The 224,043-nt window shown below is 70.7% G+C and carries 222 protein-coding genes and 1 pseudogene (1 of these 223 only partly in view); 86 read left to right on the top strand and 137 right to left on the bottom strand.

The window, feature by feature from the left end; translation table 11 throughout:
- Nucleotides 1–1,324 carry the 3' portion of a hypothetical protein gene (locus tag ABZV93_RS07570; protein WP_354932016.1) on the top strand. The gene continues 2 nt to the left of window position 1, outside the view, so the window shows 1,324 of its 1,326 coding nt (coding positions 3–1,326); only part of the start codon is in view: it crosses the left edge, with 1 base visible at nucleotide 1; its stop codon occupies nucleotides 1,322–1,324.
- Nucleotides 1,325–1,393: 69 nt separating this feature from the next.
- Here ABZV93_RS07570 and ABZV93_RS07565 read toward each other — a convergent pair whose 3' ends face one another.
- The 14 genes from ABZV93_RS07565 to ABZV93_RS07500 all read right to left on the bottom strand — a co-directional run bounded on the left by ABZV93_RS07565 (nucleotide 1,394) and on the right by ABZV93_RS07500 (nucleotide 17,457).
- Nucleotides 1,394–2,347, bottom strand: coding sequence for a hypothetical protein (locus ABZV93_RS07565; protein ID WP_354932013.1), 954 nt, complete (start codon nucleotides 2,345–2,347; stop codon nucleotides 1,394–1,396).
- A 102-nt stretch (nucleotides 2,348–2,449) separates the two neighbouring features.
- Nucleotides 2,450–3,493 (bottom strand): c-type cytochrome biogenesis protein CcsB, encoded by a 1,044-nt coding sequence (gene ccsB / locus ABZV93_RS07560; RefSeq protein ID WP_354932010.1) that lies wholly within the window; start codon nucleotides 3,491–3,493, stop codon nucleotides 2,450–2,452.
- Nucleotides 3,490–5,208, bottom strand: coding sequence for a cytochrome c biogenesis protein ResB (locus tag ABZV93_RS07555; RefSeq protein ID WP_354932007.1), 1,719 nt, complete (start codon nucleotides 5,206–5,208; stop codon nucleotides 3,490–3,492). Before ABZV93_RS07555 ends, ccsB begins: the two co-directional genes overlap by 4 nt.
- A 3-nt stretch (nucleotides 5,209–5,211) precedes the next feature.
- Nucleotides 5,212–5,958, bottom strand: a complete 747-nt coding sequence (locus ABZV93_RS07550; RefSeq protein WP_354932569.1) for a cytochrome c biogenesis protein CcdA — start codon at nucleotides 5,956–5,958, stop codon at nucleotides 5,212–5,214.
- 38 nt (nucleotides 5,959–5,996) lie between these two features.
- A complete protein-coding gene (locus tag ABZV93_RS07545; protein WP_354932004.1) occupies nucleotides 5,997–6,644 on the bottom strand; it encodes a TlpA disulfide reductase family protein in 648 nt (215 codons plus the stop codon).
- 25 nt (nucleotides 6,645–6,669) lie between these two features.
- Nucleotides 6,670–7,326 carry a histidine phosphatase family protein gene (locus tag ABZV93_RS07540; protein WP_354932001.1) on the bottom strand — a complete coding sequence of 219 codons (657 nt, stop codon included), beginning with the start codon at nucleotides 7,324–7,326 and terminating at the stop codon, nucleotides 6,670–6,672.
- Nucleotides 7,323–8,732, bottom strand: a complete 1,410-nt coding sequence (gene hemL, locus ABZV93_RS07535) for a glutamate-1-semialdehyde 2,1-aminomutase (RefSeq protein WP_354931998.1) — start codon at nucleotides 8,730–8,732, stop codon at nucleotides 7,323–7,325. Before hemL ends, ABZV93_RS07540 begins: the two co-directional genes overlap by 4 nt.
- Before the next feature lie 754 nt (nucleotides 8,733–9,486).
- Nucleotides 9,487–10,461 carry a porphobilinogen synthase gene (hemB, locus tag ABZV93_RS07530; protein WP_354931995.1) on the bottom strand — a complete coding sequence of 325 codons (975 nt, stop codon included), beginning with the start codon at nucleotides 10,459–10,461 and terminating at the stop codon, nucleotides 9,487–9,489.
- Nucleotides 10,462–10,581: 120 nt separating this feature from the next.
- The gene (locus ABZV93_RS07525) at nucleotides 10,582–12,189 is read right to left on the bottom strand and encodes a uroporphyrinogen-III synthase (protein ID WP_354931992.1); all 1,608 of its coding nucleotides are present in this window, start codon (nucleotides 12,187–12,189) and stop codon (nucleotides 10,582–10,584) included.
- A complete protein-coding gene (hemC, locus tag ABZV93_RS07520) occupies nucleotides 12,186–13,112 on the bottom strand; it encodes a hydroxymethylbilane synthase (protein ID WP_354931989.1) in 927 nt (308 codons plus the stop codon). Before hemC ends, ABZV93_RS07525 begins: the two co-directional genes overlap by 4 nt.
- Nucleotides 13,109–14,455, bottom strand: a complete 1,347-nt coding sequence (locus tag ABZV93_RS07515) for a glutamyl-tRNA reductase (protein WP_354931986.1) — start codon at nucleotides 14,453–14,455, stop codon at nucleotides 13,109–13,111. The genes hemC and ABZV93_RS07515 overlap by 4 nt, the downstream gene beginning before the upstream one ends.
- Nucleotides 14,452–15,189 carry a redox-sensing transcriptional repressor Rex gene (locus ABZV93_RS07510; RefSeq protein WP_354931983.1) on the bottom strand — a complete coding sequence of 246 codons (738 nt, stop codon included), beginning with the start codon at nucleotides 15,187–15,189 and terminating at the stop codon, nucleotides 14,452–14,454. Before ABZV93_RS07510 ends, ABZV93_RS07515 begins: the two co-directional genes overlap by 4 nt.
- 283 nt (nucleotides 15,190–15,472) lie before the next feature.
- Complete coding sequence (locus tag ABZV93_RS07505; protein ID WP_354931980.1) at nucleotides 15,473–15,754, bottom strand: glutaredoxin family protein; 282 nt, start codon at nucleotides 15,752–15,754, stop codon at nucleotides 15,473–15,475.
- A gap of 2 nt (nucleotides 15,755–15,756) precedes the next feature.
- Nucleotides 15,757–17,457 carry an AMP-binding protein gene (locus ABZV93_RS07500; RefSeq protein ID WP_354932567.1) on the bottom strand — a complete coding sequence of 567 codons (1,701 nt, stop codon included), beginning with the start codon at nucleotides 17,455–17,457 and terminating at the stop codon, nucleotides 15,757–15,759.
- A gap of 135 nt (nucleotides 17,458–17,592) precedes the next feature.
- Between ABZV93_RS07500 and ABZV93_RS07495 the strand changes: the two genes are divergently transcribed.
- From ABZV93_RS07495 to ABZV93_RS07485, 3 genes are all read left to right on the top strand, one after another.
- Complete coding sequence (locus ABZV93_RS07495) at nucleotides 17,593–18,507, top strand: HAD-IB family hydrolase (RefSeq protein WP_354931977.1); 915 nt, start codon at nucleotides 17,593–17,595, stop codon at nucleotides 18,505–18,507.
- A gap of 84 nt (nucleotides 18,508–18,591) precedes the next feature.
- Nucleotides 18,592–19,446 carry a sigma-70 family RNA polymerase sigma factor gene (locus ABZV93_RS07490; protein ID WP_354931974.1) on the top strand — a complete coding sequence of 285 codons (855 nt, stop codon included), beginning with the start codon at nucleotides 18,592–18,594 and terminating at the stop codon, nucleotides 19,444–19,446.
- Between the two features lie 202 nt (nucleotides 19,447–19,648).
- Nucleotides 19,649–20,842 carry a DUF5667 domain-containing protein gene (locus ABZV93_RS07485; RefSeq protein ID WP_354931972.1) on the top strand — a complete coding sequence of 398 codons (1,194 nt, stop codon included), beginning with the start codon at nucleotides 19,649–19,651 and terminating at the stop codon, nucleotides 20,840–20,842.
- 119 nt (nucleotides 20,843–20,961) lie between these two features.
- Here ABZV93_RS07485 and ABZV93_RS07480 read toward each other — a convergent pair whose 3' ends face one another.
- The 5 genes from ABZV93_RS07480 to ABZV93_RS07460 all read right to left on the bottom strand — a co-directional run bounded on the left by ABZV93_RS07480 (nucleotide 20,962) and on the right by ABZV93_RS07460 (nucleotide 25,715).
- A complete protein-coding gene (locus tag ABZV93_RS07480; RefSeq protein ID WP_354931969.1) occupies nucleotides 20,962–21,987 on the bottom strand; it encodes a lysophospholipid acyltransferase family protein in 1,026 nt (341 codons plus the stop codon).
- On the bottom strand, nucleotides 21,980–23,038 hold the full coding sequence (locus ABZV93_RS07475; protein ID WP_354931966.1) for an NAD-dependent epimerase/dehydratase family protein: 1,059 nt from the start codon (nucleotides 23,036–23,038) through the stop codon (nucleotides 21,980–21,982). Before ABZV93_RS07475 ends, ABZV93_RS07480 begins: the two co-directional genes overlap by 8 nt.
- Nucleotides 23,039–23,068: 30 nt before the next feature.
- A complete protein-coding gene (locus ABZV93_RS07470) occupies nucleotides 23,069–23,170 on the bottom strand; it encodes an AURKAIP1/COX24 domain-containing protein (protein WP_092652736.1) in 102 nt (33 codons plus the stop codon).
- Nucleotides 23,171–23,344: 174 nt separating this feature from the next.
- Complete coding sequence (locus tag ABZV93_RS07465) at nucleotides 23,345–24,589, bottom strand: acetoin utilization protein AcuC (RefSeq protein ID WP_354931963.1); 1,245 nt, start codon at nucleotides 24,587–24,589, stop codon at nucleotides 23,345–23,347.
- Nucleotides 24,590–24,593: 4 nt separating this feature from the next.
- Nucleotides 24,594–25,715 carry an ROK family protein gene (locus ABZV93_RS07460; RefSeq protein ID WP_354931960.1) on the bottom strand — a complete coding sequence of 374 codons (1,122 nt, stop codon included), beginning with the start codon at nucleotides 25,713–25,715 and terminating at the stop codon, nucleotides 24,594–24,596.
- A 122-nt stretch (nucleotides 25,716–25,837) separates the two neighbouring features.
- On the opposite strand from ABZV93_RS07460, the gene ABZV93_RS07455 reads away from it, so the two are divergent.
- Nucleotides 25,838–26,383 carry an NUDIX domain-containing protein gene (locus ABZV93_RS07455; RefSeq protein WP_354931957.1) on the top strand — a complete coding sequence of 182 codons (546 nt, stop codon included), beginning with the start codon at nucleotides 25,838–25,840 and terminating at the stop codon, nucleotides 26,381–26,383.
- A gap of 23 nt (nucleotides 26,384–26,406) precedes the next feature.
- On the opposite strand, the gene ABZV93_RS07450 is transcribed toward ABZV93_RS07455, so the two are convergent.
- Nucleotides 26,407–27,015, bottom strand: a complete 609-nt coding sequence (locus ABZV93_RS07450; protein WP_354931954.1) for a GNAT family N-acetyltransferase — start codon at nucleotides 27,013–27,015, stop codon at nucleotides 26,407–26,409.
- A gap of 217 nt (nucleotides 27,016–27,232) precedes the next feature.
- Here ABZV93_RS07450 and trpS point away from each other — a divergent pair, with 217 nt between their 5' ends.
- Both trpS and ABZV93_RS07440 read left to right on the top strand, forming a co-directional pair.
- On the top strand, nucleotides 27,233–28,258 hold the full coding sequence (gene trpS / locus ABZV93_RS07445; RefSeq protein ID WP_354931951.1) for a tryptophan--tRNA ligase: 1,026 nt from the start codon (nucleotides 27,233–27,235) through the stop codon (nucleotides 28,256–28,258).
- A 66-nt stretch (nucleotides 28,259–28,324) separates the two neighbouring features.
- A complete protein-coding gene (locus ABZV93_RS07440) occupies nucleotides 28,325–28,705 on the top strand; it encodes a nitroreductase family deazaflavin-dependent oxidoreductase (protein WP_354931948.1) in 381 nt (126 codons plus the stop codon).
- A gap of 15 nt (nucleotides 28,706–28,720) precedes the next feature.
- Here ABZV93_RS07440 and proC read toward each other — a convergent pair whose 3' ends face one another.
- The 5 genes from proC to ABZV93_RS07415 all read right to left on the bottom strand — a co-directional run bounded on the left by proC (nucleotide 28,721) and on the right by ABZV93_RS07415 (nucleotide 34,970).
- Entirely contained in the window at nucleotides 28,721–29,539 is an 819-nt protein-coding gene (gene proC, locus ABZV93_RS07435; RefSeq protein WP_354931945.1) for a pyrroline-5-carboxylate reductase, read from the bottom strand.
- A gap of 115 nt (nucleotides 29,540–29,654) precedes the next feature.
- Nucleotides 29,655–30,587, bottom strand: coding sequence for a proline dehydrogenase family protein (locus ABZV93_RS07430; RefSeq protein WP_354931942.1), 933 nt, complete (start codon nucleotides 30,585–30,587; stop codon nucleotides 29,655–29,657).
- Nucleotides 30,588–30,691: 104 nt separating this feature from the next.
- Nucleotides 30,692–31,744: a hemolysin family protein gene (locus ABZV93_RS07425; protein WP_354931939.1), complete on the bottom strand. Its 1,053-nt coding sequence runs from the start codon at nucleotides 31,742–31,744 to the stop codon at nucleotides 30,692–30,694.
- Nucleotides 31,741–33,210 (bottom strand): hemolysin family protein, encoded by a 1,470-nt coding sequence (locus ABZV93_RS07420; RefSeq protein WP_354931936.1) that lies wholly within the window; start codon nucleotides 33,208–33,210, stop codon nucleotides 31,741–31,743. The genes ABZV93_RS07425 and ABZV93_RS07420 overlap by 4 nt, the downstream gene beginning before the upstream one ends.
- A 323-nt stretch (nucleotides 33,211–33,533) precedes the next feature.
- Entirely contained in the window at nucleotides 33,534–34,970 is a 1,437-nt protein-coding gene (locus tag ABZV93_RS07415; RefSeq protein WP_354931932.1) for a helix-turn-helix domain-containing protein, read from the bottom strand.
- A 168-nt stretch (nucleotides 34,971–35,138) separates the two neighbouring features.
- On the opposite strand from ABZV93_RS07415, the gene aceA reads away from it, so the two are divergent.
- The gene (gene aceA / locus ABZV93_RS07410; RefSeq protein ID WP_354931929.1) at nucleotides 35,139–36,686 is read left to right on the top strand and encodes an isocitrate lyase; all 1,548 of its coding nucleotides are present in this window, start codon (nucleotides 35,139–35,141) and stop codon (nucleotides 36,684–36,686) included.
- A 110-nt stretch (nucleotides 36,687–36,796) separates the two neighbouring features.
- Here aceA and ABZV93_RS07405 read toward each other — a convergent pair whose 3' ends face one another.
- The 4 genes from ABZV93_RS07405 to ABZV93_RS07390 form a co-directional block, all read right to left on the bottom strand.
- On the bottom strand, nucleotides 36,797–37,621 hold the full coding sequence (locus ABZV93_RS07405; protein WP_354931926.1) for an SGNH/GDSL hydrolase family protein: 825 nt from the start codon (nucleotides 37,619–37,621) through the stop codon (nucleotides 36,797–36,799).
- 281 nt (nucleotides 37,622–37,902) lie between these two features.
- Nucleotides 37,903–38,790: a sugar phosphate isomerase/epimerase gene (locus tag ABZV93_RS07400; protein ID WP_354932565.1), complete on the bottom strand. Its 888-nt coding sequence runs from the start codon at nucleotides 38,788–38,790 to the stop codon at nucleotides 37,903–37,905.
- A gap of 164 nt (nucleotides 38,791–38,954) precedes the next feature.
- Nucleotides 38,955–39,992, bottom strand: a complete 1,038-nt coding sequence (locus ABZV93_RS07395) for a BadF/BadG/BcrA/BcrD ATPase family protein (protein WP_354931923.1) — start codon at nucleotides 39,990–39,992, stop codon at nucleotides 38,955–38,957.
- A gap of 30 nt (nucleotides 39,993–40,022) precedes the next feature.
- Nucleotides 40,023–40,964 (bottom strand): Ppx/GppA phosphatase family protein, encoded by a 942-nt coding sequence (locus ABZV93_RS07390; RefSeq protein WP_354931920.1) that lies wholly within the window; start codon nucleotides 40,962–40,964, stop codon nucleotides 40,023–40,025.
- 184 nt (nucleotides 40,965–41,148) lie between these two features.
- On the opposite strand from ABZV93_RS07390, the gene ABZV93_RS07385 reads away from it, so the two are divergent.
- Nucleotides 41,149–41,979, top strand: coding sequence for a hypothetical protein (locus ABZV93_RS07385; protein ID WP_354931917.1), 831 nt, complete (start codon nucleotides 41,149–41,151; stop codon nucleotides 41,977–41,979).
- A 36-nt stretch (nucleotides 41,980–42,015) separates the two neighbouring features.
- The gene (locus ABZV93_RS07380) at nucleotides 42,016–42,714 is read left to right on the top strand and encodes a class I SAM-dependent methyltransferase (protein WP_354931914.1); all 699 of its coding nucleotides are present in this window, start codon (nucleotides 42,016–42,018) and stop codon (nucleotides 42,712–42,714) included.
- Between the two features lie 71 nt (nucleotides 42,715–42,785).
- On the opposite strand, the gene ABZV93_RS07375 is transcribed toward ABZV93_RS07380, so the two are convergent.
- A complete protein-coding gene (locus tag ABZV93_RS07375; RefSeq protein ID WP_354931911.1) occupies nucleotides 42,786–43,316 on the bottom strand; it encodes an SAM-dependent methyltransferase in 531 nt (176 codons plus the stop codon).
- Between the two features lie 242 nt (nucleotides 43,317–43,558).
- On the opposite strand from ABZV93_RS07375, the gene radA reads away from it, so the two are divergent.
- On the top strand, nucleotides 43,559–45,007 hold the full coding sequence (gene radA, locus ABZV93_RS07370; protein WP_354931908.1) for a DNA repair protein RadA: 1,449 nt from the start codon (nucleotides 43,559–43,561) through the stop codon (nucleotides 45,005–45,007).
- Nucleotides 45,008–45,113: 106 nt separating this feature from the next.
- On the opposite strand, the gene ABZV93_RS07365 is transcribed toward radA, so the two are convergent.
- Nucleotides 45,114–47,840 (bottom strand): family 78 glycoside hydrolase catalytic domain, encoded by a 2,727-nt coding sequence (locus ABZV93_RS07365; RefSeq protein WP_354931905.1) that lies wholly within the window; start codon nucleotides 47,838–47,840, stop codon nucleotides 45,114–45,116.
- Between the two features lie 299 nt (nucleotides 47,841–48,139).
- On the opposite strand from ABZV93_RS07365, the gene disA reads away from it, so the two are divergent.
- Nucleotides 48,140–49,225, top strand: coding sequence for a DNA integrity scanning diadenylate cyclase DisA (gene disA, locus ABZV93_RS07360; protein ID WP_354931902.1), 1,086 nt, complete (start codon nucleotides 48,140–48,142; stop codon nucleotides 49,223–49,225).
- 102 nt (nucleotides 49,226–49,327) lie between these two features.
- On the opposite strand, the gene ABZV93_RS07355 is transcribed toward disA, so the two are convergent.
- Together ABZV93_RS07355 and ABZV93_RS07350 are read right to left on the bottom strand one after the other, a co-directional pair.
- Nucleotides 49,328–50,488: a Gfo/Idh/MocA family oxidoreductase gene (locus ABZV93_RS07355; protein WP_354931899.1), complete on the bottom strand. Its 1,161-nt coding sequence runs from the start codon at nucleotides 50,486–50,488 to the stop codon at nucleotides 49,328–49,330.
- Between the two features lie 355 nt (nucleotides 50,489–50,843).
- Complete coding sequence (locus ABZV93_RS07350; RefSeq protein WP_354931896.1) at nucleotides 50,844–51,596, bottom strand: hypothetical protein; 753 nt, start codon at nucleotides 51,594–51,596, stop codon at nucleotides 50,844–50,846.
- 184 nt (nucleotides 51,597–51,780) lie between these two features.
- Here ABZV93_RS07350 and ABZV93_RS07345 point away from each other — a divergent pair, with 184 nt between their 5' ends.
- Both ABZV93_RS07345 and ABZV93_RS07340 read left to right on the top strand, forming a co-directional pair.
- On the top strand, nucleotides 51,781–52,683 hold the full coding sequence (locus tag ABZV93_RS07345; protein ID WP_354931893.1) for an A/G-specific adenine glycosylase: 903 nt from the start codon (nucleotides 51,781–51,783) through the stop codon (nucleotides 52,681–52,683).
- A gap of 170 nt (nucleotides 52,684–52,853) precedes the next feature.
- The gene (locus ABZV93_RS07340; protein WP_354931890.1) at nucleotides 52,854–55,529 is read left to right on the top strand and encodes a polysaccharide lyase 8 family protein; all 2,676 of its coding nucleotides are present in this window, start codon (nucleotides 52,854–52,856) and stop codon (nucleotides 55,527–55,529) included.
- A gap of 158 nt (nucleotides 55,530–55,687) precedes the next feature.
- Here ABZV93_RS07340 and ABZV93_RS07335 read toward each other — a convergent pair whose 3' ends face one another.
- From ABZV93_RS07335 to lysS, 3 genes are all read right to left on the bottom strand, one after another.
- Entirely contained in the window at nucleotides 55,688–58,189 is a 2,502-nt protein-coding gene (locus tag ABZV93_RS07335; protein WP_354931887.1) for an ATP-dependent Clp protease ATP-binding subunit, read from the bottom strand.
- A gap of 803 nt (nucleotides 58,190–58,992) precedes the next feature.
- The gene (locus ABZV93_RS07330) at nucleotides 58,993–59,331 is read right to left on the bottom strand and encodes an Lsr2 family protein (RefSeq protein ID WP_092652698.1); all 339 of its coding nucleotides are present in this window, start codon (nucleotides 59,329–59,331) and stop codon (nucleotides 58,993–58,995) included.
- A gap of 255 nt (nucleotides 59,332–59,586) precedes the next feature.
- The gene (gene lysS, locus ABZV93_RS07325; RefSeq protein WP_354931884.1) at nucleotides 59,587–61,101 is read right to left on the bottom strand and encodes a lysine--tRNA ligase; all 1,515 of its coding nucleotides are present in this window, start codon (nucleotides 61,099–61,101) and stop codon (nucleotides 59,587–59,589) included.
- A gap of 231 nt (nucleotides 61,102–61,332) precedes the next feature.
- Between lysS and ABZV93_RS07320 the strand changes: the two genes are divergently transcribed.
- Both ABZV93_RS07320 and ABZV93_RS07315 read left to right on the top strand, forming a co-directional pair.
- The gene (locus ABZV93_RS07320) at nucleotides 61,333–62,103 is read left to right on the top strand and encodes a glycerophosphodiester phosphodiesterase family protein (protein ID WP_354931881.1); all 771 of its coding nucleotides are present in this window, start codon (nucleotides 61,333–61,335) and stop codon (nucleotides 62,101–62,103) included.
- 44 nt (nucleotides 62,104–62,147) lie between these two features.
- A complete protein-coding gene (locus ABZV93_RS07315; RefSeq protein WP_354931878.1) occupies nucleotides 62,148–62,555 on the top strand; it encodes an STAS domain-containing protein in 408 nt (135 codons plus the stop codon).
- Nucleotides 62,556–62,599: 44 nt separating this feature from the next.
- Here the strand turns inward: ABZV93_RS07315 and ABZV93_RS07310 are convergent, their stop codons facing one another.
- A complete protein-coding gene (locus ABZV93_RS07310; RefSeq protein ID WP_354931875.1) occupies nucleotides 62,600–63,382 on the bottom strand; it encodes a type III pantothenate kinase in 783 nt (260 codons plus the stop codon).
- A gap of 280 nt (nucleotides 63,383–63,662) precedes the next feature.
- Here ABZV93_RS07310 and ABZV93_RS07305 point away from each other — a divergent pair, with 280 nt between their 5' ends.
- Nucleotides 63,663–64,166, top strand: a complete 504-nt coding sequence (locus ABZV93_RS07305; protein ID WP_354931872.1) for a DUF1707 and DUF4190 domain-containing protein — start codon at nucleotides 63,663–63,665, stop codon at nucleotides 64,164–64,166.
- Between the two features lie 248 nt (nucleotides 64,167–64,414).
- Complete coding sequence (locus tag ABZV93_RS07300) at nucleotides 64,415–65,125, top strand: DUF1707 and DUF4190 domain-containing protein (RefSeq protein ID WP_354931869.1); 711 nt, start codon at nucleotides 64,415–64,417, stop codon at nucleotides 65,123–65,125.
- Between the two features lie 40 nt (nucleotides 65,126–65,165).
- Here ABZV93_RS07300 and ABZV93_RS07295 read toward each other — a convergent pair whose 3' ends face one another.
- From ABZV93_RS07295 to ABZV93_RS07280, 4 genes are all read right to left on the bottom strand, one after another.
- On the bottom strand, nucleotides 65,166–67,682 hold the full coding sequence (locus ABZV93_RS07295) for an ABC transporter permease (protein ID WP_354931866.1): 2,517 nt from the start codon (nucleotides 67,680–67,682) through the stop codon (nucleotides 65,166–65,168).
- A gap of 3 nt (nucleotides 67,683–67,685) precedes the next feature.
- Nucleotides 67,686–68,438 (bottom strand): ABC transporter ATP-binding protein, encoded by a 753-nt coding sequence (locus ABZV93_RS07290; protein ID WP_354931863.1) that lies wholly within the window; start codon nucleotides 68,436–68,438, stop codon nucleotides 67,686–67,688.
- A gap of 242 nt (nucleotides 68,439–68,680) precedes the next feature.
- Nucleotides 68,681–69,346 carry a response regulator transcription factor gene (locus ABZV93_RS07285; RefSeq protein WP_354931860.1) on the bottom strand — a complete coding sequence of 222 codons (666 nt, stop codon included), beginning with the start codon at nucleotides 69,344–69,346 and terminating at the stop codon, nucleotides 68,681–68,683.
- Complete coding sequence (locus ABZV93_RS07280; RefSeq protein WP_354931857.1) at nucleotides 69,343–70,713, bottom strand: sensor histidine kinase; 1,371 nt, start codon at nucleotides 70,711–70,713, stop codon at nucleotides 69,343–69,345. The genes ABZV93_RS07285 and ABZV93_RS07280 overlap by 4 nt, the downstream gene beginning before the upstream one ends.
- Nucleotides 70,714–70,825: 112 nt before the next feature.
- Here ABZV93_RS07280 and ABZV93_RS07275 point away from each other — a divergent pair, with 112 nt between their 5' ends.
- On the top strand, nucleotides 70,826–71,929 hold the full coding sequence (locus tag ABZV93_RS07275; protein WP_354931854.1) for an SAM-dependent methyltransferase: 1,104 nt from the start codon (nucleotides 70,826–70,828) through the stop codon (nucleotides 71,927–71,929).
- On the opposite strand, the gene ABZV93_RS07270 is transcribed toward ABZV93_RS07275, so the two are convergent.
- Nucleotides 71,827–73,329 carry a PH domain-containing protein gene (locus tag ABZV93_RS07270; RefSeq protein ID WP_354931851.1) on the bottom strand — a complete coding sequence of 501 codons (1,503 nt, stop codon included), beginning with the start codon at nucleotides 73,327–73,329 and terminating at the stop codon, nucleotides 71,827–71,829. The two genes, ABZV93_RS07275 and ABZV93_RS07270, sit on opposite strands and share 103 nt — an antisense overlap.
- Nucleotides 73,326–73,820 carry a PH domain-containing protein gene (locus ABZV93_RS07265; RefSeq protein WP_354931848.1) on the bottom strand — a complete coding sequence of 165 codons (495 nt, stop codon included), beginning with the start codon at nucleotides 73,818–73,820 and terminating at the stop codon, nucleotides 73,326–73,328. Before ABZV93_RS07265 ends, ABZV93_RS07270 begins: the two co-directional genes overlap by 4 nt.
- Nucleotides 73,821–73,932: 112 nt before the next feature.
- Between ABZV93_RS07265 and ABZV93_RS07260 the strand changes: the two genes are divergently transcribed.
- Nucleotides 73,933–75,141: an NADH-quinone oxidoreductase subunit D gene (locus tag ABZV93_RS07260; protein ID WP_354931845.1), complete on the top strand. Its 1,209-nt coding sequence runs from the start codon at nucleotides 73,933–73,935 to the stop codon at nucleotides 75,139–75,141.
- 94 nt (nucleotides 75,142–75,235) lie between these two features.
- Here the strand turns inward: ABZV93_RS07260 and ABZV93_RS07255 are convergent, their stop codons facing one another.
- The 5 genes from ABZV93_RS07255 to folP form a co-directional block, all read right to left on the bottom strand.
- Complete coding sequence (locus tag ABZV93_RS07255; protein ID WP_354931843.1) at nucleotides 75,236–76,270, bottom strand: hypothetical protein; 1,035 nt, start codon at nucleotides 76,268–76,270, stop codon at nucleotides 75,236–75,238.
- A gap of 140 nt (nucleotides 76,271–76,410) precedes the next feature.
- Nucleotides 76,411–76,899 (bottom strand): DUF3180 domain-containing protein, encoded by a 489-nt coding sequence (locus ABZV93_RS07250; protein WP_354931840.1) that lies wholly within the window; start codon nucleotides 76,897–76,899, stop codon nucleotides 76,411–76,413.
- Between the two features lie 5 nt (nucleotides 76,900–76,904).
- Nucleotides 76,905–77,471 (bottom strand): 2-amino-4-hydroxy-6-hydroxymethyldihydropteridine diphosphokinase, encoded by a 567-nt coding sequence (gene folK, locus ABZV93_RS07245; protein ID WP_354931837.1) that lies wholly within the window; start codon nucleotides 77,469–77,471, stop codon nucleotides 76,905–76,907.
- Nucleotides 77,468–77,830, bottom strand: a complete 363-nt coding sequence (folB, locus tag ABZV93_RS07240) for a dihydroneopterin aldolase (RefSeq protein WP_179790056.1) — start codon at nucleotides 77,828–77,830, stop codon at nucleotides 77,468–77,470. The genes folK and folB overlap by 4 nt, the downstream gene beginning before the upstream one ends.
- 191 nt (nucleotides 77,831–78,021) lie before the next feature.
- A complete protein-coding gene (gene folP, locus ABZV93_RS07235; protein ID WP_354932563.1) occupies nucleotides 78,022–78,864 on the bottom strand; it encodes a dihydropteroate synthase in 843 nt (280 codons plus the stop codon).
- 242 nt (nucleotides 78,865–79,106) lie between these two features.
- Here folP and ABZV93_RS07230 point away from each other — a divergent pair, with 242 nt between their 5' ends.
- Together ABZV93_RS07230 and ABZV93_RS07225 are read left to right on the top strand one after the other, a co-directional pair.
- Nucleotides 79,107–80,198: an alpha/beta hydrolase family protein gene (locus tag ABZV93_RS07230; protein WP_354931834.1), complete on the top strand. Its 1,092-nt coding sequence runs from the start codon at nucleotides 79,107–79,109 to the stop codon at nucleotides 80,196–80,198.
- 137 nt (nucleotides 80,199–80,335) lie between these two features.
- Complete coding sequence (locus tag ABZV93_RS07225; protein ID WP_354931831.1) at nucleotides 80,336–80,599, top strand: DUF2795 domain-containing protein; 264 nt, start codon at nucleotides 80,336–80,338, stop codon at nucleotides 80,597–80,599.
- A 215-nt stretch (nucleotides 80,600–80,814) separates the two neighbouring features.
- Here ABZV93_RS07225 and folE read toward each other — a convergent pair whose 3' ends face one another.
- From folE to dacB, 6 genes are all read right to left on the bottom strand, one after another.
- Nucleotides 80,815–81,420 carry a GTP cyclohydrolase I FolE gene (gene folE / locus ABZV93_RS07220; protein ID WP_354931828.1) on the bottom strand — a complete coding sequence of 202 codons (606 nt, stop codon included), beginning with the start codon at nucleotides 81,418–81,420 and terminating at the stop codon, nucleotides 80,815–80,817.
- Nucleotides 81,421–81,529: 109 nt separating this feature from the next.
- Nucleotides 81,530–83,554: an ATP-dependent zinc metalloprotease FtsH gene (gene ftsH / locus ABZV93_RS07215; RefSeq protein ID WP_354931825.1), complete on the bottom strand. Its 2,025-nt coding sequence runs from the start codon at nucleotides 83,552–83,554 to the stop codon at nucleotides 81,530–81,532.
- A 371-nt stretch (nucleotides 83,555–83,925) separates the two neighbouring features.
- Complete coding sequence (hpt, locus tag ABZV93_RS07210) at nucleotides 83,926–84,480, bottom strand: hypoxanthine phosphoribosyltransferase (protein WP_354931822.1); 555 nt, start codon at nucleotides 84,478–84,480, stop codon at nucleotides 83,926–83,928.
- An 85-nt stretch (nucleotides 84,481–84,565) separates the two neighbouring features.
- Complete coding sequence (gene tilS / locus ABZV93_RS07205; protein WP_354931820.1) at nucleotides 84,566–85,582, bottom strand: tRNA lysidine(34) synthetase TilS; 1,017 nt, start codon at nucleotides 85,580–85,582, stop codon at nucleotides 84,566–84,568.
- Between the two features lie 31 nt (nucleotides 85,583–85,613).
- Nucleotides 85,614–86,828, bottom strand: coding sequence for a zinc-dependent metalloprotease (locus ABZV93_RS07200; protein WP_354931818.1), 1,215 nt, complete (start codon nucleotides 86,826–86,828; stop codon nucleotides 85,614–85,616).
- Nucleotides 86,829–86,982: 154 nt separating this feature from the next.
- Entirely contained in the window at nucleotides 86,983–88,785 is a 1,803-nt protein-coding gene (dacB, locus tag ABZV93_RS07195) for a D-alanyl-D-alanine carboxypeptidase/D-alanyl-D-alanine-endopeptidase (protein WP_354931815.1), read from the bottom strand.
- 335 nt (nucleotides 88,786–89,120) lie between these two features.
- Here dacB and ABZV93_RS07190 point away from each other — a divergent pair, with 335 nt between their 5' ends.
- Nucleotides 89,121–89,612: an inorganic diphosphatase gene (locus tag ABZV93_RS07190; RefSeq protein ID WP_354931812.1), complete on the top strand. Its 492-nt coding sequence runs from the start codon at nucleotides 89,121–89,123 to the stop codon at nucleotides 89,610–89,612.
- Between the two features lie 111 nt (nucleotides 89,613–89,723).
- Here ABZV93_RS07190 and ABZV93_RS07185 read toward each other — a convergent pair whose 3' ends face one another.
- The 3 genes from ABZV93_RS07185 to ABZV93_RS07175 form a co-directional block, all read right to left on the bottom strand.
- Nucleotides 89,724–90,602 carry an SAM-dependent chlorinase/fluorinase gene (locus ABZV93_RS07185; protein WP_354931809.1) on the bottom strand — a complete coding sequence of 293 codons (879 nt, stop codon included), beginning with the start codon at nucleotides 90,600–90,602 and terminating at the stop codon, nucleotides 89,724–89,726.
- Nucleotides 90,603–90,623: 21 nt separating this feature from the next.
- Nucleotides 90,624–91,925: a C40 family peptidase gene (locus ABZV93_RS07180; protein WP_354931806.1), complete on the bottom strand. Its 1,302-nt coding sequence runs from the start codon at nucleotides 91,923–91,925 to the stop codon at nucleotides 90,624–90,626.
- A gap of 354 nt (nucleotides 91,926–92,279) precedes the next feature.
- Nucleotides 92,280–93,071, bottom strand: a complete 792-nt coding sequence (locus ABZV93_RS07175; RefSeq protein ID WP_354931803.1) for a phytanoyl-CoA dioxygenase family protein — start codon at nucleotides 93,069–93,071, stop codon at nucleotides 92,280–92,282.
- A 354-nt stretch (nucleotides 93,072–93,425) separates the two neighbouring features.
- On the opposite strand from ABZV93_RS07175, the gene ABZV93_RS07170 reads away from it, so the two are divergent.
- Nucleotides 93,426–94,673, top strand: coding sequence for a GNAT family N-acetyltransferase (locus tag ABZV93_RS07170; RefSeq protein WP_354931800.1), 1,248 nt, complete (start codon nucleotides 93,426–93,428; stop codon nucleotides 94,671–94,673).
- Nucleotides 94,674–94,773: 100 nt separating this feature from the next.
- Here the strand turns inward: ABZV93_RS07170 and ABZV93_RS07165 are convergent, their stop codons facing one another.
- From ABZV93_RS07165 to ABZV93_RS07145, 5 genes are all read right to left on the bottom strand, one after another.
- The gene (locus tag ABZV93_RS07165) at nucleotides 94,774–94,911 is read right to left on the bottom strand and encodes a hypothetical protein (RefSeq protein WP_354931797.1); all 138 of its coding nucleotides are present in this window, start codon (nucleotides 94,909–94,911) and stop codon (nucleotides 94,774–94,776) included.
- Nucleotides 94,912–95,217: 306 nt separating this feature from the next.
- On the bottom strand, nucleotides 95,218–96,906 hold the full coding sequence (ctaD, locus tag ABZV93_RS07160) for a cytochrome c oxidase subunit I (RefSeq protein WP_354931794.1): 1,689 nt from the start codon (nucleotides 96,904–96,906) through the stop codon (nucleotides 95,218–95,220).
- A gap of 157 nt (nucleotides 96,907–97,063) precedes the next feature.
- Complete coding sequence (locus ABZV93_RS07155) at nucleotides 97,064–97,510, bottom strand: DUF1707 domain-containing protein (protein ID WP_354931791.1); 447 nt, start codon at nucleotides 97,508–97,510, stop codon at nucleotides 97,064–97,066.
- A gap of 98 nt (nucleotides 97,511–97,608) precedes the next feature.
- A complete protein-coding gene (locus tag ABZV93_RS07150) occupies nucleotides 97,609–98,391 on the bottom strand; it encodes a vitamin K epoxide reductase family protein (protein ID WP_354931788.1) in 783 nt (260 codons plus the stop codon).
- Between the two features lie 124 nt (nucleotides 98,392–98,515).
- A complete protein-coding gene (locus tag ABZV93_RS07145) occupies nucleotides 98,516–98,950 on the bottom strand; it encodes an SRPBCC family protein (RefSeq protein ID WP_354931785.1) in 435 nt (144 codons plus the stop codon).
- A gap of 141 nt (nucleotides 98,951–99,091) precedes the next feature.
- Between ABZV93_RS07145 and ABZV93_RS07140 the strand changes: the two genes are divergently transcribed.
- Entirely contained in the window at nucleotides 99,092–99,367 is a 276-nt protein-coding gene (locus tag ABZV93_RS07140) for a DUF5302 domain-containing protein (RefSeq protein WP_354931782.1), read from the top strand.
- 55 nt (nucleotides 99,368–99,422) lie between these two features.
- On the opposite strand, the gene ABZV93_RS07135 is transcribed toward ABZV93_RS07140, so the two are convergent.
- From ABZV93_RS07135 to ABZV93_RS07125, 3 genes are all read right to left on the bottom strand, one after another.
- Nucleotides 99,423–99,833: a RidA family protein gene (locus ABZV93_RS07135; protein WP_354931779.1), complete on the bottom strand. Its 411-nt coding sequence runs from the start codon at nucleotides 99,831–99,833 to the stop codon at nucleotides 99,423–99,425.
- Between the two features lie 11 nt (nucleotides 99,834–99,844).
- Nucleotides 99,845–100,567, bottom strand: a complete 723-nt coding sequence (locus ABZV93_RS07130; protein ID WP_354931776.1) for a class I SAM-dependent methyltransferase — start codon at nucleotides 100,565–100,567, stop codon at nucleotides 99,845–99,847.
- A 61-nt stretch (nucleotides 100,568–100,628) separates the two neighbouring features.
- The gene (locus ABZV93_RS07125; RefSeq protein WP_354931773.1) at nucleotides 100,629–102,143 is read right to left on the bottom strand and encodes a hypothetical protein; all 1,515 of its coding nucleotides are present in this window, start codon (nucleotides 102,141–102,143) and stop codon (nucleotides 100,629–100,631) included.
- Between the two features lie 347 nt (nucleotides 102,144–102,490).
- On the opposite strand from ABZV93_RS07125, the gene ABZV93_RS07120 reads away from it, so the two are divergent.
- The gene (locus tag ABZV93_RS07120) at nucleotides 102,491–103,330 is read left to right on the top strand and encodes a glycosyltransferase (RefSeq protein WP_354932561.1); all 840 of its coding nucleotides are present in this window, start codon (nucleotides 102,491–102,493) and stop codon (nucleotides 103,328–103,330) included.
- Between the two features lie 24 nt (nucleotides 103,331–103,354).
- Here the strand turns inward: ABZV93_RS07120 and ABZV93_RS07115 are convergent, their stop codons facing one another.
- The 3 genes from ABZV93_RS07115 to ABZV93_RS07105 form a co-directional block, all read right to left on the bottom strand.
- Nucleotides 103,355–104,179, bottom strand: coding sequence for a hypothetical protein (locus tag ABZV93_RS07115; protein ID WP_354931770.1), 825 nt, complete (start codon nucleotides 104,177–104,179; stop codon nucleotides 103,355–103,357).
- Between the two features lie 154 nt (nucleotides 104,180–104,333).
- On the bottom strand, nucleotides 104,334–105,083 hold the full coding sequence (locus ABZV93_RS07110) for a dienelactone hydrolase family protein (RefSeq protein ID WP_354931767.1): 750 nt from the start codon (nucleotides 105,081–105,083) through the stop codon (nucleotides 104,334–104,336).
- Between the two features lie 36 nt (nucleotides 105,084–105,119).
- The gene (locus tag ABZV93_RS07105) at nucleotides 105,120–106,379 is read right to left on the bottom strand and encodes an MFS transporter (RefSeq protein WP_354931764.1); all 1,260 of its coding nucleotides are present in this window, start codon (nucleotides 106,377–106,379) and stop codon (nucleotides 105,120–105,122) included.
- Nucleotides 106,380–106,547: 168 nt separating this feature from the next.
- Between ABZV93_RS07105 and ABZV93_RS07100 the strand changes: the two genes are divergently transcribed.
- Entirely contained in the window at nucleotides 106,548–107,156 is a 609-nt protein-coding gene (locus tag ABZV93_RS07100) for a helix-turn-helix domain-containing protein (RefSeq protein ID WP_354931761.1), read from the top strand.
- Nucleotides 107,157–107,206: 50 nt separating this feature from the next.
- On the opposite strand, the gene ABZV93_RS07095 is transcribed toward ABZV93_RS07100, so the two are convergent.
- Nucleotides 107,207–108,019 (bottom strand): AraC family transcriptional regulator, encoded by an 813-nt coding sequence (locus ABZV93_RS07095; RefSeq protein ID WP_354931758.1) that lies wholly within the window; start codon nucleotides 108,017–108,019, stop codon nucleotides 107,207–107,209.
- Nucleotides 108,020–108,170: 151 nt separating this feature from the next.
- Here ABZV93_RS07095 and ABZV93_RS07090 point away from each other — a divergent pair, with 151 nt between their 5' ends.
- Nucleotides 108,171–108,953, top strand: coding sequence for a phytanoyl-CoA dioxygenase family protein (locus tag ABZV93_RS07090; RefSeq protein ID WP_354931755.1), 783 nt, complete (start codon nucleotides 108,171–108,173; stop codon nucleotides 108,951–108,953).
- 41 nt (nucleotides 108,954–108,994) lie between these two features.
- Here the strand turns inward: ABZV93_RS07090 and ABZV93_RS07085 are convergent, their stop codons facing one another.
- The gene (locus ABZV93_RS07085; RefSeq protein ID WP_354931752.1) at nucleotides 108,995–109,945 is read right to left on the bottom strand and encodes a GNAT family N-acetyltransferase; all 951 of its coding nucleotides are present in this window, start codon (nucleotides 109,943–109,945) and stop codon (nucleotides 108,995–108,997) included.
- A 212-nt stretch (nucleotides 109,946–110,157) separates the two neighbouring features.
- Here ABZV93_RS07085 and ABZV93_RS07080 point away from each other — a divergent pair, with 212 nt between their 5' ends.
- Nucleotides 110,158–112,353, top strand: coding sequence for a GMC family oxidoreductase (locus ABZV93_RS07080; RefSeq protein WP_354931749.1), 2,196 nt, complete (start codon nucleotides 110,158–110,160; stop codon nucleotides 112,351–112,353).
- 43 nt (nucleotides 112,354–112,396) lie between these two features.
- On the opposite strand, the gene ABZV93_RS07075 is transcribed toward ABZV93_RS07080, so the two are convergent.
- The 3 genes from ABZV93_RS07075 to ABZV93_RS07065 form a co-directional block, all read right to left on the bottom strand.
- On the bottom strand, nucleotides 112,397–113,314 hold the full coding sequence (locus ABZV93_RS07075) for a sensor histidine kinase (protein ID WP_354931746.1): 918 nt from the start codon (nucleotides 113,312–113,314) through the stop codon (nucleotides 112,397–112,399).
- A gap of 172 nt (nucleotides 113,315–113,486) precedes the next feature.
- Nucleotides 113,487–113,723, bottom strand: a complete 237-nt coding sequence (locus ABZV93_RS07070) for a hypothetical protein (RefSeq protein ID WP_354931743.1) — start codon at nucleotides 113,721–113,723, stop codon at nucleotides 113,487–113,489.
- Nucleotides 113,724–113,875: 152 nt separating this feature from the next.
- Nucleotides 113,876–115,657, bottom strand: a complete 1,782-nt coding sequence (locus ABZV93_RS07065) for a protein kinase (protein ID WP_354931740.1) — start codon at nucleotides 115,655–115,657, stop codon at nucleotides 113,876–113,878.
- A 225-nt stretch (nucleotides 115,658–115,882) separates the two neighbouring features.
- Between ABZV93_RS07065 and ABZV93_RS07060 the strand changes: the two genes are divergently transcribed.
- Entirely contained in the window at nucleotides 115,883–116,344 is a 462-nt protein-coding gene (locus tag ABZV93_RS07060) for an SRPBCC family protein (protein WP_354931737.1), read from the top strand.
- Nucleotides 116,345–116,418: 74 nt separating this feature from the next.
- A complete protein-coding gene (locus ABZV93_RS07055) occupies nucleotides 116,419–117,258 on the top strand; it encodes a putative RNA methyltransferase (RefSeq protein ID WP_354931734.1) in 840 nt (279 codons plus the stop codon).
- 29 nt (nucleotides 117,259–117,287) lie between these two features.
- On the opposite strand, the gene ABZV93_RS07050 is transcribed toward ABZV93_RS07055, so the two are convergent.
- The 3 genes from ABZV93_RS07050 to ABZV93_RS07040 form a co-directional block, all read right to left on the bottom strand.
- Nucleotides 117,288–117,734 (bottom strand): nitroreductase family deazaflavin-dependent oxidoreductase, encoded by a 447-nt coding sequence (locus ABZV93_RS07050; protein WP_354931731.1) that lies wholly within the window; start codon nucleotides 117,732–117,734, stop codon nucleotides 117,288–117,290.
- 81 nt (nucleotides 117,735–117,815) lie between these two features.
- Nucleotides 117,816–120,122, bottom strand: coding sequence for an aminoglycoside phosphotransferase family protein (locus tag ABZV93_RS07045; protein ID WP_354931728.1), 2,307 nt, complete (start codon nucleotides 120,120–120,122; stop codon nucleotides 117,816–117,818).
- On the bottom strand, nucleotides 120,119–121,612 hold the full coding sequence (locus ABZV93_RS07040) for an aminoglycoside phosphotransferase family protein (protein ID WP_354931725.1): 1,494 nt from the start codon (nucleotides 121,610–121,612) through the stop codon (nucleotides 120,119–120,121). The genes ABZV93_RS07045 and ABZV93_RS07040 overlap by 4 nt, the downstream gene beginning before the upstream one ends.
- Nucleotides 121,613–122,127: 515 nt before the next feature.
- Here ABZV93_RS07040 and ABZV93_RS07035 point away from each other — a divergent pair.
- The gene (locus ABZV93_RS07035; RefSeq protein WP_354931722.1) at nucleotides 122,128–123,126 is read left to right on the top strand and encodes an MASE1 domain-containing protein; all 999 of its coding nucleotides are present in this window, start codon (nucleotides 122,128–122,130) and stop codon (nucleotides 123,124–123,126) included.
- A 52-nt stretch (nucleotides 123,127–123,178) separates the two neighbouring features.
- On the opposite strand, the gene ABZV93_RS07030 is transcribed toward ABZV93_RS07035, so the two are convergent.
- From ABZV93_RS07030 to ABZV93_RS07010, 5 genes are all read right to left on the bottom strand, one after another.
- Nucleotides 123,179–124,138: an NAD-dependent epimerase/dehydratase family protein gene (locus ABZV93_RS07030; protein ID WP_354931719.1), complete on the bottom strand. Its 960-nt coding sequence runs from the start codon at nucleotides 124,136–124,138 to the stop codon at nucleotides 123,179–123,181.
- Between the two features lie 31 nt (nucleotides 124,139–124,169).
- A complete protein-coding gene (aceB, locus tag ABZV93_RS07025) occupies nucleotides 124,170–125,807 on the bottom strand; it encodes a malate synthase A (protein WP_354931716.1) in 1,638 nt (545 codons plus the stop codon).
- Nucleotides 125,808–125,883: 76 nt separating this feature from the next.
- Nucleotides 125,884–127,311, bottom strand: coding sequence for an MFS transporter (locus tag ABZV93_RS07020; RefSeq protein ID WP_354931713.1), 1,428 nt, complete (start codon nucleotides 127,309–127,311; stop codon nucleotides 125,884–125,886).
- A 188-nt stretch (nucleotides 127,312–127,499) separates the two neighbouring features.
- Complete coding sequence (locus ABZV93_RS07015) at nucleotides 127,500–128,030, bottom strand: SRPBCC domain-containing protein (protein ID WP_354931710.1); 531 nt, start codon at nucleotides 128,028–128,030, stop codon at nucleotides 127,500–127,502.
- Entirely contained in the window at nucleotides 128,027–128,392 is a 366-nt protein-coding gene (locus ABZV93_RS07010; protein ID WP_354931707.1) for a metalloregulator ArsR/SmtB family transcription factor, read from the bottom strand. The genes ABZV93_RS07015 and ABZV93_RS07010 overlap by 4 nt, the downstream gene beginning before the upstream one ends.
- Before the next feature lie 160 nt (nucleotides 128,393–128,552).
- Here ABZV93_RS07010 and ABZV93_RS07005 point away from each other — a divergent pair, with 160 nt between their 5' ends.
- The 3 genes from ABZV93_RS07005 to ABZV93_RS06995 all read left to right on the top strand — a co-directional run bounded on the left by ABZV93_RS07005 (nucleotide 128,553) and on the right by ABZV93_RS06995 (nucleotide 132,195).
- Nucleotides 128,553–128,963, top strand: a complete 411-nt coding sequence (locus ABZV93_RS07005) for a (deoxy)nucleoside triphosphate pyrophosphohydrolase (protein ID WP_354931704.1) — start codon at nucleotides 128,553–128,555, stop codon at nucleotides 128,961–128,963.
- A 136-nt stretch (nucleotides 128,964–129,099) separates the two neighbouring features.
- On the top strand, nucleotides 129,100–130,761 hold the full coding sequence (locus tag ABZV93_RS07000; protein ID WP_354931701.1) for a DUF222 domain-containing protein: 1,662 nt from the start codon (nucleotides 129,100–129,102) through the stop codon (nucleotides 130,759–130,761).
- A gap of 63 nt (nucleotides 130,762–130,824) precedes the next feature.
- The gene (locus ABZV93_RS06995; protein WP_354931698.1) at nucleotides 130,825–132,195 is read left to right on the top strand and encodes an FAD-dependent monooxygenase; all 1,371 of its coding nucleotides are present in this window, start codon (nucleotides 130,825–130,827) and stop codon (nucleotides 132,193–132,195) included.
- Here ABZV93_RS06995 and ABZV93_RS06990 read toward each other — a convergent pair.
- Complete coding sequence (locus tag ABZV93_RS06990) at nucleotides 132,176–133,201, bottom strand: hypothetical protein (protein ID WP_354931695.1); 1,026 nt, start codon at nucleotides 133,199–133,201, stop codon at nucleotides 132,176–132,178. The two genes, ABZV93_RS06995 and ABZV93_RS06990, sit on opposite strands and share 20 nt — an antisense overlap.
- Nucleotides 133,202–133,335: 134 nt before the next feature.
- Between ABZV93_RS06990 and ABZV93_RS06985 the strand changes: the two genes are divergently transcribed.
- The gene (locus ABZV93_RS06985) at nucleotides 133,336–134,040 is read left to right on the top strand and encodes a methyltransferase domain-containing protein (protein WP_354931692.1); all 705 of its coding nucleotides are present in this window, start codon (nucleotides 133,336–133,338) and stop codon (nucleotides 134,038–134,040) included.
- Here the strand turns inward: ABZV93_RS06985 and ABZV93_RS06980 are convergent.
- Both ABZV93_RS06980 and ABZV93_RS06975 read right to left on the bottom strand, forming a co-directional pair.
- Complete coding sequence (locus ABZV93_RS06980) at nucleotides 134,037–134,408, bottom strand: glyoxalase superfamily protein (RefSeq protein ID WP_354931689.1); 372 nt, start codon at nucleotides 134,406–134,408, stop codon at nucleotides 134,037–134,039. The genes ABZV93_RS06985 and ABZV93_RS06980 overlap by 4 nt on opposite strands.
- 148 nt (nucleotides 134,409–134,556) lie before the next feature.
- Nucleotides 134,557–135,312 (bottom strand): phytanoyl-CoA dioxygenase family protein, encoded by a 756-nt coding sequence (locus ABZV93_RS06975; protein WP_354931686.1) that lies wholly within the window; start codon nucleotides 135,310–135,312, stop codon nucleotides 134,557–134,559.
- A 254-nt stretch (nucleotides 135,313–135,566) separates the two neighbouring features.
- Between ABZV93_RS06975 and ABZV93_RS06970 the strand changes: the two genes are divergently transcribed.
- Complete coding sequence (locus ABZV93_RS06970) at nucleotides 135,567–136,079, top strand: DinB family protein (protein WP_354931683.1); 513 nt, start codon at nucleotides 135,567–135,569, stop codon at nucleotides 136,077–136,079.
- Here the strand turns inward: ABZV93_RS06970 and ABZV93_RS06965 are convergent.
- Entirely contained in the window at nucleotides 136,012–136,377 is a 366-nt protein-coding gene (locus ABZV93_RS06965; protein WP_354931680.1) for a hypothetical protein, read from the bottom strand. The genes ABZV93_RS06970 and ABZV93_RS06965 overlap by 68 nt on opposite strands.
- A gap of 80 nt (nucleotides 136,378–136,457) precedes the next feature.
- Here ABZV93_RS06965 and ABZV93_RS06960 point away from each other — a divergent pair, with 80 nt between their 5' ends.
- Nucleotides 136,458–137,336 carry an AAC(3) family N-acetyltransferase gene (locus ABZV93_RS06960; RefSeq protein WP_354931677.1) on the top strand — a complete coding sequence of 293 codons (879 nt, stop codon included), beginning with the start codon at nucleotides 136,458–136,460 and terminating at the stop codon, nucleotides 137,334–137,336.
- A 13-nt stretch (nucleotides 137,337–137,349) separates the two neighbouring features.
- On the opposite strand, the gene ABZV93_RS06955 is transcribed toward ABZV93_RS06960, so the two are convergent.
- The 4 genes from ABZV93_RS06955 to ABZV93_RS06940 all read right to left on the bottom strand — a co-directional run bounded on the left by ABZV93_RS06955 (nucleotide 137,350) and on the right by ABZV93_RS06940 (nucleotide 141,400).
- Nucleotides 137,350–137,622 (bottom strand): hypothetical protein, encoded by a 273-nt coding sequence (locus ABZV93_RS06955; RefSeq protein ID WP_354931674.1) that lies wholly within the window; start codon nucleotides 137,620–137,622, stop codon nucleotides 137,350–137,352.
- Nucleotides 137,619–138,212, bottom strand: a complete 594-nt coding sequence (locus ABZV93_RS06950) for a TIGR03086 family metal-binding protein (RefSeq protein WP_354931671.1) — start codon at nucleotides 138,210–138,212, stop codon at nucleotides 137,619–137,621. The genes ABZV93_RS06955 and ABZV93_RS06950 overlap by 4 nt, the downstream gene beginning before the upstream one ends.
- Before the next feature lie 121 nt (nucleotides 138,213–138,333).
- Nucleotides 138,334–139,257 (bottom strand): phytanoyl-CoA dioxygenase family protein, encoded by a 924-nt coding sequence (locus tag ABZV93_RS06945; RefSeq protein WP_354931668.1) that lies wholly within the window; start codon nucleotides 139,255–139,257, stop codon nucleotides 138,334–138,336.
- 31 nt (nucleotides 139,258–139,288) lie between these two features.
- Nucleotides 139,289–141,400, bottom strand: a complete 2,112-nt coding sequence (locus ABZV93_RS06940) for an ABC transporter substrate-binding protein (protein WP_354931665.1) — start codon at nucleotides 141,398–141,400, stop codon at nucleotides 139,289–139,291.
- Nucleotides 141,401–141,604: 204 nt separating this feature from the next.
- Here ABZV93_RS06940 and ABZV93_RS06935 point away from each other — a divergent pair, with 204 nt between their 5' ends.
- Entirely contained in the window at nucleotides 141,605–142,420 is an 816-nt protein-coding gene (locus ABZV93_RS06935) for an AraC family transcriptional regulator (RefSeq protein ID WP_354931662.1), read from the top strand.
- Between the two features lie 96 nt (nucleotides 142,421–142,516).
- On the opposite strand, the gene ABZV93_RS06930 is transcribed toward ABZV93_RS06935, so the two are convergent.
- From ABZV93_RS06930 to ABZV93_RS06920, 3 genes are read right to left on the bottom strand one after another with little or no spacing between them, the layout of a single operon-like run.
- Nucleotides 142,517–142,708, bottom strand: a complete 192-nt coding sequence (locus ABZV93_RS06930; RefSeq protein WP_354931659.1) for a hypothetical protein — start codon at nucleotides 142,706–142,708, stop codon at nucleotides 142,517–142,519.
- Complete coding sequence (locus ABZV93_RS06925; protein ID WP_354931656.1) at nucleotides 142,705–142,875, bottom strand: hypothetical protein; 171 nt, start codon at nucleotides 142,873–142,875, stop codon at nucleotides 142,705–142,707. The genes ABZV93_RS06930 and ABZV93_RS06925 overlap by 4 nt, the downstream gene beginning before the upstream one ends.
- Before the next feature lie 30 nt (nucleotides 142,876–142,905).
- Nucleotides 142,906–143,778 carry a Rho termination factor N-terminal domain-containing protein gene (locus ABZV93_RS06920; RefSeq protein ID WP_354931653.1) on the bottom strand — a complete coding sequence of 291 codons (873 nt, stop codon included), beginning with the start codon at nucleotides 143,776–143,778 and terminating at the stop codon, nucleotides 142,906–142,908.
- Nucleotides 143,779–144,124: 346 nt separating this feature from the next.
- Here ABZV93_RS06920 and ABZV93_RS06915 point away from each other — a divergent pair, with 346 nt between their 5' ends.
- Nucleotides 144,125–144,919 carry an SDR family oxidoreductase gene (locus ABZV93_RS06915; protein WP_354931650.1) on the top strand — a complete coding sequence of 265 codons (795 nt, stop codon included), beginning with the start codon at nucleotides 144,125–144,127 and terminating at the stop codon, nucleotides 144,917–144,919.
- Here the strand turns inward: ABZV93_RS06915 and ABZV93_RS06910 are convergent.
- Both ABZV93_RS06910 and ABZV93_RS06905 read right to left on the bottom strand, forming a co-directional pair.
- Entirely contained in the window at nucleotides 144,895–145,728 is an 834-nt protein-coding gene (locus ABZV93_RS06910) for an N-acetyltransferase (RefSeq protein WP_354931647.1), read from the bottom strand. The genes ABZV93_RS06915 and ABZV93_RS06910 overlap by 25 nt on opposite strands.
- Nucleotides 145,728–146,348 carry an N-acetyltransferase gene (locus ABZV93_RS06905; RefSeq protein WP_354931644.1) on the bottom strand — a complete coding sequence of 207 codons (621 nt, stop codon included), beginning with the start codon at nucleotides 146,346–146,348 and terminating at the stop codon, nucleotides 145,728–145,730. Before ABZV93_RS06905 ends, ABZV93_RS06910 begins: the two co-directional genes overlap by 1 nt.
- A gap of 263 nt (nucleotides 146,349–146,611) precedes the next feature.
- Between ABZV93_RS06905 and ABZV93_RS06900 the strand changes: the two genes are divergently transcribed.
- On the top strand, nucleotides 146,612–146,983 hold the full coding sequence (locus ABZV93_RS06900; RefSeq protein WP_354931641.1) for a VOC family protein: 372 nt from the start codon (nucleotides 146,612–146,614) through the stop codon (nucleotides 146,981–146,983).
- Nucleotides 146,984–147,242: 259 nt separating this feature from the next.
- On the top strand, nucleotides 147,243–148,538 hold the full coding sequence (locus tag ABZV93_RS06895; RefSeq protein ID WP_354931638.1) for an NAD(P)/FAD-dependent oxidoreductase: 1,296 nt from the start codon (nucleotides 147,243–147,245) through the stop codon (nucleotides 148,536–148,538).
- A gap of 276 nt (nucleotides 148,539–148,814) precedes the next feature.
- On the opposite strand, the gene ABZV93_RS06890 is transcribed toward ABZV93_RS06895, so the two are convergent.
- From ABZV93_RS06890 to ABZV93_RS06875, 4 genes are all read right to left on the bottom strand, one after another.
- Entirely contained in the window at nucleotides 148,815–149,120 is a 306-nt protein-coding gene (locus ABZV93_RS06890; RefSeq protein ID WP_354931635.1) for a hypothetical protein, read from the bottom strand.
- A 75-nt stretch (nucleotides 149,121–149,195) separates the two neighbouring features.
- Nucleotides 149,196–150,074, bottom strand: coding sequence for a hypothetical protein (locus tag ABZV93_RS06885; protein WP_354931632.1), 879 nt, complete (start codon nucleotides 150,072–150,074; stop codon nucleotides 149,196–149,198).
- A gap of 20 nt (nucleotides 150,075–150,094) precedes the next feature.
- Nucleotides 150,095–150,640, bottom strand: a complete 546-nt coding sequence (locus tag ABZV93_RS06880; protein ID WP_354931629.1) for a DUF1990 domain-containing protein — start codon at nucleotides 150,638–150,640, stop codon at nucleotides 150,095–150,097.
- Nucleotides 150,637–151,854 (bottom strand): hypothetical protein, encoded by a 1,218-nt coding sequence (locus ABZV93_RS06875; RefSeq protein WP_354931626.1) that lies wholly within the window; start codon nucleotides 151,852–151,854, stop codon nucleotides 150,637–150,639. The genes ABZV93_RS06880 and ABZV93_RS06875 overlap by 4 nt, the downstream gene beginning before the upstream one ends.
- Nucleotides 151,855–151,906: 52 nt before the next feature.
- Here ABZV93_RS06875 and ABZV93_RS06870 point away from each other — a divergent pair, with 52 nt between their 5' ends.
- Complete coding sequence (locus ABZV93_RS06870) at nucleotides 151,907–152,797, top strand: HNH endonuclease family protein (RefSeq protein ID WP_354931624.1); 891 nt, start codon at nucleotides 151,907–151,909, stop codon at nucleotides 152,795–152,797.
- Between the two features lie 30 nt (nucleotides 152,798–152,827).
- Here ABZV93_RS06870 and ABZV93_RS06865 read toward each other — a convergent pair whose 3' ends face one another.
- Nucleotides 152,828–153,217 carry a hypothetical protein gene (locus tag ABZV93_RS06865; RefSeq protein ID WP_354931622.1) on the bottom strand — a complete coding sequence of 130 codons (390 nt, stop codon included), beginning with the start codon at nucleotides 153,215–153,217 and terminating at the stop codon, nucleotides 152,828–152,830.
- Between the two features lie 374 nt (nucleotides 153,218–153,591).
- On the opposite strand from ABZV93_RS06865, the gene ABZV93_RS06860 reads away from it, so the two are divergent.
- A complete protein-coding gene (locus ABZV93_RS06860; protein WP_354931619.1) occupies nucleotides 153,592–154,143 on the top strand; it encodes a hypothetical protein in 552 nt (183 codons plus the stop codon).
- Nucleotides 154,144–154,313: 170 nt separating this feature from the next.
- On the opposite strand, the gene ABZV93_RS06855 is transcribed toward ABZV93_RS06860, so the two are convergent.
- Nucleotides 154,314–154,733 carry a WhiB family transcriptional regulator gene (locus ABZV93_RS06855; protein ID WP_354931616.1) on the bottom strand — a complete coding sequence of 140 codons (420 nt, stop codon included), beginning with the start codon at nucleotides 154,731–154,733 and terminating at the stop codon, nucleotides 154,314–154,316.
- A gap of 733 nt (nucleotides 154,734–155,466) precedes the next feature.
- Between ABZV93_RS06855 and ABZV93_RS06850 the strand changes: the two genes are divergently transcribed.
- Nucleotides 155,467–155,718: a hypothetical protein gene (locus tag ABZV93_RS06850; protein ID WP_354931613.1), complete on the top strand. Its 252-nt coding sequence runs from the start codon at nucleotides 155,467–155,469 to the stop codon at nucleotides 155,716–155,718.
- Between the two features lie 35 nt (nucleotides 155,719–155,753).
- On the opposite strand, the gene ABZV93_RS06845 is transcribed toward ABZV93_RS06850, so the two are convergent.
- A complete protein-coding gene (locus tag ABZV93_RS06845; RefSeq protein WP_354931610.1) occupies nucleotides 155,754–156,788 on the bottom strand; it encodes a phosphatase PAP2 family protein in 1,035 nt (344 codons plus the stop codon).
- Nucleotides 156,789–156,911: 123 nt separating this feature from the next.
- On the opposite strand from ABZV93_RS06845, the gene ABZV93_RS06840 reads away from it, so the two are divergent.
- Entirely contained in the window at nucleotides 156,912–158,108 is a 1,197-nt protein-coding gene (locus ABZV93_RS06840) for an FAD-binding oxidoreductase (RefSeq protein WP_354931607.1), read from the top strand.
- A 734-nt stretch (nucleotides 158,109–158,842) separates the two neighbouring features.
- Nucleotides 158,843–159,163: a rhodanese-like domain-containing protein gene (locus ABZV93_RS06835; RefSeq protein ID WP_354931604.1), complete on the top strand. Its 321-nt coding sequence runs from the start codon at nucleotides 158,843–158,845 to the stop codon at nucleotides 159,161–159,163.
- Here the strand turns inward: ABZV93_RS06835 and ABZV93_RS06830 are convergent.
- The gene (locus ABZV93_RS06830; RefSeq protein ID WP_354931601.1) at nucleotides 159,152–159,436 is read right to left on the bottom strand and encodes a hypothetical protein; all 285 of its coding nucleotides are present in this window, start codon (nucleotides 159,434–159,436) and stop codon (nucleotides 159,152–159,154) included. The genes ABZV93_RS06835 and ABZV93_RS06830 overlap by 12 nt on opposite strands.
- Nucleotides 159,429–159,854, bottom strand: a complete 426-nt coding sequence (locus ABZV93_RS06825) for a DUF1622 domain-containing protein (protein ID WP_354931598.1) — start codon at nucleotides 159,852–159,854, stop codon at nucleotides 159,429–159,431. Before ABZV93_RS06825 ends, ABZV93_RS06830 begins: the two co-directional genes overlap by 8 nt.
- 166 nt (nucleotides 159,855–160,020) lie before the next feature.
- Here ABZV93_RS06825 and ABZV93_RS06820 point away from each other — a divergent pair, with 166 nt between their 5' ends.
- Nucleotides 160,021–161,124: a serine hydrolase domain-containing protein gene (locus ABZV93_RS06820; RefSeq protein WP_354931595.1), complete on the top strand. Its 1,104-nt coding sequence runs from the start codon at nucleotides 160,021–160,023 to the stop codon at nucleotides 161,122–161,124.
- Nucleotides 161,125–161,145: 21 nt separating this feature from the next.
- Here ABZV93_RS06820 and ABZV93_RS06815 read toward each other — a convergent pair whose 3' ends face one another.
- The 3 genes from ABZV93_RS06815 to ABZV93_RS06805 all read right to left on the bottom strand — a co-directional run bounded on the left by ABZV93_RS06815 (nucleotide 161,146) and on the right by ABZV93_RS06805 (nucleotide 162,515).
- Complete coding sequence (locus ABZV93_RS06815; RefSeq protein ID WP_354931592.1) at nucleotides 161,146–161,355, bottom strand: hypothetical protein; 210 nt, start codon at nucleotides 161,353–161,355, stop codon at nucleotides 161,146–161,148.
- A 240-nt stretch (nucleotides 161,356–161,595) separates the two neighbouring features.
- Nucleotides 161,596–162,327 carry an aspartate/glutamate racemase family protein gene (locus ABZV93_RS06810; protein WP_354931589.1) on the bottom strand — a complete coding sequence of 244 codons (732 nt, stop codon included), beginning with the start codon at nucleotides 162,325–162,327 and terminating at the stop codon, nucleotides 161,596–161,598.
- Complete coding sequence (locus ABZV93_RS06805; protein WP_354931586.1) at nucleotides 162,327–162,515, bottom strand: TetR family transcriptional regulator C-terminal domain-containing protein; 189 nt, start codon at nucleotides 162,513–162,515, stop codon at nucleotides 162,327–162,329. The genes ABZV93_RS06810 and ABZV93_RS06805 overlap by 1 nt, the downstream gene beginning before the upstream one ends.
- Here ABZV93_RS06805 and ABZV93_RS06800 point away from each other — a divergent pair.
- From ABZV93_RS06800 to ABZV93_RS06790, 3 genes are all read left to right on the top strand, one after another.
- The gene (locus ABZV93_RS06800) at nucleotides 162,501–162,722 is read left to right on the top strand and encodes a hypothetical protein (protein WP_354931583.1); all 222 of its coding nucleotides are present in this window, start codon (nucleotides 162,501–162,503) and stop codon (nucleotides 162,720–162,722) included. The two genes, ABZV93_RS06805 and ABZV93_RS06800, sit on opposite strands and share 15 nt — an antisense overlap.
- 81 nt (nucleotides 162,723–162,803) lie before the next feature.
- On the top strand, nucleotides 162,804–163,250 hold the full coding sequence (locus ABZV93_RS06795) for a hypothetical protein (protein ID WP_354931580.1): 447 nt from the start codon (nucleotides 162,804–162,806) through the stop codon (nucleotides 163,248–163,250).
- On the top strand, nucleotides 163,247–163,555 hold the full coding sequence (locus tag ABZV93_RS06790; RefSeq protein WP_354931577.1) for a transcriptional regulator: 309 nt from the start codon (nucleotides 163,247–163,249) through the stop codon (nucleotides 163,553–163,555). Before ABZV93_RS06795 ends, ABZV93_RS06790 begins: the two co-directional genes overlap by 4 nt.
- Nucleotides 163,556–163,610: 55 nt before the next feature.
- Here the strand turns inward: ABZV93_RS06790 and ABZV93_RS06785 are convergent, their stop codons facing one another.
- The 4 genes from ABZV93_RS06785 to ABZV93_RS06770 all read right to left on the bottom strand — a co-directional run bounded on the left by ABZV93_RS06785 (nucleotide 163,611) and on the right by ABZV93_RS06770 (nucleotide 168,415).
- Nucleotides 163,611–164,366, bottom strand: a complete 756-nt coding sequence (locus ABZV93_RS06785) for an NAD(P)-dependent oxidoreductase (RefSeq protein ID WP_354931574.1) — start codon at nucleotides 164,364–164,366, stop codon at nucleotides 163,611–163,613.
- Nucleotides 164,367–164,518: 152 nt separating this feature from the next.
- The gene (locus ABZV93_RS06780) at nucleotides 164,519–165,925 is read right to left on the bottom strand and encodes an alkaline phosphatase PhoX (RefSeq protein ID WP_354931571.1); all 1,407 of its coding nucleotides are present in this window, start codon (nucleotides 165,923–165,925) and stop codon (nucleotides 164,519–164,521) included.
- 225 nt (nucleotides 165,926–166,150) lie between these two features.
- Nucleotides 166,151–167,350: a phosphatidylinositol-specific phospholipase C1-like protein gene (locus ABZV93_RS06775; protein ID WP_354931568.1), complete on the bottom strand. Its 1,200-nt coding sequence runs from the start codon at nucleotides 167,348–167,350 to the stop codon at nucleotides 166,151–166,153.
- Between the two features lie 198 nt (nucleotides 167,351–167,548).
- Nucleotides 167,549–168,415: a hypothetical protein gene (locus ABZV93_RS06770; RefSeq protein WP_354931565.1), complete on the bottom strand. Its 867-nt coding sequence runs from the start codon at nucleotides 168,413–168,415 to the stop codon at nucleotides 167,549–167,551.
- Between the two features lie 139 nt (nucleotides 168,416–168,554).
- Between ABZV93_RS06770 and ABZV93_RS06765 the strand changes: the two genes are divergently transcribed.
- The 3 genes from ABZV93_RS06765 (at nucleotide 168,555) to ABZV93_RS06755 (ending at nucleotide 171,222) form a co-directional block, all read left to right on the top strand.
- Nucleotides 168,555–169,097: a 2'-5' RNA ligase family protein gene (locus ABZV93_RS06765; RefSeq protein WP_354931562.1), complete on the top strand. Its 543-nt coding sequence runs from the start codon at nucleotides 168,555–168,557 to the stop codon at nucleotides 169,095–169,097.
- 10 nt (nucleotides 169,098–169,107) lie between these two features.
- Nucleotides 169,108–169,881: an AAC(3) family N-acetyltransferase gene (locus tag ABZV93_RS06760; protein ID WP_354931559.1), complete on the top strand. Its 774-nt coding sequence runs from the start codon at nucleotides 169,108–169,110 to the stop codon at nucleotides 169,879–169,881.
- A gap of 270 nt (nucleotides 169,882–170,151) precedes the next feature.
- On the top strand, nucleotides 170,152–171,222 hold the full coding sequence (locus tag ABZV93_RS06755) for an acyl-CoA desaturase (protein WP_354931556.1): 1,071 nt from the start codon (nucleotides 170,152–170,154) through the stop codon (nucleotides 171,220–171,222).
- A gap of 68 nt (nucleotides 171,223–171,290) precedes the next feature.
- Here the strand turns inward: ABZV93_RS06755 and ABZV93_RS06750 are convergent, their stop codons facing one another.
- Nucleotides 171,291–173,261 carry a translation factor GTPase family protein gene (locus ABZV93_RS06750; RefSeq protein WP_354931553.1) on the bottom strand — a complete coding sequence of 657 codons (1,971 nt, stop codon included), beginning with the start codon at nucleotides 173,259–173,261 and terminating at the stop codon, nucleotides 171,291–171,293.
- A 470-nt stretch (nucleotides 173,262–173,731) separates the two neighbouring features.
- On the opposite strand from ABZV93_RS06750, the gene ABZV93_RS06745 reads away from it, so the two are divergent.
- The gene (locus ABZV93_RS06745) at nucleotides 173,732–173,956 is read left to right on the top strand and encodes a DUF2087 domain-containing protein (RefSeq protein WP_354931550.1); all 225 of its coding nucleotides are present in this window, start codon (nucleotides 173,732–173,734) and stop codon (nucleotides 173,954–173,956) included.
- Here ABZV93_RS06745 and dinB read toward each other — a convergent pair.
- Nucleotides 173,953–175,560: a DNA polymerase IV gene (gene dinB / locus ABZV93_RS06740; RefSeq protein WP_354931547.1), complete on the bottom strand. Its 1,608-nt coding sequence runs from the start codon at nucleotides 175,558–175,560 to the stop codon at nucleotides 173,953–173,955. The genes ABZV93_RS06745 and dinB overlap by 4 nt on opposite strands.
- Between dinB and ABZV93_RS06735 the strand changes: the two genes are divergently transcribed.
- The 3 genes from ABZV93_RS06735 to ABZV93_RS06725 all read left to right on the top strand — a co-directional run bounded on the left by ABZV93_RS06735 (nucleotide 175,538) and on the right by ABZV93_RS06725 (nucleotide 177,912).
- A complete protein-coding gene (locus tag ABZV93_RS06735) occupies nucleotides 175,538–175,918 on the top strand; it encodes a phosphatase PAP2 family protein (RefSeq protein WP_354931544.1) in 381 nt (126 codons plus the stop codon). The genes dinB and ABZV93_RS06735 overlap by 23 nt on opposite strands.
- Before the next feature lie 176 nt (nucleotides 175,919–176,094).
- Nucleotides 176,095–176,805 (top strand): DUF305 domain-containing protein, encoded by a 711-nt coding sequence (locus ABZV93_RS06730; protein ID WP_354931541.1) that lies wholly within the window; start codon nucleotides 176,095–176,097, stop codon nucleotides 176,803–176,805.
- A gap of 9 nt (nucleotides 176,806–176,814) precedes the next feature.
- Nucleotides 176,815–177,912 (top strand): acyltransferase, encoded by a 1,098-nt coding sequence (locus ABZV93_RS06725; RefSeq protein WP_354931538.1) that lies wholly within the window; start codon nucleotides 176,815–176,817, stop codon nucleotides 177,910–177,912.
- Between the two features lie 24 nt (nucleotides 177,913–177,936).
- Here ABZV93_RS06725 and ABZV93_RS06720 read toward each other — a convergent pair whose 3' ends face one another.
- Nucleotides 177,937–178,602, bottom strand: coding sequence for a hypothetical protein (locus ABZV93_RS06720; protein WP_354931535.1), 666 nt, complete (start codon nucleotides 178,600–178,602; stop codon nucleotides 177,937–177,939).
- A gap of 261 nt (nucleotides 178,603–178,863) precedes the next feature.
- Between ABZV93_RS06720 and ABZV93_RS06715 the strand changes: the two genes are divergently transcribed.
- Entirely contained in the window at nucleotides 178,864–179,526 is a 663-nt protein-coding gene (locus ABZV93_RS06715) for a class I SAM-dependent methyltransferase (RefSeq protein WP_354931532.1), read from the top strand.
- 150 nt (nucleotides 179,527–179,676) lie between these two features.
- Nucleotides 179,677–180,477, top strand: coding sequence for a methyltransferase domain-containing protein (locus tag ABZV93_RS06710; protein WP_354931529.1), 801 nt, complete (start codon nucleotides 179,677–179,679; stop codon nucleotides 180,475–180,477).
- A gap of 19 nt (nucleotides 180,478–180,496) precedes the next feature.
- On the opposite strand, the gene ABZV93_RS06705 is transcribed toward ABZV93_RS06710, so the two are convergent.
- Nucleotides 180,497–181,396 carry an aminoglycoside phosphotransferase family protein gene (locus ABZV93_RS06705; RefSeq protein WP_354931526.1) on the bottom strand — a complete coding sequence of 300 codons (900 nt, stop codon included), beginning with the start codon at nucleotides 181,394–181,396 and terminating at the stop codon, nucleotides 180,497–180,499.
- A 65-nt stretch (nucleotides 181,397–181,461) separates the two neighbouring features.
- On the bottom strand, nucleotides 181,462–182,754 hold the full coding sequence (locus ABZV93_RS06700; RefSeq protein WP_354931523.1) for an MFS transporter: 1,293 nt from the start codon (nucleotides 182,752–182,754) through the stop codon (nucleotides 181,462–181,464).
- A 158-nt stretch (nucleotides 182,755–182,912) separates the two neighbouring features.
- On the opposite strand from ABZV93_RS06700, the gene ABZV93_RS06695 reads away from it, so the two are divergent.
- Entirely contained in the window at nucleotides 182,913–183,893 is a 981-nt protein-coding gene (locus tag ABZV93_RS06695; protein ID WP_354931520.1) for a LysR family transcriptional regulator, read from the top strand.
- Here the strand turns inward: ABZV93_RS06695 and ABZV93_RS06690 are convergent.
- Complete coding sequence (locus tag ABZV93_RS06690) at nucleotides 183,861–184,832, bottom strand: WYL domain-containing protein (RefSeq protein WP_354931517.1); 972 nt, start codon at nucleotides 184,830–184,832, stop codon at nucleotides 183,861–183,863. The two genes, ABZV93_RS06695 and ABZV93_RS06690, sit on opposite strands and share 33 nt — an antisense overlap.
- Nucleotides 184,833–184,893: 61 nt before the next feature.
- Between ABZV93_RS06690 and ABZV93_RS06685 the strand changes: the two genes are divergently transcribed.
- The 6 genes from ABZV93_RS06685 to ABZV93_RS06660 all read left to right on the top strand — a co-directional run bounded on the left by ABZV93_RS06685 (nucleotide 184,894) and on the right by ABZV93_RS06660 (nucleotide 189,005).
- Nucleotides 184,894–185,280, top strand: a complete 387-nt coding sequence (locus ABZV93_RS06685; protein ID WP_354931514.1) for a VOC family protein — start codon at nucleotides 184,894–184,896, stop codon at nucleotides 185,278–185,280.
- Complete coding sequence (locus tag ABZV93_RS06680) at nucleotides 185,277–186,155, top strand: GIY-YIG nuclease family protein (RefSeq protein WP_354931511.1); 879 nt, start codon at nucleotides 185,277–185,279, stop codon at nucleotides 186,153–186,155. The genes ABZV93_RS06685 and ABZV93_RS06680 overlap by 4 nt, the downstream gene beginning before the upstream one ends.
- A 10-nt stretch (nucleotides 186,156–186,165) precedes the next feature.
- Entirely contained in the window at nucleotides 186,166–186,720 is a 555-nt protein-coding gene (locus tag ABZV93_RS06675; protein WP_354931508.1) for a HEAT repeat domain-containing protein, read from the top strand.
- Between the two features lies 1 nt (nucleotide 186,721).
- Complete coding sequence (locus ABZV93_RS06670) at nucleotides 186,722–187,228, top strand: NUDIX domain-containing protein (protein ID WP_354931505.1); 507 nt, start codon at nucleotides 186,722–186,724, stop codon at nucleotides 187,226–187,228.
- A gap of 87 nt (nucleotides 187,229–187,315) precedes the next feature.
- Nucleotides 187,316–187,867: an AAA family ATPase gene (locus ABZV93_RS06665; RefSeq protein WP_354931502.1), complete on the top strand. Its 552-nt coding sequence runs from the start codon at nucleotides 187,316–187,318 to the stop codon at nucleotides 187,865–187,867.
- 100 nt (nucleotides 187,868–187,967) lie between these two features.
- Entirely contained in the window at nucleotides 187,968–189,005 is a 1,038-nt protein-coding gene (locus ABZV93_RS06660) for an alpha/beta fold hydrolase (protein WP_354931499.1), read from the top strand.
- Here the strand turns inward: ABZV93_RS06660 and ABZV93_RS06655 are convergent.
- Nucleotides 188,994–189,746 carry a VOC family protein gene (locus ABZV93_RS06655; protein WP_354931496.1) on the bottom strand — a complete coding sequence of 251 codons (753 nt, stop codon included), beginning with the start codon at nucleotides 189,744–189,746 and terminating at the stop codon, nucleotides 188,994–188,996. The two genes, ABZV93_RS06660 and ABZV93_RS06655, sit on opposite strands and share 12 nt — an antisense overlap.
- A gap of 251 nt (nucleotides 189,747–189,997) precedes the next feature.
- Here ABZV93_RS06655 and ABZV93_RS06650 point away from each other — a divergent pair, with 251 nt between their 5' ends.
- Complete coding sequence (locus ABZV93_RS06650; RefSeq protein ID WP_354931493.1) at nucleotides 189,998–190,408, top strand: hypothetical protein; 411 nt, start codon at nucleotides 189,998–190,000, stop codon at nucleotides 190,406–190,408.
- Between the two features lie 24 nt (nucleotides 190,409–190,432).
- Here the strand turns inward: ABZV93_RS06650 and ABZV93_RS06645 are convergent, their stop codons facing one another.
- From ABZV93_RS06645 to ABZV93_RS06635, 3 genes are all read right to left on the bottom strand, one after another.
- Nucleotides 190,433–190,840, bottom strand: a complete 408-nt coding sequence (locus ABZV93_RS06645) for a VOC family protein (protein WP_354931490.1) — start codon at nucleotides 190,838–190,840, stop codon at nucleotides 190,433–190,435.
- 290 nt (nucleotides 190,841–191,130) lie between these two features.
- Complete coding sequence (locus tag ABZV93_RS06640) at nucleotides 191,131–191,826, bottom strand: DNA alkylation repair protein (RefSeq protein WP_354931487.1); 696 nt, start codon at nucleotides 191,824–191,826, stop codon at nucleotides 191,131–191,133.
- Between the two features lie 34 nt (nucleotides 191,827–191,860).
- Nucleotides 191,861–192,166: an NUDIX hydrolase gene (locus ABZV93_RS06635; protein ID WP_354931484.1), complete on the bottom strand. Its 306-nt coding sequence runs from the start codon at nucleotides 192,164–192,166 to the stop codon at nucleotides 191,861–191,863.
- A gap of 97 nt (nucleotides 192,167–192,263) precedes the next feature.
- Here ABZV93_RS06635 and ABZV93_RS06630 point away from each other — a divergent pair, with 97 nt between their 5' ends.
- Complete coding sequence (locus ABZV93_RS06630) at nucleotides 192,264–192,986, top strand: GNAT family N-acetyltransferase (RefSeq protein ID WP_354931481.1); 723 nt, start codon at nucleotides 192,264–192,266, stop codon at nucleotides 192,984–192,986.
- On the opposite strand, the gene ABZV93_RS06625 is transcribed toward ABZV93_RS06630, so the two are convergent.
- Nucleotides 192,893–193,729 (bottom strand): alpha/beta hydrolase-fold protein, encoded by an 837-nt coding sequence (locus ABZV93_RS06625; protein ID WP_354931478.1) that lies wholly within the window; start codon nucleotides 193,727–193,729, stop codon nucleotides 192,893–192,895. The genes ABZV93_RS06630 and ABZV93_RS06625 overlap by 94 nt on opposite strands.
- Before the next feature lie 60 nt (nucleotides 193,730–193,789).
- A complete protein-coding gene (locus tag ABZV93_RS06620) occupies nucleotides 193,790–194,635 on the bottom strand; it encodes an AAC(3) family N-acetyltransferase (RefSeq protein WP_354931475.1) in 846 nt (281 codons plus the stop codon).
- Between the two features lie 123 nt (nucleotides 194,636–194,758).
- Here ABZV93_RS06620 and ABZV93_RS06615 point away from each other — a divergent pair, with 123 nt between their 5' ends.
- The 3 genes from ABZV93_RS06615 to ABZV93_RS06605 all read left to right on the top strand — a co-directional run bounded on the left by ABZV93_RS06615 (nucleotide 194,759) and on the right by ABZV93_RS06605 (nucleotide 197,871).
- Complete coding sequence (locus ABZV93_RS06615; RefSeq protein ID WP_354931472.1) at nucleotides 194,759–195,565, top strand: MFS transporter; 807 nt, start codon at nucleotides 194,759–194,761, stop codon at nucleotides 195,563–195,565.
- A gap of 289 nt (nucleotides 195,566–195,854) precedes the next feature.
- Complete coding sequence (locus ABZV93_RS06610) at nucleotides 195,855–196,634, top strand: hypothetical protein (RefSeq protein WP_354931469.1); 780 nt, start codon at nucleotides 195,855–195,857, stop codon at nucleotides 196,632–196,634.
- A 268-nt stretch (nucleotides 196,635–196,902) separates the two neighbouring features.
- Entirely contained in the window at nucleotides 196,903–197,871 is a 969-nt protein-coding gene (locus tag ABZV93_RS06605) for an aminoglycoside phosphotransferase family protein (protein ID WP_354931466.1), read from the top strand.
- Here the strand turns inward: ABZV93_RS06605 and ABZV93_RS06600 are convergent, their stop codons facing one another.
- Nucleotides 197,872–198,423 carry an AAA family ATPase gene (locus ABZV93_RS06600; protein ID WP_354931463.1) on the bottom strand — a complete coding sequence of 184 codons (552 nt, stop codon included), beginning with the start codon at nucleotides 198,421–198,423 and terminating at the stop codon, nucleotides 197,872–197,874.
- A gap of 176 nt (nucleotides 198,424–198,599) precedes the next feature.
- On the opposite strand from ABZV93_RS06600, the gene ABZV93_RS06595 reads away from it, so the two are divergent.
- Nucleotides 198,600–199,604 carry an alpha/beta hydrolase gene (locus ABZV93_RS06595; RefSeq protein ID WP_354931460.1) on the top strand — a complete coding sequence of 335 codons (1,005 nt, stop codon included), beginning with the start codon at nucleotides 198,600–198,602 and terminating at the stop codon, nucleotides 199,602–199,604.
- Here ABZV93_RS06595 and ABZV93_RS06590 read toward each other — a convergent pair.
- Entirely contained in the window at nucleotides 199,514–200,053 is a 540-nt protein-coding gene (locus ABZV93_RS06590; protein ID WP_354931457.1) for a hypothetical protein, read from the bottom strand. The genes ABZV93_RS06595 and ABZV93_RS06590 overlap by 91 nt on opposite strands.
- 49 nt (nucleotides 200,054–200,102) lie before the next feature.
- On the opposite strand from ABZV93_RS06590, the gene ABZV93_RS06585 reads away from it, so the two are divergent.
- From ABZV93_RS06585 to ABZV93_RS06575, 3 genes are all read left to right on the top strand, one after another.
- The gene (locus ABZV93_RS06585) at nucleotides 200,103–200,648 is read left to right on the top strand and encodes a GNAT family N-acetyltransferase (protein ID WP_354931454.1); all 546 of its coding nucleotides are present in this window, start codon (nucleotides 200,103–200,105) and stop codon (nucleotides 200,646–200,648) included.
- Entirely contained in the window at nucleotides 200,632–201,378 is a 747-nt protein-coding gene (locus ABZV93_RS06580; RefSeq protein ID WP_354931451.1) for a nucleotidyltransferase domain-containing protein, read from the top strand. The genes ABZV93_RS06585 and ABZV93_RS06580 overlap by 17 nt, the downstream gene beginning before the upstream one ends.
- A 621-nt stretch (nucleotides 201,379–201,999) precedes the next feature.
- A complete protein-coding gene (locus ABZV93_RS06575) occupies nucleotides 202,000–202,518 on the top strand; it encodes a hypothetical protein (protein ID WP_354931448.1) in 519 nt (172 codons plus the stop codon).
- A 45-nt stretch (nucleotides 202,519–202,563) separates the two neighbouring features.
- Here the strand turns inward: ABZV93_RS06575 and ABZV93_RS06570 are convergent, their stop codons facing one another.
- The gene (locus ABZV93_RS06570; RefSeq protein ID WP_354931445.1) at nucleotides 202,564–203,172 is read right to left on the bottom strand and encodes a hypothetical protein; all 609 of its coding nucleotides are present in this window, start codon (nucleotides 203,170–203,172) and stop codon (nucleotides 202,564–202,566) included.
- A gap of 146 nt (nucleotides 203,173–203,318) precedes the next feature.
- On the opposite strand from ABZV93_RS06570, the gene ABZV93_RS06565 reads away from it, so the two are divergent.
- The 3 genes from ABZV93_RS06565 (at nucleotide 203,319) to ABZV93_RS06555 (ending at nucleotide 206,811) form a co-directional block, all read left to right on the top strand.
- Nucleotides 203,319–205,127 (top strand): MFS transporter, encoded by a 1,809-nt coding sequence (locus ABZV93_RS06565; protein WP_354931442.1) that lies wholly within the window; start codon nucleotides 203,319–203,321, stop codon nucleotides 205,125–205,127.
- Between the two features lie 151 nt (nucleotides 205,128–205,278).
- The gene (locus ABZV93_RS06560; protein ID WP_354931439.1) at nucleotides 205,279–206,184 is read left to right on the top strand and encodes an aminoglycoside phosphotransferase family protein; all 906 of its coding nucleotides are present in this window, start codon (nucleotides 205,279–205,281) and stop codon (nucleotides 206,182–206,184) included.
- 96 nt (nucleotides 206,185–206,280) lie between these two features.
- On the top strand, nucleotides 206,281–206,811 hold the full coding sequence (locus ABZV93_RS06555) for an AAA family ATPase (protein WP_354931436.1): 531 nt from the start codon (nucleotides 206,281–206,283) through the stop codon (nucleotides 206,809–206,811).
- Between the two features lie 208 nt (nucleotides 206,812–207,019).
- On the opposite strand, the gene ABZV93_RS06550 is transcribed toward ABZV93_RS06555, so the two are convergent.
- The gene (locus ABZV93_RS06550; protein ID WP_354931433.1) at nucleotides 207,020–207,688 is read right to left on the bottom strand and encodes a hypothetical protein; all 669 of its coding nucleotides are present in this window, start codon (nucleotides 207,686–207,688) and stop codon (nucleotides 207,020–207,022) included.
- Nucleotides 207,689–207,748: 60 nt separating this feature from the next.
- Here ABZV93_RS06550 and ABZV93_RS06545 point away from each other — a divergent pair, with 60 nt between their 5' ends.
- On the top strand, nucleotides 207,749–207,973 hold the full coding sequence (locus ABZV93_RS06545) for a hypothetical protein (protein WP_354931430.1): 225 nt from the start codon (nucleotides 207,749–207,751) through the stop codon (nucleotides 207,971–207,973).
- Here the strand turns inward: ABZV93_RS06545 and ABZV93_RS06540 are convergent.
- Together ABZV93_RS06540 and ABZV93_RS06535 are read right to left on the bottom strand one after the other, a co-directional pair.
- Nucleotides 207,960–208,700, bottom strand: coding sequence for a hypothetical protein (locus tag ABZV93_RS06540; RefSeq protein WP_354931427.1), 741 nt, complete (start codon nucleotides 208,698–208,700; stop codon nucleotides 207,960–207,962). The genes ABZV93_RS06545 and ABZV93_RS06540 overlap by 14 nt on opposite strands.
- Before the next feature lie 649 nt (nucleotides 208,701–209,349).
- On the bottom strand, nucleotides 209,350–210,078 hold the full coding sequence (locus ABZV93_RS06535) for a helix-turn-helix domain-containing protein (protein WP_354931424.1): 729 nt from the start codon (nucleotides 210,076–210,078) through the stop codon (nucleotides 209,350–209,352).
- A gap of 75 nt (nucleotides 210,079–210,153) precedes the next feature.
- Between ABZV93_RS06535 and ABZV93_RS06530 the strand changes: the two genes are divergently transcribed.
- Nucleotides 210,154–210,909, top strand: coding sequence for a DUF899 family protein (locus ABZV93_RS06530; protein ID WP_354931422.1), 756 nt, complete (start codon nucleotides 210,154–210,156; stop codon nucleotides 210,907–210,909).
- 279 nt (nucleotides 210,910–211,188) lie between these two features.
- On the opposite strand, the gene ABZV93_RS06525 is transcribed toward ABZV93_RS06530, so the two are convergent.
- A complete protein-coding gene (locus tag ABZV93_RS06525) occupies nucleotides 211,189–212,157 on the bottom strand; it encodes a hypothetical protein (RefSeq protein WP_354931419.1) in 969 nt (322 codons plus the stop codon).
- Between the two features lie 217 nt (nucleotides 212,158–212,374).
- On the bottom strand, nucleotides 212,375–214,498 hold the full coding sequence (locus ABZV93_RS06520) for an ABC transporter substrate-binding protein (protein WP_354931417.1): 2,124 nt from the start codon (nucleotides 214,496–214,498) through the stop codon (nucleotides 212,375–212,377).
- Between the two features lie 503 nt (nucleotides 214,499–215,001).
- Here ABZV93_RS06520 and ABZV93_RS06515 point away from each other — a divergent pair.
- A pseudogene (locus ABZV93_RS06515) lies at nucleotides 215,002–215,103 on the top strand (IS3 family transposase); the annotation flags it as partial.
- A 93-nt stretch (nucleotides 215,104–215,196) separates the two neighbouring features.
- Here the strand turns inward: ABZV93_RS06515 and ABZV93_RS06510 are convergent.
- From ABZV93_RS06510 to ABZV93_RS06495, 4 genes are all read right to left on the bottom strand, one after another.
- Nucleotides 215,197–216,012 carry a family 1 encapsulin nanocompartment shell protein gene (locus tag ABZV93_RS06510; RefSeq protein ID WP_354931414.1) on the bottom strand — a complete coding sequence of 272 codons (816 nt, stop codon included), beginning with the start codon at nucleotides 216,010–216,012 and terminating at the stop codon, nucleotides 215,197–215,199.
- Nucleotides 216,009–217,046: a Dyp-type peroxidase gene (locus ABZV93_RS06505; protein ID WP_354931412.1), complete on the bottom strand. Its 1,038-nt coding sequence runs from the start codon at nucleotides 217,044–217,046 to the stop codon at nucleotides 216,009–216,011. The genes ABZV93_RS06510 and ABZV93_RS06505 overlap by 4 nt, the downstream gene beginning before the upstream one ends.
- 15 nt (nucleotides 217,047–217,061) lie before the next feature.
- The gene (locus tag ABZV93_RS06500) at nucleotides 217,062–217,310 is read right to left on the bottom strand and encodes a hypothetical protein (protein WP_354931409.1); all 249 of its coding nucleotides are present in this window, start codon (nucleotides 217,308–217,310) and stop codon (nucleotides 217,062–217,064) included.
- Nucleotides 217,311–217,743: 433 nt separating this feature from the next.
- Nucleotides 217,744–218,061 carry a hypothetical protein gene (locus ABZV93_RS06495; RefSeq protein ID WP_354932591.1) on the bottom strand — a complete coding sequence of 106 codons (318 nt, stop codon included), beginning with the start codon at nucleotides 218,059–218,061 and terminating at the stop codon, nucleotides 217,744–217,746.
- A 264-nt stretch (nucleotides 218,062–218,325) separates the two neighbouring features.
- On the opposite strand from ABZV93_RS06495, the gene ABZV93_RS06490 reads away from it, so the two are divergent.
- The 3 genes from ABZV93_RS06490 to ABZV93_RS06480 all read left to right on the top strand — a co-directional run bounded on the left by ABZV93_RS06490 (nucleotide 218,326) and on the right by ABZV93_RS06480 (nucleotide 222,126).
- Nucleotides 218,326–219,135 carry a helix-turn-helix domain-containing protein gene (locus ABZV93_RS06490; RefSeq protein WP_354931406.1) on the top strand — a complete coding sequence of 270 codons (810 nt, stop codon included), beginning with the start codon at nucleotides 218,326–218,328 and terminating at the stop codon, nucleotides 219,133–219,135.
- A gap of 806 nt (nucleotides 219,136–219,941) precedes the next feature.
- Nucleotides 219,942–220,211, top strand: coding sequence for a hypothetical protein (locus ABZV93_RS06485; protein WP_354931403.1), 270 nt, complete (start codon nucleotides 219,942–219,944; stop codon nucleotides 220,209–220,211).
- A gap of 85 nt (nucleotides 220,212–220,296) precedes the next feature.
- Nucleotides 220,297–222,126: a glycoside hydrolase family 15 protein gene (locus ABZV93_RS06480; protein WP_354931400.1), complete on the top strand. Its 1,830-nt coding sequence runs from the start codon at nucleotides 220,297–220,299 to the stop codon at nucleotides 222,124–222,126.
- Between the two features lie 112 nt (nucleotides 222,127–222,238).
- Here ABZV93_RS06480 and ABZV93_RS06475 read toward each other — a convergent pair whose 3' ends face one another.
- The 3 genes from ABZV93_RS06475 to ABZV93_RS06465 are packed head-to-tail and all read right to left on the bottom strand — an operon-like array spanning nucleotide 222,239 to nucleotide 223,152.
- The gene (locus ABZV93_RS06475; RefSeq protein WP_354931397.1) at nucleotides 222,239–222,472 is read right to left on the bottom strand and encodes an MBL fold metallo-hydrolase; all 234 of its coding nucleotides are present in this window, start codon (nucleotides 222,470–222,472) and stop codon (nucleotides 222,239–222,241) included.
- Nucleotides 222,473–222,485: 13 nt separating this feature from the next.
- On the bottom strand, nucleotides 222,486–222,968 hold the full coding sequence (locus tag ABZV93_RS06470; protein ID WP_354931394.1) for an NADPH-dependent FMN reductase: 483 nt from the start codon (nucleotides 222,966–222,968) through the stop codon (nucleotides 222,486–222,488).
- A 7-nt stretch (nucleotides 222,969–222,975) separates the two neighbouring features.
- Nucleotides 222,976–223,152: a hypothetical protein gene (locus tag ABZV93_RS06465; RefSeq protein ID WP_354931391.1), complete on the bottom strand. Its 177-nt coding sequence runs from the start codon at nucleotides 223,150–223,152 to the stop codon at nucleotides 222,976–222,978.
- Between the two features lie 273 nt (nucleotides 223,153–223,425).
- On the opposite strand from ABZV93_RS06465, the gene ABZV93_RS06460 reads away from it, so the two are divergent.
- Complete coding sequence (locus ABZV93_RS06460) at nucleotides 223,426–223,971, top strand: SDR family NAD(P)-dependent oxidoreductase (protein WP_354931388.1); 546 nt, start codon at nucleotides 223,426–223,428, stop codon at nucleotides 223,969–223,971.
- Nucleotides 223,972–224,043: the final 72 nt, after the last annotated feature.

Here is a 224,043-nt window from a genome sequence, read left to right as displayed (position 1 = left end):
GATCCCGCCGTCGCCCAAGGCCGCGTCCGACGAGGCCGAGCAGCCTGAGCAGCCCGTGTCCGAGCAGCCTGTCTCCGAGCAACCCGTGACCGGCCGATCCGTGTCCGGAGAGGAGTCCTTCGACGGGCACCTGCCGGCCGGTGTCGCGGCTCGCGCGGGCGCCCTCCTGAGCGACCATCTCGGCACACCTGTCCGCGTGGCGGGCTACGAGCCGCTTCGGGTGGACGGCCACGCGCACGTCGCCCGGTTGGTCCTCGCCGGAGCGCCGTTTCCGTCGGCGGTGGTGAAGGTCGCGCATCGCGGCGACGACGGCGAGTTCGACCGGGCCGGCACCGACTTCTGGAGCCCGGCCAACCGGCTGTGGAACGAGTGGTGCGGCCTGGAGTTCCTGTCCTGCGTCCCCGGCGGGGCCGGGACACCTGCCTTCTACGGCGGCGACGCCGAACTCGGCTTCATCCTGATCGAGGACCTCGGCGCCGACCACAGCCTCGCCCACGTTCTGCTGCGCGAGAGCGCCGAGCAGGCCCGGGCCGGACTGGCCGGCTACGTGGACGCCCTGGCCCGAGTCCATGTGGCCACCTTCGAGCGGGCGGAGCAGTACACCCGGCTGCGCGCGCGGTTCGGGACCTCCGCCAAGGGCGAGGGCATCGGGCACGACGTCCGCACCAGGCTCGCCCCCGTGCTGGCCGACCTCGATCCCGGCCTCGCGACCGCCGTCGACGAGGCCGCTCTGACCGCGGTCGACTGGATCGAGGAGGTGCTGGCCGACCCGACCTGGCAGGCGTACAGCCCGAACGACTGCTGCCCGGACAACAACCACGTCGGCGCCGACGGCACGGTGCGGCTGTTCGACCTGGAGTTCGGTGGGTTCAGGCACGCGCTGCTCGACCTCGCCTACGTGCGCACGGTCATGCCCACCTGCTGGTGCGTACGCCGGCTGCCGGACGGGATGCCGGAGGTGCTGGTCGCCCGCTACCGCCGACGGCTCGCCGAGGCCGGCCGCGAGGTGGACGGCACCCGTGGCACCGACTTCGACGCGGCGCTGGACGCAAGCTCGGCGTACTGGGCGCTGTGGTCACTGACCTGGATGACGCCCCGGGCCATCGCGGCGGAAGGGGCCGAGCGAGGACGTTTCGACGAGTGGGATTTCGACCTGCCCTCGCACCGTGAGTTGTTCGTACTCCGGCTGGACAACCTCGCCGACGCCGGCCGCCGTCAACCCCGCCTTGCGCCGCTGGCCGACCTCGCCGGCAGGATCCAGGCGGTCGCCCGGCGGGCCTGGCCGGGTGTCGCGCTGCTGCCGATCTACCCCGCGTTCGGCTGAGCGTTCGGCTGGGCATTCGGCTGGGCATTCGGCTGAGCATCGTTCGGCTGCACGTCGTTCCCCGGCGCGTCACCTCGAGGCAGCCCCCGGCAGGTCGACCCGGCCGTTCGCGGCCAGTACCCGCACCGCGCGCACGGTGACGATTCCCCGCCACTCCAGGTCGGAGAGCTCCGAGAACGGCGCCCAGTCGACCGCCAAGCCACCGTCGGCACGCTGGCCCTCCGCCAGCCGGGTGAGGTCGCGGTCGACCACGTCGGGATCGAACAGCGCGCGGGACCGGGCGTCCGGCAGCGGGCTGAGACCGGTGGCGGTCTGACGCTCGCCCTCGGCACCTCCGGCCACGGCGAGCTCGCCGGCCGCGGGCACGTGCGGGCGGATCGACGACTCCAGCACCGCGCGGGCCCGCTCGGGGTCGGGCACCGCGTCGAGGAACTCCACGACGTAACGGAGTTCGATGGCGTGCGCCGGGCGGTAGTCGCCGGTGAGCTGGTTCCAGCAGTAGTCGGTCGCGCGGCGCAGCCACGGGTGGCCGGCCGGGGCGGACCCATCGTCGGAGTTGGCGTCGGAGTTGGCGTCGACTCCCACGATCCGGTGCGCGGCGGCGGCGACCGCGGCGGTCAGATGCAGCGAGGAGGCCGGATCGGGTTCGGGCGCCCACTGCGGCGCGTGTGGCGCGTCGGCCGCGGTGGGCAGGACGAACGGCACCCCGCCGTCGGGCCGGGTCACCGAGTCCAGCCAGTCCATCGTCCGCGCCACCAGGCCGGGCTCCACGACCGCACCGGCCGTGGCCGCGAGCTCGTCCAGCACCTCGAAGGCGCCCAGTGCGCCCACAGGCTGGCTGCTCACCGAGCGCAGATCGGGTTCGAGTCCCGAGCCGAACCCACCGTCCGGGTTGCGGTAGGCCTCGAGGGCGGCGACCACCTGCGCGGGCGTGGCGCGCCCGGTCAGGTGGGCGAACCGGCGGCGTTCGAGCAGCCGGGCGCGGGTGGCGACGAAATCGTCAGCGGCAGACAGATCGACCATGGGGACCAGCCTGCCCGCGTCCCACGCGGAACCGCTTGTACGGAACGGACGTGCCGCCGCACAAGTCCGCGTGTAGCAGTCGGTGCGGGTGTGCCCGGCGTCCTACATCGCGTAGGAGTGCAGGCCGGCGATGAAGAAGTTGACGCCGACCAGGTTGAACACCAGCGCGGCGTACGACACCAGTGCGATCCCCGACACCTTGGTCCGCCACCCGGCCGTCGACCGGGCGTGCAGGTAGGCGGCGTAGCAGACCCAGGTGATGAACATCCAGGTCTCCTTGGGGTCCCAGCCCCAGTAGCGGCCCCAGGCCGCCGCCGCCCACACCGCGCCCGCGATCAGCGCGAACGTCCAGATCGGGAACGCGAACGCGTTCAGCCGGTACGCCACCCGGTCGATGGCCTGCGCGGACGGAAGCTGGGCGAGGTAGCCGCCGGGAGTGCGGGCGCCGGACGCCACCCGGCGCTCGTAGCGGGCCTTGAAGATCTGCAGCGCGCTGGCCACCGCGCCCAGGGTGAAGATGCCGGTGGCCAGGCAGGCGGCGGAGACGTGGATGGCCAGCCAGTACGACTGCAGCGCGGGGATCAGCCCGGTCACCGGAACGTAGAGCACCGAGATGGCGATCGTGAGCAGGACCAGGACGAACCCGGTCAGCGGCAGTCCGAGGAAGTTGCTGCGTAGCTTCCGCAGGGACACGAGGTAGACGACCATGATCACGAAGCTGCCGGTGATGGAGAACTCGTACAGGTTGCTCCACGGCACCCGGCCGGCCGCGAACCCGCGGCACAGCACGCCCAGGCCGAGCAGACCGGTGGACAGGATCGTCAGCGCGACGCCGATCCGGGCGAACAGGTCGGCGCGGTCCACGCCGCCCCCGCCGCCGGTCTCCTGCTCGCGTTCGAGTACGGCGACACCGCCGCCGGACTCACCGTCACCGGTGGCACTCTCGGCGGAGGCCGACTCCCCCGCTGTGGCCGCCGTACCGCCGCTCGCCTCGCCGCTCACCGCCGCGGCGTGCTCCGCCTGACCGGAGGTGCGGCGTTCGCGCCGGAACGCCCACTCCGCCGCGTGCGCCAGCATCGCCAGCGCGATGACCGCCGTCGAGGCGTAGACGAAGTTGTCCGACAAGCTCGCGAGCAACGAACTCACGTCTCCTCCCCGGCCGGGGCCGCGCGGCCGGGAAGGCCCGCGGCAATTCTGTCGATCTCGACGGCGAGGTCGCGCGTCTCGTCGTCAGCGGCGCCGGCCGAGCCGGGCCGCCCCTCCCGCTCCGCGCGGTCTCCCTCGTCGGGAGCCACCCGGGCCACGCCCGGTGCGCGGGAGCTGAGCCGTTCGCCCTTGTCCATGCCGGCGATCGCGACCACGGTACGCCCGTTGTCCGAGGCGACCCGCACCCACACCCGGCGGCGACGTACTACAAGGGATAGTAGCAACCCGGCCAGGGCGAGCACCGCGCCCACCAGCGCCACCGGCGCGCCGGGGTTGCTGCTGATCTGGAGGTTGACCCAGCGGGTGTAGCCGTCGAAACGGATGCTGCCGCCGCCGGGTAGCGAGGCGGTCTGCCCCGGCTCCAGCGACTTGCGCCACGGGCCGTCCCCGCCCTTGAGCTGGGTCAGCCGGGTCTTGTCCAGGCTGTACACCGACTGCGGCACACCCTCGTCGAGGCCGAGGTTGCCGGAGTAGCCGGTGAGGAACACCATCGGCCGCAACGCGTCCGGGAACGCCGAGATCGGCCCGCGCTGCTGGTCGACCATCCCCGTCGGCAGGAAGAACCCCTCGAAGCCGAACTGCCTCGGCCGGGCGTCGGGCACCTTCACCACGCCGGTGGAGGAGAAGTTCGAGTCCTGCGGCAGGAACGGCACCGGGCCGGAGAACGCCACCTTGCCGGTGCCGTCCCGGACGGTGAAGCGGGGGGCGTACCCGTGCCCGCTCAGGTGGATGTCCGTACCGTCCACGTGCAGGGGGTGGTTGATCCGCAGGTGGTAGTCGCGGGTGGAGGCGCCCGGTCGCGGGGTGTACGCCAGCGCCGCGTCGAACGACCGCGGCGACCCGCTCTCCTCGCCGTTGGTGGCGAACTTCACCTTGAAGCTCTTCACGGTGAACGAGAACGGCGCCAGCTGGCTCTCCTTGAACAGCCCGCCGCTCTGGTAGCCGTCGTACTGCGTCACGGTGTTGGCGAAGCCGTTGCCGACGACGACCAGCACGGTGCCGCGGAAGCCGAACAAGCTGCCGATGGCCACGCCGACCAGCACCACCACGATCGCCATGTGGAAGAGCAGGTTGCCGACCTCGCGCAGGTAGCCGCGTTCGGCGGACAACGATGACCCAGCCGGTCCTGCCGGACCGGCGGACCCAGACCCCTCGTCGGCCACCACGCGGTACCGCGCCGCGCGCAGGCGTTCCCGGGCCGCCGCGAGGACCTGCTCCGGCGGGGTGTCGGTGGTCCAGGACCGATGCACCGACAGGCGTTCCAGCCGGCGCGGCGCGACCGGCGGCCGGGACCGGATCAGCCGCCAGTGGGCCAGCGTGCGCGGCAGGATGCAGCCGAGCAGGGACACCAGCAACAGCAGGTAGATCGCGCCGAACCACGGCGAGCCGAACACGTCGAACAGCCCGAAGCGTTCGTACCACCGGGACAGTCCGGGGTTGTTGCGGATGAACTCCGCCACCGTCACCGGGTTGATCCGGCGCTGCGGGATGAGCGTGCCGGGGATGGACGCCACCGCCAGCAGGAACAACAGGATGAGGGCGGTACGCATGGACGTCAGCTGCCGCCACACCCAGCGGGCGAGCTCCCACGGGCCCAGCGGCGGGGCGTCCTTGGGCGCCGACGTCTCGCGTTCGCGTTGCTGTGTCGAGGCCATCCGCTACACCACCGTCAAGAAATTCCCGGCCCACTGCCGCAGCGGGCCGATCACGGCGTCCCAGACCCCGGTGACCATGGCCAGGCCGACCAGGATCAGCAGCGCGCCACCGGCGCGGGTCACCCACACGTGGTGGCGGCGCACCCAGGACAGTCCGCCCAGCACCCGGCGGAAACCGAGCGCCACCAGGACGAACGGCACGCCCAGGCCGAGCGCGTACGCGAGCATCAGCAGCGAGCCGCGCCCGGCGGTCCCCTCGTTCATCGCGAGCGTCGCCGCCACCCCGAGCGTGGGGCCGACGCACGGCGTCCAGCCCAGACCGAACAGCACGCCGAGCAGCGGCGCCGCGGCCAGCCCGACCGCCGGCACCTTGTGCACCCGCACGTCGCGCTGCAGCCAGGGCACGAGACCGACGAACGCCAGCCCGAGCAGGATCGCCACCACGCCGAGGATCCGAGTGAGCAAGCCGGCGTTGACAGCGAGGAAGTTGCCCACCACGCCGAAGACCGCGCCGATGGAGACGAACACCGCCGCGAAGCCGAGGACGAACAACAACGCACCGGCCAGCATCCGCCCCCGCCGCGCCGAAGCCAGGTCGGCGCCGGTGAGCCCGGTGACGTAGGACAGGTAGCCGGGCACCAGCGGCAGCACGCACGGGGACAGGAACGACACCAGACCGGCCAGCGCCGCGATCGGGATCGCCAGCATCAGCGAGCCGTGCAGCGCCGTCCGCGCGAAGCCGTCACCCACCGAGGTCGCCGCGGTGGCCGCGGTCAGAGCGAGCGGGCTCACCGCAGCCCCGTCACGTCGGAGGTGATCTGCTCGAGGGTGCGGCGGCTGACGTTGCCCAGCACCCGGGCGGCGACCCGGCCCTGCTTGTCGATCACCAGCGTCGAGGGGATCGCGCTCGGCGGCAGCGTCGCCCGGAATCCCAGCAGCTGGTCGCCGTTCGGGTCGTAGATGCTCGGGTACGGCACGTCGAAGGTACGCACGAACGCCTGTGCCGGTTGGCGGGAGACGTCGCGGGTGTTGATGCCGAGGAACTCCACGCCCTTGGCCTGCAGGGCGCGGGCGGCGGCGGCGAGGTCGGGCGCCTCCTTGCGGCAGGGCGCGCACCAGGAGCCCCAGACGTTCAGCACGACGACCTTGCCGCGGTAGTCGGCCAGCGCCACCCGCTTGCCGTCCAGCGTGGTGCCGGACACCACGGGTGCTCGCCGGCGTTCGCCCGGCGGCATGGTGGTGACAGTGCCGCTGCCGGAGACGAACCTCGTGGTGGCGTTGGTCGAACGCGAACCGTCGCCGCCCTCACCGCCGCCGTCGGAACCGTCACCGGAACACCCGGCGAGCCCGACCACGCCCAGAAGGGCGAGCGCCGTCGCCGCGGCGAGCGCACGCGACCGTACGCCCCGCGAATGCTTCGGTGACCTCGAACCCATACCGCCGTTCATCCCTAGCTGAAGCTCACGCCCCGGCGACGAACTTCTTGCCCGCCAGGCCGCCCGGCAACAGGTCGGCCGCCGGCTCGGAGTAGTCGACGGACACGATCCGGCCGTCCTCGTACGTGAACGTCGTCAGGCTGGCAAGCGTGCATTGACGCTTGCGTGGGTCGTGCCACAGGCGGCGGCCCTCGACGTAGGAACGCGCCGTCCAGATCGGCAGCTGGTGGGAGACGAGCAGCGCCTCCTCGCCCTCCGCGGCGGTCCGCGCGTCAGCCATCGCCGCCAGCATCCGCACCACGATCGCGCGGTAGGGCTCGCCCCACGAGGGCCGCATCGGGTTGCGCAGGTGCTTCCACGAACTCGGGCGGCGCAGCGAACCGTCGCCCACCCCGAACGTCAGCCCCTCGAAGAGGTTGCCCGCCTCGATCAGGCGTTCGTCGGTGTTGATCGGCAGCCCCAGCTTGTCCGCCGCCGGCTGCGCGGTCTCCTGCGCGCGTTCCAGCGGGGACGCCACCAGGTGGGTGATCTGCCGGGACGCGACCGTCTCGGCGACGCGTTCGGCCATGTCCCGGCCGAGCTGGGACAGGTGGTAGCCGGGAAGCCGGCCGTAGAGGATCTTCTCCGGGTTGTCGACCTCGCCGTGGCGCAGCAGATGGACGAGGGTGCGGCTTCGGCTCACGAACGCTCCTGCTGAGTCGGGTCGGCTGTCGGATCGGCTGTCGGGGCAGGGTCGGCTGTGCGGGGTGGGACCGGGTCGGGTTCGGCGGCAGCGGCGGCTCGGGCCGCGGCCGGCAGGGCGGAGGCGATGCGTTCCAGCGCCTCCTCGTCGTGCGCGGCGCTGACGAACCACACCTCGAACGCGCTCGGCGGCAGGTGCACCCCGCCGTCGAGCATCGCGTGGAAGAACGCGCGGTGCCGGTGCTGCGCCTGCGAGCGGGCGTCGGCGAAGTTGCGGACCCGCGGCACCTCGGTGGGGTCGACGAAGAAGATGCTGAAGAGGTTCCCGGCGAACTGCGGCAGGTGGGGTACGCCCTCCTTGGTGAGCGCCTCGCCGACCAGCCCGGCGACGGTGGCCGCGGTCTTGTCCAGGTGTGCGTAGACCTGCGCGTCGGCCAGGCGCAGCGTGGTGAGGCCGGCCGTGGTGGCGACGGGGTTACCCGCCAGCGTGCCCGCCTGGTAGACCGGCCCGGCCGGGGACAGCCGCTCCATGTGGGCGGCCTTACCGCCGAACGCCGCGGCCGGGAAGCCGCCGCCCATCACCTTGCCGAACGTCACCAGGTCGGCGGCCACACCGTCGATGCCGTACCAGCCGGAACGGCTGACCCGAAAGCCCGTCATCACCTCGTCGGAGATGAACAGCGCACCGTGCTCGTGTGCGGTCGCGGCCAGGAACTCGTTGAAGCCGTCCTCGGGTGGGACCGCTCCCATGTTGCCCGGCGCGGCCTCGGTGATGATCGCCGCGATCTCCTCGCCGTACCTCGCGAAGACCTCGCTCACCGCCGCGCGGTCGTTGTACGGGACGACCAGGGTGTCGCCCGCCTGCGCACCGGTCACGCCCGGGGAGTCCGGGTGCCCGAAGGTCGCCACCCCCGAGCCCGCGGACGCCAGCAGGGCGTCGACGTGACCGTGGTAACACCCGGCGAACTTCACCAGCTTGGCCCGGCCGGTGACGCCGCGGGCGAGCCGGATCGCCGACATGGTGGCCTCGGTGCCGGACGAGACGAATCTCACCTGCTCGATCGGCGTACGGGCGACGATCTCCTCGGCCAGCTCCACCTCCGGGCGGGTGGGCGTGCCGTAGGACGTGCCCGCCGACACGGCACGGGTGACCGCGGCCACCACCTCCGGGTGGGCGTGGCCGAGAATCATCGGCCCCCACGAGCCGATCAGGTCGACGTACTCGTTGCCGTCGGCGTCCAGGAGGTAGGGGCCACGCGCGGAGGTGACGAACCTCGGCGTACCGCCCACGGCGTGGAACGCCCGGACCGGTGAGTTGACGCCACCGGGAGTGACGGCGCGGGCACGGTCGAACAACGCCTGGGAGGCGGCACTTCCGTGCCTGGCGGGGTTTCTCGGCTCGGTCACCGCGTCATTGTCCCTCGCCGGGCTGGACCGCCCGCAGGGGCCGGGGGTCGGCCGGCCGGCGGAGGTTGGTGGGTTTGTGAGGAAGTCCATCGCGTTCGGCGACCAACGGAATCCCACCGGTCGAAAAGTCGGCAGAAGTCGGGCGTAACCTCCGGCCCGCAGCATCGTTGACAGAGACGGCACCGTGCCAACACTTCAAAGACTCGGGGTGGGGACGTAAGGTGAGGCGGTGAGCCGGGGAGGTCGGGAAAGCGCGGAGGCTCGTTGACGGGCCACGTTCACCCGCGCGGACGATCGCCGGAGTCGGGCCCATCGGGGCGGGATCGCGGGCAACCGACACGGCGGACCGGTCGACCAGTCCCCACAGCGCTCAGCACCCACGACGGCCTCGCACACTGACCCTCCCGAGCCAGCGAACGAGCAGCGGACAGGACAGCACCCAAGCACAGACCACCTTCTCCGAGCCCACAGCCGCGACGTGCGCGACCCGCGCACCCCGGGCTCCCCAAGCGGGCTCGGCGCCCTCACCCCCCCGGGCGCGCCGAGCCTCCTCGGCCGCCGCGGCGCCTGGTTACCTCCCCCCCGACCGGGCGCCGTGGCGGCCCCTCCTTTCTCAGGGTGGTCCGCAGGGGCTGCGCCAAACGTGGGCTCGGTACATAACGAGGCCCGCCGTCCGGAAACGGACAGCGGGCCACGCAGAGGTCTTCGCGGGTTCTCGCGGGTCTTCGCTCGCGGCGGAGGGCCGTGGGGGCGGTCAGCGCAGCCGGCGGGCCGCTTCCACCGCCCAGTACGTCAGCACGATGTCGGCGCCGGCTCTGCGGATCGAGGTGAGGACCTCGAGGATCGCGCGGTCGCGGTCGATCCATCCCTGGGCGGCGGCCGCCTCCACCATGGAGTACTCACCGGACACGTTGTACGCGGCGACGGGAACGTCCACCGCGTCCCGTACCCGGCGGAGCACGTCGAGGTAGCCCAGTGCCGGTTTGACGAGCACCATGTCCGCACCCTCGGCGAGGTCGAGCGCGACCTCCCGCATCGACTCGGTGGCGTTGGCGGGGTCTTGCTGGTAGGTGTTCCGGTCGCCTTCCAGGCTGGACTGCACCGCCTCGCGGAACGGGCCGAAGAACGCCGAGGCGTACTTCGCGGAGTAGGCCATCGCGCTCACGTCGGTGTGACCCGCCTGGTCCAGGGCGGCGCGGATCGCCCCGATCTGGCCGTCCATCATGCCGCTCGGCCCGACCACCCGGACCCCGGCCTCGGCCTGGGCGACGGCCATGTCGCCGTACCTCACCAGCGTGGCGTCGTTGTCCACCCGGCCGTCGGGGGTGAGGACGCCGCAGTGCCCGTGGTCGGTGAACTCGTCCAGGCACAGGTCGGCCATCACCACGGTCGCGTCACCGACCTCCGCGGCGACCTCGCGGATCGCGACGTTGAGGATCCCGTCGGGGTCGGTCGCCCCCGAGCCCACGGCGTCCTTGTCCCGCGGCACCGCGAACAACATCAGCCCGCCGACCCCCGCCTCGGCGGCCTCGACCGCCGCCTTGCGCAGAGAGTCCAGGGTGTGTTGCACCACACCGGGCATGGACGGGATCGGGACCGGCTCGGCCGCACCCTCCAGCACGAAGATCGGCAGCACCAGCGAGCGTGGCGGCACCTCGGTCTCGGCGACCAGCCGGCGCATCGCGGGCGTCGTACGAAGGCGCCTGGGGCGCATCTCCGGATAACCCATGGCGTCCAGCGTAGCCAGTGCGCGTGAGGGGCCCGCCGGGCGTACGAAGGGGCCCGCCTGGTCAGGCGGGCCCCTTCGGGGCACTCTTCGGGACGTACGCCGTTCGGCGCGTTCGTCCCGTTACTTGGTGGTGGCCCGGCGCCGGGCACCGGCCTTGCGTTCGGACGGCTTGGTCACCGGGTCGCCGGCCTCGATCTGGGCCGCCCGGCGGGCCTCGCCGAAGTCGGCGAGCGCCTCTGCCAGCGCCTCGATCGACGTCTCCGCCGGCTGAACGTCGACCCGCAGGCCGTGCTCCTCCGCCGTCGTCGCCGTCTGCGCGCCGATCGTGGCGATCACGGTGGTCGCGTGCGGCTTGCCGGCGATGCCGACGAGGTTGCGCACCGTCGAGCTGGAGGTGAACGCGACCGCGTCGAACTTGCCGGTCTTGATCGCCTCCCGGATCGGGGCGGGCGGCGGCGCGGCGCGCACCGTGCGGTACGCCGTCACGTCGTCGACCTCCCAGCCGAGCTCGACCAGTCCGGCCACCAGCGTCTCGGTGGCGATGTCGGCGCGGGGCAGGAACACCCGGTTGATCGGGTCCAGCACCCGGTCGTAGGGCGGCCAGTCCTCGACCAGGCCGCGCGCGGAGTGCTCACCGGAGGGCACGAGGTCGGGCTTGATGCCCCAGGACTGGATCGCTTCGGCGGTCTTCTCCCCCACCGCGGCGATCTTCAGGCCGGCGAACGCCCGCGCGTCCAGGCCGTACTCCTCGAACTTCTCCCGCACCGCGCGCACCGCGTTGACCGAGGTGAACGCGACCCACTGGTAGCGGCCGGTGACGAGCCCGGTGATGGCCCGGTCCAGCTGCTGAGGGTTGCGCGGCGGCTCGACCGAGATGGTCGGCACCTCCTCGGGCACCGCGCCGTACTGCCGGAGCAGCTTGGACAGCACGCCCGCCTGCTCCTTGGTGCGCGGCACCAGGATCCGCCAGCCGAACAGCGGCTTGGTCTCGAACCACGACAGCTTGTCGCGGTGCGCGACCGCCGAGCCGACGACGAGGACGAACGGGCCGGTGAGCCGGGACGACTTCACCTCGGCCGCGATCGTCTCCAACGTCCCGGCGACCGTGCGCTGGTCGGTGGTGGTGCCCTCGGTGGTCACCGCCACCGGCGTGGACGGCTCCCGGCCGGCCTTGACCAGGAAGGCGGCGATGTCCTTCAGGCCCTCGGTGACGTTGGTGAGCACCAGGGTGGCCGAGCCCTCGGCGAACGTCTCCCAGGCCGGCTCGCCACCGCGGAGGTCGACGAACCGGGTCTCACGCACCCTCGTACTGGTCAGCGGGATCCCGGCGTAGGCGGGCACGGCGGTCGCCACCGGCAGACCCGGCGTCACCTCGAACGGCACGTGGTGCCGGACGAACGCGGCGACGTGCTCGGCGGCGTTGCCGTCGAGGAACGGGTCGCCGTGGTACAGGCGTACGACGTGCTTGCCGTCCTTCCCGTGCTTGGCGAGTACTCGGCCGGCCTCGGCCGCGGTCACGGCGTCCTCGGTCAGCTCCAGCCGCTCGGCGTCCTCGCGGACGTGAGTGCTGAGCACGGCCTCGAAGGCCGCAAGCTCACCGGCGATGACGTCGGCACGGCCCAGGAGCTCCTTCGCCCTGGCCGTGACGAGCGCGGGGTCGCCGGGGCCGACCCCGACGAAGGAGACCGAGCCCTGGAGGTTATTGGTGGTCTTTGTCTTGGCGGTCACGTGACGCGTTCCTCGATCAAACGGCTGGCGCCCTCGGCGAGCAGGGCGGCCGCCAGCTGACGGCCGAGCTCCTCCGCATCGCCTAGAGGCCCCGAGGTGGACAGACGGACGCTTGCGGAGCCGTCGACGGCGGCCACGACGGCATGGAGGGAAAGGTCGTCTCCCTCCACTCCGCCGGTGGTCTCGGCGAAAGCTCCCATGGGTGCGCTGCAGCCGGCCCCGATTCCGGCAAGCACGGCGCGTTCGGCGGTAACCGCCGCCCTGGTGCGGGATTCGTCAAGCCCGGCGAGAGCGCGCACCACGTCCTCGTCGGAGTTCCGGCACTCGATCCCCAGTGCGCCCTGGCCGGGGGCCGGGACGAACGCGGTGGGATCGAAGGTGTCGGTGATTTCCCCGGCCCGCCCCAGTCGGGTGAGACCGGCGCGGGCGAGTACGACGGCGTCGAGCTCACCGTCGCGTACCTTCCTGATCCGGGTGTCGACGTTCCCCCGGATCTCGACCAGCTCGAGGTCGTACTCCCTCAGCAGCCGCAGCAGCGCCAGCCGCCGTGGTGAACCGGTGCCCACCCGCGCACCCGCGGGCAGGTCCGCCAGGCGCAACCCGTCGCGGGCGACGAGGCCGTCGCGGGGATCCTCACGCGCGGGTACGGCGGCGAGGACGATGCCGTCGACGTCCTGGGTCGGCAGGTCCTTCAGCGAGTGCACCGCGACGTCGATCTCCTTGCGGAGAAGGGCTTCGCGCAGTGCGCCGGTGAAGACGCCCTGGCCACCGATCGTGGCCAGCGGCGCGCGGTTGCGGTCACCTTCGGTGGTCACCTCGACCAGCTCGCACCGGTGGCCGGCTCGCTCGAGCGCGGCGGCGACGCGGCCGGCCTGGGCCAGCGCGAGAGCGCTGCGCCGGGTGCCGACGCGGAGTGCTGTCATGGCGCACCTCCCGGCTCTCCGGGCTGCACCGAACGATCTGGCTGGGCCGGCTCGACGGGCTCGACGCTGGTGAACGCCTCCAGTGCGCTGAGGTCGAGAGCGAACAGCTCCCGCAGCGCGTCGGTGTAGGAGGTCTCGACCGTCTGCTCGGCGAGCTCCTTCACCCGGATCGTCGGCGCGTGCAGGAGCTTGTCGACCACCCGGCGTACGGTCCTCGCCACTTCGGCGTGGGAGTGGTCGTCCAGGTGCGGCACCCGTGCGGTCAACCGGCGCAACTCGGCGTCGACGACCTCGGCGGCCATGCTGCGCAATGCCACCACGGTGGGCGCCACGGTCGCGGCCCGGCGGGTGGCCACGAAGTCGGCGACCTCCTCGGCCACGATGACCCGCACCGCCTCCACGTCGGCGGCCACACCGTCGTCCACCGTCTCGGCCAGCCGGCCCAGGTCGATCAGGGTGACACCGGCGACGTGCCCGCCCTCGATCTCGACGTCCCGCGGCATCGCGAGGTCGCAGACCACCAGCGGCCGGTCCGGGCGCCGGCGCATCGCCGCGGCGAGGTCGACGGCGGAGATCACGGTGCCGACGGCGCCCGTGCACGAGACCACCACGTCGGCGTCGGCCAGCGCGGTCCGCAGGTCCGCCAGTGGGACCGCGGTGCCCTCGACCTGCTCGGCGATCCGGCGGGCGCGCGAGGGCGTGCGGTTGGTGACCACCACGGTGGCGTCGTGGTCGCGGCGAAGAGTGGTGGCGGCGAGTGCTGCCATCGAACCCGCGCCGACCACCAGTGCCGTACGTCCGGCCAGGTCGCCGTGCACGCCGACGGCCTGGGCCAGTGCCGCGCTGACCACCGAGCGGCCGGCCCGGCCGAGCTCGGTCTCGGTGTGCGCCCGCTTGCCGACCCGCAGCGCGCGCTGGAAGACGCCGTTCAGCACCGAGCCGATCGTCTCCGCGTCCTGGGCGTTGCGCAGCGCCGCCTTGGCCTGGCCGAGGATCTGGGTCTCGCCGACGACCATCGAGTCCAGGCCGCACACCACGGAGAAGAGGTGGCTCACCGCGCCGTCCTCGTACCGCACGTAGAGGTGCGGGGTGAGCTCGGCGGCGGAGACGCCGGCGTGGCGGGCCAGCAGTTCGGCGAGCTCCTCGACACCGCCGTGGAAGCGCTCCACCTCGGCGTAGATCTCCACCCGGTTGCAGGTGGACAGCACCACCGCCGCGGCGACGTGCGGGCACGCCACCGCGTCGAGGAGGACCTTGTCCAGCGTCTCCGGCGCCGGCACCACGCGCTCCAGCAGGTGGACGGGGGTACCGCGGTGGGACAGGCCGACGACCAGAATGCTCATGGGACGAGGGGACTCCTCTCGACTGGGATGCCGTCAACCTGGCTCAGCGGGCCGGGGCCCGCGAGCGACTTGCGTTGTTCGTGGTAGGCGAGGATCTGCAGCTCGGTGGACAGGTCGACCTTGCGGACGTCCACACCGGCCGGAACGCTCAGCACCACGGGAGCGAAGTTGAGCACGCTGGTGATGCCCGCCGCAACCATGCGGTCGCAGACCTCCTGTGCGGCGGTCGCCGGCGTCGAGATGACACCGATGGCCACGCCGTACTCTGACACGACGCGTTCGAGTTCGCTGTACGCCTGGATCACGTGGTCGCCGACCTGCTCACCGACCCGCGCCGGGTCGGCGTCGAGCAGCCCGACGATGCCGAACCCGCGGGAGACGAACCCGGAGTAGTTGGCGAGGGCGTGGCCGAGGTTTCCGATGCCGACGATCACCACGGGCCAGTCCTGGGTGAGCCCGATCTCCCGCGCGATCTGGTAGCGGAGGTACTCCACGTCGTATCCCACCCCGCGGGTGCCGTAGGACCCGAGGTAGGACAGGTCCTTGCGCAGCTTCGCGGAGTTGACGCCGGCCGCCCGGGCGAGCTCCTCGCTGGAGGCGGTCGCGATCCCCCGGTCCGCGAGCGCGGTCAGCGCCCGGAGGTAGACCGGCAGTCGCGCCACGGTCGCCTCGGGGATGCCGCGGCTCGGGCGCGCTTCCTGCTCGTTGGTGCGGCGGGGGTTCGGCGGACTCACTTCTCTCCCGTAATGACACGAGACGTCGTCGACAGGGCTGGTGACGCCTCTGCTCGATCGGAGCCGTTCCCGACCGGCGATCTCCAAGCCTAGGACTTTGTGAACGTGCGAACAAAATCGAGCGTAGCGCCGGCCGGACGTGCCGGTCGTCACATCCGGCTCGCTCGGAGCGGATCTGAGCCGGAATCGACCCGTATGTGGACCTTCGGCATGATCGCCGGAAGGCCGAAATCCGGACCATGAAAGGCGATCTCGTGGACCCTGTGATCGGGTCCTCGGCCGGTCAGCCGGCGGTGAGCGCCGTGCGCAGCCGGTCCGCGTCCACCCGCCAGAAGTCGTGCTGGCGGCCGTCGACGAACGTGACCGGGATCTGCTCCCAGAACCTGCGGTACAGCGACTCGTCGCCCTGGATGTCGATCTCGGTCCAGCCGACGTCCAGGTCGGCGCACACGGCGGCGACCACCGCGCGGGCGTCGTCGCACAGGTGGCAGCCGGGCTTGCTGTAGAGGGTCACGCGCTCCGGCGACGGTTGGGTCGGCCGGGTCGGCCGGGTCGGTTCGGCCACGGTCAGAAGCCGATCGCCGACTCGCGGGCGGCGCGCCGCAGACGGGACTTGGCGACCTTGCCGGTCACCGAACGCGGCAGCTCGGGGACGATCTCCACCACGCTGGGCCGCTTGAACCTCGCCAGCCGGACCTCGCAGTGGCGGCGTACCTCCTCGGCGCTCACCTGCGCACCCGCGGCGGGAACGACGTACGCGCGGACGGCCTCGCCGGTCTGCGGGTCCGGCATCGCCACCACAGCGACCTCGGCCACGCCGTCGAGCTCGCCGATCGCCTCCTCCACCTCACGCGGGTAGACGTTGAAGCCGGAGACGATCACGAGTTCCTTGATCCGGTCGACCAGGACCAGGTCGCCGTCCTCGTCGAGGTAGCCGATGTCGCCGGTGGCCAGCCAGCCCTTCTCCTCCGGCGCGTCGGCGCCGTCCGGCCAGTAGCCGGAGAAGAGGTTCGGCCCGCGGACGAGCACCTGGCCGGTCTCGCCCACCTCGACCTCGGCGCCGGTCTCGTCGACGATCCGCAGCTCCACCCCGGGAAGGGGCGCACCCACCGTGTGCTTCGCCCGCCCGGTCGGCACGGCCCGGGACGTCGCCTCACCCGCCGGCTCCGCGGACTCTCCGGATTCCGCCGTCTCGGCGGACTCCGCCGTCTCGGACACCGCAGGCGCCGAGCACAGGGTGCTGGTGACCACCGGGCCGGCCTCGGTCAGGCCGTATCCCTCCTGGACGACCAGGCCGGTGGCCGCGAGCAGTGCGCCCTGCAGCGACGGCGGCAGCGGCGCCGCACCGGACACCAGCAGCCGGACGCTCGCCAGCCGGCGCGCGAGCTCGGCGTCGTCGGCGGTGGACCGGAGCCAGCTCGCGAACACCGTGGGGACGGCCGGGACGTTCGTCACCTGCTCGGCCGCCACCAGGTCGAGGCTGCCCTCGGGGGTGAAGCGGCGGACCAGCACCAGCGTGCCGGCCACCCGGGCGACCATGCCGAGCACGGCGTTCAGGCCGTACACGTGACACATCGGGAGTACGCCGAGCACCACGTCGGTGGACGTCATCACCGGGGGGTCGATCGAGGCCAGCTGGTCGAGGTTGGCCAGCAGCGCACGGTGCGTGAGCATCACCGGAGGGCCGGCCGCGCCGGAGGTGAACAGCAGAACCGCGAGCGCCTCGGGGTCGGCAGGCGGGACGGCGGGTGCGCTGGAGGCGGCGGCCAGCAGCTCGTCGTAGCTGCGTTCGCCGGGCCGGGAGGCGACCCCGACCGGGACCACCACCGGAACGTCCGCGTCGAAGGCGAGGCCGCGGGCACCGGCGGCCTCGTCCACCGCGGCGCGGACGGCGGCCACGCTGGTGTCGTCGGCGAGGACCACCCGCGCGTTGACCGCGCCCAGCATCGCCCCTATCTCCTGGGCCGTGCCGGCGGGATTGAGGGGTACGGCGATCACGCCCGCGCGAAGCGCACCGAAGTAGGCGGTGACGAACTCCAGGGAGTTGGACATGGCCAGCGCCACGCGGAACCCGGCCACCAGCCCGGCACCGGACCAGGCGGCCGCCACGGCGTCGACCGCGCGGTCGAGCTCGGCCCAGGTCAGCCGGTCGTCACCGGCCACCAGCGCGAGGTGGTCGGGGGCATCCTGGGCCGCCCGTCGCACCAGGTCGGCGACATTGACCGCCGTGACCACCCGGTCCGGCTGCAGCTGCGTACGAGGCGCCATCACCACGTCGGCGAGTCTGGCACACATCGGACCGGCACGACTCCGGGTGTCCACCCCCGGGACCACTCCGGGAGCCGGAGGATTCCCACATCCTGATCGGCGTGATGTCGGTCCGACGCCCTAAGCTCGGTGGGCATGACGCCCGCGGAGGAAGACAAGCCGGCTCTGTCCCCGATCCACGCCCCCGACCGACCACCTGCCGACCTGGCCGCAGCGGCGTTCTTCGACGTGGACAACACGCTGATGCGCGGCGCCTCGCTCTTCTACCTCGCCCGTGGCCTGCACTCTCGCGACTACTACCCGACCCGGGAGTTCCTCAGCGCGGGCTGGCAGCAGCTGAAGTTCCGGATCGGCGGCGCGGAGGACGCCGACGGCATCAGCCAGATCCGCGAGCTCGGGCTGGCGTTCATCGCCGGCTGGGAGGTCGAGGACCTGGCCGAGCTCGCCTCGGAGATCTTCGACGAGGCGCTGGCCACCAAGATCTGGCCCGGCACGGCCGCACTCGCCCAGCGGCACCTCGACCAGGGCCAGCGGGTGTGGCTGGTCACCGCCGCCCCGGTGGAGATCGCCCAGCTGATCGCCGACCGGCTCAACCTCACCGGCGCGCTCGGCACCATCGCGGAGACCCAGGACGGCAAATACACCGGCCGGCTGGTGGGCGACCTCATGCACGGCCAGGCCAAGGCCGAGGCGGTCCGGATTCTGGCTGCGCGGGAAAACCTCGACCTGTCCCGTTGTGCGGCGTACTCCGACTCCGCCAACGACGTCCCGATGCTGTCGCTGGTCGGTCTGCCGTACGCCATCAACCCCGACCGCAAGCTGCGCAGGTACGCCCGCAAGAACGGGTGGCGCATCCGCGACTTCCGCCGGGCCCGGAGGGCGGCCCGGGCCGGGCTCGCGGCGGCGGCGATGGCCGGCGCGGTCGGTGGTGCGGCGGCAGCCGCGGCGGCCCTGCGCCGCACGGCGCTCGGCCGGCACCACTCCGCGCTCGGCCTACCTCTCCGGCCTCCGCTCGGGCGGCGACGCTCTCCGTGGTGGAAGCTCCGCTGAACACGCCGGGTTTCCCGTTTGCCGGGAATTCCCTACGATGCCGCGAACGGGGACGTACCCGATCCTGCTGGGGGGCAGGTAGCGATGTTGGATGACCGCCGGACCACGCTCGCCGACAGCGCGGGCGTGCGGGAGCTTCTCGAGCTGCTGCGCGCCGCGCTGCGTACGACCGACTCCTGGGAACCGTCCGGCAGGCACGTCCTCGTTCGGGTCCCAGCGGTCCCGGCCCCCGCCTCCGCCCCTTCCGCCGGCCGGTTCACCGGGGGGCACTCCCCCGCGCCCGACGACGGCCGGCTGTGCCAGGCATCGCACCAGGAGACCGCCTCGTCCCGGGCCCGCGCGGGCACCCGGGCCGTCGACGGCGCCGGTGAGCACGCGCCCGCCGACGCCGCCAGGGCGCGGATCGTCGCGCTGGTCGAGCTCGCCCAGCGGGGTGACGCCGAGGCGTTCGGGCAGCTGTACGACCACTACGTCCCGAGCGTCTACCGGTACGTCTACTACCGGGTCGGCACGCACGCCCTGGCCGAGGACATCACCAGCGAGACGTTCCTGCGCGCCCTTCGGTCGCTGGGGTCGTTCCGCTGGCAGGGCCGCGACTTCGGAGCCTGGCTGGTGACGATCGCCCGCAACCTCGTCACCGACCACTTCAAGTCGGGCCGGTTCCGGCTGGAGGTCGTGACCGGGGAGATCCTCGACTCCGACTCGGTCACGGCGGGTCCCGAGGACGACGTCCTCACCCGGTTGACCAACGAGGCGCTGGTGGAGGCTCTCCGGCAGCTCGGCCCGGACCAGCAGGAGTGCCTGGTGATGCGCTTCCTCAACGGCATGTCCGTGGCCGAGACCGCCCAGTCGTTGGGCAAGAGCGAGGGCGCGGTCAAGCAACTCCAGTTGCGAGCGGTGCGCAACCTCGCCAAGCTGCTCCCCGACGGGCTCCGGTGACCCCGCCGAGCAGGCCACCGGAGACCGCCCGCTCCGGCCCACGCGACCGCGCCGGCGCCGGACCGTAACCCCTGGGGCTACTGCTCGTTTTCGCAGGTATCACCCCACGATTCGGGACACCGCCCGTCCCACCGCACACACCACCGGATGAGCTCGGAGGATCCCGGCCACACCGGTTGACTGGTCGAAGGAGCACGCGTCGATGACCTCCCTCCTGGCGTCGCGCCGGCGGGCCGAGGAATTCGCCCGGCTGGTGGATGGCACCGGCCGCTCCACCGACCCCACGCTCCGCGACCTGCACTCCGTCGCCGTGCGGCTGAGACCCTCCGCGATCGAGCCGTCGGAGGAGTTCCGTACGACCCTTCGCGAGCGCCTGGTGACGGCCGCCGCGCGGCTGCCCGCCGGAGGGGGTCACAGTGCCCTCGACAGCCGTTCGGGTGGTGCCGGGTCACGCGCGGACCGCTCGGCACGGCCAGTGTCCGCGGCTCCGAGGCGTTCGCGGATCGTCGCCGTCGCCGCCGCGGTGGTGCTGGCCGGCGGGGTGGCCGGAACAGCCGCGGCCGCCCGGGACGCCCAGCCGGGCGGGTTGTTCTACCCCATCAAGATCGGCCTGGAGCGTACCCAGGTGGCGGTCGCATCCGGTCAGGAGTCGCAGGGCCGGGAGTACCTCACCCACGCCTCGACCCGGCTGACCGAGGTGGGCAGGATGGCCGGCGGCGCGCCCCTGCGCGACACCGACACCGAGCGCGTCCACCTGGCGCGGGCCACGCTGTACGAAGTGAGCGCCGACACCCGCCGGGGCGCCGACCTGCTCCTGCAGGCGCACCAGACCAACGGAAGCCCCGCACCGGTGGTCGCGATCCGGGATTTCGTCGCCGGCGCCCAGCCGCGACTGCGGGAGTTGCGTCCGCTGCTGCCGCAGGGACTTTCCGGGTCGTACGCCCGCGCTGCCGCCGCGGTGGCCGACGCCGACCGCCGGGCCCGCGCCGCGTGCCCGACCTGCGAGGTCACGCCCACCGCCCCTGGTCGGACCACGTCGCCGCGCCCCTCCCCTACTTCCGGCCCCACGTCCGGGCCCACGGCCGGGCCCACGTCCGGGCAGCTTCCGGCCACGCCCGGGCCGACGGCTGCGCCCAGGGGCCCGGGTCCGGCGCCGACCAATCCCGGCCCGGGTGGTCCACAGCCGACCCGTAGCGCCGACCCGCTGCCCCTACCCCTGCCGACGCTCACCCTGCCGCGGCCCCGGCCGAGCGGACCGGGGACGCCCAACCCGAAGCCGACCACGCCGGCCCCCACGGGAACACCGACGACCCCGCCACCGCCCGGGTCGCCGCTGCCGCTGCCCCTGCCTCTCCCGACCCTGCCGCTGCCGCTGCCCCTCCCTCTGCCGAACTGAGCGCAGGTCTCGAGGGGTCTCGGTGTGGTGCGGCCGCCGGGCGCTCGCGGATTCTTCCGCGGAGGAATCCGGCGCGACGACGACAACGCAGCCAGGCAGGATGCAGGGGCCCGCGGCGGTCAGAAGGCGTCGGGGCGGTCGAGGAGTAGTGCGTACAGGGTGTGCTGGATCGTCTCGCGCACCTGGTCGGTGAGGTCGAAGACCAGCATGGGATCCTCGGCCGCCTCCGCGTCGTAGCTGTCGGTGGAGATCGGCTCGCCGAAGGAGATGATCCACTTCGACGGCAGCGGCACCAGCCCGAGCGGGCCGAGCCAGGGGAACGTCGGCGTGATCGGGAGGTACGGCACTCCGAGCAGGCGGGCGAGCGGCTCGACGTTGCCGAGCAGCGGGTAGGTCTCCTCGGCGCCGACGATCGAGCACGGCACGATGGGTACGCCGGTGCGCAGTGCGGCCGCGACGAAGCCGCCCCGCCCGAACCGCTGCAGTTTGTAGCGTTCGGAGAACGGCTTGCCCAGCCCCTTGTAGCCCTCGGGGAACACCGCGACCAGCTCACCCGTCCTGAGCAGCCGCTCGGCATCCTCGTTGCAGGCGAGTGTGGTGCCGCCCTTGCGGGCGAGTTCGGAGATCACCGGCGTACGGAAGACGAGGTCGGCGCCGAGCATCCGGATGTGGCGGTGCGCCGGGTGGTGGTCGTGCACCGCGACGTGGGTCATCAGGCCGTCGACGGGCAGGGTGCCCGAGTGGTTGGCCACCAGGAGGGCGCCACCGACGGAGGGGATGTTCTCCAGGCCGCGCACCTCGACACGGAACCAGCTTTGGTACAACGGCCGCAGAATCGCGAGCAGGACGTTCTCGGTGAGGTCGGGGTCGAAGCCGAGGTCGTCGACCTCGTACTCCCCCGTCAGCCGCCGCCGGGCGAACTCCAGCCCGCCGGCCACCTTGGACCGCCAGTCGTCGCCGAGGGTGCGCTCGGCCAGTCCCTGCGCGAGCGCGCCGGCCACCTCGCGCAGGCCGTCACCGAGGCTCGCCGGCTGCTCGCCCCCACCGCGCGAGCCGGGGCGGGACGAGCCCGCGGGCGTGCCCGCGTCGTCGGCCGATGGCGAGCCGTGGAGGGGAATCACCTTCGCCCGGGAGGAGTCAGCCATGGCCCTGTCGTACCCCTTCGGCCTCGTCTCGCACATCGCGTACGCCGAGGAACGCCGCGGCCTCCTCCTCGGCGGCCGCGATGCGCTCGGAACTCAGCAGACCCTGTTCGTGCACCGAGGCGAAGGTCTGGAACGCCTCCGCGGTGGTGTGGGCCGGCTTGAAGCCCAGGTCGTCGCGCATCCGGCTGGTGTCGACGCCCCTGCCGTAGGTGAGGTAGGAGAGCTGTTCGGGAGTGAAGTCGGCCAGCCGGGCGGCCCGGAACATCTGCCCGAACGTCGCCACCGCGAACGCCGGGACAGGCGCGGTCGGCCGTCCCATCCGGCGGATGGCCTGGGACAGCATCATCACGCCGTCACCGGCGACGTTGAACGTGCCGGGCGACTGGCCCACGGTGACGAGCCGCAGCGCCTCGAGCAGGTCGTCCTCGTGGACGAACTGAAGTCGCGCGTCGAAGCCGAGCACGGTCGGCACCACGGGCAGAGTGAAGTACCGCGTCATCGGCGTGCGTACCCGCGGACCGATGACGCTGGCGAAACGGAGCGTCGTCACGGCGACGTCCGGGCGGCGCCGGGCGAAGCCGCGGACGTAGCTCTCCACCTCCACCGCGTCCTTGGCGAACCCGGACTGCGGCAGCGCACGCGGCTCCATGTCCTCGGTGAACATCGCCGGGTCAGCCGGCGACGCGCCGTAGACCGCCGTCGAGGACTTGACCACGACCTTGCTCACCGACGGCAGCCGCTGGCAGGCGGCCAGCAGCTGCATCGTGCCGATGACGTTGATCTCCTTCATCGTGGCCCGCCCGCCCGCGTGTTGGGGGGTGGCGATCACGTTCAGGTGGACAACGGTGTCGATGCTCTCCCGGGCGAGGACGCGGGAGACGACCGGGCTGCGCAGGTCGACACGTACGAACTCCGCGTCACCGAGATCGTGACGCGGAGGTACGACATCGACGGCAAGCACCCGGTCGACGCCGGGGTCGGCGGCCAACCGGCGCGCGAACCTGCTACCGAGATCACGGGAAACTCCTGTGACCAGTACTACACGCGCCATATCGGCCTCACCCCGTGGGCACGAAGGTCGCTACTTCCCCTGACGCCTGCGCTGGACGCGCGTCCTCTTGAGGAGCTTGCGATGCTTCTTCTTCGACATTCGCTTGCGACGCTTCTTGATGACGGAACCCACGCGGAACCCTTTCGGCCTGTTCGTACCCCAACGAATACGCACCTGAACGTCGGAAATCGCGACGCCTGCGGGCATGCGGTGACCATGGCGGACCGATGCGTCCTCACAGGGTACAGGCCGCGAGCCCACCCGCTTCCGCCCGGACCGTCCCGACCCTCCGGCCCGGATGGCGGGTCAGAGGTGGGGGTCCAGGCCGTGGCAGGGGAAGACCGCCTGCCGGGTCGCGCGGACCGCCCGGTCCAGTTCGTCGGCGGGGTCGTACCCGGTGTCCCAGTCGGCGTACGTCGGTTCCTCCCCGTCGGTCATCGACGTCGGCGCCGGCCGGCGGCACTCCGTGGCGACCAGCTCACGCCAGCCGGGCGGGGTGGGTGTGCTCGGTGAGAGCGGCCGGCCGCCGGCGATCGCCAGCAGGTGACTCCAGGTGCGCGGCACCACCTCCACCAGGGCGTAGCCGCCCCCACCGGTGGCCACCCAGCGGCCATCGCACATCTGGTGGGCCAGGTCGTGCACGGCCAGGGCAGCCGCGCGCTGCCCGTCGACGGACAGCGCGAGGTGGGCCAGCGGGTCGGCCCGGTGACTGTCGCAACCGTGCTGGCTGACCAGGACGGTGGGCTGGAACGCCTCCAGCAGGTGGGGTACGACGGCGTGGAACGCGCGCAGCCAGCCGGCGTCGCCCGTACCCGCCGGCAAGGCGAGGTTGACAGCGAAGCCCTCGGCGTCCGGGCCGCCGATCTCGGTGGGATAGCCGCTGACGTACGGGAACAACGACCGCGGCGACTCGTGCACGCTGATCGTGAGCACCCGCGGGTCGTTCCAGAAGATCTCCTGCACGCCGTCGCCGTGGTGGACGTCGAGGTCGAGATAGGCGACCCGGGGGCACCCGGCGTCCAGCAGCCAGCGGATCGCCAGCGCGGGGTCGTTGTAGACACAGAAGCCACTGGCGGAGGCCGGCATCGCGTGGTGGAGCCCGCCGGCGACATTGACCGCATGCAGCGCCTCTCCCGACCAGACGATGCGCGCCGCCTCGATACTGGCGCCGACGACGTGGGCGGCCGCCTCGTGCATGCCGGCGAACGTCGGGTTGTCCGAGCTCCCCAGGCCGTAGTTCGCGTCGGCCCACTCCGGGTGCTCGCTGGCCCGCTTGACCGCCTCGAGGTAGGCCGGGTCGTGCACGAGGGCGAGCACCTCGTCGGTGGCCGAGGGGGCGGGCACCTGGAGCACCCGGCCGCTCGCCTCCGCGCCCGGCGGGTCGGACGTGTGGGCCGCGTCAGGCGTGGCGGGAGAGGTGGTGCCGACCAGGCCGAGCTCGGTGGCCAGGGCGACGGTCAGCCGCACCCTGATGGGGGCCAGCGGGTGATGCGGGCCGAAGTTGTACGCCGTGAGCGCCGGGTCGTACACCAGCCGTGCGGGTCCGGTCACGTTCCTACCTTCCCGTTCCGTCGGGCACCGCGTCGAGCGGAGCTGTCGCGTCGACCAGGGCGGCCCGGCCAAGCAGGGCGGCGCCGAGGACGCCGGACTCCGCACCCATCGCGGCCCGCACCACCCGCGGCTGCCGCTGGAACGTCAGCCGCGCCCGCAGCCGATCGCGTACGGGGTCGACGAGCTGGTCGCCGGCCAGGGCGAGTCCGCCGCCGAGCACCACCAGCTCCGACCCGAACACCGTCACCGCCGTGGCCAGTGCGTCGGCGAGCGCGGCGACGGCGTCCTCCCAGACGGCGGCCGCGGCCGGGTCGCCGGTACGGGCCAGCCGGGCCACGTCCCGGGCAGTGAACTCCGCGGTGGTCCCGTTGGCGGTGGTCCCGTTGGCGGTGGTCCCGTTGGCGGTGGTCCCGTTGGCGGTGTTCCCCGCGACCTCCGCGCTCCCCGCGGTGCGTTCGGCGTAGCGGCGGACGACGGCGGTGGCCGAGGCCAGCGTCGCCAGGCAGCCGTGCTGGCCGCAGGTGCACCGCGCCCCGCCGGGGTCGACCACGACGTGCCCGAGCTGACCGGCGTACCCACCGCCGACGAGCAACCGGCCGTCGCTGACCACGCCCGCCCCGATGCCGGTGCCGAGTGTCACCAGGAGCGCGTCGTCGGACTCGCGGGCGGCGCCCAGCCGCCACTCCGCGACGCAGGCCGAACGGACGTCGTGCCCGAGCGCCACCGGCAGGCCGGTCGCCTCGGACAGGAGCGCACGCACCGGGGTGTCGCGCCAGCCGAGGTTGGCCGCCATCACGGCGACGCCGCGCTGTTCGTCGATGATGCCGGGTACGGCGACGCCGATCGCCGCCACCTCACCGGCCGTTGCCTCGCTCCGCGCACGGTCCCGCAACCCGGCCACGACCGAGACGACCGCCGACAGGACGGTGTCGGCGTCGCGGGCAGGTGGGGTAGGTTTCTCCGCCCGGGCGCCGACCTGCCCGTCGGCGTACACCACAGCGGCCTTGATCAACGTCCCGCCGACGTCCACCCCGATCACGGGAGCGGCGGCCGGCGCCGGCGGTGATGTCGGGTCCGGCCGCGTGGACTCGGCAGGCACGGTGGGCTCGGGCGGGGAGTTCGTCACGCCTGCCATCCTGCCCCAGAACGGATCTCGAGTACGGACGTGATCCCGGCCCGGCCGCACCGGATGCCGTCCGGTGATCGCGCGGCAGGCACCGCCCAGGACGGTCCCCTAAGGTCTCGGGCATGGACGTGATCCCCGCCGGGCCGGCCGACCGTTTCCCGCTGCTCTACGCGCCGCAGCGGTGGGAGTGGGCGGGCATGGATGCGCAGTTCTCCACCACGCTCCCGCCCGAGCCCCTGGTGCAGAGCATCCACGTGGTCGGTTTCGTGGGCGAGGAGGTGACGGTGTGCCGGGACCACCGCGACGTGTGGTTCCTGCCCGGCGGCACCCGCGAGCCCGGCGAGTCCGTACTCGCAGCCGTCGATCGGGAGATCGCCGAGGAGGCCGGTGCCCGGCGGGTGGGCCCGCTGCGGTGGTTCGGCGCGCACCACTGCGTGTCCGACCGAGCCGAGCCGTACCGCCCACACCTGCCGCATCCGGAGAAGGCCTGGCTGTGGTGTCTCACCGACTTCGTGGTCGACGGGGTGCCGAGCAACCCGCCGGACGGTGAGCAGGTGGAGGAGGTACGGGTGGTGCCGGTCGCGCGGGCCCGGGAACTACTGCGGACCGACGGCGACTGGTATCCCGAGCTGCTCGACCTGGCCTGGGAAATCCGCCGGGCCGCCTGACCTCGCCTCGACGCCGGCCCGGCTCACGCGGAGAGTTCGCGCACCATGCCGACCTCGCTCAGGCTCGGGTCGGACGGCAGCGGCGCGCGTTCGCCCGTGGGCACGAAGCCGCAGCGTTCGTACAACCGGCGGGCCGGGTCGTTCCCGTCCGTCACCCACAGGTGCACCCGAGCGGCGCCTGTCCGGGCCGCCCACTCGACCACGGCTGCGACCAGGTGGGCGCCGACCCCGCGTCCCCGAGCCGCCGGGCTGACCCACATCGACACCAACTCGACGGTGACGCCCTGCCCGTCGGCGCCGGGCGCGGGATGCTCGACGAAGGCTCCGCTCATCCCGACCGGGCCGCCCGCCAGGTCCGGCGGATCGGCGAGGTAGCAGGGGAACCCGGCCAGCCGGCGCCGCCACTCCTCCTCCCCGAACGTCCGCGCCTGCGCGAGCGTCGACCCGAACGCCCACGGCGTGTCCTCCAGTGCCGCCAGCCGGATCGCCCGCCACTCCCGCCAGTCGTCCGGACCGACCTGCCGGACCACCACGCCGGGCTCCCCCACAACCACCTCCACGGCTTCGGCACCTGTCAAGGCAGGCTTGACGGCGCCGTCACTCCCGGCCGCCGGATTCTCCACATTCGCCACGGGGATCATCCTCTCCTGCTGACACGGCATCGGCCGAGCGGATATTGTGGCCGGGTGCGTACGCAGATCGTTATCCGACCACTCGGTTGGTGGGCCGCCTAGGGCGGCCCCCGATCGCGCGTACGACGCACCCAGCATCCGGCCGCCCCTGCGAGGGCGGCCGACGCATGTGTGGACCCGTCCCTCGCGGCGGCGGCTCCGACCAAGGAGCCCTCACATGAACCACACGGCCACCGACCACGCAGCCGTGGACGCCACGCCCACCACCCGCACGATCTTCTCCGGCATCCAGCCCACCGGCCGGCTCACCCTCGGCAACTATCTCGGCGCGCTCGGCCGGTTCGTCGACCTGCAGCACACCGCCCGGTGTGTCTTCTGCGTCGTGGACCTGCACGCGCTCACCGTCGAGCATGACCCGAGACGGCTGCGCCAGTTGACCCGCGAGACAGCGACGATCTATCTCGCGGCCGGGCTGGACCCGGCGGTGTGCGTACTCACCCGGCAGAGCGACCTGCCGGCGCACACCGAACTCATGTACCTGCTGGAGTCGACGGCCTACGTCGGCGAGCTGAACCGGATGATCCAGTTCAAGGAGAAGGGACGCGGCCGGCCGCGCACCCGGGTGTCGCTGTACACCTATCCGGTACTTATGGCCGCGGACATCCTGCTGTACGGGAGTACGGAGGTGCCGGTCGGCGAGGACCAGCGCCAGCACGTGGAGCTCGCCCGGGACCTCGCGATCCGGTTCAACCGCGAGTACGGGCGCACCTTCGTCGTGCCGGAGATGAGCCCGGCCACCGTGGGGGCGCGGGTGATGGACCTGCAGAACCCGACCTCGAAAATGAGCAAGGACGCACCGGCCGACTCGCTCGGATCCATCCGGCTGCTCGACCCACCCGAGGTGATCGTTCGCAAGGTGTCCCGCGCGGTCACCGACGCCTCGCCGGACGTCGGCTACGACCCCGAGAACCGGCCCGGCGTGTCCAACCTGCTGGAGATCCTGGCGGGCTGCACCGGCGAGGCGGACCCGGCGGCCCTCGCCGGGAAGTACGACGGTTACGCCGCACTCAAACGCGACACCGCCGACGCGGTGGTGGGCGTACTGGAGCCGCTGCAGAACAGGTACGCCGAACTCGCCGCGGACCCGGCGTACGTCGACGCGACCCTGCGCCTGGGCGCCGAACGCGCCCGGGAACTCGCCGCGCCGACACTCGCCGCCGCCCGGAGGGCGATCGGGTTGTGAAGGACCGGACGTTTCCGGACGCCTGCGCGTGTTGATCCATCCGCAGGGACGAGGAACCATCGGGCCATGGTGCTGAGCAAGCGGGTCGCGAGATTCAACAAGGTCGCCACCAACCGGGTCCTCGGGAAGGCGGCACCCCGGCTGCCGGGGCTGGCGATGGTCGTCCACCAGGGCCGGACGTCGGGACGGCGGTACGAGACGCCGGTGAACGTCTTCGGCGGGCCGGACAACTACGTCATCGCCCTGACCTACGGACCGGACGCGGACTGGGTGCGCAACGTCCTCGCCGCGGGCGGCTGCGAGATCGTCAGCAAGGGCGAGACGATCCGGCTGACCGACCCCCGGGTGGTGCACGACGAGGCCCGTACGGACATGCCGAAGCGGGCCAGGTTCCTCCTGGCCCGCTTCGGCGTGAGCGACTTCCTGCACCTGCGCCGCGCCGACTGACCACGCAGCCGTCGCCTACTCCGCGGCGGCGGCGATCTCGCGGGCGCGGTCGCGGGCAGCCTCGATCGCGTCCAGCACCGCGGCCCGCACCCGGTGGCTCTCCAGCTCGCGGATGGCGCTGATCGTGGTGCCGCCCGGAGACGTCACCGCCTCCCGCAACGCCACCGGGTGCTCACCGGTGTCGCGCAACATCACCGCGGCGCCCAGCGCGGCCTGCACGATCAGGTCGTGCGCCACCTGCCGCGGCAGCCCGAGCAGGATGCCGGCGTCGGTCATCGCCTCGACGAGGTAGTAGAAGTACGCCGGGCCCGAACCCGACAGCGCCGTCACCGCGTCCTGCTGAGACTCCGGCAACCGCAGCGTCTCCCCCAGCGGGCGCAGCATCTCCTCGGTCAGCGCGAGGTGCTCGGCGCTGGCGTGCGAACCGGCCGAGATCGCGCTCATCGCCTGGTCGACCAGAGCCGGGGTGTTGGACATCACCCGTACGACCGGAGTGGCGTCCGGCAGCCGCTTCTCGAAGAACGCGGTCGGCAGGCCCGCGCACAGGGTCACCACCAGCCTCCCGGCCGGCACGGCCGGGGCGAGCTCCACCATCAACGTGCCGGCGTCCTGCGGCTTGACCGCGACCACCAGCACGTCCGCCTCCGCGGCCGCCTCGGTGTTGGGCAGGACGCGGACGCCGTAGCGCTCGGCGAGCTGTTCGCCGCGCTCGGCCCGCCGGGCCGTCGCGATCAGCCGGTTGGCCGGCCAGCCGGCGCGGAGCAGGCCGGACAGGATTGCCTCGCCCATCTTGCCGGCGCCGATCACGGCGATCGTGTGCTGGACGGCGTTCATCGCGGCATCATCCTTCGGCGGGGGTGGGGTTTCCTACACGCGCGGACCCCCTACACCTACACCCAACCGGCCCGGCGCCGGCGAGCCGGTCGGGGCACAGGGGCCTGGTCGGCCCTCAGGTCCGGGTGAGCAGCGAGCGCACGAAGAACGCGGCGTTGGCCGGTCGCTCCGCCATCCGGCGCATGAGGTAGGCGTACCACTCGTCGCCGTAGGGCACGTAGACCCGGACGGTGTCGCCCAGGTCGGCCAGCCGCCGCTGCTCCTGCGGCCGGATGCCGTACAGCATCTGGTACTCGTAGCTGCCCCGCGACCGGTCGTGGCGCATCGCGAGGGCGCCGGCGATCTCGATCAGCCGCGGGTCGTGGGTGGCGATCATCGGATAGCCCTGGCCGGCCATCAGGATCTTCAGGCAGCGGACGTAGGACCGGTCGACGTCGCCGGTCTTCTGGTACGCCACCGACGCGGACTCGTTGTAGGCGCCCTTGCACAGCCGCACCCGGGAACCCTCGTGGGCGAGGTCGCGGCAGTCGGCCTCGGTGCGGTGGAGGTATGCCTGCAGGACGGCACCGGTCTCGGGGAAGTCCCGGCGCAGCTCGTGCAGGATCGAGAGGGTGGTCTCGACCGAGGCGTGGTCCTCCATGTCGAGGGTCACCGTGGTGCCGGCGTCCTTGGCGGCGTCGGCGATCGACCGGGCGTTGTCGAGGGCGATCTTCTCGCCGTCGGAGCCCAGCGCCCGGCCCACGGCGGACAGCTTGACCGAGATCTCCGCACCCCGGGTGAGGCCGGCGCGGTGCAGCCGGTCGAGCAGGATGAGGTACGCCTGGGTGGCCCGGGTGGCCTGGTCGCGGTCGCGGGTGTCCTCGCCGAGGTAGTCGATCGAGGACTGCAGCCCGTCGGTGAGCAACCGGCGCGCGGCCTCCACCGCCTCGTCGGCGGTCTCCCCGGCGACGTACCGCGCCACGATCGCGGACGAGACCGGCATCGTGGAGACCAGCTTCCGCAGCCGCCGGCTGCGGGCACCGGTCAGCAGCGCCTGGCGTAGCACCACCGTGACCCTCCCAAGGTCGAGCCCGCGATCAGTGATCGGTCCGTCGGTCGGCATCCGGCCCTGTCAGGCTACGCCCGGCACCGTCCGAACGGAGGCCGATCATGTCAGCGGGCCTCCTGGGGCTGGCGAGGGGGTACCAGCCGGAGGAGTACGTCGTCCAGGGTGAGCACCCCGGTGGTCGTACCCGACTCGTCGTCGACCCGGGCCAGGTGGCTCGCACCGACCCGCAGGGCCGACAGCACCTCCACCAGCGGCGTCCCGGTGGTGATCGCCGGCAGCCGGCGGATCTGGTCCGGCGCCAGCGGCTGCGGGCGCTCGTCGATGGTGCCGGCCTGGACTTCCTCGATGAGGACGTCCTTGAGGTGGACGTACCCGGACAGAACCCCCTCCGCGTCCCGGCAGGGGAAGCGGGAGTGGCCGGTGCGGGCGGACAGCTCCTCCACGTCGGCGGCGGTGGCGTGCGCGTCGATCAGTACCACCGAGTCCAGCGGGATGGCGACCTCGCCGGCGGTGCCCTCGGCGAACGCCAGCGCCTCGGCGGTCAGCCGGTGCTCGTCCTCGTCGACCAGTCCCTCGTTCCGGGACTCGGCGAGCAGGTGGCCCACCTCCTCGTGGGTCACCGCGTCGTTCACCTCGTCCTGCGGGGTGACCCGCAGCAGCCACAGCACGCCGTTGGCGACGCCGTTCAGCCCGGTGATCACCGGGCGGATGGCTCGCACCATCGCCCGCAGCGGCGGCCCGAGGGCGAGTGCCGCCCGGTCGGGTGCGGCCAGCGCGATGTTCTTCGGGACCATCTCTCCGAGGATCACGTGCAGCGCGACCACCACCAGCAGGGCGATCACGATGGCGACCGGGTGGAGCAGAGCATGGGGTACGCCGACCGCCTCGAAGGCCGGCTGGAGCAGATGGGCCAGGGCGGGTTCGGCGATCGCACCGAGCCCGACTGTGGACAACGTGATGCCGAGCTGCGCGCCGGCCATCATCAGCGTCACCCGGCGGATGGCCCACATGGTCGACCGCGCCCGGCGCGACCCGGCCTCCACCAGCGGCTCGATCTGACTGCGACGGACCGAGACCAGGGCAAACTCCGCCCCGACGAAGAACGCGTTCGCCGCCAGCAGGACGACCGACAGGATCAGTGCAGCGCCGTCACTCATGAGCCGGCACCTCCGTGTCCGGTGCGAGCGGCGTGACCGTTGCGTTCTGCGTGACCGTCGCAGGTGGCGTGTCCGTCGGCCGCGCTCACCCCGGCCTCCTGACCGGCACCCTGCTCGGTGGCCTGCCCTTTGCTGTGCCCGTTGCCGTGCCCGCCGGGCTGCTCGCCGTCTGGTGTGCGTTCGACGTACACCTGGTCGATGCGGTGGTTGTCCATCCGGGCCACCGTGATCCGTACGCCGTCCACGACCGCTGCGTCACCGGCGTCGGGTACCCGGCCGAGGCGGTGCAGCACCAGCCCGGCGACCGTCTCGTATCGGTGGTCGTCGGCCGGCAGCCGGATGCCGGTCAGCTCGCGGACCTCGTCCGGGCGCAGCAGCCCGGAGATCACCCAGCCGTCGTCGGTGCGCTCGTGGGTCGGGGCCGGCTCGTCGTGCTCGTCCGACACCTCGCCGACGATCTCCTCCACCACGTCCTCGAACGTCGTGATGCCGGCGGTCCCGCCGTACTCGTCGAGCACGACGCACAGCTCGGTCCGGTAGTCGCGCAGCGCCCACAGCACCTCGTCGAGGGGTGCGGTGTCGGGCACGACCAGAGGTTCGGCGGCGAACGTGCCGACGGTGGTGGTCGCGCGCTCCGCGGCCGGCACGGCCACCGCCTGGCTCAGCTCGACCACGCCCACGATGTCGTCCAGGTCGTCAGCGCGCGCCACCGGGAACCGGGAAAGGCCGTGCTCGCGGGCCAGGTCGATCACCCGTTGGGCCGGGTCGTGGTCGGCCAGCCAGACCAGCCGGGTGCGCGGGGTGATGACGTCGCGGGCCCGCTTGTCGTCGAAGCGGAGCATGCGTTCGACCAGGGCGGCGGTGGACTGCGCCAGCGAGCCCGACTCGGCCGAACTCCGTACGACCGACACCAGCTCCTCGGGGGTGCGGGCCGAGGCCAGCTCCTCCTGCGGCTCGATGCCGAGCGCCCGGACGACGTGGTTGGCGGAACTGTTCAGCGCGACGGTGAGCGGCTTGGTGGCGGTGGTGAACGCCCGCAGCGGCAGCTGCACCGTCCGCGCCACCCCCATCGGGTGGGCGATGGCGAGGTTCTTCGGCACGAGTTCGCCGAACACCATGGTGGCCAGCGTCACGAGCACCAGCGCGAGGGTCAGGGAGATCCCGCGGACCCCGCCTTCGCCGACGCCGACCGCGGACAGCGGGGCGTGCAGCAGCCCGGCCACTGCCGGCTCGGCCAGCCAGCCGACGGCAAGGTTGGTGACGGTGATGCCGATCTGGGCGCTGGACAGGTGGGTCGAAAGGTTCGGGAGGGCGGCCTCGAGGCTGCGGGCGCCCTTCATCCCGGCCTCGGCGGCCCGCTCGACCGCGGGCCGGCTCACCGTCACCAGCGAGAACTCCGCGGCGACGAATACGCCACAAACCAGGATGAGAACGACGGAGGCCGCCACCAGCAGGGCGGTCAGCATGTGGACGTCACCAGCGCCTCGCTGCCGGTCCGGCGGTCGAACGGATGTCGGTACGCCGCTCCGGCGGAGCGTTGTGAACCTGCCATGTCTCCTGTCCAGGTGGACGGTGGTCGTCGGTGCGGCCCCGGCGACGGCCGGGCCCTGGCCGGGCTATGCCGGGCCCTGGTCGGGCTCAGCCGGGCTCCGAGCATCGTCTGGCGTCAGCGGTCTGCCGCAGCCGCCGAGCCTACCCGCGACGGGACCCGTTCGCTTCCAGGAGGGACGGGAGGCTTCGCGACGGGCCGCGCGACGGGCGTGTCGCGAGCCGGATCCCGGCGCCGGGATCAGGACGGGGCGTGGCGGTCGAGAAAGGTGTAGACGTCGGTCTCGTCCACGCCCGGGAAGTTTCCGGTCGGCAGCGCGGCGAGCACGTGAGAGTGCGCTCGCGCCGACGGCCACGCCGAGCCCTCCCAGCGGGCGCTGAGTTCGGGTGGCGGCAGGGAGCAGCAGGGGCCGGTCGGGCAGCGCGACGTCGCGCGGTTGGCGGTCTCCCGGCCGCGGAACCACCGCGACTGTTCGTACGCCACCCCCAGAGTGACGGCGAAGTGGCGTTCTCGGGCCGGGTCGACGTGGGAGACGCACCAGTGCGTGCCGTCCGGGGTGTCGGTGTACTGGTAGAACGGCGAGTAGCGGTCCGCGGCGGCGAAGACCCGCCGGCCGCCCCAGCGACGGCACATCCGCTGGCCCTCGATCGCACCTGTCGGGTCGGCCGGAAACAGCAGCCCGTCGTTCTCGTACGCCTTGTAGATCGTGCCGGCCTCGTCGTTGCGGACGAAATGGCATCGTAGGTCGAGGTGGCGGGTGGCGAGGTTGGTGAACCGGTGCGCGGCCATCTCGTACGACACCGAGAACACGTCCCGCAGATCCTCCACCGCGAGGTCGCGATCCGCCTTCGCCCGTTGGAGAAACGGCACCGCCTGCTGTTCGGGCACGAGGACGGCGGCGGCGAAGTAGTTGGCCTCCACCCGCTGTCGCAGGAAGTCGGCGAAGTCGCGCGGCTGCTCGTGCCCGAGGACGAAGTGGCCGACGGTCTGCAACAGGATGCCGCGGTGGGTGTGCATCCCGAGCGACTCCCGCCGCAGGTAGATGCGGTTGTTGCGTAGGTCGGTCACCGACCGGACCGAGCGCGGCAGGTCCTCGGCGTAGCGCACCTGGAACCCGCAGTGCATCACGATCGCGGCCGCCAGCGCGTCCGACAGCGTGCCGCCGCGATAGCCGACCGCGGTCAGCGTCTCCACCGCGAGGCGCTCGACCTCGGGGAAGTAGTTGCCGCGGTCCCGCATCCGCCGGCGCAACTCGGCGTTGGCAGCGCGGGCGTCCTCCGGCGTGGCGGTGGGTTTGGTGTCACGCCGTCTGAGTTCCTCGTAGAGCGCGGTGATGTGCTCGAGCACCTCCGTGGGCACCCGCGGCCCGACCCGCAGAGGGGGCAGATCGAGTTGTTTGTAAAGGGTTTCGCGCTGCGCCTCCTCCAGCGCAATCTCCAGTTGCGCACGTCTGGTCGGTGGTGCCGGGGACAGCAGGTCCTCGACGGTCACATCCAGAGCCTGGGCAAGTGCGGTGATCAGGGACAGTTTGGGCTCGCGCCGGCCGTTCTCCAGCAGGGACAGCTGGGACGGCGCCCGGCCGACCCGTTCGCCGAGCTCGGCCAGTGTCAAGTGTCGGTTGCGTCGCAGATGGCGCAGTCGCTGCCCGAATGTGGGCAGATGGAGGTCTGCCGTCACGATCTCGAACTCCTCCTGGGCTCCACCCGGACTCGCTCGGCCCGAAGGAAGCGCCTCTTTCATCGTAGGAGAAGACCCGCGGATGTTTCCCCCGACGAACTCCTCCACCGGTCCCACTAGCGTCCGACACTCGGGTCGGAAGCACCCATCCGACGGAGGGGGAGCACGATGCGATCGAGCGAGACGACTCCGCGCGGGCCGGACGACGCGCCGGAGGAGCCCGCGCCCAAGCCTGAGCGGACCAGGACCAGCCGGAACACCCCGGCGCGGACCCCGGCTGGTCAGGGCGAAACCGATACCACTGCACACCCGAGCACAGCCCGACGCAGCAGGCACGACGGCAGGCACAACAGGGCGGACCAGAACATCCCCTCGCCTCGCGAAGCCGCGGAGCAGGACAGCCCGAACGGCGACCGGCCGGTCGAGCGCCGCATCCGCGCCGCTGCACAGGAACTACGGCAGAGCTGGGAACGCGACCCTCGCTGGGCCGGCATCCGACGCGACTACACCGCCGAGGACGTCGTACGCCTGCGCGGCTCGGTTCCCGAGGAACACACCCTCGCCCGGCTCGGCGCCGAGCGCCTGTGGGAGCTGCTGCACGAGCGTGACTACGTGGCCGCGCTCGGCGCGCTGACCGGGAACCAGGCCGTCCAGCAGGTACGCGCAGGGCTGGAGGCCATCTACCTGTCCGGGTGGCAGGTCGCCGCCGACGCGAACCTCGCCGGCCAGACCTATCCGGACCAGAGCCTGTACCCCGCGAACTCCGTGCCCCAGGTGGTTCGCCGGATCAACAACGCGCTCCAGCGAGCCGACCAGATCACCTGGGCGGAGGGCGACGCGGACGCGCCGTACTGGCTGGCACCGATCGTGGCCGACGCGGAGGCCGGCTTCGGCGGCGTGCTGAACGCATTCGAGCTGATGAGGGCGATGGTCGCCGCCGGCGCGGCCGGGGTGCACTGGGAGGACCAGCTGGCCTCGGAGAAGAAGTGCGGGCACCTCGGCGGCAAGGTGCTGATCCCCACCGGACAGCACATCCGCACGCTCAACGCGGCCCGGCTGGCAGCCGACGTGTCCGGCGTGCCGTCACTGATCATCGCACGGACCGACGCCCAGGCGGCGACGCTGGTGACCAGCGACGTCGACGAACGCGACCGGGTGTTCGTCACCGGTGACCGGACCGCGGAGGGCTTCTACCGCGTCAACAACGGGTTGGCGGCGTGCGTGTCCCGTGGCCTCGCCTACGCGCCGTACTCCGACCTGCTGTGGATGGAGACGTCCAAGCCGGACCTGGACGTGGCGCGGGAGTTCGCCGAGGCGATCAAGGCGGAGTACCCGGACCAGATGCTCGCCTACAACTGCTCGCCGTCGTTCAACTGGAAACAGCACCTCGACGACGGGACGATCGCGAAGTTCCAGCGCGAGCTGGGCGAGATGGGGTACGCGTTCCAGTTCATCACACTGGCCGGGTTCCACGCCCTGAACGAGTCGATGTTCGACCTCGCCAAGGGATACGCCCGCGACGGCATGACGGCGTACGTCGCCCTGCAGGAACGCGAGTTCGCCGCCGAACGTGACGGCTACACCGCCACCCGGCACCAGCGCGAGGTGGGCACCGGTTACTTCGACCTGGTGAGCACGGCCATCTCGCCGCAGTCGGCGACGACCGCACTCACCGGTTCGACCGAGGAGGAGCAGTTCCCCTCCACCCGCCGGTGAAGAAACACGGCCGAGCGACCACACGAGGGGGGGCCGGGGCCGCCGCGGGACGTCCGGTCGACGTCCCGCGGCGGCCCCTCACGTGTGCCGGGCCGGCCGGAGCCGATCGCTCAGACCCGGCTCCGGCGGCTGCCGGCGAGACGGTTCAACGCGGGTCCCACCAGGTCGGCGTAGCCGCGCTGGCCGGGCCGGTTCGGGTGGTAGGACTCGGCGATCGGGTTGGACAGACCGTTGATCCACTCCGCGTCCGCGCACACCGAGTGCCCGGTGAACGGCCCTCTCGCGTCGGCGTAGGCGAACCCGTGCGCGGCCGCCCGCGCCGCGATCGTCGCCGCCAGCAGGTCCGCGGTGGCGTTCAGCGCACGCTGCTCGCTGGAACTGATACGGGACGCGAGATTGCACTCACGCCCGTTGAACAGCCGCGGGTAGCCGACCACCAGCACCCGGGCTCGCGGGGCGGCCGCCCGGATCGCGGCGTACAACCCGTCCAGCCGAGCCGGCAGAACCGTGCGGATGACGGTGTTCGCGTGGTCGATCTGGTCCCAGCAGGTCAGCGGCCACGGCAGCGCGCACCGCAACAGCACGTTGCCGAAGCCCGCGTCGTTGCCGCCGGCGGTGACGGTCACCAGCGTCGCACCGGATGGGATGCGCCCGACCTGGCTGCGCACCCCCGCGACGGTCGCGCCCGAGCAAGCGAGGAACGTCAACCTGGCGCCGATCCGGGCCGCGTCCAGGACGGGATAGCTGTACGGCGAGCGGTAGCAGGATCCGCTGTCCGGATAGTAGGAACGGGTGCCGAGCCCGGAGGAGTAGGAGTCCCCGAGCGCGGCGTACGTCGGCGGTGCCGCCTGCGCCGGCGCGGCGAACACCACGGATCCGGACGCGAATCCCAACAGCACCACGAGGGTACGCAGCCGCCGCCGTACGACGTTCATGTCCCGGACCCCTTTGCCGCCCGCAGGTCACGGGTCACGCCCCGGCGCGAAGCTCGGGGCGTGCCTCGATGTGCCCACAGCGTGCGGCCTGGGTGGGTTCGGGGCAATAGCCGAAGCTGTACGACTTATCGCGTCATCGGACACTTCCGTACGACGCGGGCCCCGTGACGGGATCTCATGCGGATCTCATGGGGCGATCGGATCCGCGGGCGCGCCGCGTGCTCCCCGGATCCATCCCGGGACGAGACCGCCGGAAGACGCGAACCCGCCGGGGGCGCGGGTCAGCCGGAGGTGCCGGACGCGCCGGACGTGCTCTCGCCGCCGGACGGCTGCGGCGCGACGGCCTCGATCGTGCCGTCGGCGGTCACGGCGTACGACGGAACCACCGGTGCGGCGAAGCTCAGCCGGGCGAACGCCAGCGCCTCCACCAGGTCGGCCTCCCGCTCCGACCGTCCGGTGGCCTTGCGGGTGTTGACCTCCAGCACGATGCTGCCGGTGAAGCCGCGGCAGGCGAGGAGCTCGAGCACGTCCGAACACCGCTGGCTGCCGCGGCCGGGCACCAGGTGCTCGTCCTTGTTGGAGCCGCTGCCGTCGGCGAGGTGGATGTGGGTGAGGCGGTCGCCGAGGTCGTACGCCATCTGGTACGCGTCCACGCCGGCGGTCGCGGTGTGGGACAGGTCGAGCGTCACCTCGGCGTAGTCGAAGTCGCGCGGATCCCAGCCCGGCAGGTAGGCCTGGACACCCTGGCCCGCGGCCTTCCACGGGAACATGTTCTCCACGGCGAGGCTGACCCCGGACTCGGCCTGGCGCCGGGCGATCCCGCCCACGAAGTCGCGGGCGTAGTCGCGCTGCCAGCGAAACGGCGGGTGCACGACCACCGTGGACGCCCCCAGTGCCTTGGCGGCCTCGGCACTGCGGTCGATCTTGCCCCAGGGATCGGTGCCCCAGACCCGCTGCGTGATGAGCAGGGTGGGCGCGTGGATCGACACGATCGGCACCTGGTGGTAGTCGCTGATCCGGCGCAGCGCGTCGACGTCCTGGCTCAGCGGGTCGGCGCCCACCATGACCTCCACCCCGTCGAACCCGAGCCGGGCGGCCAGCTCGAACGCGGTGGCCGTCGACTCCGGATAGACCGATGCCGTGGACAGGGCGATCCGGGCGTCCGGCACGCGCACGACGGCGTCCTTGCCGCGCACGTGGGTCGAGGGCACAACGGGCTGCACGGCCCCCAGCGTACGGCTCGCGTCGTTCGCCGACGCGCCGAGTGCGGATTGCCCGGCGAATACCCGGTGATCACCTGACGTCCGCTCCGGTGATCACCCGGGCCGCGCGGTCATGACCCGGCGGGGCCGGGGCGTGCCACCGCGCTGTGGGTCACCACGCCGGCCAGGTGGGGTACGTCACTTCCGGCGGCCAGCCGGGCGGCGCCGGTCATCGAGCCGCCCGCCGGGGTCCGCAGCGCGGCCGGCGGGCAGGACGCGGCCAGTTCGGCGGCGAACGCCTCGAAGACGACCGGCGCCCCGAGTACGCCACCCGCCCAGGACACCGGCACGCTTCCCGCGGGTGCGTCCGGGAACGCCCGGCGAGCCGCGGTGGCCGCGCTCGTGCCGAGGTCCCGGCCGGCCCGCAGGCACAGGCTCCGGGCCACCGGGTCGCCGTCGGGCGGCCCGGCCGCCTGGGTGACCTGCGCGGAGAACGCCGCGACGTCGGCGACCAGTGACGGCGAGGCGTACCACCGCTTGATCGCCAGCCGCAGGGGCGAGCCGACCAGGCGCTCGGCGCGCTCGGTGAGCACGGTCGCCGGCCCGCGGCCCTCGTAGCCCTCCAGCGCCGCGCGCATCCCGGCCAGCCCGATCGAGAAACCGCCGCCGGCATCGCCGAACAGGTAGCCCAGCCCGTCGACGTTGAGGAGTTCGCCGCCGGCGGTGACCGCGAGGCAGGCCACGCCGGTGCCCGCGGCGATCACCACACCGGGAGCGCCGGCGAGCACGCCGAGATGGGTGGTCACGTCGTCACCGGTGAGGAGCACGCGGGGGGCACCGAGCCGGCGTGCCACCAGCGGCGCGAGCCGGCGCCGGCTGTCCGGGTCCGACGCGCCGCCGGCCAGGCCGAGGGCCACCACGTCGACCGGTGCGGGCCGGCCCAGCGCCTCCCAGGCGGCCTCCACCCGGCGGCACTGCTGCTCGACCGGGTCCTCCCCCAGCGTCCACTGGAACCCCGGAACCGAGACCTGCTCGGCGAACGTCGGTGCCGCGGCGGGTTCACCGGCGCCACCGTTGTCGGTGGCAGCGGCGTCGTCCGTATCAGCGAGCAGGCCCATTCGCAGCCTCGTCTGGCCGCCGTCGACGGCCAGCCGGACGGGCCCGCTCACCGGAGCGGCCCGTTCACCGAAAAGTTCCGGTCACGCGAAGTCCTCCGGCGGCATGGTGTCGAGGTGGCGCAGGATCACTCCCTCGCGAAGCGCCCAGGGGCAGATCTCCAGCTCCTCCACCTCGAGGATGTCCATCGCGGCCTCGGCCACCAGGGCGCCGGCCAGCAACTGCGGAGCGCGACCGGCCGAGACACCGGGCAGCTGGGCGCGCTCGGAGCTGCGCATCGCGGCCAGCTTGGGTATCCACTGGTGCAGAACCTCCCGTGTCAAGGTTCGCTTGACATAGGGGCCCTCGGCGGAGGGTGCCGCGCCACAGACGCGGGCGAGCTGCCGGAAGGTCTTGGACGTACCCACCACGTGATCGGGCGCACCGAACCTCAGCACCTGGCCGGCGTACTTCGCGATCTCCGCGCGGGCGTACTTCCGCAGCTCCTTCACCTCGCTCCGCGCAGGCGGGTCGGAGGTGAACCAGCCGCGGGTCAGCCGGCCGGCGCCGAGCGGCACCGACAGCGCGGCGTCGGGGTCCTCGTCCACGCCGGTGGCGATCTCCAGGGAGCCGCCGCCGATGTCGAGGACCAGCAGCCGCCGGGAGGACCAGCCGAACCACCGGCGTACGGCGAGGAACGTCAGCCGGGCCTCCTGGTCGCCGCTGAGGACGCCGAGGTGGACGCCGGTGGACGCGTCCACCGAGGCCAGCACCTCCTCGCCGTTGGTGGCCTCCCGGACCGCCGAGGTGGCGAAGGCGAGCACGGACTGGCAGCCCTTGTCCTCGCCGATCTCCAGCGCCTCACCGACCAGCTCCTCCAGCGCGGACACGCCCCCGGGCGAGATCGCGCCGTCGTCGTCGAGATGCTCGGCGAGCCGGAGTTCGGTCTTGTGGGAGTAGGCGGGCAGCGGCCGGGCGCCCGGTCGCGCGTCCACCACCAGCAGGTGGACGGTGTTGGAGCCCACGTCGAGTACACCGAGCCGCATGCCCCGACGCTACCGGTTGGCGGGCATCGACTCTCGCCGTGTCCGACACAATTCGGTACGTACGCCCCGAGCGTGGCCCGGAATGGCCCGGGCCGACCCGAGGTGAGACCCCGACACTCCGCCCGCGTGGTCGATTCCCCGGGGGTCCCACGGGACGCACCCGCCGGGGCGTAGGGTTCCGGGCGTGCCCGAGGTATCACTCGACTTTCCCCGCGCGTGGGTGGAGTTCCCCGACCCGGCGGACGCCGACCAGGTAGTCCGCGCCGACCTGACCTGGCTGACGTCCCGGTACAACTGCATCTTCGGCGCCGGCTGTCCCGGCATCTTCCACGACGAGCCGGATGCCGGATGCTGCGTACTTGGTGCGCATTTCGCCGACAAGGCGGACGAGAAGCGCGTGCGCGGCTACGCCAAGAAGCTCACCGCCGAGGACTGGCAGTACCGCGCCGAGGGGCGCCGGGGCGGCTTCGTCGAACTCGACGAGGACGGCGACCGCAAGACCCGGGTCGTCGACGGAGCGTGCATCTTCCACAACCGCGAGGGCTTCGCCGGCGGCACCGGTTGTGCGCTGCACCGGTACGCCCTGCGCATCGGGGTCCACCCGCTGAAGACCAAGCCCGACGTGTGCTGGCAGCTGCCGATCCGGCGGCTCTACCGCGACGTCGAGCTGACCGACGGCACGACGTACACCGAGGTCACGATCACCGAGTACGACCGCCGCGGCTGGGGTCCGGGCGGACACGACTTCGAGTGGTACTGCACCGGCAACACCGAGGCGCACAACGCGCCCGAGCCGGTCTACCTCAACAGCCGCGCCGAGCTGGTCGAGCTGCTCGGCCAGGAGGCCTACGACGAGCTGGCCAAGCACTGCGAGGCGCACCTGGCCACCAAGCGTCCGGTCGCGCGCCACCCCGCCGACCCCGAGCGGGTGAAGGAGCGGGCGAAGGGCTCGGGCAAGCGGCCTCGCAAGCTCCCCTCCACCCAGCAGCCGCCGGCCGACAGGGCCCCGTCGTAGGGTCCGGTCGTAGGGCGCTGTCGTAGCCTCCGGGGTGTGCCCCGCATCACCACCGGCGCCACCCCGAGCCCCAACATCTGGAACAACCCCGCGACGTACGAGCTCGAAAACTCCGCGGTCGACCCCGACGGCGTACTCGAACGCGCGATGTCCGAACGCCGTACCTGGGGCGGCGCGCGGGTCCTCGACGTGGGCTGCGGCACCGGCTACCACCTGCCACGGTTCGCCGCCGAGGCCGCGGGAGTGATCGGCGTCGAGCCGCACCGCGGCCTGGCCGAGCAGGCCCGCCGGCGCTGCGCGGGGCTGGCCAACGTCGAGGTACGGCAGGGGTCGGCGCAGGCACTGCCCGTACCGGACGCCTCCGTCGACGTGGTGCACGCGCGCTGGGCGTACTTCTTCGGGCCCGGATGCGAGCCGGGGCTGGCCGAGCTGTCCCGGGTGGTCCGGCGGGGCGGGGCGGCGTTCGTGATCGACAACGACGCCACGCGGAGTACGTTCGGCGGGTGGTTCCGGGCGGCGTTCCCGGCGTACGACCCGGAAGCGGTGCAACGCTTCTGGACCGTGCGCGGCTGGGAGCGGACGCCGCTGGACATCCGGTGGAGGTTCGACCGGCGGGCCGACTTCGAGGCGGTGGTCCGGATCGAGTTCCGGCCCGAGGTGGCCGAACGCGTGATCGCCGAACACACCGGTGTCGAGGTCGACTACGCCGTCAACCTGTGGTGGCGGACGTTCTGAGGCGCCCCTGGGGTCGTAGGAGCGACCGGTCAGTAGAAGCCGGTCAGTAGCAGCCGGTCAGGAGTAGCCGGTCAGGAGTAGCTGCTCATCAGCTGCCGGGTCCAGGCCGGCTCCCGGACCGGGCCGCGCGGGCCGTACTCCTCGAAGTACGGCTTGACGTCCAGCACGGGCGTATCGTCCACCGCGTCCAGTCCACGCACCGTCAGCTCCAGGCCGTTCACCGCGACCAGCTCGCACCGGGAGACGCCGAGGTGGTTGACCCGGTGCTGCGTACGGTCGGCGAGGATCCCGACCCGCGGCCAGTGCGGGTTGCTGCGCGGGTGCGCCGCACCGGATCTGGCCCGGGTCGACCTGTGGAAGTGGAAGATCACCTCGAGGTGGGAGAACGCCACCAGGCCCTGGGTCGCCGACGGCTCCAGCAGGTCGGCGTCGAGAACGATCCTCGCCGTCTCCTGGTCCCACCTGTCGTCGCGGATCTCTCGTCGACCACCGCGGACGTACCCGATGGGTACGAGGGTGATCTGTGCGACCTGTGCGCTCGACGCGCTCGGCGCGCCCTGTGCGCTCTGTGTGCTCACGTTCGAACTGGTCTCGGTGCTCACGTCTACCGAGAGTAGAACCCGGGGCGCGCTCCCCCCAGGGATTTGCGGGTGGCTCGGCGCGCCTGTCCACAACCTGCCGCCGGGCCGACGGGATCTCGCCGTACCGCGACCCGTACGTGACGAAAGCGTGACCGAAACTCGATCCTGCGCGGGGTTTGCCCCGCCGCGGCTGGTCGTCGGGGTTCACCGTCTCCGGACGGCTGTCGGCCGGTTTGTCGGTGGTGACCTCTAGCCTCGCGGGCATGGCGAAAACGTCGACGTCTCGTGCCCTGCGCCCCTCCTACCGCTGCGCCGAGTGCGGCTGGCAGACCACCAAGTGGGTCGGCCGGTGCGGTGAGTGCCAGGCCTGGGGCACGGTCGAGGAGTCCGGGGTCGGCGCGGCCCGGGTGACGGTGACCAGCGCACAGCCGGTCACCCAGCCGGCGATCCCCATCGACGAGGTCGACGTCGAGGCCGCGCGTGCCGAACCCACCCGGATCGGCGAGCTCGACCGGGTGCTCGGCGGCGGCCTGGTCCCCGGCGCGGTGGTCCTGGTGGCCGGCGAGCCCGGTGTCGGCAAGTCGACCCTGCTACTGGAGACGGCCGCCGAGCGGGCCCGGGCCGGTGGGCGGAGCCTCTACGTGTCCGGTGAGGAGTCCGCCGCCCAGGTGCGGCTGCGGGCCGAGCGGGTCGGCGCGCTCGCGCCGCGGCTCTTCCTGACCGCCGAGACCGACCTCGGCGCGGTGCTCGGCCAGATCGACGCCGTACGTCCCGACCTGATCGTGCTCGACTCGGTCCAGACGGTGGCGTCTGCCCAGGTCGACGGCGCGCCGGGTGGGGTCACGCAGGTACGCGAGGTTGCCGGGGCACTGATCCGGGTGGCCAAGGAACGCAACATCGCCACGATCGTCGTCGGCCACGTGACCAAGGACGGTTCCATCGCCGGGCCGCGCGCCCTGGAGCACCTGGTCGACGTGGTGCTGCACTTCGAGGGCGAGCGGCACTCCCGCCTGCGGCTGGTCCGGGCGGTGAAGAACCGCTACGGCCCGACCGACGAGGTGGGCTGCTTCGATTTCGCCGACGGCGGTCTGCAGAGCCTGCCCGACCCCAGCGGCCTCTTCCTCACTCGCCGGGCGGTCCCGGTGTCCGGCAGCTGCGTCACCGTGACCCTGGAGGGCAAGCGGCCCCTGCTGGCCGAGGTGCAGTCGCTGGTGGCGGCCAGCGCGCTGGGCACGCCCCGGCGGGCCACCTCCGGGCTGGACTCCAGCCGGATGGCGATGATCCTCGCCGTGCTCGAACGCCGCTGCAACCTGCGCATCGGCAACCAGGATGTCTACGCCTCCACCGTGGGCGGGGTGAAGCTGCGCGAGCCGGCGTCCGACCTGGCGGTGGCGGTCGCGGTGGCCAGCGCCACCATCGACCAGCCGTTGCCGCCGTACATGATCGCGATCGGCGAGGTCGGTCTGGGCGGCGACATCCGCCGGGTCACCGGTGTCGAACGCCGGCTGTCGGAGGCGATGCGGCTGGGGTTCACCGACGCGATCGTCCCGCCCGACAGCGGCACCCCACCCGAGGGCATCCGCGCCTGGGAGGCGGGCAACGTGAGCGAGGCGCTGCAGTCGGTGAGCCGGCTGGTCAAGGTGGTCCGTCTCGAGCAGCCGGACGAGCCACAGGAGCGGTGGGAGCCGCAGGAGCCGTGGGAGAAGTGGTGACCGCCGCCCTGTCCCGTGAAGTGTGGAGACTTACGGTGGTCATGACCCCCATAAGTCTCCACACGTCCGAGGTCGGTCGAGGTCCGGCTCCACCCGTCGGCGCGGGTCAGGACTCCAGCGTGTGCTGACCCGGCCCACACTCCTCCACCAGGTGCCCGCCGTCGGAGGTCGGGACGTGCACCTCGGCGGTCACCCCCGGCGGCAGGTCCACCCGGACGCGGTAACCGGCGCCGCGACGCTCCCAGCCGGCGGCCACAGGTCCGCGCACGGTGTCCAGACCGACCCGGGCCCGGCCGAGTTCGGCCGGCGGCAGTGGCCGCACCCGCACCCGGGTGAACCCCGGCTCGGCCGGGGTGACCCCCGCCAGGTCCTCGATGAACCACTGGTCCACGTGGCCGAAGAAGTGGTGGTTGCGCGACCTGGAGTCGGCCTGCCAGTGCTCGTACAGCGACGTCGCGCCCTGCTCGATCCAGAAGCCGTAGCCGGGGTAGGTCCGCTGGGTGGCCACGGTGAACGCCAGGTCGGCCAGCCCGTTGCGGCTGAGCAGCGGCAGGAGGAACTTCGTGCCGATGACGCCGGTGTCCAGGTGGTCCTCGCGCTCGTGGATGTCGGCGACCAGGCGGTCCAGAACCTGCTGGTACCTCTCCTGCGGGACCAGGTCGAAGGCGAGTGCGACAACGTTGGCCGACTGCCGGTAGCCGGTGGGGCGTTCGCCGTGGTAGGTCCCGGACTCCGCGTCGTAGAACGCGCGGTCGAAGCCGGCGGCGAGCCGGGCGCGGAGTTCGGCGTACTCCTTGGTGTCTTCCTCCCGGCCGACCACGCGCGCGATCCGGTCGAGCAGGTCGACGAACCGCACCGTGTAGGCGGTCTCGTAGATGCCCGGACCCTCCGGCGGCATCCCGTTGAACCCGGGCGGCAGCCAGTCGCCCAGGCCGGCGAGCACGATGTCGTCGTTCACGTAGCCGTCGACGAGGAAGTCGAGGTAGCGCCGGGCCGGTTCGTAGTGCCGGCGCAGGATCCGTTCGTCGCCGTAGTGCTGGTACATCACCCAGGGGATCTCGACGTACGCGACGTCCCACGCCGGGATCGGCCCGACGATGCCGGCCTCGGTGTCGTGGTGGTAGCCCCAGCCGGCGGTCGGGACGATCGGCGGGAACTCACCGCTCGGCAGTTGCGCGTCAACCCAGTCCTGCAGCCACTTGGTGTAGAAGCGTGGCATGTGGAAGTTGTAGGCGGCGACGTCCGCGGTGAGGTGGCCGTCCCCGGTCCAGCCGTTCTTCTCGAACACCGGGGTGTCGGTCGGGATGCCGTGCAGGTTGTTCAGCACTGCCCACCTGGTCGCGGTGTGCAGCTTGTTCACGATCGGGTGGTCGGTGTCGAGTTCCGCGGTGGACGCGACGGCGGTGTGCACGACGACCCCGCGCAGGTCGCCGAGCTCGGGCCGGCCGGGGTGCCCGTCGATCTGGACGTACTGGAAACCCTTGTAGGAGAAGGAGGGTTCGAACGCCTCCGTGCCCTCACCGGCCAGCGTGTAGAAGTCGGTCTGAATGTCGCCGTCAATGTGAACTTGACGGATGTCGACGGTGCCGTCGGGCAGCAACCGCTCGCCGTGCCGCACCCGTACGGTCGTCCCAGCCGGGCCCGCGACGTGCAGCCGCGTCCATCCGGTGAGCTGCCGGCCGAGGTCGTAGACGTACACACCCGGCTGGGGTTCGGACAGGCCGACCGGCTCCAGCTCCCCGATCACCTCGATCGGCTCCAGTTGCTGCGAGCGGAGCTGACCTCGTGGCGGGGTGGCCGCCACCACCGCCGGCCAGTCGCTGTCGTCGAAGTCGACGGTGGTCCAGCCGCGGCGGGTGTGCCGGGCGTCGTGGTGCTCCCCCGCGTACAACGAGTCCGCCCGGACCGGCCCGTCCACGCCGCGCCAGGTCAGGTCGCTGACCACCCGGACGACCCGGCCGTCGGCGTAGGTCACCGCCAGATGCGCCAGCAGCTTGGGGTGGTCCCACCAGGGCGCCTTCTGCCAGTACCACACGTTCGGTGTGGGGTCGCCGTAACGCCCGCGCCCGAGCCTCGCGGCGAGCACGTGGTCTGCGTCGGAGGCACCGGCACGGACCTGTGCGGTCACGTCGTACGTCGAGTACAGAACGGTCTCGTCGTAATTGGTCGGCGCCGGGTCGAGCACCGACCGGCCGATGCGCTCGCCGTCCAGGAAGAACTCGCCGTACCCGAGGCCGCTGACGTGCAGCCGGGCGTACGCGACGTCGCCGGTGGGCAGCCGGAACACCTTGCGCAGCAGGGGCGCCGGGGGCGGGCCGTCGGCCTGCGGAGCGGTGGCCTGTCCGATCCACGTCGCACCTCCCCAGGCCCGCGGCCCGGCCGGTGCGGTGACGAAGGTGCCCGGCTCGGCCCAGTCCGACACCTGGCCGGCGCCGTCCCAGACCCGGACCGTCCACACGTGTGCGGTGTCGGCCGCCAGCGCCTCGCCGCCGTACTCCACCTGGCCGGTACGCCCGGACTCCACTCGTCCGGAGTCCCAGACCGGACCGCGGCCGGCGTCCAGGTCGGCCAGGTCGGTGGCCACGATCACCTGATAGGCGGTCTGCGCCGCGTACGCGCCGGACAGGCCGGGCCCGGAGGCACCGGAGCCACCAGAACCGCCGGAAGCGCCGGAAGCGCCGGACGCACCCGAAGCTCCGACCGGCTCCTGCGGGGACGGGCGGAGCAACCAGGACAGTCGCGGCCGGGGTTCCTCCACACCGAGTGGGTTCTCGGCGTACTCCGTGCGAAGGGCGTGCGGGATCAGGACACCGGGGGCACTGACAGCAGTCATGCGGGGCGTACTCCACTAGGGTTCGGCGAAGCCGGCGCGAACCCGCCAATTACCGGGAACACCGCGCCAACGGGGACGGACTGCACCACAATTGCGTGTCACACCCGATCTGCCTATACCCAGGCGGCGCCACACCGTCCGCAAGCGGTCACATCCAGCGATCCCGGGGGCTGGCCGTGCCGGCTTCGACGTCCAATCGGGCGATTCCGCGCCGGGGTGCAGTGCATGGCGCGTGGCGCGTCCCGGATTCCGGGACCGTAGACTTTGCTGCCGAGCAAGCTGACCATCCCAGGAGAGTTGTGGCTGCAAGTGACAAGAGCCCGGACGCGAAGTTCCGGGCCACGCTCGCCGCGGTCGCGCCAGGTACCTCTCTGCGCGACGGTCTCGAGCGTGTCCTCCGAGGGCGGACGGGAGCGCTCATCGTCCTCGGATACGACCGTACGGTGGAAAGCCTGTGCACCGGCGGGTTCACCCTCGACGTGGAGTTCAGCGCCACCGGGCTGCGTGAGCTGGCCAAGATGGACGGTGCGATCGTCGTCGACCGGGAGTGCACGCGCATCGTCCGGGCCGCCGTCCACCTGATGCCCGACCCCTCCATCCCCACGGTCGAGACCGGCACCCGCCACCGCACCGCCGAGCGCATCGCCAAGCAGACCGGCTTCCCGGTGGTGTCGGTGTCGCAGTCGATGCGGATCATCGGCCTGTACGTCGACGACATCCGGTACGTCCTGGAGGACACCGGGCAGATCCTCTCCCGCGCCAACCAGGCCCTGGCCACCCTGGAGCGCTACAAGCTTCGCCTCGACGAGGTGTCCGGCACGCTCTCCGCGCTGGAGATCGAGGACCTCGTGACCGTCCGCGACGTCGCCCAGGTCGCGCAGCGGCTGGAGATGGTCCGCCGGATCGCCAACGAGATCCACGGCTACGTCGTCGAGCTGGGCGTAGACGGCCGGCTGCTGTCGCTGCAACTCGACGAACTCGTCGCCGGGGTCGACCCCGAACGCAACCTCGTCGCCCGCGACTACCTCCCGCAGATCCCCGGCAAGCGCGCACGCAGCGTCGAGGAGGCGCTGGAGGACCTCGACACCCTGTCCGCCTCCGACCTGCTCGACGTCGGTGCGGTGGCCCGGGCGCTCGGCCACGGCGGCGACACCCTCGACGCCGCGGTCAGCCCGCGCGGCTACCGCCTGCTGGCGAAGGTGCCGCGGCTGCCCGGCACGGTCATCGACCGGCTGGTCGACCACTTCGGCAGCCTGCAGAAGCTGCTCGCCGCCAGCATCGACGACCTGCAGGCCGTCGGTGGCGTGGGTGAGAACCGCGCGCGTTCGGTCCGCGAGGGCCTGTCCCGGCTGGCCGAGTCGAGCATTCTCGAACGCTACGTCTGAGCCGTCGCCGGCCGGACAGCTCACGCTGTCCGGCCGGCGATGCCTCGGAATCTGGACCGACCTGAGGCCCGGATCTTCAGGCCCGATCTTCAGGCCCGGATGTCAGGCCTGGTCGAAGTACGCCGTGACCTCCGGAGCGGCCTCGGGCACCCGCACCGGCTTGCTCCCCGACCGCAGCGACTCCGCACCCGCGCACCCCGCGGCCACCGCGTAGCGCGCGGCCACCGGCGAGGTGTCGGTCTGCCCGCCCTCACGGACGTAGCGCAGGAACTCCGCCACGATCCGCGGGTCGGCGCCGCCGTGGCCGCCGGTCTCCGGACCGAGAGGAATCTCGTGGTCGCCCTGGGCGGCGTAGTCGTGGCGCTGGTTCCACAGCCGGATCACGGTGCCGGGCTCGCCGTTACCGAAGTTCTCGATCCGGCCCTCGGTGCCGATGATCGTGTAGTTGCGCCAGTAGTCGGGCGTGAAGTGGCACTGCTCATACGACGCGAGGATGCCGTTCTGCAGCCGCATCGTCATCATCGAGACGTCCTCGACGTCCATCTTCGGGTTGAGCCCGGTGAGGGACGCCGGCGGCCAGCGCTTGAGGTTGCGCTCACCCTGCCACCACGGGTCCTCCTCGCCGCCCTGGTCGGGGCTGTAGACCATCCGGTCACCCATCGCGGTGACCTCGCTGGCGTAGGAGCCACACAGCCAGTGCAGGACGTCGAGGTCGTGCGCACCCTTCTGCAGCAGCAGGCTGGTGCCGTACTTGCGCTCGGCGTGCCAGTCACCGAAGTAGAAGTCGCCACCGTTGCCGACGAAGTGCCGGCACCACGCGACCTTCGGCTCGCCGATCGCGCCGGAGTCGATCAGCTTCTTCATCTCCCGGACGAACGGCATGTGCCGCATGTTGTGCCCGAGGTAGAGGCGGCCGCCCTTGCGCTGCGCGGTCTCCAGCAGCCGGTCGCAGCCCTCGGTGGTGATCGCCATCGGCTTCTCGAGGTAGACCGGGATGCCGGCTTCGAGCAGTGCGAGGGCGTGCTCCTCGTGCAGGAAGTCGGGGCTGAGCACGAACGCCGCGTCGAGGTCGAGCTTCAGGAACTCGTCCAGGTCGGTCGTGGCGGCGAGGTCCGCGCCGAACGCCTCACGGAACCGCTGGTGTGCTGCGACGTCCGGGTCGTACACCGCGACCAGCTTCGAGCCTTCGCCAGGCCGGTGCGCGTGCCGTGCGAGGCTGCCCCGCAGCCCGTAGCCGATCACGCCGATCGCAAGGTCCGCCATGCTGTGCCACTCCGTTCGTTGTCCCCGACCGATGCGCCCGCTCGCACGTCAGGCTCACCACCACCTCAGCGTGTTGCGCAAAGCTGTGCGGAACCGCGTAATGACAGTCGATTTTGTGCAGGCGCTGATGGCACGCTAGTACGCCGCGCCCGCAGTGTCACGAGGGCGTCGGGGCGATCTCAGGAACCGGTCGGCAAGGACCGGACGGCTACCAGCGGACGGCAACGAGGTGACAGCAACGAGGTGACAGCACGGACCGATCGGCGGTGGAGCGGGCGGCAGAGTCCGAACCGCGACCAGGCGGCTCATCGGCGATGCGGGCAGACCCGGGCCAGGCGTCCCACTGTCGAACGTTCTAGCTGAGCCGGAAACGCGCGCTGACCGGGCCCACGCCGCCGACGGTCACGTCCGCTGTGTAGTAGCCGGGCTTCGCCGCGGGTTGCCCGCTCGGGCAGCCCGCACGGGAGCGTACTCCGGGCCAGCGCACGGCGAGGTTGCGTTGCTCCTTCGCCTTCAGGACGACCGGCACCTCGGGCAGACCGCGGCAGTCGGCGGTGTCCCAGATGTGGTCGCTGCCGGAGGTGACCAGCACCCGCAGCGTCGTGGAGTCGATCGTCACCTGGCACGGGTTCGGTCCGCTGTTGAGCAGCCGCACCGTGACCACCACCGGCTTGCCGGCCTCGACCGGGCTCCGGGTCACCTCGGCCTTCACACCGAGCCAGCCCGGCTCACAGGTCGCCGGCTTGGCCGACCTGCCGGGTGTGGCCTTCGGGCTCGCCTCGCGGGTCGGCGTCTTCGACGGCTTGGGAGACGCCGAGATGGTCGGCGACGGCGAGGCCGTGCCGGACGGCCGGCCCGTCGACGCCGGCGAACGCCCCGCCGCGCCGCCCTCGTCCGCGTCCTTGGTGGGTCCGATCGTCGGGCCCTGCGACGGCGTGGGACTGGGCGTCGGCGCGCCTTGCGCGGTCCCACGGCTCGGCCCGTCCGGGGTGAACAACGCCACCAGCACCCACACCAGCAGGGCGACCACGGCCAGCAGGACGCCTCGCCGGAGCCAGTACGCCGAAGCAGGCAACGGCCCGACGGGGCGCAGCAGCGGGCGGATCATAGGCGGAGGGTAACCGGCCGCCGCCGGGTGCCGGGGTTCCCACGCCGCGCCCACGTGACCATGTACGGCTGCCCGCCCGTACGGCTGCCGGGCACACCTGCCGGGCACACACCTCCCGCTCACACCCTGCCGGGCACGGCTGCCACGGGAGGGACCGCCGGCCCGTGGCAGGATCGGAACCGCCATGCCGAAGTCACCGCTGCACACACCCGTCCTCGCGTGGTACGCCACCAACGCTCGTGACCTCCCCTGGCGCCGTCCCGACGCCTCGCCGTGGTCGGTCCTGGTCAGCGAGATCATGCTGCAGCAGACACCGGTGAGCCGGGTGCTGCCCGCGCACGCCGCCTGGGTCGCTCGCTGGCCCACGCCCAACGCACAGGCCGCCGACGAACCCGGAGAGGCCGTACGCCAGTGGGGCAGGCTCGGCTACCCGCGCCGCGCGCTGCGACTGCACGCCGCCGCGACCACGATCAGCCGGCGGCACGGCGGCGACGTACCCGCCGACTACGACGAGCTTCGCGACCTGCCCGGCATCGGCGACTACACCGCCGCCGCGGTCGCGTCGTTCGCGTTCGGCCGCAGGCACGTCGTCCTGGACACCAACGTGCGCAGGGTGTTCGCCCGGGCGGTCGGCGGCGTCCAGTACCCACCCACGGCGACCACCGCCGCCGAACGCCGGACCGCGCTCACCCTGCTGCCCGACGAACCCGCGACCGCCGCCCGGTGGGCGGTCGCCACGATGGAGCTCGGCGCACTGGTGTGCACCGCCGCCGGGCCGCGCTGCGCGGACTGCCCGATCCGGCGCCGCTGCGTGTGGCGGCTCGCCGGCCACCCGGCGTACGACGGACCACCTCGCCGCCGCCAGTCCTACGACGGGACCGACCGCCAGTGCCGCGGCCGGCTGCTACGGGTGCTCCGCGAGGCCAGCGGGCCGGTCTCCCGATCCGATCTGGACGCCGCCTGGGCCGCAGCGCCCCAACGCGAACGCGCCCTCGACACGCTGGTCGCCGACGGGCTGGTGGAGCCGCTGGCGGACGGGACGTTCCGGCTCCCGGTCAGCGCACCGGTGTTCCCGCCCATGTCCTGAGTTCCGAGCTCGACCGATCTCGCCTGATTTCCACCCGTTGTCTTCCCTTTGTGGTGATCCGCGGCTAGGACGGTTTCGAGGTGGGCCGTCGGTGCTGCGAGTGGCTCATCCGCGCGCCCGATGGTCGCGCCTTCCCCGCCGCTGCTCCGCAACGCCGAACGGAGACGACCTTGAACGACGCGGGAAACCCCGAGAGCCCCCGGCACGTCCCGTTGTCCCGACGGCACGCGCTCCACCTCGGTGCCCTCCTCGCCGGTACGGGCCTGACGGGCCTGGGAGGCGCTCACCCGGCCCGGGCCGACACCGCCGCGGGAGGTGGGGGCGCAGCCACCGTCGCCGCCGTCGCGGCCGCCGGTGCCGCGCCGGACGCCGACGGCGACTTCGCCCGGATGCGCGCGCAGTGGCGGGCGGGCTACGTCGGCAGCGACTACGACCCGGCAGATCCGGCGATCGCTCCCGGGCTCGCCCAACTCGCCGCGGACACCCACCAGTGGTGGTCGACGATGGAAACCGGTGCGGACCGGGCGTACCTGTGGCCGGACGCCCGCCTCGACGTGCAGATCTCCTTCGCCATCTCGATCTCGTTCGGCCGCCTGTCCCGGATGGCGCTCGGGTGGGCCACCCCAGGCACCGACACCCACGGGGACCCGAACCTGCTCGCCGACGTCATCGCCGCGATGGACTGGATGGTCGTGCACTACTACCGCGAGGACGGCGAGATCATCGGCAACTGGTTCGAGTGGATGATCTCGGGCCCGCAGGCGTTCAACCTCGCGGCGATGCTGGTGTACGACCACCTGAGCGCGGACCAGGTGGGCGCCTACACCCGGGCGGTCGCCAACTACACCCCCGAGCCCATCGCCACCGCGGCCAACCGGGTTCTCACCGCCGACGTGGTCATCGGCCGCGGCATCCTCGCCGGGGACGCCGCGGCGGTGCGGCTCGGAGTGGACGGACTGGCACCGGTGCTGGCGTACGCCGACGCGGGCGACGGCTTCCACCGCGACGGGTCGTTCATCCAGCACGACTACTACCCCTACAACGGCTCCTACGGTGTCGGCCTGCTGGCCACGCTGCCGGGCATCTTCCAGCGGGTCGCGGGTACGCCTTTCGCGGTCAGCGACCCGATCGTCCACGAGTGGATCCGGGACGCCTACGACCCGCTGATCTGGCACGGCGGGCTGATGGACATGGCCAGCGGCCGGGTGATCGCCCGTCACAACGAGCAGGACCACCACGCCGGGCACACCGCGGTCGATGCGGCTCTCGGCCTGTGGGTGGCCGCGCCGGCGGACACCAGAGCGTGGCTGGGGCCGATGCTGAAGGAGTGGATCCTGGCCGACTCGCAGGACGATCCGCTGGCCGGGCGCAGCGTCCCGGCCCTCCTGCAGGCGCGCACGCTCCTCGCCGACGACGCCGTACCCCGGCGTGGGCCGCTGGTGACCAGCCACGTCTTCGCCGCCATGGACCGGGTGGTGCACCGGCGTACGAACTGGGCGTACGGCATCTCGATGTACTCCCGGCGGATCGCGAACTTCGAGTCCATCAACGACGAGAACCTCCGCGGCTGGCTCACCGCGGACGGCGCCACCTACCTCTACGACCACCTGGTCGACCACTACAACGACGCGTTCTGGCCCACGGTGGACCCCCACCGGATCCCCGGGACGACGGTGGACGTACGGGAACGCGAGCCGATGGAGGGCCGGGGCTACCTCAACCCACAGGACTGGGTGGGCGGCACCACGCTCGCCGCCCGCTACACCGCGGCCGGGATGTGGCTGCGATCCCAGGGCAGTTCGCTGGTCTCGCGCCGGTCGTGGTTCTGCTTCGACGACGAGGTGGTCGCGCTGGGCGCCGGCATCACCGCGCACGACGGCCGCCGGGTGGAGACCGTGGTGGAGAACCGCCGGCTGGCGACCGGAGCCGAGGCGGTGGTGGTGAACGGCGAGGCAGCGGTACCCGGCCCGGGCGAGGAGGCCACGGCGCCGGCCGCCCGCTGGGTCCACCTCGCCGGAACCGGGGGGTACGTGTTTCCCGGCGCTGTCCGGGCTCAACTGAGGCGCGACCACCGGGTGGGCCGCTGGTCCGACATCACCCAGCACCCGTCCTGGAAGGACGACACCCCGCTCCCCCGCGACTACTTCACGCTCTGGCTCGACCACGGCGTGGACCCCGAGGGGGCGAGCTACGCCTACGTCCTGCTGCCGACCGCCGACGCGGAGACGACTGAGCGGTACGCCGAACGGCCGGCCGCGGCGGTGGTCGCGAACACCGAACGCGTGCAGGCCGCGCGAGCACTGGCCTCCGGCGTGCTCGGTGCGAACCTGTGGGCGCCGGGTGCCGCGTCGATCGTGTCCAGCGGTGCACCGGCGGGCGTCGTGGTGCAGGAAGGCGACGAGGAGGTCGGCCTCGCGGTGTCCGACCCGACCCGCGCCGCGGGGAAGGTCCGGGTCAGCGTGCGGGTCGCGGCCGACAGGGTGCTGGCCGCCGACGAGGGCGTCCGGGTGATCACGCCGGACCCGCTGACGGTCGAGGTGGACCTCGGCGGAGCCAACGGCACCAGCCGAGGCCTGCGAGCCGCCTACCGCCCCTGGACCGTGCCGGACCTGCAGCAGGTGCTGGCCGGACTGGACGCCGCCGCGGTGGCCCCGAGCGCCCGGCGGGCCCTCAGCCAGGCCCTGGACAGCCTTGCCGACCTGGCCGTACGCGATCGGCCGGCACACGCCCGGCTGTGGGCACTGCGCCGCAAGATCGCCGCCCTGCGAGGCCACGGTGTCAGCCCGGAGGCGGCCACCGTGCTGGACGACGGTGTGCAGCGGCTGTTCGCCCGCCTACGTCCCTGACCGACCGGACCGTCCACCGCCCCGTCGCCGTCTCCGACCGGACCCGCCCACCGTCTCAGACCCGGCCCAACCAGGACCGGTCACCGGCTCCGGACGCACGAAAGGGGGCGACCGCTGTGCGCGGCCGCCCCCTCTCGATGCGGTGGTGCGGGTTACCTCTACTCGGTGCTGGCCTCGATCGTCGGCAGGTCCGGCACCGGAGCCTTGGACGTACCCGTGAAGGTGAACGTCGCGGCCTTGCCCTCACCCTGGACGTCGACGAGCACGATCTGGCCGGGGGTGAGCTCGCCGTACAGCAGCTTCTCCGCCAGCGTGTCCTCGATCTCGCGCTGCAGCGTGCGCCGCAGCGGCCGGGCGCCGAGCACCGGGTCGTACCCGCGCTTGGCGAGCAGGAGCTTGGCGTTCTGCGTCAGCTCGATGCCCATGTCCTTGTCGCGCAGCCGCTCCTCGACCTTCGCGACCAGCAGGTCCACGATGTCGACGAGCTGCTCCTCGGTCAGCGGCGGGAAGACGATGATGTCGTCGACCCGGTTGAGGAACTCCGGCCGGAAGTGCTGCTTGAGCTCTTCCTGGACCTTCGACTTCATCCGCTCGTAGGAACCACCGGCGTCCTTCGACTGGGTGAAGCCGAGGTTGACGCCCTTGGCGATGTCCTTGGTGCCGAGGTTGGTGGTCATGATGATCACGGTGTTCTTGAAGTCGACCACTCGGCCCTGCGCGTCGGTGAGCCGGCCTTCCTCGAGGATCTGCAACAGGGAGTTGAAGATCTCCGGGTGGGCCTTCTCCACCTCGTCGAAGAGCACGACCGAGAACGGCTTGCGGCGCACCTTCTCGGTGAGCTGTCCGCCCTCGTCGTAGCCGACGTAGCCGGGCGGGGAGCCGAACAGCCGCGAGACGGTGTGCTTCTCGGAGTACTCGCTCATGTCCAGCTGGATGAGCGCGTCCTCGTCACCGAACAGGAACTCCGTCAGCGCCTTGGACAGCTCGGTCTTACCGACACCGGACGGGCCGGCGAAGATGAACGAACCACCCGGACGCTTCGGGTCCTTCAGGCCGGCACGGGTGCGCCGGATCGCCTTGGACAGAGCGCGGACCGCGTCCTCCTGGCCGACGTAGCGCTTGTGCAGCTCGTCCTCCATGCGGAGCAGGCGCTGCGACTCCTCCTCGGTCAGCTTGAACACCGGGATGCCGGTCGCGGTGGACAGGACCTCCGCGATCAGCTCCTCGTCGACCTCGGCGACGACATCCATGTCGCCGGCCTTCCACTGCTTCTCCCGCTCGGCCTTCTGCGCGATGAGCTTCTTCTCCTCGTCGCGCAGCGACGCGGCACGCTCGAAGTCCTGCGCGTCGATGGCCGCTTCCTTGTCGCGGCGGACGTTGGCGATCCGCTCGTCGAACTCCCGCAGGTCCGGCGGCGCGGTCATCCGACGGATGCGCAGCCGCGAACCGGCCTCGTCGATCAGGTCGATGGCCTTGTCGGGCAGGAACCGGTCGGAGATGTAGCGGTCGGACAGCTGCGCCGCCGCCACGATCGCAGCGTCGGTGATCGTCACGCGGTGGTGTGCCTCGTAACGGTCGCGCTGTCCCTTGAGCATCTCGATGGTGAGCGCCATCGAGGGCTCCTGGACGTGGATCGGCTGGAAACGGCGTTCCAGCGCGGCGTCCTTCTCGAGATACTTCCGGTATTCGTCGAGCGTGGTGGCACCGACGGTCTGCAGCTCACCGCGGGCCAGCATCGGCTTGAGGATGCTCGCCGCGTCGATCGCGCCCTCGGCCGCGCCCGCACCCACGAGGGTGTGCAGCTCGTCGATGAAGAGCACGATGTCACCGCGGGTGCGGATCTCCTTGAGCACCTTCTTCAGGCGCTCCTCGAAGTCACCGCGGTAGCGCGAGCCCGCGACCAGGGCACCCAGGTCGAGGGTGTAGATCTGCTTGTCCTTGAGCGTCTCGGGCACGTCTCCGCGCACGATCGCCTGGGCGAGACCTTCGACGATGGCGGTCTTGCCGACGCCGGGCTCGCCGATGAGAACGGGGTTGTTCTTGGTGCGGCGGGACAGCACCTGCATGACCCGCTCGATCTCCTTCTCGCGCCCGATCACCGGGTCGAGCTTGCCCTCGCGCGCACCCTGGGTGAGGTTGCGCCCGAACTGGTCGAGAACGAGCGATCCCTGCGGCGAACCCTCGCCACTGGCGCCGGCGGCCGCGCCTGCGGTCTCCTTGCCCTGGTAACCGGACAGCAGCTGGATCACCTGCTGCCGGACTCGGCCGAGATCTGCGCCGAGCTTCACCAGCACCTGGGCAGCCACGCCCTCACCCTCGCGGATGAGACCGAGCAGGATGTGTTCGGTGCCGATGTAGTTGTGACCGAGCTGGAGGGCCTCACGCAACGACAGCTCGAGGACCTTCTTGGCCCTCGGCGTGAACGGGATGTGCCCGCTGGGCGCCTGCTGGCCCTGGCCGATGATCTCCTCGACCTGGGCGCGCACAGCCTCCAGCGAGATACCGAGGCTCTCGAGCGCCTTGGCGGCGACGCCCTCACCCTCGTGGATGAGGCCCAAGAGGATGTGCTCGGTCCCGATGTAGTTGTGGCTGAGCATCCGCGCTTCTTCTTGAGCCAGGACGACAACCCGCCTCGCGCGGTCGGTGAACCTTTCGAACATCTTTCGCTCCCCGGGCTGGAGACGGCGTGGGAGTCCGGATCTACCCGGCCCCTGCGTTTCATGCTAGTCCCCGCTCCCGACACAGCCTCCTCCCACCATGTTGCGAGTGGGGATCGAACTGCCGGCGAGCGGTGAGCAGTACGTAACTGTGTAACTCGTCGACCTACCACTGTGTTCCATGCTGGGCCTGCTGGCGAGGCGTTACGCCCGAAGCGAACGCCGGAATGGGGGCGGACCGGCCATACCGCACGAGCCGACCCTCGTCCAACCCCCCGGGGCATGGTCTTCTTCGTGGCCGGGCTCGGACGGACCCTACCTGGCGGCCGACCGGGACACCCACGGGATCGTCCGAAGAAGTGGGTCCCGGAAGCAGGCCCGGACGTCTGCCCCGAGGAGAGCCGAGGGAGGCACACAAGAACTGCCCGGAGAGTTCCGCGCGAAGGACGACGGAGGGCGCCGATCCCGACATACCTCCGGGGATGGTACGTGACGACTGGTCACTCTTCGAATCGGTCGCGACGCGGCCACCATCGCGTCGGTCGCGACCAGGCCCGCCGCCCTGGCTTGGGCTTGTCGGCGTCACTGTCGGTGCCGGCTCCGCAGACACGACGAGACCCCCGGGGACGAATCCCCGGGGGTCCGCGCCGAGAGCCGTTCGAGAAGGCTGTGCGGCACACCTACACCGACGGCGTACCCGACCGTGGCGACATGGTCATCGACAGTGTGGTGCGGTCGGCCGGTGGCGGGTCGTGCCGGCTCGTCGGACCGAACGGCCCGCGCCGGCGGCAACCGCCGAGGCCGGACTAGCGCCGGCCCTTCTGGTAGGCCTCGATGATCTCGGCCGGGATGCGGCCCCGGTCGCTGACGTCGTATCCCTGGTCACGCGCCCAGGCCCGGATCTCGGCGGTCTCGGGCTTGCGGGCCGATCCTCCGGCCGGTCTTCCGGCCCGGCCGCGGGCGGCGCGGCCACCGACCCGGCGAGCCGAACCCACGTAGGTGGCGAAGGCGTTACGCAGCTTGGTCGCATTCTTGGCGGACAGGTCAATTTCGTAGGACACACCGTCCAAGCCGAACTTCACGCTCTCCTCGGCCTCGGAACCGTCGAGGTCGTCGATGAGAACGACGTTGGTCTTCGTCGCCACTGATGTTCCCTTCTCGGAATTTAGGGGGCTGGCGACAACAATAGGGCCATCGGACCTGCCCGGGCAAACATGTAATAAGGCAGTTGTGCAAAAGTCCGATGCTCACACCGTGCCACATCGCAATCGCAGCGGGCACCGCCAATGAGGCCGAGTACGAGGAGAGTGCCGAACCGAACTCCGACCGGGCCTCGAGGGGCCTCGACCGAACTGCCAACCGCGCCTTGACCTATTGCCCTGCACGGTCGGCGCGGCAACTCACACGTCGGGCTTCACCAGAGGGAAGAGGATGGTGTCGCGAATGGAGCGGACACCGGTGAGCAGCATGACCAGCCGGTCGATTCCCATCCCCATCCCGCCGGTCGGCGGCATGCCGTATTCGAGGGCACGAAGGAAATCCTCATCGAGTTGCATCGCGTCGACGTCCCCGCCCGCCGCGCGTACGGACTGCTCGACCAGGCGCTCACGTTGTTCGACCGGATCGACCAACTCCGAATAGGCCGGCGACAACTCCACCCCGGCGGCGATGAGGTCGAACGCCTCCGCCAATCGGGGATCCTTGCGGTGCGGCCGGGCAAGGGGCCGGACCTCGGCGGGATAGTCGCAGACAAATGTGGGCTCGATCAACGTGTGCTCGACCAACTTCTCGAAGAGTTCGAGCACGATCTCACCGGCGCCCCACCCGGGCTGCAACTCGACCTCGAAACGAGTGGCGAGTTCGCGGAGTTCCTTTTCGGTGGTGTCGGGCGTCACTTCCGCGCCGACCGCCGAGGAGACCGCCTCGTGAATGGGCAGCCAGCGCCACTGGGCTTCCAGGTCGATCTCACCGCCACGTCCGTCCGGCACGACGGTCGAACCCAGCGCCCTGGCAGCGTCGACGACGAGAGTACGAACCAACTCGGCCATCGTGTGGTAATCGCCGTAGGCCTCGTAGGCCTCCAGCATGGTGAACTCGGGAGAGTGGGTGGAGTCGATACCTTCGTTCCGGAAATTGCGGCCGATCTCGAAGACCTTGTGGGCACCGCCGACCACCAGACGCTTGAGGTAGAGCTCGATGGCGATGCGGAGGTAGTACTCCCGGTCGAAGGCGTTGAAGTGGGTGGCGAACGGCCGCGCAGCCGCACCGCCGTGGATCGCCTGCAGGATCGGGGTTTCGACCTCGAGATAACCGCGGTTGAGCAGGGTGCGCCGGATCGAGCCCACCACGGTGGAGCGGGCCAGCATCAGCTCGCGCGCACGTGGGCGCTGAATGAGGTCGAGATAACGCTGGCGAACCCTGGACTCGTCGGAGAGTTCCTTGTGCTCGACCGGAAGCGGGCGCAGTGCCTTGGAAACCACGAACCACCGGGTGGCCGCGACCGAAAGCTCACCACGGCGACTGGTGACGACCTCGCCCTCGACGCCCACGTGGTCGCCGATGTCGACGGTGGACTTCCAGTCGGCGAGGGAATCCTCGCCCACCCGGTCCAAGGAGATCATCGCCTGGACCTCGGTGCCGTCACCGTCACGCAGTCTGGCGAAACACAACTTGCCGGCGATTCGCGAGAAAATGACCCGGCCCACGATCGTCACCGTGTCACCGGTGGCGTGGTCGACCGGAAGGTCGGGGTAGGCCGAACGCAGCTCTGCCAGGGTGTGGCTTCGAGTTACCGAGACCGGATATGGGTCGACCCCACGACCGATCAGGCGCTCCCGCTTCTCCCGCCTGATCCGCATCTGCTCGGGAAGATCGTCTTCCTCCGGGGCGGGATTTGTCGCCGGTGTCTCGGTCATGGCTCACAAGATTATGGGGTGCGGGGGTTCTCCCCTTTGCTGGGGTGCCGGCGAAAACCGCGCCTCCGACGACGGTCGCCCGCGGGCCGTCCGACCCCGATGTGACGTTCTGTGAGAGGCTCCGGTACACGCAGGTACACCGCTCGTACGACCTCGCCGGCCGCCGAACGCACGTTGAACGAACACCTCACGTCGAACGCCGAACGAATCCGAACGGACAGGACGGACGCAGTGACCTTCACGCTCATCGGACACCGGGGGGCCATGGGCCTCGAACCCGAGAACACCCTGCGATCATTTCGCCGCGCGGTCGCCGAAGGTGCCGACGCCGTCGAACTCGACCTGTGGGTCAGCCGCGACGGCCACCTGGTGATCCTGCACGACGGCGACGTGAGCCGGACCACCGACGGAAAGGGCAACGTCGCCGACCTGACATTGTCCGAACTCAAGACGCTCGACGCCGGCCGGGGAGAAACCATCCCCACCTTCGACGAGGTCCTCGATGTGGTGGACATACCGATTCAGGCCGAGATCAAGGCGTTCGCTGCGGGCCGTGCCGCCGTCGACACAATTCGCGACCGGAAACTGCTGGACCGGGTGACCGTCACCTCATTCTCCGCCGACATCATCGCCGACACCCGGGACTACTTTTCCGGCGTACGCACCGGACTCATCTCCTCCCGCGCACCACAGGATTTCCTCGACAAGGCGCGCGAACTCGGTGTCGAGGTGCTCTGTCTCGGCCTGGGCCACCTGGACGCGGAATTCGTCGACGAGTGCGACCGGCGGGGACTCGAGGTGATCGGCTGGCCGGCCAACGACGCCGATCGCCTGCTGCACGCGCTGCGCATCGGGGTCGCGGGCGTCACCTCCGACTTTCCCGACCTGCTCCGTACCTCCCGCACCCAAGATCCGGAGGTGGGCGAACTCCTGGCCGCGCGGGACCGGCCGGTCGCCGAATCCGGTCCGGCGCCGGCCACCTCGGGGCCCCCGTCGCCGTAGCGTGGTGGGCAGGGTGCCTGCCGATGCAGGGAGGTAGGAGCCTCATGGGCGACGTCGACGACAGCCGAGACACCGGCGGCACCGGCGAGGGCCGCGGCACGGGCGAGATCCGCGAGGCCGAGGACATCCGCGAGGTCGAGGTGGCCGACCACGGAGACGAGGAGATCCTGGTCCACCTGCGTGGCCGGATCGACGAGGGGTTGCGCCCGCGGCTGGACGCGGCGGTGGAGAGAGTCGCGCTGCTGGCCGACATCGACGGCCACGACCGGGTGGTGGTGGACGTACGGGACGTGACCGCGCTGGAGCATGCCGGTCTGTGCTTCCTGTCCGCCCTGGCCCGCCAGGGTGAGCGGCGCGACCAGGACGTTGCGCTGGCCATGGTCAACGAGCAGACCAGGCGGGCGCTGGAGGCCGCGCACTGGCCGCACCGCCCGGTCATGTCCGGCTCGTAGTGGCAGCCGCCCCTGCCGGGACCCGCGCGGCGGCGCGGGAAGGATCAGCTGGCGGGCTGGTTGCGGGCGAAGACCAGACGCAGGCCGTGCAGGGTGAGCCACGGCTCGTGCGCGTTCACCTTGCGGCACTCCTCGACGACGACCGGGGCGAGCCCACCGGTGGCCACCACCGTGACGGCGGCCGGGTCCAGACCGAGCTCGTCGATCATCCGAGTAACGAGCCCGTCGACCTGGCCGGCGAAACCGTAGACGGCGCCGGACTGCAACGCCTCGACGGTGTTCTTGGCGATGACCGTACGCGGGCGGAGAAGCTCCACCCGGCGCAGCTGCGCGCCCCGGCGGCCCAGCGCCTCCAGTGAGATCTCGATACCGGGTGAGATCGCCCCGCCGATGTACTCCCCGCGTTCGCTCACCACGTCGAACGTCGTGGCCGTGCCGAAGTCGACCACGATGGCAGCGGTGCCGTACTGCTCGTACACCGCGAGCGCGTTCACGATCCGGTCCGCGCCCACCTCGCGGGGGTTGTCCATCAACACGGGTACGCCGGTGCGTACGCCCGGCTCCACGATCACGCTCGGCACCTCGCCGTAGTAGCGGGCGACCATCTCCCGGAGTTCGTGCAGGACCGTCGGCACCGTCGAACAGATCGCCACCCCTGTCACGCCCTCCGCGCCGGTGTGCCCGGCGAGCAGCCCGGCGACCAGCACCGCGAGCTCGTCCGCGGTCCGCCGGTCCTCGGTGGACACCCGCCAGTGCTCGACCAGCCGGGTTCGGTCGAACAGGCCGAGCACGGTGTGGGTGTTGCCCACGTCGACAGCGAGCAGCATGGGCCGGGGCCTTTCCGTTCTCGATGATTCCGCGGCTCGGGATGAGTTCTTACGGGACCGGTTTCGCGGCGTGGCCAGCGTACTGGTGACGTACCGGCGTACCTCGGCGAAGGACGGGCATCCCGAGCGTCAGCGGTCCGGGCACTCGTCGCCGCCCTTGTCCGTTCCATCTGCGTTCGTATCCGTCGTGGTCGTGACGGACCTGTCCTTCGGACGCGAGCGACGTAACCTGACCCAAGATCACCCCGCGCGGGCGGGGCACTGCCGCCGAGGGGGGCGCATGAACAACTGGCACACGATGCGCGCGTCCGACGCCGACCGGGAGCGCGCGGCCGACATCCTCAAGGCGGCGTTCGCCGAGGGACGGCTCAACCCCACCGAGCACCGCACCCGCCTGGACGCGGTCCTGCGGTCCCAGACCTACGGCGAGATCCAGCGCCAGGTGGCCGACCTGCCCGCCGGGCCGGCGCCGTTCGTGCCGCCTTCCTTCGATGCCGCCAACCGGGCGCTGCAGGCGAACCCGTGGGGCCCGAACGCGATCGCCCCGGTGCGGCGGACCGAGCCGCTGGCCAAGGCATCCCTGATCATGGGGGCGGTCGCGCCGCTGACCTGCGGCATGTCCGCCATACCCGCCATCATCACCGGCCACCTCGCGCTGGGCCGCGTCGCCAACTCCGGGGACGACGGCCGCGGGATGGCCATCGGCGGCCTGGTCCTCGGCTACCTCCACGTCGTCGGCGGCGCGGTGTTCATGCTGGCGGCGATGCTCTTCGGCCTGCGCTGACCGCCGCCACCCACCGGATCGATCCCACCTCGACCTCGACTCTCGCGCGAGCGTGCCCGGCTTCTCCACGAACCTCCCGGGAGAGACCGCGCGTCCGGGGCAATCGGGAACTTACGGGGAAGCACCGACCTCACGGGCGGGCTGGATGAGAGAGCGGCCATTCTCCGGATCCGGCGGCACAATGGCGAGAGGGGAAGGTACGCCGGGCCGCCTCCAGCGTGGGTCGGCTCCCAGCGGCTGGGGGTGACATGGGCACCGACTGGCACTCGATGCGGGCGTCCGACGCCGACCGGGAACGCGCGGCAGACGTGCTCAAGGCCGCCCTCGCGGAGGGCCGGCTGGACTGGGGCGAACACCACGACCGCGTCGACGCGGTGATGGAAGCCCGTACCTACGGCGAACTCGCCGAGCTCATCGCCGACCTCCCCGTCGGTCCCACTCCGTTCCCCATCCCCCAGCAGCAGTCGCCCGAACAACTGCCGGCCGGCCAGCCGGGCCAGGCGATCCCGCCGACGGTGCCGTTCGGCGGGATCGGCCAGCACGCCGGACTGCATCCCGGCCAGCCCAGGCTGCCGGGCGTACGCGGCATGTACCCCGGTGAGCTACCGGGTGCGCTTCCCGGTACCCACCCGGCCAACCCGGGCTATCCCTCCAACCGGCTGCCGCCCGCGCCACCCGCGCCCCTGGCGAACCCCTGGGCCAACTACGTGCCCGCGCCGGTACGCGCGACCGAACCGCTGGCCAAGGTGTCCGTCGCCTGTGCGGTCCTCGGCCTGTGCACCACCGGAATGAGCGCCGTGCCCGCCATCGTCACCGGGCACCTCGCCCTGGCCCGCATCCGCCGGACCAACGGCGACGGCATCGGGCTCGCGGTCACCGGCCTGGTGCTCGGCTACCTCGAACTCGCCGTCGTGGCGGCGGTGTTCGTGCTGTCGGTGGTGCTCGGCCTGGGCCGCTGAGCAGCCGAACCGCCGGCTCCCGGCGTCAGGTGCCCTCCGCTCACTCGGTGCCGATCGCCGCGGCCGGAGGCACCCGCACCGCGCGCCGCGCCGGCAGCACCGACGCGGCCAGCCCGGCCGCCAGCGCGACCGCCGCCACCAGCGCCAGCCGGGCGACCGGAACGCCGAGCTCGATGTGCGAGGTCACCTCGCCCAGCAGGATCCGCGTACCGGCGAAGCCGTACGCCGTGCCGAGCACCAGCCCGGCGACCACCGCGGCCGCCGCGATCAGCAACGCCTCGCCGGCGAGCATCGCCCGCAGCTGGCCGCGGGTGAGCCCGAGAGCACGTAGCATCGCCTGTTCGCGGGTGCGTTCGAGCACCGACAGGCTGAGCGTGTTGCCCACGCCGACCAGGGCGATCACCACGGCCACGGCGAGCAGGCCGGTGGCCACCAGCAGCAGGACGTTCAGCACCTTGTCGTAGACCGCGCGTTCGGCCGCAGCGCCGCCGAGGTGGATGGTGTCGTCGTTCCCGACGACCTCCTGGGCCCGGCTGACCACCTGGGTGCCGTCGGCGGTGTCGGCGACCCGCGCCCAGACCGAGGTGACCGGTGCCTTCGGCGCCACCCGGGCCAGGTCGGCCGAGCTCACCAGCACCTGGGGGAGGGCCTCGCTTCTCACCACCCGGGCGCGCAGCTCGACCCTGGGCTTCCCCGTGCCGAGGACGAGCCGGCCGCCGTCGTCGACGCCGATCGAGTTCGCCGTCGACGGCCCGATGATCGCCGTACCGTCGCCGAGGCCGCGAAGCAGGGCGGGGTCGCGTACGACGGCGTTCGCCGCCGAGGGTTCCACCGCGGAGACGGTCGTCTCGATCGCCTGCCCCGGCGCCGCACCGCCGGACGCCGCGCGCCCGGCCGAGGCGACACGGACCTGCGCGCCGGTGAGACGCGCCGTACGCGAGACCCCCTCGACCTTCGGCATCCCCTTCACCACCGCGTCCGGCAGAGCACCGGTCGCGACGTCCACGCTCAGGTCGAGCGGGTACCTGCTGTCCAGCGAGGCGTGGAACGAGCTCTGCACCGACGCCGCGCCCACGCTCATCATCGCGATCAGGGTCACTCCGACCAGGAGGGCAGCCGCGGTGGCCGCGGTGCGGCGCGGGTTGCGGACCGCGTTGCCGACGGCCAGCCGGGCCGGCGGGCCGCCGAACCGTCCGGTCAGCGCGCCCAGCAGGCGTACCAGCGCGGGTACGAGCAGAGGCGCGCCGAGCAGGATGCCGACGAACGACAACAGCCCGCCACCGATCCCGACCGCGAGCGCGGTCAGGAATCCGGTCAGCGTCATCGCGCCGAACAACGCGGCCGCGCCGGCCAGCACGCACAGCACCGCGAGCGTCGTCCGGACGATTCCGGCCCGGGACCGGGCGCCGACCGCGAGCTCCGGCCGCAGCGCCGCCAGCGGCGACACCCGGGTCGCCCTGCGGGCAGGGGCGAGCGCGGCGAGCACGGTGGTGACCAGGCCGACCACGAGCGGTACGACGATCCCTACCGGGGTCACCACCAGCCCGCCGGTCGGGATGCCGAGCGGCGACCGGCCCAGGAGGACCACCGCGAGCCCGGCGAGGCCGGTACCCACGGCGATCCCGGCGATCGACGCGACCAGCCCGAGCAGCAGCGACTCGATCACCACCGACCCGAAGATCTGCCGGCGAAGGGCGCCGACGCAGCGCAGCAGGGCGAGTTCGCGGGTGCGCTGGGCGAGCAGGATGGTGAACGTGTTGGCCACCACGAGCGTGGCCACGAAGACCGCGATGCCCGCGAACCCGAGCAGGAAGCCGCCGAGCACGTCGACGCCGTTGGTGAACGACCTGACCTGGTCGTCGGTGCGCTGGGCGGCGGTCTGCACGGTCGCGCCGCCCTTGAGGGCCTTGTGCAGCCGGTCCGTGACGGCGGCCCCGTCGGCACCGGTGCTGGTGCGCACCAGCACCTCGCCGTAGGTCACCTGACCGGACCAGGCCGCGATCGCCCGGTCGTTGGCGACCAGCGCGGAGCTGTCCAGCAGCGAGCCGCCGCTGACCACGCCGACCACCCGGACCGGACGGGCGGGCCCCTTGACCGGATGGACCCGCAGCACCGAGCCGACCTTCAGGCCCCGGTCGCGGGCGAGGTCACGGGGGACGGCCACCTCGGCGGGCCCGGACGGCAACCGGCCGCTGTCGACCCGGTGCCAGCGGAAGGACGGGTCGGCGGGTAGCCCGGACAGGCCCGCGAAGGTCGGCCGGGACGCGTCGGGGAACGTCACCCGGACACCGCCGCCGGCCAGCCCGGCGGCGCCGGCCACACCCTCGAGCCGGCCGAGCCGGTGGACCACCGCGGGGGTGATCGGCTCTCCGGAGTTGGTGACCACGAGGTCGGCACGGGCGTACTGCGCGCCTGCGGCCTGCGCCATCGCGGCCTGGGCCGAGCTCAGCACCATCAGCGCGGTGGCGACGAACGCGACGCCGAGCATGATGGCCAGGCCGCCGGCGACGTACCGGCCGGCGTGGCCGCGAAGGGCGGCGAGGATCATCCGGCGCATCGGTCAGGCCCCCAGCTCACGCATCGCGTCCAGCACCGCGTCCGCGGACGGCCGGTCGATCTCGCCGACCACCCGGCCGTCGGCGACCAGGACCACCCGGTCGGCGTAGGACGCGGCCACCGGGTCGTGGGTGACCATGACGATCGTCTGCCCGAACTCGCGTACCGACTGGCGCAGGAACGACAACACCTCCGCGCCGGTACGGGAGTCGAGGTTTCCGGTGGGCTCGTCGGCGAAGACCACGTCCGGGCGCGACGCCAGCGCGCGGGCGATCGCCACCCGCTGCTGCTGGCCGCCGGAGAGTTCGGACGGACGGTGCTTCAGCCGGTCGGCGAGACCGAGCACGTCGACCAGCGTGGCCAGCCACTTCCCGTCCGGACGGCGACCTGCCAGCTCCAGGGGAAGGGTGATGTTCTGCTCGGCGGTCAAGGTGGGCATCAGGTTGAACGCCTGGAAGACGAACCCGACCCGCTCCCGGCGCAACACCGTGAGCTGGCGGTCCGACAGCGTGGTCAGGTCGGTGCCGCCGAGCACGACCGAACCCGACGTCGCCGCGTCCAGCCCGGCCAGGCAGTGCATCAGCGTCGACTTGCCCGACCCGGACGGGCCCATGATCGCGGTGAACTGCCCCGCGCCGAACTCCAACGAAACCTCGTCCAGTGCGCGGACCGCGGTGGGCCCGGAGCCGTAGGTCTTGACCAGGTTGACGGCGCTGGCGGCCGGTTGGACGCCGACCGTCGATGGCGCGGTTGTCATGCGGGAACTCCTTCGTGGGCAGGGGATCCGCCCTCGGCAGGCGAACCATCCCGAGCCTAGGATCCGGCGCCTGGTGCGGGCGTCCGCCGCGATGATGGCCTTCACGGGTTCGTACGTACGGCCTGGGGTGTGGCGGGTGCGACCTGCGGCGTACGGCACACCCCTTACGGACCACCCGGTGAGGCTGTTTGTTTCCGGCAGGCAGGGCACTCCCGGTCGAGGTTCTCCGGAGGCGCGTGGCGCTAGCGGCCGGCGCGGACCAGGCCGTTCTCGTACGCGAAGACCACCAGCTGCACCCGGTCGCGCAACCCGAGCTTGGCGAGGATCCGGCCGACGTGGGTCTTCACGGTCGCCTCGGCGAGGTGCAGCCGGGCACCGATCTCGGCGTTGGACAGGCCGCGGGCCACCTCCAGCAACACCTCGCGCTCGCGTTCGGTGAGGCCGGTGACCCGCTCGTCGGGGCGTTCCTCCCGGTCGGGCAGGTGCGGGGCGAAGTGTTCCAGCAGCCGGCGGGTCGTGCTCGGTGCGACCACCGAGTCACCGGAGTGGACCGTCCGGACCGCCGACAGCAGGTCGTCCGGCGGCGCGTCCTTGAGCAGGAACCCCGCGGCACCGGCCTTGAGCGCGGTGAAGGCGTACTCGTCCAGGTCGAAGGTGGTGAGGACGATCACCCGGGGTGCCGTCTCGCCGCGCGCCCGCAGCCGGCGGGTCGCCTCCACGCCGTCCATCCGGGGCATGCGTACGTCCATCAGGACGACGTCGGCGCCGACCACGCTGAGGCGTTCGAGGGCCTCGGCGCCGTTGCCCGCCTGGCCGACGACCTCCATGTCGGGCTGGGAGTCGACCACCATCGTGAAGCCGGTGCGGACGAGCACCTGGTCGTCGACCAGGAAGACCCGGATCTTCACGTACCCACCCTCGTCTCATCTGCGCTGAGCGGGATCTCCGCCAGCACCTCGAAACCCCCGCCGATCCGCGGACCGGCCCGCAGGAGACCGCCGTAGACCGCGACGCGTTCGCGCATCCCAAGGATGCCGTGCCCGTTGCCGTCGCCGTGCGCCGCACCGCCGCGACCGTCGTCGAGGACGTGGATCCGAAGCCGGTCCTGGTCGTAGCGCAGCCGGACCGTGGCGCTGGTGCGCGGCCCGCCGTGCTTGAGGGTGTTCGTCAGCGCCTCCTGCACGACGCGGTACGCCGCGAGTTCGGTGCCGCCGGTGAGCGGGCGCTCGTGGCCGTCGACCTGCACCTCGATCGGCAGGCCGCTGGCACGCACCTGCTCGATCAGGTCGGGCAACTGGGCCAGGCTCGGCTGGGGGGAAAGGTCCGGGCCTGCGGGTTCGGCAGCGATCGGTCGCACGGTGCCGCGGCCCGGCCCGGCGTCGCCGTCCGGACCCGGATCGAAGCGGTGGCCGGAGCGGGCGTACGACCAGCCGTCCGGCCGGGTGTCCGAGCGGGCGTACGGCAGCCCTTCGGGCCAGGCACCGGCCGGCTCGCCGGACACGATCGAGGGTGCGGAGTCGGTGCGGAGTACGCCCAGGAGCCGGCGCATCTCCGCCAGCGCCTGCCTGCCGGTCTTCCCGATGGTGGCCAGGGCGGTCCGGGCCGCCTCGGCGTCCTTGGCGCCGGCGTACAGCCCGCCGTCGGCCTGAGCGACCACCACCGACAACGAGTGCGCGATCACGTCGTGCAGCTCCCGGGCGATCCGGGCCCGCTCGGCCGACCGGGCCAGCCGGGCCTGCTGGTCGCGTTCGAACTCCAGCCGCCGGGCGCGTTCCTCCAGCTCGCCGACGTACGCCCGGCGGGTGCGCATGAGGTCGCCGAACGTCCACACCAACGCCACCATCGCCAGCAGGACCAAGCCGGGCAGCAGCACGTCGAGCGCGCCGCGGGAGGAGTAGGTGAACAGTCCCCAGTCGACCGGACCCAGGAACGACCCGACCGCACCGACCAGGAGCGCGCCGACCCGGGCCGCCGTCTGCCGGGAGTAGGCGCTGGCGGAGTAGAGCGCGAAGAGGAACGCGACGTCGGCACCGATCGGCGACCTCATGAACAGCACCTGGGCCAGGCAGGCCAGGGTGACCACGAGGAACACCCGCATCGGGTAGCGGCGCCGCCACACCAGCGGCACGATCAGTGCCGTACTGACGAGGAGGCCGAGCACCTGGTCCACGGCGTACCCGACCGGCAGCCCGAACGTCGCGATCGAGGCGGCCAGCGCGCCGTCCACGAGGTAGGGCCGGCGGCGCGGCCAGTCGTAGAGCTGGTGGAGGCGCACGAGCCTGAGCGTACGTCGCGGCCCGGCGGCCAGCGTCCACCCTGGGTAGGACCCGTGCTACTCGGACCGGATGAGAGGGCGAGCGGGGGCGGGACCGCATAGGGTCGCCGCCATGGGGGACGCGAGCAGGCGCGACTGGCGGACGTGGCGGGCCGCGACCGAGGAGGCGCTGTACGGCGCGGGGGGCTTCTTCCGTACGCAGGCGCCGTCCGAACACTTCCGTACGTCCGTGCACGTCTCCCCTGCCTTCGCGGCCGCGCTGCTGCGGCTGGCCCGGGCCGTCGGCGCACGGACAGTGGTCGACGTCGGCGCCGGGAGAGGCGAGCTCCTGCGTGCCCTGCACGCTCTCGACGCGGACCTCGGACTGGTCGGGGTCGAGGTGGCCGAGCGACCGGCCGGCCTGCCGGCGCCCGTGCTCTGGTCGGCCACCCTCCCGGACGAGGTCGACGGGCTGCTGGTCGCGAACGAGTGGCTGGACAACATCCCCGTCGACGTGGCCGAACTCGACGACGCCCGGGTACCACGGCTGGTGGAGGTCGACGCCGCCACCGGGGACGAACGCCTGGGCGCACCCGCGGGCGAGGAGGACCTCGCCTGGCTGGCCGAGTGGTGGCCACTGGCCGACGGGCCGCCCGGCGCCCGGGCTGAGATCGGCCTGCCGCGCGACCTCGCCTGGGCCGATGTCGTACGCCGGCTGCGGTCCGGGCTGGCCTTGGCCGTGGACTACGGCCACGTGCGGTGGCGGCGCCCACCGACGGGCACCCTGCGCGGCTACCGCTCCGGCCGGACGGTCGCGCCGGTGCCCGACCGTTCCTGCGACATCACCGCCCACGTGGCCGTGGACGCGGTGGCCCGGGCAGGCGAACGCGCCGGCGCAGAGGAGACGCTGCTCACCTCCCAGCGCGCGGCGCTGACCGCGCTGGGCGTGGACGCCACCCGGCCGCCGCTGGCACTGGCCGGATCGGACCCGGCGGGCTATCTGGGTGCGCTGACCCGGGCCGGCGAGGCGGCCGAACTCGTCGCTGCCGGCGGGCTCGGCGACTTCTGGTGGCTGGCCCAGGCGGCGACACCGGGCCAGGGCACCCATGGAGGCGTTCGGGCGGGCGGCCTGCGTCAGGTGCTGGGCGAGCCGGATCCGCCGACGGCGCTGTCGCCACCACCGTCACCGTCCGGTCGTACGGAACCCTCCGGTCGTACGCCGGGGTCGGTGGGCTGAGGCTCAGGCGGCTGCGCCGGGACCGCGGCGACCGCCACCCGGTGCTGCATCCAGCGCTCGGGACCGGCGGTGCGCCTGGCCAGCCGGGAGCGTTCGGCCTGGTCGCGCACCAGGTCCCGGGCCACGTCGGGCGACCGGTGCAGGGCGACCGCGTTCACCGGGCCGACCGGGGTGTCGACGTGCACGCTGGCCAGGCCGAGCAGCCGTTGGTACGGCCCCTGGGTGGCCCGCACGCTCTGCATCTTGACGTGCGGCACGACCGCGGTCCGCCGGGTCAGCCAGCCGGCGTCGCTGACGAACACCCGGGCGTCCACGCCGTGCCGGAGGTAGCGCCAGCCGATCGGGCGCAGCCAGCGGGCCCGCCGCGGCGCGGCCACCCGGGCGACGCCGTCCACGTCGACGCCGGGCAGGACGCGTTCCAGCAGCGCCTTCGCCACCGGCCAGGGCGCGACCGGCAGCAGGGTGGACGAGGTCTGCCCTTCCGAGCCCTTACCGCCGTAACCCGCCACGTCGACCGACAGCTTCACCCAGCCCTTCGGCCGCCACAGGAACTGCTGCTCGATCTCCACCCCCTGCACCCGGCCCGGCGGGACCGTCTGCGCCCAGGTGTCCAGCAGGCCCTTGCGGATCCGCAGCCCGTCCGGCGACTCGCTCACGGTGAAGCCGAACTCGCCGACGAACTGCCGCCACACCACGCCGAGCCCGCCGAGTGCCCACGGCAGCAGGAACGCCAGGCCGACGATCTCGCCCACGACCACCGACGCGATCGCGACCACCACGAACCCCAGCACGGCGGTGAGGAACGGCGCGCTGACCACGGTGGACGCCAGCAGGACCCCCGGTGGTACGGCGACCAGTCGGTGCTCGGGCGCCTCCGGGGTGTCCGCGTCCAGCCCGGCCGCCCGGGCCAGCAGCTCCGCCCGCAGTTGCTGGGCTCCGGGTTCGTTCAGGTACGCCAGCGGGGCCTCGGTCTTGCCGCCGCCGGCGACCTCCAGCCGGAGTTCGGCCACCCCGAGGAACCGCGCCAGCACCGGCCGGACGATGTCCACCGCCTGCAGCCGGTCGATCCGGATCCGGCGCGAACGCCGGAACAGGAAGCCGCTCTCGATCCGCAGCTCCTCGCCCTCGATGCGGTACTTCGTGAACCACCACGAGAACGTCCCCAGCACCACGCCGAGGACCAGCGCGGCCACCACCTGCAGGCCGAACAGCTTGTAGTTCAGGTCGCGGACGGCGTTCTGGCCGATCGCCGCGATCGCGAGCGCGAACCACTTCCAGCCGTTCAGTACCGGAGTCGCGGGGTGCAGCCGGCGCAGCGCGGTGACCGCGGCCGGGTCACCACCGTCCGGCAGCGGGGTCCCCGCGGCGAGGGGTTCGCGGTGCGCGTCGTGCTCGCTCACAGGCCCGCTGCCCGCGCCTCGCCCAGCGCGGCCAGCCGGTCACGCAGGCGTTCGGCCTCCTCCGGCGGCAGCCCGGGGATCTCGGCGTCGGTGGCCGGGGTCGCGGTGTGCAACTGAACCTTCGCGATTCCGAACTTCCGCTCCGCCGGGCCGGCCGTGACGTCGACGAACTGCATCCGGCCGTACGGCACCACCACCAGGGTGCGGAACAGCACACCGTGGGTGACCAGCAGGTCGTCGCCCCGCTCGGCGTACCCCCACGAACGCCAGTTGCGCCCGACCAGCCACCAGCCCCAGCCGAAGACGAGGGCGGCCACCGCCACCACGGCCGCGGCGTAGCCCCAGCCCAGCAGCAGCCCCGCGGCCACCGCGGCGGCCAGGCCCAGGAGTCCGGTCCAGAACGCCAGGATCACCCGCCGCAGCTGACAAAGCCGAGGGGACACCGGTTGCCACCGCTCCCCCGGGGGCGCGAACAACGTGTCCATAGCCATGGAGATTAGCCGAGCGAGGGAGCCCGGCCGACCCGTGTGACCAGGCACCCGATCAGGACGGGCGGCGCGGGCCTGCGGATCAACGGGGCGTCCGCGTGCGAGCATGGGCCACGTGACGACCGAACGGATCGTGAGCCTCGGTGCGGGAGCCGCCGGCCTGTCCGGTGGGACGGAACGCTACGAGCGGGGCGGCGGTGACGAGCTCGCCACCCAGGACATGATCCTCAACATCGGCCCCCAGCACCCGGCCACCCACGGCGTGCTGCGGCTGCGGATCACCCTCGACGGCGAGCGGATCGTCACCTGCGAACCCGTCGTCGGCTACATGCACCGGGGCGCGGAGAAGCTGTTCGAGGTACGCGACTACCGCCAGATCATCATGCTCGCCAACCGGCACGACTGGCTGTCGGCGTTCGCCAACGAACTCGGCGTGGTCCTCGCCGTCGAGCGGATGACCGGCATCGAGGTTCCGGTCCGCGCGGTGTGGGCGCGCACCCTGCTCGCCGAGCTCAACCGTGTCCTGAACCACCTGATGTTCCTCGGCAGCTATCCGCTGGAGGTCGGTGCGATCACGCCGATCTTCTACGCGTTCAGCGAGCGGGAGACCCTGCAGCAGGTGATGGAGGAGATCTCCGGCGGCCGGATGCACTACATGTTCAACCGGGTCGGCGGCCTGAAGGAGGACCTGCCCGCGGGCTGGCTGGACCGGGTGGACGCCGCCGTCGACGCGGTGGCCCGCCGGCTGCCCGACCTCGAGGGGCTGATCTTCGGCAACGAGATCTTCCGGGCCCGCACCCGGGGGGTCGGCGTCCTGTCGGCGGACCTGGTGCACTCGTACGGCGTCTCCGGACCGATCGCCCGGGCCAGCGGCGTCGACTTCGACCTGCGCCGGGACGAGCCCTACCTCGCCTACGGCGAACTCTTCGGGCCGGACGGCCCCGGCCGGGTGGTCACCCGCACCGAGGGCGACTCGTTCGCCAGGTTCGACGTGCTGCGAGAGCAGATCCACGTCTCCCTCGACCTGGCGCGGGCCTGCGTGGAGCGGCTGCGCTCACTGCCGCCCGGGCCGGTCAACGTGCGGCTGCCGAAGATCCTCAAGGCGCCGGAGGGACAGACGTACGCCTGGACCGAGAGCCCGCTCGGCCTGAACGGCTACTACCTCGTGTCCCGCGGGGAGAAGACGCCGTGGCGGCTGAAGCTGCGCTCGGCGTCGTTCAACAACATGGCCGTCCTGCCCGAACTCGTACCCGGCTGCGTCGTCGCCGACCTGGTGGCGATCCTGGGGTCGCTGTTCTTCGTGGTCGGCGACATCGACAAGTAGCTCTGCAGATCGCCGGATCGGCACGACCCCTGGACGGAGAACGGGCCGGCCGAGAGGTGACTCGGCCGGCCCGTTGCTCTTGGCGTACGAAGCGTCAGGCGCCCCTGCGCTCCCGGGTGGGAGTCTCCGTGCGGGCGTCGACCTCGACGGCCTTCGCCGCCGCACCGTCGGCGGGCCGGCTGCCCTTGTCGTCCCGGGCGGCGCCCTGCTTGGCGTCCGCGGTCGTGCCCTGTGCCTTCTGCTGGGCGGCGCGCTCTTCCTCTGCGATCCGGGCGCGCACCTCCCAGGCCTTCAGGTTGACGACCGTGGGGGCTTCGGTCCCCTTCCACAGCTCCGGAGCCGCCGTCTTCTTGTCCACGGCGTGCGTGGCCGCGTCGGCGGGCTCGTCAGCCTTCGCCGCCGGCTTGTCCATCTGCTCGGACTCCTCGTCGGCCTTCGAGGCCTTCTCGACAGGCTTCGCCTTCGCGTCGGCCTTGGCCGTCGGCTCCGCCTTCTCCTCGGCCTTCGCGGCCACCTTCTGAGGCGGCTGCGCGGAGGTGGCCTTCTCCTCGGCCTTCGCTGCCGGCTTCACCTCGGCAGCCTGGTCCTTCTTCGCGGGCTCCGCCTTCTTCGCGGGCTCGGCCTTGTCTGCGGAAGCCTCGGGCCGGGCACCGGCGAGGGTGTCCCACTCCACCTGGTTTCCGCTGCCGGAAGCGCGCCGCTGCGCGCGCACGGGCGTCGCCGTGCGCGCCGCCGGGGTGGCCTGCGCGGCCTTCCCGGTCGGCTCGGCCTGCGGCGTGGTGGCGGTCTCGTCGCCCGCGGACTTCGCTGGGACCTCGAGTTGCTGGCGGTTGTTGGCGAGGGTGAAGCCCTGCGCCATGACCCGGACGTGCGCGGCGTACATCGCGGCGTAGGAGCGCGCCTGCGCGGCCCGGTCGGCGCCGTGCGCGCGCCGGGCACGTAGTAGTTCGACGTCATAGACGGCCACCGCGACGACTCCGGACACGAGCGTGGTGATGGCAGCACCTGCCAGCAGCGCCGGAGCGCCCTGGGTGAGAGCGAACAACACCAGTGCGGCGCTCAGCACCAGCACTGGAGTCGCCACCCACCTGGCGAGATGACGTACGCGGTGATCCCCCTGACGTGGCATGGGAGGAGGCTACGGTTTGTGGCCGAGGATGTGTGGCATATCCGGCATTTACCGAGTGTCGGCTACCTTACGTCACGGCGCTGACACGATATCGGGACGAAACCGGCACCACAGCGACCCACGGCGCATGGTCCCGCACCTCAGTCGTGGTGGCTGTTCCCGCCGCGCCGCGCGGCGCGCTCCTCCTGGTCGGGGTCCTCCGGCACCTTGCAGGCGCGTTCGAGCAGCAGACCACCGACCATGACGGCCACCGCGGCGACGACGGTCACCGCCGCCCGGATCACCCGGATGCGGAGGTCGGGGATGTCGGCGCTGGGAAGGAACCGGATCGCGATCCCGGCGTAGACGCCGGTGGCGAGCGCTCCCACCAGCGCGCTGGCCTTGGCCAGGGCGAGCAACCGGACGGCGGTCAGCCCGTCGACCGAGCGGTTCTTGCGGTGGACCCGGTCGTACATGTACCACGCGCCGAGCAGCAGCAGCGCGGCGAAGAACGCCAGCCCGCCGGGCGCGGACCAGGGTGTCCGCCCGACCGTCTGCCCCGTCGCCTGCAGGATGGCGACGCCGCTCCAGGCGACCGCACCACCGATCAGGATCAGGGCGACCAGTACTGCTGGCCGCGTCGTACGCACCGGTCTCACTCGATACGGAGCTCGAGGCCGTCCACGCGCGTGATCGTCGTGGTGTCGACCTGGCCGGCGAGGTCACCGACCCGCCCCTGGCCGGGAATCACACCGTCGGCGTCGACCGACGCCCACGGAAGGACCACGAACGCACGCTCGTGTGCACGGGGGTGCGGGAGCACGAAGTCGTCCTCCTCGATCACCTTGTCGCCGACCACCACCAGGTCGACGTCGAGGGTGCGGGGAGCGCCCGGCTCGGTGCGGACCCGGCCGAACGCGTCCTCGATCGCCAGCGCCCGCTCCAGCAGGGTGCGGGCGTGCAGCGTCGAGTCGACCACCACCACGGCGTTCAGGAAGTCCGGCGAGCCCTCGGGGCCGCCGACGGCCGAACTCTCGTAGACCGGCGACACCCCGACGATCTCGACGTCCGGGGTGTCGGCCACCGCGTTCAGGGCACCCTGCAGATTGGCCACCCGGTCGCCCAGGTTGCTGCCCAGCGCGACGACGACCCGCCGGATCGGGCGGAACCCACCGGTCAACGTGTCGGCGTCGATGATGTGCGGGTTGGGGGTCTCGTTCACGTACGGCTCCGGTGGATGGTCACGGCGACGTCGTCGAGCGAAAGCCCGACCGGCGCCTCGGGCTTGTGCAGGGTGACCTCGACATGCTCGACCCGGGGGTGGTCGAGGCACAGGTCGGCGACGCGTTGCGCCACCGTCTCGATGAGATCAACGGGTTGCCTGCCCACGGCGTCGGCGACCTGCGTCGCCAGCAGTGAGTAGTCGAGCGTCTGGGACAGGTCGTCGGCCAGGGCCGCCGGCCGGGTGTCGACACCGAGTGCCACGTCGACCACGAAGGTCTGGCCCTGTGCGCGTTCTTCCGGGTGGACACCGTGGTGGCCGAAGACGCGGAGCCCACGCAGGGTGATCAGATCAGCCACTATGTCCTCCTCCCGGTCGAAACATCCCTGGCCAGACAGTACCGGCGCGCCCTGTCATAACGACAACCCGAGGGGCCTGTTTGTTTCGTCCGGCGTACGGCTCGCAGCGAGACGGAGAAACGATCGTCACGATGTTCACCACCCGCTTACGGCCTGGTCACAGCGTGTTCGCGGACGTCGCCCTGGGGTGATCACGTGCGGGTTTCCGGTCGTTCGCCGCCGGCGTCGTCCGGCGTCGAGGCCGCACCCCAGGCGGCGGCCACCTTGACGCCGTCCAGAGTTGGCCGGACGGCATGGGACCTGACGCACCACGCACCGGCCGCCGCCGCCAGCACCGCGACCGCCGCGCTGGCGTCGTCGCGGTCGACGGTGCGCCGCCGCTGCCCGGTCGCCGGGTCGGCCAGCAGGTTGCCGAGGAACGTCTTCCGGGAGGCCGCGACCAGCACCGGGCGGCCGAGCGAGGCCAGCCGGTCGAAGCCGGCCAGCAGGGTCCAGTTGTGCTCACCGGTCTTGGCGAACCCCAGGCCCGGGTCGATCGCCAGCAGCTCCGGCGCGATCCCGGCGGCCTCGGCGGCAGCCAGCCGGTCGCCCAGCTCGGTGACGACCGACTCCACCACGTCGTCGTAAGTAGCGTGCTGCTGCATCTGCGCCGAGTGCGCCCGCCAGTGCATGCAGATGTACGGGATTCCCGCGGCCGCGACGAAGGGCAGCATCCGCGGGTCGGCCAGGCCGCCGGACACGTCGTTGACCATCACCGCACCGGCCTCGACCGTCTCCTGGGCGACCCGGGAGCGCATCGTGTCGACCGAGACCAGCGCACCGGCGCCGGCCAGCGCCCGGACGACCGGCAGGACCCGGGCCAGCTCCTCCTCCTCCGAGGGCCGGTCGGCGCCGGGACGGGTCGACTCACCGCCCACGTCGAGCAGGTCGGCGCCTTCGGCCATCAGCTCATGGCCGTGGGCGATCGCCTTGTCGGGCTCCAGCCACCGGCCGCCGTCGGAGAACGAGTCCGGGGTGACGTTGAGCACTCCCATCACCAGCGCGCGGCGGGGCTGGGGCAGGCCAGGGAGGTACGCAGTGGGTACACCGCTCACCCGCACGACCTCACCTCACTTCGTCTCGTGGCGCCCGGCGCCGGTTGGCCAACGTCGGCGGCAGACCTTGACGCACAGTCAGCCCACCACGACCTTCAGCGCGACGCCAAGTCCGAACCAGCCCGAAGACCAGCCCGAAGACCCAGCCCGAGACAGCCACCCCGAATCAGGGAGGTCACCGGATGTCCTTCGACCCCACCAGATCCGCGGCGCAGAGCGGCGTCGCCCGCGCGGCGATCGTAGAGCCTCGCTCCGACATTCGTCGCGTCGCCGTCCTAGTCCTCGCGTTCCTCCTCGCCCTGTCCGCCCTGGTCACCGGGGCGCAGCCGGCCCGGGCGGCCCGATCGGCCGCGCCGGGCCCTGCCTTCGAGCCGACCTCCGCGGGGACGGCCGCCGCCACCGGGGGCGCCCGGGTCGTCGACGAGGAACAGGTCGCGCCCCGCCAGGTCGACCTGACGATCGACTCACCCGCGCTCGGTACCACCGCCAAGGTCCGGCTGCTGACCCCGGACGGCTGGGAGCATCGGCGGCCGGGCCGGCATTGGCCGGTGCTCTACCTGCTGCACGGATGCTGCGGCGACTACACGAGCTGGACCGCGCTCACCGACGTGGCCGCCATCCCCGCGCTGCGGAACGTCCTCGTGGTGATGCCCGAGGCGGGCAACGTCGGCTTCTACAGCGACTGGTACAACGCCGGGCAGGCCGGTCCGCCCGCCTGGGAGCGGTTCCACCTGACCGAGGTACTCCGGATCGTCGAACGCGACTACGGTGCCGGCCACCGCCGGGTGGTCGCCGGGCTGTCGATGGGCGGCTTCGGCGCGTTGTCGTACGCCGGCCGGCACCAAGGGATGTTCCGCGCGGCCGCGTCCTACAGCGGCGTCGTCGACACCCGCCACACGCCCGGCGCGACGCAGTTCCTCCTTGATCTGGTCGGCGGGTACGTGGACGACCCGTTGAGGCTGTGGGGCGACCCGCAGGACCAGGCGAGCGTGTGGGCCGCGCACAACCCGGTGGACCTGGTGCGGCAACTGCGGCGAATCCCGGTGTATCTCTCCTGCGGCAACGGCCAGGCGGGGCCGTTCGACCCACCGGGGAGCACGAGCGCGTTCGAGACACTCTTCGAGTCGGAGAATCGCGTTCTGGCCGACCGGCTCCGGCAGGCCGGGGCACGCCGGCTGGAGACCCACTTCTACGGGCCCGGAACCCACAGCTGGCCTTACTGGCAACGCGAACTCCACCGCTCGTTGCCCATGCTGCTCGACGCCCTGCGCTGAGCGCCGGAGCAGCGGCGTGGGTTTGCCGGGGAAGGACCCGAAGGCCGAGGACCTTTGGTACGTTGACCGTGGGTGAGGGATGGGTCACAGCTCGAAAGGGCGGCGGAGATTCCGGCCGCCCACGTGAAAGGAGAGTCATGAGCCCCGCCACCGCCGACGTCACCGTCTCCCCCATGGCCGACGTCGCGCCCGCCGAGCCCGTCACCCGGGTCGAGATCCTGGAGATCCTCGACGACGCGTTCGCGACCGGCCCCGCCTCCCGAGGCCAGCTCGTCCAGGCCGCACGTGCCCAGGGCGCCCGGCGCGAGGTCGTCTCACTGCTGGAGCAGATCCCCGACCGGTCCTACATCCACCAGCGCCAGCTGTGGGTGCACATGCCGCACGTCCCGGTCGGGTTGTAGGGCGAGGTCGCCTGCCCCGACGCACCATCCGAATCCCTCCGCGCGGTACGGCAGCAGTTCGCATCCCGCTGCCGAAGCACGACGGCGCCGGCGGCTCTCCCTGCCAGGAGGGCCGCCGGCGTCGTTCCAGGTCGGCCGCGACCGTCCCGGGATCTGCCGAGGCGGGTCCCGCACGAGGTCGACGACCGAACCCTGCTCAGCCGCGGAGTCTCGGCTCAGGCGCCGATGATGAGGCTCATCGCCTCGGCCCGGGTGGTCGGGTCGCGCAGCTGCCCGCGCACCGCCGAGGTCACGGTCTTCGCGCCCGGCTTGCGTACGCCTCGCATGGTCATGCACAGGTGCTCGCACTCGATCACCACGATGACGCCGCGCGGGGACAGGATGCGCATCATGGCCTCGGCCACCTGGGTGGTCAGCCGCTCCTGCACCTGTGGCCGCTTGGCGTACACGTCGACCAGCCGGGCCAGCTTGGACAGGCCGGTGATCTGCCCCTCGGCGTTCGGGATGTAGCCGATGTGGGCGTTGCCGGTGAACGGCACCAGGTGGTGCTCGCACACCGACCACACCTCGATGTCCTTGACCAGCACCATCTCGTCGTGGCCGAGGTCGAAGGTGGTGCTCAGCACCGACTCCGGCGTCATCCGCAGGCCGGCGAACATCTCGGCGTACGCCCGGGCGACCCGGCCCGGGGTGTCGCGCAGGCCCTCGCGGTCGGGGTCCTCCCCCACCGCGAGCAGCAGCTCACGGATGGCCCGCTCGGCTCGGCCGTGGTCGAACGGCGGAACCTCGCCTGCGTCGTGCAGATCTCTCACGTCAGTCACGCGCGTCGCGTCTGCGGTCACGGCAGTCCTGTCGTCGGTCCCTGTGCCTCGTGGATCCCGATGGCCGGTCGTCGGCGGTCGTCGTCGGCCCGGCGACACCGGCCGGGCCTCACGACGGCTCGGCGTGGTCCCCCGGGGTCGGGCGTCCGCCCTGCACGTCCGACTCACCCTCCGGCGACGGCGCGATCACCAGGCCGCCCTCGGGCTGGTTGCCGTTGGGCGACAGCGCCACCTTCGGCGCGTCGACCGGCGGGATGTCGGACGGACGGCGGGTCGGCGATCCGGTCCAGGCGGGCCGGATCGGACGCCGGCGGATCGGCTGGAAGACGGTCTCGATCTCGCCCTTGTCCAGGGTCTCGTGCTCGAACAGCTCCAGCACGAGGTTGTCCAGCACGTCGCGGTTCTCGACCAGGATGTCGAACGCTTCCTGGTGGGCGTTGTCGACCAGGCGGCGGACCTCCTCGTCGACCAGTGCGGCGACCTCTTCGGAGTAGTTGCGCTGGTGGCCGATGTCGCGGCCCAGGAACGGCTCGCCGTTGTTCTCGCCGAACCTGATGGCGCCGAGGCGTTCGGTCATGCCGTACTGCGTGACCATCGCCCGGGCCAGCGCGCTCGCCTTCTCGATGTCGTTGGCGGCGCCGGTCGTCGGGTCGTGGAAGACGAGCTCCTCGGCGGCCCGGCCACCCATCATGTAGGCGAGCTTGTCCAGCATCTCCGACCGGGTGGTGGAGTACTTGTCCTCGTCCGGCAGCACCATGGTGTAGCCCAGCGCCCGGCCGCGGGGAAGGATCGTGACCTTGTGCACCGGGTCGGTCCCCGGCAGCGCCGCCGCCACCAGGGCGTGGCCGCCCTCGTGGTAGGCCGTGATCTTCTTTTCCTTGTCGCTCATCAGGCGGGTGCGCTTCTGCGGTCCGGCGATCACCCGGTCGATCGCCTCGTCGAGCGCGTCGTCGTCGATCAGCTTCTTGTTCTGCCGGGCGGTGAGCAGCGCCGCCTCGTTCAGCACGTTGGCCAGGTCGGCACCGCTGAATCCGGGCGTGCGGCGGGCGACCGCCATCAGGTCGACCTCGGGCTGGACGGGCTTGCCGCGCGCGTGCACCTGGAGGATCTTGTGCCGGCCGAGCAGGTCGGGCGCCTCGACGCTGATCTGCCGGTCGAAGCGGCCGGGGCGCAGCAGCGCCGGGTCGAGGATGTCGGGCCGGTTGGTGGCCGCGATCAGGATGACGCCGCCGCGTACGTCGAAGCCGTCCATCTCGACCAGCAGCTGGTTGAGCGTCTGCTCGCGCTCGTCGTGGCCACCGCCGAGTCCGGCGCCGCGGTGGCGGCCCACCGCGTCGATCTCGTCGATGAAGACGATGGCGGGCGCGTTGGCCTTGGCCTGCTCGAACAGGTCGCGCACCCGGGAGGCACCGACACCGACGAACATCTCCACGAAGTCCGAACCGGAGATGGAGTAGAAGGGGACGCCTGCCTCACCGGCGACCGCGCGGGCCAGCAGCGTCTTACCGGTGCCGGGCTGGCCGTAGAGGAGGACGCCCTTCGGGATCTTCGCTCCCACTGCCTGGAACTTCGCCGGCTCCTGCAGGAACTCCTTGATCTCGCCGAGTTCCTCGATCGCCTCGTCGCAGCCGGCGACGTCGTTGAACGTGGACTTCGGGGTGTCCTTGCTGATCAGCTTGGCCTTGGACTTGCCGAAGTTCATCACTCGGCTGCCGCCGCCCTGGAACTGGTTCATCAGGAACAGGAACAGCAAGGCGATGAGTACGAACGGCAACAGGGTCGACAGCAGCGACCCGAAGAGGCTGGGCTGGGCGATCTCGACGTTGTAGCCGTCGGGCAGCTGCTTTTGGTCCGCCTTCTGCTGGAGCAGCTTCTGCAGCTCGAGGTCCTGGCCGTTCACCCAGGCGGCACGCAGCTTCTTGCCGTCCTTGGTGGTGATCCGGATCTCCTGGTCGGTGCCGCCCACGATGACGGCGGAGGCGACGCGGTTGGACCGGATCTGGTCGACGACCTTGTAGGTGTCCTCGGCCTGGAAACCGCCCGATCGCGAGGCGATCTCACCGACGAACAGGATCGCGATGATGAGTACGGCGATCCAGAAGATCGGCCCGCGGAAGAATCGCTTGACGTCCATACTCCCGGGGCTTTGGGCCCCGTCCCTCCTGCTCATCGTTCCGCATCGCCAGTGGGCGCTGCGGTGCTTCAGAACGACCGTCCCTCGAACGGTGATCGCACCGCTCTTGCCCCACGACGTGAGGAAAGTACGACGGTACACCGGCCGGTCGGCCGACACACCACGGCGTACTTTGGCCCGTCTATCTCAACAGACGCAACGTCGCAGGTCAGCTCGAGTGTTCCCAGCGGCACCCGGTAGTGGCGCGGATCCGGGCGAAACCCCTCGAACCGGCACGCCGTGCGACGCGCCGACCTCGTGCGGTCGTGGCGGCTGCCCCAGTCCAACCCCCTTCGGCGCCTCTCCTACCCGATCCTCACCCGATCGACTGCTCAGTCGGAGTACACGTGCGGCGCGAGCGTGCCGACACAGCGCAGGTTGCGGTATCGCTCGGCGTGGTCCAGGCCGTAGCCGACGACGAACTCGTCGGGAATGTCGAAACCGACATACTTCACCGACACCGCCATCTTGGCCGCCTCCGGCTTGCGCAGAAGGGTACAGATCTCCACCGACGCCGCACCCCGGGACCGCAGATTGGCCACCAGCCAGGACAGCGTGAGCCCGGTGTCGATGATGTCCTCGACGATCAGCACGTTGCGCCCGGTGATGTCGGTGTCGAGGTCCTTGAGGATCCGCACCACACCCGAGGAGCGTGTGCCCGAGCCGTAGGAGGAGTACGCCACCCAGTCCATCTCGGCGTGCCGGGTCAGCGCGCGGGCGAAGTCGGCCATCACCATGACCGCGCCCTTGAGTACGCCGACCAGCAGGAGTTCCTTGCCGGCGTAGTCGCGCTCGACCGCGGCGGCGAGTTCGAGGATCTTGCTCTGGATTTCCTCCTCGGTGAGGAGGACGGCCTTCAGGTCCTGACTGATGTGCTCGGGGTCCACCGCGCAGCTCCGCATCTCGAACCGGGCATCTGGCGTCAGCGTGCCACACCTGCCCGAGTGCGCCGACCCGTACCCCGCGGCCGCGTCACCGCTCGGGGCGCAGCCGGATCTGTCCGTCACGCCGGGTGACCCGGACGTCGCCGGGCGCCTCGACCCACGCCTGCCCGCGCCAGCCGGTGACCAGGGCGTCGAGCGCGGCGAGGTGGCCCGCGGTGAGGTCGGTGCCGGGACAGCCCGCCGCCAGGGCCGCTCGCCGCAGCACCCGGCGCCGGATCGCCGCCGGCAGCAACGCGAGTGCCTCCACCTCGAGCGTGACCGCACGGCCGTCGTCCGGCGGCCTCGGCGTACGGCACTTGGCGTACGCCTCGTCGGCCCACTCGTCCAGTGCGTCGGCGTCGTCGCGGAGCAGGTCACCGGTGCGGGCCAGGGCGGCGGCGACCCCGGGGCCGAGTTCGCGCTCGAGCACCGGCAGCACGTGGTGCCGGACCCGCGAGCGGGTGTACGCCGGGTCGCTGTTGTGCGGGTCGGACCAGAACCGCAGCCCCTCCGCCGTGCAGGCCGCCTCGGTGGTGGCGCGGGTCAGGCCGAGCAGAGGGCGGCGGTAGCGCCGGTCACCACCCGAAGTCCCGGCGCCGCCGGGCGCCATGGCCGCCAGCGACCGCGTACCCGAGCCGCGGGCCAGGCCGAGCAGCACGGTCTCGGCCTGGTCGTCGAGGGTGTGCCCGAGCAGCACGGCGGTCGCGTCGTGGCGGCCGGCCACCTCGTCCAGCGCGGTGTAGCGGGCCAGCCGGGCGGCCGCCTCGGGTCCGCCGGCCCCGCCGACGCGTACGGTCGCCGTGTCCACCGGTGACAGGCCGAGGCCGCGGAGGAACGCCTCGACCGCGGCGGCACGCTCGGCCGAGCCGGCCTGCAGTCCGTGGTCGACGGTGACCCCGCCGGCCGACCAGCTGGCTCGCGCGGCCTCGAAGGCGGTGGCGGCGGCCAGGGCCGTGGAGTCAGCCCCACCGGAGCACGCCACCAGGACCCGCGAACCTGGCGGCAGGTCGGCGAGTGCCCGGCGAACCGCCAGCCGGACCGACGCGACGGCGGGGTGCGGCCCCATGGGTCTGCTTCTGCTCCGGGTTCGGTGCGGCTCAGTTCGGGAAGCCGTGCACCCGCCGCACCCACGCGTCGGGGTCGGTGATCTCGGCCTTGCTCGGCAGCGCGTCGGGACCGGACCAGACCTGGTTGAAGCCGTCCTGGCCGACCCGGCTGACGACGGTGCGCACGAACGCCGCGCCGTCGCGGTACTGCCGCAGCTTCGCGTCCAGGCCGAGCAGGCGCTTGAGCAGCTGGTCCAGCCAGTTGCCACCGCTCCTGCGGTGCTGGAAGCGGTCGCGGATCGTCGCCACGGACGGGATGACCTCGGGTCCCACGCCGTCCATCACGACGTCGGCGTGGCCCTCCAGCAGGGACATGACGGCCGTGACCCGGTCGAGCACCTCCCGCTGCTCGGGGGTCTGCACGAGGTCGAGGAACGACACGTTCTGGTCGCCGCCGCCGCGGGCCATCCGGCCGACCTGTTCCAGACCCTGCCGCAGCTGGCCGAACACCGCGCTCGGGTCGAGGTCGGTGTGCTCCAGGAACGACCTGATCTGGCCACGCAGATGGTCGCGAAGCCACGGGACGGCGGTGAACTGCACCCGGTGGGTCTCCTCGTGCAGGCACACCCACAGGCGGAAGTCGCGCGGGTCGACCTCGAGCTCGCGTTCGATGTGGGCGACGTTGGGGGCGACCAGCAGCAACCGGCCCACCGGCGGCGCCATCGCCACCTCCGCGGAGTGGCCGTCCGGGCCGCCGCCGGCCACCGGCTCCACGAACGTGCCGATGCCGGCACCGGGCTCCTCCGCGCTGTGCCGCGGCTCGGGGACCGTCGTCGGGACGTCGTCGGACCAGAACGGATCGAACTGCCCGAGCACCTTGCTGGACAGGAACGCCAGCAGGGCGCCGGTCTCCACGCCGGTCACCCGCGAACCGAGGGCGCCCATCGGCGAGTCGGCCCCGCGCCGCTCGGCGAGCTTCTCGGCCAGCGGCTCGAGGATCTGCCGGAACGCGTCGACGTTGGCCTGGGTCCAGCCGGCCCGGTCGACCACGACGACCGGAGCCCGGGCGCCGGTGGCCTGCAGCCCGGTGTAGGCGCGAACGTGCCCCTCGGCCAGCTGGGCGAACTCGCGAAGGTCTGCGACCACCCGTCGCGCCTCGTCGACGCTGACGTCGGGTCCGGGTCGGAGAAGACGGCGTGCGGTCGTGAGAGCGAGGTCCCAGTCGACCATGGAGTCGATGCCGTCAGCTGCCTCGGTTTGACTCATTCCCCCACCGTACGCGCTCCAGCCGACGGTCCAGCGATCGATGCGAAACCTCCGGGCCGTACCAGGGCAGCACCAGGACCAGGGTCAGGGCCGGACCAGGGCAGCTCCAGTGCAGCTCCTTGAGGGTCGTACGGAAACCGCTCCGGGGGTTCGGTCAACGGCAACCACAGGTGGCGAGCTCGGCCGCGAGGTTGTCGATCGCCCCGTGGGCGTCGTATTTGGTGGCCTTGTCCGACATCACGGCGAAGGCCAGCGTGGCGCCGTCCCTGGTGGTCGCCAGGCCGGCCAGCGAGGACACTCCACTCAGCGTGCCGGTCTTGGCCCGGACCAGGCCCACACCGTCCGACCCGCCGAAGCGCCGGGCGAGGCTGCCGGTGAAGCCCGCGATCGGCAGACCGCCGAGGAGCGGGCGCAGCTTCGGGTTCTGCGACCTGGACGCCACCACGAGAACCTCGCTGAGCACGTTCGCGCTGATCCGGTTGTGCCGGGACAGCCCGCTTCCGTCGTACAGGGAAATCGTGTCGGCTCCGGCGACGCCGAGCCGGGTGAGCTCCGCCTTGACAGCCGCGGCCGCCCCGGCGAAGTTCGCCGGCTTGCCCGCGGCCACCGCCACCTGCCGGGCGAGGATCTCCGCGCCGTCGTTGTCGCTGACCAGGAGCACGTGCTCGACGAGGTCGGACAGCGGCGGAGACTGGACCGACGCGACGGTGGCGGCCTTCGCCGGTGCCTTGCCGTGTGCCGGACCGCCGGTGACGGTGATGCCGTTCTTGCTCAGGGCGGCGGCGAACGCGTCACCTGCGGCCACCGCCGGGTCCTTGGCCCGCGGCAGCTGGGAGGGCCAGGACAGCTTGTTCTCGTCCACCCACAGCGCGGAGACCCGGGCCACCACGCCGGTGGGGACGTACTGCGCCTCCCACCTGGGGTTGATCTGCGGTGCGGGGAACAACGAGTCGTCGACGGCCACGCTCACCGAGGTGGTGCCGGCGGCCCGAAGCGCCTTGGCGGTACGGGCGGCCAGGCCGTCCACGGTCGGGGCGTCGCGGAAGCTGTGCGCCGGGTCGACGATCCGGCTCTGCGCGGCGGCGGTCGCGAGGGACGGGTCGCCGCCGCCGACCAGCACGATCTGCCCCGGCTTGGCGCCGCGGACCACCTTCGTGGTGAACCGGTGGTCCGGCCCGAGCAGGCCGAGCGCCGCGGTGCTGGTGAGCAGCTTCGTGGTGGACGCGGGGATGAAACCGGTCGTCGGGTCCTTGCCGTAGAGCAACCGGCCCGTGGTGACGTCCCGGATGGCGACCGAGGTGGGCTGCTTGGCGAGTTCGGGGACGCCGAGCGCGGACTTCAGGGCCGCGGCCAGACCGGCGGCGGTCGGCAGGGTCCGGCCGGGCGGTGGAAGGACGGCCCGGGCGGCCGCCCTGGTGGGTGTCGAGGTCGCCGACGGCGAGGACGAGGAAGTACGACCCGAGCCGGGCGACTGGGCGGTGCCGGTTCCGGGGCCACCCAGGTGGACCGCACCGGTCGCCACCGCGGTGATGCCGGCGACCACCAGCGCGCAGACCACCAGGATCGCCACGCCCACGCCGGTGAGGCGCCGGCTCGGCCCGGGGATGCCGGTCTCGATCAGGGACCTGCCGGTGCCGGAGTGGCCGGTCCCGGAGTGGCCGGTGCCGGAGCTGTCGGTGCCCGGGTCGCCGGCACCTGCGTCCCCGGTACCTGTGCCCCCGGTGGCCGGGTGGAACGGAGCCGCCGGGGTGGATTCACGGTCGCGCCACCGGTCGCCCTGCTGGTCCTGGCCGTCCCGGTCGTCCTGGCCGTCCTCGGCGTCCTCGGCGCGTTCGGCCCGTCGCCGCCGGCGCTCGTCCGCCCACCAGTCGGCGCTCGGGTCGCGCCCGGCGCTGTCCCGCCCGGGCCCTTCCGGTTCGTCACCGCGGGCACGCCTGTCGTCTCTTCGATCCGGCACCTGTCGTCCTCCCCGATCCGCCGGCGGCGGGTGGGTGACTCCTCGGTGCGGCACGGAAACCGTGCGACAGCACCGATGGGGCCGACCCCCGAAAGCCCACCGTCCAGATACCCCGACCTGCCGGGTGACCTTACGTGTTGGACAGCACCGACCTTCCGATGCCTCCCCCGAGCCACCCCGTCCGGCCCCGGCCCGGCCTTCGTCCGGCCCCGCTCGGAGGGGCGATCCGCACCGACCGGGCGTACCTCACCGGGCACCGAACCGCCCTGCCACCGACAAGTCCGCACGTGCGGGACACTGTGCGGGCAGGTCCTCAAAGACGAAAGGCAGGCGTTGTGGACGTCGACGTGACGATCGAGATCCCCAAGGGTCAGCGCAACAAGTACGAGATGGATCACGTGACCGGTCGGATCAGGTTGGACCGGACGCTGTTCACGGCGACGCAGTATCCGGCCGACTACGGGTTCATCGACGACACCCTCGGCCAGGACGGCGACCCGCTCGACGCCCTCGTCCTGTTGCAGGAGCCGACCTTCCCGGGCTGCCTGATCTGTGCCCGTCCGATCGCGATGTTCCGGATGCGCGACGAGAAGGGCCGCGACGACAAGGTTCTGTGCGTCCCGGCCAACGACCCGCGGCTGGCCCACATGCAGGACATCCACGACGTGCCGGAGTTCGACCGGCTGGAGATCCAGCACTTCTTCGAGGTCTACAAGGAACTCGAGCCCGGCAAGTCGGTCGAGGGCGCCACCTGGGTGGGCCGGGCCGAGGCCGAGGAGGAGATCCACGCCTCCATCCAGCGCGCGAAGGACAACGCGGGCCACTGACCTACCGGCCTGGACCACCCGCCGCTGCGCCGTTGATCCTGCCGCGTCCGCAGGTTGTGCCACCGGCTCCGGACGGTGACGTTCGGAGCCGGCCGGGCAAGGGTGGGTCGGTCAGCCTCCCGCCGGCGCGGCGACGGTGACCAGGGACCCGCCGCGCACGCGCAGCCGCGCCGCCGCCGAACCCTCGTTGACCGCCAGGGCGAGCCGCCGGTCGGAGTCCAGGTAGGCGAGGAGTTCACCGGCCGGCACGTCGCCGAACGCCCGGCCGACCCGCGCACGGTCGCGGACCCCGCCGGGCTCACCTGCCTGTCCCGCTCCAGCCGCCTCACCGGTCTGCACCGTCCGAACCGGCGCGGCCGCCACCACGTCAACCCAGCCTTGCACCGCCCAGTCGGCCAGCAGCGCGAGGTCGGCCTCGTCGCCCGCCACCTGCACGTTGCCGTAGTGGTCGACGTACGTCACCTCCGCCGTGAGCGACGCCGCCGTTCTGGTCCGCGCCGGCGCGGGCAACCGCACCAGCGAGCCGGCGTCCACCTGGTCCCCCACCTCACCGAGCGGTCCGCCGCCGGCGAGGAACGCCCCGACCGGCATGAAGACGTCCCGGCCGTGGAAGGTCCGTTCCACCTCCGGCAACCACAACGCCGGGTTGGTGAGGGCGTACGCGTCGGTCACTCCGCCGAGTACGTCGGCGGCAGGTGGCAGCAGGCCGTTGTCCGGGCCGACCAGCATGCTTGTCCCCGCCCGCAGCGCCAACCCCCGGCGGGCCGTGCCGACTCCGGGATCGACGACCGCGACGTAGACCGCCGGCGGCAGGTGCCGGGCGACCCGCGCAAGGACCACCGATCCGTGGCGTACGTCCTGCGGCGGCACGTCGTGAGTGACGTCGAGCACCCTGGCCGCCGGCGCCCGCGTCGCGGCGACCCCGTGGCAGACGGCGGCGAAGCCGTCCCGCGTCCCGTAGTCGGTGAGAAAGGCGATCAGGTCCGGCATGCTCGCCGATTGTGCCGGGGCTCAACGCGGCCGGGCGAATTGGGTGGGCCTGCCCATGTAGAACATCGACTTGACCTCGACGTCGCGGCCCGGGCGCGGCGCCTGCACCATCTTGCCGTTCCCGATGTACATCGCCACGTGGTAGATCGTGTTGGAGTCACCGGGGTTGTTGGCCCAGAACAACAGGTCTCCGGGGCGCAGCTCACCCAGCCTGACCTTCCTCGACTGCCAGTACTGCCCGCGGGCGAAGTGTGGCATCGAGATGCCGGCGTGCTCCCAGGCCCGCATGGTCAGTCCGGAGCAGTCCCAGCTGCCGGGGCCGTCGGCGCCGAAGACGTACGGCTCGCCGATCTGCCTCAGCGCGTACTCCACCGCAAGCTCGCCTTGACGCGAGGACCCGCCGCCCTTGCCCGGCGAGTTTTCTCCGCCGCCCTTACCGCCGCCGCCCCTGCCGCTGTCGTCCTTGCGGTCCTTGCTGCCGCCGTTCCCGCTCCTCTTGCCGTTGTTGCCGTTGTTGCCGTTGTCGTCGGCGCGGCGTGCGCGCTCGGCTCGTACGGCGCGTTGCCGCGCCGCCTCGGCCCGTTGGCGCGCCTGCTCGGCCAGCCCCTCCTGGCGCTTCGTGGCCAGGTCGGTGGAGATCTTCTGCAGTTCGGCCAGCCGGGCGGCCAGGGCGGCCTTCTCCGTCTCGATCGAACCGACGGCACGGGTCTGCGCGGCCAGTGCGGCGATCGCCTGCTGCCTGGCCCTGTCGGCGTCCGCCGCCCGTCTACGGGCCACGTCAGCCGAGGCGGTCGCCTCCTGGGCGAGTACGTGGGAAACCGCCTGACTGGCGCGCAGCCGCTGGTAAGCGTCGTTGGCGGACGTGGACACCATCGACGCGGTCGAGGCGCGGTCCAGCATGGTGCGCGGACCCTCCGCGTCCAGGTAGGCGACGATCTCGGTCAGCCGGCCGTCCTGGCTGTAGTCGGCCACCGCGAGGCGGGCGACGTCCCGCCGGCGTTCCTCGGCCTGGCGACGTGCCCGGTCCGCACGCGCGGCCGCGGCATCGGCCGCGTGGCCGGCTTTCGTCCGACCGTAGACAGCGGTGTCGTACTCCTCGACGGCGGTCTGCGTGGCGACGTCGAGCGCACGCAGCCGGGCGTCGGCGTCGGCGAGCCTGGCCTGGACCTGGCCGACGTCGGCCGCGGCGTCGGCTGCCCGTCCGCGCGCGACCTCCACCTGGTGCCGGCTCGGGATGCTCGGCGGGTCAGCGGGGTCGGCCGCCGCGGGAACGGCGGTGGCCACCACCACCACACCGACCAGCAGGGCGAGAGTTTCCCGCACACCCCGGACCGGCCGTGACGAGCACGGGTCTGACGACTCAGCGTCGGGTGGCTCCACGGCAATCGCCTCCTCGCGGCGAGGACAGCGCCCCCGCCAGAGAACAAACAACACCTGCCGCTCGGAAGGTACCTATCCGAGGGAGGCCGCGAAACGCCTTTGCCCGGTCAAGGTTGGCCAGTCCGGTCAGCGCGGCGAGAAGACGCGGGAAAACGCCCGGATACCGGCGTCACCGGCATTCGGGAATAGGCCGACCTCGCGATCGCAAAGCGACGTTGACAAACGTGCGTACGACAGAATGCGGCGTACGACGAAAACCCAACAGGCACAGGGAAACAGGCCGAATGGGCCAAGCCGTCAACCGGTGGGGCGCGGGAACATCTCCCCGTCCAGCGGTTCCCCTGCGGCCAGACCGAGCGGGTCGGTCACCGGGTGGGGCGCACCGGAAAATTTCGTACCGTCGTCCATGTAGATCGCGACATGCGCCAGCCGTGCCACGTCGGTGCGGTTGGGCGTCGCCATGTGGCCGGTGTAGCTGCAGTGGAACGTGCAGTCGCCCGCCCGCAGCGGGACGGTCACCCGCGGCACCCAGCGAAGCGACGGGTCGAGGTCGAACAGGTCCTCCTCGTTGCGGAGGTTCTGCGGGCGGAACCCGGTGAGTTCCTGCGTGCCGGGCAGAAAGGTCATGCATCCGCGTTCGGGCGGGACGTCGACCAGCGCGATCCAGGCCGACAGCGAGTGGCGGTCGCCGGCGTGCGGCCAGTACGGCCGGTCCTGGTGGAACTCCGTGGCCGCCTCGTTGTGCGGCTCCTTCACCAGCATGTGGTCGTGCCAGATGCGCAACGGAATTCCGGCCAACTGCTCGGCCACCCCCGCCAGCCGCGGGTGCAGGGTGAGCTCGCTCATCGTCGGGTCCTGCCGCCAGACGTTCACCAGTTGGGTGAACACCTGGTCCTTCGCGAGGCTCTCCGCCCGGTGCGCCTCCAGGAAGCGTTCGGCCGCACCGCGGAAGTGCTCGACCTCGGCCCGGTCGAGGACGCCACGCACCCGGACGAAGCCGTCGCGGCGGTACTGCTCGACGAGGGCGGGATCGAGTCGGCCTGAGGTGTCGACGTCACTGCGCCATTCGACTACGCCGCTCGTCGTCATGGGATTGCCGCCCCCTCGTGGGTGGTCGCCGGTGGTCGCGTGCTCGACGTCTGGCGACGATCCTGGCACGAGTACGGGCAGGTGCCACCTGCTCCGGGTTCGCCGGACCGCACTCGGCCAGCCAGTCCTGCATTTCCGGGTCTGTGCGCCCCGGCCGTCGCGCCCCCCTCGGCGCTCCCCGCTCAGGTGCCGACGTTCGTGGGCGGCAGGTCGTTCGACCTCCCGGCCGAGGACGAGGTCGACGGTGCGCTCGACCGTGGCGTGCCCCTGGTTCCGGCGCGCGGTGCGTGACCGGGCCGTCACCGAGGCGGCCCTCTGGGCCTTTGGGGGTGGCGGCCGTTAGTGTCGCCGACTGTGAACACGATCCCGGACCGCGCGGCCGACTCCGCCACCACGATCCGCCGGGTGAGCGGCAAGGAGCTGCTCACCACCGCCCACCCGCTGTGGGCGTACGCCTTCTCGAGCTCGCCGGTCCCCGACGAGCAGGTCGAGCGCCAGCGGGCCGAGCTGGAATCCGGTGAGGAGGACGACTCCCGGGTCAACCTGGTCGCGTTCGGCGGCGACGAGGCCGAAGCGGTCGTCGGTGGCATCTCGATGCGGCACAACGTCCGCGGCACGGTGTTCCCGATGGTCGGGATCAGCGGGGTGGCGACCCACCCGAAGGCACGCCGGCGCGGCCACGTCCGCACCCTGCTCACGCAGATGCACGAGGAGATGCGCGACAGCGGGCACGTGCTGAGCACGCTCTACCCGTTCCGGCAGTCGTTCTACGAGCGCTTCGGCTACGTCGGCTTCCCCAAGGCGCGCCACATCCGCCTGGAGGCCCGCGGCCTGGAGCGGATGCTGCGCGTCGAGGTGCCCGGCGAGCTGAGCGTCCACCGCATCGGCGAGGTCTTCGACGACTACTACGCACTGCTGGAGACACTCCTTCGCGAGCAGCACGGCTTCTCGATCTTCACCCGGGCCGGCACCGTCGACGTGGCGAAGGAGAACAAGCACTGGATCGCGATCGCCCGCCACCAGGGCGAGGTCGTCGGCGCCCTGCTCTACCGCACCAACGGGTTCGGCAACGAGCTCCAGGGCCGGCAGCTGCTCACCCGGAGCCCGGTCGGGCGCACGCTCCTGCTGCAGTGGCTGGCCCGCCACCACGACCAGTACAGCTCGTTCACGTTCGAGTTGCCGCCGGACCAGCGCCCCGACCTGTGGTACGTCGACCTCGCCTACGACGACGAGACGAAGGTCGCCGGCCCCAACCACAGCGCGCCGATGGGCCGGGTCCTGTCGGTGCCCGGACTGGCCGGAATCGCGACCGGCAGCGCGCGGGCAACGGTCGAGGTGGTGGACGACCCGTTCGTGGGCGGCACCTGGACGCTCGACGGCCACGGTGGGGTGCTCGAGGTCACCTCCGGCGGAGTGTCGGGTGGCAACGGCTCCGGAGGCACCGCCCGGCTGACCTCGCACGGGCTGGCCGCGCTGGTCTACGGCGTCATCGACCCGGCCGAGCTGACGTTGCAGGGCTACGGCACCGTCGACGCCGGCGTCGCCCAGGCGCTGCGCACGTTGTTCCCCCCGGCCGCGCCGTACCTCTTCTCCGGATTCTGATCCCGCCCGGCCCCGGTTCTCCGCGGCCCTGACAGCAGCGAGCAGCGCCCGGGCCGAAAACCCGGGCGCTGCTCGTCTGTCGAACCGGACGCGGCCGAAGTCAGCCGACCCCGGCACCGCCCTTGCTGGCGAGGTACATCTCGAACGCCTCGCGCGCGAGCTGGGACACGGTCTTGCCGTCCCGCGCCGCCTGCTCCTCGGCCATCGCCCGAAGAGCCGGCGGAGCACGGAACGTCACCTGTGGCGAGCGTCCCTGCCCACCAAGCGACGGCCGGCCCCGGCCCCTTGCACTCTCGGGCTCCACGCGCGGCGCCGGAATGTGCCCGGCACCGTACTCGCCCCGTTCCTCGGATACGAGCCTTACACCGGTACCCACGTCCAACGTGGAATTCTCGGTCATCCCGACCCTCCTCCTTCGCAGGTCATCGGAAAATGTGTGATGCACGGGGAAGTGATCACATCCTCCGATCGAAACGCCGAGCACCTGCGGCCTCGCCCCCCGACAAGGGCGCGTACGCCGGCAAACTTCGTCCCGTTCGGATTCTCAGGGTGTTGTTGCGGGGGTGTTGTCCTCGATCTCCAATCTCGCGATCTCGGGATGATGCAGATCAAAGGCCGGACTGTCGGACCGGATCCGGGGCATGGAGGTGAAGTTGTGGCGCGGCGCGGGTGAGGCCGTCGCCCACTCCAGCGAGCGACCCCAGCCCCAGGGGTCGTCCAGCTCCACTTTCGGGTGGTTGCGCGAGACGATCACGTTGAGAAGGAACGGCAACGTGGAAAGGCCGAGCAGGAAGGCGCCGATCGTGGACACGGTGTTGAGGGTGGTGAACCCGTCCTCCTGGTGGTAGTCCACGTAACGCCGCGGCATTCCTTCCACGCCGAGCCAGTGCTGCACCATGAACGTCAACTGGAACCCGACGAACAACGTCCAGAAATGGATCTTGCCCAGTCGCTCGTCGAGCATCCGGCCGGTCATCTTCGGCCACCAGAAGTAGAAGCCGCCGAACATCGCGAACACCACGGTCCCGAAGACGACGTAGTGGAAGTGCGCCACCACGAAGTAGGTGTCGGTGACGTGGAAGTCCAGCGGGGGCGAGGCGAGGATCACGCCGGTGAGCCCGCCGAAGAGGAACGTCACCAGGAAGCCGATCGACCACAGCATCGGCGTCTCGAAGGTCACCGACCCCCGCCACATCGTGCCGATCCAGTTGAAGAACTTCACCCCGGTCGGCACCGCGATGAAGAACGTCATCAACGAGAAGAACGGCAGTTCGACGCTGCCTGTGGCGAACATGTGATGGGCCCATACCGCCATCGACAGCGCCGCGATGCCCGTCGTGGCGGCCACCATCCCGACGTACCCGAACAGCGGTTTGCGGCTGAACACCGGAATGATCTCGGTGATGATCCCGAAGAACGGCAGCGCGATGATGTAGACCTCGGGATGGCCGAAGAACCAGAACAGGTGCTGCCACAGCAGTGGCCCGTACGACGAAGCGTCATAGACCTTCGCGTCCAGCCTGCGGTCGGCCTCCAGCATCAGCAGCGCACCGGCGAGCACCGGGAAGGCAATGATGGCCATGATGCTGGTGAAGAGGACGTTCCAGGTGAAGATCGGCATCCGGAACATCGTCATGCCCGGTGCGCGCAGGCAAATGATCGTGGTGATGAAGTTGACCCCGCCGAGGATCGTGCCCAGCCCGGCGAGGTAGAGGCCCATCACCCACAGGTCGCCACCGAACGTCGGGGAGTACTCCGGTCCGCTCAGCGTGGTGTACGCCGTCCAGCCGAAGGCCGCCGCGCCGTCCGGGTCGGCGAACGACGACAGGACGATCAGCCCGCCGAACAGGAACATCCAGTAGCTCAGCATGTTCATCCGCGGGAACGCGACGTCCGGCGCACCGATCTGCAACGGCATGATGACGTTCGCAAAGCCGACGAACAACGGAGTTGCGAACAACAACAACATTGCGGTGCCGTGGAAGGTGAAGAACTGGTTGTAGAGAAGCGCGCCGCCGTCACCGCGAAAGACCTGCTGTCCCGGGCGGGCGAGTTCCGCGCGCATGAACATCGCCATCACGCCGGCGATGAGGAAGAAGCCGAACGACGTGACGAGATACAGCTTGCCGATGACTTTGTGGTCGGTCGACGTCAGCCAACGGACGACGAGTGTTCCGATCCTGCGGCGTACCACCGGCTCAGGCCGCGACACACCCCGCACTTGAGTAGCCATCAAGTCCCCCGGACTGCGATCCACCAAGGATCGTTGCCCGGGCCACAAAAACGAAACTCGGGCCGGAGAACCGATTCTGAGGCACCGCGAGACACCGACCGCGTACGACCGCTATTCGAAGAGTTCTCTCACCCGTGCGGATTCGGCGAGAACGCTCTCATGGTCGATTTTCGCGGCGGGCCCGGTCGTTTCGCCGACGGGCGTGAATTGCCACGCTCACCCAGAGCCAGACCAGCGGAAAGATCGGCCAGGGATGCCCGTGCTGCCCCTGGCTGGCGACCCACTGCCCGAGCATGGCGGCCGACAGCAGCACCACGATGAGGGTGTGGATCAACAGGCCGGGATCGCCCCACCGGCGACTGTCGGGCGCCGTCCCCCGCCTGGCCGGGGATGGCGTCTGTTCCGAAACCGCCGGAGTCGCCGGGGGCAGGTCACTGACCAGGGCCGCCAGCTCGTGGCGGTACTTGCTGGCGAACACACCGGTGAGCCGCTCGTCGGACTCCTCCAGCGTCAACCGGCCCTCGGCGGTGGCCTCCTGGATCCGCCGCGCCACCTCGTCGCGCTCGCGGTCCGAAGCCCTCATCGGCTGCTGCTCGGTGCTCATGCCTCATAGTCGCTCGCACACGGGGTAGCGGCAATCGCCCATGCGGACGACTCCTGCCTACGCCGTAGGGCGTACCGGTCCGACCCCGGGCCGGCCGATCAGAGCAGGGTGCTCCAGTAGGACCAGAACCGGCTGCCGATCAGCACCACGATCATCACGATCCACGCGGTGAGGATCGTCGCGTGGTAGCGGGTCAGCACGCCCGCGATCTTCCGGCCGGCGTCGCCGACGGGCAGGTGGCCGCGGTCGAGGTTGTGCAGCGTGGTGTAGAGGAACGTCGGGATGGTCACCAGCCACACCACGACGCAGTACGGGCAGACAGCGCCGATCCGGTAGAGCGTCTGGTACATCAGCCAGTGCACGAAGATCACCCCGAGCACCGTGCCGGCCTGCAGCCCCAGCCAGAACCACCGGCGGAAGGTCGCCCCCGCGAACAACGCGGCGCCGATGGTGAGCACCACCGCGAACCCGGCCACGCCGAGCAGCGGGTTCGGGAACCCGAACGCGGCGGCCTGCCCGGTCTTCATCACCGAACCACAGGAGATGATCGGGTTGAGATTGCAGCTCGGGACGTACTCCGGGTTGATCAGCAGCTCGACCTTCTCGACCATCAGCACGAACGCCGCGGCCAGGCCGACGGCACCGCCGATCACGTACAGCAGCGGCAGCAGCCGGGGGAAGGGTCCCTCCGACCCCGGCGCGCTCGACCAGGCCCGCGGGCGGGCCGCGGCGAGATCGTCGTCCAAGTCGTCCAGGTCGTCCAAGTCGTCCGGCTCGTCGTCGTCGAGGTCGTCCAGGCCCTCGAGCTCGTCATCGCCCGGATCGCTCTGGTTGACGGCGTTCGTCGGGGCGGCGGGCGGATCGGTCGGCGAGTGCGGCATGTGAGCCCCCGGGTGTTCGGCGTTCAGCGTCGTCTATCTTCCAGCGGCGACCTGAGCCGACCGCGACCGGGTTCGGCCAGGCCGCGTCCGGCGCCCGGCGTTCCCGACCCGGCTCGGCGTCCTCTCAGCGCTCGGCGAGCCGGGCCAGCCGCCCCAGCGCGTATCCGAAGAACGCCGTGGACACCCGCCCGAGGCCCGCGAACACGGCTTCCCCGACCGCCCCGCCGGGCGCGGAGAGGTCCTCCCGCCAGGTGAAGCGGCACCGGTCCGCCGAGAGGGGCTCGATCTCGAAGGTCCCGCTCCCCCGCAGCACCCGCCCGTCGTGCCGGACCACGCAGCGGCCCGGCGGCACCCAGTCGACGACCTCCATCGGGTCGGCCACGGCGGCCCGCCCGACACCGGTGACCGCCTCCAACCGGGTGCCGGCTCCCTCGCGGGGGCCGGGCAGCACCCGGACCTTCGTGAGGGGCATCCACTCGCCCTGGCGTTCCCAGTCGACCAGCAGGTCCCAGACCCGCCGCGCCGGCGCGGCGATCTCCCGCGACACGCTGATGTCCACTCCGCGACCCTACCGACCGCGGTCACCGACCGGCGTACGCCGGCACCGCTCGGTGACCCGCCCGTGCCTGTGGGTCGCCCCCTGACACGCCACGCCCAATCCACTCGCGTCCTCGCGGGCGGGCGTGCGAGGCTTTGCCCCATGGCCAGCAAACAGCGGGGTAAGCCCGAAACCGCGTCCAAGCCGGCGCGAGACGCCGACGAGGTGCCCGGCACCCAGGACGGCGCCGAGGCACCCGAGGCAACCAGCGGCGACGCCGAGGACGACGTACGCCGTAAGTTCCGCGAGAGCCTGGAGCGCAAGCGCCACCAGCACCGGGAGCAGACCGCCGACGGGACCGGCAAGGCGTCGCAGAAGATCCAGGAAGGTCTCGCTCCGCCCACCGGCCGGCGTTCCTTCCGGCGCAAGAGCGGGTGACGTACGGCACCCGCTCGTACGGAAACCAGTCGGACAACAACCAGTCGGACAGCGCTCAGCTGGGCAGCGCGGCAGTCAGGTCGAGTTCGACCCGCTGACCGGCGAAGCCCAGCTGAGCCACCCCGAGCAGGGTGCTCGCCGTGCTGAACGCGGGTGCCAGCTCCGAGGCGTTGAACCACTGCCAGACCGAGCCCAGCTCGTCGGACTGTGAGCTCACGACGTAGATCACCGAACGCACGACGTCCGCCGGGCCGGCTCCGACCGCCGCCAGTGCGGTCATCGCGTTGGCCACGATCTGCTCGACCTGAGGTTTCGGGTCGCCGGGGGCCACCACGGCGCCGGTCCGGTCCAGCGGGCACTGGCCGGCGAGATAGGCCGTCCGGCCCGCCTCCACCACCGTGACGTGGTGGTAGCCCGGGGTCGGGTGCAGGTCTTCGGGGTTGGTTCGGGTGATCAGTCTGGACATGGCCCCGAGTATCACCCGAACTTCGACGCCGGCCGCCGGAGGCGAACCAGCGCGTCGATGGCGTCCCGGGTCTCACCGTCGGCGGTGCGTACCGGACGCCGGACCCGCTCGGCCCGCTCGACCACCCAGTCCGCCACGGATCCACCGGCCACTGACCCACCGACCGCGGACGCACCGGCCTCGGCCTTCGGTGCGGTGTTCTGGCCGGCGTTCAGGTCGGCCACGATGTCGTCGGGCGTGAACAGCACTCGCAGGTCCTGGGGTCCGCCCACGCCGTCGATGGGATTAGTGGTGTCGTGCCCCACCACCAGCAGGACGCCGCCGGGCGCGACGGCGTTCGCCGCGTGCCGCATGGCCCGGCGCCGCTCGTCGGCGACCAGGTGCAGGTAGATCACACACACCAGGGAGTACGCCCCGGCGGGCCCCACCTCGTCCCGTACGTCGGCCACCTTCCAGGTGAGCCGGCCCGCGACGTCCGCGTCCTCGGATCCGGCCAGCCGGCGACCCCGCTCGACCGCGACGCCGGAGAAGTCCACCGCGGTAACGTCCCAGCCACGCCGGGCCAGCCAGATCGCGTTCCGGCCCTCGCCGGCCGCAAGGTCGAGTGCCCGTCCGGGCGGGAGGTCGGCGGCCTCGGCGGCCAGCCACCGGTTGGGCTCGGCGCCCCAGACCAGATCGACCGCGGCGTACCGCTCGTCCCATCCCGTGCTGTCCATACCGCTCGTGCCACCCATCCGGTCATGCTGTCAGCCAGGCGCGGCCGGTGGCGAGTCCGGCCGGTGGCGAGTCCGGGCGTCACCGCCCCGGCGTGCCTCGCACGGTGCGGAGCACTCCGCGGTGGCCCGCGCAGGCGCCCCGGTGTCCGCCGTCCATGCTGATCGCGTTGTCCCGGCACTGGACCAGGTAGCCGGTTCCCGCCCAGAAGTTCGTCGTACAGCGGAAGTACCCACAGACTCCGGGCTCCGGGCTCGCGATCGGCCGGCCGTAACCGCAGAAGTGGTAGCCGTACGGGTTGGCCGGCGCTCCGCAGCGGTCCGCCTGGCCGGACTTCCCGCCCGACCCGGACGAGCCCGATCTCCCCGCCGACCCCGACGAGCCGGTGGACGCGGACCCTGACCTGCCCGCGGAACGTGCCGAGCCGGCCGAGCCGGGTGAATCGGACGAGCCCGGGCCCGCGGGGTCGTGCGTCCGCGCAAGTCCACGTCCGTGGCCCTGCCGGCCGTCCGCTGCCGGGGATGGTTCGCGGGAGGCCGGCGCCGGCGCCGATGGCCGCGGCGTTCCGGCGTCGGTCGGCCGTGAGCGGGACGCCTGAGGGGATCCGTCCGACGGGCGGCCGGCGGCTGGTCCGAGTCCCTGGGCGCCGGAGCCCGAGGTCGCGGAGTCCCCTCCGGGTGGGACCAGGCTTTCGGTGTCGATCTTCGCGCCGCCGACGCTGGCCGTGGCGAGCTCTCCGGCCGCCGTCACCGACGGGCGCGAGAAGGCGGGGAACGCCGGCAACGCCACCGAGGCCAGCGCCAGCGTCAGGGCCACCGCCGCGACGCACTGGGTGACGCGCCGGGCCGCGGAGCCGCCGGGCGGGCCGGCGTACAGCCTGGCCAGCGCGGTCAGGGGCAGGACGAGGGGGTTCGGCGCGTCGGCCGGCCGGGCCGTCGCGGGCGGCAGCGGGCATTCCCGCCGGTGCGCCGCTCGCAGCCGCTCCAGATGCGCGGCGAACTCACCTCGCCGGCCGGCGATCTCGGCCAGCGCCCGGGTGAGGTGGAAGCGGAAGCCCGCGACCGCGTAGGGATCGAGCACCAGCCCGGACGCCGGGCCGTCATGGGTACCGACAGCCGACAGCCAGGTGATGGTGCGGTCGGGGTCGTGGGCGAGCAGGGCGAGGCGGACGAGCGCCCAGTCGCGTCGCCGGGCGCCGCCGAACACCATCCGGCGGTCGGTGATCGCGACCGGTCCGGTGTCCACCGGTCCGAGTTCGGCGGGCACCCGGTCGTCGAACGGTCCGGACAGCTGGGACGGCGTGAAGTCGTGGAAGCGCGGCCGCCGCAGGGTGGGCACGGGGCCCGCGGCACGAACCAGCCTCGCCGACGGCGAATGCCACCAGACCTGTTCGCCCGGCCGCAGGTCCAACCAGGGCACCTGGTCGGGGGCCACCGGACGCGGCGTACGCGCTGTCGTCGCCAGCGAGCGGAGTTCGGCGTCGGCACGCTCCCATACCGAAGTCGCCCGGTCGTACTCGCGGCGGCGGCGGGCGTTCTCCCGGCGCGCCCAACCGGTGCGCCATGCGCTCGGTCCGACACCCGTCGATGTCGCCATAACCTCCCCCGACGCCTTGGACACGAAATGAACCCACAAGCTAACCGTGACAAGCCCGCGCGTGGGTACAGGTTCGGGAAAATTCGGAAACAATCATGTATCATCCGCCGAAACCACCCGTCGTAGAACGACGGTTTGGTCACTGATAGCAGCAATATGCAGTAAGCGGTCCCTGTTTGGTTACGATCCGCTGCAAGGACACATTCGTCGCGGCCGATCGATCTGAGGCCCTTTCGGCGCGGCTACTGGCTCCGTGGGGGTTTTCAGTGCGGACGAGCGGACAGATACAGGCCCCGCTCCGCCCGTCGGCAGTGGGCGGGGTTCGGCTCGGGGCGGTCGTGGTGACCATGGGAAACCGCCCGGCGGAGCTTTCCGCGTTGCTGGCCTCGCTGACCCAGCAGACCAACCCACCGGACCGGGTGGTGGTGGTCGGTCAGGGCACCCGGCTGAAGGCACTGCCTCCCGGTGTCGAAGGCGTCGAACTCCCTGTCAACCTCGGCTTGCCCGCGGGCCGCAACGTCGCGCTGGCCAGGCTGCGTGCGCACGGCGACGTCGACGTCGTGATGTACCTCGACGACGACGGCCTGCTGCCCGACCGGTGGACCGCCCAGAAGGTACGCGACGCGTTCGCCGCCGACGCCGACCTCGGCATCATCAGCTTCCGGATCGCCGACGAACAGGGCGTCACCCAGCGCCGGCACGTCCCGCGCCTGCGCGCCAACGACCCGCTGCGGGCCTCCCGGGTGACGACGTTCCTCGGCGGGGGAAACGCCGTCCGGATGGCCGTCTCGGAGCAGGTGGGCGACTGGCCGGCGGAGTTCTTCTGGGCGCACGAGGAGACCGACGTGGCGTGGCGGGCGCTGGACGCCGGCTGGCGGATCGACTACCGGCCGGACATCCTCCTGCAGCACCCGCGCACGTCGCCTGCCCGGCACCAGCTCTACTACCGGATGAACGCCCGCAACCGGGTCTGGCTGGCGCGCCGCCACCTGCCCGGTCTGCTGGTCCCGATCTACCTCTCGGTGTGGGTGCTGGTGACGGTCGTCCGCAGGCCGCCGTTCGCCGGGCTGCGGGCCTGGGCGGGCGGCTTCGTCGAGGGCTGGCGCCGGCCCTGCGGCGACCGGAGGCCGATCCGCTGGCGCACCGTCTGGCGAATGACTCTGCTGGGACGCCCGCCGATCGTGTGAACCGCGGGCCGGCCGGCTGCCGGTTCAGCCGCCGCCCGCGCGAGGGCCGTCGCCCAACCGTTCTCGAGTCGCGCTCCACTCGCTCCGGCCCTGACCGGCTCGGTCCTGACCGGCTCGGTCCTGGTCGGCTCGGTCCTGGTCGGCCTGGTTGTCGCCACGCCGGCTGACCCCGTGCTCACCGCCGCCGAGATCCGCCTCGTACTCGATCTGCCGGAAGCCCATCACGGTGAAGTACGCCAGGACGAGCGAGGTCAGGGCGACCAGTGCCAGCCCGACCGCGGCCCACCCGACGGCGCCGACGTCGACGTTCTCACCGCCGATCCACCGGAACGTCGCGAGGGCGGCGAGGAACATCCCGGCCGCGCTCAGCCCGAGTGCCCAGGCACCGACCCGCTGGAACAGCTTCGCCAGGTCGGCGCGATGGGCCACACCGAGATCGTTCGGTTCGCTGGCCCGCACGCGGACGGAGGCTCCCACGGCAGCGGTGATCAGCGGGGTGGTGGAGCCGTTCCCGCCCCGGGCCGGCGCCGGCGCGCCCGGTGCGGGTGCTCCTGGCGCCGGTGCTCCCGGCGCACCAGGAGCAGAGCCGGGCGGGTTCTCCCGCACCAGGCTCTCCCACATCCGTCCGCCCGGCTCCACGCCGGCCTTCGTCCGGCCGGTCGGTGCACCATCGGAGGGCCCGTTGCCGGCGGGCGTACCACCGGAAGGCGTACGAAGGTCGGGCGGGGACGACACCGGCAGCTGGGCGGACGCCAGTGACAGCACCGCGCCGAGCCGGGCCCGCAGCCGCTGCGTCGGGTCGGACGAGCTCGAAGCTTCCGCCGCCGGGTCCTGCGGTGGTTCGCTCATCGGGCATCCCTCCCACGGCAGGCGCACCACTGCCTCCCCCCGTTGTAGGTGGGCCCGGCCCGGCCGTAAAGCCCTGAACGCACCGATCGCCGATCCGGCGACCACTTCGCGGCGGGTACGCGACGGGCAGGGCCGGCGGCCGGCCTTGGGGACCTCAGCCGTTGCCGAGAGTGCGCTCGAGAAGGGGAAGCAGCCGGTCCCAGTGGCGCTGGAGCCCGGACGGGTCGAAGGCGGAGGTGTCGGACATGGTGAAACCGTGGATGGTGCCGGGGTAGATCTCGATCGAGTGGTCCACACCCGCGGCGTCCAGCGCCTGGTCGAGCGTCTTGATCTTCTCCGGCGCCATATCACCTTCGGCGAGGCCGAGGTGCACCTGCGCGGTGAGGTGGGGGACGAGGCGGTGCGGGCTGTCCGGCTCGTCGGTGACCAGGCGGCCGGGGTGGAATCCCGCGACGGCGGCGACTTGGTCGGGGTGGGCCGTCGCGGTGCGCATCGCCAGGACGGCGCCCAGGCAGTATCCGACCGCGGCGACCGGTCCGGACGCGACCTCCGGCTGGGTGGTGAGGAAGCTGAGGTAGGCGTCGGCGTCGCTCAGGGCGCGTTCGGTGGTGTGCGCCTCGATCAGCGGCATCAGCTGGGCGAAGACTGCCGCCCGGGTCTCCTCGCCGATGTGCTCGGGAAGCTCGATCGCCGGTGCCGGACCGTGCCGGTAGAAGATGTTGGGGACGAGGACGTAGTAGCCGTGCCCGGCGAGCTCGCGGGCCAGCTCTTCCAGTACGGGCCGCAGGCCGAAGGCGTCCGCGTACAGCAGCACCCCCGGGTGCCGCCCGTCGCCGTCGGGGAAGGCGGCGTACGCGTCGGCCTGGCCGTCTGCGGTCGGAATCTGCAGGGTCTTGGAGGGCAAGCTGGATCTCCTTCTTGTCGATGATCCCTCCGCACACTACGCGTCCGAGCCGATCAGCCGGCCGGCCCTTCGCGGCCGGACGAAACCCGGCCGCGCGGCCAGCAGTCCGCAGCCGAGCTCGGGCACCACCAGTACGAGCAGCAGCCAGATCGGCGCCTCCCAGCCGCCGGTGGCGCTGTTCAGCACGCCGAAGGCCAGCGGACCGAACGCGGCGACGAGGTACCCGCCGGACTGGGCCATACCCGAGAGCCGCGCCGTGACCGTGGCGTCGGACGAACGCAGGTTGAGGAGCGTCAGGGCGATCGGGAACGCGCTGCCCGTGCCGACCCCGAAGATCGCCACCCAGAGCCATCCGGCCTCCGGTGCCAGCAGCAGGCCGACGAGTCCGGCCACCATCAGGGCGGCCACCGCGAGGACGAGCGGCCGCTGGTCGTGCAGGCGGGCGGCGAGCACAGGCACGACGAACCCGAGCGGGATGCCGATGACGATGATGACGGAGTTCATCGTGCCGGCGGTGGCGGGCGCGAACCCGCTGTCCCGCAGGAGCTGCGGCAGCCACGACGTCAGCGTGTAGAACATCAGCGACGTCAGGCCCATGAAGACCGTCACCGACCACGCCAGCGGCGAGCGCAGCAACGTCCCCTCCGGACCATGTTCCGGACGATGCTCCGTCCGGGTCTCCCTCCCGGGCTCGGCGGTGGTGACGCCCGTCCGTCGCGGTGGCCGCCCCGCGAGCGCGAGCGGACCCCATACCAGCGCCGCCAGCACGGACGGGACCGCCCAGAAACCCAGCGCCAGTTGCCGGCCGCCGAGCTGGTCCAGCGGGACGGCCAGCCCCGCCGCCGCGGCGCCGCCGACCGACAACAACATCATCGACAGGCCGGTGAGCAGACCCACCCGGCCGGGAAAGACGCGCTTGACGACAGCCGGCACCAGCACGTTGCCGGTCGCCATCCCGGCGGCGGCCAGGACCGTGCCGGTGAACAACGCCGGGCGGCCGCCGGCTATGCGCAGCAGAAGGCCGCCGGTGATCACCACCAGGGCAAGGGTGATCGCCGTCTCGGTGCCGAGCCGCCGGGCGAGCACGGGGGCGAGCGCGGAGAAGATGCCCAGGCACAACTCCGGCAGCGCGGTGAGCAGGCTGGTCTGGACGCCGGTGAGCCCGAGTTCGTCCCGGAGGTCGCCCAGGACGGGCGGGACGCCGGTGATGGCCGCCCGCAGGTTGAGGGTCAGCAGCACCAGTCCGACGAGGGTCCAGATCGCGGTCAAACGAGGGCTACGAGGAGTGGGGGTCATCTCGCCTTCGTTCGGGGCGTCCGCGTACGAACGCCGCATGAGGGAAGGGGGACATCCGATCCCGGCGCGTCAGCCGCCCGGGATCGGTGAGGTAAACCGATCGGTATACCCGGACACTCTCGCGGCGCACGAGGGACTGTCAACCCACCGGTCGGTATAGTCGAGGGAATGAGAGAGCTCACCCCGGCCGGTCGCCGGATCCTGGACGCGGCGTCCACCCTCTTCTACGACCAGGGCATCCACGCCGTGGGCGTCGACGCGGTGGCACGTGCCGCCGGGGTGACCAAGAAGACGTTGTACGACTGCTTCGGTTCCAAGGACGTCCTCGTCGCCTGCTACCTCCAGGCCCGCGACGAGCGCTGGCGGGAGTGGCTGACGTCCTACGTCGACCAGCACACCGCCGCGGCAGCCGGCACGGGGAGGCGCGCGAGCGCGGACCGGAAGGCCGGCGCCGACCGGGTTCTCGCGACCTTCGACGCACTCGAGCAGTGGGCCCGGCGGGAGAACGTCCGCGGCTGCGCCTTCGTCAACGCCCTCGCCGAACTCCCGGAGGACGCCGGCCATCCCGGGCGCGCGGTCATCCTGGAGCAAAAACGCTGGCTGCTCGGCTACCTCACCGACCTGGTGAAGGACGCGGGCATCCGCCGGCCCGGTTCGGTCGCGGCCGGCCTGCTCGTCCTGCACGAGGGTGCGAGCATCAGCTACGGCACCGGGCTACCCACCCGCGCCGTCGCACAGGCCAGACGACTCGCCGCCCTCGCACTCGAGAACGCCTGACCAACGTCAGGCGCATCGCCGGCTTCGTCGGCAGGGCAGGCCTCAGCCGGTCAGGACCGGCGATAGTCGCTCGGCGGCAGACCGAAGTGCGCGCGGAACCTCCGCGACAGATGGAACTCGTCGGTGTAGCCGAGGGTCCGGGCGATCTCCCTGGTGGTCATGTCGGTGACCCGCAACAGCGTCGCCGCGGTCTGCAGCCGCCGCGCGTTGCGGAACGCCAGCGGCGACTGGCCCACCTCGGCAGCGAACCTGCGCCGGAACGTGTCGTACGGCAGACCCACCTCCGCCGCCACCGAGCGCATGTCGAGGCGGCCGGTCAGGTCGTCGGCGAGCCGGTCGACGGCGGCGGCCACGGCGGGGCTCGGCCCCGCCGCCTCCCCCGAATCCTCCGGCCCGGTCACGTCCAGCAGCCAGTCGGCGAAGGCCACCAACTGGTGCTCTGCCGCCTGCACCGAGCGCGGCGTGGACGCCAGGATGGTCCGCAGCGCGGCCGCGGACGGGGCCGGGCGCGGGTAGCGGGGGCCGTCCTCGGCCAGCACTCCCGCCCGGGCCAGGGCGTCGAACAACGGACCGGTGAAGACGACGAACACCTCCGTCCAGGTCCGCCCACCGAGGGTGCCGTACCAGTGCGGCCGGCCGGGCGGGACCAGCGTGTGCGCGCCCGGCGTGACCGGCTCCTCCCGGCCGTCGGCGTGCCGGTAGCGGCCGGATCCCGCGACCACCACCGACAGCACGTACGCCTCCATCACCCGCAGCGGCGACGGCATCATCGGCTCGTCGTCGACCACCTCACCGGCCAGCACCAGCTGTCCCAGCCTGGTCACCGGCGCGGCGGACACGGCGATCCGGGTGCCCGAGTCCATGCCCGCGACGCTACCCGTGCGCCCGGAGTGGTGACCGGCCCGGGCGCCAGAACGTACATGCCCCGGCCATCGTGACCATTCCGCTCCGGCGGCGTCGAGGCCTAGCGTGCGTACACCGACGCCCGCACCGACGCGCTGGAGGCAGCGACCCATGACCTCGACCGAGGAGACCAGGACCGGCCTGGTCACCCCGCAGATGCGGGAGCAGTACGAGAACGACGGCTACTTCATCCTCGAACGCGCCCTCAGCGACGAACAACTGGAGCTGCTGCGGGGCGGCGCGCAGTACTCGATGGACAAGCTGGACGCGGAGATGGAGAGGGCCGGCACCGACCGGATCGGCATCAACGCCCGTGGCAAGCGCTACTTCAGCCACATGATCTACCGCGACCGTCCGGAGCTGCGGCAGTTCCTGTTCAGCGAGCTGATGCGGGAGATCTGCCGGGCGACGCTGGGCGAGGATGCGTACCTCTTCTGGGAGCAGTACGTCATCAAGGCCGGCGACCCGGACACGTCGTTCGCCTGGCACCAGGACTCCGGCTACGTGCACGAGGACCACGCGCCGTACCTCACCTGCTGGATCGCACTGGACGACGTGACCGAGGAGAACGGCTCGGTCTACCTCCGGCCGTACTCACGCTCCGGCATCCGTTCCTACGTCAAGCACATTCCGGACCCACGGGTGAACGATCTGGTCTGCTACTTCGGCGACGACCCGGGCATGCCGGTGACGGTTCCGGCCGGGTCGATCGCGGTGTTCTCCAGCGTGGTGATGCACCGCAGCGGACCGAACCTCACCGACAAGCTGCGCCGGGTCTATCTCGCGCAGTACTCCAAGGAGGTCATCAAGACCAAGGACGGGACCAAGCCGTGGGGTGAGTTCGAGCAGTTCCTCGCGGGCGGGGAGGTCGTCGGCCGGATCGACGTCGACTGAGGACGGCCGGCCAAGGTCGCCAGGTCGGCCCAGACCGGGGGTCAGGTCAGCTCGGCCCGGAGCACGCCGAACCGCCGGGTGACGGCGAATCCCGTGCTCCGGTAGAGCTGTCCGGCCGGGGACCGCTCGCCGGTCCACAGGAACCACGCGCTGTGGGCGCCCTGCGCACGCATGCGTTCCAGGGTGAGGTGCAGCAGAATCCGGCCGAGTCCGGTGCCCCGGCGGTCCGGGCGTACGCCGAACGGCCCGAAGCGTTCCAGGACGTTCTCGTACGCCGCGTGCATCGCCCACCCGGCGAGCGTCCCGTCGGGCTCCCACGCGCCGACGATCCGGTCCAGTGGAAGCCCGGCGACGACGGCAGTGCGGATCGCGCGGGCCCAGTCGGGGTTGAACTCCTCACCGGCCAGCCGGACCAGCTCGACAAGCTCGTCCCCGGTCGGCGTACCGAACCGGTGACCTCGCGCCGTCAGGTCCTCCACGCGGGCCCGGATCCCCTCCGGCATCCGGTAGCCCACCAGCGAGCGGTCCATCGCCGCGGCCTCGGACCGCCGCTGGAAACCGAGGCCCCGCAGCAGCGCGTCCGCCTCCGGGTAGGCCTCGGCGTCCAGCCCGGGCAGCACGTAGTTGGGTGTGTACGACGCGAAGTACACCTCGCGGGTGCCCTGGTTCCGTAACCAGTCCAGCGCGCTGCGCACCACCGCGCGGCCGATGCCCGCACCCCGCGCGGCCGGGGTCACGAAGAAGAACGGCAGCCAGCCGGTACCCGGCTCCAGGTCGCCGGCCACCATCGCCACCCGCCGCCGCACCGCGTAGGCCGTACCCACCAAGCGGTCGCCGTCCACCGCGATCCGCAGGCCGTCCGGCTCGAAGTTGGCGTCCAGCAGCACCAGGTCGCGAAATCGCGGGTAGGTGAGGGGGTCGAGCGGCATGGCGAGCCGCCAGGCCTCCACCAGCGCCGGCCCGTCACCCGGCCGGAATCCTCGGATCTGCACGAGGCCAGCCTTCCCGTCCGGCAAACCCGCGGCCAACCCCCCGCCCGAGCACCTGCCGGAACCGGTCGTCCGGCACGCCGGCCGAGGCCGTCACCCCGACCCATCCCCCGTGTCAGTAGGAATAGGGTCGTTCGCGGGCGGACCTCGGGTGCGCCTGCGAAGGGTCGCGAGGAAGGGGCCCCCGGAAACCGAGCCTGCCGTGGAGGTCGACCATGCCCGCCGACGACGCCACCCTCACCGAACTCCTGGCTAGGCCCGGCCTGCGCGCGGCCGTCGACCGGCTCGTTCCGGCCGACGACTTCCCTTCCGGGTGGGACGCCGGCGTCGGCGACTTCCTGGCCCGGATCCTCACGACCGAACTCCCCCATGCCGTCGATCTGCTCACCGCCGGGCTGGGCCTGCTCGACGCCGAGGCGGACGCGAAGGCAGGAGCCACGGGTGGAGACGTCGAAGGCGCGACGGGGTTCGCAGCGTTGTCCGAGGCCGCCCAGGACGAAGTGCTGGACGCGCTGCGCGCCGGCCGGACCACGGTGCAACCGAACGGCGTCGACCCGACGGAGTTCTTCCGCTTGCTGGAATCCCTTACTGTGCAGGGCTTCTACGCCGACCCGGACAACGGCGGCAACCGCGACAGCGTGTCCTGGCGGATGGTCGGCTACCGCGCGGCGCCGCAGGACGCCCACTGGCCGGCACCCGAGGCGCTCACCGTCAACCTCCCGTTGACATCGTTCGGAGACATCGGTCCGCACTACGACGCCATCGTCGTCGGTGCCGGCGCCGGTGGTGGCACGGCGGCCTGCGTCCTCGCCGAGGCCGGTTACCGCGTGCTCGCCGTCGAGCGTGGTGACTTCCTCCGCACCGAGGACCTGCGGGGGGACCACCTGCGCAGCCACCGCGCCCTGTTCGGCTACGCGCAGAGTGCCGGCCCGGTGGCGTCGGGTCACCCGCGGGTGTGGGCTCCCGACGGCGGCGAGGAGGCGGTCGTCGGGCCGACCGACGGGCGCTGGAGCAACAACGCGATGACGGTGGGGGGCGGCACCCGGGTCTACGGCGCGCAGGCCTGGCGGTTCGTGCCGGAGGACTTCACGATGGCGTCCGTCTACGGCGTGCCCGAAGGCAGTTCGCTGGCCGACTGGCCGTTGTCGTACGCCGATCTGGAGCCCTACTACGACCGCGCCGAGTGGGAGCTCGGGGTGGCCGGCGACCCGGCCGGGTTCACCGGCGCCGGGCCCCGCCGGCGAGGACTGCCCATGGCGCCGTTGCCGGGCACCCTGTCCGGCGCCAGGCTCGCCGCCGGTGCCCGTGAGCTCGGCTGGTCGACCGGTCGCGTGCCGCTGCTGATCAACTCCACGCCCTACGGCGGCCGGCCGGCCTGCGTACGCTGCGGCCAGTGCGTCGGCTTCGGTTGCCCCGCCGAGGCGAAGAACGGCAGCCACAACACCGTTCTGCCCCGCGCCCTGGCCACCGGGCGCTGCGACCTCGTCACCGGCACCTTCGCCGAACGCGTGGTCACCGACGACCACGGCCGGGTGACCGGCGTCGCGCTGGCCACCCTCGCCGGTGGCACCGGGCCGGCCGACGGACAGGTACGCCGCCGCACGGTCACCGCCGACCAGGTGATCCTGGCCGCCGGGGCGATCGAGACCGCGCGCCTGCTGCTCAACAGCGCGTCCGCCACCGACCCGGCCGGACTCGGCAACCGGCACGACCAGGTGGGCCGCAACCTGCAGGGACACGTGTACGCGGGGGCGCTCGGCATCTTCGACGACGTGGTGCAGAACAGCGCAGGGCCCGGCCCGACGATCGCCACGCACGACTTCCGCCACCACAACGACGGTCTGGTGGGCGGCGGGATGTTGGCCAACGACTTCGTGCCGATGCCGCTCGCGACGTACAACCTGCTCACCGGTGCCGGTGTCATCCCGCGGTCGGGCGCCGCGAGCAAGCGCGGCATGCGCGATCTCTACCAGCGCACCACGATGGTGATGGGCCCGCTGCAGGAGACGCCGAACCCGCGCTCGCGGGTCACGGTCGATCCGCGGGTACGCGACGTGTTCGGGATGCCGGTGGCCCGGCTGTCCGGCGGGGTGCTCGACGTCGACAGGCCGACGGCGGCGATGTTGCAGCGGCGGGCTACCGAGTGGCTTTCGGCCGGCGGCGCGACGCGGACGATCCCGAGCGGTGGGGTGGGCCGGGGCCCGAGCGGTGGCCAGCACCAGGCCGGCACCTGCCGGATGGGCACCGACCCGGCGACCTCGGTGACCGATTCGGAGGGCCGGGTCTGGGGGCACGACAACCTCCGCCTGGCCGACGGTTCCCTCCACGTCACCAACGGCGGTGTCAACCCGGTCCTGACGATCTTCGCGATGGCGTTCCGGGTGGCCGATCTGCTGGCGAAACAGGGCTGACCCTGCGGCGCCCGGGCGCACGAACGGCAGGTGGGCGGAGCGGTCAGTCGTCCGCGACGTTCATGTGCATCCGTACGGTCGTGCCGGAGGCGGTGGCGATCTGCACCAGGTCGCAGAGGTCGTTGACCAGCAGCAGCCCGCGGCCGCCCTGCGCCCGCGGCGACCCGGGTGCCGGGTGCCGGCCGATCAGTGGGTCGCTCACCCGGCCCTGGTCGCTCACCTCGCACACCAGGCGACCCGTCTCCCGCCACACCCGCAGGACGCCGGGCCCGCCTGCGTGCACCAGCGTGTTGGTGGCGACCTCGTTGACGGCGAGGACGAGATCGTCGCGGCGGGAACTGCCGAGGCCGGCCAGAACCGCGTGTGCGTACACGAGTTTGCGCACCTGTGCCAGCCCGTGCGCACCGAACGTCAACCGCTCCGGAACACCCTCCGGCTCGGGCAGGTCACTCAGGATCGACATCGCCAGGTCGACGGGATCGCGGTAGGAGAGGCTCGTCCAGGTGTCCTCGCGGGTCACCACCGTGGGATGCGTACGGGCCGCATCCTGCAGGACGTGCGGGGCGAGCGTGCTCACCTCGTACGGGCAGATCACGGTCAGCTCGCGACCGGCGAACGCCAGGTTGGTCAGCGCCTCGGTCGCGACCACCGCGGCGTAGTCGGCGTCCGGACGTTCGGGCCACATCGGCTCACCGACGACCAGCACCCGTCGATGGGGGTAGTCGTCGGCGAACCGGCTCAGCACGCCGGCAATCAGCCGGGTGGGGTTGCGCCCCTCGCGGGCCATGTCCAGCCAGCGCACCCGGGCGGCGTCACTGCCCAGCGCCCCTCTGAGGAGTTCCATTCGGGACCGGCGTACGACCACCGCGACCGGCTCGTCGTCGGCGAACGCGTCGGTGAACCGGGGCAGCAGGGCCGCACTCAGGCAGGGCGGATCGCGATAGAAGAGCGCCTCGTGCATAAATGGCTCCGCTCGCGACGTGTGCTCCACCGCGGCCGACCATGCCCGTACGCCGCCCATCTGCTCAGTATGCGACCTTGGGCAGCCCCCACCAAATGCCGCTTGACAGCCTTTGGGTGCACCGATCCCGTTATGGACAAGGGTAATTCGGGCGGCGGCTGCGCTCGGCCCCCTAAGCCTCGCCGAGCCTGCGGAGCAGGTCCTCGCGGCGCTTCTCCAGCGTGGCGATGACCGCCTGCTGCTCCTCCTCGGCGGTGAGTTCGGCGGCCACGTCGCCGGCGTCGTTGGGTGGGTCGAACCGGTAACGGCCCAGCGCACGTGCTTCGTCCAGTTCTCTGCGCAGTCGCGCGAGGTCGTCCTCGATCTGCTGCAGTTCCTGGCGGGGGTCGGAGTCCGGCGTCGTCGTCATCTGGGTCCTCCTGGTTCGGGGGCGGGTTCGGGTGCGTTCGCAAGATGCTTGGCGTCGCGTACGGTCCTCAAACCTATGCCGCCCGGGCTGGGCCTGCGTGCCACACGTCCTGCGCCTCCGGCCGGGGCGGGGACAGGCAGGCTCGGGGTGCGCTAGCCGATCACCGAGGACGCGTCGATCAGCCACCGGCCGTTGCGCTGCACCATGGTGAAGCTGCGTCGCTCGCGGTCGACCCCACCGCTCTTGCGGGTGTAGGTGATCCGGGCCCGGACGACGTTGCCGCTGGTGGTGACGTCGCTGGTGCGCACGTCGCTGAACTGCCTCCAGAACTTCCGGTAGCCGCTGTATCCCCCGGCCCTGCGCTGGTAGCGCGGCGTCAGCTGGGACCAGGCCCCGTCGATGTTCTCCGGGAGCGTGGAGTAGTAACCGGCGACCGTATCTCCGGGGGACCGGCCCGGCTCCTTCTTGGTGGGGGTCGGGCGGGGCGACTTCCGCGTCGGCGTCGGCGTCGGGCTCGGCGACTTCGGCGTGGGTCTCGGCGACTTCGGGGTAGGGCTCGGGGACTTCGTGGTCGGCGTCGGGCTCGGCGACTTCGACGTCGGGGTCGGTGTGTGGCGCGGGGTCGCCTTGTCGGTGGTGGCGCCCGCGACCGGGCCGCCGCCCGGCTCGTCGCGGCGGTCCAGGAGGTACGCCACCCCCACCCCGGCGATCAGGACCACGGCGATCACCGCGGCCACGATCGCACCGAACCGGCGCCGGCGACTCTCACCACCCGCGTCACCCGGGCCGGGCTCGGAGGACTCGGAGGTCTCCGGCGGGTACGGCGTCGACGGCGTGCGAGGGGAGAAGCCGCCTCGCCCGGCGCCGGATGCACCGGACACCGCGGACGCGGCCCCTGCGGCCTGTCCGGCATCGGCCGCGGGGCGCCGCGTCTCGTCACGGGAGTAGGAGGAAGCGTCATCGGCGTAGGCGCCGCGCCCGGACTCGGCGTCGTCACCGGAGGCGGCCGCCCCGGACGTGCTGGGAGCGTCGACGCCGGGGATCGCCGCCACCGGCGTGTTGAACCGCCGGGTGGTGTCGGCGTCCTCGTCCCGCTCCGGCGGGCCGGACAGCCGGGCGGCGACGGCCGCCAGCTCGCGGGCCACCGCACCGGCCGGTGGGCGCTGCCGTGGGTCGGCACGCAGGACGCGCTGCAGCACGTCGGCCAGCGGGCGCGGCGCCCGGCGCGGCGGCGCCACCTGCGCCGAGGCGACCTGGTGCAGCAACGCGATGGGGTTCTCGCTGCGACCGAAGGGCGGGCCGCCCTCGACCGCGGCGTACAGCGTGGAACCGAGTGAGAAGACGTCGGAGGCGAACGTGGCGTCCTCGCCCTTGGCCACCTCCGGGGCGAGGTAGGCGGGGGTGCCGGAGATGAGCCCGGTCGCGGTCACGGTCACGTCGCCGACGGCGCGGGCGATTCCGAAGTCGGCGATCTTCACCACGCCGTTCTCGCCGAGCAGGACGTTGCCAGGCTTGATGTCGCGGTGTACGACGCCCGCCGCGTGCGCGGAGGCCAGTGCGCTCGCCGCCTGCCGGCCGATGCTCGCCACCTCGCCTGCCGGGAGCGAACCACGCTCCTCCAGCACCTCCGACAGGCTCCTGGAGGGCAGGTACTCCATCACCAGGCAGGGATGTCCGTCGTCCTCGACGACGTCGTAGGTCGCGATGACGTGGGGGTGCTGGATGCGGGCCGCGATGCGGCTCTCCCGCATCGCCCGAAGCTTTGCCTCCTCGGCCTGGGTGCCGCTGAGGTAGGCAGGCAACAGGAGTCGCTTGACCGCGACCGGCCGGTGCAGTCGCTCGTCGACGCCCCGCCAGACGACACCCATGCCGCCGCTGCCGATCTGCTCCAGTAGGCGGTAACGGCCAGCGATCAGCCGGTCGTTCTCGCTCATGCCGTGCTCCCCTTCATCGGCTCCATGGCGACGTTGCGACGGCCTGTCGGCCCGCGTTGGCCCGAACCTGATCCGCTGCACGCACCCTAGCCGTGCGCGCCGACGCCCGTAGCCGCGAGGCCGTGCGGGTTTGCCCGGCCGGTCCTGGGGCAGGCCCTTTGAGGTAGCTCGAATAGCACTGAACGTAGGTAACGAGCACTGAACGTAGGTAACGAGGAGGCTGACATGGCCAGCGAAGAATCGATCGTGGTCGACGTTCCGATCCGGACCGCCTACAACCAGTGGACGCAGTTCGAGGACTTCCCCCGGTTCATGTCCGGCGTGGAGAAGATCACCCAGCTCGACGACGTCCACAACCACTGGGTCACCAACATCGGCGGTGTCCGCCGGGAGTTCGACACCCGCATCACCGAGCAGATCCCGGACGAGCGGGTGGCGTGGACCACCGAGAAGGGTTCGCCCACCCAGTCGGGTGTGGTGACGTTCCACCGGCTGGACGAGAACCGCACCAAGGTGATGGTCCAGATCGACATCGAGCCCGACAGCCTGGTGGAGAAGGCCGGGGAGAAGCTCGGACTCGTGGAGCGCCAGGTCAGGGCCGACCTGGCAAAGTACAAGGAATGGATCGAGTCCCGGGGCACCGAGACCGGCGGCTGGCGGGGCGGAGTCGACCGGCCGACCCCCTGAGCGAGCCCGGGAATCAGCACGGCCCGGCGCGTGAGTCACCGCCGCCGGCCGTCGTCGACGCACTGCGTTGCCCGGTGTGCGGGAGTCCACTGACCCGCGCACCGGGCGTTCTGCGCTGCGCGGAGCGGCACAGCTTCGACGTCGCCCGCCAGGGGTACGTCAACCTGCTGAGCGCGCGGTCCCGGCCCCCGCTGGCGGACTCCGGCGACATGGCCACCGCCCGGGCGGAGTTCCTCGCCGCGGGCCACTACGCACCGCTGGCGCAGCGCCTGGCCGACCGCGTGGCGGAGCTTTCGCCTGCTGAGACGCCGGGCGCACCCGGCGGTCTGGTGGTCGACGCCGGCGCCGGGACCGGTTACTACCTCGGTGCCGTGCTCGACCGGCTACCGGACGCCGCCGGTCTCGCCATGGACGCGTCCGTCGCCGGGCTGCGCCGCGCCGCCCGCTCCCACGAGCGAGTGGGCGCGGTCGGCTGGGACATCTGGCAGCCCTGGCCGCTGGCCGCGGGGTCGGCCTCGGCGGTGCTGAACGTGTTCGCACCGCGCAACCCCGCGGAGTTCGCGCGGGTGCTGCGTCCCGGCGGGGTGCTCGCGGTGGTGACGCCCACGGCCGGGCACCTGGCCGAGCTCCGCGCGCTGGTGGCGATGCTGGAGGTGCACGAAGGCAAGCTGGACCAGCTCGACGCGTCGCTGGCCGGGGAGTTCGAACCCGCCGTACGTGAGACCTGCACCGTCGAGCTGACCCTCTCCCCCGCCGACGTACGCCGCGTCCTCGCGATGGGGCCGAACGCACACCACCTCGACCGCGGCGACCAGCGCGCCCGGATCGCCGAGCTGAGCGCACGGGGCGAGCCGGTGACCGCCACCGCGTCGTTCGTGCTGTCGTTCTTCCGACGCGGTGGCGAAGCCGGATAGCCCCCGGGGACAGCCCGCGAGGCCCGACCTCAGCCGAGGTCGAAGCTCGCGCCGCCGACCGGACGCAGCGCCACCACCGGGATGGTCCGGTCGGTCTTCTTCTCGTACTCCCCGAAGCCCGGGGCCACCGCGACCTGCCGCGCGTACAGCTCGTCGCGTTCGGCGCCGGTGATCTCCTCGGCGGTCACGTCGTAGGTCCCGGTGCCGATCTCGACCGAGGCACGCGGGTTGGCGCGGAGGTTGTGGTACCACGCCGGGTGCCTGGGCCCGCCGGCGTACGACCCGAAGATCAGCACGCGGTCGCCGTCGGCGAGGTACATCAGCGGCGAGACATACGACTTCCCCGACTTCGCGCCGAGCGTGGTGAGCAGCAACAGCGTCCCGCCCTCGAACGGCCCGCCGACCTTCCCGTCGTTCGCCCGGAACTCCTCGATGATCCGTTCGTTCCAGCTCTTCAGCTCGTCGATGTCGCTCACGGCGTCCTCCGGTTCGCTCGTTTGCGGCGACAACCACCCGCCGGCGGCCGGTGTTCCCGTACTCCGGCGTGTCCAGCGCGCTCAGCCGTCCAGGCAGGCCAGGCCGCGCTGCAGGGCCCGGGCCGCCGCACGGACGCGTCCCCGCCCGCCGGTGGGCGGCAGCGGCCCGTTTCCGAGGGCGAGGTTCCGGGCGATGCGCAGCCAGGCGTACGCGCCGAACAACGCGGTGCGGCCGGCGTAGGGGCGGCTGGCCGCGGCGGCGTACTCGTGCAGGAACGCCCGGCGCAGCGCGGCCGCCCGGGCCGGGTCGGCGCCGGCCTCGAGACAGGCGCAGAAGTGCGCCACGTCGAACGCCGGGTCACCCATCAGGGCGTCGTCCAGGTCCAGCACGGTCACCGACTCCCCCACCAGCACGTGTGCTGCGTGGAAATCCCGGTGGATCGGCGCGTGACTCGGCAGGTGTGCCGGCACGTCGCCGCCGGCCGCACCCGACTGCGCGGTCTCCGCCGCGAGCGCCCAGGTGTCGGCGAGCCGCCAGGCGAGTGCGTGCAGGTCCGGCTCGAGGTCGGCGAGCACCCCGGCCCACCGCCGGCAGCGGGCGGTCTCGGCCGCGAAGTCGAGCCGGTGCGGCAGTACGACGTCGCAGCCGTGCAGCCGGGCCAGCCAGCGGGCCGCGGCGCGTACTCCCGCGACTGCGGCCTCCCCGTCCAACTGGTTCAGCGGCGTCCCGGCGCAGTGCCGGTAGAGGACCAGGCCGCGCTCGACCGGTGCCGGCAGGGGTTCGGGCACCCGCAGCGGCCCGGTCTTGAACGGCCCGTCGGCGAGCGCCCGCAGGTTGGTCTCGGCGAGCACAGCGCGGAACGGCTGGGCGAACAGCTTGCCCACCACCTCGGCCGGGCCGCCCCCGGGCACCAGCCCGCGCACGGTGTAGCGCACGACTGTGCGGCGGCCGGGAAGGTGGTGGACCAGCCGGGCCGCGGTCACCTCCACCGCGGCCGGCTCGGCGGCGACCCTCGCAAGGTACGGCCGAAGCGCCTGGTCGACCGCCCGCCGGTCCAGCAGGTGCGCGGCCAGCGGCGCGGCGACGCGGGTGGGTAGCGCCGAGACCAGCCGGTCCAGGCAGTCGGTCAGCCCCGCCATCCGGCTCCAGCTCGCGGTGTCCAGCCGGGTGTAGCGGCCGAGCGCGAACGCCGCCAGCCGCAGGCTCCGCCACCACACCAGCGCCTCCGGATCGACCCGGCCGGCGCGCCGCTCGTACCCCGCGACGACCGCACGGCCGGCCGTCTCCAGCACCGGCCGCTGGTCGGGGTGGCCGAGCCACTGCCACAACACCCGCGCCAGCACGCTGCCCAGGTCGGCCTCGGCCGCAGTGCGAGCCGGACCGGGCAGGTCCAGCAGGGTCAGCCGGTTGCGGTCGGCGAGGACGAGGCCGGGCGCGAGGTCGCCGGCGCCGAGGACCGGGTGACCGCTCGCGGGTACCCAGGCACCGAGCCGGTCCAGAACGCTCGCGAGGCGCCGGGCCACGTCCGGGTCTGCGTGCTCCGCGGCGGGCAGCGACCTCGTGACGTCCCGCAGGACGTCGGTGCCGGACCGGGTGGGAGCGTGCGTGGAGTGCAGGTGCACCCGGGCCAGCAGGGTTCCGAGCCGGTACGCCAGCCGTACCCTCACCCGGGCGGGAACACCGTCGTCGCGGAGTACGACGGACAGGGGTCGCCCGCCGGCGGCCTCGTGCACCAGTGCGGCGTACTCCGGCCATCGGGCCACCAGTGCGGGCAGCAGCGGGCGGTCCGGCACGTCGGCCAGCGCCGCCGGCACCTCCTGCGCCGACGGGTCGGCGGCGGCGGCACCCACCCGGGCGTACAGGATCCGCGGCTCGCCGGACCCGGTGGTCAGCCGGTAGCGCAGCACGCCCTGCCGACCGGGCCGGTAGCGCACCGGCTCCACCACGCACGAGAGCCCGGGGCCGGTCTCCAGGCGGGTCGACAGCAGGTCGCTCACCACGCCGGGGTCGGCGGCCCGGGCGAGTCCGGGCAGGTCCGGGTCGGCGCGGAAGTCGCGGCGATCCGCGCCGAGCGGCGTCACCTCCCACACCACGAACGTGCTTTCCCCGGCCGAAGAGGCCGGGAAGTTCTGGTCGGCCGGGGAGTTCGGGGAGTTCGGGGCGTCCGCGGCGATCGGGTCGGCCGGGGAGTTCGCGGATCCGGCTGGCACGCGATAGGTGAGCACGCAGCGGTGTCCGGGCGTCCAGGACGCGTCGTGCAGGGTCCAGCCCGGCGTACCGCGTGCCGTGGCCATCGTCTCGGCCAGCAACGGCAGCGCCGGGTCGAGCCCGGCCGGCCCGAGCCCGGCCGGCCCCGTCGCGGACGGCTCCGCACCGCGGGCGGTCACCGCGGCCCCCCGGCCTCGTCGGCGCTCGGACCGCGCTGACGTGGCACCCGAGGGGTGGCGGTTGCAGTCCCGCCGCCGGACATCTTGCCGCCACCGGCCACGGCGTCCTCGGCCTGTCGGACCGCCCGCGCCACCTGGTGCGCCCACTCCGGATGGTGCACCGGCACCCGGCGCGCGGCCAGGGAGAGATGGAACAGCACGGCCAGACCGTGCGCGCGGGCGAGCCGGTCGCGGCCGCAGTCGCCGTACCCGTCGACGAACGCCGTCACCGCCGGCCCCGCGGGCAGGCCGAGTTCGGCGCACCACCACCACAGGTCGGCGACGAACTTCCCGAGGTCGAGCGCGGGTTCGGCGAACCCGGTCCGGTCGAGGTCGATCAGCCGCACCTGGTCCGAGGTAGTCAGCAGGTTGTCGCAGGTGAGGTCGCCGTGGGTCAGCGTCGGCGACTCCGCCGGCCGCGCGGCCAGGCCGTCCCCGATGCGGGCCACGACGTCGCGCAGCCGGCCACCCACCCGGGGCAGCAGGCCCTGGATGTGCTCGGCCGCCCGGGTGGTCGCGGCGAGTTCGGCGTCCGTCCCGCGTGCGGGGAGGTGCGCGAAGGACTCCGGGGCCGAGCTCGCGGCGGAGGTGACGTACGCCGGCGGCAGCGAGGAGGTGAACGCCGACGGGTCGGTGTCGTGCAGTACCCGAAGCGCCCGTCCGACGGTCCGCAGCAACGGGCCCGCCTCCACGTCGGGCAGCCGCCGCCACAGGGCCTCACCCGGTTCCTCCGACCACCACGCCGCCCGGTCGGCCGGGACGTAGCCGAGCGACCGGGCCGGCCGGACCCCGGGCACGGCGGCCGGGAGCAGCGCGTCCATCGCTGCGGCCACCGCGACGGTCCGGGCGCCGGTGTCGTCGCGGTAGAGCTTGACGATGGCGCTGTCCTCTGCGCTGGTGCGCACCCGCAGGACGTGCCTGCTGCCGGGGCGGTACCGCAGTGCGCGCACCTCTCGGTCCGCCCCCGTCCGCACGCCCGCCAGGCTCGCCGCCGTCGCCGTCACGTACCCGGACTCGTAGTGGCGTACCAGTCGGGGGAACGCCGGGTCGATCGGTGCGATGACCAGGGTCAGGCAGCCGTCCGCCGACGCCGCGACCAGGCGTTCGAACGGTTCCACCAGGCCGCGGACCTCGGCCTCTCGTTCCAGTACGGCGGTGGCCGCGAGGTCGGCGGGCTGGGTCGACCAGGTGAGCGCGAGGTGGCGCGGGCTGGACTGGTTGCGGCCCGGCGCGAACGCGTAGTACGCGGCGAGCTCGCGTCCGGGCGCGTACCTGGTGCGCAACAGCCGTGGAGCGACCAGCCTGGACCCGCGCGGCAGGCAGTGGGCCAGCAGTGGTTCCGCTCCGTACGCGAACGGGTCGGTGACCGCCCGCCGGATCCCGTCCAGCCCGCGGTGACCGGCGACCAGCCGGGCGACCTGGCCCGAGGCGGGCGGGGAGACGCTGCTCATGGCCGGCCCCGAAGCCGGCGGAGACCGGACCGGGTGCGCGCCAGAAGACGGGGACACGGATCGCCCGCGCCGCCCCGAATGGTTCCGGGCGCACGGATGTCGACCGCCCCGTCCACCATGCTCTTCCCTGCCCCGGCTCTTCCTGCCCGCACCCCTGCGGTACGCGGCCACCGCCGGCCGACCACCCGGACGTTTCTGCGTCACCGTCGCCCGCCCGGCTTGCCGCTCCTTTACCCAGGCACACACATTCCCGTCGACTGCCTGATCATCCCGGGCCGGCCACCCGGGCCACGTGAGGCGGCCGCCCGCACGCGTGGTGGGCGGTCATTGGTGTCCTCCGGCCCGCACCGCCCGGCGTTCGGCCCGCTGTCAACCCCCGCTTGTCAGGTGGACGTGAGATGGGAAGAACTCCTTGGAATAGAGGGGTAACCGGGCATCAGCAGCCGGATCGGTCAAAGTCCGGCACGGATCCGCGGCGGGTCGTGCACCCAGGTGAGGCGCGTACTCTGGCCATTGTGTCTGGGCTCACCGCTCGACGGCTCTGCGTCGCCGCGCTCACCATCCTCGCCGTCGCGTTCTTCTACTACGCCGGCGCCTGGCTGGGCCTGCGTGATCAACTGCTCAGCCGCCAGCTGACTCCCCTGTGGCCGGCGACCGGTGTCGCCCTGGTGGCGATCCTGCTGCTCGGCGACCGGATCTGGCCGGGCATCGCGGTCGGCTCCCTGCTCATCCACCTGTCCATCGGCCTGACTCTTCCGGCGGCTGTGGCGATCGCGGCCGGCAGTACGCTCGCTCCCCTGTGCGCCGCCCACCTGCTGCGCCGGACAGGTTTCCGGCTCGCGTGTGACCGGTTACGCGACGCGCTGGCGCTGGTGTTCCTGGGCGCGTTCGCGTCGATGACCGTGACCGCCACCATCACCACCGGTGTACTCGTCGGCGCGCATGTCATCCCACCGCACGACTGGTGGATCACCTGGATCATCTCGTGGAGCAGCAACGCCATGGGCGTGCTCGTCGTCGCGCCGGTCCTGCTGGTGGCACGCAACCTCAGGTTGTCAGGGAGGGTCAGCGCGCGCCGGGCGGTGGAGGCGGGGCTGCTGGTCGGCGGCACGTTCGCGATCGCCGCGGTGGGCACCGTCAGCCCGTTCGACCTTCTGTTCCTCGTTTTCCCGTTCCTGTTCTGGGCCGCCTGGCGGTTCCAGTTGGCGGGCGCCGCTCCGTGTGTCCTCGTCTCGGCCCTGGTGGTGATAGTGGCCGCGGAGGACGGTTCCGGTCCGTTCGCCGGCGACTCGTTGCTGGCGACGATGGTCACCTTGCAGGCGTTCGTCGGCTCGGCCGCGCTGACGGCACTGTTGCTCGCGGCGATGGTCGCCGAACGCAACCACACCTACGTCGAGATCGAGCAGGCGTGCCTACGGCTGGCGGACGTGATGAGCCTGCGCGACCGTGCGGCCCGGCACGCCGAGAGCTGGCACCGGGCAGCGCCCCGGCCGCCGCGCTCGCCCCGGCACTGACGCACGCGCTCCGCGCGGTGGCTGCGATTCGCCTTGCATTCAAGGCGTTCCGCTACTCGGGTGACGGAACCTCACCGCGCGCGCCGAGCCAGGACAGCGCCTCGTACACCGCCTCCAGCGAGGTGTGCCGCGGCTGCCAGTCCAGTAGGGCGGCGGCCTTGGCGACCGAGCAGTTCGGGCTGTGCGCGATGTGGTCCCAGGTGGCCTGGGCGGCGTCGGCCGAGACGCTGGTCTTCCACTCGTCGTACGGCGCGAAACGCAGGTCGGCCTCCCGGCCGTACCACCCGGCCACCGCCTCCGCGTAACCCCGCAACGTCACCGCGGCCGGGGAGACGACGTGGAAGGCCTCACCCACGGACGGGTTGCGGTGTTCCAGCGCCGCCACGAAGGACCGCGCCACGTCGTCGGCGTGCACGTGGTGCAGGGTCTCCAGGCCGAAGTTGGGCAACGCCACCTCCCGGCCGGCGGCGAGGTCGGCGAACACCTCCAGGTCGAGGTGGCCGGCCGGGTTGATCGGCCGCCAGCCCGGTCCGACGATGTGCCCGGGGTGCAGCACGGTCGCCGGGATCCGGCCCAGCCGGGCCTCACTCAGCAGGTACGCCTCGATCTCGGCCTTCTTCACCCCGTAGTCGCCGAACGGACGGCGCGGGGTGCTCTCGGTCGTGGGCACCTCGACACTCGGGCCGTGCACCCAGACCGTGCCGCAGTGCAGCAGGTGCTGAACCCGGTCACGCAGCGCCTCGGCCAACTGCCGGGCCGCCGACGGTTCGAAGCAGATCAGGTCGATCACCACGTCGGCGTTCAGGTCGGCGATCCGCTTGCCGAACGTACCGGCCGCGTCCTCGGCGTGCCGGTCGGCCACCACCTGTTCCACCCGCTGCCACACCGACGCGCGACGGTAGGGAGTGCTCTGCCCGCGGCTGACCGCCACGACGTCGTGCCCGGCGTCGACCAGGGCGGGTACGAGGTAGGAGCCGATGTGGCCGCTGGAGCCGATGACGACGACGCGCATGGGGGGTGTTCCGCCTTCGTGGGTCGGGATTTCAGATCAGGTCGTACGCGGGGACGGTGAGGAAGTCGGCGAACTCCTCGCCGAGCACGACGCGTTCGAGCAGCTTCCTGGCGGCGTCCAGGTGGTCACCGGCGCCGGTGCCGGCCTCGGTGCCGGCCCCGATGCGCAGTCGTTCGTACTCCTCGGCCACCACCTCACCCACCAGCTCCGGCGTCACCTTCTCCCCGGTGTCCAGCTCGGTGCGGTTGTGAATCCACTGCCACAGCTGGGAACGCGCGATCTCAGCGGTCGCGGCGTCCTCCATCAGGTTGAAGATCGCCACCGCGCCGGTGCCGCCGAGCCAGGCGGTCAGGTAGCGCAGTGCCACCGCGACGTTGTTGCGCAGGCCGCGAAGGGTGACCGCGCCCTGGGTGGAGGCGAGGTCGAGCAGGTCCTCGGCGGTGACGTGGACGTCCTCCCGCAGCTGGGACAGCTGGTTGCGGTGGGCACCCAGGCGTACGTCGAACATCTCGTTGCACAGCGGCACCAGGTCCGGGTGCGCCACCCAGGACCCGTCGAAACCGTCCCTGGCCTCGCGTTCCTTGTCGGCCTTCACGCGTTCGAACGCCGTCTCGTTCACCGCCGGGTCACGCCGGCTGGGCACGAACGCCGCCATGCCGCCGATGGCGAACGCGCCGCGCTTGTGACAGGTGCGCACCAGGAGGTCGGTGTAGGCGCGCATGAACGGCGCGGTCATCGTCACCGCGTTGCGGTCCGGCAGAACGAAGTCGGGCCCGGCGTCGCGGAAGTACTTGATGATGCTGAACAGGTAGTCCCAGCGACCGGCGTTCAGGCCCGCCGCGTAGTGCCGCAGCTCGTAGAGGATCTCCTCCATCTCGAACGCTGCCGGGATCGTCTCGATCAGCACGGTGGCCCGGACCCGGCCGCGCCGGATGCCCAGCCGTTGCTCGGCGTAGGCGAAGACCTCCGCCCACAACCGTGCCTCGAGGTGGCTTTCCAGCTTGGGGAGATAGAAGTACGGACCGCTGCCGCGGCCGAGGAGTTCGTGGGCGTTGTGGAAGAAGTACAGCCCGAAGTCGAGGAGCGCGGCGGCGACCGGTCGGCCGTCGACGGTCACGTGCCGCTCAGTCAGGTGCCAGCCGCGCGGGCGGACGACGATGGTCGCCAGCCGGCCGTCACCCAGGCGGTAGTCCTTGCCGTCCGGTGAGGTGTACGCGAGCCGGCGGCGTACCGCGTCGGCCAGGACGACCTGCCCGGTCACGACGTTGTGCCAGTGCGGGGTGTTGGCGTCCTCGAGGTCGGCGAGCCAGGCCTGGGCACCGGAGTTGAGCGCGTTGACGGCCATCTTCGGATCGGTCGGCCCGGTGATTTCCACCCGCCGGTCGACCAGGTCGCGCGGTGCGAGGTTGACCCGCCACGACGGCTCGTCCCGGATGTGCCTGGTCTCGCGCAGGAAGTCCAGTCGGCCGGTCCGGGCCACCTGCGCGCGGCGTTCGGACCGCAGCGCCAGCAACTCCTCCCGGCGCGGGCCGAAGCGGGTCTGGAGTTCGGCGACGAACGCGAGGGCCTCGTCGGTCAGGATCTCCCGACCACGCCCGTCGACCTCGCCGCTGACCTCGACCTTGCCGGCTTCGCCCTGCGTAGCTGTTCCGCCCTGTCTGACGTCCACCCCTTGCGGCACTCTCGCACCACCCTCTCGGCTCATCGCCTCGTGCCCGTCGAGTTGTCGCTGCCCTGCTGGGAACTTACAAGGACGAGCCGTCGGCCGCGACCGGGCGTTCATCCCGCAGACTCCAGGCGAGCCCGAGCATGGCCACCAGCGCCGCCAGCGCGGCTGCCCAGAACACCCGCGACAGGTCGTGGCTCGCGACCAGCCCGCCGAACGCGCTGCCGACGATCCGGCCGCCGCCGAGGACGAGCATCGCGTACAGCCCCTGCGTGGTGTGCCGGATGGCGTCCGGTGCGCGCCGGTCCAGGATCACCCGCCCGGCGACCATCGACACGATGATGATCATGCCGTGCGCGACCTGCGTACCGACGACGACACCGATGGTGGGGAACGCCGCGAGCAGTGCCACCCGGACCGTGGCCGTCGCCGCACCGAGCACCATCAGCCGACGCCAGCCCAGTCGGCGCACCAGCCAGCCGAACGCGGCCATGTAGGCGATCTCGACCAGGACGCCGAGGTTGGTGACCAGCCCGAGCCAGCGCGGTGACAGGCCGACCACCTCGGTGGCCATCAGCGGATAGAAGGTGGAGTACGCCGTGACCGCCACCTGCAACCAGAACATCGCGACCACGAACACCGCGGTGCTCGGCACCCGGAGCAGCGCGCCCGCGGCCCGCGCCACTCCGGCCAGCGTCACGGTTTCGCGAGGTGGCTCGGGTTCACCGGACTCCTCGCGCGCCGGGTTTCCGATCCGCGCGCCCGGTGCGCCGGCCAGCGGCCCCGTCGGCAGCATCGCCGCCACGGCGACACCGAGGATCGCGAGGCCGGCAGCCACCAGCGGCAGCACCCACAGCGAGTGCCGGTCGGTGAGCACGAAGTACAGCAACACGCCGGGCACCATGTAGCCGACGGTTCCCCAGATGCGCACCTGGTGGTAGCTCACCGCGGCCAGTGCCCGGATGTGGCGCTGGGAGGCGAAGAAGATGCCGTCCAGAAGTGGCCGGGTGGGTTCGCGCGCCAGGCTGAACGCGGCGTACACGAACACCACCCACCAGTACCCACCGACGAACGCGAACACCGACAGCGCGATCGCCGACGCCGCCAGGACGAACACGAACAGCGTCTCCGCCCGGCCGTAGCGGTCGGCCGTCACCGTGAGCACCGGCGGCGCGATCACCGCCGCCGCGCTGGACACCGCCAGCACCACGCCGATCTGGGCGGTGTCCAGCCCGTGCACGAACGCGAGGAACACCGAGAAGAACGGCAGCATCGCGCCGTCCACCGCGTACAACGCGGCGTAGCTCGCCCTGGTGGCCGCAAGTGGCCGTGCACGGATCCAGCCGGGCCGCCGATCCGCGGGATCCTCGCCGGGTTCGGTGTCGTTTTCCGTACCGTCCGGACCAGTCTCCGGCCGGGCGCCGTCACCGCTCCCTCTGGTCGAGTCGCTGCTGTTCGCTTCGCCGGGGTTGGATTCCGTTGCCGCACTTCGTCCGGTCGCGGTCACGCGCCACTCCGTTCTCGAGCCGACCGCACGTGGCGCCACCGTCGTTGCCGGCGTTCACGTCGCTCCCGTCGTTGCTGTCGTTGCTGTCGTTGCGCTTCAGCCTCCCAGGATGCCCGGCTTTTCGAACGGGTGCGGTGGACGCGTCCGTGATGCACGCGTCCACCGCACCCCAGGTCGGCCGGAGGTGGTCACCGCCCTTCGGCGAACGACTTCCCCGTCTCCAGCAGACTCTTCAGCTCGCTGAGCACCCAGGCGTGTCCCCCACCGGCGCCGTGGTCCTCGAGCCGGCCGCCCACCAGGGAGGCGAGGCCGGGCGCGCCGTCGAGTTCGTGGATGAGGGTCAGCCGGCACACTCCGTCGCCGATCTCCTTGATCTCGTGGGTGACCCGGGTGACCGGCTCCTTGGCCAGCGAGGGGTCCATCAGCATCCGGAACGTCGTCACCAGCCGGCGCGGCGGGTCGGCCTCCTGCACCTCGCCGTCGATGATCACGTCCGGGACGGGATGGCCGTTCGCCTCGGCGCCGGCCCGGAACTCCGCGGTGGGCCGCACCTTGTAGGCACCGCCGGGGCGAAGGTCGTACTCCACGAGCCCGGTGTAGCCGTAGCGTTCGGTCCACTCCGGCTTGGTGATCGCGTCCCAGATCGCCTCCGGAGTCGCCTTGATGTAGACCCGGTAGACCTGGGTGGTGGTCGTCGCGTCGGTCGTCGTGTTCGTCATGGACGTTCTTCCTTGTCTGTGGGTTCTTCGCCCGCGGGCTTGCCGTCCGTGGGGTTCTCGAGCTGCGCTTTGAGGTCGGCGAGCGCGGCGACCTGGCGCTCGGTGTACTTGTCGATCCACCGGTCGTGGATCAGCCGGATGGGTACGGGATTGAGGAAGTGCAACTTCTCCCGACCGGACCGCCGGGTGACGACGAGGTTCGCGGCCTCCAGGATCCGCAGATGCTTCATCACCCCGAAGCGCGTCATCTCCAACTCCGACTCCAGCTCGGTGAGCGTGCGGCCGTCACGCGTGAAGAGCAGGTCGAGCAGGAAACGACGCGTCGGGTCGGCGAGCGCCTTGAACACCTCGTCCTCCGTCACGCCCCAAAGATAGGTGACCATTTAGTCACGTGTCCAGAGTCTCCGCTGACCCGAGATCGCGGCGAGGGGGAGGCTTGTGGGGCCTATGACACCCGTAAGCCTTCCCAGCTCGGCGTCGCAGGTCAGCCAGAGCCCAGGCGTCGCCGATAGGGTGCTCGCCGTGTCGGGACTCACCGTCGTCGTCGGCGCCGCCATCGTGCGCGACGGCCTTCTGCTCGCCCAGCAGCGCGCCTACCCCGAGGCGGCCGCCGGTCGCTGGGAACTCCCGGGGGGCCGGGTGGAGCCGGGCGAGTCCGAGGCCGCCGCGGTCGTACGCGAGTGCCAGGAGGAACTCGGTGTCGACGTGGCCGTGCACGACCGGATCGGAGCGGACGTTCCGCTGCCGGGCGGAGACCTCGTGCTGCACATTCACGCCGCGACCCTCACCGATCCGGGTGCCGAACCGGTCGCGCGCGAGCACCGGGCGCTGCGCTGGATTCCCGCCGCCGACCTCAACGACCTGAACTGGCTCGAGGCGGACCGCATCCTGCTTCCCGACCTGCACGCGCTCCTCGCCGGTCCGGAACACTGACCTCAGCCTGGCCCCAGGGACCCTACGGTCGCCGTATCTCCCTGGCGCGCTGTCGGCACGAAACTCCTGTGTACGTTGAGGAATCTCGGCTGTGGACAACGGCTCTCTTGTCGGTGGTGGCCGGTAGCATTCGATCATGTCTTCGAGTGAGTGGGGTGCCTGGACCGGTGGCGGTGCCGCCGATCGGATCCTTGCTGCGCTCGACTCGGTGGACCCGTTCCTGGATGAGGCGTGGGTGGTTTCGAAGGGCTCGTTGACTGCGGAGGAGTGCGGGTTGGTGCTCGCCAGGGCGCGGGCGAAGAAGGCCCGCTTCGAAGCACTGGAGTTGGCCCTGGTCCGCCAGGGCGAAGCCTGTGACATCGGGAAGCTGACCGGCTCGCCGAACGCCACGGTCTACCTGCGCACCGCGCAGCGGTACGCACAAAGCGAAGCGTCCGCCACCGTGGGGCTCGCCCGGGTCCTGGACAAGGAGGCCCGGCTGACCGGTGAGGCGCTGGCGGCGGGGGTGGTGTCGGCCCGGCAGGCCGGTGTGATCGCCGAGGCGATCAAGAAACTCCCCGAATACGTCGGTGCCGATGAACGTGACCGGGGTGAGGAGTTCCTGATCGAGGCCGCCCGGACCCACAACCCCGACGAGCTCCGAAGGCTGGGCGAGTCCCTGCTGGAACGGATCGCCCCCGAAGAGGCCGAGCGGCTGCTGGGAGAGGAACTGGAGCGTAAGGACCGCAAGGCCGAACAGAAACGCTCCCTTCGCTACGTCCCCAACGGGATCCCCCAGTCGGAGTCGGTGCGGATCACGCTGCCGGTGTGGGAGATGGAACTGCTCCGCAAGATCATCGAACCCCTCGCCGAACCCAACAAAGGACCGGAGCCGGATCTGCGTTCGATCCAGCAGCGGCGCGGGGACGCGTTCGCCGAGGCGCTCGGCCTGCTCGCCGCCGCCTCCACCGCACCCGTCCGCGGCGGCAGACCACCCCAGGTCACGGTCACCATCCCCATCGACACCCTCCTCAAAGGCACAGGTGCGGGAACCATCGACGACACCGCCACCCCCATCCGCCCCAGACCCTGCACCTGCCCCTGCACCGACCCCAAATACGGAACCGCCGCCAAGACCAACACCACCAGGACCGCCAAGCACGCCGCGCAGACCGGTGCCGCGGGCGAACCGACGTCGCAGGAGGCGGCAGGCCAAGACGAAGGCCCGGGATCCCAAGCAGGTAAGCCGAAACGGCCATCACCCGACACCGGATCCCCGACGGACGGGATACCACCACCGCGGGAACCCGGCCAACCCCCACAGCCGAACACCGAACCCGGTGCGGCCGGGCCGGAGGCTGCCATCGACCCGCACGACGGGTGCCCGAAATGCGGAGGCGGCGGATCAGCCCGCTACCTCGGCAGCGACGGCAAACCCATCTCCGCCGCCACCGTGCGACGGCTGGCGTGCGAGGCCGACCTCATCCCCGTCGTCCTCGCAGGCGACGGGCACGTCCTCGACCTCGGCCGCTCCGACCGCTTCTTCAAAGAACACCAGCGGCGAGCGCTGGCCATCCGCGACGGCAGCCACTGCCACTTCCCCGGCTGCAACATCCCCGAACCACGCTGCATAACCCACCACATGACCGCCTGGGACAACGGCGGCCCGACAGACCTGAACAACGGCGTACTCCTGTGCCGCTACCACCACGTCACCGTCCACCACAAAGGATGGCAAGTCCGCATGGGCGCCCAAGGCCACCCCGAATACGTCCCCCCGGAGTGGGTGGATCGACAGCAGAGAATCCTCCGGCCCTGAGGGAGGCCGGACCGCACAGACCGGCGCATGATCAAGATCTCGACACCGTACGGAGGAGACCTGATGCAGCAGATCGGTGAGCACGCACTGGTTCTCGGCGCCGGGATGTCCGGTCTGCTGGCGGCCCGGGTTCTGACGGAGGCGTACGAACGTGTGACCCTCCTCGACCGCGACCCCATCCATGGCGACGCGGCACCACGCCGCGGTGTGCCACAGGGACGGCACGCCCATGTTCTCCTCGCGCGGGGAGGAGAGATCATCGAGGACCTGTTCCCGGGCATCACGGGTGAGCTCGTCGCCGACGGCGCGGTCGTCTCCCATCCCCTGGCCGACTTCAGGTTCTGCGCCGGGGGCCACACGCTCCGGCAGGTCCCGATCGGCGCGACCATGCTGCAGAGCACCCGTCCGTTCCTGGAGAGCCACCTACGGGATCGGGTCCTCACGCTGCCGGGGCTCACGCCGGCCGGCGGGCGTGACGTGGTGGGGCTGAGTATCGCCGACGACCGCCGCCGCGTCACCGGCGTTCGCGTCGTACGCGGACGAGACGCGAGCACCGAGGAGACCCTGGCGGCGGATCTCGTCGTCGACGCCACCGGGAGGGCCGGTCGTACTCCCGTGTGGTTGCAGGTACTCGGCCTTCCTCGCCCGCGGGAGGAGGAGTTCGTGGTGAGCGTCGGGTACGCCAGCCGGCTCATGCGCCTTCCTCGTGACTACGCCGAACGCGAGAAGGCGATCGCCGTCGGCCCGGTCCCCGACCGGCCGCGAGGACTGGCACTGCTCGAGGTCGAGGGCGGGCAGCACATCGTCACGCTCGCCGGTTTCGAGGGGAGGCACCATCCACCGGCCGACCACGACGGCTTCGTCGAGTTCGCCGCATCGGTGTCACCGCCGGACGTGCTGTCCGCGATCCGGCGCGCCGAGCCGCTCGGCGAGATCGCCACCTACCGCTACCAGTCCTCCGTACGCCGGCACTACGAGGAGCTGCCCAACCTGCCCGACGGTTTGCTGGTCACCGGAGATGCGCTGTGCAGTTTCAACCCCATCTACGGCCAGGGCATGACTCTCGCCGCGATGCAGGCGTCGACGTTGCGAAACTCCCTGGCGCAGGGCCTGCCCGGCCTCACCCTCCGCTTCTTCCGGGCCGCCTCCCGAGCCGTCGACGACCCGTGGGACCTCGGGGTCGGGGCGGACCTCGCCCTTCCGCAGTTCAGGGATCGGCGAACATTGTCGACCCGGCTGACCAGCGCCTACACGCGCCAGGTGCAGGCGGCCGGTGCGATCGACGACCAGGTGGCGCGGCAGTTCGTACGGGTCACGCACCTGCTCGACCCACCGGACCAGCTGCTGCGTCCCGGCCTCGCCTGGCGCGTGCTTCGAGCCCGGACGGCACACCTGGCCCGACGGGTCCCGCGACTCAGCGCGCCCGGACGGTGAACTCCGCCGTGTGCACGCGGCCTCCGTGCCGGAAGTCGAGGTAGAGGCGGTACGCCCCCGCGCTCGGCACTTCGGTGTGGAACGCCACCCGCGGTCCGGCGGTCGTCTTCCCGTCGCCGGGCTCGCCGTCGGGATGCACGTGCAGGTACGCCAGATCGCCGGCCCGCAGCGCCACCAGGTGTCCGTACGCGCCGAGGTAGGGCTGCAGGTCGGTGACCTCGCGGCCGCCGCGCCTGACGGTGAGCGTCAGCAAGCTGGACTTCCCGGCCCGCGGGTCGCCGCTCAACGTCACCTCGTAACCGTCCACCCGCGCCACGGACCGCACCGGCGGCAGCGCGCGCGGCTCGTACCCACCGGCCACCGGGACGTCGATGCCCAGGGTGGTCGCCTCACCGCCGGTCGGGGTGAAGTCGGCGAAGGCACGGTAGGTACCGGCAGCGGTGAACGGCAGCCGGATCCGCCACACACCGTCCGCGCCCATCGCCGGGTGAACGTGCCGGAACAACGCCAGGTCACGTCGTACGACGATCAGGTGCAGCCGCTTGTCGTGCACCTTGTCGAACGCCGTGATCGGCCGGCCGTGGCCGTCGACGATGCGGAACGCGAACTCCCCGTCCCGGCCCACCGCCGGATCCGGCGACACTCGCTGGACGGTGTAGCCGTGCTCGCTGACCATCAGTCCGCCCGGGACCTCGGCCTCCTGGGCGTCCGACATGCCTTCGTGCCCACCCGCACCGCCGTGGCCTTCCGCCGCGCCGTCCCCCTCGGCCGCGTCGTCGTGTCCGGTCGCATCCTCCTCACCGTTCGGCCCGTCGGCCGCCGAATCGTGACCCGGCGACATGCCCTCCATCGGATTCGACGTCGGCTTCGGCGACGTCGCGTGGGCCGCGGGAACAGAGGCCTCCTCCGACGCGAGTGGGCCGACCACCCGCCCGGCACCGTAGGCGGCGCCGAACGCGATCACCAGGCAGCCGGCGAAGATCCCCAGTCTGGTGGTGGTGTTCATCCGTTTCCCTCACTCTCGAGCGGTCACCCTACCCCCGTACGGTATATCAGACCGGCCGAGGGAAGGACCCGGGCCTCGATATCCCCGTCGGGGACGATGCCGCGACGCCCGCGCTCCCGCCATGCTTGGGCCCCGTGAACGACAGCATCGGGGAGTACCTCGTCAGCGCCCGGTCCTTCGCGGAGTACGCCGCGTTCTTCGACCTCGGCCCGGACGACCTGCGGGGCTCGGTCCTGGACTGCCCCGGAGGTGGGGCGAGCTTCACCGCGACCGCGGCGAGAAGGGGCGCCGACGCGATGGCGGCGGACCCGGCGTATGCCGACCCTCCGGCCGAGGTCGCCGCCCGGGTCCAAGCCGAGCTCGAGCGCGGCAGCGCGTGGGTGACGGCCCGCACCAGCAGGTACGAGTGGGGATTTCACCGCGACCCGGAGACGCTGACCCGCGGCCGCGCCGAGTCCGCGCGGCTGTTCGCCGCCGACATCACCGCCCACCCCGAGCGCTACCGGGCAGCGGCGCTACCGAACCTGCCGTTCGCCGACGAGGCGTTCGACCTGGTTCTCTCCTCGCACTTCCTGTTCACCTACGCCGACCGGCTCGACCGCGACTTCCATCTCGCCGCGTTGCGGGAGCTACGCCGGGTCGCCCGCGGGCAGGTGCGGGTCTTCCCGCTGGTCGACCAGGCCGGCGGCCGGCTCGACGGCCTGGTCGACGATCTCGTCCGCACGGTCGCCGCGGACGGAGTGCCGGCAGAGCTCCGGCGGGTGGCGTACGAGTTCCAGCGCGGCGCGGACACCATGCTCGTCCTGCACCCGAGGGTCCAGGGCGTGCCCTGGCCCTAACCGCGGTTGGGGGGTTGCTGGACCGCCCACCGGTTGCCGTCGGGGTCGGCGAAGAAGACGAACGAGCCCCAGGGGAACTCCTGCACCTCGCTGACGTCCACGCCGCGCCCGCTGAGCTCCGCGTGCGCGGCGTGGATGTCGGACACCACGAGTTGCAGCCCCTCGACCGAGCCGGGCTCGGCCTCGGTGACCCCGCGGCCGAGAGCGATCGAGCATGCCGACCCCGGCGGGGTGAGCTGGACGAACCGGATCTCCTCGCTGACCTCGTGGTCGTGGTCGGCGTCGAAACCGACCTGGTCGACGTAGAACGCCTTGGCCTTGTCGACGTCGGACACCGGGACGGCGACGAGTTCGAGCTTCCAGTCCATGGAACGACTTCCCTTCGGCTGAGCCTGTGGTCAGGACGGGGGTACGGCGGGAGCGCCGCCACCCACACCAACAACCTAGGAGTCATTCCGGCCAGTTCCCGTCCTCAAACCGCCGCGGTCTGAGGACGGGAACCAGTCCGGCGAAAGCTCAGGCCCGGGCCTTCAGCCGCCCGCCGTACCGCGCGTTCGGCGCCTCCAACATCGCGCGCTGCCGCTCGGTGAGGTCGGGGTAGTCGTCGGCGTCGTAGTAGCCCGCAGACCACGACACCGCCGCCGGGCTGTACTTGTAGAACGCCGTCCGCCGCTCGTCCGCCCCGCGCCAGGGCAGCGTCCCGTGCACGAGCGCCTCGGTGAAGACGACGGCCGTACCGGCCGGCCCGGTGACCCGGCGTACGCAGGGGTGCTGGTTGGCGAGCTGCTTCCAGTCGTTCGGGAACGGGAACGCGCTCTTGTGGCTGCCGGGCACGCAGGCGAAGCCGCCGTCGTCTGGCCCGACGTCCTTGAGGTTGAAGCCCACCGCGACCAGACCGCTGCGGATCCGGCCGTCGGGGGTGACGGTGTAGTACTCCGACGCACGGAACGGCACCGCACCGCCGTGCAGGACCGTGCCGATCGGGCCGTCTCCGGACCGGATGATGTCGGCGTAGGTGTGGTCGAGGCGGAAGTCGGACCCGAGCACGTCGTCGAGCACGTCCACCACCGGCGGCAGGTCCATGAGGGTCCGGAACGCCGCGTCGCGTCCCAGCAGATCACCGAACCTGTGGGTACGCATGTCCGGCTCGGCCTCCCGCTCGGCCATCTCGTCGAGCTGGGCGTTCAGGCGTTGCAGCAGGTCGGCCGGGATGGCGTCGGGAATCGTGAGGTAGCCCTGCAGGTCGAACAGGTAACGGTCCTGGTCGTTCACGTGTCCTCCGTGGACGGTTGCGAGTGCACCGTCGACCGATTGTTCCATCGGGACCACCGCCCGGCCCCGCCCCCGCGTGGCCACATCCCGCCGTTCCTCAGCGTTGGCGGGCCGGCGCGGGCGGGTACGGCGAGCGCGGCCGGAGCGGCGGTGCAGCGACTGCGGCACGTCCTGGCGCCCCCGGGGTTTGCCGGGCCGGTTCCGGAGCACGACAGAAGGGGACGAACCAGACCGACGACAGGAGGAGTGACCGGATGTCCAGTTCGGAATTGCTGGTGGACGCGTTCGACCGGGTCCGCGAGACGGTTCACCAGGCCGTGGAGGGCCTGTCCGCGGAGCAGTTGGCGTACCGCGTGGACAGCGAGGCGAACTCGATCGCCTGGCTGGTCTGGCACCTGACCCGGGTGCAGGACGACCACATCGCCGACGTCGCGGGAACCGAACAGGTCTGGACGGCCGACAGCTGGTTCGAGCGCTTCGACCTGCCCTTCGAGCCGTCGGCCACGGGGTACGGCCACAGCCCGAAGGAGGTTGCGCAGGTGCGGGTCGACTCGGCCGACCTGCTGACGGGTTACTACGACGCCGTTCACCAGGCGACGATCGCCTACGTCAGCGGGCTCGGCGACGACGACCTTTCGCGCGTGGTGGACGAGGCCTGGGACCCGCCGGTGACGCTGGCCGTACGACTGGTCAGCGTGCTCAGCGACGACCTCCAGCACGCCGGCCAGGCCGCGTTCGTCCGCGGTGTGGTGGAACGCCGTAGCTGAGCCGCCGCCCGAACGGTCGCCAGGCGACCGCGGTCAGCACCGCCATCGCCACGGCGGACAGCCAGAAGGGCCCGGCGAGCCCGAGCCAGCCGGCGACCGGCCCACCGACCAGCGCACCGAGAGCGCTGCCACCGATCGAGAACATCCGGAACACGCCCTGCACCCGGCCGCGGAGTTCCTCGGGGACCGCGCGCTGGCGCAGGGTCACGGTCACCCCGCCCCAGATCGAGCTGTGCACCCCGAACGCCACCAGGACCGGTCCCGCGACCCAGGAGATGGAGGCCAGGGCCAGCCCCACGTGGGTCAGTGTCTCGACGACCAGGCCGATGCGTAACAGGAGCGAGTGGCCGGCCCCGAACGACCGGTAACCTCGGCGCGATGAGCACCCAGGCCGACGGGACCGTGGGCGCGAACCCAGCGCGAACGGTCAGCGAGGGCGACATCGCCGCAGGACTGCGAGCGCTCGGCCTGACCGAACGCTCGACGGTGCTGGTCCACACGTCCCTGCGGTCGTTCGGACGGGTCGACGGCGGCGCGGAGGCGGTGTGCCGGGCGCTGCTCGACGTGTGCGGAACGCTGCTGCTGCCCGCGGGCGCCGGCGACCGTACCCGCGTGCCGGCCCCACCGGGACTGGTGCGGCCGCACAACGCCTACTGGAACGCCGCGTCCTGGGCCGACTTCGACCAGGCACTGGACCGCGCGGTGCCGTACTCCCCCGATCTGCCGGTGGACCGCTACCTCGGACGCGTCCCGGAGACGATGCGGGCGGTGTTCGGACCCGACCGCGGGAACCATCCGTTGTTCGCCTTCCAGGCCGCTGGCGAGCACGCGAGCACCCTCCTGGCCGCCGAACGCCCGGACCGGCCGCTCGGCCCGATCGAGGCGCTCGCGGACCTGGACGGCGATGTCGTCCTGCTCGGCGTGACCCACGAGGCCAACACCACCGTCCACCTGGCGGAACAACGGCTCGGCCGGTCACGCTTCTTCCGTTACGCGAAGGTGGCCGCCGGCGTGTGGGCGGAGTTCGCGAACCTCGGCGGCGAGAGTCACCGCTTCGACGAGATCGAGCCCGTGTTGCGGCCGGCGACCACGGAGGTGCGCATCGGCTCCTGCCGGGCCCGCCGGGTCGGCGTTCGCGACGTGCTCGCCGCCGTCACCGAGGCGGTACGCGCCGACCCGGCGGCGCTGCTCTGCCCGGACCCCGGCTGCCGGTGCGGTGCCGCGCTCGCGCAACGGTTGGCGTACGTGCGCCGCTGACCGCTGAGGTCGCTTAGCCCTTCGCGTCCGCGGGGGTACGCAGCCGAGCCGCCAGCCGAAGAGCGAACGCGTCGCGTTCGTGCGTACTCACCTCGTCGGCCTCGTCCCGCCCGAGCAGGCCGAAGACCCTCGGACCGCGCAGGTCCGGATGGAGGTCGACCGGACGTGGGACGACGTGGAAGTGCAGGTGGAACCCGGGCGCCTCGCCGAACTCGGCGACGTACGGCGGCGGCAGCCGGTCGAACTCCGCCTCGCGGTCGCAGGCGTAGCAGGCACCCGGGGTCATGCCGACCATTTCGGGTCGCGTCCGCTCAGGCCGAGCGCCTGGTCGAACATCGGGGCGTCGGCCGGGACCTCCACCGGCGTGCCGAAAAGCCCCTCGCGGTTGGACATCTGCTCCGACGACGCCGCCATCGAGGTGAACTCGAACACCACCTTCGTGCTCTCCTCGTCGACGTCGAACGGCTGGCCGGTCGCGCGGGCGAGGTCCCATCCGTGCAACACGCACTCCTCCAGCGCCACCATTCCGGCGACCTGGGCAGGCAGGACCAGACCGCCGGCCCGCGCCTCGCCTTCATAGGCGGCCGGGTCGGACCAGGCGGCGGCGAGTTCGGTCAGCTGCCGCGGGATGCTCTCGCGCCAGTCCGCCGGGAGGTTGTCCGCCGAGGACTGCGGCGGCCCGTCGGGAGCGCCCTCCACCGGAGTCTTGCGCGCGGCGGCGGTGAACGCCGAAGACAGGCCGCCGATGTGGTCGAGCAGGTCGCCGACCGTGTATCCCTCACACGGAGTACGCGCCTGCAGTTGGTCGTCACGGACCCCGCTCACCAGAACGGCGAGTTGGTGGGTCGCCGGGCCGAGGTCGAAAATCCTGCCCACGATGGCCTCCCCGAAGGTCGTGTGGGGCGTATGCACCACGTCGTACACACTGCCCAACCGGCCCGGCGATGTCCACGCCCCGCGCGGCGCCCGTCCTGGCGACCGGCGCACTGGACGCCCCTCAGCAGATCAGTCCACGCTTCGCCTCCGGGCCGTGCCCGACGGGCGCCTCGCCGATCCAGCGCTCGTCCACGGGTTCGGACGCGAGCTGATAGCGCGAGTCCGACGACAACCGGATCCGGTTCGAGTGGTTGTCCAGGCTTGCGTGCACCAGATAGATGGAGAACGTCAGCAGGTCACCTGCCCGGAACTGCGCGGTCAACCAGCGGCCGCCGAGGCGTTCGCGTACCTCCACCGGGTCGTCGGACAGGCTGCCGTTCCAGCGGGGCTCGTCCTTGGCGGCTGGACCGGCGTTCGTGCAGTAGGTGTCCACGTCGCGGAGGGCGTAGTCGTCGAGGATCTCCGGTCGCTGGTGTGATCCCTCCAGGACCATCAGCCCGCCCTGTTCGAAGTCCGCGTCGCCGAGTGGCACCCACGCGGTGTAGACATGGTGGGTGCCACGGCCCATGAACACCACGTCTCCGTGCGGCGCGGTACCTCGTCCCGGCGCCACCGCGCGCATCCAGGTGAAGTCGTAGTGCCGGACCGGGCCGCCCAGCAAGGACTCGTAGAAGCCCAACAGGTACCGGCCGTACAGGAGCTGGTGCAAGGCGGGGTTGTCATGGGCGAGATCAGGCTTGAACGCGAGGCTCGAGTCGGCGGGGGCGACCGCGAGGTCGGCGGGGAACGCCGGATCGGTGAGGCCCTCCTCGTGCAGTCGGTCGGTCACGCTCCTGCGCGCGTCCGCCACCGCGGCCGGGTCGAAGAAGCCGGGCAGAAAGAGATAACCGTCCTCGGACATGCGGTCCCGCAGCGCGGCCGGATCCCCGCGGACGTCGGTGGACTCCCTGAGCCGGCCCAGTGAGGTCGGCGACCCGTCGAGTTCGCGTCCTCGTGAGAACAGGCGTGGCCACTGCGCGGTCGCGGTCTGTGTCGGCGAGGTCACGGCAGACTCCTTGTGTGGTTGGTGTTTTGGTTCAGCTGTGCTTGTCCGGGTCACTCCAGAACCACGCCTCCGGGTCATAGATCGCCGGAACCGGAATGTCCCAGGTGTTGATCTGTCCACCCAGGAAGAGATTCTCCTGCCGCGGTACGTTCTGCAGTTCCTTGTGGACCAGGATCACCTGCGGATAGTCGGCGACCACGCCCAGGAAGAACGGTCCGTCCTTGACGTGCACTCGGCACAGGTCCCACAGCAGCCGGTTGCGGCGCATCGGGTCGGTCTCGAGCCGCGCCTGGTCGTAGAGGTTCCACAGGCGTTCGATCGGGCTGCCCTTCTCCGGCAGGACCCACGGCGGGTGTCGTTTCCACGGACTGATGTCGCGTTCCTTGCGCAGCGCCGCCGGGTCGCCACTGCGCATGATGTACGCCTGCCCGTGCAACGGCGCCCAGGTGTCGGGGATCGTGGGGATCACCCAGGACGGCCAGCTCAGGATGCCGCCGCCGCCGATCTCCCAGGCGGTGTTGCTCATCAGTTCGCCGCGGTTCCACATGTCCGACCACGCGGTGGGAGGCACCGGGTTGATCTCGGTACGGATTCCGATCGCGTTCCAGTCCTTGCGAAGGAAGTCGTTCTTGCGGATGTTCGCCTTCGCGGTGTCGGCGGGGTAGTCCAGGCGCACGACGAGTTTGCTGCCGTCGGGCTTCTCGCGATATCCGTCACCGTCCTTGTCGACCACGCCGAGCCGGTCCAGGATCGCCTCGGCCTTCTTCGGGTCGTACGCCACGTAGGAGTCCCGCCAGGTGTGGTACAGCTTCTTGCTCTCCGCGTTCACCTGGAACTCCGGCGCCTTCGGGCTCAGCGTGCCGGTGGTCAGCTCACCGGTGTTGTAGTACAGCGCCTTGCGTACGTCCGCACGGTTGTAGGCGTGGGAGAGCGCCTGGCGAAACTCGGGCTTGCGGATGAGCTCGCGCATCGCGTCGTCGGGGTAGTCGTAGTTGAAGAAGAACATCGAGCCGCTGCCCGAGCCACTGCCCCAGAACCACACCTGCACGCCGGTACGCGGTGCCGCCTGTTTGAGCGCGTCCACGTCGGCGAGGTCGATGTTCGTGTGCTGCCCCTCGGCGAAGTCCGCCTTGCCCTGCGTGTACTGAAGTTTCATCACCTCCTCGTCCTTCACCGCGGTCCAGACCATCCTGTCCATGAACGGCAACTGGTTACCGGCCTGGTCCACGCACCAGTAGTAGGGGTTGCGTTTCCAGACGGCGTTGCGTCCTTCGTGGTAGGTCGACAGGTGCCAGCCCGTCGTCACCGGGCAGTCGGGGTTCGACAGGTGGTTGGCCTTGTTGTCGTGTTCGACGTACCAGTCCTTGGCGGTGACCTTCGGGTTGTACTTGGGGTGAAACTGACGGAGGTAGTGGCGTGGAAGCAGCCAGTCGGCGCCGACACTTCGGTTCACCGTGTCCGCCAGCCGGTCGGGAGTGAGCGCGGCCGGACTGTCGAACTCCAGGACCAGGGTGAGGTCGTCCGGGGCGGTGATCTTCGCTACCGTCCCCTTGCCGGACACCGCCTCCTCGGGCGGCACCTCCGGGTGCTCTGTGTTGAGGACCGTGTCCTCCCACCAGTACATGATGTCCGCGGTGGTGAAGGGGGCGCCGTCGGACCAGCGCAGACCCTTGCGGAAGTGGAACGTCCACCGGGTGAAGTCGTCGTTGGACTCCCAGCTCTGCGCCAGTCCGGGCGCGACGTCCATTCCGTCGTTGACCCAGCGCACGATCGAGTGGCCGTACATGTACTGGCCGATCGACGCGTCGTTCGCGCTGGAGGCGGTGAGATAGCAGGTCCCGCCGTACCTGCCCGGGTGTTGCCAGCGGTGCGGAATGACGTACGGTGATTCGGGGATGCGCTTGTCCAGCGACGGGAGCGTGCCGGCCTTCACCCGCGCGGCCAGCGCGGGCGCCTCCCGCAGCCTGTCCGGAACCGGCAACGGCTTGGTGACCGAGCCCTTGGCGTTGCTGCGCTTCGGCGCCTTGGTGGGTGCGCCGCCGGCCTGGTCGCTCGCCTGACACGCCGCCAACGTCACCGTGGCCGCTCCGGCCGCGGACGCCTTGAGGAAGCCGCGTCTGCTCAGGCTGGTACTCGGATCCATGGTCGCTCCCGATCTGCTGGCGGCTCACCTACGGGCGTACGGGCGGTTGGGACTTTCGTGACCGGCGTCGAGTGCGAGTCTGCTCCGGAGCGACCTGGGAGGACATGGACAAACCGATCACCTTCGTGGACTTTCGTGCAGCGGGTCGGCCGAACGTGCGACAGTGCAGGACCGGCGGAGGCGCAGAGTCCACGGAGGGGTGCAGTGGTCCAGGGATGGTCGCGTTACCTCACACCAACCCCGGTGCAGCGCCGACTCGGCCTGGCGTGCCTGGGAGCCGGACACAAGCGGGAACTGGACCCGTGCCCACCTCGCGTCCTGCGTTCACACGCCGCCGTGCTCGTGGTCGAGGGAGAGGGCTGGCTGGAGTGGGGTGAGCGGGGCCGCCGGGTGACGATCGCCGCGCCCAGCCTGTTCTGGTTGTTTCCGGGCGTGCACCACTCCTACGGCCCGGACCGACCGGGCTGGCAGGAGGTCTGGACGCTGTTCGAGGGGCCGACGGTCGACGCGTACGAGGAACTCGGCTACCTCTCCCGGACCGAACCCGTGGTTCAGCTCACCGACCCGTTCCCCGCGCGCGCGGCGATGGACCGGCTGCTCTCTGCGTGTGGAGGGGAGTACGCCGGTGCCGAGGTGGAGGCCGCACACGCGGTGCATGCGCTGATCCTCGGCGTTCAGGACCGGCGAGACCGACCCGACGATCTGGTGCTGGCAGCGCTGCGAGAGAACGCGTGCCGGCCGTGGTCGGTCGCCGAGCACGCCCGCCGGGCGGGACTGTCGGTGAGTGCACTGCGCCGGGTGGTTCGCCGAGACGGCGGATGCTCACCGAAGGAGTACCTGCTGCGGATTCGGCTCAACCGCGCCAAGGAGCTACTGGCGGAGTCCGACCTCACCGTCGCAGAGATCGGCCGCCGGGTCGGTCACGACGATCCGGCGTACTTCTCGCGGATGTTCACCCGGCGGACCGGTATGGCGCCTCGGGAGTTCCGGGCACAGGAGCAGCGACCGCGCACGTCCTGACCGCTACCCGGAAGCCGTTACCGGGAGGCCGTTACGCGGTGGAGGGTCACGGTGCTCTGGATCTGCGCCTCGACCAGTACGCCGGAACCGTACCCGCTATCCGGTTCGGGTACGACGCGGACGCTTCTGTCGACTCTGCTCCGCCACCCGCGTCGCCTGCCGCTCCTGGACCTCCCGCGCCACTCGCTGAACGCGTTCGACGATCTGGGCATAGCGTTCGCGCCCCGCCTTCGCTCCGAGCACGTAGCCGGCGGCGAAGACCGCGACAGTTCTCAGTCTCAGCCTCACGCCTTCTTCTTCCGGAGGGATGAGATGGCCGAGCTCACCGCCGTCACACCGACAGCCGCGCCCACCGCGATCAGTCCGCCGCGAAGGGTTCGCTTGTCCGACGCGGTCGCCTTCGCCTTCGCGACCACCGGCTCCTTCACCTGCTCCCACTTGCTCTTACGATGCAACAGCTTCATCATCGTCCCCCCACCGAGATGTCAGGCCGCCTTACGGGCCGCCCGTCGTACCGCACGCAGCAACTGCTGTTTGTTCATCGAGCTTCGGGTCTCCACACCGAGCGCGCCGGCCAGGTCGGTGAGCTCGGCCTTGGTCATCGTCCGTAGGTCCTGCTCGGTGCGTCCCGAACTCAGCCGCCGAGCCACCTTCGCACCCGATCCGGCCACCTTCTTCTGCACCGCCGTCGCTTCGGCCGCCCGGCGTTCCTTCGGCGCCGTCTGGCGCCGCACCTCACCGGCCGCCAGTTCCTCCGCGTTCCCGCGCGCTGCCTCGGCCGCTGCCTGCGCGGCCTCGGCGGCCTCGTCCGCGAGCTGGCGGGCCTGCGCCAGGCGCGCGGTGGCCTCCGCGATCTTCTCCTGCGCGCGCCGCTGCGCGGCGTCGGCCCTGGCCCGGCTCTTGTCGAGCTCGTCCTCGAAGTGCTCACCGACCTTGTGGACCACCGCGTCCGCGTCGGCCTCTGCGCGTTCGCGCTCACCCTCGACCAGGGCGTCGGCACGTTCACGTGCCTGCTCCACCCGGCGGCGCACTGCCTCGGCCCCTTCGCTCTTCGCATCCCGGACGCGGGCCCGGCCCTCTTCGGTCGTCCTGCGTACGGCGTCGGCGAGTTCCTTGGCGTGACTTGCCTCGGCGAGTGCCTCCTGCTCGGCCCGGTGAGCCTTCTCGCTCGCCGACTGCGCGCGCTTGAGCCGGGACTCCAGCGAGTCCCCTGTCAACGACAGCTTGCCCCGCGCGCCTGCGCGTTCCCGGCCCGTGGGGGCCCCGTCACCGTCCGCGGATCCGTCCGACGGATGGATCGCCTGCGACACCACCCACGAGACGTTCGACGGCAGCTCCCTGACCCCGGTGGCCGCCATTTCCGACAGCCAGTGGACTGCCCCAGTTCGCGCCATCTCTCCCCCACGCGTTCGCACACCCCCCGGTTCCGTTCAGGGTACCCAGCGATTGTCCGACGTTCTTCCGGCTTGGCCTTCCGCGTGGCGGCCAGGTGTGTTGTCAACCGTCCCTTGCGGCCCCTTTCCAGTACGTATCCGTCCGCTTCCGGCACGAGTGAGGTCGAGCCCTTGCAGGCTCCGGGCGAGGAACTGGCTGATCTCCCGTTCGCGCAGGAATAGGCTTTCGAGCGTCGGCGGCACAAAGTCACGGATGGTTCGTCCCCTCACCGCGGGCGCATCCCGCTGAACCTCGACGAGGAGAAACATCGTGCAGATCGACCTGACCGGTCGCACCGCCCTGGTCACCGGCTCCACCCAGGGCATCGGATACGCCATCGCGGTCGGCCTCGCCCGCGCCGGAGCCCGGGTCGCCGTCAACGGTCGAAGCCCCGATCGCGTCGCGGACGCGGTGGACCGGGTGCAGGCTGACTCCGGCAGCGACGACATCATCGCCGCGGCGGGCGACCTGGCGACCGAGGAAGGCGCCGCGGCCGTACTGAAGGCCGTGCCCACGCTCGACATCCTGGTCAACAATCTCGGCATCTTCGGGTCGGCCGCCCCGCTGGAGATCGACGACGCCGAGTGGCGCCGCTACTTCGAGGTGAACGTCCTGTCCGCCGTCCGGCTCATCCGCGCCTGTCTACCCGGCATGACGAAACGCGGCTGGGGCCGCGTCCTCAACCTCGCCAGCGACTCGGCCGTGGTCATCCCCGCCGAGATGATCCACTACGGCATGACCAAGACCTCGCTGCTCGCCGTCAGCCGCGGCTTCGCCAAGGAGGCGGCCGGCACGGGCGTGACCGTCAACTCCGTCGTCGCCGGCCCGACGCACACCGAAGGCGTGGAGGACTTCGTCCGCGAACTGGTCGGCAACGAGCAGCCCTGGGACGAGGCACAGCGCGAGTTCATGACCAAGTACCGGCCGCAGTCCCTGATCCAGCGCCTCATCGAGCCCGAGGAGATCGCCCACATGGTCGTCTACCTTGCCTCGCCCTACGCGTCCGCGACCACCGGCGGGGCCCTGCGGGTCGACGGGGGTTACGTCGACTCGATCCTGCCCTGAGCCTCCCGCAAACCTCCGGCCATCGGCCGTACGACATGCCGAACCCACACGTTCGGCTCCACGTACACGGCGTGACCGCCGTCGAGATCACAGTGCACCGGGGCCAGTGCGCCCGGCACGTCGACGTCGCCGGTCCGGTCGAAGGGCAACCCGGTCCACTCCCGCCACTGCCGCAGCGATCCGTGCACCACCCACGAGGCGGGCGCGACACCGACGATCTCCCCTCCGGCCCGCACGTGTGTGCGCAGCCACGGGTCGTACGGCAGACCGTCGGGACGCAGGCGGGCGGCGTAGGCCCTCATCGGCGTGCGGGGTTCCCGGTCCTTCCAGGTCGGCCGCACCGGCGCCACGAGCTGGGCGAGCCCCGCATCACGAACGGCCGTCCGCAGCGCCTGCAGCATCAGCCGGGAAACTCCCTGTCCGCGAAGGGTTCTCGCCACACTGATGTCCAGCGCGCAGGCCGAGTCGGGTGCGGCATCGGTGTCGGCGGCGTCGTGGAACGCCCACACCAGCGCCTTTTCCCAGCCTCCGTCCGGCAGCGTCTCCCGGCCATTGCCGCCGAGTACCAACGGGACCGCCACGCCGTACGCGACGGCTCGTCGCCCTTCGGTCGCCACGACGCAGGTGTGCCGGAAATCCTCACCGGCCCGCCAGTAGTACGCGTCGGCCACGTGGTTGTGCCGCATGAACGCGGGCCACCAGCCGGTGTCGTGGTTCGGGTGGGCGAACTCCGGCCGCTCGGCGACCGTGCTGATCTCGATCGTCGCCCCCGACGCGAGAGTTCGGGTCACCAGCGTGCGCGGCGTCATCACAGCGCCCGGACGTACTGGCGGCACACGTACACGCGGGGAAATCTCGCACGTACGGAGGTCTCGAGTTCGCGCGGTGCCTGGCAGAACGCGGTGAACGGACCGGTCAGCCCTTCCGGGCAGGTGAAACCCTCGCCGTCGTCGGAGGCGTCCTTGTAGACGTGCAGATAGCTGAACCGTTCGGTGAACCCCGACCGGCGGTACCACCGGTTGGCCGCGACGTCCTCGCGCGTCCAGGCGTCGACTTCCCGAACGCCGTGCGGACGAAGGTCGTCGATCACACCGGCGAGAAGCGCGCCGGCGACACCGCGCCGCTGGTGGTCGGGATGGACGGCAAGCACCTCGATGGTCGCTCGTGGCGGTGAGATCGTGGCGTCCATCAGGCCGACGACCTCGGTGCCGGCTACCCCGGTGCCGGTGCCGGTGCCGGTGCCGGTGCCGGTGCCGGTGCCGGTGCCGGCGACGGCGACCCGGCGCAGTGCGGGCGGGCCGTAGGACGGCCGCCGGGTCACCACGTCGTCGTAGTAGTCGGTCGGGAAGAAGCTGAGCAGGCGGCACCGCAACCAACTGGCGGCGTCGGAGTGGTCGCGGTAGTCACGGACGTGGAACGAAGCGGGCATGTGGGGATCCTGTCCGGCTGCGTCGGAACGAGGCATGGTCAGGTCCGCCGCCGACCGGATCGCCCGGAGAAAGGGCAGCAGTCACGGCGCGGACCACGGGTGAGACCGAACCCATCGCGAGCGCATCACCCGCATGGTGCCGAGCGGCGCGTGCAGGTGGCAAAGGGATTTCCGATCACGGTCACGCCGTCTAGATTCGAAAGCCGGTACTCGCCACGTCCCGGCCAGGGCCTGGCAGGAGGAGCCCCACAGGAGGAGAGCAGATGAGCATCCAGCTCAACCACATCATCGTTCCCGCCCACGACAAGCGCGCGTCCGCCGAGTTCCTCGGCTCGATCCTCGGTGTCCCGGTGGGTGAGGACAGCGACCCGTTCGTCCCCCTGACCGTCAGCAACGGCGTGACCCTCGACTACGCGAACGCCTCGGACTTCCAGCACATGCACTGCGCGTTCCTGGTCGAGGAGGACGAGTTCGACGCCGCGTTCGAGCGGATCCAGAAGGCGGGCCTCACCTACTACGCCGACCCGGGTCACCGGCAGGAGGGCGAGATCAACCACCGCTGGGGCGGACGGGGCGTCTACTTCGACGACCCCAACGGGCACAACATGGAGATCCTCACCCGCGTCCCCGACTGACGGACCCGGAAGCGACACACCCGAAGAACCCCCGTCCACCGTCGATCGGCAGGTGCGGTGAGCGGGCGAGGCGAAACCCGCGGGATGTGAAGTACGCGGGTGGGCTGCCGGCCAGGTCACGGCAGCCCACCCGCATCCGTGGGGCCCCGTTCACTCGCTGGTGCCGGGCCTACCCGACGTGCGGGCACCTATTCGAAACAACCTCGGTGGTGCCGTAGGGTCGCAGGCACGGCAGGTAGTCGACCCTGAGGGAGCCGAGATGACGGAACCGAACCGCCGCCCGCGGATTGTCGTGGTGGGCGCGGGATTCGCCGGTTTCCACGCGGCCAGAGAGCTGGAGCGCCTCGCTCGCGGCCGGGCCGAGATCGTCGTGATCAACCCCACCGACTACTTCCTCTACCTCCCGCTGCTACCGGAGGTCGCCTCGGGCGTCCTCGACCCCCGTCAGGTGTCGGTGCCGCTGTCCCGGACGCTGCGGGACGCTTGCCTCACACTGGGCACCGTCGACGGCGTCGATCTGGACACTCGTACGGTCAGTTACGTCGACCCCGAGGAAGGCCGGCACGAGATCACCTACGACCGGTTGGTTCTGGCGCCGGGCAGTGTCAACAAGCTCTTGCCCATCCCCGGTGTGAACGAGTACGCACACGGTTTCCGGAGCGTCGGCGAGGCGCTCTATCTTCGCGACCACCTGATCGGGCAGATCGAGCTCGCCAGTGCCTGCAACGACTCCGCCGAACGCGAGGCGCGGTGCACCTTCGTCGTCGTCGGCGCGGGATACACCGGCACCGAGGTCGCCGCCCAGGGACAGCTGCTGACCAAGCAGGTCGCCGGCACGAAGAACGGCGTGGACGAAAGTCAGGTGCGCTGGCTGCTGGTCGACGTCGCCGACCGCCTGCTGCCGGGGCTGGATCCGCGCCTGGCCGCCACCACCGAGCGCACTCTTCGCAAGCGTGGCGTGGAAGTGCGTACGGGCACGTCGGTGGAGAAGGCGACCGCCGACGGTGTGCAGTTGTCCGACGGCGAGTTCGTGCCCACGAAGACCCTCGTGTGGTGTGTCGGCGTACGCCCCGACCCGCTCATCGAGAGCCTCGGCGAACCCACCGAGAAGGGCCGCCTGGTGGTGGACGAGTACCTCAGTGTCCCGGGCCGGCCGGAGGTCTTCGCCTGTGGAGACTCCGCCGCCGTTCCCGACCTGACCAGGCCCGGGCAGGTCACCGCGATGACCGCCCAGCACGCCGAACGCCAGGGCAAGGCGGTCGCCCGCAACGTCGCCGCATCCTTCGGCGACGGGCGCCCGAAGCCGTACAAGCACCACGACCTCGGCTTCGTCGTCGACCTCGGCGGGCTGTCCGCGGCCGCCAACCCGCTGGGCGTCGCGCTCGCCGGGGCACCTGCCGCGGCCGTGACGAAGGGCTACCACCTGCTGAGCGTTCCGGCCAACCGCATCCGCATCGCGACCGACTGGGCGCTCGACGCGCTGTTGCGCCGGCAGGTCGTCAAGCTCGGGCTGGTCGCTCCGAGTGCGGTTCCGCTGGAGTCCGACCAGCAGTGACCCGAGGGGCTTACGCCCTGTCGGCTTGAGGATCGGCAGGATCAGCACGTCGGCGTACAGGAAGGCGATCACGCCGCCGACGCGCGATCGCCGCGGTGAAGCCGGGCGATGGTGGACCTGCGCACCACCGTCTGGACCACCTGTTACCCCGTCGGTCACGCCTGGTCGGACGGCGCGAACCGCAGCAGCGCACCCATGAGCTCCGACGCACCCGCGCCGACGCGATCGTCCGCCGGGACGCCTCAGGTGCGGTGCCGTTGTCGGGCTCCTCCTCGGTCAGCAGGAGGGTGTCAACCGCGCCCTGACGCAGGGCCTGCAGGACGTCCGTCGCACCTTCCACACCGGTGCTGCGCTCTCGACCAGCCGGACGATGTTGTCGGCCACCAGCCTGGCGTTGCGGTCGGCCGTCTCCTTCACGGAGTTCTGCATCCGCCGGTTGGACAACGCGCCGCCGCGCACCTTGTGCAGCGGGCGCTGCTCACCGCGTACCTCGGCGTGCCCCTCGCCACCGTGGCCGCCCGCGCCGTGCCCACTGGCCGGTGCGCCACGGACCACGAAGTCGGCTCCGGAGCTGTCCACCACGACGACGCCGTAGCGCCGGGTGTCGGCGTTCGCGCGTACGTAGGCCGCGAGGTGCGGCAGCCGCGCCCACGACGTTCAGCCGAACGCGGCCACCGGGTTGTCGACCATCAGGGTCCGCCACCACGGCTCCTCCAGCGCGGGCAGGAGTTCGTCGTAGACGAACGTGTAGCCGAGGAACTCCCCTCCACCCGGCTCCTCGGCGTGCCACCACCCGCTGTCGTTGGCCACCAGGGTGCGGCCGAGCAGTCCGGCGGCGGCCATGCGCTCGACGCAGCTGCGTTGCGACTGCGTGTCACCCGGACGCAGGCCGTCGAACTCCACCCACGCCCCGGCGCGGGCCACCTGTTCGTGGATGTCGCCGTCCGGCTCGGCCTGCGCGTGCACCCAGACGAACTGCTCCGGGGACACGCCCACGTCGGCGAAGATGTCGAGCTGTTCCAGCGCGGCCACTCCCGCCGTGGTGTGGGACGCGACCGTCAGCCCGGTCTCCCGGGCGGTCAGCGCGGCCGCGCGGACGAGCTTGCGGTCCAGGTCCTCCAGAGCGCCGTCGCGGACCGCCGTCTTGACGAATGCCGGACGTACGCCGGAGCTGCCGGCGATGCCGTGGGTGTACTCGTCGACGAACCGCCGCGCCAACTGCTCGGCGGAAAGCTCGTGGGCGTAAGGGGGTACGCCGACCCGCTCCGCGGCGCCGTAGATGCCGGTGTTGGTGGCGATCTCGACGCCGGTCGCGTCGGCGAGCCGGGCGAGGAGGACCGGATCGCGGCCGAGACCCTGCGGCGTGCACTCCAGCAGCCGCCGGCAGCCGAGGGCGTACACCTCGTCCAGCTTCGGCTTCGCCACGGCGAACACCTCGTCGGGATCGTAGGCGTGCGCGTCGGCCACCCCGCTGAAGTCGACCAGGACGTGCTCGTGCACGAGAACACTGTCGGGAACCACTGCCGGCGTCGTCATGGTGCGAACCGTAGTGCAGGTCAGGGTTGCGCGAGCGCCGCCGCGGCCCTGAGGTAACGGCCGACGAACAGGTCCTGCGTCCGCCGGGCGAACGGACCCCCCACGCGGGTGAGCAGGTTGCCCGGGCGGGAGAACGCCGTCACGGTGAACGTCACGGTGCCGTCGGTCTCGCGGGCGACCACGAAGCTCTCCTCGCCCTGCTCGGGGTGGCCGGGCAGGGTGCCGTACGCGAAGCCACGCCGGTCGGGCTCGTCGAGGAGGTGAACCACCCGGCACGGCGCCACGACTCCCCACCTGCCCACGCCCACGACGACCACCACGACCGCGCCGGGCGTGGCCCTCGGCTGGTCGGCGTACACACCGAGTCCCGCGCGGCGATGGACTTCCCAGCCCAGCAGGGCGTTCGTGCAGCTGTCGAAGGAACCCTGCCCTTGGCCTACCCGGACCGAACGGGTGACCAGGCCGTAGCCGGGCGGAGACTCACCGGCGGTCGCACCGACCTCGGGATAGGTGAACGGCGCGGCGGCGAGGTCGCCCAGCGGTGGTACGCGAAGAAGGACCGTCACGCCAGCGCCTCCCCGCGTACCGACAGCGGACTCGTCTTCTCGGCGTAGGCAGGCGGTGCCGGGTCCAGCCACCGCACGAACCGCGGCTTCACCATGAACGCGAAGAGGTGGTTGCCCGCCGGCGTGTAGTGCCCGTTGTAGAAACGGTCGCGGTACTCCCGCGGGGACAGCGAGAAGGCCTGGTAGTCGGCGACGTGGGCGGCCAGCGAGTCGACGTACTCGATGCCGAGGTCGTCGAGGTAATGGACGAACTCCTCGTCCGGCCGGGGCTTTCCGGCGCAGGCGTCCGCGACGGTGCCGCCCGGGTAGCTGAGCAGCACCAGCAGTCGCTTGCCCTGCTCGGCAAGCTCGCGCCTGGTGCGTTCGACCAGCATCGCCGAGGCACGGAACGCACATCGGTCGTAGAACGCCTCGGCCGAGTGCGCGCTCGCCTCGTCGCCGTCGAGGTCGAGGTCGAGGCCCAGCGCGGCGGCGGTCTCACGGTGGTCGGCGAGGAAGTCCCATCGTCCGGTGCGCCGGCCCACCAGCAGGTGGACCACCAGGTCCTCGCCGAAGGTCTCGACCAGGAAGTCCGGATCGCACAGGTCGTACAGCGACTCCGCCGTGGGGCACGGGTTCGGCCGGTCGACCAGTGCACCGGTGTGGTCGAAGCGCACGTGCTCCCACGGGTTGGCGTGGAACATGCTTGTGGGCAACGACTGGTAACGATCCCACCACTGCCGCCCGACCCGCAGCATGCGATAGGCGTCCAGGCTCCGGTAGTGGTCGTCCAGGTAGATGTTGAGGACGACGTGCTCGGCGCTCGCCGCACCGCCCTCCTCCCGACGCAGCCGGCGGCACGCCTGCAGGACGCCGTGCCCGCCGACGCCGAAGTTGCGCACGGGCTCACCGAGGTGGGCGGCGAGATACTCCTGCCAGGTCTCGCCGTCGCTGACCTGGTGGCACTGGGTGAAGCTGTCGCCGTAGGTGTTCACCCGGCACGGCCGGTCGGCGTAGGCGATGACGAGGCGTTCACCGAGCGCGCCGTAGCGGTAGGTGCTCACCGAGTCGTCCACGCCGTCGGGCACCCGGGAAGGATGGGGGAGGTAGCCGAGTTCGGCGTCGAACCTCGCCCACTTCGGCTGGTCGGGGTCGAGGAACCGGTCGACCTCCGCCCGGTCGACCACCGCCTCCGCCAGGAACGCGCGCACGTGGTCCCGGAAGTTCGCCGTCATTGCGTCCTCCTATGATCCTCGGCGGCAACCGTAGTCCACAGGATCGTGGTCGATGCGCGTGTACGAACAGTTGGGAAGTCAGGCCAGACCTGATCGGCGACGGCCGGGGTGGAGTGCACGGCTGCCGGCGCGCGCGGCCCGTGGGACCCGGACGGCCCGCGGCAAGGCGGCGGCCGTCGTCCTCCTCTGCGCCGTCGCGGTCGCGGCCTCGGCCTGCACCCTTGAGGTCGACGGAGTCCCGGTCGGCGAACCGACGGACCGGGCCACCGCCACGCCGTCGGTGTCCCCGACCTCCGCCCGGGTGTCCGGCGGCCGCGCCGTCGACCCGCTGGACAATCCCGACGGCACCAAACCGGGCCTCGCCCCGCTCACCTCGGCCGACGACCTCGGTGCGGCACGGCGGCTGATCGCTCGGGTGCGCACCGCCGGGCGCGGGCCGAAGACGGGGTACGACCGCGACCGGTTCGGCTCGGACTGGACCGACACCGCCGACGGCGTACCCCTTGCCCGCAACGGCTGCGACACCCGCAACGACATGCTGGCCCGGGACGGTCAGCACCTGCGCTACCGCAAAGGTTCGAACTGCGTCGTGATGGCCATGACGCTGGCGGATCCCTACACGGGCAGGGCGATCTCGTGGCGGAAGCAGGACGCGGCGGACGTGCAGATCGACCACGTCGTACCCCTGTCGTACGAGTGGCAGATGGGCGCGGCCCGCTGGAGCGAGCACCGGCGCGAACAGATCGCCAACGACCCGCTGAACCTCATGCCGGTCGACGGCGCGACCAACTCCGCCAAGCGCGACTCCGGCCCGGCGTCCTGGTTGCCACCGAACAAGCCGATCCGCTGTGCTTACGCGGTGCGGTTCGGGCAGGTGGCACTGAAGTACGACCTGCCCGTCACCAGCCCGGACAAGTCGATGATGCTCACCCAGTGCCGGTAAGGCGCCCTCGGGTGCGCCGCGCAGCCGGGCTCAGGCGGGGGTGAGCGGCTTTCCCGGGGTGGGCTTCCCCTGCGGCTCCTTCGCACTCTCCGGCTTGGCGGCGGGTCGTCCCTCGTCCTGCTTCTGGCCGGGCACCTGCTGCTGCTCACCGGCGGGCTGCTCGAACTGCTTGCGGTCGGCCCCCTTCTCCGCACCGGTCCTCTCGTCGGCAGCGGGCGTCGCCTCGGCGGACGGCTTCGCGGGGTCGCCCTGCTCCGGTCCGTCGGCTCTCCCCTGCTGAGTGCGGGCGTGTGCCACACCGCGTTCGAAGGCGGCACGCGCCTCCTCGGAGTCGTCCCACGTGTCGTGACCCTCGAACTCACTCGGCCCCCGGCCGAGACGTTCGTTGACCAACTGGTCGTACAGCGGGGTGTCGCTCATTGGTTCTCGCTCCTAGATCCCCGGACAGCCACCCTCCGTTGGCTGCCGTGTTCGGTCAGGTTAACGGCTTTTCGGGGTTGCCGCCCGTCGGCAACCCCTGCGCGGCGACCGCGATATGTACCGAATTCGTCGGCACACGAGGGCAACTCTGAGTGCCCGGCGAGCTACCTTGGGTGGAATTCGCACTTTCGCGCAGGTCCTGATTGAGCTTTTCTCACTTTTTTTGGATTGATCCGAATTCACGTCGTGACCAGCAATTTCGCTGTTCTGGAGACCCGTGCGGCGGCAGCGGAGATCGTCCGGCGGTTTGCGGTGACCCACCACTCCCGCAAAAGTGATCAGGCCCGATCAAGTCACGGAAGGACGAAAACCCGATGTCCCGACGATTCACCAGAGTGATCGCCTTCGTCGTCGCGTTGGCGACCCTTTCCTTCGTGGGGGTAGGCGCCGCCTCTGCCGCCACCGCACCGGACACGACCGCGACCACTGCCAGCACGTTGTCCGCCCCGGTCACCGGGAAGGCTGACGACGGAAGCACCTTCGACGGCACGTTCACCCCGACGAAGTTCGCCACCCAGAACGGCAAGCTGGTGGCGATCGGCGACCTCACCGGAAACCTCACCCGCGCCGACGGCAGCACCGCGGCCGTCGACAAGGCAGTCACCGTGCCGGTGAACACCGCCGCCTCGACGGGTAGCTGCCAGATCCTCGACCTGGTGCTCGGGCCGCTGGACCTCGACCTGCTCGGCCTGGTCGTTCACCTGGACACCGTGCACCTGAACATCACCGCCGACCAGGGCCCGGGCAACCTGCTGGGCAACCTGCTCTGCGCCGTCACCGGCCTGCTCGACAACACCGGTGGGCTGAACCTCGTTCTCGGTCAGATCGCCAGCCTGCTGAACCAGATCCTCGGGCTGCTGGGCTGACCCGACACACTCGGGACGTCTGAGACACCCAGAGCTCAAGCCACCGAGGTCAGACACGCGAACGCGCCCCCGCCGACTCGGCGGGGGCGCGTCGTGTGTCCGGAGCGGAACCTCGCCGGCCACGGCGCAACCCCGGCAAACACCCTGGCCACAGCGGGTACGGCGACAGGTCAGGCCGGTACCGACCTCGTGGACATCGTTGTGGCCGCGGACCTGGCGGCGGCCGCTTCGGCGGTGACGGACAGGTCCGCGGGGACCGCCCGGGCAGCGGGTCGACCCGCGGGTTCGGGGGCCGGCCTGCGACCTCGGCGAACCGCGAGCCTGGAGCCCTCGGTCGTTCCACCCCACACGCCGTACGCCTCCGGCAGTCCCATCGCGTGGTCGCGGCACTCCTCGCACACGGGGCAGGCGGCACAGAAGGACAGCGCCCGCGCCTCGCGTGCCCGGCGTGCGGGCAATTTCTCGCCCTCGGGCCCGTAGAACACCTCGGAAGGCTCGCCGGCGCAGGCGGCCGACCGGTGCCATTCCCACGTTCCGTCTGGTACGGGCCTGTTTCGGCCCCCGGGTTGAGCGGCTCGGCGCTCGGGCATGCAGACAACCTCTCGTTGCCGCGGCCCCCCGCCGCAGATGTGTTCACAAGATCGGTTCGGCGCTCCGACGTGCGGTCGGTCGGCCTTCCGTGATTGACAGCACTCTGTGCCAGTCAAGCAACGGAAACGGCCCCGTCGCACCGGTCGAACCAGGCCAGTTTCGGCGAGTCAGAGCCGCGGAAAGAAGGGCCGCCGGCGCAGGTGCCACGCTGCGAATGACGCAGTGCGCATATTCAGGGCCTCTCGGTAGGGACTCGCCCACTGTGAGCGGCAGACCCAGTGCCGGAGCCCGCAGGCGACAACCTTACGTAGTAAACCTTTCGACGCAAGTCCCCACTCTTGCGACCGGCACGGCACGCAGCGTGTGCGGTGTCGGCATTGGCAGGAATTCGGCGGCGGCACGAGGACGCAGCACTACTTCCGGACAGCACAGAATCGAAATGCGTACCCGATGCGTGTGACGACAAGCACTCGAAACACTGCATTCTCCGGCCGATTTCCTCGGACTTCTCCGGCCGCTTCCGGCACGCTCTCACCCGCGACCTGTCGCCAGAAGCGAACCATGCTTGTGATGCAGGGCCGAACGGGCGATATTCGCCGCGTTCGACGTCACTTCGATCGGTGTTCATCGGCATCACGTGCCCGGATTCGCCGGTCTGCGACAACCCTTCGATGCTGTTAGGCTCGCGCCGCAGCGCTGTCAGGGAGTCGAGAAAAAGGTCGGAGTCAACCGATGGACAACGTCCTGCAAGCGGTCTTGCAACTGACTCTTGGACTGGTCGGCATCGTCGGCGTGGTGCTCCTTCTGGACCGCATCGAGGACAACCTCGTCAACGGCGACCAGGGTGGGACCGCACGTGCGACGACGCGAGGCTGGTGGCGGAAGCTGAGACGTACCGGCGCGAAGGTTCCGGAAGCGGTGGCTCCGGCAACCGCCCCCGTGGCCGGCGCCGAAGGCCTCGACGTGACGACGCGCCAGCCCTAGTTTCCGGTCTGATCGCCAAGCAACCGCGGCAGTCCCTAGCTTCCGACCGCACCGGCCTCTCGTTCTGGCGAGGCCGCCCGGTCCGCTCGGTCCTCCTGCTCCACCTGGCCGGGATTGTCTGCCGCCGCCGGTTCCGCTTCCGGACCGACCCGCCCGGCGGGCACAGTCTGCTCGGCCGCCACGACAGGTTCGGCGAGCCGGGGCACCACCCGGTGCACCGTGGCGAGTACCACCGCCATCGCCAGGCAGGACGCTCCCCCCACTCCGATCGCACCTCCGGCGTAGGCCAGGACCAACCTGCTCCGCCCCACCTCGACCGGTGGGGTCAGCGAGCCCTGGTCGGCCAGCGCGACGAGCAGCACCGCACCCACCAGGGCGGCACCGCCCACCAGCGCCAGCCCGCCCACCATCCGAGGGTGCGGGTCGCTCGGCGCCCCCGTCGTCCGCGACCGCTGGGCCAGCACGAGCCCGGCCGCGACAACCGACGCCCAGGCGCCCACGATCAACAGCGCGGCAAGTGCGTCGCTCGGACGATGCCAGCCGGCAGACAGCGTGGCGATCCCGGTGAGCGTCGCGTAGCAGGCACCCAGCACCGCGACCGTCGCCCGCAGGCGCGCCGGCACGACCATGACGGCAGCGACCGCGACCGAGGCCGCGACGGTCATGTGCCCGCTCGGCAGGCTGTTCGGCGCGCCGATGTTGGTGCCGGGGATGCCCAGGTCCGGCCGGGAGATGACGTAGTCCTTGAGGATCTGCGTGGTCAGGTTGGCGCCGGCCACGAGCACCGTCGCCGCCACGGCGAGCAGGACCCGTCGCCGGGCGAGCGCGATGAACCCCAGCACGACCGTCGCCGCGACCAGTGACGCCAAGGAGACCGCGTCGAGGACGCCACTCACCAGCTGCTCAACCGAGGCCCGGCCGAACCTCGTGCCGCGCAGCACGGTCGCGTCCACGACCTGACCGTGCGGAGTTCGGACGAAGATCCACCAGACGAGGGCGAGCGCGGCGGTCTGCGCGACCGCCAGCGTCAACAGCCAGGTGGACAGCAAACCGCGTACCAGACTCCGCATCCGGTCACGGTAGTCGTAGTGCGCCGTCCGCGCTGGAGATCACAACCTGGCCGAGCCGCTAGCCTCGATGCCGGCAGGTCCGAGGGGTGGTCGGGCGACGAGGCCGAAGGGTGGCGAGGCCGGATGAACAGTCCTGACGCAGGTGGGCGGACGCCCGCCAGGCAACCCAGGGTTGCGGTCGTCGGGGCCGGGATCGTGGGCCTGAGTACGGCGTACGCGCTGACCGAGCTCGGTGTCCGGCCAGACGTCTTCGAGGTCGGCGTGCCCGGCAACGGGCAGTCGACCGGGCTGTCCCGGCTGTTCCGGCACTCCCACGAGGATCCGCGGCTGGTCGCGTGGGCGCGGGAAAGCCGTGCGGTGTGGCGTACGTGGCAGGAGCGGCTCGGGGTCGAGCTGGTGTCCGAGGACGGGGCGGTGAGCATCGGACCGGACGCCGAGGCACGGCTCGCGCTGTTGCGCCAGGCAGGTGTTCCCGCCCGGATGGTCGACGCGGGCGAGCTCGCGGACCTGCTGCCGCTGGCCCGGGGCCGCGCCGACACCTCGGCGCCGGCGATGCTGGACGAGACCGCCGGGGCGATCCGTACCCAGGCCGCGATCCGCGCGCTGGCCGCCGCCGTCGACGGGGAGATCGTGCACGACGACGTGCTGTCGGTGCACGCGGCCGAGCCCGGCCGAGGACCGTCCGGCCGGGCTCAGGTGCGGTCGGTGAGCCGGCGCGCCGACTACGACACGGTGGTGGTCTGCGCCGGCCGGGGCACGCCCGCCCTTGCTCGCGGGGCCGGGCTGAGCCTGCCGGTGGAGTTCGGGGCGCACGCCCGGGTGACCTTCGCGGTGCGCGGCGAGCCGCCGACGAGGCTGGCCTGCCTGCAGGACAGCAGCGGGGAGTTCACCGCGGGCAGTGTCTACGCGGCCGCCCTGCCCGGCAGTCGGGCGTACGCCCTGGGTATCAGCGGGCACGTGGCCGCACGTGCGGACGGCAGTGTGGTCGACCCCGACGGCCTGGCCGGACTCGCCGACGGCGCCACTGCCTACGTACGCGAGGCGCTGCCCGGGCTGGACCCCGACCCGGTGGGCCACGTGCACTGCTGGACGACCGAACTGCCCTGGAGCTCCGACGGCGTCGCCGTCTGGCAGGCCGGGCCCGGCGACGGCCGGAGCGGGCAGGTGCTGTTCGTGGCGGGCAACAACCTCTTCAAGCACGCTCCCGCCCTGGGGCGCGCCCTCGCCCGGGCCGCCGTGGGCGAGGAGCTGGCGGCGGACCTGCGCCCGGAAGCTCGGCTCGGACTCCCCGCCTCCTCCCGACCTCACCCCACGGCTTGAACACGGCCAGGACGAACGCGAAACCCAGCAGGAGAGGCGACACGATCGGCGGGTAGATCATGTCCCGCGGCGGCACGCCCGGATGTCCCGCCGCCAACTGCCGGCCGTACTCCGCCGCCTCGGCGACCGTGGGCCGCAGCGCGACCAGCACCAGGCCGGTGAGCACGATGTTCAGGACGAGCTTCACCGCCACCCACCAGTACCTCAGCAGGCCGTACTTCGTGCCGAGTCCGAGGACGATCCCGCTCGCCAGGCACACCAGGCCGGTCACCAGCAGCGGCCACACGGTGAACAGCCGCAGCGCCTGGTAGCACAGCGCGACGGTGCGGGGATCGTCGGAGAGCAGCGCGGTGAACACCACGACGGCCATCACCACGTCGATGCCGAGCCATGTCCCGGCGGCGGCGACGTGGACGAGCAACACGCCCTTGCGCGCCCGGCCGGACAGGGCGAGCGCCGGACCGGGCTGTCGGGGCACGCGGGCCAGGTCGGTGGCTGTCGTCAGCGGCATCCGGTCATCCTCACCCGGCGGGGCGGGCCGGATCGTCCGTCCGGGAGCCGATTCGCCTCTACGCCGATCCGCGTACGCCGGAACCCTGCCGTAGGCCGGAACCCTGGCCGTACGCCCCGGCCGCGGCGCGTGGACGGCGGCCGGGCGCGGACCCGGTTGGTAGGGTCGACGCGGCAGCCGGCGCCGCCGGACCCACCGCCGGACCCACCGTGAGGGGAACCAGATGGCCCACGAGGTCGAGATGTCCGAGTTCGTCCGCGCGCAGCAGGCGGGCCACCTCACGGTGGACGTCCGCGAGCCGGAGGAGTACACCACCGGGCACGTTCCCGGCGCCCGGCTGATCCCGCTCGGCACCCTCCCCCAGCACACCGCGAGCCTGCCGAAGGACCAGCCGATCTACGTGATCTGCGCGAGCGGGCACCGCAGTCTGGCCGGTGCCGACGTCCTCACCCGGGCCGGGCTGGAGGCGCACTCCGTCGCCGGCGGCACCCTCGGCTGGATGCGTGCGGGCAACCCCGTCGTGACCGGGGACTCACCGACCTGACCCGACCGGCTTCCGCGGTCCGGAGAAGGGGATCGAGAAGCCCGCGACGATGATCCTGCGGATGACGATCGTGGCCACCGCCAGCAGGATCGCCATCCAGGTGTGGGCGAGGGACAGCCGAAGCAGCCCCGCCGCCACCAGGAACTCCAGCAGCACCGACAGCGCCGTTCTGATCCCGGCGCCGAACACCAACGCGGCCGAGGCGGCCACCAGGCCGAAGACGACGAGGACGATGACCGCGCCGCGGATGATCTCCGCGTACGTGTCAGCCATCTCCGGCAGGTCCCGCACCGCCCTGGGCAGCGGGCCCCGGCCCGAGCCCGGGTCGCTGCGCCGCCTCGGCGAGCGCGGCGCGTTCTCGTTCGATCTCCTTGCCGAGGATGTAGTTCAGGCCGGTACGGATGGCCGCGATCGCCGCCAACTGGCCGATCTGGGCGAACGTCGGTGAGACGGCCGTACGCAACACGTCGCTGGCGAGCTGGAACTCCAGCCCCAGCGTGAGGTAGCGGCCCAGGAACAGCCGGACCGCGTTGAAGTCCTCCTCGCCGCGCCGGCGAAGCGCGGTCGCGACGAACCGGACGAACGCGAACGCCGCCCCGACGAAGATGATCAGGGCTCCCGCCGCCTCGACGAGCCGCACCAGGAGGCTGACGACCTCCCGGAGATACTCCTCCGACAGCAGATCGAGCATGTGCTGGGTGTTACCCGGACCGCTCGGCCCTCATCCGCCTGCGCCAGGTCCGTGCGCCCACTCCCGATGAGTTCTTCCGGAGCGGGAGGTCTGTACGAAGAAACGCCGGTCCCCCACCGCGGGCTCGGCGGAGGACGCTCCCGAGGAAGGCACCAGCGTGACACCAGTGGCCGACGTACAGCAGCGGGTCCAGCGAGCCGTCGACGAGGCGGTCCGGTCCGGCAAGGAACAGGGCGTGCAGGTCGCGGCGTACCTGCACGGCGAGCAGATCGTCGACGCGGTGGCCGGCCTGGCCGATCCCGCGACCGGCCGGCCGGTCACCTCCGAGACCGTCTTCTACGCATACTCCGCGGGCAAAGGCGCCACCGCGACCGTCGCGCACGTGCTCGCCGAGCAGGGCGTGCTCGACTACGACCTGCGGCTGGCCGACGTGTGGCCGGAGTTCGGCGCCCACGGCAAGGAGCGTGCGACCCTGCGCCACGTCCTCACCCACACGGTGGGGGTCCCGGCCGTCGCTGCCGACACCACACCCGAGGACGTGTGCGACTGGGACAGGATGTGCGCGCGGATCGCGTCCGCCGAGCCCTGGTGGGAGCCGGGCACGAAGACCGCCTACCACGCCTACACGTTCGGCTACCTCGTCGGCGAGGTCGTCCGCCGGGTCACCGGCAAACCGATCTCGCGGGTGCTGGCGGAGGAGGTGGCCGGGCCGCTCGGAGTGGCCGACGAGCTCTGCTTCGGTATGCCGGTGTCCGAGCACGGCCGGCTCGCGAGGCTCGAGGACGCCGAGGGCAGCGCGGAGTTCATGGACTCGCTGCCGGACGACTCGCCCTTCTTCGCGTTGTCCCCTCGCGGTCTGACACCGTCCGCGGAGTTCGGGAACCGCACCGACATCCTGGCCGCCGACATTCCGGCCGGCGCGAAGATGACCGCGCGCGCGATGGCGCGGACGTACGCCGCGCTGCTCGGCCCGGTCGACGGCGTGCGGCTGGTGTCGCCGGAGCGGCTGAAGGAGCTGTCCGCCGTGTCGTTCGTCGGCGACGACCAGGTGATGGGTATGCCCTCGCGGTGGGCGCTGGGCTACAGCCTCGGCCGGATCGGTGCGGACCCCGAGTCGACGTCCGGCACGTTCGGCATGGGTGGCGCGGGCGGCACCTACGCGTTCGGCGACACCTCGACCGGTCTGGCGTTCGCGCTCACCAAGAACCGCCTGACCTCCGACTTCGACACCGCCCAGCACATCGCCGCCCTCGTCGCCGACGCGGTGTAGACCGCCCGCGGGCGGGCGCCGTCATTTTCCGCGGCGTTCGCGGGCAAGTGCCAGAACCGCGCGTTCCCACTCCTCCGCGCACACGGTCAGCGCACAGTCGTACGGGCAACTCCAGGTCGGCACGTCGACCACCGACGTGGACGGTGAGGTCGGCCGGAGCGGTTCGCGGCACACCGGGCACACGTCGGTTCCCTGCGGCGTGGGCTCGGCGGGCACCGGTCCGGGGCTCATGCGGCCAGGATAGGCCGCCCACGGGAACCAGCCGTCAAGTCGGCCTTGCGCCCAGTGCTCCCTTCGCACGGCCGCCGTGTCGACGTCGGCGGGGTGGCCGTCGGGCTGGGCGACGTGGTCGATCGGCGCAGGCTCATCGCGGGGCACCTGGTGCTGGCCGCGGTGGGTGCGGCGCCGGCCGCGACGGCCACCGGCGGCCAGGGGCGAGGCGTCCGCTCCCTCCAAGGCGCCGGCCGCGTCTCACGCCCGGGCGACGAGCCCGTCGGCAGGCTGCGTGGAACCGTCGGACAGCGCGAGGTCCACGGCCGCCTCCACGTGAATGCGGGTGGAGTCGAACACCGGCACCGGGCTGTCGGACTCGTCCACCAGTAGCGTGATCTCGGTGCAGCCCAGGATCAGTGCCTGCGCACCCCGCTCGGCCAGTCCGGCCATCACCTTCTGGTACGCCACCCGCGAGGCCGGCTCGACTCTGTTCTGGGTCAGCTCCTCGTAGATGACGTCGTGCACGAGCGTCCGGTCGGGCTCGTCCGGCACGATCACCTCGATGCCGTGGGCTTGCATGCGGTCGCGGTAGAAGGGGTGCTCCATCGTGTAGCGGGTAGCCAGCAAGCCCACCTTGCGCAGCCCGGTGGCGTTGATCCGGTCGGCGGTGGCGTCCACGATGTGCAGGAACGGCACGCCGATCGCCGCGGTGATCCGGTCCGCCACGAGGTGCATCGTGTTCGTGCACAGCACCACGAGGTCCGCTCCCGCCCTCTCCAGGGCGACGGCCGCCTGCGCCAGCCGGGCGCCCGCGGCGTCCCACGCCCCGGCGCGTTGCATGGCCTCGATCTCGGCGAAGTCCACGGTGAGCAGCAGGCTGGGCGCGCAGTGGTGCCCGCCGAGGCGAGCTCGGGTCTCCTCGTTGAGGAGCCGGTAGTACTCCGCCGAGCTTTCCCAGCTCATGCCGCCGATCAGACCGATGGTGCGCATCAACGTCCCTTTCTCCGACTGGTGTCCAGGTTGACACAGCGGGCCAAGTGGTCGTCCACGATGCCGGTCGCGGTCTTCGCCGGCATGCCCGCGGGGTCGGTGGGCATGTGCAGCAACAGACCGTCCACCATCACCGTGGTCGCCGCCGCGGCGCGGGCGGGCACCAGGCCGACGTGGGCCTGACCCACGGCTGGACGACCTTCGCCTCCCCCGCGGACGCGTTGATCTCCGTGCTCTACCTGGTGCTCTTCTACACCGGGCCGGGGATGTTCAGGACCTACCTCACCCTGCGGACCGCGAACGCCTGGACGCACGTGTGGGCCTACCACGCGATCGCGCCGCACACGCTGGTGGACACCCCGATGTTCGTGCGGATCTTCGGCATCCGCGGCTGACCGGAGCGGGATGCCTCCCGGTTGCCTCGCACGCTCGAAGTAGTTTATGGTTTCTAAAGTACTTCAAGCTTGAGGAGAGCGATGAGCGAGCACAGCTCCGGCCCCGGTCCGAGCCCCTCCGACGCCCGCACGGCCCTGACCGACGCGTCCCGGGCGAGCGAACGGACCCGCACGGCGGGACGCTGGTGGCCGCAATACCTGTTGCTGGTAGGGGTTCTGGCGTTCGGGCTGATCGTGGCGATCGAGGCGCTGTTCCCGGACGGCTTCGCGCGGTACGTCGCGTCCGGTGCCTGGGCGGTGGCGATGGGCCTGCTGGCCTGGTGGGCGGACTCGCACGACGTCCAGCCGCACGGGGCGGGCCGCCGGCTGCTGGTGGCCACCGTGATCTGGTTCGGGGGCTACCTGTTCGTGCTCGGCCCGATCGTCCGCTGGCGGGCCGACGACTCACTCGGCTGGTGGGCCCTGGCCGCCCTCGTCCTGGCGGTGCCCTTCCCCGCCCTGGCCGCGCTCGAGCGGAGGCGTGCGTGAGCCATCCACGTCACCAGCTCGACACCGTGATTCACAACCCGACCAGGTTCTCGATCATGGCGGCGCTGCTGCCCGCGGACAAGGTGGAGTTCCGCTTCGTCCGCGACACGGTGGAGATCACCGACTCCGTGCTGTCCCAGCACGTGACGACACTGGAGGAGGCCGGCTACGTCAAGGTCACCAAGGGCCAGGTCGGCCGGCGACCGCGGACCTGGCTGGCGGCGACCAGGGCCGGGCGAACAGCCTTCGCCAAGCACCTGGCCGTGCTCAACCAACTGGCCGCCGGCTCCTCAGCCCGGGATTGACGGCAGGGCAGCCACCGCCTCGCGACCTCGTGTCCGAGCAGACCTGGACGTCGGCCTACTCGGTAACGGCGTTCGCAGGGCGGTCGGCGAGGAGCTTGCTGGAGTCGTCGAGGGGCTCGTAGCCGAGTTCGGTGCGCGCGTTCTCCATGTCGTACCGCATCGGCGTGTTGGCAGAGACGCCGTAGTAGATGCCGAACCTGACGTCGGCGGTCAGGCTGGCGTTGATCAGCCGGCCGAGATCGGGCACGCTCAGCCACATCCGCAGCCAGCCCTCGTTGTCGAGCATCTGGCGCTCGCCGGTGAACCAGCCGATCCGCAGGCAGATCACCGACAGGTCGCTGTTCTCGGAGTAGTAACGCCCCATCGCCTCACCGAGGGCCTTCGTCACGCCGTACAGCGAGTCGGGCGCGATCGGGCCCTGCGCACCCACCGGCCACTCGCCCCGCTCGTCGAGCATGCCCGTGACGTGGTTGGTGCTGGCGAAGATCAGCCGGCGTACGCCTGCCTGCCGGGACGCCTCGAAGACGTTGTAGAGCCCGTCGACGTTCGGTGCCTTGAGGTCCCACCAGGTGGCCGACGGGGAGGGGTTGCCACCGAGGTGGATCACCGCGTCGCACCCCTCGACCGCCTGCCGCATCGCCGCGAAGTCGGCGAGGTCGGCCTCGAGGACCTCCTCGTTCGGCTTCGGGTCGCAGTCGCTGAGGTCACGGTCGGTCAGCCGGAGGCGGTACTGCGACAGCGCCGAGCGCAGCGTCGAGCCGATCCTTCCGGCCGCGCCGGTGATGAGCACCAGGGGAGCACGCTCGGTCATGGGTACGCCTTCCGTCTTTGCCGTCCGTATGCCGATGCCGATGCTAATGGGCCGCAGGGCCAGTCGCCCGAACGTGACCGAGTGCGGCACCCCCCGTGAGGTGCCGCACTCGGTCGACGGCTCGATCGGCCAGGCGGGTCAGGCGGGTCGGCTCAGCGACGGCCGCCCTGGCGCAGGTGCTCCCACGGCCCGGTGATCGCGAACACGTGCCCCGGCGACTGGATGTTGGCGAACAGCACCCGCCCGTCCGGTGAGAAGTTCGGCCCGGTGAACTCGTTGCCGTTCAGGTCGTTGCGCGCCATCGGATACGACCGGCCCGACCTGGTGACGCCCACAAGGTGCTGGACCCCCTCGCCGTCCTCGGCCAGAATCACCCCGCCGTACGGCGAGACCGTGATGTTGTCCGGCCCGTCGTAGTTGCCGTCGGCGTCCGGGCTCGGGTTGACGCCGAAGATGACCTTCAGCGTCACGGTCTGGGAGGCGGGGTCGTAGAACCACACCTGCCCGTCGTGAGCCCTGGTGCTCCCGTCCTCGGTCCGCGCGAAGCTCGCGACGAAGTACGCACCACCGTCGGCCCACCAGGCGCCCTCGAGCTTGTGGCTGCGGGTCACCTGGTCGTCGGTGAACTGCTTGCGTACGGAGGTGGTGCGGGCGTCGCGGTCGGGAACCTCGACCCACCGCACCCGGTATGTCGTGCCCGGGCGGGTCGCCTCCGACAGGTCCGCGACGTGCTGCCCACCGAGGTAGCAGCTCATGGCCTCCAGCGTTCCGGCGGTGTCGCCGACGTCGGCCAGGGCCAGCGCTCGCAGCGCGCCCTTGCCGCCCCGGAAGCCCTTCGGCGGGGTCCAGCGGTAGTACAGGCCGTTCGGACCGCCCGCGTCCTCGGTCTCGTAGATCGCGAACGTCTTCGGGTCCACCGCGACCGCCTCGTGGGCGTACCGGCCGAGGAACTTCAACGGCACCGGGTCCATGTTCGCCTGCTGGTCGAACGCGTCGACCTCGAACACGTAGCCGTGGTCCTTCTGCAAAGCGCCGCCCGCCCGCGCCTCGGTCTCCTCACACGTCAGCCAGGTGTTCCACGGCGTGAGGCCGCCGGCGCAGTTGTTGTGCGTGCCGGCCAGGCTGACGTACTCCCGCAGCCGGTTGCCGTCGTGGTCGACCTCGATGTTGGTGGTGCCGCCACCGGCGCCCGGGTCGTAGGTGAGGCCGGGCAGCGCCGGTACGCGGAACGGTTCGGAGCCGCCGACCTCGTGGTTGTTGACCAGCGTGGCGCCGGTCGGGCTGCGGAAGTTCGCCGTGCCGTCGGGGTCGCTCGGCGTGGGCTCCCCGGTCACCAGGGTGGTCTTTCCGGTCTCCGCGACGATCTTGTAGCTGAATCCCTCGGGCAGCGCGAGGATGCCGGCGGGGTCGGGAACGAGAGGCCCGTAGCCGACCTGGGGTCCGGCGTCGGCGAGCGCCGCACGCGGCCCGGCCACTGTGTCGATGCTGCCGGCGAACACCAGACCCATCGCCGTCACACCGCTGCGGGCCAGGAGGTCGCGTCGAGAGAACGAGGTCATGCACATCACCCTTCGGATCAGGCCCCTACGGATCGGACCTGTGCGTACGTACTGACGACAGGTCAACCGAAGCGCGTCCGTACGAGCAGGTAGACAGGTTCTGGTGGCCGGCGGGCGAACGACGGGCGAACATCCGCCAGGGCGCACACGTTCGGCAACTGGCCAACGGGTCAACGGTTCGCAAGGTCGGGGCAGTCAGGTCAGTCAGGTCAGTAGTCAGTCGGCTCAGTCCCCTGGTTCGAGCAGGGAGTTCCGGCAGGTCCTGGGCGCGTTCACCGGATTGCACCTGGCGGGAAGCGCACCGGGCAGCTGGGCCACGTAGTCGCTGTCGTAGCGGGCGGCCATGCCGACGGCCGGGAAGTCGGTGGAGATGACCTGGGCGCCGCTGTCCAGCGAGGCTTCGATCAGGCTGAAGTCCTCCGCGCGGACCGTCGACAACGAGTAGTCCGAACGCGTGCGAACGAAGTAACCGCGTCGCACGAGGTCCTGGATCTCGTCGAACAGCTGGATCACCTCGTCCCGGCCCCGGTAGGCGGCGTTCGGCTGACCGGGCGCGGCGTTGACGAACGCGATCCTGCCCTCGAGGTTGGGGTGGCCGTTGTCGGTGTACGGCGAGGAGTTGCCGACGTTGTTGAAGACGAACATCACCTGGCCGCGCGCCTGCGCGAGAGTGGGCCAGCCGACCTGCGTGACCGACTCGTTCAGCGTCATGCCGGGCCGGCGTACGTCGTCGGGGGTGACCATCTCGTCGTCGGCGAACACCGAGCGGATCTCGCGGTCCATCGCGTTCAGCGCGGTCGCGTCCCAGGGCGGCACCACCACGCCGCCGCGCTCGGCGAACGCCCGGTCGCTGCCCTTCAGCTCCAGCATGATCGTGATGGGCACGTGCGTCGGGTGCGCGTCCGACCACGCCTTCACCTGCTGCAGACAGCTGACGAACCGCACGCACGTGGAGTTGTAGTCGCCGTCGGCGACGTGGAACACCTTGATGCCGGGTTCGGACCAGGCGGGATCGGTCAACGGTCCGAGGCCCGCGTCGCGCCGCACCATCGGGTAGCGGTAGAGCCCGCCCTCGGGATCGGGGCGCAGGTCGAGTTCGATGCCCCGGACGTTCTGGTGCTCGAACTGGTCGGCGAGGGAGGCGTGGCTGTACGCGAGCCCGTTGCGGTAGGCGCCGGGGTTTCCGGTGATCTCGTCGTACGCCGCCTGCTCGGCGAGGCTGGTCTCCCGCTTGTAGGAGTTGTGCGTGTTGATGGTCTGGATCTCGTTGAGGTTCACCACGTTGTCGCCCGCGACGCGTGCCGTCGCCGTGGCTTCGCGCGTCTGCGCGCCCGCCGGTGTCGCTGTGGCGGACAGCACGCATGCCGCCACGGTCATCAGTGTCGCCGCGGCCGCGACGACGTTCCTACGCCCACCCCTGCCCACGTCGTGTCCTCTCACTCTGACCGCCTCACGGTCCAGGCCGGAACTCCCCGCCACTTGGAGGGTGAGTCTGCGACCAAGATCATTACTTGGCAAGGCGAAGGGCAAGAAAACGCCAAATCCCCTGCGCGCGTACGAGGGACGACGACCGGAACAGGCCGCGGAACAGGCCGCGGAAACGCGTCTCGGAACAGACCTCGGTCAGGCCTCGATGAAGACGACCTGCTCCGGCAGCACGGTCAGCGTCAGCCGCTGCCGGCGACGCTCCACCAGGGTGGCGAACGACGTCGCCTGCCCTCTGGGGACGGTGAAGATCCGGTCGTTCCTCGCCTCGAGGAAGTCCGGGAACCCGGCGAGGTCGACGCTGCTCGGCTCGTCCAGGGTGAGGTAGTCGGCCAACCGGCGGAACAGCTTCGGCATGATGACGAGCTGACTCTGCAGCTGGTCACGTGACTTCAGCCCGAAGCCGGTCACGGTGGAGTCGTGCCTCCACACCCCCTTTCGGGCGGCACGTGCGGCGACGGAGACCTCCGCCAGCTCCTCGCGCAGGTCGACGTACAGCATCGAGTAGAAGGTGGGATACACCCAACCTGCGGTGAGCAGCCGGTGGTTGACCGACCGCCGCAGTTCGGGAACCTCCAGGTAGACCGAACCGCTCGCGCCCCCGCGCCGTTTGCCGGCGTAGGCGAACGACACCGCCCGGCCGTACTTGTCGGCGAAGCGGCTGAGGATGTAGCCGGGGCGCTCCTTCGGCGTCGCGGCGGTGACGATGCCGCGATCGTCCCGCTGGACGTCGCTGAAGCCGAGCAGGTCCAGCAGCGCGGTCGCCGCGCCGTCGCCGAGGTCGGCCGGTTGCCGCCACGGGTGCGGTGCGGTCCGTGGCGTGTAGTGGGTCTCCAGGGCGTCGATCGCGTCCAGGCGCAGCTGCGCGGCGCCGGAGGAGTTCGTACGAGCATTGATCCCGGCGTTGGCGAACGCGTCCGGGTCGTCGGGACGGAACCGCACGGAGTCACCGTCCGGAGACGCCCCGATCACCTGGAATGTCCCGGGAATGGCGGCGAGTGGCATCGGCGGACCCTCCTGCTTCTGCGGTTGCCGGCGGGTCCTTCCTTGATAGCAGCCGCGGCGCCCCCGTGGGCGGCAATCACCGTCGTGGCGGGTTCCCGGGCAGATTCCCGAGCGGGGCCCCGGCAGATAACGTACGGACGTGACCCCGGCAGCGCGGCGTCATCTGTGCGTCCTCCTTCCCTCCCCCGTCGCCCACCCGGTGGAGAAACTCCGCCGGCAATGGGACCCGGTGATGGCCGCCCGCGCACCCGCCCACGTCACGGTCACCTATCCGGAGGAGACCGGCGACGACGAGCTTCTGCTGTCGCGTGCCGAGGACGTGTGCGCGGACATGACCTGCTTCCGGCTGAGGCTGACCGGGGTGTTCTCCGAGGACGGCGGCCGCGGCGGCGTCTTCCTCTCGGTCGAGGACGTCGACGGTGGCTGGGCCCGGTTACGGCGCCACCTGCTGGCACCGCCGTTCCGGCCCGTCGACTTCCCGCCGCACGTCACGGTGGCGCACCCGCGGACCGCACCGGACGGTCCGGCATGTCGTGCCGCGCTGACCGGCCGCCGACTCGACCGCGACCCGGGCGAGAGCGGGTTCGACGTGGCTGAGCTCTGTCACACCGAGACGACCACCGCATCGTTCACCGTGCTGCGGCGGTTCCCGCTCGGCGGCGCGCCACAACGCCGGGCTTAGGGTGGCGCGCATGACCGACGTGATCGACGCGGACCACCTTGGTACGGCTTTCGGCCGGCTGGGCCTGCGCCCCGGGCACCACGTGCTCGTCCACTCGTCACTGTCCTCGATGGGCCACGTGGCCGGTGGGGCCGCGACGGTTGTACGCGCGCTGCTCGACGTGGTGGGTCCTGCCGGGACGGTGCTGGCGCCGACCCTCACCGGGAACGAGCACGTCGGCCCGCATGCGGAGGTGGTGTTCGACCTCGCGGAGTCGCCGTCGTGGACCGGCGTGATTCCGGCGACCGTACGCCAGTGGGACGGCGCCGTACGGTCCGCGCACCCGACGCATTCGGTGGCGGCCATCGGCGCGGCGGCCCGGCGGCTGACCGAAGGCCACGAGGACTGCCTCACCCCGTGCGGCCCGGGTTCGCCGTACGCGAGGCTCGCGGCCGATCCCGACGGCATGATCCTGCTGCTCGGCTGCGACCACGAGTCCAACACGACACTGCACCACGTGGAGGAACTCGCCGGCTCCGACTACCACCTGCAGCCGGCACCGGTCAGTGCGGTGCTCGTGCTGCCCCGCCGGACCGAGCGACGGGACTACTGGGTGCATCGGTACGGCACACCGCGGAACTTCGCCGCGATCGAACCCCTGCTGGTGCAGCGCGGCCTCCAGACGACCGGCCCCGTCGGCGCGGCGACCGCCCGGCTGATGCCCGCGGGCGGCCTGGTGTCCCTCGGCGTCGACGTACTCCGCGCCGCGCCGCGTTTCTTCGTACGGACCGAGGCGGGCGGGTAGCGGCGCAGGCAGCCTCCTGCGGGCCTGTCGCCCGCCTGACCCGCCTGGGGTACTGTCATGGCCTCGGAGTCGACGACATCCGGCTCGAGGTGCCGTGCCTGCCACCTTGAGCGCGGGATGTCGTATCTGTCCGGCAGTGTCCCGGCGAAGACCGCGTTCACCGTGCACGTCTGCAGACGCACGCACCCCTCGGGGGTCCCGGTGCGGTCGGCGATCCACGAAGGATCAATCCGATGCGGCACCCATCCGTCCAGGTCAGGAAGTGTGCGTATGTCGTACCCGTCGACTCCTATGTCCGATCCCCGCCAGTCCGGCAGTGACTACGCGAACCTCACCCACCGCGTCCGCGAGGCCGGCCTGCTCACCCCGCGTCCTGCGCACTACGCCGTCCGCATCACGGCGGCGGCCTCGATGCTCCTCGCCGGTGGTGCCGCGTTCGTCCTGCTCGGTGACTCCTGGTGGCAGATCCTGCTGGCGGTGGTGCTCGCCGTGGTGTTCGCTCAGGTCGCGTTCGTCACCCACGACATCGGGCACCGGCAGGTCTTCACGTCCAAGCGGGCCGCCCGGCGCGCCGGGATCCTGCTCGGCAACCTCGGCGTCGGGCTGAGCTACGGGTGGTGGATCGGGAAGCACAACCGGCACCACGCCAACCCCAACCACGTCGGCGAGGACCCCGACGTGAGCGTCGGCGGGATCGCGTGGAGTCCCGAGCAGGCCGCCGAACGGCGTGGCTTTTTCGCCCGCACCCTCACCAGCTGGCAGGCGTACCTCTTCTTCCCCATGCTCCTGCTGGAAGGTCTCGGCCTGTACGTGTCCGGGGTGCGCGCCCTATGGCGTGGTGACGTCAAGGACCGTTCCGTGGAAGGCGTTCTGCTGGCCGTGCACACCGTCGCCTGCATGTCGGCACTCTTCCTGGTGCTCTCGCCGGGCAAGGCACTGGTCTTCCTTGCGGTCAACCAGGGACTCTTCGGTCTCTACATGGGTTGCTCGTTCGCGCCCAACCACAAGGGCATGCCGCTGGTGGAGGAGAAGCTCGACTTCGTCCGCAAGCAGGTGCTCACCTCCCGCAACGTCCACGGAGGATGGTTCGTGGACCGCGCCCTGGGTGGGCTGAACTACCAGATCGAGCACCACCTGTTCCCCACCATGCCGATGACGAACCTGTCCCGTGCGCAACCGCTGGTGCAGGCGTTCTGCGAGGAGCACGGCATCAGCTACCACAAGACCGGGCTTGTCCGCTCCTACCGCGAGGCACTGGCCTACCTCCACAGCGTCGGCGCCGGGCTCCGAGCCTCGCGGCGCAGGCCGGTGCCCGCCCGGGTGTCGCGTCAGGTCAACTGACGGACCGGCCGCCGGAGGGACCGCCGCATTCAGTTCGGCCCCTCCCGGGCATCCCGCGGCCGATCGCGTCAGACTCCGCGCAGGACGTGCTGGAGATACTCCTTACGGTTGAGGGGATTCAGGTCCGTGCGCGGCCGGGTCGGGACGGTGCCACGGACCGGCTCGTGGTGGTCGAACGCAGACTCCAGCACTCCCTCGCCACGCGTCGCTCCCGGCAACTGCTGCTGCAACTCGTGCACCATGGCGGCCGGGACGTCACCTTCCAGCACGCCGGAGGAGCCCCGGATGTACGGCGCGCCCGGAACCGCGCGCAGCCGTCCCAGCAGCGGGAGCATCGCTCCCAGCGTGTCCGCCGGAAACTCCAGGCGGAACCGGTGCACCGGCTCACAGACGACGGTGCCGGCCTGCCGAAGGGCGCTCATCAGCACCAGCGGGGTCAGCTTGCGCACGTCTCCGGCGGTCGTCTCCGGCGAGACGTAGCCGGAGTCGGTCAGCGTGACCAGACAGTCGGTCACCTCCCAGCCGTGCAGGCCCTGCCGGAACGTCTCCACGACGGTGTTCCGCAACGCCTGCCGGAACTCCTCGACGGACTTGAAGACGTAGAGCGGAATCAACTCCAGCTTGACATCCAGCCCGACCCGCACGCCGGTGCCGACCGCGGCCGGTTCGACGCGAAGTCCGACGGTGGAGAGGAACGGATTTCCTTCCCTGCCGAGGATCTCGACGTCCTTGCCGGTGCCGACCGGGCGTTCGATGCAGATGGGGGTCGTTTCGCGGAAGGTGACGTCGATGCCGTACTCCAGCGCCAGGGTGGCCTCGATCACCTCCTTCTGCACCTCGCCGTACAACGAGACGTACATCTCCTGGGCAACGTCGTCCTGGCGGAGGTTGATCAGCGGGTCCTGTTCGGCCAGCTGCGTCAGCGCCACATGCAACCGGCCCTTGTCACCCGCACGGACCGGGACCACCACCGTCTCCAACGTCGGCGGGGCGAAGTAGTGGCCGTCGGTGGGTCCCGAAACTCCCACCGTGTCGCCGATCCGTACGCCGGAAAGCCCCCACACCTTCGCGATCCGGCCCGCAGTCACCGACGTGCTCTGAACCGCAGCGCCGTGGTCGAACACCCGGATCGCGGTGATCTTCGCGCTCTCGCCCCGGTCGAAACACACCTGCTCCCTGGTCCGCAGGGTACCCGCGAACATCCGCAGGTAGGCCACCTTCTCCCCTGCCGGGCCACGCTCGACCTTGAACACCGTCCCGGCGGGTGAGGCGGCGGCGTCGCCGTCGTTCGCGGGAAGGAGCTCGGTGATGCCGGCGACCAGCTCGTCCACCCCCGCGCCGGTGACCGCCGAGCCGAGGAACACCGGGTGCACCAGTGCCCGGCGGGTCTGCGAGCCGAGCTCGTCACGGAGCCGCTGGTAGGACAGCACCGCCTCGTCGTCGACGTACGCCGCCAGCAGGTCCTCGTCGTGACCGGTGAGGAGGTCGGCGAGGCCCGTGCGGAACGCCGGGTAGGCCTCGCCGTACGGCTCGAACCGGGCCGCCTTCGTACCGGTTTCGTGCGACGTTCCCATCGCGATCACGGCCGGCGTCAGGTTGTCGGCGATCGCGGCCAGGACGCGTTCGGGGTCCGCGCCACCGCGGTCGATCTTGTTCACGAAAACCAGCGTGGGGATACCCAGCCGCCGCAACGTCCGCATCAGCACCCGGGTCTGCGCCTGCACACCCTCCACCGCCGACACCACCAGCACCGCACCATCCAGCACCCCCAGCACCCGCTCCACCTCGGCGATGAAATCCGGATGCCCCGGCGTGTCGATCAAGTTCACCGTCACACCGTCCAGCACGAACGACACCACCGCCGACCGGATCGTGATCCCCCGACGGCGCTCCAACTCCAACGTGTCGGTCTGCGTACTCCCCGCGTCCACACTCCCCACCTGCGCGATCACCCCCGCCAGGTGGAGCAACCGCTCCGTCAGACTCGTCTTACCCGCATCGACATGGGCCACGATCCCAAGGTTCAACGTCCGCGCCACGCGTCATGTCCTCTACGTAGATGAAGATCCCTTCTCGGCTGGACATGAACGTGGCTCGCATCTGCGTCTCTCTTTCGGTCTGCCCGGATCAGCTCGTGGGCTCGGGGGGCTCGGTGGGTGGGCCGGCTGGGTGCTGGGCCTCGTCGGCTGGCCGGAGTGAACCATCCGCCCCACCGGCCCGGCAACCCGTTTTCGCCGCGGCCGCCACCTCACCGCCGGGCGCATGCCGCCGATAACCGATTGCCGGGACACCGCGGCCCTCACCATGCTGATCAGTCGAGGCAGTACGTACGAATGCGAACGGACGAAGCAGCCGACGAGGCGACACGACCGCACTGGAACGCGACCCCGGTGAGCGCGGCGCGGTCAGCCGCTGTGGGGAGGCGCTGGGCCTCGACCCGAAGAGCACAGCCCGGCTGTACGGACGGCTCACCGCGGTCGGCCTGATCGCGGCCGACGGGCCGCGCATCGTGGTACGGCCGGACCTGCTCCGGGACGCCGCGCACGAACTCGACGAGCTCAACGAGACCGTCCGGGAGGTCCACGACGACGTCGCCACGCTGCGCCGGCTGATGGTCGACGTGGGGGTGATGAGTCGCGACCGGAACAGCGTGTACGCGTTGGCCGACGAAGCAGCCGGGGCGTCCCACGCGGAAGGGGCCCGTCCCACGCGACCGAGCCAGGGCATGCGTTAGTCGGGAAGCAGCGGGACGGAGATGCCCTGGTCGCGGCCGAGGAGCGCTGCTCTGGTCACCGCGCCGGAGTCGAAGCGCCGCCGAACCTTGTCCACCGCCTCGTCGAGCGCGTCGTGTTGCCGACGGTCGAACGGCAGCGCCAGCTGGACCGCGCTGTCGTCGTCGAGGTTGCCGACGGCCACGCCGACGAGGGTGAGGCCGCGGCGTTCGATCATCGGCGCGGCCGCGGCGCGCAGCCCGCGCACCGCCTCGAGGATCTCGTTCGTCTGCGCGGTCGGGTGGGACAGCGAGTGCGACCGCGTCACCCTGGAGAAGTCCGCGAACCGCAACCGGAGCACGACGGTGCGGCCGGTGCGGCCCGCCGAACGCATCCGCCGGGTCACCCGCTCGACGAGTCCGAGGAGGATCGCGTCGACCTCCTCCGACGATTTCGGCCGCTGGCCGAGAGCGCGTTGCGCACCCACCGAACCCCGGCGATGCCCCACCCGCACCGGCCGGGGGTCGCGGTTGTGGGCAAGTGCGTGCAGGTGCCGGCCGGCCGCCTGACCGAGCATCGCGACCAGTGCCGACTGCGGGAGTTCGGCGACGTGGCCGACGGTGGTGATCCCCCGGTCGTGCAGCTTCTTCGCGGTCACCTCACCGACTCCCCACAGCCGGCCGACGTTCAGGGGATGCAGGAATTCCAGCTCGCCGTCGGGAGGCACCACGAGCAGACCGTCTGGTTTGGCGACGCCGCTGGCCACCTTGGCGAGGAACTTCGTCCGGGCCACCCCGACCGTGATCGGCAGACCCACCTGGTCGAGCACGTCGCGCCGCAACTTCGCCGCGATGTCGGCCGGCGCGCCGGAGATCCGCCGGAGCCCGGCGACGTCGAGGAACGCCTCGTCGATCGACAGCCCCTCCACCAGCGGCGTCGTCTGCTCGAACACCTCGAACACCGCCGCGCTGGCCTCGGAGTAGGCCGACATCCGGGGTGGCACGACGATCGCCTGCGGGCACAGCCGGCGGGCCTGTGCCCCACCCATCGCGGTGCGTACGCCGTAGGCCTTGGCCTCGTAGCTGGCAGCGAGCACCACACCGCCGCCGACGATGACGGGGCGACCGCGCAGGCTGGGATCGTCGCGCTGCTCGACCGAGGCGTAGAACGCGTCGAGGTCCGCGTGCAGGATCGTCGCGTCCGCCGTCACGAACATATGTTCGCATAGAACTACAGCGGAGGCGATGCTCCCGCCGATGCCGACCAGTGTCGGGCAGGCCCGGCCGGCGGGATCGGCTCGGAGAACCGGCTGGGAGACCGACTGGCGCGCCCTGTCGCCGTACGGCACGATGCAACCGGCGGGCCGATCCTCGCGCGCCAGGGCGGGGAGGACGGGGGCGCCGTGGGTGGCTGGCTGGACGATCGGATCATGCACCTGGTGGCCACGCATCGCAGCGACTGGGCCACCGGGACTGCGCGGGCACTGCTGTGGGCGAGCAACCTCACCGCACTGTCCGTCGTCGTACTCCTGGCTGTCGCGGTCGTCGTGGCCAGGCGCGCCTACCGCCAGGCCGTCGCGGTCGCCCTCGCCGTCGTGGCCGCCGGTGCCCGCGGCGAGGCTGCTCAAGGAGTTCTTCGGCCGGGCCAGACCGCCCGCGGATCTCGCCCTCGTCCACATCACCGGCGCGTCGATGCCCTCCACCCACGCGGCACTCACCTCCGCCGCGGCGACCGCGGTCCTGGTGGCGACGACGTGGGGGTCCACGCGGGCGAGACGTCTGTGGACGCTGATCCTGGCCGCCGGCTGTGTCTTCGTGGGGCTGTGCATGGTCTACCTCGGTGGGCACTGGCCCACGGACGTGCTGGCGGGGTGGGCGCTGGGGATCGCGCTCGGCGCCGGCGCCGGTCTGCTGTGCCGGCGCGTCCAGGGGGCCGGGCAACCTCCCGGCAGGCGAGATGAGCAGCCGCAGCCGCAGGGCAGTTGATCACCGGTCCAACCGGGTCGATCGGACCAATCCCACAGGACCACCGTGGGACCGGGGACCGTGAGTCCCGCCGATCTCCACGGGTACGCAGCGGTGGGGACCGCCTGTCCGGTGTCGCCGGAACGACGGTCCGCACCCACCGCCGCTCCTGCTCGTCCGGACCTCGGGAGATCCACGTGAGTGCCGCACCGAACGTCGTACACAAGGGCGCGCACAGCGCCGCTCGGACCGCCGCGCGGAAGGTCGTACGAGGAACGGCGCCGCGCACGTACTCGGTCGTCGCCGTCGCCGCCCTGGTCGGGATCGCGGCACTCCTCGCGGGCTGCGGCGGGGGCAGCACCACCCCGGCCAAGCCCGCAGGCGTGACCGCTCCGGCCGGTAAGCACAACGCCCAGGACGTGGAGTTCACCGAGGAGATGCTCGAGCACCACCAGGTGGTGGTGGCGATGAGCACCCTGGCCGCCAGGAAGGCGACCAATTCTCAGGTCAAGGCGCTCGCGGTGAAGGTCAGGGCCGACCACGCACCCAGGATCGCGGAACTGTCCGCGTGGCTGAAGGCGTGGGGCGAGCCCGTCCCGACCCTCGGGGCGTCCCCGCACATGACGGCCCACATGACGCGGTCGCCCAGCCCCGGGATGCCCTCGCCGCGCCACAGTCCCGAGATGATGGACGAGCACGAGTTGTCCGCCCTCCGGCACGCGTCGGGCAAGGAGTTCGACAAGATGTACGTGGACGCGATGATCCACCAGTACTCCGACGCGGTGGACGAGGCGAAGGTCGAGAAGGCCAAGGGCGTGTACCCGCCGGCCAGGAAGCTGGCCGCGGACATCGTCGCCCACCACCCCGCCGACATCGCGAAGATGCAGGCTCTGTCCGGGAAGCTGTGACCCGAACTGGTGGCCGAACCGGCGCCCGGAGTCGGCCGGGACAGGTATCTCGACCTGCTCCGGGCGCTGGCACTCGTCCGCATCGTCACCTACCACGCGTTCGGATGGCCCTGGCTGACGCTGCTCTTCCCTTCTCTCGGCGTAATGTTCGCCCTCGCCGGATCACTGATGGCGGCCTCGCTGGAGCGCAGGCCCGCGCCGTCGGTGGTCGGCAGCCGGATGCGCCGGCTGCTGGTGCCGTTCGGGGTCTTCGCCGCGTTCGTCGTACCGGCGATGGTCCTGCACGGCTGGAGACCTCCCGGCGACCCGTCCCAGGCGGGTGAGTGGTGGGCGCGGCTGCTGCTGTGGGTCGTACCGCTGGACGATCCGCCGTTCGACCAGTGGGCCTGGCAGGTCAACGAGCCGCTGTGGTACGTCCGGGCGTACCTGTGGTTCGTCCTGCTCGCGCCGCTGGCCCTGCCCGTGTTCCGGCGGCTGCCGGTGCCGCTGATCGCCGGGACCATGCTGGCGGTCACCCTGCTGCAGCTCCGAGTGCTGGACACCGGTGACTCCGCGCCCCTGGGCAGGATCGTCACCGACCTGACCGTATTCGGCGCGTGCTGGCTGCTGGGTTTCGCCCACCATCGTGGGCAGATCGCACGACTGTCGCCGCGCACGACCTGGGTTCTCGCCCTGCCCGCGATGGCTTTCGGTGGATGGTACGCCCTCACCCACCAGACCCAGCAGGCCTACGATCTGGGCCCGATCCCGCTCGCCCAGGCGTACTGGTCGTTCGGGTTCGTCCTTCTGCTGTTGCGTTTCCGGCCACATGACCTCGGCTGGCTGCGGCGTACGCGGCCGATCGACACGCTGGTGCACGTGTTCAACGCACGGGCCGTGACCATCTACCTCTGGCACGAGCTCGCGCTGATCGCCGCAGTCCTGGTGATCGACTGGATGTGGAGTGTGCCGTCGCTCGCGAAATCCCTTCCCCTGCAGACGAATTGGTGGAAGTACGTGCTCACCTGGCCACTGCTGGTGGTGGCGGTGCTGGCCTTCGGCTGGGTCGAGGACCTCGCCGCGAAGCGGAGGCCGCAGCTGTGGCCGAGAGGCCGTTCGGAGAACTGAACCTTCAGCGTGAGAGGCTCAGTGTCAACCGTTGCTTGCGCGACCGCGCCGAGATGCGTCACGCTCGTGTTCGGCCGCGGTGCCGTTGCGCTCGTCGGCTTCTTGTTCGCGTTCATTGGCGGCGTCTTCGCGTTCGTCGGCGTTGCGGTCCCGAACGTCGGCTTCGCGGTCCCGCTCGTCCTCGGCGCGTTCTCGGTCGTCCGACAACCGCTCCCTCAGGTCCGCCTCGTGATTGCGCAGGTCGGCTGATCGGTCCCGTTCGTCGGCGGCCAGCTCCCGCTCGTCGGCGTCACGGTCACGAACGTCGGCTTCGCGGTCGCGCTGGTCGGCGAGCTGGTCGCGCTCGTTGGCGGCGCGCATGCGTTCGGTGGCCTGGATGTAGCGGAGTTCCTCCAGGCGGCGACGTGCATCGGCGGCGACGCCGCGCAGATGCGACACCCGCCGTCGGTCCTTGCCCGCGCGTTCGCGTTCGGCCCCCGCCCGGGCGCGCTCCTCGGCGGCCCGTTCACGACGCATGGACGCCTCGCCGGCGTGGGCGGCCAGGAGCCTGCGGCGCTCGGAGGCACCTCTGCGCAGTCTGGCGGCAAGCGCCCGCGTCTCGGCCGCACGCTGGCGAAACGCCAGGGCGATCCGCTGCGTACGGGTGGTTCGCGCCGGTTCGTACTGCCGACCGATGCCGCCGGTAGGCATGCCAGGCAGTTTACGTCGCCCGGGACGGACGGCCCGATGCTCCAAGGCCTGCCCTAGGCTCGGGGCTTCAATGATCACGCTCGGCCGAATGCGGCCTTCGGGAGGTGTCGGTCCTGTGTCGGTGACCTTCGACGACAGCGAACGGCAGATCTGGGCGGGGCGGGCCGGCGCCTACGCCGGCACCTTCGCCCGGCTCTGTTCGCATGCGGTCCCAGACTGCTCGACGCGGCCGAGGTAGGGCCCCGCGTTCGGCTGCTGGACGTGGGAACCGGCCCCGGCACGGTCGCCGCCGCCGCGTACGCCCGAGGCGCGACGGTCACCGCCGTGGACGCCGAACCCACGATGGTCGAACTCGCCCGCGCATCGGCGCCCGCCGCCGACTGCCGGGTCGCCGTCCTGCCCGACCTGCCGTTCGGAGACGGGGAGTTCGATGCCGTCGTGGGCAACTTCGTGCTCAACCACGTCGGGCAGCCCCGGTCCGCGCTGGCCGAACTCCGCCGCGTGGTGCGCCCCGGCGGATGGGTCGCCCTGACGATCTGGCCGACGCCGCCCGCGCCCGGGCAGTCGCTGATCGGTCGCGCCGTCCAGGCCGCCGGCGCGCAACGGCCGCCCCACCTTCCGCCGTTGCCGACGGAGGAGGACTTCGCACGCACCGCGGAGGGGCTGACCGGGTTGCTGGCCGCGGCAGGTCTGCGGGAGGTCTCCTGCGAGACGCGGCGCTGGGACCACCGGGTCACCGCCGAGGAGTGGTGGAGCGGACCGGCCGCGGGAGTGGCGTTCACCGGGCAGCTGATCCAGAGCCAGCCGCCCGCGGTCCGGGCCGAGATCAGGCGGTACTTCGACGAGTTCGCCGCGGAGTTCGCCGACGCGGACGGTCTGCTGACCCTCCCCCACGCCGCATTGCTGGGTCGGGCGCGACGCTGATCAGCGGAGAGATCGGAGCAGTCTGATGTTCGTTGGTGAGAAGTCATGTTGACGTGGTGATCATGGGAGTTCTGCGATCGGAGTACGCCTACTCGCGGCCCACGAAAAACGATGTGAGGACCGGTCCTCACCGCGCATAGCCTCTGGGTCGTGACCGATGAGGTGAACGACAGCGGCCCTTCCGCCGAGAGCGGCGACAACCCCGCCGACGGCTGGTTTCCCGAGAGCGTGGCCGCGAGCTACGACGACCCCGGCGGCGCCAACGCACCCGAGGTGATCGCGGCCGCGGTGGACGTCCTGCAGGACCTGGCCGCCGGCGGTGCCGTCCTCGAGTTCGCCGTCGGGACCGGCCGGATCGCCGCCCCGCTGGCCACCCGCGGCGTCCCGGTCAGCGGCATCGAACTCAGCGAGGCGATGGCGGCACGGGTCCCCATCAAGCCGGGCGGCGACGCGGTCGAGGTGACCATCGGCGACATGACGACGACGCGGGTGGACGGCGCCGGTGACTTCTCGCTGGTCTACCTCGTGTTCAACACGATCAGCAACGTGACCACCCAGGACGGGCAGGTCGACGTCTTCCGCAACGCGGCCGCGCACCTGCGTACCGGCGGGCTGTTCCTCATCGAGGTGGGCGTACCGGATCTTCGCCGCCTGCCGCCCGGGCAGGACACCGTTCCGTTCACGGTCGCACCCGACGCACACCGCGGTGGCTACGTGGGATTCGACCAGTACGACGTGGTGACACAGGAGTTCACGTCCAACCACGTCACCGTGACCCCGGAGGGCAAGGGACGCTTCCGCCGCATCCCGTTCCGGTACGCCTGGCCGGCCGAGATGGACCTGATGGCACGCATCGCGGGCATGAGACTCACGCATCGCTGGGCCGGCTGGGACCGCTCGGAGTTCACCGCCGACAGCACCAGGCACGTGTCCGTATGGCAGAAGGTCTGAGCTCCCCGGGCCCTGCGAATCAGGTCAGGACGGTCGCGACCTGCTCGGCGAACGCGGCCGTACCCTCCGGATCCGAGGCGTTGCGAGCCCAGCACGCGTGCAGGAGGGTGTGCGCCTGCGCCCAGCGGAGCACACGCTCCCGATCGAGCTCGGCCGCGTCGGCGAAGATCGCCAGCCGGCGGCGAATGTGGGCACAGAGGCTGTCAAGGCTCAATTGACGCTGGGCGCCTCCGACCACCACACTGAACGCGTCGTTCGCCGGGTCGCCCGCGAACCCCTTGGGATCGATCACCAACCAGGGTTCGCGGTTCGCGCGTACGACATTCTCGTAGTGCAGGTCACCGTGGACGAGCAGGTCCGGTTGCTCGCGTCCCAGCTCGCGGATGGTGGCCAGCGCCGCGTCGACAGTCCGGCGGGGCACGTGGCTGAGCAGCGTCCCGGACGCGGCGCGGAGTTCGTGTTCCTGTCCCTCCGCGCGGTCGCTCAGCCGGCGAAGCCCAGGCGGGGCCGGAACCGCCAGCAGACGGGTGATCCGTCCGCACACGGCGGCGGCCTCGTCGTCGTCCTCGACGTCGACCAGGGTGGTCTGCTCGACCTGTTCGAGCAGCATCGCGAAGCGCGCGTCGTCTCGTTCGTACAGGCACACGGCTCCGCGGCCCGCCCACGCGGCGTAGGCGGTGGGCTCGTCGACGTTGCCCGGATGCGGGAACGACACCTTCAGCACCGCGGTGGATCCGTCCCGCCGGCGTACGGGAACGACGACGCCGACCTTGCCGTGCATCACCGGTCCGGTCGGCGTACAGGCCCACTGGTGAAGGAGATCGTCGACGAGCCCGGGGAGGGACGCGATCCATCGCTCGCCCGCTTCACCTTCGCGACGCACGGTCTCGCGTACGAACGCCTCGGGCAGGTTGATCATCCCCGCACCTTAGACCTGGCCCCCGCATGCGGGGAACTAGCGGGAACTCTTCCGTAGTGCCAGGGCTAAGGTGCCCGGGTGCATGATCTGCGGCTGGTGTTGCGAGGGATGTGGTTCCGGCGGGGAGTGTCCCTGGCGGTGCTGGTGATCGCCTCGCGCCCAATGCCGATGGGCAGCAGGAAGGCGGAGGCGAGCAACAGCACACCGGCGGTGCCGAGCGCCCAGCGTGGGCTGGTGGCGGTGGCGAGGACTCCCCACATCGCGATGAGCACGGCCCTCGTCGCCGTGCTGGTCACCGACCAGGCGGCCAGTACGCGGGAGACGCTGGCGTGGTCGACGACCTGGAGCCGGTAGGTGGCGCTGACCGGGTTGAAGATGCTGCAGCAGACGATGAGCACCAGCTCGACCGCGATCACGACGAGCAGACCCGACAGCCCGGGCGTGACCAGCACGAGCCCGAGCGGCCACACGCACCGCAGTGCCCCGAAGACCCGCAGAACGGTGTCGCTGCCGTAGCGGCCGCTGAGCGGGCGGGCAAGCCGTGAGCCGATCAGCCCGCCCACGCAGGGGATGGCGAACGCGAGTCCGTACTGCCAGGCGGGGAAGCCGAGTTCACCGAGCATGAGTACGGCCAGCGGCGCTTCGCCGGCCATGATCAGGCCGTTGACCACCACCGAGTTGAGGAACAGGCGCCGCAACTGCCGGTGGTGCAGGATGTGGCGCCAGCCCTCGGCAAGTCCGGTCAGAGTGGTCCGGGACGACGGTCGTGCCGGAGCAGGCTCAGGACCGCCGATCGCGGTGACGCCGAGGGCCGAGAACAGGTAGCTGGCGGCATCGGCGGCGATCGTGACCACCGGCCCGAAGAGCCCGATCGCCGCGCCACCGACGGTCGGGCCGACGACGCTGGCCGACCACGTGGTGGACTCGAACCGCGCGTTGGCTGTCAGCAGATCGGACGGCGCGACGAGCGATTTCAGGAACGCGCCACTGGCGGCGGTGAAGGCGATGTTGGCCGCCGCCTGCACGATCGAGACGCAGATCAGCTGGGCGATGCTCAGCACACCGAGCGCGTAGCCGACCGGGATCGAGACCAGCGCCCCGAACCGGACCAGATCCATCATGATCATCACCGGGCGCTTGCGCCGGAACTCCACCCACGGGCCGACCGGCACGGCCGCCAGCGCACCGACCGCGAGCCCGGCGGCCGACATCGCCGACACCTCGGCGGTGCTCGCGTGCAGCACCCGGATCGCGATGAACGAGAAAGCACCGAACCCCAACCACGTCCCGTAGGCACTGACCGCGTACGCGGCCCACAACCAGCCGAACCGCCTGCCGAGCCTCCCGAACGACCGCACGCAGCACTCCCCCGTCGCCACACCTCGCGGACAGCCGGCGCGCTGCCCGGACGGTAGCCAACCGAACCGTGCGCGAGCAGCCAAACAACCGACACGCGAAGCGGGCACAACCGACCGTTGTGAAGGGGCGTGGACCGCCGAGGGGATAGGTTCGGCCGGTGGACCTCGACGCTGTGCGTACGTTCGTGGCCGTCGCCGACACCGGTCAGTTCCAGGCCGCCGGGGACGAGCTCGCGATCACCCAACAGGCCGTGTCGAAGAGGATCGCGACGCTCGAACGCGATCTCGGGGTACGGCTGTTCGTACGCGGCCCGAAGGGCGTCCGGCTCAGCGTCGACGGCCAGTCGTTCCTCCCGCATGCGCGGGAACTGCTCCGCGTAGAGAACCGCGCGGCCGCGTCCGTACTGCCGGCGAGCCGGGCGTTGCGCGTGGACGTGGTGAACCGGCGCATTGCCCCCGCCGTACTGCTGCAGGCGTTCCATCAGGAACACCCCGACATCGACCTGGACGTCGTGACACTGCCGCTCCTCGACGGCGACGACGCGCCGGCCGCGCTCGCCGAGGGGACCGTCGACCTCACCTTCCGCGTGCTCGCGGCCACCGGCGGGCGGCCCCCGGCCGGGCTTCGCGCAGGCCCTGTGCTGTACGACCGGCACGAGCTCCTCGTCGGCCCCCACCACCCGCTCGCGGACCGCCGTCAACTCAGGCTTGCGGAGCTGGTGGACCACCCGATCTGGATGTTCCCGATGCCGCCCGCCAGCGAGCCGGGCGCCTACTACCGGGAACTCGCCACCACCTTCGGGCTGACCATCGACTCCGTGGCCCCGAACTTCGGCAACGAGGCGCTCCTCGCCGAACTCGCCGGCTCACCCCGCCTGGCCACCCTCGTCGGGCGGGGCAGCCGCTACCTCTGGCCGGCGACGTACGACCTGCGCCGAATACCGGTCGTGGCGCCCACGCCGGTGTATCCGCTCTACCCGCTCTGGTCCGAACACAGTGCGCACGAGGCCCTGCCGACGCTGCTCGCCTTCCTTCGCAGCCGGCACCAGACAGAAGAGGTCGACGACCTCTGGCTGCCTACCTGGAACGCGTCCGCCCCGGTCTCCTCAGCTCCGGTCCGGCGAGGGGTCGACGGGTAGGGCGTGCCGGGCAGCGACGTCCTGTGCCCGGCGGTGCACCTCGACGCGCAGCTCCGGTGGGCCGAGTACCTCGAAGTCGTACGACAGACCGGTCGCGTAGGCGGCGAGGGAGGGGAGATCGTCGGCACCGACTCGCAGGATCGCCCGTCCGTCCGGGGTCGGCTCGACGATCTGTCCATGGAAGGAGCGCGCCGCCGTCTCGTACTCCAGGTGGAGCAGAATGCGGGCCTCGTACCTCCGGATGGCGAGCTTCGTGGCCGACAGCACCATCGCCGCCGCGTCCGGTGGATCCGCGAGCCTGTGATGCTGGTTCGTGAGCGCAGGCTGGGTGATCCGGTCGATCCGGAACGTACGCCACTCCTGCCGGCCGCGGTCCATGGCGACGAGGTACCACCGTCCTGCGGACCGGACGATCTGGTGGGGCGCCACCTCGCGCGTACTGGCCCGCCCGCGGTGGTCGGTGTAGGAGAAGCGAACCCCCTCGATACGCCGGCACGCCGTGGCCAGCAGGGTGAGCACAGCGGGGTCGACGGTGGGCTGCGGTGGCGCCGGCACCTGCACCGTCGTCTCCTGAAGCGCCTGCACCCGTTCGCGGCGCCGCGACGGCAGCACCTGGACGAGCTTGGCGAGGGCGGCGACGGCGGCGGACTCGATGCCCGCGACCGCACTCGTAGCGGCCAGCTGCAGACCCAGCGTGGTCGCGACCGCCTCCTCGTCGTCCAGCAACAACGGCGGCAGCCGGCCACCCGCCCCGACCGCGTAACCGCCGGCCTGCCCGCCGGTGGCCCGGACGGGGTAGCCCAGCTCGCGGAGCCGGTTCATGTCCCTGCGCAGGGTGCGCGGCGAGACGCCGAGGCGGACCGCCAGGTCCTGCCCGGGCCACCACGGCCGGGACGGCAGCAGGGACAACAGCCGGAGCAGGCGTACGGACGGGTCCATGACCGCATCTTCTCCTGCTTCGCGGCCAGGATCCGGCCGCGAACAGGTCTATCGTCCCCGCATGAGGTTCAAGTACCGGCAGATCGTTCTGGACGCAGCCGACCTTGCGACGGAGAGCGCCTTCTGGGCGGGGCTGCTCGACGGCACCGTGAAGGGTGACGATCGGTGGCACAACGTGTGGATCGACGGCGGGTGGGCGCTCGCGATCCAGCACGCGCCGGACCATGTCCCTCCCGTCTGGCCCGACGGAGCCCCGCCACAGCAGATCCATCTCGACTTCTACACCGCGGACCTCGAGTCGGCGCACCAGAAGGTGCTCGAGCTCGGCGGCCGCGTGCTCCGGGCCCGGGACAATGCCGAAGCGCACAAGGGCGTACGGATCTATGCCGACCCGGCCGGCCACCCGTTCTGCCTGTGCTGGCTTCCGCCCGCGGACCTCGAACAGTGAACGAAGCGAACGGCTGGGGCGAGGTCGGGCTGGGCGTCCTGCGCACCGCCGCCACCGAGGCCCCTCGCCACCCCGGCGTGTACCTCTTCCTCGACGAGTCGGGCGAGATTCTCTATGTAGGAAAGGCGACGAGCATCCGTCGGCGGCTGAGCCAGCACGCGGCGACGAAGGTGCCCATGTCGCGGCTGGACCAGCGATACGACCTCGTACGCCGGGTCGTCTGGGAGCCTGCCGCCGACGAGCGGGCCGCGTTCTGGCGGGAGGAGGAGCTGATCTTCGCGCTCCGTCCGCCGTTCAACGGCGACCCGGACCAGCGGTCACCGGGGTTGAGGTCCAGGGACGCCCTCGTCCCGTACGTCGTGGTGACCGAGACGGCGGAGGGGACGCTCGGCTTCACCCTGGAACCCGTCGTCCCCAAGGGCGGGCGCGCCTACGGCTGTTTTCCCCACCTGGGCAAGGGAATGGGCTCCCGCCTCGGGGTCACCTGCAGCGACGGCTACACCTCCTTCCTGCGTCTGCTGTGGGCGGCTTCGGGCGAGGGCGTCCGTGTCCCCGCCTCGATCACCAGGTCGGCGCCCATGTCGTTCACCGTTGCCGCCCCGGCAGGGATTCGCGACGATCTGCACCGCTTCCTGTCCGGCACGAGCTCCCGGCTGGCCGACGGACTACTGCAGGCTGCCGCCCACCGGCCGGCATACATGCAACCGGCGCTGCGCCGGGACCGGGAAGCCGCGCTGGGGTTCTTCGCCGCCGGGCCGAAGCTGGTGCGCGAGCGTCGCCTCCGTCACGGCGTACGCGCGAGGGTGCTGGATGTCGGCACCTACCGACGCCTTGTCCGTACGGAGATCAACTCGGCGCTCGGTCTTGCGCACTAGGGTCGACGGCATGGATGCTCGGCAGTCGCCGCGGGAGCATGTCCGGCAGGCTCGTGCCCGCTACGGAACGCTGGCTGTCGTTCAGCGATGCGTGGCCTTGCTCCGCGGAGCGGATCCCGCGGGCGAGGAGGAGTTCCTGCGGATGCTGGGCTTCCGCGGCGAGCTGGCCTGGCTGCTCAGGGAGCCGAACCCCTACTGGGCTCGGGTCTGGGCCGCGCGGGCCCTGCGCTACTGCTGGGACGACTTGGCCGCTGCCGGCGTAGTCAGGGGACTGCACGACGAGGCGTGGCGGGTCGTCGAGCACTGTGCGGCCCTCGCGGGTGACCACGAGCTCGCCGACGCCGCACCGACTCTCGTGGACCTTACCGAGCATCCGGTGCCACGCGTACGCGCCGCCGCTGCCCGTGCGTTGGCGACCGTCGCCGAACGCGAGCACCTCCCCGCCCTGCTTCGACTGCGTGACGACCCGGAACGGAACGTTCGCACCGCAGCCGAGCGCGCGGTTGCCGTCCTGCGTGATCGCCTGGACCTCGACCCGGATCCCTACGAGTCCTCAGGAGGATGAGATGAATCACTCAGGGACAGAGGTGGTGGCAGGTACGGAGACGAGTTTCCGGCTCGCGGCGTACGCCGTGTGTATCGAGGACGGCCGGGTGTTGCTCGTCCGGCACGTGCCGGCGACGGGCGACAGCATCTGGACGCTTCCGGGCGGCAAGGTCGAACACGCGGAGGATCCGTTCGAGGCGGTGATCCGCGAAGTCGCCGAGGAGACCGGCTGCGACGCGGTCGTCGAACGCCTGCTGGGGGTGGACTCCCGGGTGATCCCCGTGACCGAGGCGCGCGGGGGGATCGAGCACCAGAACGTCGGCATCTTCTATCGCGTCCGCATCACCGGTGGCGAACTCCGGCCCGAACCCAACGGCGAAACGGCCGAGTCGGTGTGGACTCCGATCCCCGAGGTCGCCGCCCTGCGCAGGTCGTCGCTCGTCGACGTCGGTCTCGCCCTCGCGCACACCATGCCGGCCACCGGCCACGTCGATCCCGTTCCGGTCGGCGGCCCCATCCAGCACTGAGCCCGCGACGCCGCCGGAAGAGTTCCGCCGAAGTTCGGCCCGAAATGGGGTTGCCCTCCGGCGCGACGCATCGGCACGATCGTGGCCGTGACCGGAGAAGAACTGCAAGGCTGCGTGATCGTGTCGGGCATGCCAGGGGCGGGGAAGTCGACGGTGACCGGGTTGGCAGCCCGACTGATGCCCCGCGCCGCCCGGATCAAGGCCGACGACGTGAACGAGATGATCCTCAGCGGTCGCGTCTGGCGCCTCGGTGAGCCCGTACACGAAGCGAAGCGGCAGGCGGAGCTCTGCGACCGGAACCTGGCCGGCCTGGCGAACAACTACATCGACTTCGGCTTCACCGTGATGGTCGACCAGCTCGTCACGGATCTCGCGGAGCTGGACTTCCTGGTGGGCCTGATGGCACCGCGTCCGGTCCACCTCGTCACCCTCGCCCCCACGATCGAGGTCTGCCGGCAGCGGAACGCCACGCGTGAGCTGAGTGAGCGCTGGGAGTTCGACGGCTACCACAGACTCGAGGCCGAGTTGCGACAGGACTTCAGCGACGTCGGCTGGTGGCTCGACACCTCCGACCTCACTCCTGAGGCCACCGCCGAGCTACTCGTCCGGGAAGCGGGTCACCGCGCCCTGCTGAAGTGACCTGAATCCCTGCACCACAAGGCCCTGCGCTGTGCCGAGGCGGCACTGATGTGATGGTTGGTGGGGCTTGGCGGCGGACAGGGGCGAAGGGATGATCGCGATGCGCAGGCTGGTGAAACGAGCAGCGATGGTCGCGGCGAGCGCAGGCCTTGCAGGAGTGGCGTACACCCAGGTTTACGACCGGCTCCGCGCAGAGCGACTGACCAGGAAGTACGCACAGTTCCGGGCGTACCAGCAGGCCGCACACGATCACGTCGATGCCGACTTCAACCATCAGGACCGGGTCGTGAACGGGCTGAACTGGCACTACGTGGACGAAGGCGCACCCGATGGCGACGTCATCCTCTTCCTGCACGGACTGCCCGAAAGCTGGCACTCCTGGCGGCACGTGCTCCCGCTCGTGGATCACGACTACCGCCTGATCGCCATCGACATGAAGGGCTACGGCCGATCCGACCACGACGACGGTGACTACGACTGGCACACGGTCGCCAGGCAGACGCTGGATTTCATGGACGACCTGGGAATCAAGAAGTTCCACGTCGTCTCACACGACTGGGGCACGCTCATCGGCAGCATCCTCGTCGGGAACCACCCGGAGCGGATCCTCGGGTACGTCCGCATGGAGGTCGACCTGACCAGCCCCAAGTCCCTGAAGGACTGGATCACGTTCTACCGACTCAAGCCGCAGTGGCTGTACTGCCGTAGCTACTGGGCCGGCCGCCACACCATGCAGGATCCGGGCAGGCTCATCGACAAGGTGTACCCACCGCGGATGACGACACGGTTGCGACCTGAGGATCGCGACTACCTCGTGTACGAGTTCTCCCGACCGGGCGTCGCCGACGCGGTCGCGCGCTACTTCCTCCGCCGCAACTGGGACTTGCCCGCCGCGACGGACCGGATCGCCGAGGACAGCTTCCCGTTCCCGATCCTGCAACTACAGGCAACCGAGGACGAGTCGCAACCGCAGTGGCTGTTCCGCGATGCCGCCAGCAGGTTTCCGAACGTGAAGCTGGAGTGGGTGACCGGCTCCGCCCACTTCGACAACCTCGACCAGCCGGTCCAGGTGGCCGAGGCGATCAACCGCTTCGTGCACGAGGCCAGCGCGTCCCAGCGCGTTACCTCACCCGCGTGAGGGTCCGGCGGCCTGGGCTTGTCGCGGTGTCAGTACGCAGAACTCGCGGTCGTCAGGGTCTGCCATGACCACCCAGTCGACGTCGCCCTGACCGATGTCGATGCGCCTCGCACCGAGGGAGACGAGTCGGTCGACCTCCGCCTGCTGATCACCGTCCGCGGGTGGAGCAAGGTCGAAGTGCAGGCGTTCCTTGCCTGTCTTCGGCGCGAGCGGTGGGCCACCCCAGGTGATCTTCGGGCCGCCGCGCGGTGACTGGATCGCGGTCTCCTCGTCCTGGTCCCAGACCAGCGGCCAGTCCAGCGCGGCGCTCCAGAAGTAGCCGGCCTCCTGCGAGCCGTCACCTGCGAGTGCGCCGACGAACCCGCAACCGGCGAGGAAGTTGTTCCCCGGCTCGATCACGCAGAACTCGTTGCCCTCGGGGTCGGCGAGCACGACGTGAGTGGCGTCCGGGCCCTGGCCGATGTCGAGGTGCCGGCCACCGAGTTCGAGCGCCCTCGTCACCGTGTTCTGCTGATCCTCCAAAGAGGTGCTGGTCAGGTCGAAGTGCGTCCAGTTCGGGGCTGTCTTCTGCGCCTGGGACGGCAGGAACCGAAGCCTGAAACCGGTGTCGTCGGTCGGGAGCAGCGCTACGCCGTCCTGCGGATCGTCGACCATCTCCCGGCCCAGAACTCCGGCCCAGAACCGCGCCAGCCTGGGTGGGTCGTTCGCGTCGAAACAGAGCGCGTCGAGTTGACAGGTCATTTCGGCTACGCACCTCCGATCTACCGATGCGCAGGCTGCGCGGGGTCGCACCGGCGGCCGCGTCCCACCGCCGCGTCGCTGTTGGTGGAGCGAACGCTAGGCGCTGGATCCTCACCGCGCAACGAGATTCTTCGGGCCTCAAGTCGCCCCGCCTTCCCAAGGGAACGATGCGGAGCCCACGCGGTTCACACTGGGGTGCCAGGATCTGTCATCCCTACTATCGGCACGACGCATGCAAGGAGGATTGCCGTATGAGCGCGCGTACCTGGCTCAGGGTCGGTCTGGCCTTTCTCGCCGCCACGCAGTTCGCCGTTGGCTGCTGGGCACTGTTGTTTCCCCACTCGTTCTTCAGCATTCCGTGGGTGGGAATGAACATGCCGTACAACGCGCACCTGATGATGGACTACGGCGCGATGAGCCTGGCCACATCAGTGGTGCTGGGCGTGAGCACCTTCGTCGTGCAGCCGATCATGGTGCGCACCGCGCTTGCCGTGTATCTGGTGTTCGCCGTACCGCACCTGGTGATTCACCTTCGTCTGATGCACCACCTCACGCCCGGGCAACGCGCACCGCTGCTGACAGCTCTCACCGCGGCGGTCGTGATCCCGCTGGTGTTGCTGGCGCTCACCCGGTCGCTCTCGTCAGCCAGGTCCCCGGACTGATCCTGACCGAGCGAGCGGCCGCCCTCACGATGAGCCGTGGTCCTGCCAGTAGGACTCCGGAGGCTGGAGGATGCAGAACTCGTTGCCGTCCGGATCCGCGAGGACGTGCCAGCCCCACCCTTCCTCGACGATGGGCTCCTCCGTCAGGACGGCGGCACCAAGTGACCGAGCGCGCTCGACCTCGGAGTCGAGGTCTCTCGTCCGCAGGTCGAGGTGAATGCGCGTCTTCTCCCGCTTGGGCTCCGACACGTGTTGCAGCAACACCTCGCAGCCGCCCTCGGGAGGCGTCAGGCTCTGGTAGGGCTCCACCGCCGCGCCGGCTCGTTCGTAGCCCAGCAAGCCGGTCCAGAACCGCGCCGAACGCTCGAGATCCGAGCAGTCGATCACGACGACGAGCTCACCATGGCGGTACTGCTGAGGGTGTCGATTCACAGACAGAACCATCGCAGGCCACCGACTCGAGGTTCAAGGTAGGTTGCCCGACATGGCTGACGCGGTGATCATCCCGGGCGGGGCGTTCGGGCCGGCAGCAGGGTTGTTGATGTATGCCTCCCTGGTCCCCCAACGCCGGGGTGCGACGTGGTCGTCGCGACGGAGGAGTTCCTCGATGCGATCGGCTGGCTTTCTCAGCCGGCAACGTCAGCTTGACACCGGTACGGTGTCGCATCACCCGCACGAGGCGATCTCCGGGCCTTCGTTTGGTCGCCGGTCGTGGCAACAATCTACGACGCAGACCCGCCTTCCTGGCGGCGCACCATCTCGTTGATCCAGACAGGTGCGTACGGGGACGTGCAGTTGGGCGGTGTCGGGTAGTCCTTGAGAACCCCCAGCCGCTCGCCGATGTCGAGCGCCCTGGTGCGGTGCTCGGCACGGTCGATCCCGATCTGGGCAAGGCAGGCATTCATCGCCCACTGCAGGCGATCGGGTGCGTCCTTCATCTCTGCCTCGATGACGTCGAGGAGTGCGTCGAGGTCGAGGGTGTCCGGCTTCTTCGTCACGCGTTCGGTGGTCAGGGCCCAGCCGGCACTCGCGACGACCGGATCCGGATCGGCGAACCACGCCAACCGCAGATCCTCCGCGTGCGGACTCTTCTTCACCACGTAACTCACGAGCCAGTCGTGTACCTTGGGCGTGCGCGCCTCCCGCAGCATGACGTCCAACTCGTCGCGGCCGAACGCCCTCGGCCGGCAGATCAGCAACGCCAGCAACCTCGCGGCGGTGTCGCCGGTCTCCCAGAGCCGGCACGCGAGTTCCTGCTGCGTCTTCAGTCGCTTCGCGACCGCACGAAGCTTGCCGAGATTCACACCGTGGTCGTCGCCGTGCTTGCGGTTGACCTCGCGTACTCGGGGATCCTCGAGCGCGGCCAACTCGGCCATCACCTCGGCGACGGTCGGGTCGGTCGACGTCTTCTCAGCCACCTCAGCCTCCTGTCCACGCCGTACGAGCTTCAAACTATGACAGAGGTCGTCCGGATCGACCCACGCCGGCTTCGGCGCCACCCGCCAGCAGCGCTACGCCGTAACGCGCATGCTCGGACAGGTCGAGGGTGTTCGCCGCGTCGCGACGGAACCAGCGAGCGTCGTCGGTGGTGTCGTCCGCATCCTCGGGCGGCTCGCCATGCCGAAGCCCACCGCCGGGCAGGGTCCACCAGCCGGGAGTTCGGGTCCGCGACGACATCCGGCACAGCAGGAGCGCGTCGGTCTCGTCCAGCACCAGCGCGTACGCGCCGACCCGCTGCCGTTCCCTCACGCCTCCCATCGCCACACCCTAGCCGTGCTCGACTGGAGCGATCACGCGTTCGGCCCTCGGGCAAGGCTGTTGAGCGCACCACGCAGTGTCGCTAGCGTGCGATGACGTGGCTGAGTTCACCGAACGTCTGCGCCTTGAGCCGGTGGGCCCGGCCTACGCCGACGACCTGTGGCTTGTCCATGCAGACGACAAGGTGTGGCCCTGGTACGGCGACGAGAAGCCGAGCCGCGAGCAGGTCGTCCAGTGGGCGGGGTCGATGGGTGAGTCCTGGCGCTCGCACGGCGCCGGCAAGTGGATCGCGTACGACCGAACGAGCCGCGAGGTGGTCGGCCGGGGAGGTCTCGGCCGCACACCGGTGGACGACGACTGGGGCCGGGTGTACGAGTTCCTCCCCGACGAGTCGTGGGTGCGCGTCGCGCATGACAATCAGCACCCGTCGGCCGTGCACGCCAACTGGGCCGAGCTCGGATGGGCGCTACGACACGACTACTGGGGGTGCGGGTACGCGGCAGAGATCGGCCGCGCCGGCCTGGCGTATGCGTTCGACGTCCTCGGGATGGAAGCCGTGGTGTCGTGCACCGATCTTCCCAACGTACGTTCGCGTGCCGTGATGGAGCGGCTCGGCATGCGGTACGCCGGTGAGCTGTGGAGCGAGGAGTTCGAGGGAGCGCTGGGCAAGCCGCCCTTGACGGTGTGCGTGCTGCTGCGAAGTGACTGGGAACGATCCACCGCGTGTTACCGCCACAGCCAGCGCAGGGCATCGGGGAGCAGGACTCCGCCGTGGTTCGGGCTGTGGCCACCATCGCCCAGTACAAGGCGAAAGTCGTAGCCTGCTTCTGCGAGTGCGGCCGCGACGCGCAGGTTGGCTGCCAGCCAGTTGCCCTCTGGCTCGTTCCAGCCCAGGTCACGGTGACCTGCCTGTAGGAAGATACGCAGCGGCTTGTTCGGGGTCCTGGGAATGAGTTCCGGGTACGGGTTCCCGCCTGGCATCTGCACGAAGCTGGACAGGTAACCGACGACGCGGCGGAACTTGTCCGGTCGCATCCACGCTGCCGTCAAGGCGCAGTTGCCTCCGCTGCTACCACCGCAGATGCCCCACCGGTCCGGGTCGTCGGAGATCGCGTACCGGTCGGTGACCTGAGGAACGATCTCCGTCAGGAGGAAGTTGACGTAGCGGTCGTCGAACGCGTCGTACTCGACGTTGCGGTTCTTCGGGTTCTCGCTATCGACGAAGACGCCAGGGTCCACGAACACCCCGACGGTCACTGGGATCTCACCGCGGTGGATCAGGTTGTCCAGGACGATCCCACCGCGCACCTGCCCGTCAGGGTCGAGGTACCACTGCCCGTCCTGGAAGACCATCAGCGACGCCGGCTCGGAAGGGTCGTACTGCGCTGGCACGTGAACCCAGAACTTCCTCGAGGTGCCCGGATAGACCGTGCTGTCGTTCCACACGAACTCGATGGTCTCACCGGCAGGGACGTCCGGGTGGACAACCGAGTCAGGTCCGTGGGCGTAGACGACGCCCGACTGATCGACAGGGAGCGGCTGGTAGGGCACCTTCACAGTCACGGCCGGCACGCTACGGGAGGCCGGGCAGAAGCCACAACCATTTTCGCTGGCCTGATGCTCTCAGCCGAACTCGCGCTCCAGCCACGTGCGGACCGCGACAACCGTAGGCCGGGTCTCGAACAGCCATGCCGTCGCAGTGCCGATCTGTGTACTGCGGCCAGCACCCGAGGCCACTGCTTGTTCGGCCATCGTACGAACCGGTGAGTCGATGCCACGCCCGTCCTCGTAGTACGGGAAGGCGCCGTAGAAGGTGTCGATCATGCGGTATTCGCGAACGCCTATGCCCGCAACCGGCGCACGGAAGGTGTGGAATCGCCGGCTCGGCAGATCGGTCAGCGCCTCCGCGTGATGGCAGAGGGTCAACCTACTCAGAGGTGCACCGAGCAGCAGGACCTGGCCGCCGTGCTCACACAGTCGTTCCAGTGGACTGTCGACCCCGAACGGGTCGTCGTCACGCTGGTCCGCGAGCAGGCGTTCGGCGCGAGGACCGAGAGCGGCGAAGCTGGCCTCGGGATGGGCGCTGCGACGAGCCCCGGGCCAGGTGCGAAGCCGTTCTGGGAACCGGCCGAAGTCACGACGGGCGCTCGACACGGCTGGGTTGAACGCCGGCTGATGGTCACGGTAGGCGGCCTGCCACTCGGGATGCTCGTCCCACATCGGCACGTGATAGGGACTGTCCTCCCAACCCGTGAAGGCAAGAAGAGTGCCGGACGGCCCGACGGCTTCCCGAAGGGCCTCGACGATGGTGTCGATCCCGCCGACCACCCATCGGAACGCGGACATGCGCACATGCACCATCAGTACGACGCCGGGCTCGACACCAAGCTGCTTCAGGCCCTGAACAAGTGCGGGACTGGTCATCGGAGTGAACTTGCGGTCGCGCATCAGGTCCGTCAGCGCAGGCATGCTCGACATTGTTGCCGCACGCAGGCTGGACGCGCATCCGGTTTCCACCGTTGCCGCGACGGCCGCTCCTCGTCATCGCCCCTTCCTGACGGGTACGCGAAGCTTGCCGTCACCGACGGAGCCATGCGTACGGCGGGTCCCAGCCTGGCCGGCGGGCTTGTGCAGATCTTCAACGCCGCATCGGCACTGAGTGTCCAGGCGCTCACGTTCGCCTGCTCCGGCCCTCTGCTGTGGAGGATCCGCCACCGGGAGCCGGCCCGCTCGGTGGCAACGCATGCGAGCGTGCGGGGCGCGCTCGTCGCCGGACTGCGCTTCGTCTGGCGGCAACCGCTGGTCCGCGCGTTCACCCTGTCCGACGCGACCTTCCTGTTCTCCTTCGCCGTCGTGTACGCCGTCCAGCTGGTCTTCTTCACCCGTGAACTCGGCCTGTCCCCCGCCGTGATCGGAGTGATCTTCACGGTCGGAAGCATCGGCGGGCTGCTGGGCGGCATGGTCTCTCGGCCCATCGGCGTGCGGCTCACGACTGGACGAACCATCCTCGCTGGGTCGATCCTGCGAGCGTCCGGCATCGCGATGGTCCCACTCGCCGCCTTGGCCGGGTCGGCTGCCGTACCCCTGCTCGTCTTCTCTCGGCTGGTGAACGCCTTCGGCTGGACCTTGTGGGAAGTCCACCAGGAGACCACCCAGCAGCTGCTCGCCCCGGCCGGACTTCGGGGACGGGTCAACGGCAGCGTGCAGTTCGTGGTCCGGGGCGTGGACGCGCTCGGAGCGTTCGCCGGGGCAGGCCTCGCGGCGCTTCTCGGAGTTTTCCCCACACTCGCGGCCGGCGCTGCCGGCGCGCTTCTCGGCACCGCCTGGCTCGCCACGTCCCGGCTGTGGGGTCTACGGACGCCGCCACCCCAGGCAGACGATCCCGAGCCCGCGGACTGAACGACCATCGCCGAGAGGTACGCCGGTGTCGGCGTACCTCCCGGCGATCACGCCGGGTCCGGGGCAGGCGGCGGCGTCGGCACGACCGGACGCGCTACATGCGTGCGTACGGCAGGCGCCAGAAGGATCGCCACGTGGGCTCCGACCACGCAGTCCGACGCCGTTGAGGCAACACCGCGCCGACTAACGTGGCCGTATGCCCGAAAGGCATCCGCAACGGTGAGTTCGGTCCGGTGAGGCGCTACTGGACCGACCTGGATCGCTGAGTGGCTCCGCCTGACGAATCACCGTGGGAGTCCAGCTCGCCTCGTCCCGACTCTCGTTGGTCGGCGGCCCGTTCTCGTTCGTCGGCTGCCTGCTCGCGCTCGTTGGCCTGCCGGTCGCGCTGGTCGGCTTCGCGGTCGCGCTGGTCGGCTTCGCGTTCGCGATCGTCGGCAACTCGTTCACGGTGATGGGCTTCGCGGTCGCGCTGGTCGGCGGCCCGTTCCCGTTCGTCGGCGATCCGTTCCCTCTCGTCGCCTTCACGGTCACGTTCGTCGGCTTCGTGGTTGCGTTGGTCGCCGAGGTGATCGCGTTCGTCACCCCTGCGGGTTCGTTCGTCGACCTCGACGTATCGGAGTTCTTCGAGCCGCCGGCGCGCCTGCGTCTCCATGCCGCGGATGTAGGTCCTGCGGCTTCGTTCCTTGTTGGCCTCACCGCGTGTTCGGTTCCCGGCGGCGCGTTCGTCGGCGGCTTTGCGACGGGCCGCGGCGGATTCACCCTCCTGGGCCGCGAGGAGCCTTCTTCTCTCCGACGCTCCCCTGCGCAGCCGCGCGGCGAGCACACGTGCCTGGGCGGCTCGCTGCCGAAAGCTCAGTGCGATCCGCTGCCTTCGGGGGATTTCGATCGGTTCGTACTGCCGACCGTCGTCGGCGTTGGGCACATTTCCAACGTAGCGCGGTTGGATGGAGCAACGCCTCGACCGTACGTGGAAAAACGTCGGGCGGCGGATCTTCGGCTCAGCGTCGATCGCGCCGCGGCATTGCGTAGACAGCTTCAGGCGGACCGTGCGGTCGCGGGACGCGAATGACCGCCGAGAGGCCGACGCCGATGACAGAGAAGTGGCGCTGGACCGCCGGGAAGCGGATCTTGATCGGCGCGAGGACGATCGCGCCGAGCCGGCCACAGCCCCCGACGAACGCAAGCAAGCCTCCGACGAACGCTGACGAGGTGCCCTTCGCACGTCAGCGTTCACACGCAAAACCGCGGCAGATGTAGCCCTGAAGTGCTACGAGAGCCGACGGAAGGCCACGAGAGCCGACGTTTTGCCATCCGCGGACAAGGCGGATACTTGCGGAATGCAGGAGCCCACGTACGAAGAGGTCGCCGCATTCCTCGCTCGACATTCCGGCGGCACCCCCAGCGATTTGGAGCCTCTCTCCGGCGGCGCGTGGTCGTCGGCGTGGGCCTACCGAGCGGGCGGGGAAGAGTTGGTGATCCGCTTCGGCCGCGAGCGTTCCTGGTACGAAACCGACCGGATGGCGATGGCCTTCGACGGGCCGGATCTGCCGGTGCCCCAGGTCAGGGAGGTGGGGACCACACCGTCCGGCCTGGCCTACGCGATCTCCGTACGTCATCACGGGCAGTTCCTGGAGGACGCACCGGTCGAACGCGCCGATGCGGTCGCCCCCACTCTCACCCGCCTGCTCCTCGCGCTCTATCGCGCACCCGCCCCGCCCCCCGGCACCCCGGTGATGTGGCACCCGGCGGGCGCGCCGGCCCACAGTTGGCGGGAGTACGTCCTCGCCAAGCTGGTGGACGAACCGGGGAGCCGGGCGCACGGATGGCGCGCCGCCCTGGACGCCGACCCGAAGCTCGCGGCCCTGTCAACCGCGGTTTGCGATCGGGTGGGGACATTGATCGAGGCCTGCCCCGAACGCCGCGACCTCGTTCACGGCGACCTCCTGCATGGCAATGTCCTGGTGAGCCCGGACTACCGCCGCGTGCAAGCGGTGATTTCCTGGAAATGTTCGCTGCGCGGTGATTTCCTCTACGACGCCGCCTGGTGCAGTGTCTGGGGACCCGTGTTCTACCCCGGGATCGCCGCCGTCGACCCGCTGGCTGGATTGCTCCGGGACCCGGGACTGCGAGCCGACGAGACCGCGCTCGTCGATGCTGCCGTACGCCATCACTGCTACGAGCTGCAACTCGGTCTCACCCACCTGGGGTGGAGCCTGCGAACCTGGAAACAGGAACACCTCGACGCGACGATCAACCTTCTCGCCGAACTACTCGAACGCGGTCCACGGCCTTCGACCGGCTCCTGATCAACAACCACTCTGGTCGAGCACAGGTAGGCGGTAACCCGCGATGATGCGTTGCGCCGTCTCGGCGACTCCGAGGATGCCGGTGTCGAGCTGCAGACCCTCGCGCCAGGGGATCGGGGTGAACAGATCGTGTTCGGCCATGGCCCGGTGCAGGCCATCGATCGTGGCGAGTTTTCCCGCCGCCTTCCGCTGCGTGTCCGTCACGCGTGTCTCCAGGACCTTCGTCGAGCAGGTGAGCCTCACCGGACACACTCGCCCGCCGTTGCCCTCCACAGCCTCGAAACGACGTCTGGTCTGCGGATCGCAGTCCGGATGGCTGTAGACCGTCGTGGAGATCAGGTCCCGCCCCGCACGCGCGGCCTCGGCCAGGATGCCTTCACGGATCGCGTGCACCTGGCGCCAGAACGGTTCACTCCCGAACTCGAAGACCGGCCGAACACAGTCGATGGCCAGGTGATTGTGAAACACCCGGTAGCCCGTCCGGGCGGCGAGCTCTCTCGCGACGGTCAGCTTCCCCACGGCCGGCGGCCCGTAAAGGTAAACCAGGTCCATCGCAAGGACGATACCGGGCAAACCCGAGCGTTCGGCGTCCCGAGCCTTGTCACAGGCACCCACCTACGTTGCCGACCGATGAGTTCCGCGATGGACGGCGGTCTGTCTACCACGGGTCGATGCGACGAGCTTCCGCCCGCGCTTTCGTACTGGCTGATGCATCGGAGGAACGGGAAGTGTTGATCAAGGTCAACGATGTCGAGTTGTGCGTGGAGACCTTCGGGAACCCCGCGGATCCCCCGGTGCTGCTGATCGGCGTCACCATGCTGAGCTGGCCGGACGAGCTGTGCGCGGCGCTGGCCGAGGAACGGTACGTGGTGCGCTACGACCTGCGCGACGCCGGCCAGTCGACGTTCGCCGACCCGGACGCGCCCACCTACGACCTGCGCGACCTGGTGACCGATGCGTCCGAGCTGCTGGTCGCGCTGGATCTGGAGCGTACGCACGTGGTCGGGATGGGCGTCGGCGGCTTCATCGTGCAACTTCTCGCGCTCGACCATCCCGACCAGGTCGCGTCACTGACGCTGATCTCCACCCGCCCCGTCGCGCCCGGTCCGGTGGATCCCGACCTGCCGGACCACTCACCCGAGACGATGGGGCAGTTGTTCGGGCGCCCCATGCCGGACTGGACCGATCGCGCCGGCGTGGTCGACTACATGACCGGCTCCGCGCGGCTGTTGTGCGGGGCGCGAGGATTCGACGAGCAGGACGTACGGGCGACTGCCGGGGCGGTGTTCGATCGGGCGGGACGGACGGTGAAGGCACAGCTTGCGAGCCATCTCGGCACCATGTTCGCCGCGATCGACTGCCGCCCGCGATGGCGCGAGCGGCTCGGCGAGATCACCGCGCCGACCTTGGTGGTGCACGGGGACGAGGACCCGTTCTTCCCGCACGGGAACGGCGTGGCTCTCGCCGCGGAGATCCCGGGCGCCACGCTCCTCACGCTGCCGGGCATCGGTCAGGGTGTGCCACGCGTGACCTGGCCGACCGTGGTCGACGCCCTGGTGCGCCACACCTCCTTACCGCACGGCCGTAAGGCTCGTTCGTGGATTTTCTGTGGACGGCCCAGGTCCATTGGGCAACGGTGGTCTCAGCGCAACCAGCGGACTTCGTTGAGGTCGGAGGTGAGCTGGACGTTCTTCCAGGGGTCGTCGTCCCAGTGGGCTGTGCCCGTGGCGTAGATCGCGACCCGGGCGTGCCGATAGTGCCGCTGCAGGTGCCGGGAGTCGATAGTGAAGGGGCACAGTTCGTTCTTCAGGTCGATCAGCTGGACGCACATGACGACGACGGGCAGCTCCGCCCGCGCTCGCTTCCCCGCCGGGTAGAAGACGACGAAGCGCGAGTCGGCACGGTCGTGGCCCGACACCGTCGTCTGGTCGTCGGCGATCTGCGCGGTCGCATAGTGGTACGCCGTCGGGTAGTCGTATCCGGCGGGCAGGTTGATCGGCAGGACCATCTGCACGCCGCGAACCACCTTCAGTTGCGTTCGTACGTACGCCCGAGTGGAGGGCGCGGGCGGCTCAGGTGGCTCGGGCGGGGCCACCGGCGTGGCGGCGTGCCAGAAGAGGAGGACCGCGGCCAGCAGGCCGAGTGCGACCACCGATGGCATCCACTTGGGAGCCGACTTCATGGGGGGATCATGACAGAGCCCGCATCGAGGCTGTTCATAACTGGTGCGCATGCTGCTGGAGGAACGGCCACCCACTGACGCAGGCCTGTCGGCCCTGCTCACGGCTGCCTTCGACGAACTGGTGAAACGCAACGGCCCAGAGGGACGGTCGGCCGTTCATGCGGAGGCGCGGTATCTGGTCGCTCTCGTAGAGGCCCAGCCTGTCGGCTGCGGTGCCATCCAGCCCGCCGGAGCCGCCACGGCGGAGCTCAAACGGATGTACGTCATCCCTTCCGCCCGGGGGCAGGGGGTTGCCCGGGCACTACTGGCGGGTCTTGAGGATCTGGCTCGAGGTTCAGGTCTCCGGGTCATGCGGCTGGCGACGGGCGTGCGGCAGCCAGAAGCGATCGGCTTGTACGAAAGCTCCGGCTACGCGCCCACCGAGCCGTACGGGAAGTACGTAGGCCAACCTCTCACCAGGTGTTACGAGAAGGTGCTCACGACCGACGGACCGGGATCTTGTACTGAGAACGACAACCCGAATAGCTTGAGCGTCCATGCAACATCACCAGGAAACGCTGGATGCATACGTCCGAAGGGTGAAGACCGACCCTGACACGATCGCGGTCATCCTCGTGGGATCGGTGGCTCGTGGCACGGAACGACCCGACTCGGATGTCGACGTCTACCTCGTCGCGCCCGACGACGTATTCGACTCGGCCATCGCCACTCATCGGGTGATTGCCGTAGAGCACTCCGACGCGACGTACCCGGGTGGCTATGTCGACGTGAAGCTTGCCTCCGTCAGGTTTCTGGATGCTGCCGCCGAGCGCGGGGACGATCCTGTTCGCGCATCGTTCGAAAACGCGCGAGTGGCCTGGGCCCGCGACGGCTACGACATCGCCGGGCGGGTCGCCGCGATCCCCGTGCTTTCGCCCGAGGTCTGGGAAGACCGGGCCATCTCCTTCATGTCCGAGGTCTGGTGGCACGGAACCGACTTTCTGCCACAGGCTCTCGCGTCGGACAACACCTTCCTGCTGCATCACGCGGCCGTACACACGGTCAGCGCCGGCGGGCGGGTCCTGCTCGCGTTGAACCGGACGCTCTTTCGCGGGCCGAGGTATCTCGACGCCACGCTCGCCACTCTGGACCGGATACCGGACGGATACAGCGACCTCGCTCGGCAGCTGCTCACCCGACCCAGCCGTGAGAGCGCTGAGGCATACGTGCAGGCACTGGAGAACTTCCACCCCTGGCCGATGGATCGTGCGGCGAGTGCCTCGATATTCGTTCGGGACAACGAACTCGGCTGGCTCACCGGGAAGCTCCCACCCGAGCTGAGCTGACCGGCACATCGCACTCACCACGCGGTCGGGCAACAGCCACGGCCGCAGGCGCCGCCGAGTGATCGAACTTGCGGCGAAACGGGTTCACCGTGCACGGCGGGAGCGCATGCTTGGTTGACCACGCGCGTCCTACACGCGCCACGGGCCGGAGGGAGACCTCATGCGTGCGTTTCCTGCCGTAGGGCCGGTCGCCCTCGCCGCCTCACTCACCTTCGGAGCTGCGTCTCCTACTCTCGGTGGAGGGAGAAACGGCCCGGCTGTGACGGATCAATTCGGCTTCACTGTCGCCGTAGGGCAGATCACGGGGGGAGGCGCGGGATTCCCTCCGGTGGCCGAGGACGTCGTGGTCAGTGTTCCCGGCGACCGTGCCGGCGGTGTGCCGGGGGCCGGGGCGGTCCAGATCTTCTTGGATGACCCCGGTCCCCCCAGGATCGGCCCCCAACCGTGGTTCGAGGCGGCACGAATTGAAGTGGCGGACTACACGTGACGGATCCGGTGGCGTACGAGGAACTGACGCGGCGGCAGGCCACGTTGCGGAGCGATGCCGCGACGATCCTCGCCGAGCTCGACACGTCCGGAGTCTTCGAGGGTCTCGGCGCGGTCCTGCCGACGGGGAGTTACGTGTCCGGCCTGATGACCTGGCCCGAGATCGACGTCATGCTCGCCGTCGGGTCCAGGTTCGCACCGGCGGATGTGCTCGGCCTGCTTGCGCGGATCGTCGAGATCCCCGGCGTGGTGGACATGCACTACACCGACGAACGCGGACCACGTGCACCGACCGAGGCGGTCCGCGACGAGCGCTATCACGTGACCATCGTTGTGGAGCGTCCTGGGACAGTCGGGGCGGTGAAGGGTACCGCGAGCGCCCTCGTCACCTGGCGGATCGATCTCTCGCTCTGGCTCCACGACGACCACGCCAATGTCACCGCCTGGCATGAAGAACTCCGCGACTCGATCACCGACGACCAGCGACGTTCGGTTCTTCGGATCAAGGACGTATGGCACCGCTCGCCACGCTATCCCGACGAGGTGAGTGGCCTCGACATCTACACGGCAGTGATCGATGCGGGCGTGCGGACCCCTGAGCAGTTCGGTGACTGGCTGGCGAAACGTGACGCGGAGGCAACGCCCCATGGTTGACCTCGAAGCCGCCCTCCGCCGAAGCCGAGGACGACCGCGCACGTTCTACGCTCGCCTCGCGAAGCTCGCCACGCACTCGGCCCAGGTCACTGGTTGCCCCCAGAATCCGGCGAGGGTGTCGAGGAACTCGGACTTGCGTCCCTGGTCGCCGTCGTAGGTGTCGACACCTTCACTCAGCACCACGGCGGGATAGCCACGCAACCTGATCTCGATCAGGGTCGCCAGCACGCACACCTCCAACACCAACCCCATGATCACGACCGGCCCGCCGCTGTCCGGAGGACCGATCGTCGCGTGCAGCCAGCTCGCGAACCCCGCTGGATCAGGCACCGCGGGGCCGGGGACGGCATCGGCTCGTCCGCCGCCGTCGCGTACCCAGGTCGGCGCAATGGATGCCTTCACCCACGGCACAGGATGCTTCACGGCCAGAGGGATCGCGGACTCGTACCCCCACTGACCGGGCACGCATGTGGTGTCGGCGTCGTTGCCGCCTGGACTGCGGTAGTCCGAAACGATCTCGGCCACCGCGATACCGTGCGCGCGGGCGAACGGCACGACCGTGCCCATGACGAATTCGACGCAGGGCTGCCCGCGGTGATGCACCCCGCCGGGTGCCACGAAGTCGTGCTGGAAATCGACGCTGATCAGTCGCATCCGGATAGTCCACCAGTGAGCACGGACAGCGCAGGACGTTCCGGCCCGGTGACCGCCACGTCGCTCTGGCTTTGCTGGAGGTCTCGGTCGGTCCGCTTGTAGACGCTGATGCGGAACGGCGCTTTCTCGTACGCCGACATCCATCGGTGCATGGCGACTACTGGGTCCAGCCGTCCTGCCCGCCGATCGGCCATGGCTTTGAGGTGGGCTCTCCACTCCGCCACGCCGGCGAGGGCGGCGCCGACTGCTTTGTCGGCGTTCTCGGTGTAGGTGCGGCAGGCTTCGACGCTCGCCTTCTGTTGCGCGGTGAGGGACGCGGTGTCGACGTTCGTGCACGAGTCGCGAACTGGCCGGAACGCCTTGTCGGCCGGTTCGAAGGTGGAGACGTGACCTGGGCGGCCAAGCGGGTTCTCGTCCAGATCGCCTTGGTCTGCGCCTCGGTGTTCTTCCCGCTCTGCTGGTCTTTCATTTCCTGGATGTGGGCGGCCCAGTCACCGGGAACGGCGTGCTCCTCTGTGTCCACTTGCCATCGGGTTCCCCTTGTCGGTGCCGGGCCTGTGCGCGCGAGAGTAGGTCCTGGACCAGCTTTGGGAAAGGGGATCAGGAGACATCTGGAGAGTGCTGGTCCGTCGCCGGCGACAGCGGCCCGATACTCTACGCGGATGCGGGACGAGGCGATCCAGTCCGACTCCGAGGTCGCGCCTCCCCCGCGCGAAGTGCTTCGGCTGCCGGCTTTCGCCTTCTTCTGGAGCGCCTCGACGATCCGTGCGTTCGGAGGCTCGATCGCGGGCGTCGCGTTCCAGATCCTGGTCGTGAAGACACTTGACGCAACGCCGGTCCAGATCAGCATCCTGAGCGCGCTCGGCGTCGTGCCGTACCTGTTCCTCGGTTTGATCATCGGTGCACTGATGGATCGGTGGCGCCGGCAGCGGGCACTGATGATCACCAGCGTCGGCCGCGCGGTGGCCATGGCTTCGGTGCCGGTGCTGTTGCTTACCGGCGTACTCAACTTCTGGTCACTCGCGACGGTCGTTCTGGTGCTCGGCGTACTCACGTTGTTCGCGGACTCGGCCGCACAGCCGTTCCTTCCGCGCATCGTCCCGCGGAACTCGCTCGTGATGGCGAACGCTCGGCTCGGTCAAAGTGAAACGGTCGCGGGCACGGTCGGGCCCGCGCTGGGTGGAGCACTGCTCAACCTGGTGGGTGCGCCGATCCTGTTCTTTTTCGAAGCCGCCATCAACGCTGTCGCGGCCGTCCTGCAGTCTCGAATCAGGGTGGACGAGCCGAGGCCAGAGCCTCGTCCTCATGGCCGCCACATCGGCCACGACATCGCCGACGGGATGCGGTACACGTATCAGCATCGGACACTCCGTCCGCTGGCGATCTCCGTACACACGTGGTTCCTCGCGAACAGCATCGTGTCCACGGTCTTCGCAGTCTTCGTTCTCCGCGAACTGGACATGCCGGCCTGGGCGTACGGCGTCACACTCGCCGTGGGTGGCGTAGGTGGCTTCCTCGGTGCGCTTGTCGCGCCTCCAGTCGGTGCGCGACTCGGGGCGGGACGGGCGATCCTCCTCGGCCGGACCCTGGTCGTCATCCCCTGGCTCGTGCTCGCGGTGGCACCGCTCACGGCGAGCAGTGGCATCGGTGTCGTGCTGGCCGTCGCCTCGCTCGCCCAGTTCATCTACTGCCTCGCCATGGGCATCGAGGACGCGAACGACACCGCATACCGTCAGGCCGTTGCGCCGGATGCCATCCAGGGGCGGATGAACTCGACGATACGTACGGTGAACCGAGTCATCTACTTCTTCGGCGCCCTCCTCACCGGGGCCCTCATGACCTTCCTGGGCTACCACCTGGCCATCGGTATCGGAGCGGCGATCTTCGCCTTGGCCGCACTCGTGGTGTTGGTGTCCCCGTTACGCAACGCGCGACAGGACGACGGCAACACCTGACGAGCCGTCCTGGCGGAGCGAGCGGTGCGGACTGTCAGTCGGTGAGCTTGATCGAGGTCACCTCGAACGCGGTTCCTCGGTGAACACGTGGGACCACTCGATCCGAAACCGCGTTGACAGCAGACGGGGCAGACCGTTCGGATGGGTGCTCGTGAGTCCCCGCAAGATTTACGCCGACCAGGCCGACATCGACACGCCGCTCGTCCGCGAGCTGGTGGCCTCTCAGTTCCCGCAGTGGGCCGCGTTGCCGCTGGAGCCGGTCGACTCCAGTGGATTGGTGAACGCGATCTACCGCCTCGGTTCCGACCTGTCCGTACGGTTGCCGCTTCGGCCCTCGATCACCGGCATAGTCCAACGGGAGCAGGAGAAACTCGCGACACTCGCGCCGTTCCTGCCTGTGGCCATCCCTTCTGTCGAGGCGATCGGCTCACCCACCGACACGTTCCCGGGCGAGTGGTCCGTCCACCGCTGGCTTGACGGTACGCACCCCGCCCCCGATGCGCTGGTTGATCCGCGCGGGCTGGCGACGGACCTCGCGGCGTTCGTCGCCGCGTTCCGGCGGATCGACCTGCCGGACCGGCCGCCGGCATATCTGGGCGAGCGCCGGACGCGCGCTCCGATGGCCTCGATGGACTCCTCGACACGGAAGGCGATCGGCGCGCTGGAGGGCCTGATCGACACTCGCGCAGCACTGGCGTCGTGGGAGGAGTCGCTCGCGGCGCCCTACGACGGGCGCGAGGTGTGGGTGCACTCGGACCTGACACCGAGCAACCTGCTCGTGTCGTCGAACGGTCGGCTGAGAGCAGTGATCGACTTCGAGACGTGCGGTGTCGGCGATCCGGCATGCGACCTGTTCCCCGTGTGGCACCTGTTGCCCGCGAACCTCCGCGACGAGTTCTGTGCGGCGCTGGACGTGGACGACGCGACGTGGCTCCGCGGACGCGGGCGCGTGTTGTCCCAGGCGCTGATCGTGTGGGCGGACCACAAGGACACCAACCCGGCGACCTCGAACTACGCGCGGTACGTCATCCGCGAGGTGCTCGCAGCACCTCGATGAGGTCTGCGAGCCGGCGCGCGGCGCCGCGACTGCGGCTGCCGGCCTCGTGGGTCCCGCGTGGGTTGCTCGTGTACGCGTGAGTCAGACTCTGGTGGTGTGAGCGTCTACCTGATCACCGGCTCCTCCGGCGCTGGCAAGACCGCCGTGGCCGAAGAACTTCAGCGGAGGGGCTACACGGCCTACAACACTGACACCATGCCGGAGGTTACAAGCCTTTACGACATGGCGACCGGTGAGGCTATTAGCCTTCAGAACTGGCCGCCTGCCCCGCTCGACACCAGTCGTTACCACTGGAACTGGGACCTTCAGGCTCTCAGGAAATTGTTCGACTCCGGTGACCCAGTGTTCATCGCTGCTATCACTTCGAACACGAAGGAGAACCTGCACCTTTTCGATAGCGTCTTCGTGATCAATCCGACCATGGAAACGATCATGCATCGGTTGATCACTCGTACTAACAACAACATCGGCAAGCACCCGGATGAGTTGGCCGGAATTCTCGAAAGCCACGCCAAGTCTGCCGCAATGTGGCAGTCGCTTGGGGCTACGCTTGTCGACGGCGACCAGTCCCTCGGCAAGGTCGTCGACACCATCCTGTGCCACATCAAGTCTGGGCCGCCTGGCTGATCGGGCGGCGCAAGGCTCTGCGGGCACTGTCGCGCCCAGCCGCGCCGGCCGACCGGGCGCCGAAGGCGCGGAGGGAGGGCCGGCGCCGTCAGGCGGGCGCGCGGCGGCCCGTGGCCGCCCTTTGAAGACGTGAGGAAAGTCTTCACCGATCACTGACACGCACTGCGGGCGGTGTTTCCATCGCGCAGACGAGGATCGCCGACATGCTTCAGACGATGCCGCCCACCCTTGGAGCTAGACCGCGCTGCGCAACCTGGAGCACCTCGACTGGTGACCGCTCGTCGGCGTGCTCGATCAGCACAAGGGGCCAACCATTACGGCGAACCGCGTCGAGGGTCACCGCACGCTCCCGCTGGAGATACCTCACCGCCGACGCGAAGTCGGTTACCGGAGGACTGACCTCGTACCGGCCAAGTTTGTCGACGTACCAGTCCAGCCACTTGTCGTCTTCTCTTGCTGCTGCTCGGGACAATCCGATCTCAGCGCGCCCGTCGAGAAAGACCATCACGGGAGAGAGCGGTGCGAGCACCTCGGTGAGATCGGTCATGAACGCGTCGATCGTCTCGTCGGGGTAGTTCATGGCCAGCAGCGTCGGGACGAACGGTACCAAGGCGTCTGCGACCACGACATCATCGCCGCTCTCCAGAACCGCCGACACGAACTCGGCGGACGCGGCCATCAACGTCTCCACGTCGACGGTGCCGGTCACCCGGAACATGTCGGCCACGACACCGAACTGCGGCCGGGTGAGGATCTCCTCTTCACGGAAGTGGTCCACCTTCAGGCCCGCGTCGGCCAGCCAAAAGGACAGGCCCGCACACAGCGTCGACTTGCCCATGCCGGCCGATGCTCCCCACACCGCGATCAGCGTCGCCACGGCCTCAAGGCTAGACCGTCTCCGGTGCCGCGCATAAGGTCGGCGCCAAGTGCGGTGACGATGACCTCGCAGACGTCGTCCACGGTCGCGGTCGTCGCCAGTTCCTGTGTCGCTCGCGCCGTAGATCTGCTCGTCGGACTCGGCCCAGCCCTCCCCATTGATTGTGAACGGCGACAGGGCCAGTACCAGGTCGAACTGATCGTCATCGCCAACATCCATCAACTGGCTGTGCTGACTCCCTTGGGAGAGTCCGCGCCGATCGGAGCCGAGGTCATTTGCTGGTGAGCTTGAACAGGGCCATGCCGGTTAGGCCGATGGTGAACCAGATCGGCGTGAGGCTGGGGCCGTTGCGTTCGAGAAACCTGATCGCGTCAGGGACCATGATCTCGGCCACCGCGGTGATTAGGAAGCCCCCGCTGGCCGCGATCAGCGTCAAGATGATGGTCTCGGACTGATTCTTTAGCACCAGGTTGCCGAGTAGTACGCAAACGGCGATGATCGCGAAGAAGATCGCGGTCAGTAATCGACGCCTATTGGGGGCCATCCCCTGAGCCTTGGCGGTTGCGATGGCGACAAAAGCCAGTGGTGCTTGAGCTATGGCCATCCCGGTCGCCAGAAGTAGTCCAGTGGCTAGATTCAGGGCCGCACCGATGCCGATGACGACGGCATCGATGAGGAAGTCACCAATGACACCCACGAACAGGCCGGCCGAGTTGGTAGACGCCTCGCCCTTCCCGCGTCTGGCCGTGTGCCATGCCGAGGCGTAATCAAAGAGCACAAACAAGGCGCTTCCCACAAAGAACGCGAGCACGACTCGACCCAGCGGCAAGCCCCTTACTGCCGGCGGGAGCAGGTCAACGAAAACGATGGCGACCAGTACGCCGGCGGCGAGTTGCAGTGCACTGCTCACGACGCGGTTGGACAGCGTAAGCAGCTCGGCCAGGACGGCCCCTACCCCGGTGATTGCTGCCGCCAACCCAGCGATCCCGAGGACCGGCAATACACTGCCCACGGGACGTGGCTACCCGGATCACAGGCCCACAGAACGTGACACCGTGCCCGTACGCCCGCGACTCCAGGCCCTTCGCTCGGACGTGAAGAACCACCCAATGTAGAAGTTGGTGCCCTTGCGCCGAGGGCGGGAAGCGCTCGGCGCGTGATCCTCCCAAGGTCCCCCTACGTTGGGACGGCCTTCGGTGGGCCAGCCATCCTCGATGAACACCTTCTCGACTGCTCGCCGGCTCGACTCGACGTTCCGGGTTATGAGGTCGAACGCTCTGACCGCCCCTGCAGCTTCAGCCAACGCGCGACCATTCTTACGGCACGACTCGCTGATCCTCGCGGCCATGGGGCCGAGGAAGGCTCCCACCCCGCACGCAGGTTCCACTGCGATGAGAGACGCAAGGTCATGGTCCGTAGTAAACCGAGCCAGATCCAAGATCATCTCGATTTCGCGCTGGGACGCGAGCACAAGTACCGCACCGTCACCGTGCACGTGTCCGATACGACCCTGGCCATCGAACTCCCCGACGCCGACACCCGGCTCGTGCGCCGGACCACCACCCAGCCAGTCCGTAGCATCAAGGCACAGCGGCCACGGACCGCTGACACCTCAGTTCCTAGGCCACGTGTCGCACATCAGCTGATTAGACATGCGCGGATCAATTCTTGGGCGCCCTCTGGCGGCTATCCGTTCTCCGTACCTGGCTTGGCCTGCCGTTTGGGTGGTGATCTATGGAGCTTGGGATGCGCGTGCTCGTGACGAGACGGCGTACGACCTCAGGATCACCGGTGATGACGGCGCCGGTTGCTATGAGCCCGGCCAGGTCATCGCGGGCGAAGGCGGCGATGAGGGCATCCGTTGCGGTGATCAAGGCGGCGTCCGGCTGGTCGGGCGGCTTGTGGGCGACGTCGGCACCGGCTGGCGTGAGGTGGACGCCGAATATGCCGGCAGGGCCGTGGTCGCGTAGTTCGATCCGGAGCTTCTCCTCGGGCTGTTCCGGTGTCGGCTCGAAGTAGGTGCGGATGCTCAGCATGGCGCTGTCCGCGCTCACGAAGAGCTGTTCTGCGGTCGGCGGGGCGGCAAGCGCCCAGGTGCCAAGCGTGATCACGATCGGCTCCAGGCCTCGCCCCCACGCGGTCAGCTCGTAGACCCACACATTGCCTGGCGAAGGCAGCTGCTGCCGGCGTAGGACGCCTGCGTCGGTCAGCTCGCGCAGCCGGTCGGTCAGTGCGTTCGGGCTGGCGGTCGGGAGCGCCTGTTGGAGGTCGGTGAACCGTTTCGGCCCGAGCAGCAGCTCGCGTACCACGAGCAGCGCCCAGCGTTCCCCCACGATGTCGAGCCCGCGCGCGACACCGCACGCCTGCCGATAGCCCCGCTGAGTCGGCATCGAGCACCTCCCTTCCGAACTTGCTAAATCATAGCATGCACTATTAGCCTCATAGCTTCTACCGAGGAGGAATCCATGACCATGCCATCGGCGCCCGCGCTCACCGACCGCGAGACCTGGCAGAAGCAACTCGACAATCTCCGGGTCCGAGAGAAGGCGCACACGCGTGAGGGCGACGCCATCGCCGCGGCGCGCCGGCGGCTGCCGATGGTCGAGGTCGACCCGTCCACACAGCTGGTCGGTCCCGGCGGGCGGGTGCCCCTACTCGACGTCTTCGAGGGGAGGACCCAGCTGTTGGCGTCGTACCACATGTGGCACACCGGCAGCCCGGCCGCCGACCAGTGCGAGGGCTGCACGTTTTTTACCGGCCAGGTGCTCGAGTTGTCCTACCTGCACTCGCGCGACGTCACGTTCGCGGTCTTCTGCCAAGGCCCGTACGAGGAGTCGTCTCGCTACCGCGACTTCATGGGCTGGCAGGCACCCTGGTACTCGGTGCCCGGGGAGTCGCTCGACTCCCTGGCGGCTGGGCGCGCGTTCGGGATGAAGGTCTGCTACCTGCGTCAGGGCGACCGGGTGTTCGAGACCTACTGGACCACCGGGCGGGGCGTTGAGGCGATGGCGCCCTCGTACGGCCTGCTCGACATGACCGTCTACGGCCGGCAGGAGGAGTGGGAGGACTCCCCGGAAGGCTGGCCCCAGCGCTTCCGGACCGACGGCGACCAGTTCCGACTCGACGGCCGGCCCACATCACAGTGGTCGCGCCTCGCCGCCGGACGCGATGACGACCTGGGCGCCACCGGACCCATCGGGACCGAGCGCTGCTGCCACTAAGGCTCGACGCCTGCCGCCGGCGCAGGCCTAACCCATCGGCCCGGCGGAGCCCGGCCATCGAACTTCCCGACGCCGACACCCGGCTCGCGCGCCAGACCTCCACCCAGCCAGTCCGTAGCATCAGGGCACAGCGGCCACGGACCGCTGACACCTCGGTTTTCTAGGCCACGTGTCGCACATCAGCTGGCAGACATGTGTCGCGGATCAACTGTCGGCTCACAAGAGCTGAGCCACACCACTGAGTTGGGACACCTGCACTGGCGACGCGACGCTGTGTCGTTAGACGATGGGGGCGGTGGCTCGACGCATCCAGCTTCGTGGGTCGTCCTCGCGTAGATCATGGAGCGCCGCTACGTAGGCTGGGGTGAGGTCGGCACCTGGGTCGTCGAAGGTGAGGCTCATGCCTGCCCAGCCCAGAATGCTGTGCACCCACGAAAGACGAAGATCCTGCAGGCGACGTTCGTCGAGGCCGCCGGGCGCCCAACCGTCGATGAACGCGTCCACCAGTGACGTCGGGTCGGCGGCCCCGAACCGCAGCAGTACCTCCAACGCGGTCGCTGCCTGGGAGCAGGACGGCGCGGCGCCGAGGCTGGGCCAGTCGATCAGTAGGAACGTTCCGTTCGGGGCGCCGAGCAGTTCTCCACCCCACCCTCCGAACGAGGTCGGCGGTCGCCGAATTTGCTCCCCGACCTGATCGACGAACTCACGTACCCACTGCGGGCAGTCAGGGCGAGCGGCGAGGTTGTGGTAGTGAGGCTCCGACCACCGCGTGGCCTCCTCAATCGTCTGCTCTGGGCTGTTGGCTCGCGGCACCGTACGCCAGTTGAGCCTCTCGACCCGCCGTGTACAGTCGCCGAACCAGTGCGCCATCTCCACCGCGCGCGAACGGTCGTTCGCCCACATCTGCGCCATCGCCTGGTTCGCCAACTGCGGGCCGTCCACCTCGCGGGTGACATGGAAGTCCAACCCCAGACCTGGTAGGTCCTCGCTGGTGTACTCGAACTCCAGTACCTCCGGAACTCCCATGGACCGCAAGCCCGGGAAAGCTCCCAACTCCCGCCACACGGCACGGATTCCGGGCCTTGCCAGCTTCAGCACCCGCGGCGCACGTTCGGAAGCGAAAGTTAGCCGGAACACATCGGCGTCGTCGGACGGGATCCACTCGATGCCGGCCACGTCGCTGTAGAGGGCACAAGCAACCTCACGTGCCCCGGCCTTGTTCGGCGTCCGCTGCCGGCGATCAACCATCGGCGCACGTTACCAAGAACAACCCGGCAGTGATCCTCGCACCGGCAGATCGCTCAGCGGCCACGCGGGGCGACGGCGGGGGGGATCTGCACCCTCGATGTCGGTCCGAGCGCTTGGCGCCCACTGGTACCGCACATCGTGGACAGATCCCAGAGAAGCTCCTCTTGAGAAATCGGCGTCGTCCGGTAACGACCGGCAGGGTCGACTGCCTTCCTGGTCAGCTGTGCTGGTCCGGGTTGGCCCAGAAGTATGCCTCCGGGTCGTAGACCGCAGGTGACGGATGCTGCCACGGATTGACGAAGCCCCCGAGGGCGAGGTTTTCCTTCCGCGGGACGTTGCGCAGGTCCTTGTGCGCAAGGACCAACTGGGGGGTGTTGGCCACCGTACCCATGAAGAACGGGCCGTCCGTGACGTGGATCTTGTCGATCTCCCAGGCCAGCTGCCGACGCTTCACCGCGTCAGGTTCCAGCTTGCTCTGGTCGTAGAGCTTCCACATCTTCGCGATCGGCCCCTTCGGGTCCGGCTCCATCCGCGGTGGTGTGCGCTTGAACGGGTCGACGTCGCGCTGTTCGTGCTCCTGAGGCGTTCCGCGTAGGGCGAAGTACTGCCCTTCGAGCGGTGCCCACCGAGTCGGCTCGATGGGAAGGAGCCAAGCCGGCTGTGCGAAGTGGTCCGGCCCGTTGCCCACCTCCCAGGCCGCCTGGGAATCCAGCGATCCGGACGCCCACTCGTCACCGAACGCGTCGGGCGGAATCGGGTTCAGCGTCACTGTCAGACCGATCGCCTCCCAGTCCCGCTTGAGCAGGTTGTTCTTCTGCTGGTGGTCCTTGGTGGTGTCGGCGGGAAAGTCGACACGGATCTTCAACTTGGTTCCGTCGGGCATCTCTCGCTTGCCGTCTGAATCCTTGTCGACAACGCCGATCTGGTCGAGCAGCGCCTTCGCCTTCTCCGGGTCGTACTTGACGAACGAGTCCCGCCAGTCGTGATAGACCTTCCTGCCCTGATCGTTGACCTGGTACTCGACCGCCTTCGGGCTCAGGGTTCCGGTCGTCTGCTGGCCGGTGTTGAAGTAGATCGACTTCTGCATCTCGTCCCGCTTGGTGGCCAGCGACAGGGCCTGGCGGAACTTGGGTTCGCGGATCAGTTTCCGCATGGGGGCGTCTTTGTGGTCGTAGTTGAAGAAGAACATCGACCCGGTTCCGCTGCCGCCGTCCCACAACAAGACGTCGAGGCCGCTGCGCTGTTCGGCCTTCTTGAACCCGGAGATGTCGGCAAGGGTAAGTCCGTTGAACGGCCCGTGGACGTAGTCGAGTTTGCCCTCCTGCATCTGCAGGCGTGCCACCTCGGGGTCTTCGACCACGGAGAACGTCAACGTGTCGATGTTGGGAAGTTGACGACCGTCCTTGTCGATGCACCAGTAGTACGGGTTTCGTTCCCAGATCGCCTGACGACCGTCCCGGTAGGACTTGAGGCACCAACCGGTCATCGTCGGAGACTGCGGGTTGGAGGAGTAGTCCCGCTTCTTCTCGAACTCACCGTCAGCGCTGGCCCAGTTCTTCGACACCGCCTTGTTGTAACGAGGGTGGAACTGCTTCAGGTAGTGCTTGGGTTCCATCCAGGTCGTGCCGTTACCGCGGTTGACGTAGCCGGCCAGTCGAGCGGCGGTCAGTGGAGCGGGCGCGTCGAACTTCATCACCAACGTGCGCTCGTCCGGGGCCGTGAGCTTCATGATCGTGCCCTTGCCGGACTTTGCCTCGTCGGGAGGAATATCGGGGTGCTCCTCGTTGAGCACCATGTCCTCCCACCAGAACATGATGTCCGCGGTGGTCCACGGCTGGCCGTCCGACCACTTCAGGCCCGACCGGAAGTGCAGCGTCCACTCGGAGGCGTCGGCGTTGGACTCCCAGCTCGCGACCAGGCCGGGCACGATGTCCAGGCCGTCGTTGACGAACCGGAGCAGGGAGTGACCGTACATGTACTGCCGGATCTGCAGGTCGTTCGCGGTGGGCACCGCGAGCAGCAGGTTGCCGCCGTACTTCCCAGGCTCCAGCCAACGATGAGGTACGACGTACGGCTCCTGCGGAAGTCGCTTTTCCAGCGCCGGAAGGTCACCGGACTTGACACGCGCCGCGAGCGTCGGTGACTCCTGGAACTTCGCGGGCGCCGGCAGCGGCTTGGTCTCCGAACCCTTCCCCGAGCCTCCCCTCGCCTTTGCGCCAGGCTTGGCACCGCTGCCGCCGGACCCACTACTCGACGAACAGGCGCCGAGCGTCACCGCACCGGCAGTGAGTGCCGATCCGTAGAGGAACGTCCTCCGGTCCAGTCCACCGCTTCTTGCCATGTTCGACACTTCCTTCTGCTCGAGTCGACCCGACACCATCTCCACATCGGCCTGAAATTTCGAGCCGCAACGCCTACCTGGCGGAGGATCCGGTCCAGGATCGGCCACTGCCACCGCTTCCCTGTCCGGCATGCGGACGCTCGCAGCGGCGTATCAAGGACGTTTTGCGCATGATCGTCTGGCTCAACGGATCCTTCAGTCCCGGCAAGAGTCGCCGGCTGGTAGCACAGACAGCGATACCAGTCATGCGTTGTGTAGGTGCACACTCGTGATCCTGCAGACTGGCGGCTATCAGACCTCGTTGCCGTGGTTGTGTACGCTGCGGCGCGGCGCAGGACGGACCTGCCGTCTACGCACGCGAGCCGGAAGGGCGCAGAGCGCAAGGGAAGCGCCTGATGCACTCGCGATTCCGACCAGCCGCGGGCGCACAGGGGCACCACGGTGCCCGGTGAGCAGACAGAACCGGTCCCGGACCTGATCGGTCGGGATTTCACCGCGGCCCGCCCGGGCAGCGGCTGGTCGGTGACATCACCTACCTCAAGACCTGGCAGGGCTGGCTGTACCTGGCCACCGTGATCGACCTGGCGACCCGGATGGTGGTAGGTGCAACGGATCAAGGCTTGGATCGACGCAGACTACCCACGCTGACGGCACGCGTCACCGAACTGTGAGCGGCAGCAGCACGTCCATCTCGGCGGTCACCCGGAGGTGAGCGGGACGCTGGCCTCGGCCGTCAAGGCCAGGAACGCGAACGACTCCTCGAGATACAGCTGGACAGTGTTCGTGTCGTGGGACAGATACCCGATCGACACCTCCTGCCCCAGGTGCAGCTCGAAGTCACCACCGCGCGTCGACACCAACAGGCCACCCTCGAGGGCGGGCGCCCATACGATCTGCCCGTCCCCGAGCAACCGTGCCAGATGGTCGAGGATCGGGTAGCCGTGGTCGGTGGTCTCCGCTACCGATGTGTATGCCTCGGCCGACAGCAGCAAGCTGTACGGCCCGGCGACACCCGCCAGCCGTAGCGCGCTGATCGCCCGCGCCACAGCGTCCGGCGTCTCCGGTACGTCCGCGGGCAACAGGTGTGCAGGGTTGGAGCTCAACGGCGCGATTCCCACGATCCCTGCCGCGTCCAACCCGGCCACGATCGCGCGGTCCTCCGCGTACGCGATCTGCTGCGCGGCGTCCTTCACGGGCTGCCAGTCGGAGTCCTTCGCGCCGCGCTCGACGTCGTCCACGGCCTGTCGAGAGACTGTGAACGGAACGCGTAGTTCGATCGCAGGCTGCGCCAGCCTCTGGTGCACGACCACGCCGTCGGGCAGCCCGCCGCCCGGTGCATCGACGGCCCGGACGTGCCCAGTGCCAACCGCCGCCAGCGCCGGCCCGGTCGGGCCGACCACGTCCACGACCCGGCGGCCGGCGACGTTCCGGATGAACGTTCGACGGGCCTCGGCCTCGATGGCGGTCCATGCGGCGTCGGAGATCGGCGCGAGTTCGCGGTGCAGGTTCTTCATGAGCTGGCTCTCCCTTTCAGGCTGCCGACGTCCAATGAGCCATCGACGCCTGCCGGCGTACCGTCGGCGGCGGCGAGGTGGGGCGGGTCGGATGCGGGCGGGTCGGAGAGGAAATCCGCGGTGGGCACGAAGAACAGGTTTCCGGTCACAGCCACCGAGAAGTCCAGGATCCGGTCGTAGTTGCCGGCCGGGTTCCCGATGAACATGTTCCTCAGCATCTGCTCAATCACCTCGGGCGTGGAGGCGTATCCGATGAAATAGGTGCCGAACTCCCCGGCACCGAGTGAACCGAACGGCATGTTGTCGCGGACGATCTTCCGCTCTGTCCCGTCCGGGTCGGTGATCGTGTTCGCAGCCACGTGGGAGTTGGACGGTTTCACCTCGTCCGGAAGTTCGATATCGCTCAGCTTGTGGCGGCCGATCACCCGCTCCTGCTCCTCCACCGGCAGCGCGTCCCAGGCGGTCAGGTCGTGGAGGTACTTCTGCACGATGACGTAGCTGCTCCCCGCGAACCGGGGATCCTCCTGCCCGACCTGCACCGCGTCCACCGCGTCCGCGCCACCTGGGTTCTCCGTTCCGTCGACGAAACCCAGCAGGTCGCGTTCGTCGAAATACCGGAAACCGTGCACCTCGTCGACGACCTCGACCCGTCCGGCCAGCCTGATCATCAGCTGCCGGGCGAGCTCGAAACACAGATCCATCCGCCGCGCGCGCACGTGGAACAGCAGGTCACCAGGAGTCGACACCGCCGCGTGCTTGCTCCCGCTCAGCGCCCGGAAGGTATGCAGGCCCTTCGGCCGGGGCAGGACGTACAGCCGATCCCACGCGTCCGCGCCGATACCCACCACACAGCTCAGGCCGTCCTCCGGCTGCCGGAACCCGACCGCCCGGACCAACCCGGCGACGTCGGCGAACAGATCGAGCACCTCAGCCTCGGCGCCAGGGCACACCGTCACCACGAGGAAGATCGCCGCCCTCGCCGGCGGCTGCAGGACCTCCTGTGGCGTGCCCTGGGTTGTGCACTGCAAACTCATCGACCCTCGTCTCATTCAATTGGCCCGACGCCAGCCAGTCTGGTGCGCCAGTGTCAGGCCCAGCGAGAAATCCGGGCGCGCCATTGCCGCGACGATCGAGCGCAGGTTCTGCTCAACCGAGCGGTGCAGGTCATCCAACGGGACCAACCGACCACTGCGATAAAGCTCGATCCGATCGAGAATCGCGCCGTACGCGTCATCTGTCAGCCAGGGCAGCCGCGCCCGCGCCCACTCCGTCAACTCGGCCAGCCCCGCCCGACTCATGCACACCGACCTCCGGAAAGGGCCACCAGTCCCCCGCCGTTCCCGCCGACCCACTCGACAACAACCACAGGATGCCCGGCCCGAAGCAGATTGGTACCGGCATTCCGGCCCTCCCAGCGACCCTCTGTGGGGTCGGACATCGCGGCCGTCCGGGCAATGACCACCGTCTAATGCTGGCGGGGATCTGCCAGCGGTTTCGTATCGGGTCGCCGTGGGATCTGCCAGAGTTCGCCGCCTGCCGTTACCTACGTTTCAGGGGAACGATCCGAAGCGGATGCTCGGCCCCGGCCTTGTCGAGATGCTCGATCACTCGGCCGAGCTGGCGACACGTCCGCTCGATCGCGAGTCGTGCGTTGTTGCGTCGGCTGATCGCCGCAGCGAACAACAGGGAGCCGAGCACCAGGGAGTCGTACTCGCCGAGAAAGTCGGCGGCCTACTCGAGTACAACGACAGCCCTGAAGCATTGGAGTACTTCCAGAGCCGTGGCGACCTTGCCGATCGTCGGACGAATGTGCTTCTCGATCTTTCCGACGTAGCCGACCCGCGTCGTGCGTTCGAGCTCGACCATCTCCAGCCAGCGGTCGAGCAGCTGGTTCACGGTCGCCCGGGTCCGCGGGTTCCGTCGCTCGTCAACCTGGGCGAGAAGCTGCGTGCGGACCTTCTCCGCCTGCCGCACCGCATCCCGGCCAGCAGCAACCGTCCGGCGAAGGTAGTGAGGACGCTTCGTCACAGGATCGACGCCTGCATACACATGCACCCGGTAGCCCCCCGCTCGGGAGCTCCTCGATGTTTCCCCGCTGGCGTCGTTGACGACCCGTCGCACGTGGCATGACGCGGAGTCCGGGCCGCTTATGGCACGAACCATGCCACGCTGGTGATCGGCGTGTTGTTACTGATGAGGGCTTAGGACCGCTGACCTGCGGTGATGAGGGGAGCCGCCTGTGGTGTTGTGTTTCAGGACATCGGAATGGCGTGTCTCAAGACATGCGAATAGGCGGCGGCTGAGTGTCGGTCGATGTCGAAGGCGCGTCTTGTGATCACCGCTGTCGTTGTCGAGGGCCGTAGTCAAAGCGCGGTGGCGCGGACCTACGGCGTGTCTCAAAGCTGGGTGAGCCGGCTCGTGACCCGCTACCGGGCAGAGGGGCAGGCGGCGTTCGAGCCGCGATCGCGGCGGCCGAAGACCTCACCGAACGCGGCACCGGCGGCCACGGTGGAGTTGATCGTGCGGCTGCGTAAGGAGCTGGCCGAGCAGGGTCTGGACGCCGGCCCGGCGACGATCTGCTGGCACCTTCGCCACCACCACGGTGTGCGGGTCTCACCCGCCACGGTCAGCCGCTACCTGGCCAGGCGGGGGACGGTCGTGCCTGCCCCGAATAACGCTCGCTGTGGGTGTGTACAGCTTCCAGGGAGAGAACCTGACGAGCTACTCACAGATATCGGCCGCAAGCACGATCAGCCTGCTACCGGTCATCGTCGTTTTCCTCCTACTCCAGCGATACTTCGTCGAAGGCGTCGCCGGTGCAGTCAAGCAGTGAGCCGACTCGTCCCGACAGCCTTGGCAAGGACGCTGGTGGGGCCGCGCCGGCAGCACACTGGCGATGAGGTCGCGAACCTCCGGCGAAAGTATTCCGGCGCGTACAGGTCGATCACGCAGCAAGGCCGCCGTACGAACGCGCGGCGCCCATCCGCCGTCCAAGCGGATCACCGACCTCACCTGGTGCTGTCGACGATCGCTCGGAGTGCCGCGAGGTGCCTGTCGGAGGCGGCCCGGCCGGCTCTGGTGAGCCGGAGCCCTAGCGCGGCGAACTGCGCTGAAGAGGCATAGCACATACCTCAGATTCGAGGCTCCTCTGCCATCGGTCGGCGCCGCCTGCGGTGGCCGTCCGATGGCAGAGGGGTCGGCACCAGGCCGGAGTGAGGACCAGGGGTCCAGGGAGCAGCGCCCCGGATAGTCCTCGGCCCGAGATACCCTGAACCGCTCGTGCGACCGTCAGTGGCAGCGTGAGCGGCACCTTGAACTCGTAAGAGCGTGCCGCCGAGGCGGCGCACCCTCCGGCCATATCTACGGCCACGTGGCTCAGACGGTAGGAGGCGGAATCTACCTGATGCCATCCCTGGCACGCACTCGCCAGCGACAACCTGCTGGGCCCATGCCCGAAGGCCGGGCTGCCGGTCGTGGTACGACATGTCACCCATTAACGGCTGTGGCTGTCGCTTTCGGGCAAGGCAATGAACCGGGTCTCGACCCGCTGGCAGGGGTAGGCATGAATTCGGGCAAACCCGGCAACCGCATTGCTTCATAGCTTCCGCGGTAGCGTCGATTGGGGGAACTCGCCGACTACGTGGTGCTCGTCGACCGGCGTCCCTTCGAGCGGCACGGGCGGCCGTACGTCGCGACTGCCACCTCGCCGGCCCCCAGGCACCACGCCAGTGACGCCGCCAGTTGAAGCATGATCGGCACTCGGAGGGGTGGGTGGCGAACATGGCTACGGAACAACGCACGAGGATGACAAGAGACAACACCGCGGTCCTGCTGATCGATCACCAGACAGGCCTCTTCACCGGTGTGCGGGACATCGGTGTGGCTGAGCTCAAGCACAATGTCGTGGGATTGCCGGGCTCTCATTCGAGGTGTGCGCGTCGCTCCCGGCGATCGCGGCGCAGGCGGACGGCTATCAGCCGGTGGTCGCCATCGACGCCTGCGGAACCTTCAGCCACCACAAGCGCGAAGCTGGCCTTGCGCGCCTGACAGTCCTAGGGATAGAGGTGTCTGACTACGCCACCCTCGTGGTCGAGATCATGGCAGACAACGCCGATCCTCGTGCCAACGATGTCTATGCCGCGCTCGACATGCCCTTCGCGACGCTGATGGGGCAGGTGGCGGCGGGCTATGGGAAATGACCGACGAGCCGGCTCGTAGGACAACATTCCACCAAAGCCCGTTTGGCACCTGCCGCGACCGAGTTTTCCAAAAGGGAGGACAGCGATGGCAACCTTCGTGAGCGATTCCCGTGCCACCGCAGATTATCTTCCGATTGCCGACCATGGCGTGATCGGCGACCTGCGTACGTGTGCGCTGGTTGGTACGGACGGGACGATCGACTGGTATTGCTGCCCACGCTTCGATTCGCCCAGCGTATTCGCCTCGATCCTCGATGCTCGACGCGGAGGAAGGTTCGCGCTGCATCCAGAAGAGCCGATCACTTCCAAGCAGCTGTATTTTCCGGACACCAATATCTTGATCACCCGCTTCTTCACGGCCGGCGGTGTGGCCGAGGTTCAGGACTTCATGCCCATCATGGGGGACGTCAGGGAGGTGGAGCGGCACCGGCTGGTTCGCCGTGTCGTGTGCACGCGGGGCAGCGTGCCCTTCGTGGTCGAGGTTGCGCCCCGTTTCGACTACGGGCGCGAGCAGCACAAGCTTCGTTTCGAAGGCGGGCACGCCATCTTCGAGGGGGAGTCGCTGACTCTGGCGCTGTCAGCCACGGTCCAGCTGGACCAATCCGATCAGGACGTCACCGCACGGTTCGTGTTGCGTGAAGGCGAGACCGCACCCTTCGTCCTTGACAGGCTGACCAGCAGCACCGTGCCGCGCGTCTGCCCCACGCGGGAGGCCGAGATGTTGTTTCGTCAGACCGTGCAGTTCTGGCGGAGTTGGCTCGCCCAATCACGCTACACCGGGCGCTGGCGGGAGGTCGTACACCGCTCTGCACTGGTGCTGAAACTGCTGACCTACGCCCCTACAGGAGCTATCGTCGCGGCGGCGACGACGAGTCTTCCGGAGAAGTTCGGAGGAGAACGCAACTGGGACTACCGCCATACCTGGCTCAGAGACGCCGCGTTCTCGGTCTACGCATTGCTCCGCCTCGGGTTCACCCAGGAGGCGCAGGCATTCATGGGCTGGCTCGGCGACCGGCTTCGAGACCATCGCGGTCCGGGGGCCGAGCCACTGCAGATCATGTACGGCATCGACGGGCGCGCAGACCTGCCAGAGTCAGAACTAACTCATCTGCAGGGTTACCGCGGGTCAGCACCGGTCCGCATCGGGAACAGTGCCGCCGCACAGCGCCAGCTTGACATCTACGGTGAACTCATCGATTCGGTCTACCTCTACAACAAGTACGGTGAGCCGATCGGGATCGACCTCTGGGACGATCTCACCAGAACCGTCGACTGGCTCTGCGAGCACTGGGACCAAGCCGACGAGGGAATCTGGGAGACCCGCGGAGGACCCAAGCATTTTACGTACACCCGCGTGCTGTCATGGGTGGCGATCGAACGCGCGATCAGAATCGCCCGGCAGCGCGGCCTCCCGGCCAACGAGCCCCACTGGGCGAGGCAGCGCGACGCGATCTACCGGCAGGTTCTGTCCAATGGTTGGTCGGGAGAACGGCAGGCATTCGTTCAACACTATGAGGACGATGTGCTCGACGCGTCGCTGCTCATCATGCCGCTGGTCAAGTTCGTCGCCCCCACGGACTCTCGCTGGCTGGCCACGCTGGATGCCATCTCCAGCGACCTGGTCTCGGATTCGCTCGTGTACCGCTACGATCCCGATGCCAGCCCGGATGGTCTGCGCGGACATGAAGGCACCATGTCGCTGTGTAGCTTCTGGTACGTCGAGGCGCTCGCCCGAGCCGGAAGAGTCGAAGACGCCCGCCTGGTGTTCGACAAGATGCTCACCTACGCCAATCACCTCGGCCTGTACTCCGAACAGATCGGCGCCACCGGCGAACAGCTCGGCAACTTCCCACAAGCCTTCACCCACCTTGCGCTGATCAGCGCCGCGTACAACCTCGACCGCGCCCTCAAATAGCCCTTCGGACAGCTGACCCCGCTGCGCAGAGAGCAAGACACTGCGTGTTGCGTCCTCACCACCACGCTGCAGCACCCGGCGGCGACTGTCCCGTGCGCGGGGCTCGTCCTCGTCAAAGCTGGGGCCAATCGTCCGGCTCCACGATCTGCAGTGGGCTGTGCAGCAGATCCCCGGCGAACGCCGCCCGGGCCGAGCCCGACCGCAGCCATACGACCGAGGAGCCGGGCGTATGGCCGGGGGCAGGCTCGATGCGGAGCCGGGCATCGACGGTGTAGTGGTCGCCCTCCCACAGCACAGTCTGCCCGGACCGGTGCACAGTCAGTAGGAAGTACGCCGATGGATCCATCGGTCGGCCTGCGTCATCGTGACTCCACCCGGTCGATTGCCGGGTCGGGGTGCTCGCCGAGGAACTCCACCCAGGCTCGCTTGATGCACGGGTAGTGGGTTGATGCCTCGACGAGGTCCATGAAGTTGGCGATCGTGGACTCGAACCGGGCGCGCAGTTGGTCGTTGGTGAGGTATCCGTGGTCGTCGAAGGCGTTGTGCGCCCGGGCGAGGGAGAACATGTCCGGGTAGACGCGGGTGCCGAGGTGCTCGAGCGGGACCCGCAGCGCCCACAGCCCTCGGTTGCCGCCAACCATCGACGGTGAAGCCGAGAGCAGTAGGCAGTGGCGCTCGTTGAACGGCTGGGGCCGACTTCGGGACACCCAGTCGATCAGGTTCTTGAGGAGTCCGGGCACGGAGGCGTTGTGCTCTGGTGACGCGATGACGAACGCGTCGCACATCTCCAGCCGATGGCGAAACTCCTCCGCGCCGGGCGGGAGGCCGTCGGCCAGCTCCACGTCTGCGTTATAGGACGGTGTCGAAGTCGGACATCGAGCCCAGATCGACGTCACCGCCCTTCGCCTTGATGACCTCGCCGGCCAGGCTCGCCAAGGCGGTGTTGAACGAACCTGATCGCAGTGAGGACGAGAACACCAAGAACCGCAGCGACCCCGCCGGTCCTCCACGCTCGGTTTCACTCATGGTCGACTCCTCGGTGGCGGTGGTCATGGACCGCCATTCCAAACTAGACCGGGGTTGGCATGGCGACGACTCCATTGATCGGCCGTGACACAGAGCTTGGCCACCAGGGGTGCGTGGACCAGATAACGGTATGCCCGCCTTCGTTGGCCTTGGGCCTTGTGCGGCGCCGCCCCCAATTACGTTGATCAGCCTTAGCCCCTGCTTCTGGAGGACCGAGGGCTCGGGTCGCCCCGTTGGGTGGGGGACACCGTGGAAACCTGGGGAGGGATATGTATGGGTCTGCTGGACGGGAAGGTGGCTGTGATCACCGGTGGTTCGGAGGGGATCGGCGCGGCCACTGCTCGACGTTTTGCATCCGAAGGGGCGACCGTCTTTGTCACCGCCAGACGTCCGGCTGAGCTGGACCTCGTGGTGAAGGCGATCAACGCGGAGCACGACGGCGGGCAAGCTGTCGCGGTGCAAGGCGACGTGTCAGTTCTTGAAGATCTTGATCGGCTCTATACGCAGGTCAAAGAGCAAGGCGGCCGTATCGACGTGCTGTTCGCCAACGCTGGCGTAGGCGAGTTCGCGCGGCTGGAAGATATCACCGAGGAACACTTCGACCGAATCTTCGCCGTCAACGTCAAGGGGCTTCTGTTCACGGTACAAAAGGCGCTGCCGCTGCTGTCGGACGGCGCCTCGGTCATCCTGACGTCATCCATAGCCGCCTCCAAGGGAGTGGCAAGTACGAGCGTGTACAGCGCGACGAAAGCCGCGGTACGAAACTTCGCCCGTACCTGGTCCGCCGAGCTCGCGGTGTCGCCGCCTCCTGAAGACTGACCCCCTGGGGTTCTCCGAAAGTTGACCCCCTCCTGAGTCTTGGAGGGTGTTGAAAGTGGAGGACTGGGCGGA

Source organism: Actinopolymorpha sp. NPDC004070 (assembly GCF_040610475.1).
Lineage (GTDB): Bacteria > Actinomycetota > Actinomycetes > Propionibacteriales > Actinopolymorphaceae > Actinopolymorpha.
Note: the sequence above shows the minus strand (reverse complement) of the source record. Positions and strands in the feature narration are given on the sequence as shown.

Bases quoted from the DNA above. Each gene is read 5' to 3' on its own strand.
- ABZV93_RS07565 (WP_354932013.1), bottom strand. From the start codon at position 2,347: ATGGTCGATCTGTCTGCCGCTGACGATTTCGTCGCCACCCGCGCCCGG.
- ABZV93_RS07555 (WP_354932007.1), bottom strand. From the start codon at position 5,208: ATGGCCTCGACACAGCAACGCGAACGCGAGACGTCGGCGCCCAAGGAC.
- ABZV93_RS07545 (WP_354932004.1), bottom strand. From the start codon at position 6,644: ATGGGTTCGAGGTCACCGAAGCATTCGCGGGGCGTACGGTCGCGTGCG.
- hemB (WP_354931995.1), bottom strand. From the start codon at position 10,461: ATGGGTTATCCGGAGATGCGCCCCAGGCGCCTTCGTACGACGCCCGCG.
- hemC (WP_354931989.1), bottom strand. From the start codon at position 13,112: ATGACAGCACTCCGCGTCGGCACCCGGCGCAGCGCTCTCGCGCTGGCC.
- ABZV93_RS07515 (WP_354931986.1), bottom strand. From the start codon at position 14,455: ATGAGCATTCTGGTCGTCGGCCTGTCCCACCGCGGTACCCCCGTCCAC.
- ABZV93_RS07500 (WP_354932567.1), bottom strand. From the start codon at position 17,457: ATGGCGCCTCGTACGCAGCTGCAGCCGGACCGGGTGGTCACGGCGGTC.
- ABZV93_RS07495 (WP_354931977.1), top strand. From the start codon at position 17,593: ATGACGCCCGCGGAGGAAGACAAGCCGGCTCTGTCCCCGATCCACGCC.
- ABZV93_RS07490 (WP_354931974.1), top strand. From the start codon at position 18,592: ATGTTGGATGACCGCCGGACCACGCTCGCCGACAGCGCGGGCGTGCGG.
- ABZV93_RS07485 (WP_354931972.1), top strand. From the start codon at position 19,649: ATGACCTCCCTCCTGGCGTCGCGCCGGCGGGCCGAGGAATTCGCCCGG.
- ABZV93_RS07480 (WP_354931969.1), bottom strand. From the start codon at position 21,987: ATGGCTGACTCCTCCCGGGCGAAGGTGATTCCCCTCCACGGCTCGCCA.
- ABZV93_RS07475 (WP_354931966.1), bottom strand. From the start codon at position 23,038: ATGGCGCGTGTAGTACTGGTCACAGGAGTTTCCCGTGATCTCGGTAGC.
- ABZV93_RS07455 (WP_354931957.1), top strand. From the start codon at position 25,838: ATGGACGTGATCCCCGCCGGGCCGGCCGACCGTTTCCCGCTGCTCTAC.
- trpS (WP_354931951.1), top strand. From the start codon at position 27,233: ATGAACCACACGGCCACCGACCACGCAGCCGTGGACGCCACGCCCACC.
- ABZV93_RS07440 (WP_354931948.1), top strand. From the start codon at position 28,325: ATGGTGCTGAGCAAGCGGGTCGCGAGATTCAACAAGGTCGCCACCAAC.
- proC (WP_354931945.1), bottom strand. From the start codon at position 29,539: ATGAACGCCGTCCAGCACACGATCGCCGTGATCGGCGCCGGCAAGATG.
- ABZV93_RS07425 (WP_354931939.1), bottom strand. From the start codon at position 31,744: ATGAGTGACGGCGCTGCACTGATCCTGTCGGTCGTCCTGCTGGCGGCG.
- ABZV93_RS07420 (WP_354931936.1), bottom strand. From the start codon at position 33,210: ATGCTGACCGCCCTGCTGGTGGCGGCCTCCGTCGTTCTCATCCTGGTT.
- aceA (WP_354931929.1), top strand. From the start codon at position 35,139: ATGCGATCGAGCGAGACGACTCCGCGCGGGCCGGACGACGCGCCGGAG.
- ABZV93_RS07405 (WP_354931926.1), bottom strand. From the start codon at position 37,621: ATGAACGTCGTACGGCGGCGGCTGCGTACCCTCGTGGTGCTGTTGGGA.
- ABZV93_RS07390 (WP_354931920.1), bottom strand. From the start codon at position 40,964: ATGCGGCTCGGTGTACTCGACGTGGGCTCCAACACCGTCCACCTGCTG.
- radA (WP_354931908.1), top strand. From the start codon at position 43,559: ATGGCGAAAACGTCGACGTCTCGTGCCCTGCGCCCCTCCTACCGCTGC.
- ABZV93_RS07365 (WP_354931905.1), bottom strand. From the start codon at position 47,840: ATGACTGCTGTCAGTGCCCCCGGTGTCCTGATCCCGCACGCCCTTCGC.
- ABZV93_RS07355 (WP_354931899.1), bottom strand. From the start codon at position 50,488: ATGGCGGACCTTGCGATCGGCGTGATCGGCTACGGGCTGCGGGGCAGC.
- ABZV93_RS07350 (WP_354931896.1), bottom strand. From the start codon at position 51,596: ATGATCCGCCCGCTGCTGCGCCCCGTCGGGCCGTTGCCTGCTTCGGCG.
- ABZV93_RS07345 (WP_354931893.1), top strand. From the start codon at position 51,781: ATGCCGAAGTCACCGCTGCACACACCCGTCCTCGCGTGGTACGCCACC.
- ABZV93_RS07335 (WP_354931887.1), bottom strand. From the start codon at position 58,189: ATGTTCGAAAGGTTCACCGACCGCGCGAGGCGGGTTGTCGTCCTGGCT.
- lysS (WP_354931884.1), bottom strand. From the start codon at position 61,101: ATGACCGAGACACCGGCGACAAATCCCGCCCCGGAGGAAGACGATCTT.
- ABZV93_RS07315 (WP_354931878.1), top strand. From the start codon at position 62,148: ATGGGCGACGTCGACGACAGCCGAGACACCGGCGGCACCGGCGAGGGC.
- ABZV93_RS07310 (WP_354931875.1), bottom strand. From the start codon at position 63,382: ATGCTGCTCGCTGTCGACGTGGGCAACACCCACACCGTGCTCGGCCTG.
- ABZV93_RS07305 (WP_354931872.1), top strand. From the start codon at position 63,663: ATGAACAACTGGCACACGATGCGCGCGTCCGACGCCGACCGGGAGCGC.
- ABZV93_RS07300 (WP_354931869.1), top strand. From the start codon at position 64,415: ATGGGCACCGACTGGCACTCGATGCGGGCGTCCGACGCCGACCGGGAA.
- ABZV93_RS07295 (WP_354931866.1), bottom strand. From the start codon at position 67,682: ATGCGCCGGATGATCCTCGCCGCCCTTCGCGGCCACGCCGGCCGGTAC.
- ABZV93_RS07290 (WP_354931863.1), bottom strand. From the start codon at position 68,438: ATGACAACCGCGCCATCGACGGTCGGCGTCCAACCGGCCGCCAGCGCC.
- ABZV93_RS07275 (WP_354931854.1), top strand. From the start codon at position 70,826: ATGGGGGACGCGAGCAGGCGCGACTGGCGGACGTGGCGGGCCGCGACC.
- ABZV93_RS07265 (WP_354931848.1), bottom strand. From the start codon at position 73,820: ATGGCTATGGACACGTTGTTCGCGCCCCCGGGGGAGCGGTGGCAACCG.
- ABZV93_RS07255 (WP_354931843.1), bottom strand. From the start codon at position 76,270: ATGCCACGTCAGGGGGATCACCGCGTACGTCATCTCGCCAGGTGGGTG.
- folP (WP_354932563.1), bottom strand. From the start codon at position 78,864: ATGGGAGTGCTCAACGTCACCCCGGACTCGTTCTCCGACGGCGGCCGG.
- ABZV93_RS07230 (WP_354931834.1), top strand. From the start codon at position 79,107: ATGTCCTTCGACCCCACCAGATCCGCGGCGCAGAGCGGCGTCGCCCGC.
- ABZV93_RS07225 (WP_354931831.1), top strand. From the start codon at position 80,336: ATGAGCCCCGCCACCGCCGACGTCACCGTCTCCCCCATGGCCGACGTC.
- ftsH (WP_354931825.1), bottom strand. From the start codon at position 83,554: ATGGACGTCAAGCGATTCTTCCGCGGGCCGATCTTCTGGATCGCCGTA.
- tilS (WP_354931820.1), bottom strand. From the start codon at position 85,582: ATGGGGCCGCACCCCGCCGTCGCGTCGGTCCGGCTGGCGGTTCGCCGG.
- ABZV93_RS07200 (WP_354931818.1), bottom strand. From the start codon at position 86,828: ATGAGTCAAACCGAGGCAGCTGACGGCATCGACTCCATGGTCGACTGG.
- ABZV93_RS07185 (WP_354931809.1), bottom strand. From the start codon at position 90,602: ATGCCGGACCTGATCGCCTTTCTCACCGACTACGGGACGCGGGACGGC.
- ABZV93_RS07175 (WP_354931803.1), bottom strand. From the start codon at position 93,071: ATGACGACGAGCGGCGTAGTCGAATGGCGCAGTGACGTCGACACCTCA.
- ctaD (WP_354931794.1), bottom strand. From the start codon at position 96,906: ATGGCTACTCAAGTGCGGGGTGTGTCGCGGCCTGAGCCGGTGGTACGC.
- ABZV93_RS07155 (WP_354931791.1), bottom strand. From the start codon at position 97,510: ATGAGCACCGAGCAGCAGCCGATGAGGGCTTCGGACCGCGAGCGCGAC.
- ABZV93_RS07150 (WP_354931788.1), bottom strand. From the start codon at position 98,391: ATGCCGCACTCGCCGACCGATCCGCCCGCCGCCCCGACGAACGCCGTC.
- ABZV93_RS07140 (WP_354931782.1), top strand. From the start codon at position 99,092: ATGGCCAGCAAACAGCGGGGTAAGCCCGAAACCGCGTCCAAGCCGGCG.
- ABZV93_RS07135 (WP_354931779.1), bottom strand. From the start codon at position 99,833: ATGTCCAGACTGATCACCCGAACCAACCCCGAAGACCTGCACCCGACC.
- ABZV93_RS07130 (WP_354931776.1), bottom strand. From the start codon at position 100,567: ATGGGTGGCACGAGCGGTATGGACAGCACGGGATGGGACGAGCGGTAC.
- ABZV93_RS07125 (WP_354931773.1), bottom strand. From the start codon at position 102,143: ATGGCGACATCGACGGGTGTCGGACCGAGCGCATGGCGCACCGGTTGG.
- ABZV93_RS07120 (WP_354932561.1), top strand. From the start codon at position 102,491: ATGGGAAACCGCCCGGCGGAGCTTTCCGCGTTGCTGGCCTCGCTGACC.
- ABZV93_RS07115 (WP_354931770.1), bottom strand. From the start codon at position 104,179: ATGAGCGAACCACCGCAGGACCCGGCGGCGGAAGCTTCGAGCTCGTCC.
- ABZV93_RS07105 (WP_354931764.1), bottom strand. From the start codon at position 106,379: ATGACCCCCACTCCTCGTAGCCCTCGTTTGACCGCGATCTGGACCCTC.
- ABZV93_RS07100 (WP_354931761.1), top strand. From the start codon at position 106,548: ATGAGAGAGCTCACCCCGGCCGGTCGCCGGATCCTGGACGCGGCGTCC.
- ABZV93_RS07095 (WP_354931758.1), bottom strand. From the start codon at position 108,019: ATGGACTCGGGCACCCGGATCGCCGTGTCCGCCGCGCCGGTGACCAGG.
- ABZV93_RS07090 (WP_354931755.1), top strand. From the start codon at position 108,171: ATGACCTCGACCGAGGAGACCAGGACCGGCCTGGTCACCCCGCAGATG.
- ABZV93_RS07080 (WP_354931749.1), top strand. From the start codon at position 110,158: ATGCCCGCCGACGACGCCACCCTCACCGAACTCCTGGCTAGGCCCGGC.
- ABZV93_RS07075 (WP_354931746.1), bottom strand. From the start codon at position 113,314: ATGCACGAGGCGCTCTTCTATCGCGATCCGCCCTGCCTGAGTGCGGCC.
- ABZV93_RS07070 (WP_354931743.1), bottom strand. From the start codon at position 113,723: ATGACGACGACGCCGGACTCCGACCCCCGCCAGGAACTGCAGCAGATC.
- ABZV93_RS07065 (WP_354931740.1), bottom strand. From the start codon at position 115,657: ATGAGCGAGAACGACCGGCTGATCGCTGGCCGTTACCGCCTACTGGAG.
- ABZV93_RS07060 (WP_354931737.1), top strand. From the start codon at position 115,883: ATGGCCAGCGAAGAATCGATCGTGGTCGACGTTCCGATCCGGACCGCC.
- ABZV93_RS07040 (WP_354931725.1), bottom strand. From the start codon at position 121,612: ATGAGCAGCGTCTCCCCGCCCGCCTCGGGCCAGGTCGCCCGGCTGGTC.
- ABZV93_RS07030 (WP_354931719.1), bottom strand. From the start codon at position 124,138: ATGCGCGTCGTCGTCATCGGCTCCAGCGGCCACATCGGCTCCTACCTC.
- ABZV93_RS07015 (WP_354931710.1), bottom strand. From the start codon at position 128,030: ATGACGAACACGACGACCGACGCGACGACCACCACCCAGGTCTACCGG.
- ABZV93_RS07000 (WP_354931701.1), top strand. From the start codon at position 129,100: ATGTCTTCGAGTGAGTGGGGTGCCTGGACCGGTGGCGGTGCCGCCGAT.
- ABZV93_RS06995 (WP_354931698.1), top strand. From the start codon at position 130,825: ATGCAGCAGATCGGTGAGCACGCACTGGTTCTCGGCGCCGGGATGTCC.
- ABZV93_RS06990 (WP_354931695.1), bottom strand. From the start codon at position 133,201: ATGAACACCACCACCAGACTGGGGATCTTCGCCGGCTGCCTGGTGATC.
- ABZV93_RS06980 (WP_354931689.1), bottom strand. From the start codon at position 134,408: ATGGACTGGAAGCTCGAACTCGTCGCCGTCCCGGTGTCCGACGTCGAC.
- ABZV93_RS06970 (WP_354931683.1), top strand. From the start codon at position 135,567: ATGTCCAGTTCGGAATTGCTGGTGGACGCGTTCGACCGGGTCCGCGAG.
- ABZV93_RS06960 (WP_354931677.1), top strand. From the start codon at position 136,458: ATGAGCACCCAGGCCGACGGGACCGTGGGCGCGAACCCAGCGCGAACG.
- ABZV93_RS06955 (WP_354931674.1), bottom strand. From the start codon at position 137,622: ATGACCCCGGGTGCCTGCTACGCCTGCGACCGCGAGGCGGAGTTCGAC.
- ABZV93_RS06940 (WP_354931665.1), bottom strand. From the start codon at position 141,400: ATGGATCCGAGTACCAGCCTGAGCAGACGCGGCTTCCTCAAGGCGTCC.
- ABZV93_RS06920 (WP_354931653.1), bottom strand. From the start codon at position 143,778: ATGGCGGCCACCGGGGTCAGGGAGCTGCCGTCGAACGTCTCGTGGGTG.
- ABZV93_RS06910 (WP_354931647.1), bottom strand. From the start codon at position 145,728: ATGACGCCGCGCACGCTGGTGACCCGAACTCTCGCGTCGGGGGCGACG.
- ABZV93_RS06905 (WP_354931644.1), bottom strand. From the start codon at position 146,348: ATGCCCGCTTCGTTCCACGTCCGTGACTACCGCGACCACTCCGACGCC.
- ABZV93_RS06900 (WP_354931641.1), top strand. From the start codon at position 146,612: ATGAGCATCCAGCTCAACCACATCATCGTTCCCGCCCACGACAAGCGC.
- ABZV93_RS06895 (WP_354931638.1), top strand. From the start codon at position 147,243: ATGACGGAACCGAACCGCCGCCCGCGGATTGTCGTGGTGGGCGCGGGA.
- ABZV93_RS06885 (WP_354931632.1), bottom strand. From the start codon at position 150,074: ATGACGACGCCGGCAGTGGTTCCCGACAGTGTTCTCGTGCACGAGCAC.
- ABZV93_RS06875 (WP_354931626.1), bottom strand. From the start codon at position 151,854: ATGACGGCGAACTTCCGGGACCACGTGCGCGCGTTCCTGGCGGAGGCG.
- ABZV93_RS06870 (WP_354931624.1), top strand. From the start codon at position 151,907: ATGCGCGTGTACGAACAGTTGGGAAGTCAGGCCAGACCTGATCGGCGA.
- ABZV93_RS06865 (WP_354931622.1), bottom strand. From the start codon at position 153,217: ATGAGCGACACCCCGCTGTACGACCAGTTGGTCAACGAACGTCTCGGC.
- ABZV93_RS06860 (WP_354931619.1), top strand. From the start codon at position 153,592: ATGTCCCGACGATTCACCAGAGTGATCGCCTTCGTCGTCGCGTTGGCG.
- ABZV93_RS06855 (WP_354931616.1), bottom strand. From the start codon at position 154,733: ATGCCCGAGCGCCGAGCCGCTCAACCCGGGGGCCGAAACAGGCCCGTA.
- ABZV93_RS06850 (WP_354931613.1), top strand. From the start codon at position 155,467: ATGGACAACGTCCTGCAAGCGGTCTTGCAACTGACTCTTGGACTGGTC.
- ABZV93_RS06845 (WP_354931610.1), bottom strand. From the start codon at position 156,788: ATGCGGAGTCTGGTACGCGGTTTGCTGTCCACCTGGCTGTTGACGCTG.
- ABZV93_RS06840 (WP_354931607.1), top strand. From the start codon at position 156,912: ATGAACAGTCCTGACGCAGGTGGGCGGACGCCCGCCAGGCAACCCAGG.
- ABZV93_RS06835 (WP_354931604.1), top strand. From the start codon at position 158,843: ATGGCCCACGAGGTCGAGATGTCCGAGTTCGTCCGCGCGCAGCAGGCG.
- ABZV93_RS06830 (WP_354931601.1), bottom strand. From the start codon at position 159,436: ATGGCTGACACGTACGCGGAGATCATCCGCGGCGCGGTCATCGTCCTC.
- ABZV93_RS06825 (WP_354931598.1), bottom strand. From the start codon at position 159,854: ATGCTCGATCTGCTGTCGGAGGAGTATCTCCGGGAGGTCGTCAGCCTC.
- ABZV93_RS06815 (WP_354931592.1), bottom strand. From the start codon at position 161,355: ATGAGCCCCGGACCGGTGCCCGCCGAGCCCACGCCGCAGGGAACCGAC.
- ABZV93_RS06810 (WP_354931589.1), bottom strand. From the start codon at position 162,327: ATGCGCACCATCGGTCTGATCGGCGGCATGAGCTGGGAAAGCTCGGCG.
- ABZV93_RS06795 (WP_354931580.1), top strand. From the start codon at position 162,804: ATGAGCGAGCACAGCTCCGGCCCCGGTCCGAGCCCCTCCGACGCCCGC.
- ABZV93_RS06785 (WP_354931574.1), bottom strand. From the start codon at position 164,366: ATGACCGAGCGTGCTCCCCTGGTGCTCATCACCGGCGCGGCCGGAAGG.
- ABZV93_RS06780 (WP_354931571.1), bottom strand. From the start codon at position 165,925: ATGACCTCGTTCTCTCGACGCGACCTCCTGGCCCGCAGCGGTGTGACG.
- ABZV93_RS06770 (WP_354931565.1), bottom strand. From the start codon at position 168,415: ATGCCACTCGCCGCCATTCCCGGGACATTCCAGGTGATCGGGGCGTCT.
- ABZV93_RS06760 (WP_354931559.1), top strand. From the start codon at position 169,108: ATGACCGACGTGATCGACGCGGACCACCTTGGTACGGCTTTCGGCCGG.
- ABZV93_RS06755 (WP_354931556.1), top strand. From the start codon at position 170,152: ATGTCGTACCCGTCGACTCCTATGTCCGATCCCCGCCAGTCCGGCAGT.
- ABZV93_RS06720 (WP_354931535.1), bottom strand. From the start codon at position 178,602: ATGCCTACCGGCGGCATCGGTCGGCAGTACGAACCGGCGCGAACCACC.
- ABZV93_RS06705 (WP_354931526.1), bottom strand. From the start codon at position 181,396: ATGATCAACCTGCCCGAGGCGTTCGTACGCGAGACCGTGCGTCGCGAA.
- ABZV93_RS06690 (WP_354931517.1), bottom strand. From the start codon at position 184,832: ATGGACCCGTCCGTACGCCTGCTCCGGCTGTTGTCCCTGCTGCCGTCC.
- ABZV93_RS06685 (WP_354931514.1), top strand. From the start codon at position 184,894: ATGAGGTTCAAGTACCGGCAGATCGTTCTGGACGCAGCCGACCTTGCG.
- ABZV93_RS06675 (WP_354931508.1), top strand. From the start codon at position 186,166: ATGGATGCTCGGCAGTCGCCGCGGGAGCATGTCCGGCAGGCTCGTGCC.
- ABZV93_RS06670 (WP_354931505.1), top strand. From the start codon at position 186,722: ATGAATCACTCAGGGACAGAGGTGGTGGCAGGTACGGAGACGAGTTTC.
- ABZV93_RS06660 (WP_354931499.1), top strand. From the start codon at position 187,968: ATGCGCAGGCTGGTGAAACGAGCAGCGATGGTCGCGGCGAGCGCAGGC.
- ABZV93_RS06655 (WP_354931496.1), bottom strand. From the start codon at position 189,746: ATGACCTGTCAACTCGACGCGCTCTGTTTCGACGCGAACGACCCACCC.
- ABZV93_RS06650 (WP_354931493.1), top strand. From the start codon at position 189,998: ATGAGCGCGCGTACCTGGCTCAGGGTCGGTCTGGCCTTTCTCGCCGCC.
- ABZV93_RS06635 (WP_354931484.1), bottom strand. From the start codon at position 192,166: ATGGGAGGCGTGAGGGAACGGCAGCGGGTCGGCGCGTACGCGCTGGTG.
- ABZV93_RS06620 (WP_354931475.1), bottom strand. From the start codon at position 194,635: ATGCCTGCGCTGACGGACCTGATGCGCGACCGCAAGTTCACTCCGATG.
- ABZV93_RS06615 (WP_354931472.1), top strand. From the start codon at position 194,759: ATGCGTACGGCGGGTCCCAGCCTGGCCGGCGGGCTTGTGCAGATCTTC.
- ABZV93_RS06605 (WP_354931466.1), top strand. From the start codon at position 196,903: ATGCAGGAGCCCACGTACGAAGAGGTCGCCGCATTCCTCGCTCGACAT.
- ABZV93_RS06600 (WP_354931463.1), bottom strand. From the start codon at position 198,423: ATGGACCTGGTTTACCTTTACGGGCCGCCGGCCGTGGGGAAGCTGACC.
- ABZV93_RS06590 (WP_354931457.1), bottom strand. From the start codon at position 200,053: ATGAAGTCGGCTCCCAAGTGGATGCCATCGGTGGTCGCACTCGGCCTG.
- ABZV93_RS06585 (WP_354931454.1), top strand. From the start codon at position 200,103: ATGCTGCTGGAGGAACGGCCACCCACTGACGCAGGCCTGTCGGCCCTG.
- ABZV93_RS06570 (WP_354931445.1), bottom strand. From the start codon at position 203,172: ATGCGACTGATCAGCGTCGATTTCCAGCACGACTTCGTGGCACCCGGC.
- ABZV93_RS06545 (WP_354931430.1), top strand. From the start codon at position 207,749: ATGACCTCGCAGACGTCGTCCACGGTCGCGGTCGTCGCCAGTTCCTGT.
- ABZV93_RS06535 (WP_354931424.1), bottom strand. From the start codon at position 210,078: ATGCCGACTCAGCGGGGCTATCGGCAGGCGTGCGGTGTCGCGCGCGGG.
- ABZV93_RS06530 (WP_354931422.1), top strand. From the start codon at position 210,154: ATGACCATGCCATCGGCGCCCGCGCTCACCGACCGCGAGACCTGGCAG.
- ABZV93_RS06525 (WP_354931419.1), bottom strand. From the start codon at position 212,157: ATGGTTGATCGCCGGCAGCGGACGCCGAACAAGGCCGGGGCACGTGAG.
- ABZV93_RS06520 (WP_354931417.1), bottom strand. From the start codon at position 214,498: ATGGCAAGAAGCGGTGGACTGGACCGGAGGACGTTCCTCTACGGATCG.
- ABZV93_RS06510 (WP_354931414.1), bottom strand. From the start codon at position 216,012: ATGAAGAACCTGCACCGCGAACTCGCGCCGATCTCCGACGCCGCATGG.
- ABZV93_RS06505 (WP_354931412.1), bottom strand. From the start codon at position 217,046: ATGAGTTTGCAGTGCACAACCCAGGGCACGCCACAGGAGGTCCTGCAG.
- ABZV93_RS06500 (WP_354931409.1), bottom strand. From the start codon at position 217,310: ATGAGTCGGGCGGGGCTGGCCGAGTTGACGGAGTGGGCGCGGGCGCGG.
- ABZV93_RS06490 (WP_354931406.1), top strand. From the start codon at position 218,326: ATGTCGAAGGCGCGTCTTGTGATCACCGCTGTCGTTGTCGAGGGCCGT.
- ABZV93_RS06480 (WP_354931400.1), top strand. From the start codon at position 220,297: ATGGCAACCTTCGTGAGCGATTCCCGTGCCACCGCAGATTATCTTCCG.
- ABZV93_RS06475 (WP_354931397.1), bottom strand. From the start codon at position 222,472: ATGGATCCATCGGCGTACTTCCTACTGACTGTGCACCGGTCCGGGCAG.
- ABZV93_RS06465 (WP_354931391.1), bottom strand. From the start codon at position 223,152: ATGAGTGAAACCGAGCGTGGAGGACCGGCGGGGTCGCTGCGGTTCTTG.
- ABZV93_RS06460 (WP_354931388.1), top strand. From the start codon at position 223,426: ATGGGTCTGCTGGACGGGAAGGTGGCTGTGATCACCGGTGGTTCGGAG.